We start from the raw sequence: 228,337 nt of genomic DNA on the forward strand, positions 1-228,337 counted from the left end.
AAACATCTCAGTACCCGTAGGAAGAGAAAACAAAAGTGATTCCGTGAGTAGTGGCGAGCGAAAGCGGATTTAGCCTAAACCTGGTACGCGTGATACCTGTCAGGGGTTGCGTATTGGGGGTCGTGGGATTTCTTGTGGTTGGTCTGACAGCCTTCCGAGGAGTTACAAAGCTTGTTGTTAGTCGAATGGCGTGGGAAAGCCAGCCGTAGACGGTGAGAGCCCGGTAGACGAAAACTGCAAGCCTCCTTATGGATTTTCCCGAGTAGCAGCGGACTCCTAGAATCTGCTGTGAATTTGCCAGGACCACCTGGTAAGGCTGAATACTTCCTGGTGACCGATAGCGGACTAGTACCGTGAGGGAATGGTGAAAAGTACCCCGGGAGGGGAGTGAAATAGTACCTGAAACCGTTCGCCTACAATCCGTCAGAGCCTCCCTAGCTGGGGTGATGGCGTGCCTTTTGAAGAATGAGCCTGCGAGTTAGTGGCATGTGGCGAGGTTAACCCGTGTGGGGTAGCCGTAGCGAAAGCGAGTCTGAATAGGGCGCTTTTAGTCGCATGTTCTAGACCCGAAGCGGAGTGATCTAGCCATGGGCAGGTTGAAGCGTGGGTAAGACTGCGTGGAGGACCGAACCCACCAACGTTGAAAAGTTGGGGGATGACCTGTGGTTAGGGGTGAAAGGCCAATCAAACTCCGTGATAGCTGGTTCTCCCCGAAATGCATTTAGGTGCAGCGTCGCGTGTTTCTTGCCGGAGGTAGAGCACTGGATGGTCTAGGGGGCCTACAAGCTTACTGAAATCAGCCAAACTCCGAATGCCGGTAAGTGAGAGCGCGGCAGTGAGACTGCGGGGGATAAGCTTCGTAGTCGAGAGGGAAACAGCCCAGATCGCCAGCTAAGGCCCCTAAGCGTGTGCTAAGTGGAAAAGGATGTGGGATCGCATTGACAACCAGGAGGTTGGCTTAGAAGCAGCCATCCTTTAAAGAGTGCGTAATAGCTCACTGGTCAAGTGGTTCTGCGCCGACAATGTAGCGGGGCTCAAGCACACCGCCGAAGCTGTGGCATTCACACCTTGGTGTGGATGGGTAGGGGAGCGTCGTGCAGCGGGTGAAGCGCCGGAGTGATCCAGGCGTGGACGCTGTACGAGTGAGAATGCAGGCATGAGTAGCGAATGAAGGGTGAGAACCCCTTCCGCCGGATGACCAAGGGTTCCAGGGCCAGGCTAATCCGCCCTGGGTGAGTCGGGGCCTAAGGCGAGGCCGAGAGGCGTAGTCGATGGATAACGGGTTGATATTCCCGTACCCGCAAAGAAACGCCCAAGACGAACCTTTCCATGCTAACTACGCAAAGCGCCGGCGGTCTTCGGACCAAGGGTGTGGAGTCTAGGACCCTGGTTGGTAGTAGTTTAGCGATGGGGTGACGCAGGAAGGTAGATGATCCCGGCCGGTGGTTGTGCCGGGGTAAGCGTGTAGGCCGTACCGTAGGCAAATCCGCGGTGCAATAGGCTGAGACGTGATGCCGAGCCGTTCTGGTGAAGTCATTGATCCTATGCTGCCGAGAAAAGCCTCTAGCGATGTTTCGAGCGGCCCGTACCCTAAACCGACACAGGTGGTCAGGTAGAGAATACCGAGGCGACGGGTGAACTGTGGTTAAGGAACTCGGCAAATTGCCCCCGTAACTTAGGGAGAAGGGGGGCCGGACGCGTGAAGCCCCTTGCGGGTGGAGCGTGGTATGGCCGCAGAGAGCAGGGGGAAGCGACTGTTTACTAAAAACACAGGTCCATGCCAAGTCGTAAGACGATGTATATGGACTGACGCCTGCCCGGTGCTGGAACGTTAAGGGGACCTGTTAGCTCTTCGGGGCGAGGCGGAGAACTTAAGCGCCAGTAAACGGCGGTGGTAACTATAACCATCCTAAGGTAGCGAAATTCCTTGTCGGGTAAGTTCCGACCTGCACGAATGGCGTAACGACTTCCCCACTGTCTCAACCACAGGCCCGGCGAAATTGCAGTACGAGTAAAGATGCTCGTTACGCGCGGCAGGACGGAAAGACCCCGGGACCTTTACTATAGCTTGACATTGGTATCTGAATTCGATTGTGTAGGATAGGTGGGAGACTGTGAAGCTCGGACGCCAGTTCGGGTGGAGTCATTGTTGAAATACCACTCTGTTGGGTTTGGGTATCTAACTTGCGGCCCTGATCGGGTCGAGGGACAGTGTCTGGTGGGTAGTTTAACTGGGGCGGTTGCCTCCTAAAGGGTAACGGAGGCGCCCAAAGGTTCCCTCAGCCTGGTTGGCAATCAGGTGTTGAGTGTAAGTGCACAAGGGAGCTTGACTGTGAGACTGACGGGTCGAGCAGGGACGAAAGTCGGGACTAGTGATCCGGCACTTGCGTGTGGAAGCGGTGTCGCTCAACGGATAAAAGGTACCCCGGGGATAACAGGCTGATCTTCCCCAAGAGTCCATATCGACGGGATGGTTTGGCACCTCGATGTCGGCTCGTCGCATCCTGGGGCTGTAGCAGGTCCCAAGGGTTGGGCTGTTCGCCCATTAAAGCGGTACGCGAGCTGGGTTTAGAACGTCGTGAGACAGTTCGGTCCCTATCCGCCGTGCGCGTTGGATACTTGAGAAGGGCTGTCCCTAGTACGAGAGGACCGGGACGGACGAACCTCTGGTGTGCCAGTTGTTCCGCCAGGAGCATGGCTGGTTGGCTACGTTCGGAAGGGATAACCGCTGAAAGCATCTAAGCGGGAAGCCTGCTTCGAGATGAGGTATCCCACCACCTTGAGTGGGTAAGGCTCCCAGCTAGACTACTGGGTTGATAGGCCGGAGATGTAAGCACGGTAACGTGTTGAGTTGACCGGTACTAATAGGCCGAGGGCTTAACCACCCTAAACATTTTACTTGCGTCCACTGTGTGATTCACAGCAAACGAACAACCACCTCGACTGTAATGGTTGGGTTGCTGGTTTGTTCTACCGCTGACCGTTGTTACGGTGGTCATAGCGGAGGGGAAACGCCCGGTCACATTCCGAACCCGGTAGCTAAGCCCTCCAGCGCCGATGGTACTGCACTCGGGAGGGTGTGGGAGAGTAGGACGCCGCCGGACTTAACGTTGAGAAGGGCCCACCCCACGGGGTGGGCCCTTCTTCGTATGCGCGTAAAACGGAACGCCCCGCCCTGAGGGAGATCTCGGGGCGGGGCGTTTTGCGTTTGTGGGGCTTTATGCCGTACGTCAATCGCGGGTTTGAATTGCTTTTCGGAATTGGCGCATCAGCGGGGCGGCTTCGGATTCGGAGCGGCCCGGGAACATGGCCAGGGCGAGGCTTCCGTGGTCGGCCCAGCCGCAGACGGCCATTTCCTTGCCCTCGCTGACCGTGTTTCCGCATTTCATCGAGCCGCCCAGGGGGCCGGCGTCGACGTCGTGCAGGCCGGTGACCGAGCCCTGGTCGTCGGCGAACAGGTCGAACGACGTCTCGAGGTCCTTGCCCGGGCTCCAGATCAGCGTGGTTCCGCCGAAGAACAGCACGTCCTTGTCGCCGGCGCCGCTGTAGACGGCGCTGACCGTATTGTCCAGATCGACCTCGGCGGAGAGCGCGGTCTGCAGATAGTCCGCGGTCTCCTGCGCGTTCGGGCTGGTGTCCAGGGTGAGCTCGCCGATCGTGGCCGGCGTGGTCAGGGTGACGGTGCGCTGCGAGTGGACCTGCCAGTAGAACCAGCCGAGCGCGGCCACGCCCGCGACGCCGACGGCGAGCAGGGAGGCCAGCGCGATCGATCGGGTGCGCCGGCGGGCCGGGCTGAGCGCGGCGGACCCGGGCTCGTCGTCGTCCATCAGACCGAACGGCGCGACCTGGATCTCGATCGGCTCGGGCCCGCTCACCTGGCGGTCGTCGGCGCCCGGGGACGAGTGGGGGCCGTCGGCCGGCGGGGCGGAAGTGGGGGGATTCTGGCCGGGCTCGGACATCTGGCGAGCCTACCGTTATCCACAGGTGGCAGTGCGAATTCCGGGTCGCGCGCGGGAATCCGTAGACTTGCCGGGTGACCGATGCAACCGATACCCGCACTCCCGACAGCCGGCCCACCGGTGGCCTCTCCGCTCAGTACCAGCCGGGCGACGTAGAGCAGTCGCGGTATGAGCGGTGGGTATCGGAGGGCTATTTCACCGCCGACCCGAAGAGTGACAAGCCGCCGTTCACCATCGTCATCCCGCCGCCGAACGTGACCGGCTCGCTGCACATCGGCCACGCTCTCGACCACACCATCCAGGACGCGCTGGTCCGGCTCAAGCGCATGCAGGGCTTCGAGGTGCTCTGGCTGCCCGGCATGGACCACGCCGGCATCGCCACGCAGAACGTGGTCGAGCGCAAGCTCGCCGAGCTGCAGCTCTCCCGGCACGACCTGGGCCGGTCCAAGTTCGTGGAGAAGGTCTGGGAGTGGAAGGCCGAGTCCGGCGGGGCGATTCTCGGCCAGATGCGCCGATTGGGTGACTCCGTCGACTGGACCCGTGAGCGGTTCACGATGGACGAGGGGCTCTCCCGGGCCGTCCAGACGATCTTCAAGCGGCTGTACGACGACGACCTGATCTACCGGGCCAACCGGATCATCAACTGGTGCCCGCGTTGTCTCACCGCCCTGAGCGACATCGAGGTCGAGCACACCGACGACGAGGGTGAGCTGGTCTCGATCCGCTACGGCGAGGGGGCGAACTCGATCGTCGTCGCCACCACCCGGGCCGAGACCATGCTCGGTGACACCGCGGTGGCCGTGCACCCCGACGACGAGCGGTACAAGCACCTGGTCGGCACCGAGATCGAGCTGCCGCTGACCGGCCGGCGCATCCCGATCGTGGCCGACGAACACGTCGACCCGGCGTTCGGGACCGGCGCGGTCAAGGTGACCCCGGCGCACGACCCGAACGACTTCGAGATCGGCCAGCGGCACAACCTGCCCAGCCTGACCGTGATGGACGAGCGCGCGGTGATCACCGTGCCCGGCCCGTTCCAGGGCCTGGACCGGTACGAGGCCCGGCCGGCGGTCGTCGCCGCGCTGCGTGAGCAGGGCCGGATCGTCGCCGAGAAGCGGCCCTACGAGCACTCCGTCGGGCACTGCTCGCGCTGCAAGACCACGGTCGAGCCGCGGCTGTCGCTGCAGTGGTTCGTCAACACCAAGCCGCTGGCCAAGGCGGCCGGCGATGCGGTGCGCGACGGCCGGGTCCGGATCGAGCCGGAGGAGCTGTCGAAGCGGTACTTCGCCTGGGTCGACAACATGCACGACTGGTGCATCTCGCGTCAGCTGTGGTGGGGTCACCGCATCCCGGTGTGGTACGGGCCGAACGACGAGATCGTCTGCGTCGGGCCGGGCGAGCAGCCCCCGACCGGCGAGGGCTGGCACCAGGACGAGGACGTCCTGGACACCTGGTTCTCCTCGGGCCTGTGGCCGTTCTCCACGCTGGGCTGGCCGGAGAAGACCGCCGAGCTGGAGAAGTTCTACCCGACCAGCGTGCTGGTCACCGGCTACGACATCCTCTTCTTCTGGGTCGCCCGGATGATGATGTTCGGCCTCTACGCGATGGACGGCAAGGAGCCGTTCAGCGTGGTCAACCTGCACGGCATGGTGCGGGACCAGTTCGGCAAGAAGATGTCGAAGTCGTTCGGCAACGTGGTCGACCCGCTGGACTGGATCGACAAGTACGGTGCCGACGCCACCCGGTTCACCCTCGCCCGCGGCGCCAACCCCGGTTCGGACGTGGCGGTCAGCGAGGAGTGGTGCCAGGGCTCGCGCAACTTCTGCAACAAGCTGTGGAACGCCACCCGGTTCGCGATGATGAACGGCGCGACCGTCGAGGGCGAGCTGCCGGCGCCGAGCGAGCTCAGCGCGATCGACAAGTGGGTGCTGTCCCGCCTGCAGCACACCGTCTCCGAGGTCAACGAGCACTTCGACAGCTATGAGTACGCGAAGGTCTGCGACGCGCTGTACCACTTCGCGTGGGACGACGTCTGCGACTGGTACCTCGAGCTCAGCAAGCCGGTGCTGGCCCAGGACACCCCGGAGGCGGCGCGTAGCCGCCGGGTCCTCGGGCACGTGCTCGACCAGCTGCTGCGCCTGTTGCACCCGGTCATGCCGTTCGTCACCGAGGAGCTGTGGATCGCGCTCACCGGCGGCGCGACGGTGACGTTCGCGACCTGGCCGTCGATCGACCACGCGCTGGTCGACGACGCCGCCGAGGAGGAGCTGGCCGCGCTGCAGAAGGTGGTCACCGAGGTCCGGCGGTTCCGGTCCGACCAGGGGCTCAAGCCGAGCCAGCGGGTCTCGGCCGCGCTGACCGGGCTGGGCAACGTCGGGATCGACACGCACGAGGCGCTGATCCGTTCGCTGGTCCGGCTCGACACGCCGGGGGCCGACTTCGCCGTCACCGCCACCCTGGCGGTGACCGGGGGGATCACCGTCGACCTGGACACCCGCGGGGCGATCGACGTGGCCGCCGAGCGGGCCCGCCTGGAGAAGGACCGGGCGGCCGCCGAGAAGGAGGCCGCGCAGTGCCGGGGCAAGCTGGGCAACGAGGCGTTCGTGGGCAAGGCGCCGGAGCAGGTCGTCGTCAAGATCAAGGACCGGTTGGCGACCGCCGAGGCAGACTTGGTCCGGATCGCCGCGGCGCTCGAAGCACTGCCGGCGGCCTGATTCTCGCGCGGGGCCGACGCGGTTCCGTCTGAAGAAAGCTGGACATGAGCGAGTACACCGAGGTCGTAGCCGCGCTCAACGAGCGCGGCTTCACCCGCATGGTCTTCGACATGCAGAAGATCCGGGACCTGATGGACATGCTGGGCAGCCCGCAGCGGGCCTACCCGTCGATCCATCTGACCGGCACCAACGGCAAGACCAGCACGGCCCGGATGATCGACGCGCTGCTGCGGGCGTGCGGCCTGCACACCGGGCGGTACACCAGCCCGCACCTGCAGAGCGTCCGGGAACGGATCAGCCTGGACGGGGAGCCGGTCTCGGAGGAGCGGCTGGTCGCGACGTATCAGGACGTCGCGCCGCTCGCCGACCTGATCGACGACCGGAACACCGAGCCGCTCACCTACTTCGACATGACCACGGCCATGGCGTACGCGGCGTTCGCGGACGCGCCGGTCGACATCGCGGTGGTCGAGGTGGGCCTGGGCGGCGAGGAGGACGCCACCAACGTGATCGAGGCCGGCGTCTGCGTGATGACCCCGATCGGGCTGGACCACACCGAGTGGCTCGGCGACACCATCGAGGACATCGCCTGGGCCAAGGCCGGGATCATCCACAAGGGCGCCACGGTGATCAGCGCGCAGCAGACCGAGGAGGCCATGCGGCCGATCGTGGAACGCTGCGCGCAGATGGGCGCCACGCTGGCCCGCGAGGGCAGCGAGTTCGGCGTGGTCCAGCGGACCCAGGCGGTCGGCGGCCAGGTCCTCGTGCTGCGCGGGCTCGGCGGCGTCTACGAGGAGATCTTCCTGCCGCTGTTCGGCGCGCACCAGGCACAGAACGCCGCGCTCGCGCTGGCCGCGGTCGAGGCGTTCCTCGGCGCCGGGCCGGACAAGCAGCTCGAGATCGACCTCATCCGCGAGGGCTTCCTCGAGGTCGACTCGCCCGGCCGGCTGGAACGGGTCCGCAGCGCGCCCGCCATCCTGCTGGACGTCGCGCACAACCCGCACGGCATGGCCGCCACGGTCGCCGCGCTGGAGGAGGAGTTCAGCTTCCGGCACCTGGTCGTGGTCCTCGCGGTGCTCGCCGACAAGGACGCGGCCGGGCTCCTCGACCTGCTCGAGCCGGTCGCGGCCCGGATCGTGGTGACGCAGAACAGCTCGCCCCGGTCGATGCCCGCCGGTGAGCTGGCCCAACTGGCGGTCGAGTTCTTCGGCGAGGACCGGGTGACGATCGCGGCGACCATGCCGGACGCGATCGAGGAAGCCGTGGTGCTCGCCGAGGACGACGCGTCCGGCGAGCTGAGCGGGGTCGGCGTGCTGATCACCGGCTCGGTGGCCACCGTCGCGGACGCGCGGAAACTGCTCAAGCGATGACCGACCCGGAGGAGCACGCGATGTCCGCGGAGGGCGAGGCAGGCGCCGCGCCGCGGCGTTCCGGCCTGCGCAACCCCGAGGCCGCCGTACGGGGGTTGGGGGCCGGCACACTCGCACTGGAGGCGATCGTGCTGCTGCTCGCGATCCAGCCGATCCGGATCCTCGGCGGTGACCTGACCGGGTGGGGGATCGGGGTGGTCATCGCGCTGGCGGTGATCGCGGCGGGGCTCGCCGGGTGCATGGGCCGCCGGTGGGGCTGGAACGCCGGGACGGGGCTGCAGGTGGCGCTGATCGCGGCCGGGCTGGTGCACTGGTCGCTGGCGGCGCTCGGGGTGATCTTCGGGCTGGCGTGGGCCTATGCGACGTACGTCCGGAAGTCGATTTTGAGCTGATTCTTCGATCGGGAAAGGGGAGCCACCGTGGGTGGCTCCCCTTCTCCGTTTCTAGGCCTCGGGCGCGGGGTCCGGGCGGATGGCGCGCCACTGGGTGATCGCGATGTTGTGGTTGTCCGGGTCGCGGAACGTCGCGGACCAGAGCTCCAGCTTGTCGCCGCGGTTCACCGGGCGCGGGGAGTGGACGAACTTGACGCCCTTGGCCTTGAGCTCGTCGTGGATCGCCTCGATGTCGCCGACCTCGAGGTTGAGGTAGATCAGGCGGCCGGCCTCGGCGGACAGGTTCGGGACGGTGCGCAGGACCACGCGGGTGTCGCCGGACGCGAGGACCGAGCTGCCCTCGCCGGTGTCGATCTCGTAGAAGCCGAGGGTGTCCCGGTAGAAGGCGATCGAGCGTTCCAGGTTGGTGACCAGGATCGTGATGCCGACGCCGTGGATCGCGCCGGCCGGGCCGGGGCGGGCGCTGGGGTAGGCGGTGATCACGTCGGCGGTGCGGTCGTCCGGCTCCTGGCGGCCGGCGAAGTCACCCCACGGGCTGCCGGCGGGTTTGGCCACGGGCGCTGCGGGCGCTGCGGGCGCTGCGGGCGCTGCGGGCGCTGCGGGGGTGGCCGGGGCCTGGGCTGTCTCCGTCGGCGCCGGGGCGGCGGGGGGCTCGGCGGCGGGTTCTTCGGCTGGGGGTGCGACGACTCCGGAGGCTACGGCCGGGGCGGCCTCGGGGGTGGCTTCCGGGGGTGTGTCCGGGTTCTCGTCCAGCGGGATGTCGATGTCGTCGGTGGGGACCACCGGGCCGGTCGGGCGCTGGGTGGTGGGGGCCGGCGCGGTGGGGAAGGGACGGTCCGGCTCCGGGGCGGTCGGTGGTGGTGTGACCGGGGTCGGCGTGGGGGACGCCGGGGAGGCGGTCGGCTGGGGCTTGGGCTGGGTCCGGTAGGTGGCCGGGGTCGGCTCGGGGCGGGTCGGGGCCTCGGGTGCTGACGGGTACGCGCTGGTGGGGAACGCCATCGGCGGGTAGTCGTCGGTGGGAGCCGGCTGCTCGGAGCGTGGTCCTGGGATCGGGGACGGTGCCGCGGCCGGGGCGGACTCCGACGGGGTGGACTCCGAGGGGGCCGACTTGGTGGGCTGGTCGACGAAGCGGGTCCGGCCCGAGTGGGTGGACTTCGGCTCCGGGTCCGGGGTGACGGCCGGCTCGTCCAGCGGGAGGTCGATCAGCGGATCGGTCTCGGCGGAGGTGCGCTGCGTCGGCGGACGGCCGCTGGGCTGCGGGTTCGCGGCCGGGGGCTCGACCGTGGCGGTGGCGCTGGAGCGCGGCTTGGGGCTCGGGCGGGTGCCCGGCGGGCGGCGGGTGGACGCGGTCGTCGCTCCGGCGACCACGCCGGCGGCGAACGCGCCGACGGTGGAGCCGCTGCCCGTCGACTGGCGACCGGGCGCGGGCGCACCGGACGCAACCGGGCCGGACGCGACCGGGCCCGAAGCGACCGGACCCGAAGCGACCGGGCCCGAAGCGACCGGACCCGAAGCGACCGGACCGGAGGAGAATGTGGCCGGGCCGGAGGTTGTGGCCGGGCCTGAGGCCGCGCCGGCGGTTGTCGAGCCGGACATCGCCGAGCGCGCCGGGGTGGCAGCCGGCGCCGGGCCTGATCCAGCGGGGGCTGATCCAGCGGGGGCTGATCCAGCGGGGGCTGATCCGGACTCGGATGCGGCCGGCCCGGAGGTGCTACCCGCCGAGGCCCGGCTGGGAGCCGGACTGCTGGGAGCCGGGCTGGTAGAGGCGGGACTGCTAGGGGCGGGACTGCTAGGGGCCGGGCTGGTGGGGGCGTTGGCGGGGGCTGGGCCCGAGGCGGCGCCGGACGTGGGGGTGGCCGGGCGTGGCGGGGGCGGGAAGTCCGAGCCGGTCGGGGTCGACGGGGCCGGCCTGCCCTTCCCCGGAGGCGGCGGCGGTGGGAAGTCGAAGTCCTCCGACGACCGGCTGGGCGTGCCCGGGGCCGGCGGCGGCGGGTAGTAGTCGTCGTCCATCGGGACCGACGTCGACGTCGAGCGGCCCGGCGCGGGCGGCGGCGGGAAGTCGTAGGACTCCGCGCCACCGGCCGGGCGGCTGGACTGGGTCGGGCCGGGCGGCGGCGGATAGCTCGCGGACGGCCAGGCCGACGAGGACGCGCCCGAGCCGGGCCGATCGGTGGCGGTGCCCGCGGCAGCCGTCTCCCGGCTCTCAGCGGGCTCTGAGCGGCCGGACGAGGGGGACCCGGACCCAGCCTGATCGGCGGTGTCGGAGGAGGCGGGAGAGGCGGGAGAGGCAGGAGAGACGGGCGACGCGGCCGCCGGCTCCTCGTCGAGAGGGGCGAAACCGATCGGATCGGTCTCCGCCGCCTCGAAGTCGGCCGCCCGCGGCCCGCTCCCGGCCCGCCGGGGCAACTGCGTGGCCTGCCCGTCGCTGCCGACCAGCTGACCCTCGACCACCGGCCCGCTCGGCGTGTCCCGAACCACCACCGGGGTGGTCACGCGCGATTCCCCGTACGTCGAAATCGTCTCTTCGTCTTGAAGGTCTTCGGACCTGTTCTCCCAGGCTCCGGGGTTGACCGGGGGGAGCACCGCGTCGTCCGGATCGCCGTCCGGCTCGGGCTCGGGCTCCAGGTCGAAGTCGGCCTGCTGCCCGGGCGGGGGCGGGTCGCCGGCCGGGCCGACGTCCGCGGCCTCTTTCCAGTTGACCCGGACGCGGCGGGTGTCGTCGACGTCGACGGTGATCGGCACGGTCGAGCCGATCAGCGGCCATTTCGCGACCGGCACCCGGCCGTCCCGAATGATCTTGTCGAAGGTGCCCAGACCGGGCGCGACCACGATGGCCCGGATCTCGGCACGGCCGTAGGCCCCGGCGATCGGCGGCGCGGTGATGTCGAGGATCTCCGCGGTGCCGGCCACGGTGGCCCGGCCACCTCGGCGCACGTTGGTCATCATCGCGAGCGCGATCGCCAGCCCGAGCACCACGAAGCCGAAGATCGCGACGGGCCAGCTCTGCATGCCGAGACCTAAAAAGATCACGAAAGCCGCGAGCGTGCCGAGCACCCACGCCACCAACTTGCGTGCCGGAGCGATGGGCCGGCCGGCCTGGTTCGCCACTGTGGACCTCCCGGTTGTTCCCCGTCAGGTTATGGCCCGCCGGTCACTGAGCGAAAGTGCGGCAGTACCGGCATCGCCGCTCGCGCTCCCGGAGGTACCGATAGGCTGAACCTCAGGCGTGTCGGCCTTGTCATCTCCGGAGGAACCCACGTGTCCAGCAACACCGAGCGTTCGCTCGTGCTCATCAAGCCTGACGCCGTCCGTCGCGGACTGCTCGGCGAGATCCTGTCGCGTTTCGAGCGTAAGGGCCTGGTCGTCGAGGCGCTGGAGTTGCGCACGATGGACGCCGCGCTCGCCGACCAGCACTACGCCGAGCACGTGGAGAAGGCGTTCTACCCGCCGCTGAAGGAGTTCATGACCAGCGGTCCGCTCGCCGCGCTGGTGCTCTCCGGCGACGAGGTGATCGAGGTGGTCCGGGCGATGATCGGCGCGACCGACGGCCGTAAGGCCGCGGCCGGCACGATCCGTGGCGACCTCTCGCTGTCCAACCGGGAGAACCTGGTGCACGCCTCCGACTCGGCCGACAGCGCCAAGCGCGAGCTGGCCCTCTGGTTCCCGAACGTCTGAGCTGTCCCTCTAAAGAGTGTCCAGGCTGGCCCGGCGCCGCGACTCCGCCTCGAAGACCCGCAGCAGCACCGCGGCGAGCAGCGCGTAACCGGCGCCGACCAGCAACTCCCGGCCCAGCGCGGGCGCGGCGGCGCCGAGGCCGCGCCCGGCGGCCAGCAGCCGGGCCGCTTCCGCCGCGTGGGTGATCGGCAGCGCCTGTCCGACGCTGATCATCCACGGCGGCAGGTTGTCGCGGGGCACGTTCACCCCGGTCAGCAACAGCAGCAAGGCTGCCGAGACGTTCGACACCACCCACACGTCGCGGAACCGGAGCCCCAGCGCGCCCAGCGTCAGCCCGAAGAAGCCGCAGGCCAGCGACCCGGCCGCGAGCGCCAGGGCCAGCCCCGGCAGGGCCGCGAGCGGGATCCGCAGGCCCAGCAGCAGCACCCCCATGAGCAGGGTGAAAACCGCGATCAAGAGCCCATTGCCGGCGTACGGCAACACGCGCCCCCAGAAAATGACGGTCCGGCTGCGCGGCGAGAGCAGCACGTGCCTGAGCGTGCCGTAGCGCCGTTCGTTGGCGACCGCCATCGTCCCGCCGAAGACACAGGCGCTCGAGGCGGCCAGCACCGCGTTGCCGAGGATGAAGAAGCCGTCGTCGGCGACGCCCAGCTGCCGCCCCAGATAGGCGAAGAACAGCAGTTGGAAGGTCGGGCCGGCGAGCAGCGTGCCGACGTACATGGCCGGCGTGGTCCAGTTGAACAGGGCCCGGTAGGCGAGCACGCCACCGATGCCGATCAGTCGCAGAGTCTTCACGAGAGCGCCAGGGTTCCCGCCGCACGGGCGCGGCGTTCGAAGGAGACGAGGAAGAACGCGCCGAGGATCAGGCACGCCACGCTGATCGCCAGGCAGATCGCGGCCGACGGCCAGACCGGCCCGCCGGTGGTGGCCTCGCGCAGCGCCCGGGCGCCCCAGGTGGTGGGCAGCACGGCGGCGATCGGGCCGGTCCAGGACGGCAGCGTGCCGATCGGCACGAGCATGCCGGAGAGCAGCCAGATCGGGTATTCGAGCGGGTTGGCCAGCGCGTTGGCGTTGCGCAGCAGGACGAACGTGGACGCCATCAGCAGGCCGAACATGCCCAGCCCGACGAGGCAGACCACGGCGGCGGCGAGGAACGCGACCGGGTGGGCGAACTCCAGCGGGATGCCGTAGACGAGCCGGCCCCAGAGCAGCGTGGCCAGCAGCGAGTAGGTGCCGGTGACCGCGGTCGCCGCGGTGATCGGCAGGATCACCAGGATCGGGTGCCGCGGGGCCAGCATGATCATTTCCAGGGTGCCGTGCCAGCGCTGCCGCTGGATGGCGCCGCCGGAGCCGGTCAGCACCGAGGACCAGATGCCCATCAGGCCGGCGCCGACCGCGGCCTCCAGCAGCCGGTGCGGCTCGTCGCCGGCGCGGAACAGGTAGACCGCGAGGGTGGCCTGGACCAGCGGGATGACCAGGGCCAGCGCGATCTCGAACGGGGAGCGGCTGAGGTGCTTGGCGTGCAGCACCGTGCCGATCAACAGGGTCCGCAGGGTCCTCATGAGGCGTTCACGATGGCGACGTAGGCGTCCTCCAGGGTGGGCTCGCGGCTGTTGACCCGGCCCAGGCGGATCCCGGCCAGCTCGCGCAGCACGTCGCTCTGGACGTCCACGTGCGCGTCCGACTGCACGGTCAGCAGCTGCAGCGTGCCGCGCTCCTCCAGCGCGGTCTCCCGGACGCCGGGCACGTCGCGCAGGGCGGTGAGGGCGGTGGCCGGGACGCCGTACGCCTCGACCTCGACGATCCGCCGCCCGTCGGCCCGGTGCCGCAGCTCGGCCGGGGTGCCCAGGGCCTGGATGGATCCGCCGGCGATCACCGCGATCCGGTCGCAGAGCTCGTCCGCCTCGGCCATGTAGTGCGTGGTCAGCAACACCGTGGTGCCGCTCGCGGCCAGGTCGGCGACGGTCCGCCGCAGCTCGCGGGCGGCGACCGGGTCCACCCCGATCGACGGCTCGTCGAGGAACAGCACCTCCGGCCGGTGCAGCAGGCCGCGGGCGATGTGCAGCCGCTGGCGCATGCCACGGGAGTAGCCGTCGACCGGCTCGCGCTCCCGGCCGGTCAGTCCGACCAGCTCCAGCAGCTCGGCGATCCGGTGCTTCTGGTCGCGGGCGGGGACGCCGTACAGCTCGGCGAAGTAGCGCAGGTTGTCCAGGCCGGAGAGGCGGTCGTAGAGGCCGCGGTCGCCGCCGAAGACGTACCCGATCCGGCGGCGCACCTCGCGGGTGTCGCGGACCACGTCGTACCCGCAGATCCGGGCCGTGCCGGCGGTCGGGATCAGCAGGGTGTTGAGCATCTTGATGGTGGTGGTCTTGCCGGCGCCGTTCGGACCGAGCAGGCCGAAGAGCTCGCCGCGGCGGATCGTGAGGTCGACCCCGCGCACCGCCTCCACGGTCTCCCGCCGGGGCCGCAGCCAGCCGGTCCGGGTGCGGTAGACGCGGCGTAAGCCCTCCGCCTCGATGGCGTTGTCGCTTTCCATGCCCGGGAAACTAGGGCGCGGAGTCCGCTTCAGGAAACGAATTCGGTTCTGCCCGAATCCCCGCCGATCAGCGCGACCAGCGCGGTCCCGGCCGGCTCCAGGCCGTAGAGGACCCGGCGCCCGGCCCGGCGGCGGTGCACCACCCCGGCCGCGAGCAGCGCCGAGAGGTGCTCCGAGATCGTGCTCGGGGCCAGGCCCAGCGCGGCGGCCAGGGCGGAGGTGGTGGCCGGGACGACGAGCGCGCGCAGCACCGCGGCCCGGCCCCGGCCGACCAGGATGGCGAGCCGGTCGGCGTCGGCGGCCGACGGCGGCGCCGGGGTGTCGGCGAGCACCGCCGCGCCCCGGGACTGGTAGGTGACCATCAGCACCCGGGGGTGGTCGGTGGAGCAGGAGAGCGCGCCCCGGGAGAAGATCAGCGGGACCAGCAGCAGCCGCTTGTCGAGCGCCTCGAAGGCGTGGTCGTGGTCCTTCACCAGGGTGAGCACCGGCGGCTCCCAGCGGATCCGGTCGTGCAGCCGGGCCAGCAGGGCGTCCGGGCCGTCGGCGGCCAGCGCCCGGGCCCGCAGCAGCACCTCCTCGTCCAGCGCGGCGCGCATGGCCGGCCAGTACGGCGCGAGCGCCGCGTCCCAGTAGGCGGCCAGCCCGTCGGCGAGCCGGTCCAGCGCGTTCCGCCGGTCGTCCCGGAACGGCCGCAGGGCGTCCGGCAGCACGCCGTCCGGATAGTGCTTGGCCAGCTGTTCCTCGACCACTTCGGCCGGTGTCCGGCGGACCTGGCCGAGCTGGTCGGCGAAGCTGGGCGCGGGCTCCTCCGGGACCGGGAGCAGGAAGTCCGGGTAGCCGCGGGCCACCCGCAGATAGAGACCGACCGGCGCGGTCGCCGGATCGGTGCGGAGCGCCTGCCGGGCACGGTCCGCCCAGGAGGTGTACGGCCAGGGCGCCGTCGCGTGCCGCCGGAGCAGGAACAGTCCGTTGATCAGCTCGCCGAGCGGGCTGATCGCGATGCGGGTGCGCGCCAGCGTCGGCTCGTCCAACTCGATCCGGATCACCGGGTGGAGTTTAGGCAACGGCCACCTCGGGGCCATGCGGGATCGATAGGCATCAGGGCATGACTTCGATCTCACGACGGAATCTGTTGCGCGCCGGAGTGGCCGGTGGCGTGGCCGGGGCGCTCTTCGAGGCCCCGGCGTTCTCCAGTGCCGGCAGCCGGCCGGTGATCACCCATGGCGTGCAGAGCGGCGACGCCACCGCGGACTCCGCGGTGATCTGGACCCGGGCGGACCGGCCCGGCCGGCTCTGGGTGCAGGCCAGCCGCCGCCCCGACTTCCGCGGCTCACGGGTGATCCGGGGGCCGCTGGTCACCCCGGACACCGACTTCACCGGCAAGGTGCGGCTGCGTGGGCTGCCGTCCGGCGAGAAGGTCTACTACCGGGCCAAGGTGGAGAGCCCTGACCGGCCGGGGCTGTTCAGCCTCCCGGTGGACGGCACGTTCCGGACCGCGCCGACGCGTCGTGGCGACATCCGGTTCGTCTGGACCGGTGACGTGGTGGGCCAGGGCTGGGGCATCGACCCGAACTACGGCGGGCTGAAGCTGTTCGAGTCGGCGCGGCTGCGCAAGCCGGACTTCCTGCTGCACAGCGGGGACACCGTCTACTCGGACGGGCCGCTGGTGGAGACGGTCACGCTGCCGGACGGGCGGATCTGGCGCAACCGGCTCACCGACGCCAAGCTGAAGGTCGCCGAGTCGCTCGACGAGTACCGCGGGCAGTACGCGTACAACCTGCTCGACGACGCGTACAAGCGGTTCACCGCGGCGGTCCCGCAGATCAACCAGTGGGACGACCACGAGGTGCTGAACAACTGGTACCCGGGGGAGATCCTGGACGACGCGCGGTACACCGAGAAGCGGGTGGACGTGCTGGCCGCGCGGGCGCACCGGGCCTACCACGAGTGGGTGCCGACCCCGGAGCGGACCGGCCCGGTCTACCGGAAGATCTCCTACGGGCCGCTGCTCGACATCTTCGTGCTGGACATGCGCACGTTCAAGGACCCGAACACCGACGACACGTACGCCGACCCGAAGCGCGGCCTGCTCGGCGCGGTCCAGCGGCAGTGGCTGATCGACGGGCTCCGGCACAGCCGCGCGACCTGGAAGGTGATCGCCAACGACCTGCCGCTGGGCCTGGTCGTGCCGGACGCGCCGGTCGGCCAGGAGGGGGTGGCGCAGGGCGACGACGGCGCGCCGCGGGGACGTGAGCTGGAGTTCGCCGAGGTGCTCCGGGCAGCGCACCGGCACGGCGTGACCGGCCTGGTGTTCCTGACCGCGGACGTGCACTACACCGCGGCGCACCACTACGACCCGAAGCGGGCCGCGGTGCAGGACTTCGCGCCGTTCTGGGAGTTCGTCTCCGGGCCGGCGCACGCGGGTGGGTTCGGGCCGAACAAGTTGGACGGCACGTTCGGGCCGGAGGCGGTCTTCGTGCACGCCCCACCGGTGGCGAACGCCTCGCCGGCCGAGGGCTATCAGCACTTCGGCGAGGTGGAGATCGACGGGCATTCCGGGGCGCTCACGGTTCACCTGCGGGATCGGGACGGTGGTTCGCTCTGGTCGACGGTGCTCACGCCGTACCGTAAATAGGTCTTGATCTGCCCGCGGTAATGCGGGTGAAGGAATCATGGGGTGGCCGGTATCGTTGTCGGAACGCAGGCGACGAACCGGCCATCACCGGGGAGCCTCCGGAAGAACGGGGTCCGCCCCTAGTAGAACCGGGCGATTCGGCACGCGCGGCGGCCGGCGAATGAGCGGGCGGATGTGCATCCGTCAAGCGAGGTGGTACCGCGGGCCTTCGAAAAGGCTCGTCCTCGCAGTCAGGTGATGACTGTTTGAGGAGCACCGAGATGTATCCGAAACACACTGACGCGACGGGCGTTCCGGCCTCTCCGGATCTGCCCGCGGTCGAGCGTGCCGTCCTGGCGCACTGGGCGGCGGACCGCACGTTCGAGGCCTCCGTCGAGGCGCGCCCGGCCGGGGAGAACGGCTCCAACGAGTACGTCTTCTACGACGGCCCGCCGTTCGCGAACGGCCTTCCGCATTACGGGCACCTTTTCACCGGGTACGTGAAGGACGTCGTCCCGCGCTATCAGACGATGCGCGGAAAGCACGTCGAACGTCGTTTCGGCTGGGACACACACGGCATGCCGGCCGAGATCGAGACGGAGAAACAGCTCGGCATCACCAGCAAGGCGCAGATCCTCGAACTGGGTGTGGACAAGTTCAACGAGGCCTGCCGGACATCGGTGCTCGCCTATGCCAACGACTGGCGGGGGTATGTCACCCGGCAGGCCCGCTGGGTCGATTTCGAGAACGACTACAAGACGCTCGACCCCGGTTACATGGAGTCGGTCATGTGGGCGTTCCGGACGCTTTTCGACAAGGGTCTGGTGTACGAGGGTTTCCGCGTTCTCGCCTACTGCTATCGATGTGAGACGCCGTTGTCGAACACCGAGACGCGGATGGACGACGTCTACCGGGACCGGACCGATCCCGCTTTGACGGTAAAATTCCGTCTTTCTACCGGTGAGGACATCGCGGTGTGGACGACCACGCCGTGGACGCTGCCGTCGAACCTGGCGCTGGCGGTCGGCCCAGACATCGAATATGCGGTTTTGTCCGACAAATCAGGGCAGAGGCTCATCCTCGGCGCCGGGCGGGTGGCCGCCTACGCCAAGGAGCTCGACGGCTACGAACAGGTCGGCACGGTCCTCGGCCGCGAGCTCGTCGGCCGCCGCTACACCCCGCTCTTCGACTACCTCGTCGAGCCGGGCGGGGAGAACGCCTTCCAGGTGCTCGGCGCCGACTTCGTGACCACCGAGGACGGCACCGGCGTCGTCCACATGGCCCCCGCCTTCGGGGAGGACGACCAGAACGCCTGCACCGCGGCCGGTATCCCGACCGTGGTCACCGTGGACGAGCGCACCCGCTTCACCGCGCTGGTCCCGGACTTCCAGGGCGTGCAGGTCTTCGACACCAACAAGCCGGTGATCGCGCTGCTCAAGGAGCGCGGCGTGGTGGTCCGGCACGACGGCTACACGCACTCGTACCCGCACTGCTGGCGCTGCGACACCCCGCTCGTCTACAAGGCGGTGTCGTCCTGGTTCGTGGCGGTGACGAAGTTCCGCGACCGGATGGTCGAGCTGAACCAGGAGATCACCTGGACGCCGGCGCACGTCAAGGACGGCTCGTTCGGCAAGTGGCTGGCGAACGCCCGGGACTGGTCGATCTCCCGGAACCGGTTCTGGGGCTCGCCGATCCCGGTGTGGAAGTCGGACGACCCGGCGTTTCCGCGGGTGGACGTGTACGGATCCTACGAGGAGCTGGAGCGGGACTTCGGCGTCAAGGTCAGCGATCTGCACCGGCCGTTCATCGACGAGCTGACCCGGCCCAACCCGGACGACCCGACCGGGAAGTCGACCATGCGCCGGGTGCCCGAGGTGCTGGACTGCTGGTTCGAGTCCGGGTCGATGCCGTTCGCGCAGGTGCACTACCCGTTCGAGAACAAGGACTGGTTCGAGCACCACTACCCGGGCGACTTCATCGTGGAGTACATCGGGCAGACCCGCGGCTGGTTCTACACGATGCACGTGCTGGCCACGGCGCTGTTCGACCGGCCGGCGTTCCGGAACTGCCTGAGCCACGGCATCCTGCTGGGCGAGGACGGGCGCAAGATGTCCAAGTCTTTGCGCAACTATCCGGACGTATATGGAGTTTTCGACTCTTATGGCTCCGATGCCATGCGGTGGATGCTGATGTCGTCGCCGGTGCTGCGGGGCGGGGACATGCCGGTGACCGAGACGGCGATCCGTGACTCCGTACGCCAGGTGCTCTTGCCGTTGTGGAATGTCTGGTATTTCTTCAGCCTCTATGCCAACGCCTCGAACTATGTCGCGAAATTTCGGACAGCCTCCACGCACCTGCTCGACCGCTACATCCTCGCCAAAACCGGCGAACTAGCCACAGATGTCGCGAAAAAAATGGACGACTACGACATCTCGGGTGCGGCGGGGGACGTCCGCGCCTACCTCGACGCGCTCACCAACTGGTACGTCCGCCGCTCCCGCGACCGCTTCTGGGACGGCGACCCGGATGCCTTCGACACCCTGGCCACCGTCCTGGAGACGCTCTGCCGGGTGGTCGCCCCGCTGGCGCCGCTCACCGCCGAGGAGGTCTGGCGCGGCCTGACCGGCGACCGCTCGGTCCACCTGACCGACTGGCCGGACCCGGCCGTGTTCCCGGCCGACCACGACCTGGTCGCGTCGATGGACGCGATCCGGGACGTGGCGTCGGCGGCGCTGTCGCTGCGCAAGGCGAAGGCCCTGCGGGTCCGGCTGCCGCTGGCCCGGCTGACCGTGGCCGCCGTCCACCCGGGCTCGCTGGACGGGCTCGGCGACCTGCTCAAGGACGAGGTGAACGTCAAGGACGTGGTCTTCACCGACGACGTCGCCGCCTACTGCGAGCAGGTCCTCATCGTGGTGCCCCGGGCGCTCGGCCCGCGGGTCGGCAAGCAGGTCCAGCAGGTGATCAAGGCGGTCAAGGCCGGTGACTGGACGCTGGTCGACGGCGCCCCGGTCGCGGCCGGCGTCACCCTGGCCGAGGGCGAGTACGAGCTGAAGCTGGTCGCCGCGGACGCGGTGAACTCGGCCCCGCTGCCGGCCGGCGCCGGCGTGGTCGTGCTGGACACCGCGGTCACCCCGGAGCTGGCCGCCGAGGGCCTGGCCCGGGACGTGATCCGGGTCGTGCAGCGGGCCCGCCGGGACGCCGATCTGGACGTCTCGGACCGGATCGCGCTGGTGGTGGCCGGGTCGCCGGCGGTGGCGGCGGCGGTCGAGGCGCACCGGACGTTCGTCGCCGGTGAGACCTTGGCCACGTCGTTGACGTTCGCGCCGGTGGACGGCTTCAGCGGCGAGGTGGGCGACGGCGAGCGGATCACGGTGGCCGTCACCCCCGTGTGAGATACCCGACTAGCCCGGATATTCGCCTGACGCGGCGAATGTCCGGGCCTGGCGCAAGATCAATCGTCCACAGCGGGCTTGCGTCCGATAACCTTCCCTCACCCCTCATCTTTGTCAGTACCTGGTCTTATCGGAGGACGAGTTGCCGCTGATCTACTCGATCGGCAAGCTCACCGTCGGCAACGCGCTGATGGTGGGCTGGAAGCCACGCATCGAGGGCATCGAGAACGTGCCCAAGACCGGTGGCGCGATCTTCGCCGGCAACCACCTCTCGGTCGCCGACGAGCTGTTCCTCGGTGCGGCCGTGCCGCGCCACCTGGCGTTCTGGGCCAAATCGGACTATTTTGTCGGCAAGGGCGTGAAAGGCTTCTTCTCGCGAAAGCTGATGGAGGGCCTGGGCGCCATCCGGGTCGAGCGGGCCGGCGGCCGTGCCGCGCTCACCGCGTTCGATGCCGCGATCCCCGCGCTCAAGGGCGGTGACCTGGTCGCGGTCTACCCCGAGGGCACCCGCTCGCCGGACGGCAAGCTCTATCGCGGGCGCACCGGCGTGGCCCGGCTGGCCGTCGCGGCCGGCGTGCCGATCATCCCGGTCGGCATGATCGGCACCGAGGTGGTGCAGCCGATCGGCCAGATCTACCCCAAGTTGATGCGGGGCCAGGTCACGGTCAAGTTCGGCGAGCCGATCGACACGGTCGGCCGCTCCGACGACCGCACCTCGCTGCGCGAGCTCACCGACCAGGTGATGGGCGAGATCCAGAAGATGACCGGCCAGGAGTACGTGCCGCGGTACGCGCCCAAGCGCCCGGAGTGACCTCCCCGCTCACGCCCCGAATCGGGGCGTGAGCACCTCCCCGCGCAGGTTGGCGACCAGCTCGGCGCTCTCCGACACCGAGCGCCGGGTCAGCAGCACGGTCGCCATGCTGCCGTGGTCCGCCCACGTGCAGATCACCGTCGACGTCCCGTTCAGCCGGCCGGCGCCACAGCTCTCGAACGCGCCGAACTCGCCGGTGTCGAAGTCCCGGACGTCGCTCAGCTTGGTGTCGCCGGCGATCCGGGCCAACTGCCCGGACACGTCCGACTGCGGGGTGAACCGCCAGCCGGTGACGCCGTAGAGGGTGACCTTCTTGCCGCCGGAGTCGCTGTAGACACCGGCGAACGCCTGCCCGTCGGCGCCGGCCTCGGCCAGCTGGTCGGCCAGGCGGTCGACCGCCTTCTGGCTGGCGTCGTCGATGCGCAGGCGCAGGTCACCGAGGCGATCGGGGAGCTGCGCGGTGACCGGGAACTGCCCCAGGACGGGCCATTGGTCGTACGCGTAGGGCGCACCGAACCACGCCGCGACCAGGACCGCGATGACCAGCAGGAGTCGCCGCAGCCGCCGGCGCTTGCGCCGCGGGCGCGGCGGGGTCCACGGCGGCCGGGTCGCCTCCTTCGGGCGCGGTTGCACCGGAACACGCTGCGGCGCCGGGCTCGCGCTCGCCTTCGGCTTGCGGAACCATCCCCGGGGTGGCGCCGGCGGTCCGGCGGCGGGCTGCGGCGGGGCAAACGGCTTGGGGGGTACGGCGGCCGGCGCGCCCGCCGGTGCCTTCGCGTTCCGCGCCTCGGCGACCTGGGCGGCCTTCGCGCCGAGCTGGTCGAGCAGCGCCGCGACCTTCGCCGGGAAGTCGACCTTCGCCGGCGCCGGCTGCCCGGTCTGCGCGCGGGGCGGGCCGGGCGCGGCCGGGTTGTCGAACCGGGTCGGCGGCAGGTGCTCCGCCGGGGCGTCCACGCGCGTCGGCGGCGCCCCGGCCGGCGCCAGATGTTCCGTGGTCCAGACCGGAGTGTCCTGCCCGGCCCACGGGTCCACGGCCGGCATCGTCGCCCAGTAGTCCTCCGGGTCGGGCTCCGGCTCCCCGCTCACCCGGTCGACGAGCCGCCCCCACAGCGACTTCCTCGGCGCCACCTCGGGCACCGGCGCCGCTCCGCTCCACCGCGACGGGAGGACCCCGGTCGGCGGCTCGTCGGAGGAACCGGCCACGCGGGTCGGGTCGGGCATTCCGGTGGCCGGGGTGTGTTGTCCCGGCTCCGTGTCAGCCATTGTCGTCGATCTCCTTCGGCCGGCCGGGAGCGTTGGTCCACACCCAGGTTAGGCACGGTGTGCCAAGCGGACGGCGGGGCGGAATCCGGCCACCGGACACGAATGGCGGACAACGGGGGCGATGTGCGAAACGCTCCGGAGTCGTATGGTTACCCGGACTTCGCATCCGGGCGCCCCGGGTGACACCTCTCACCACCCCTGGGGAGGGCTCGACCCGCATGAGATCCACACAGCGGAACGCCGTCACGTCGTCCGGCCGCGAATCCGGGCAGCCGATGCTCTTCGCGCACGGCTACGGGTGCGACCAGAACATGTGGCGGCTGGTCACGCCGGCCTTCGCGGACACGCACCGGCTGGTGCTCTTCGACCACGTGGGCAACGGGAAGTCGGACCTGACGGCGTACGACGACGCCAAGTACTCGACCCTCGACGGCTACGCCACCGACATCCTGGACATCGTCGAGGAGCACGACCTGCACGACGTGCTGTTCGTCGGCCACTCGGTGAGCTCGATGATCGGCCTGCTGGCCGCGGTCCGGCAGCCGGAGCGGTTCGCCGGCGTGGTGATGATCGGCCCGTCGCCGCGGTACATCAACGACGAGGCGGACGGTTACGTCGGCGGCTTCGGCCGGCCCGACATCGAGCAGATGCTGGTCTCGCTGGACAGCAACTACCTGGGCTGGTCCAGCGCGATGGCCCCGGTGATCATGGGGAACCCGGAGCGGCCGGAGCTGGGCGAGGAGCTCACCAACTCGTTCTGCCGCACCGATCCGGCGATCGCCAAGAAGTTCGCCCGGGTCACCTTCCTCTCCGACAACCGGGCCGACCTGCCCCGGATGCGGGTGCCCTCGCTCGTGCTGCAGTGCTCGGACGACGTGATCGCGCCCACCGTGGTCGGTGAGTACGTCCACAAGAACACGCCGCAGAGCACCTTCACCGCGCTGCACGCGACCGGCCACTGTCCGAATCTGAGTGCTCCGGAAGAGACGGTTGACGCGATCAAGTCCTGGTTGTAGACAGCGGGCATGATCGGCGGAGCGCTGGCGTGAGCGAATCTGGTGGGCCGGACTTGTCACAGGAGTTGCGACTGCCCTGGGACGACGATCCCGAGGACCTTTACGAGCATGCACCCTGCGGTTATCTGACGACCCTCCCGGACGGCACCGTGGTCCGGGTCAACCAGACGTTCCTGGACTGGACCGGCTACGAGCGGTCCGCCCTGATCGGTCACCGACGGTTCCGTGATCTGCTCACGCCGGGTTGTCAGATCTACCACGAAACCCACTACGCACCGTTGCTGACCATGCAGAACGAGGTGCACGAGATCGCGCTCGACGTGGTCCGTGCCGACGGCACCCGGGTGCCGGTGCTGGTCAACTCGGTGCTGGAACGGGCCGCCGGCGGGGCGCCGCGGGTGATCCGCACGATGATCTTCAACGCCACCGAGCGGCGCAGCTACGAGAACGAGCTGCTGCTCGCCCGGCAGGTCGCGGAGGCCTCGGAGACGCGCGTCCAGGCGCTCCAGCAGATCGTCGCCGACCTGGCCGCCGCGCCGACCGAGGCGGAGGTGGCCGAGGCCGTGCTGCGCGCCCCGGAGCCGGCGTTCCAGGCCACCAGCAGCAGCATCTACCTGGTCGATCTGGAGCGGGACCAGCTGGTCGCGGTGGCCTCCACCGATCCGACCACCGGCAACTGGGACGACATGCCGCGCTCGTCGGAGCGGGCGGTCGCCGAGGTGGCCCGCCGCGGCGACCTGCACGTGGTGCACAACCTCGCGGAGGCCGCGAAGCACTTCCCGGACCTGGAACGGACGATGACCCGGTCCGGCCGCCGGACCGTGGTGCTGCTGCCGCTGACCACCGGACCCACCGAGGACCAGGCCGGGGTGACCGTGCTCGGCGTCCTGGCGTTCAGCTTCGCCGAGGAGCGCGAGCTCAGCGACGGCGAGCTGCGGGTGATCCGGCTGCTCGGCCAGCAGGCCGGCCAGGCGCTGGACCGGGCCCGGCTCTACGACGACGCCCGCCGCCGCGAGGAGCGGGCCGAGTTCCTCGCCGCCACCACCCGCGCGCTGGACGAGGAGCACCGGCTGCTGCAGCGCTGCCGCCGGCTGATCGAGCGGGTGGTCCCGGAGATCGCCGACTGGGCCACCGTCCGGCTGCACGTCGGCCCGGCCGGGCTGCGCGAGGACGCCGGCGGCCCGGCGCCGGACGAGGCGCTGCTGTTCGAGCGGATCGCCGAGGCGACCCGCTCGGTGACGCCGGTCCACGCCACCGACGGTGACGGGCTGGGCTGCACGGTCCTGCCGATCACCGCGCGTGGCCGGGTGCTCGGCACCCTGGCGCTGCGGATGGCCGCCGACCGGCGCGGGGCCGAGGCCGAGCGGGCGTTCCTCGTCGACCTGGCCGACCGGGCCGGGCTGGCGCTGGAGAACGCCCGGCTCTACGAGCAGGAACGGGCGATCGCCCGGTCCCTGCAGCGCAGCCTGCTCGCCACCGACGTGCCGTCCGGCGACGCGCGGTTCGCGCTGGAGACCCACTACCAGGCCGGCGGGCAGGACCTGGAGGTCGGCGGCGACTGGTTCGACGCCTTCCTGATCACCCCGAACCGGCTGGCCGTGGTGGTCGGCGACGTGGTCGGGCGGGGGCTGGAGGCGGCCAGCACGATGGGCCAGCTGCGCAGCGCGATCCGGGCGCTGGCGAACGCGGCCAACGGGCCGGCCCGGCTGCTGGAGGGCCTCGACCAGTTCTGCCAGCGGGTCGACTCGGCGCGGATGGCCACGGTCGTCTACGCCGAGGTCGACCTGGACGAGTGCGAGCTGGTCTACGCCTGCGCCGGGCACCTGCCGCCGCTGCTGCACCAGCCGGCCGGCTCCGCCGAGTTCCTGCTCCAGGCGCGCTCCGGCCCGATCGGGACGCGGGCCGGCGACCGCCGCCGCACCGAGCACCGGATGCGCCTGGCCCCCGGCAGCCGCCTGCTGCTCTACACCGACGGCCTGGTGGAACGCCGGGACCGGCCGATCGACCGCGGCTTCGAGGTGCTCAACCGGGAGTTCAGCCGGCTGCGCGGGGCTCCGCTGAAGGGCCTGCCCGCGGCGCTGGCCGACACCATGGTGGGCCGGGAGCACGGCGACGACGTCTGCCTGCTCTGCCTGACCCTGGGCGCCGAGGAGCGGCTGGAACGCACGCTCGGCGCCGACCCGCTGCAGATCGCGCTGCTCCGCTCGGACATGCGGGCCTGGCTGACCGGGCACGGGGTGGACGGCGACTGCATGGACGCGGTGCTGCTGGGCTGCTCCGAGGCGGTGGCGAACGCGATCGAGCACGGGTACCGGGACGACCCGTTCGGTGTGGTGGACGTGTCCGCCACGGTCACCGACGAGGCGGTGGAGATCCGGGTGTCCGATCGCGGCACCTGGCACGGGCCCGGGGACTCCCGGGGGCGTGGCCTGCAACTGATCGAGGAAGCGATGGACGAGCTGCTGTTCGACCGGGGCGACGGGACCACGGTGACCATGCGCCGGCACCGGGGAGGCCCACGTTGACGGACCAATGGGTGACCTTTTCGCGGCACGGGGTGGCCGAGGCCGTACATCTCAAGGGTGAGATCGACCTGGCCAACGCGCACGACATCGGGCGGGCGATCGTCGCCCGGACGACGCTGGCCGACGCCGTGCTGATCGACCTGACCGCGGTCTCGTTCCTGGACAGCGCCGGGGTCCGGCTGCTCGACCTGATCGTCGGCGAGCTGGACGAGCGGGGCAAACCGATCCGCCTGGTGGTCGGCGAGCGCGGCGCGGCCCGGATGACCCTGCAGCTCTGCGCGTTCCGGAACGACCTGTTCGCGATCGACCTGGACGGGGCCGCGGCGGAACTGGGCGGCTAGCGTCTCGCGTACCCTGGACACCCATGAGCGTGAGTTCCGTCTTCCCGCAGCTCGAGCAGCTGCTGCCCCGGGTCAGCAAACCGATCCAGTACGTGGGCGGCGAGCTCGGCGCCGTCGTCAAGGACTGGGACGCCACGGTGGTCCGCTGGGCGCTGATGTATCCGGACGCGTACGAGGTCGGCCTGCCCAACCAGGGCGTCCAGATCCTCTACGAGGTGCTCAACGAACAGCCGGACGTGCTGGCCGAGCGGACCTACTCGGTCTGGCCCGACCTCGAGGCGCTGATGAAGGAGGCCGGCGTCCCGCAGTTCACCGTCGACGCGCACCGGCCGGTCAAGGCCTTCGACGTCTTCGGCATCTCGTTCGCCACCGAGCTGGGCTACACGAACATGCTCAGCGCGCTCGACCTGGCCGGCATCCCGATGCTCAGCGCGGACCGGACGGTCGAGCACCCGATCGTGCTGGCCGGCGGCCACGCCAGCTTCAACCCGGAGCCGGTCGCCGACTTCATCGACGCCGCCGTGCTCGGTGACGGCGAGGAAGCGGTCCTGGAGATCACCGGGATCATCCGGGAGTGGAAGGCCGAGGGCTGCCCCGGCGGGCGGGACGAGATCCTGCTGCGCCTGGCGCGGACCGAGAGCATCTACGTACCGCGCTTCTACGACGTCGACTACCTGCCGGACGGGCGCATCCAGCGCGTCGTGCCGAACCGCCCGGACGTCCCGTTCCGGGTCTCCAAGCGCACCACGATGGACCTCGACGCCTGGCCGTACCCGAAGAAGCCGCTGGTCCCGCTCGCCGAGACGGTCCACGAGCGGTACGCCGTGGAGATCTTCCGCGGCTGCACCCGGGGCTGCCGGTTCTGCCAGGCCGGCATGATCACCCGCCCGGTGCGGGAGCGGTCGATCACCACGGTCGGCCAGATGGTCAAGGAGGGGCTGGAGTTCTCCGGCTACAGCGAGGTCGGCCTGCTCTCGCTCTCCAGCGCGGACCACTCGGAGATCGGTGACATGTGCTCCGGCCTGGCCGAGCAGTACGCGGACACCAACGTCTCGCTGTCCCTGCCGTCCACCCGGGTCGACGCGTTCAACATCGACCTGGCGCAGGAGCTGTCCCGCAACGGCCGGCGCACCGGTCTCACCTTCGCCCCGGAGGGCGGCTCGGAGCGGATCCGCAAGGTCATCAACAAGATGGTGACCAAGGAGGACCTGATCCGGACGGTCGTCACGGCGTACTCGAACGGCTGGCGCCAGGTGAAGCTGTACTTCATGTGCGGTCTGCCCAGCGAGACCGACGCGGACGTGCTGGAGATCGCCGACATGGCGCACGAGGTGATCCGGGCCGGGCGGGAGGCCGCCGGCACCAAGGACATCCGCTGCACCGTGTCGATCGGTGGCTTCGTGCCTAAGCCGCACACCCCGTTCCAGTGGGCGAAGATGGATACGCCCGAGGTCATCGACGGCCGGCTCAAGATGCTCAAGGACGCCATCAACAGCGACCGCTCGCTGGGCCGGGCGATCGGTTTCCGCTACCACGACGGCGAGCCGTCGCTGATCGAGGGCCTGCTGTCGCGCGGTGACCGCCGGGTCGGCCAGGTCATCCGCCGGGTCTGGGAGAAGGGCGGCCGGTTCGACGGCTGGTCCGAGCACTTCTCGTACTCCCGGTGGGTCGAGGCGTGCGCCGAGGTGCTCCCCGGTTTCGGCGTCGACCTGGACTGGTACACCACCCGGGAGCGCGAGGAGGCCGAGGTCCTGCCCTGGGACCACCTCGACTCCGGCCTCGACAAGGACTGGCTCTGGCAGGACTGGCAGGACTCGATGAGCGAGTTCGAGCAGGACGACTGCCGCTGGACGCCGTGCTTCGACTGTGGCGTCTGCCCGTCGATGGACACCGAGATCCAGATCGGCCCGACCGGTAAGAAGCTGCTTCCCCTGACCCCGGTGAACGGACTGCGGGTCCCCGCTTAGGAGTAGAAGATTCCCCCGAAGAACCAGCCCGTGGGCGGTCAGGCCCCGGTGGTGCAGCGGATCCGCATTCGCTATGCGAAGCGCGGACCGCTGCGTTTCACCTCGCACCGCGACTTCGCCCGCGCCTTCGAGCGTGCGCTGCGCCGGGCCGCCGTCCCGATCGCTTTCTCTCAAGGCTTCACCCCACACCCCAAGATTTCGTACGCGAGTGCCGCGCCCACCGGGGTCGGCAGCGAGGCGGAGTACCTGGAGATCGGTCTGCAGACCGAGACCGACCCGGAGCAGTTGCGGGTCGCCCTGGACGCCGCGCTCTCCCCGGGCCTGGACGTGCTGGAGGCGGTCCGGGCCGGCGAGGGCAGCCTGGCCGACCGGATCGACGCCTCACGGTGGCGGATCGAGCTGCCGGGCATCGACCCGGAGACCGCCCGGGCCGCCGTCGCCGCCTTCCTCGCGGCGCCGGAAGTGCTGGTCGAGCGCATGACCAAGCAGGGCCGGCGCTCGTTCGACGCGCGCGCGGCGGTGAATGGGTGCATGGTGGAACAAGAGCCGGACCTACCTTCCGAGGCCGGTGGAGTACCGTGTGCGATAATCGACCTTGTCGTACGGCAGGTAATTCCCGCCGTTCGGCCCGATGACGTCCTCTCCGGCCTGCGCGTGGTGGCCGACCTGGAGCCGCCGGTACCCCCGAGGGTGACCCGGCTGGCCCAGGGCTTACTCACCGCGCAGGGGGAGATCGTCGATCCGTTGGAGGCGGATCGCGAGGGCGTCGGCTTCGGCGGACGCTGACCGGGACCGGTCGGCGCCCATTGGCAGACGACTTCGGCAGCCCGTCCGTCTCGGACGGGCCCGAAATACTTGCAGCGATCCTGCGTGGCAGCGCTCACCCGCGCCCGGGGTCGCCAGAACTGGAGAGCGCCCATGCTCGATAACGAGCCCCCAGTCAACCTGGGAGAACAGGGCGGTGAACGGGACGGAGCAGTCTCGCCGCCCACGGATACCGCCACCACCCCGGCTCGCCGGGTCCGGGCCACCCGCCGTAAGGCGGCGGCCCCTCCGGCTGAGGATGCCGCGCCCGTCGCGGCCGTCTCACCGGAGGCGGCCGAGGTCACCGAGACCCCGGCACCCGTGAAGAAGGCCACCCGTAGCCGCCGCAAGGCAGCCGCGCCGGCCGTCACGGACACCCCGGCCGAGGCCACCCCCGAGACACCGGCCGCCGAGGCCACCGAGGCACCCGCCGCGGAGACCCCGGCCCCGGTCAAGAAGGCCACCCGCAGCCGCCGCAAGGTGGTCGCACCCGCCGCCGAGCCGCCCTCCGAGCAGCTCGAGATCCCGCAGCCGGTCGCCGAGCCCGCCCCCGTCGTGGTGGTGGTCCCCGACGAGCCGGTCGAGGAGGAGGACGAGGAGACCGCCGCCGGCGTGCCGGTGGTCGGGATCCTCCCGCTGGACGACGACTTCGTCGAGGAGCCGCCGGCCGCGCCCGCCAAGGGGCGTCGTGCCGCGCTGCCCCCGGCGGTGCTCTTCATGCCGCCGGAGGCGACCGAGGCGGCTCCCGCGCCGGTCAGCCGGCGTCGTCGTCCGGTCACCGACCCGCTGGCGCCCGCCCCCGTGGCGGCCGCGCCGGTCGAGACGCCGGCGACCGCGCCGGTGTCCACCCCGTCCGCGGCGGCTCAGTCCGCCGAGGTCCCGGCCGCCGAGGACGCGGAGGAGCCCGTCGAGGGCACCCGCCGCAGCCGTCGTCGTCGCCGGGGCGCCGCCGAGGAGCAGCCGGCCGCCGAGCCGGTCGCCGCCGTGGCGGAGCAGCCGGTCCTGGACGAGGTCGACGAGGGTGCCGACGACGTCGAGGACGGCGCCGAGGACGAGGACGACGAGGCGGCCGGCCGTCGCCGCCGTCGCCGGGGCCGTCGTGGCCGCGGCCGCGGCAAGGGCCCGTCCGACGAGTCGGACGAGAACGAGCCGGAGGCCGAGGAGTCCGAGGGTGACGCCGAGGCGTCCCAGGACGACGAGGCCGAGGACGAGGACGGCGAGGAGGGCGAGAGCGGGGTCACCCGCCGTCGCCGTCGCCGCCGCCGCAAGGGCTCCGGCGGCGACGCCGAGACCGGTGGCATCGAGGACGGCGTGCACACCGTCGTCCGGGTCCGCGAGCCGCGCCGTACCGACGAGGTGCAGGGCGTCTCCGGGTCGACCCGGCTGGAGGCCAAGCGTCAGCGCCGCCGGGACGGTCGCGAGCAGCGCCGGACCCGTCCGCCGATCCTGAGCGAGTCGGAGTTCCTGGCCCGCCGCGAGGCGGTGGACCGGGTCATGGTCGTCCGGCAGAAGGCCGACCGGACCCAGATCGCCGTGCTCGAGGACGGCATCCTGGTCGAGCACTACGTCGCCCGGGCCACCTCCGGCACCATGGTCGGCAACGTGTACCTGGGCAAGGTCCAGAACGTGCTGCCGAGCATGGAGGCGGCGTTCGTCGACGTCGGCCGCGGCCGGAACGCGGTGCTGTACGCCGGCGAGGTGAACTGGGACGCCACCGGGCTGGAGGGCCGGGCCCGCTCGATCGAGCAGGCGCTGCGCTCCGGTGACTCGGTGCTGGTCCAGGTCACCAAGGACCCGCTCGGCCACAAGGGCGCCCGGCTGACCAGCCACATCGCGCTCTCCGGCCGGCACCTGGTCTACGTGCCGAACGGCAACGCCTCCGGGATCAGCCGCAAGCTGCCGGACAACGAGCGCAAGCGGCTCCGGGACATCCTGAAGAAGATGGTGCCGGACGGCGCGGGCGTGATCGTGCGGACCGCCGCCGAGGGCGCCAGCGAGGACGAGCTGGCCCGCGACGTCAAGCGGCTGCAGTCCCAGTGGGAGGACATCCAGGCGCGGGCCGCCACGGGCAACGCCCCGAGCGCCCTCTCCGAGGAGCCCGACCTGGTCATCCGGGTGGTCCGGGACCTGTTCAACGAGGACTTCCGCGAGCTGGTCGTGCAGGGCGAGCAGGCGTACGGCGAGGTGGAGAACTACCTCCACTCGGTGTCGCCGGACCTGGTCGAGCGGCTGCACCGGCACACCGGCGTGGGCGACGTCTTCGCCGAGCACCGGATCGACGAGCAGATCCTCAAGGGCCTGGACCGCAAGGTGTTCCTGCCCTCCGGCGGTCACCTGGTGATCGACCGGACCGAGGCGATGACCGTCGTCGACGTCAACACCGGTAAGTACACCGGTGCGGGCGGCAACCTGGAGGAGACGGTCACCCGCAACAACCTCGAGGCGGCCGAGGAGATCGTGCGTCAGCTCCGGCTGCGCGACCTCGGTGGCATCGTGGTGATCGACTTCATCGACATGGTGCTGGAGAGCAACCGCGAGCTGGTGCTCCGGCGGCTGACCGAGTGCCTGGGCCGGGACCGGACCAAGCACCAGGTCACCGAGATCACCTCGCTCGGCCTGGTGCAGATGACCCGGAAGCGGATCGGCGCCGGGCTGCTCGAGGCGTTCAGCGAGACCTGCGACCACTGCAAGGGCCGCGGAGTGATCATTCACCCCGAGCCGGTGCCGGAGAAGCGGTCCAACGGCAACGGTGGCGGCAGTGGCGGCGGCGTGGCCGCGGCCCCGCAGGTGAAGGCGGTGGCGGCGGCGGTGCGTACCGAGGCGCCGCCGCAGCAACACCAGCAGCAACAGCAGCAGCCGGCCACCACCGGGCGTTCCCGGCGGCGGCGGGGCGGCGACGCCCCGGTCGTCGAGCAGCCGGTCGAGGTCGAGATCGAGGTGATCGAGGCCCCGATCGAGCGGGCCGAGCTCGCCGAGCCGATCGAGCCGTTCGAGACCGGCCCGGCGGCGGAGGTGGCCGAGGTTCCGGTCGCCACTACGCCGGTCGCCACGACGCCGGTCGCCGAGGCCCCGGTGGCCGGTCCGCCGATGGCCGGGTCCGGAGTGATCCGGGGGGTCGTGCGGGCCGTCAAGCCGGCGCTGAGCACCCCGGACGGGGACGACGGCTACGACATCAGCGGCTACGACCTGTCCCGCTACGAGGCGCCGGAGGCCAACGGCGCGGACTACGCGGGCGACGCCGAGCCGCTGCAGTTGACCGGCTCGGACGATCCGGACGCCGCGGAAGAGGACGAGGAAGAGGGCGACGACGACTCGGTGGGTGCCGGTACCGGCCGCCGCCGGTCGCGCCGCAGCGGTGCACGCCGCCGTACTCGCCCCTGACCTGAGGAAACCCGCCCCGGCAGTTAGCTGTTAAGAAAGTTAACTGCCGGGGCGGGTTTTCCGTTACCCTCGTCGGGATCGATCCCCGCCCCCCGAGGAGATCCCATGCGACGCCCCCTCGCGGCCGCTGCCGCGCTCACCTTCGCCCTGCTCGCCGCCGGCTGCTCCGGTGACGACCAGAAGACCACCGCCGACGCCGGCGCCCCGGTGGCCGCGGTCAGCCCCGCGGCCGTGGACCCGGTCGTGGCTGCCTCCGCCGACGCGGCGCTCTCCGCCGACACCCAGGCCATCTGCGCGCAGGCCGCGCGGACCAGCACCAACTTCGGCACGAACTTCGCCGCCGACTACGCGGCGCTGGTCGGGGCCGCCTCGCAGGGCGCCGAGGCCAAGGCCCGGGCGCAGGAGAAGGTCGACCGGACGGTGGCGGGGTACTCGTACGCGCTGGGCGACATGTCGAAGCTCACCGCCGACGCCAAGCTGAAGAAGGCGTTGACCGAGATGGGCACCCAGGTGACCACTCTCAAGGGTGATCTTTCGAAGATCGACGACAAAAAGCTCGCCGATCTGCACGCCACCCTGGATGCGGCCTGCGGAAAGAGTTAACCCCGTTTTGGTGTCGGCGCGCCGATGAAGTAGGCTTGCCGACGGCGCTTTTTCGGCGCCTGTCTCGTGCGCCCGACTAGGTCATTCACTGACTCGTTCGTCAATAAGTGGCTCAGCCGGCCGCGCCGAGACCCCAGCAGTATCCGCCAAGCAGCTTATGTCTCGGCTGCGCAAGTCTCAGGGAGTCCGCGTCCTATGTACGCGATCGTCAAGACCGGCGGCAAGCAGTACAAGGTTGCCGAGGGCGACGTGATCGAGGTCGAGAAGCTCGTGGGCGAGCCCGGCGACGCTCTGACGCTCGCCGCGGTCCTCCTCGTCGACGGTGACAACCTGGTGACCGACGCGGCCAAGCTTGCCAACGTTACGGTGTCCGGCGAGATCGCCGAGCACACCAAGGGTCCGAAGATCCGGATCCACAAGTTCAAGAACAAGACGGGTTACCACAAGCGCCAGGGTCACCGCCAGCCGCTGACCCGCGTCAAGGTGACCGGCATCAAGAGCGGGAAGTAGGCGGCGACATGGCTCATAAAAAGGGTGCATCAAGCTCGCGCAACGGCCGTGACTCCGCTGCTCAGCGGCTCGGCGTGAAGCGCTTCGGTGGCCAGCTGGTCAACTCTGGCGAGATCCTGATCCGCCAGCGGGGCACCAAGTTCCACCCGGGCGACCTGGTCGGCCGCGGTGGCGACGACACGCTGTTCGCGCTGGCCGCGGGCAACGTGCTGTTCGGCACCAAGCGGGGCCGCAAGACCGTCAACATCGTGCCGGTCGCGGAGTAATACTGCCGGAGCGGGCCGCGGACCTCTTGGGGTCCACGGCCCGCTTTTGTTTGTACGCCCCGGCACCAGCCGGGGCCGTCACGCCCCGGTACCAGCCGGGGCCGCTAGGCCCGGCACCAGCCGGGGCCGCCGTGCGGGGAACAGCGGCACGCCGGCCGGCGTTGGGTCAGCCGGGAACAAACGCCCAGCCGACATGGCATGGCCGTGGCTGGTTGTCAGGGGTGTCTCAGCACACGCGAGGCACCGCTGAGAGCCAGCCGAGGAGCCCGGCGGTGGGCGATGCCCAGCCCCGGGCGGCCGCCAGCGGTAGCAGGAACATGAAGCGTTACAGGGAGTTGAGTCGTGACCACGTTCGTCGACCGGGTCGTGCTGCACCTGCAGGCAGGTGACGGCGGGCACGGCTGTGCCTCCGTTCTCCGGGAGAAGTTCAAGCCGCTCGGCGGTCCGGACGGTGGCGACGGCGGGCACGGCGGCAGCATCACGCTGGTCGTCGACCCGCAGCAGCACACCCTGCTGGACTTCCACTTCCACCCGCACGTCAAGGCGACCAACGGCGCCGGTGGCGCCGGCGCGAACCGGGACGGGGCGAACGGCAAGGGCCTGGTCCTGAAGGTGCCGGACGGCACGGTCGTGATGACCGCCGACGGCGAGGTGCTGGCCGACATGGTCGGCGCCGGGACCGAGTTCGAGGTGGCCCGCGGTGGCCGTGGCGGCCGGGGCAACCGGGCGCTGGCCAACGCCCGCCGCAAGGTGCCGGGCTTCGCCGAGCTGGGCGAGCCGGGCGACGCGCTGGACGCGGTGCTCGAGCTGAAGAGCGTCGCCGACGTCGGCCTGGTCGGCTTCCCGTCGGCCGGCAAGTCGTCGCTGATCTCGGTGCTCTCCGCGGCCAAGCCGAAGATCGCCGACTACCCGTTCACCACCCTGGTGCCGAACCTGGGCGTCGTGCAGGCCGGCGAGGAGACGTTCGTCATCGCCGACGTGCCCGGGCTGATCCCCGGCGCGGCCACCGGCAAGGGCCTGGGCATGCAGTTCCTCCGGCACATCGAGCGCACCTCGGTGCTGGTCCACGTGCTGGACGCGGCGACCCCGGAGATCGACCGGGACCCGCTGGCGGACCTGGACGCGATCGAGGCCGAGCTGAGCGCCTACGGCGGCCTGGAGGACCGGCCCCGGATGGTGGTGCTCAACAAGATCGACATCCCGGACGGCCGGGACCTCGCCGACATCGTCCGCCCCGACCTGGAGGCCCGCGGCTTCCAGGTGTTCGAGGTGAGCGCGGTGACCCGGGAGGGGCTCAAGGAGTTCAACTACGCGCTGGCCGCGGTCGTCGCGCAGACCCGGGCCGCGAAGCCGGTCGAGGAGCCGACCCGGGTCGTGATCCGCCCGCGCGCGGTCGACGACACCGGCTTCACCATCGAGCAGGACGCCGAGGGCGTCTTCGTGATCCGCGGCACCCAGGTCGAGCGCTGGATCAAGCAGACGAACTTCGACAACGACGAGGCGATCGGCTACCTGGGCGACCGGCTGGAGCGGCTCGGCGTCGAGGACAAGCTCGGCAAGCTGGGCGCCAAGTCCGGCGACCCGGTCCGGATCGGCACCCGCGAGTTCGACTGGCACCCGAACGCCGGCGAGTTCATCTCCGGCCCGCGCGGCACCGATGCCCGGCTGGAGGAGCTGGACCACCGCCCCTCGGCGTCGGTGCGGCTCGCGGCCCGCAAGGCCCGCCGGGTCCGCAGCGAGGACGAGGTCATGCACATGTCCTCGGACGGCACCGTCACCAGCGTCACCAACTCGAAACTCCCGGTGCTGGTCACCGAGCTGGACGAGGACGATGACGACGAGGACGACACCGGCGAATAGGGCATAGGCCAGTTCTACGTAATCCGCCGGAAAGGGTCGTCACCTAGAGTCACCCTCGTGCAGATCGAATCGCGTCCCGCCCTGGACCCCGAACTCGCCGCTCTCGTGACTGCTCAGCAGCGCGAACTGGCCGAGGCCGGAGCCGGCCCGGGCAAGATATTCGAACCGCACGACGACGTGGAGTACCTGATCGGTGTGGTGAACAGCCGGGCGGTCGCGTGCGCGGCCTGGCGGGCCCTCGACGAGGGCGTCGCCGAGCTGATGCGCATGTACGTCCGCCCGGCGCACCGCGGTCGCGGCCTCGCCCGGCAGCTGATCGTCGCGGTCGAGGAGGAGGCGCTTGCCGTCGGCCGCCCGGTCATCCGGCTGGAGACCGGGACGTACCTGCCGTCGGCGATCGCGCTCTACCAGTCCTCGGGCTACCGGCAGATCCCGGCCTTCGGCGGATATCGGGGCAACCCGACCAGCATCTGCTTCGAGAAGAAGCTGCCGGCGTTAGTTCAGTAGGCCGATCGCCTCCCGGGCGCGGCGCACCGTGGCGGCCGCGGTCGGGCGGACCTTCTCGGCGCCGGCCGCGAGCACCGCCCGTACCGAATCGGGGTTTGCCGAAAGCTCGGCGTGCCGCGCGCGGATCGGCGTGAGCACCGCCTCGATCGCGTCCGTGACCTCGCGTTTCAGCGTGGCGTAGGAGGTCGTGTCGGACGGCGGCCGGCCGGTCAGCTCGGCCAGGATGTCGACCAGGTTGGTCACGCCCGGCTGGTTGTCCCGGTCGCGGCGGACCAGCCCGACCTGGTCGGTGGCGGCCCGCGCGACGGTGCGGCGGATCACCTCGGGCGGGTCCAGCAGTCGGATCTGCCCGGTTCCGGTGCTCTTGCCCATCTTCCGGGTGGGCTCGGCGAGGTCCATGATCCGCGCGGCGGAGTCCGGCCGGACGCCCTCGGGCACCGTGAACGTGTCGCCGTACTTCGTGTTGAACCTGATGGCGAGCGTGCGGGCGAGCTCGAGATGCTGGTTCTGGTCCTCGCCGACCGGCACCTGGGTGGTGTCGTAGAGCAGGATGTCGGCGGCCATCAGCACCGGATAGGTGAGCAGGCTGAGCCGGATCGGGCCGCCGGCCGCGGACTTCTCCTTGAACTGGATCATCCGGGCCGCCTCGCCGTGCGCGGCCACGCACTCCAGCAGGTAGTGCAGCTCGGTGTGCTCGCGGACCTGGGACTGGACGACGATCGGGGTGCGCTCCGGGTCGACCCCCGCGGCGAGCATCACGGTGGCCTGCTCGAGGGTGTGACGGCGTACCGAAGCGGGGTCGTGGTCCATGGTCATCGCGTGCAGGTCGGCGATCAGCGCGATGGACTCCGCGGCGTCCTGCGCCGCGATCAACGGGCGCAGCGCGCCCAGCAGGTTGCCGAGATGCAGCCGTCCGGTCGGCTGAAAACCGGTGAGGCGGCGGGTCCGGGTGGCTGCGGCGGTCACGGTGGTCGTCATGCGAGGTCTCCGATTGCTGAGGTACGGAGACCGCCCCGCCCCCGGAGCCCACCCGTGAAACGAGACACGGCCGCCCGGGTGGGGGCGGCCGTGGATGAGTCAGTAGCGCGTGGGAGTTGGCCGCCCGATCAGGGCTGCCACCAGTTGTTCCGGCTCACGCGCATGCCCCGAAATTAGCGCGCCGCCCACCCGCCCGCAAGAGATCGTCGACGTGGCTTCGCGGCGTGCCAGCGGTTACCGGCATGATTGTCGTCATGCCGACCCTGACCCGCGCCGAGGCCGCCGACCGGGCGTCCCTCGTCGACGTCGAGAGCTACCACGTCGACCTGGACCTCACCGGGTCCGGGGACACGTTCCGCGCCCGTACCGTGGCCGTGTTCCGCGCCCGGACCGGCGCCTCGACGTTCCTCGAGTTCGAGCCGGTGGAGACCGCCTCGATCACGCTCAACGGCCGGCCCGTGCCGCCGTCCGCGGTGGCCGGCGGGCGGCTCGCGCTCGACGGCCTGGCCGAGGAGAACGAGCTGGTCGTCGACGCGACCATGGGGTACTCGAACAACGGCGAGGGTCTGCACCGCTACACCGATCCGGCGGACGGCGCGGTCTACCTCTACCAGCACCTGTTCATCAACAACGGCGGCCGGGTGCTGCCCTGCTTCGACCAGCCGGACCTGAAGGCCTCGTTCCGGGTGAGCGTGACCGCCCCGGCCGAGTGGATCGTCGCCACCAACGGGCAGCTGGTCTCCTCGGCCGGCGGGCGCTGGGAGTTCGCGCCCACCCAGCGCATCTCGACGTACCTGGCCAGCCTGATCGCCGGCCCCTGGCACGTGCGCACCGACGAGCACGACGGCATCCCGCTGGCGCTCTACATCCGGGCCACGCTCGCCGCGCAGCTGGACGCGCAGGCCCCGGAGATCTTCGAGATCACCAAGCAGTGCCTGGACCGGTTCCACGAGATGTTCGAGATCCGCTACCCGTTCGGGCACTACCAGCAGGCGTTCGCCCCGGAGTTCAACTTCGGCGCGATGGAGTACCCGGGCCTGGTGGTGTTCCGCGACGAGTTCGTGCCCCGCTCGACGATCACCGAGACCGAGCGCGAGCACCGGGCCAACGTGATCGCCCACGAGATGGCCCACCAGTGGTTCGGCGACCTGGTCACCATGGCCTGGTGGGACGACCTGTGGCTGAACGAGTCGTTCGCGGAGTACCTGGGCGCCCGGGTGGCCGCCGAGGCGACCCGGTTCACCGGCACCTGGACCACGTTCGCGCTGCACCGCAAGGCCTGGGGGCTGCGCGCCGACCAGCGCCCGTCCACGCACCCGGTGGCCCCGTCCGACGTGGCCGACACCGACGACGCGCTGATGAACTTCGACGGCATCTCGTACGCCAAGGGCGCCTCGGTGCTCAAGCAGCTGGTCGCCTGGCTCGGCGACGACCCGTTCCGGGCCGCGCTGAACGCGCACTTCGAGGCGCACGCGTACGGCAACGCCACGCTCGCCGACCTGCTCGGCGCGTTCTCCAAGGCGAGCGGCCGGGACCTGTCCGGCTGGGCCGAGGTGTGGCTGCGCCGCGCCCAGGTGAACACGCTGCGGCTCGACGTGCGGCGCGACGGTGACGTGTACCGCGAGGTGGCGGTCGTGCAGACCGCGCCGGAGCGGTTCCCGACGCTGCGCCCGCACCGGATCGGGATCGGGCTCTACGACCACCTGGACGGCGTCGTGACCCGGCGCGACCTGATCGAGATCGAGCTGGACGCGACCGGGCGGACCGTGCTGCCCGAGCTGGCCGGGGTCCGGGCGGCCGACCTGCTGCTGCTCAACGACGGCGACCTGGCGTACGCGAAGATCCGCCTCGACGACGCCTCGGCCGCCGCCGTCCCGCTGCTGCTGCCGCTGATCACCGACTCGCTGGCCCGCGCGGTGCTCTGGGCGTCGGCCCTGGACGCCGTGGTGGACGGCGAGCGCCCGGTCGCCGAGCTGGTCACCCTGGTGCTCACCGCGCTGCCCGCGGAGACCGAGACGGTGATCGTGGAGGACGTGCTGCGCGCCACCCGGAGCCTGGTCGACCGCTACGCCGCCGCGGAGACCCGGCCGGCCGCGCTGGAGCTGATCGCGCAGGCCACCGACCGGCTGCTCGCCGCCGCCCCGGCCGGCGGCTCCCGGCAGCTGATCGCGGCCCGCGGGCTGATCGGCGCGACCGTCGACACCGCCCGGCTCGGCCGCTGGCTGACCGGCGAGGACGTGCCGGCCGGCCTGGTCGTCGACGCCGACCTGCGCTGGCTGATCCTCTACCGGCTGGCGGTGCTCGGGGTGGCCGGCGTGGCCGCGATCGAGGCGGAGGTGGCCGCGGACCGGACCGCCACCGGCGAGCAGTGGGCCGCCCGGTGCCGGGCCGCGCTGCCCGACCCGGCGGCCAAGGCGGCCGCGTGGGCGGCGATCGTCGGCGACGTGTCGCTCTCCAACCGGCTGGTCGAGCTCACCGCGAGCGGGTTCTGGCAGCCCGAGCAGCGGGAGCTGCTGGAGCCGTACGTGGCCCGGTATTTTGCCGAGATGCCGGAGATGATGCGGGTCCGGTCCGGGATGAGTGCGGAGAAGACGCTTGTCGCGGCGTACCCCGCGGTGCTGGTCTCGGAGCGGGCCCGGGAGCTCGCCGCCGAGCTGCTCGGACAGCCGGATCTGAACCCGCTGCTGCGCCGGGTGGTCGAGGATCACGACGACGACATGCGGCACGCGTTGCACGCCTCCTGACTTTTCCGGTTTTATCCGGAAGGAACCCGTAACCTGTGGCTACGGGGGTGAATGCGTGGAATGGTCCGCTGAACTTTCCAGCGGCCTGCTGCAGGCCGCACCGGACGCGATCCTGGTCCTCGACGACACACGGATCGTGCTGGTCAACGACCGCGCCGGGCAGATGTACGGCTGGCCGGGCACCGAGCTCGTCGGCCAGTCGATCGACGTACTGCTGACCGCGGAGTCCCGGGCGATATTGCCGGAACGGCGCCGGGTGATCGGGTCGGCCGGTCCCGGCTCGATCGGGACGGTGATGACCAGCGCCCGCCGCCGCGACGGCACCGAGTTCCCGATCGAGTCGTCCACCACGATCGTCGAGACGCCGCAGGGCCGTCTCGCGGTCGCGGTGGTCCGCGACCTGACCGACCGGCTCCGGGCCGAGGACGAGAAGGCCAAGCTCCGGGCCGAGACCCAGCTCCACCGCAGCCAGCGGCTGGAGAGCCTGGGCCAGCTGGCCGGTGGCATCGCGCACGACTTCAACAACATGCTCGGCGTGATCCTGAACTACGCGAACTTCGTGATCGAGGAGGCCGAGACCCCGGCACCGGACCTCAAGGCGATCATCGCGGACGCCCAGCAGGTGGTCCGGGCCGGCACCCGCGGCACCGACCTCACCCATCAGCTGCTCGCCTTCGCCCGCCGCGAGGTGGTCCGGCCCCAGCCGATCGATCTGAACGCGCGGATCGGCGAGCTGGAGGCGAACCTCCGCGAGTCGCTGGGCGGGAGCATCACGCTGATCTTCCGGCCCGGCCCGGATCTGCCCTCGGTCACCTTCGACCCGGGCCAGATCGAGCAGGTGCTGGTCAGCCTGACGAAGAACGCCCGGGACGCGATGCCGTCCGGCGGCAACCTGGTGATCGACACGCACCGGCTGGACGACCAGGTCCGGCTGCGGGTCTGCGACTCCGGCGACGGCATGACCCCGGACGTGCTGGACCGGGCCTTCGACCCGTTCTTCACCACCAAGCCCAAGGGCGAGGCCACCGGTCTCGGCCTGGCCACCGTGTACGGCGTGGTCAACCAGGCCGGCGGCGAGGTCGGCCTGGCCAGCGAGCCGGGCCTGGGCACCACCGTGACCGTGCTGCTGCCGGCCGGCGAGGAGGCGGTGCACCAGGAGGACGAGGGCACGCCGGCCGCCACCGCCGGGCACGGCGAGACGGTCCTGGTCGCCGAGGACGAGGACGCGCTGCGCGACGTGGCCGGCCGGATCCTGACCGGCGCCGGCTACCGGGTGATCACCGCGGACTGCGGCACGAACGCGCTGGAGGTGGCCGCCGGGCACAGTGGGCAGATCGACCTGCTGCTCAGCGACGTGGTGATGCCCGGGATGCTGGGCAAGGAGCTGGCCGAGCGGCTGACCGGGGCGCGGCCGTCGACCCGGGTGCTCTACATGTCCGGTTACGCGCAGCCGGTGCTGGCCTCGCAGGGGACCCTGGACCCGGGCGTGGAGCTGCTGGAGAAGCCGTTCACGGCCAATGACCTGCTGACCGCGGTACGGAAACGGCTCGACGGCTGAGCCCCCGCTATTCTGCTGCGATGTCTGGCAGGCGCATCGGGATCATGGGTGGGACGTTCGACCCCATCCACCACGGCCACCTGGTCGCGGCGAGCGAGGTGCAGTCCCGCTTCCAGCTGGACGAGGTGATGTTCGTCCCGACCGGGCAGCCGTACGAGAAGGGCCGGGTCTCGCCGGCCGAGGACCGTTACCTGATGACGGTCATCGCCACCGCGTCCAACCCGCGCTTCCACGTCAGTCGCGCGGACCTGGACCGGGACGGGCCCACCTACACCGTCGACACGCTCCGGGACATGCGGGCCGTCTACGGCCAGTCCGCCGAGCTGTACTTCATCACCGGCGCCGACGCCCTGTCCCGGATCATGTCCTGGCGGGACGCCCTGACCATGCTCGGTCTGGCGCACTTCATCGGGGTGACCCGGCCGGGCTTCGAGCTCTCCGCGGCGAACCTGCCGGCCGACAGCGTGACGCTGGTCGAGGTCCCGGCGATGGCGATCTCCTCCAGCGACTGCCGGCGGCGGGTCGCCGGCGGTCTCCCGGTGTGGTACCTGGTGCCGGACGGTGTCGTGCAATACATCAACAAGCGGGGGCTGTATCGGGACTCGGGGATTGTCGGACCCGCGTGAGAGACTTGAGCCCAGCTGAAGCCGACCGAGGGGACTCTTTTGACGATTAACGAGCGCGCCTACGAACTGGCGATGGCGGCCGCACAGGCCGCTGCCGACAAGAAGGCGCAGGACATCTCCGTCATCGACGTGGGCGACCAGATCGCGATCACCGACGCCTTCGTCATCGCCTCGGCCTCCAACGAGCGCCAGGTGGTCTCGATCGTCGACGCCATCGAGGAAGCTCTGGTCAACCTGCCGGAGAAGGCGAAGCCGGTGCGGCGCGAGGGCGAGCGGCAGGGCCGCTGGGTCCTGCTGGACTACGTCGACATCGTGGTCCACGTCCAGCACGCCGAGGAGCGCGAGTTCTACGCCCTCGACAAGCTGTGGAAGGACTGCCCGATCGTCCCGTTCGTCGACCGCGATCTGGCCGACGCGGGCGCGGCGGCCGCCGACGCTTCGTGACCACCCGCCTCATCGTCTGGCGGCACGGCAACACCGACTGGAACGCGGGAACGCGGGTCCAGGGGCAGACCGACGTGCCGCTGAACGACCTCGGCCGCCGGCAGGCCGCCGAGGCGGCGGCGTTGCTGGCCGGGCTGCGGCCGGACGCGATCGTCGCCAGTGACCTGAGCCGGGCCGCCGACACCGCGGCCGCGCTGGCCGCGCTCACCGGGCTGCCCGTCAGCCACGACGAGCGGCTGCGTGAGCGGTCCTTCGGCGCCTGGCAGGGCCTGACCACCGCCGAGGTGGCGGCCCGCCGGCCCGCCGAGTTCGCCCGCTGGCGAGCCGGTGCGGACGTCGTCGGTGGCGACGTGGAAACCCTCGACGACCTGGGCAAACGGGTGTGCGACGGGCTGCAGGACGCGGCTCGGCGGGCGCCCGGGGGCCTGGTCGTGGTGGCCACCCACGGCGGCGCCGCCCGGCAGGGCATCGGGCACCTGCTCGGCTGGCCCGGCGAGCCCGTGCGCACCCTGCGCGGCCTGCGGAACTGCCACTGGGCCGAGCTGACCGACGACGACGCCCGCGGGTGGCAGTTGGAGTCGTACAACGTGGGGGTCGCCGCCGAGCGGCCGATCCCGCCCGCAGTCTGACGGAACCGACCAGCGCCCGGGAGCGTCCAACCGCCATGATCCGTCGAACCGTCCTACCCACCGCCCTGTTCCTGCTGCTCGTCGCGGGTTGTGCGAACTCGCAGGACACCGGGTCGACCTCGGCCGGCTCGGCGCCCTCGGCCGCGGTGTCGCCGTCCGCGCTCCCCGAGGCCACGTCGTCGTCCGCTCTTCCGGGGGTCACCAAGCCCGGAAAGCCGGCGGCCGGCAGCAGCACCACGATCACCGGCACGATCGCCTCCGGTGTCGAGCCGAACTGCGTGCTCCTGAACGAGCCCGCCGGCGGCACCCACCTGCTCGTCTTCGCCGACCCGGCGCTGCGCTCCGCGGCCACTCCGGGCAGCAAGGTGCAGGTCACCGGCGTCCCGCAGCCCGGCATGATGTCCACCTGCCAGCAGGGTGAGCCGTTCCTGGTGTCCTCGGTCACACCGGGCTGATCACGGACGGGCCCGCCATCAGTAGAGTTCGTGCATGACCATCGCGGTCGTCACCGATTCCACCGCCTATCTGCCCGCCGAGCTCAGCGGGCGGTATGAGCTGACCATCGTGCCGCTCACCGTCGTGATCAACGGCTGGGACGGTCTCGAGGGCCTGGAGATCTCCCCGGCCGAGGTGGCCCGGGCGCTCGGCGGCCGCCGCTCCTCGGTCAGCACCTCCCGGCCCGCCCCGTCCCAGTTCGTCGACGTCTACCGCCGCCTGCTCGACAACGGGGCGGACGGCGTCGTCTCGGTGCACCTGTCCGCCAAGCTGTCCGGCACCTTCGAGGCCGCCCAGCTGGCGGCCGCCGAGATCGGCCCGCTGGTCCAGGTGGTCGACAGCGGCACCGCGGCGATGGGCCTGGGCTTCCCGGCACTCGCCGCCGCGGCGGCGGCCGATCAAGGTCAAGATCTTGCTTCGGTACGGCGGGTGGCCGCCGACCACGCGCAACGCGTCAGCACCCTCTTCTACGTCGACACGCTGGAGTTCCTGCGCCGCGGCGGCCGGATCGGAGCGGCGTCCGCACTGCTCGGCACCGCCCTCTCGGTCAAGCCGATCCTGCACGTGGTGGACGGCGCCGTCGTGGTGCGCGACAAGGTGCGGACGGCCGGGCGGGCACTGAGCCGCCTCGTCGACCTCGCCGTGGAAGCGGCCGGGCCCGGCGAGGCCGACATCGCGGTGCACCACCTCGGGACCCCGGAGCGGGCCACCGCGCTGGTGGACGCGATCACCATGCGCCTCGGCGACCGGCTGCGGGACTGCTACCTCACCGAGGTGGGGGCGGTGGTGGCGGCACACACCGGGCCGGGGCTGGCCGGGGTGATCGTGCACCGGCGCGACTAGCCGGGCCAGCTCTCCGCTCGCCAGCGCTCCGGACCCGTCCCGTCGGCCCGGGTCAGCTCCAGATCGGTCCACGGGACGACCCGGCCCTCGCCCAGCAGCACCTCGTCGGCGGCCGGCAGCAGGATCGGGGCGTCCCGCGGCCACAACGCCTGGGTGCGCCAGCCCTCCTCGTCCGAGCCGGTCAGCCGCAGCCCGGCGGCGTCCGGCAGCTCGGCGGCCTGCCGGTTGTACTCCTCGACGGCCAGGATCCGCTCGGCCCGGGCCACCGCGTGATGCAGCGGGTGGCCGGGCGGCGCGGGGTAGGGGATCGTGCGGCCGGCCTGGTCACCGACGTACGCCATCGGGGTCAGCGACCGCGACGACTTCGCGTAGATCTCCTCCGCGCGCACGAACAACGCCGGCAACAGGTCCGCGTCGTCGGCGGCGACCAGCAACGTCCCACGCTCCGGGGCGAACGCGACCGGACGGCCGCCGACCTGCCCGGCGAGCCGGTCCAGCCACCCCGGAAGCAGCAGGTGCGAGGTCCAGTAGGCGTCCCCGTCGTCGACGAACCGCACCACCACCGGCCGGTCCGCCGGACTGCCGTGCAGCACCGCCCCGGGCAGGTTGGCCCGGGCGGCGTCGAACAGCTGCTCGGCGGTGACCTGCCAGGACGTGAGTTGCGCCGGGGTCACGTACGTCATGGTGTCGGGATGATCGACCACCACGAACTCGGCGAGGAACGGCAGGGCCGGGCGGCGCAGCGGCGCACCCGGCGTGCCGCCCCGGAGAATCGGCCGCAGCATCGGCGCGGCCTTCGCCCAATCCTCCGGAAGATTTCCGGTACGAAGGATGCCGTTCAGGTATTCGCGCAGCTCACGCCGCTTGCGGCCGAGTAGCGGACCGAGCGGCAGGATGATCGGCTCGTCCTCGCCGGGGCGGGTGAACCGGACCTCGAACGCCGCCGAGTGATACCGCGCGCCGGTGCCGCCCGCGCGGCGCAGACGCCGAAGGACCCGGCTGGCCAGCCGGGCGCGGGCGACCCTGTGGAACAGCCCCACAACGCTGCCTATCGTCTCGCGGTTATCACTCGGGCGTCGAGATCATCGTCGGTGATCACGGCGGCCGTCAATCCGTTCCCATCGACCGCGGCGATCGCGGCCTCGACCTGGGCGTCGGTGATCTCGGACAGCAGCAGCCCCCCGGGGGCCAGCCAAGACTTTGTTCTCCCGAGCACCGATCGGAACACCGCCAGACCGTCCTCGCCGCCGTCGAGCGCGGTGGCCGGCTCGTGGTCGCGGGCCTCGGCGGGCAGGAACGGGAGGTGCCGGGTGGCGACGTAGGGCACATTCGCGAGCAGGACCGTGATCCGGCCCTCGAGCTCCGGCGGCAGGGCGTCGAAGAGGTCACCCTGGTACACGTTCCCGCCGAGGTTGTCCCGCGCGCAGGCCACCGCGACCGGGTCCAGGTCGGCGGCGTGCAGGGTGACCCGCACCCGGTGCCGGACCGCCAGCCCCAGCGCGCCGGAGCCGCAGCACAGGTCCACCACCAGCGGATCCGGGTGCCGTCCGGCCTCGTCCGCGGCCACCTGGACCAGGAGCTCGCTGCGGACCCGTGGGACGAAGACGCCCGGGCGGAGCCGGACCCGGACACCGGCGAAGTCCGCGTAACCGACGACCTGTTCCAAGGGCTCGCCGGCCACCCGGCGGGCGACCAGCGCGGCGAGGTGGTCCTCCGGCGCGGCCGCTTCGGCCGCGGCCTCGGTCAGCACCGCGGCTTCGTCCTCGGCGAAGACGCAGCCCGCGGCACGTAGCCGGATGATCGCCTCTTCTTCGGTCACGGGCTGTCCTTAGCAGAGCGGGGGAGATCGTGGCGGTTGTCCACAGCGCCGGTCTGTCCACAGGCTCGCCGGCACTGCCCGGGCCGAGGTCCCAGACTTCGACCCCGTGCGAGAGGCGAAGGATACCGACGATGTCGTGGCGGCCCGGATGCGGGCGCTGCACCCCGGGCCGGCGGGGCGGGGTGAGCTGGCGTCCAGTGGCGGGCCGTTGCGATGGTCGGACATCGTGCCGGCCTGGTCCGAGATCGACGACCCCGGGTCTCCCGGCGGGCTCAATTCGGGCGGCCCGGCCTGGTCTGGTGACCCGTTCTATTCGGGCGGCCCTGCCCCGTCGGGTGACCCGCTCTATTCGGGTGGCCCGGCCTTGTCAGGGGGCGCTCCGCCCGGGGAGCCGGGCGATTCCGTTCAGCTGGTGCGGGGGCGGGCTGACGGCGCTTCCGCGAGTCGTCTCGCCGGGCTCTTCGGCGACGGGGGCTTGTATGTCTCGAGCGGCGGCGGCGCTTCTGCCGGGATTTACGGGTCGGGCGGCGTTCCTGACCCCGCCGGTTCGGATGGTTTCGTGGGATCGAGGAGTGATGGGCGTGGTCTGCCTGGCGGAGCTGACGGGGCCGGCGGCGCTCCGCTGCCTTCCCGGATTTCCGTGGACTCCGCCGGCCCGGGGCCGGGCGCGGTGGCGTCCGGGCGGGATTGGACGGAGCCGTTCGACGAGCGGTACTCCTGGAAGGTCGAGGAGCCCCCGGAGCTCCCCGGCAAGGGCGCCTTCGACGACGATGAAGGCCCGCGGAAGTGGCTGCGCGCCTTCGACCCCGGCCGGCCCGGCGTCCGGGCGCTGGCCGTGGTCGCGGTGGTGGTCGCTCTGGTCGCGGCGTTCCTGGCCTGGCGGACCCGGCCCCGGGTCGATCCGGTCGCGCCGGGTCTCGGCGGAACTCCGGCAAGCACGGCGGACGGGGTGGGCGGGGCAGGCGCGGGTGGCACCGGCGTCAACGGGGTCAACGGGGTCAACGGCCAGGCGGGCACGGCCGGCAGCGGCACCGGCGTCGGTACCGGCCAGGTCGGCGCGGCCGGCGGCAGCCCGGCCGAGGTGGTGGTCGCGGTCGGCGGCAAGGTACGCAAGCCCGGCCTGGTCCACCTCGCCCCGGGCGCCCGGGTGGCCGACGCGCTGACCGCGGCCGGCGGCGCGGAGCCGGGAGTCGACGTGGCCGGCCTCAACCTGGCCCGCAAGGTCACCGACGGCGAACTCATCATGGTCGGCGTCACCCTGCCACCCGGCACCACGACCGCGCCGGCCCCGGCCGCCACGGGGGCGGCCGGAGCCACCGGCGGCCTGATCAACCTGAACACGGCGACCACCGCCCAGCTGGACACTCTGCCCGGCGTGGGCCCGGTCCTGGCCCAGCGGATCCTGGACGCGCGCGACGCCCAGGGCGGCTTCCGGGCAGTCAGCGACCTACGCAAGGTCGACGGCATCGGCGACGCCCGCTACGAACAGCTGAAAGACCTGGTCACCGTATGACCACCCCACCCGCACCCCAGCGACCGCGCCCTCGACCCACGCCCAGCCCGTCCCCACCGCCGCTGCCACCGCGGTCCCGGCCCGCGCCCAGCCCATTCCCACGGCCGCTGCCACCAGGGTCCCGGCCCGGGCTCAGCCCGTCCCCGCCAACGTCAACGCCACTGACGCCGCGGCCCGCGCCCAGCTCGCTTTCGTCCCCGCGTCCGTCCCGGCCACCGCGACCCCGGCTCGCGTCCAGCCCGCGGTCGCCTCGGCCGGAGGGGCGGGCGAGGGCAGAGCGAGGGAAGGCCGCGCGGGGGAGGGCTGCGCGGGGGAGGGCGTCGCCGGATTTGCGGCTGGTCGGGTTCATGGTGGGGGTCTGGCTCGCGGCGCTGGGTGCGTTGCATCTGGCTGCCGGGAAAGGGCTGCTCGTCGGCGTGGTGGCGCTGCTTCTCGCCGGCGTGGGCGCTCTGGTCGGCTCTGCGAGAAGCATCGCTGCGGAGGCGGCCGGTAAGGGCGGGGCGGCGGCAGCCATCGCCCGGACGGCGGCTGGCGGGGGCGGCGTGGCGGCTGGCGGGCGCGGGGTGGCCGCTGGCGGGGCCGGCGTGGCGGCTGGCGGGGTCGGGGTCGGGGTGGCGGCTGGCGGGGGCGGCGTGGCGGCTGGCAGGGCCGGGTTGGCAGGTGGCTGGGCCGGCGTGGCGGCTGGCAAAGCGGACAAAACGAATAGCGGGAACAAGGCGGAGGAGGCGGCGGGAGGGCGGGCGAGGGGGAAAGGCAAGGAAGCAGGCCAGGCGAGCAACGAGGGCGACCCAGCACCCGCACCATGGGCGGCGCTGCGCTGGATCGCGGTCGCCGTCACGCTCGGCGCGGCCTGCGGTGCCCTGGCCACCGCGGCCAGGGTCAGCGTCCGCGAAGCCCCACCCCTGGTCGCCCTCATCGAGTCCGGCGACCCGGTCGAGGTGAATGCGGTCGTCCGGGACGATCCGCGCGCGCTGACCGGGACTCCGGGCCCACCGACCTACCTGCTCGCGGTCGAGCTGGAGCGGGTCCGGCCCACCGACGGCGGTGATCCGATCCGGCTCTCCGCCCGGGCGCTGGTGCTGGGCGCCGACCCGGGCTGGCGCTCCCTGCTCCCCGGCCAGCACGTGACCGCCACCGGCAAGCTGATGCCGCCGCGCCCCGGCGACCTGCGCGCCGCCGTCCTCTCCGCGCGCAAACCACCCGTCCTGGTCGGCGAGCCCTCCTGGGCCCAGCGCGCCGCCGGGGTGCTCCGCGCCGGGCTGCAGCGGGCCTGCGAGCCGCTCCCGGACGACTCCGGCGGGCTGCTCCCCGGCCTGGTCGTCGGCGACACGAGCCGGCTCGATCCGGGCCTGGCGGCTGACTTCCAGGCGACCGGCATGACGCATCTGAACGCGGTCAGCGGGTCCAACGTCGCGATCATCCTGGGGGTCATCCTCTTCGTGGTCCGGCGGACCGGGGCCGGGCCGCTGCTCTGCGCGGCGGTGTGCGGGCTGGCGCTGGTCGGGTTCGTGATCCTGGCGCGGCCGTCGCCGAGTGTGATCCGGGCCGCCGCGATGGGTGCGATCGGGCTGCTCGGGCTCGCTTCCGGGCGGCCGCGGGCGGCGGTTCCGGCGCTGGCCGCGGCCGCCGCGCTGCTGCTGCTCGCCGATCCGGAGCTGGCCGCGGACGCCGGGTTCACGCTGTCGGTGCTGGCCACGGCGGGTCTGCTGCTGCTCGCCCCGGTGTGGCGGGACGGGCTGCGGGCGCGCGGCTGGCCGCCCGGCGCCGCGGAGGCGCTGGCCGTGCCGGCCGCGGCGCAGGTGGCCTGCGGGCCGGTGATCGCCGGGCTGTCCGGCACGGTCAGCCTGGTCGCGGTGCCGGCGAACCTGATCGTGGTGCCGGCGATCGCCCCGGCCACGCTGCTCGGGGTGGGTGCGGCGCTGCTCTCCCCGGTCTGGCCGGCCGGCGCGGCGTTCGCCGCCTGGCTCGCGCACTGGCCGGCCGCGTGGCTGGTGCTGGTCGCCCGGATCGGGGCGCGGGTGCCGGTCGGCGCGCTGCCCTGGCCGGACGGGGTGGCCGGGGCGTTGCTGCTGGCCGGGCTCACGGTGGCGGTCCTGGTCGCGGCCCGGCGGGCGGTGGTCCGCAAGCTGGCCGCGGTGGTGGCGGCGTGCGCGGTGCTCGGCGCGCTGCCGGTGCGCCTGTTCGCCTCCGGCTGGCCGCCGCCGGGCTGGCTGGTGGTGGCCTGCTCGGTGGGGCAGGGCGACGCGATCGTGCTGCCGGCCGGCGACGGGCAGGCGGTGGTGGTGGACGCCGGCCCGGAGCCGGATCCGGTGGACGGGTGTCTGCGCCGGCTCGGGGTCCGGCGGGTGGTGTTGTTCGTGGTCAGCCACTATCACGCGGATCACATCGGCGGGGTGACGGGACTGTTCCGCGGGCGGCCGGTGGCGGCGGTGACCGGTCCGGACTGGCCCGAGCCGGCGGGCGGGCGCCGGCAGGTCGCGGAGTCCGCGGGCCGGGCGGGGGCGCCGGTGTGGAATGTCGGGCCCGGGTGGTCGTACGCCAAGCAGGGTTTGATCTTGGAAGCTCTTGGGCCTCTGGATCCGATGCACGGGACCAATTCGGATCCGAACAACAACTCGCTGGTGCTGCGGGCGACGGTGGCCGGGCGGACGGTGCTGCTGGCCGGTGACGCCGAGACCGAGGAGCAGAACGACCTGGTCGAGCGGCTCGGCGCGGCGGCGTTGCGGGCGGACGTGCTGAAGGTCGCGCATCACGGCAGCGCGCTGCAGTCGCCCGGGTTCCTGGACGCGGTGGATCCGGCGATCGCGCTGGTCTCGGTGGGGGCGGACAACGACTACGGGCATCCGAACGCGTCGCTGCTGGCCCGGCTTTCGCGGGACGGGGCCCGGGTGATGCGCACCGATGTCTCCGGCGACCTGGCGGTGGTCGTGTCCGGCGACCGGCTCGCGGTGACGTCGAGGGGAGCGGCCGACAACTGAGCGTGAGATCGAGCCGGGAGTGTCCGACGGTGACCGAGCGTCAGGTTGATCTCATTAACCTGACATTTTTGTAGGTCAACTTTGCGGAGGCTGTGGATCTCATTAGTCTCCCGTGGGTGCCGACCGAGTCCCCGCATGCCGACACCCAGCTTCTGATCCGTGTCCCCGATGCGGCGCCTCTCGCGCCCGCGCCGGCGCCGGCCGTCCGCCCGGCGAGCCGGTTGCGCTGGCTGGACGCGTTGCGCGCGCTGGCCGTCCTGGCGGTGGTCTTCGAGCACGCCACGGACTACCTGGCGCCGGGCCTGAAGCAGGCGACCCGGCCGTTCGCGCACGCCGGTTTCTTCGGCGTCGCGCTGTTCTTCATGGTCAGCGGTTACATCGTGCCCGCCTCGATCGAGCGCCGGGGCAATATCCGGCACTTCTGGATCGGCCGGATGTTCCGCCTCTACCCGGCGTACCTGTTCGTGATCGGCGCCGTCCTGCTGCTGTCGGTGTGGAAGCCGAAGGCCACGCCGCGGGCGTTCCACGAGCACCCGGGCACGACGCTGCTGAGTCACCTGACGATGCTGCAGGACATGCACAACGGCGTGGGCATCCAGGTCCAGTTCTGGACGCTGACCTACGAGATGATGTTCTACATGCTGGTCACGGCCGTGTTCCTGTTCGGCGTGCACCGGTTCAGCGCGGAGATCGCGGTGCTGCTGTCGGCCGCCGCCGTCGCGCTGGGCAACGTCCTGCCGGCCCGGATGCTGAACAGCAACCCGCTGGAGTTGCGCAACCTGGTGATCGTCACGGCCGTCGTCATGCTCGCCGGGATCGTCGCGGTGAGCAGCCGCCGGATGGCGGTGGTGATCGGCGGGGCGGTGCTGCTGGTCGCGCTGGTGCTCGGCCTGCTCGGCACGAACCAGGAGAACGGGCCGTGGGAGGGCTTCATCATCCTGGCCCTGATGTTCACCGGGACCGCGCTGTACCGCGCCGAGCAGGGCCAGATCAGCGTGGGCCGGGCGGTCACGGCGGTCGCCGCGGTGCTCGCCGCGTCGGTCTTCGCGGCGTTCCAATACGGCCACATCTGGGACATGGTCGCCATCACCGGGGCGGCGGCCCGGAACTCCTGGCTGGGCGCGGTGGTGCTGGCGCTGGCGGTCTTCGGGCTGGGCATGGCGGGCCGGAACCTGCCGATCCCGGGGTGGGTGGGCTGGATCGGGACGGTCAGCTACTCGATCTACCTGACCCACATGTTCCTGCTCCGCACGTTCGGCACCTGGCTGGTCGAGTCGCGGAGCGAGGGGATCCCGGCCCGGATCGGCGTGCTCCTCGTCTATCTGGCCGGCACGCTGCTGGTGAGCTGGCTCTGCTACCGCCTGATCGAGCTGCCGTTCCAGTCGCTGGGTCGCAGGGTCGCCAAGCGGTTCGCGTAACGCGCCCGACATGCCCGGGCCCGGATCGCGATTTTCCGGGCCGGCCACGCCCGTGGATCGCCGGGCGGGAGTGCGTGGCCTACGAGACAACATCGCAGGCCACGTCCGCAGATGCATGCTTGTGTGACGATATGTCTGGTTTCGCGTTCAGTGATCCTTTCGGCTGCGCTGAAGAGTGAGGCCCGCGGGATTGTCAGTGGGACGTGCGAATATGGCTCCCGTGAACGCCGCGCCACCACCCTCGTTGCTGCTCGTCCAAGGCGATGAGGAACTCCTCTCCGCCCGTGCCGTCACCGCGGCGGTGGACGCGGCGCGCGCTGCCGACCCCGGCGCGGATGTCCGGGAATATGAAGCCGGCCAGCTCAATCCGGGCGAGGTCGCCGAGATGCTCAGCCCGTCCCTGTTCGGCGGGCGCCGCGCGCTGGTCCTCCGCAACGGTCAGGACGCGCGCAAGGAGCTCGTCGCCGTCCTGCTGGCCTATGCGAAGAACCCGGACCCCGAGGTCACCCTGATCGTCACTCATCCGGGCGGCGCCAAGGGCAAGGCGTTCGCCGACGGCCTGCAGAAAGCCGGCGCCACCGTCGTCCCGGTGATGAAGCTCAAGGGCGACCGGGAGCGGATAGCCTTCGTCCGCGACGAGTTCCGCCGCTCCGGCGGCTGGTGCGACGAGGCGACCGCGGCCGCGCTGCTCGCCGCGGTCGGCAACGACCTGCGGGAGATCGCGGCGGCCTGCTCCCAGCTGATCGCCGACACCGACGGCAAGGTGACCGAGGCGGTCGTCGCGCGCTACTACAAGGGCCGGGCCGAGGTCAGCGGCTTCACGGTGGCGGACGCGGCGATGGTCGGCGACCTGCCGGGCGCGCTCGAGGCGCTGCGCTGGGCGATGCACGTGGGTGTCGACCCGGTGCCGATCGCGGACGCGCTGGCCGACGGCGTGCGGACGGTGGCGCGGGTCGCCTCGGCCGGGAAGGGCAATCCGTACCAGTTGGCGAGCACGCTCGGCATGCCGGCCTGGAAGATCCAGCGGGCTCAGGAGCGCAGCCGCGGCTGGACACCGGACGGCCTGGTCGACGCGATGCGCGCGGCCGCCGTCTGCAACGCCGCGGTCAAGGGTGGCGCCGAGGACCGCGGCTTCGCGCTGGAACAAGCCGTCTTCGCGGTCGCCGCGGCGCGGCGGAGCGGTGGTGCCCGATGACCAGGACAGTTCGTTCGCGCCGGGCCGGCGCCGCGCACCAGCCGCTCTACGCCCGGATGCTGGGCCTGCGCCACCTCAGCCCCGGCGGGCTGCTCTGCTTCGTCTTCCTGGAGGGCGCGCTCGCGCTGGGCGCCCTGCTCGCCCTGGCCGAGCTGGTCAGCTGGTGGGGGGTGCTGGTGCTGCCGGCCGCGGTCGCGGTCATGGTGAAGTTCAACGACCTGGTGGCCGGGTGGCTGGCGCCGCCCGCGCCGGTGACCGAGCCGGTCGCGGCCCGCGCCGTGGTCCAGCGCGAGCGCCACACGCACCGGCCGCGCAGCGGCGGTCATGCCGCCGAGTGGCCGCACGGCGGTGGGCAGCCGGCCGAGTGGCCGCGCGGTGCCGGTCAGCCGGCCGAGTGGCCGCGTGGCGGTGGTCAGCCGGCCGAGTGGCCGCCGCCGCGAGTGCGGACGCCGGTGGTTTCCCCGCCGGTGGACGCCGGGGCGCGGCCGACCGCGGTCACCTGGTTCCCGCCGGAGAACGGTTACGGCCGTCGTTCCGGCGTGCCGGAGATGCCGCCGGAGCAGCCGGGGCCGGTGGTGAACACGGCGCCGGTGCGGCGCCCCTGGTCCGAAGAGCTCGACGTTCGCCAGCAGATGGCCCGGCAGTCGGCGGTCCGTCGCTACGAATAGCGGCCGGATCCACCGGAACGACCCGGTCTGCCGTCACTGACAGCGACCAGCTTTGTCGAAACGACCTCGGGCGGCTTTCGCGCGAGGTCGTTGCTTTTCTTGCGCTTCGCGCGATTTCGTGGGTACGGCGGTAGGCCCGGTCCCCGCCGTGACCGCACGCGAGGTAGCCCTCGGCCAGGATCGCGGCGCGGCTCACGGCATGCCGACTCGAATGAGCGCAGCGTCACTCGTCGAATGGGCGCAGCGTCACCGGGCGAATGTTCGCAGCGTCACGGGGAGAACGTTCGCAGTGCCACCGGGAGAATGAGCGCAGCGTCACGTCGGCCGGGTGCTCACGACGTACCCGCAAATGAAACGAACCGGGCACCGCGCGGACCGTGAGGGTCCAGCGATGCCCGGTTTCGTCGTTCTGCCCGCCCGCCGGCGGGCGGAGCCAGCGGTCGCACGGATGCGACCGCCGATCTGATCCAGAAAGGATCAGGCGGACAGCGAGGCGATCTTCTTGGCGATGGCCGACTTGCGGTTGGCCGCCTGGTTCTTGTGGATGACGCCCTTGCTGACAGCCTTGTCGAGCTGACGCGAGGCGTCACGCAGCAGGGTGGTCGCGGTCTCGTTGTTGCCCGCGTCGCTCGCTTCGTGAAGCTTGCGGATCACGGTCTTCAGCGAAGACTTGACCGACTTGTTGCGCAGACGGGCCTTCTCGTTCTGCCGGTTGCGCTTGATCTGGGACTTGATGTTCGCCACGCGACAGCCTTGTCCTGACTAGAGCGGAAATTGTCTCGAGCGAATGGTCACCGCGCGGTCGTTCCCCTCCGGCGAGGCCGGGTGCGGGGGACAACAGCGTGTCACCACACGCGAGGATCCAGACTACCAGTACGCCTCCGAGCCGCCAAAACGACTCCGGTCAGCGCCCGAATCGGCCTCGCTTCCCGCGTGTGGCGGCATCAGCCCCGGCCTTGCTTCCCGCGCGTGGCGGCATCAGCCCCGGCCTCGCTTCCCGCGCGTGGTGGGCCAGCCCCGGCGCTGCTTTTCGCCCGCGGCGGCCCAGCCCCGGCGCTCGGTGAGCCAGGCGAGCGCCTGGAGGCCGCTGAAGCGCTGATGCTGACGGCTGTGCGGCGACGCGCTGCTCGGCCCGTCACCGGCCCGGACCAGCCAATACCCAGACAAAGCGGCCAGCGCGCCGTCCACCCCCTCGTCCGGAGCACCCCACGCCCGCAGCACCGCGTCCGTGTCCAATCCGCTGGCATACGCGCTGACCAGCAGGGTCACCGTGTCGAACCAGGGCGCGCCGAGGCACGGCCAGGTCCAGTCGCAGAGCCAGGCCCGGCCGTCCCGGTCGATCAGCACGTTGTCCAACCGCAGGTCACCGTGCATCATCGCGTCCCCGGCGGCGAGCTCGGGCAGGGCGCGTTCGAGCTTCGCCAGCTCGGTGAGGCGGCTCGGCGCGATCGTGTCCCGGGCCGGTTCCGGCATCGGCTCCCGGCGCTTGGCGATCCGCGACCACCAGGACATCTCGTCGCGGAGGATGGCCGGCAGGGTGGGCAGGCCGACCGCGGTCAGCGCCGGCGCCGGGTAGGCGAGCGCGGTCGCCGCGGCCGACCAGGTGCGCAACGTGGCGTCGAGGTCGGCCGGGGACCACGGCAGCGCCGGGATGCTGCCGTCGATCGCCGCCAGGGCCAGCACGTACCAACCGGAATCGGTCATCGTCCAGAGCGGCCGGGCCGCGGTCACCTCCGGCGGGAGGGCCGCGGTGATCGCCGCCTCCCGGGCGTACCACTGGGCGGTGGGGTCGCTCAGCGGCGCTGCCTTGACGAAGGCGCTGGTCCCGGCCTCGGTGTGCAGGACGGCGGCGAAGGCACGGGTGAAACCGCCGCCTGCGCTGCGCGCGGCGGAAACCGGGGAGCCGAGGCGCGAGGTGATCGCTTTGCGCACGCTTTCCGGCAGGTCCGGCCATTCCGGGCGTACGGCGGTGGCGTCGTACGGAACGTCGGGCAGGGTGATCGGCCGCATCAGTCCATCCTGCCGCTCCCGTCCGCGCCGCCGTTCCGGTGGTCGGCGGGCCGATCCCGGCCGTGCGGCCGTCCGGGTGGTCGGCGGGCGGCTCCCGGCCGGGCCGCCGTTCGGGTGGTCGGCGGGTCGCCACGGTCCGTGCCGCGGGCGAAGTGTCGTAGGGCACTGGCAGGATCTGCGCATGCGAACCGACGATTTCTGGGCGGTCATCGACCGCGCGACGGCGACGAAGCCGGCGTCCCCCGCCGAGGTGGCCGAGCGTGCCGTCGCCGATCTGGCCACGCGTGATCCGGAGGAGATCGTTGCCTGGGCCCGCCACCTGGACAAGGTGATGGCCGCCTCCGGCACGGAGGATCTGTGGGCCGCGGCCTACTTGATCAACAGTGGCGCCGACGAGTCCGGCTTCGACGCGTTCCGGGGCTGGCTCATCGCGCACGGCCGCAAGGCGGTGGCCGCCGCGGTCCAGTCGCCCGACGTGCTGGCCAACGTGGTGGTGATCAAGGCGGCGGCGGACACCGGCGCGGTCTTCGAGGCGGAGGAGGTGCTCGGCATCGCGGCGCTCGCCTACGAGCAGGCCACCGGCCAGCCGCTGCCGCCCGGCGACGCGGCCCCCAACCGTCCCGCCGTCAACGACCTGTGGGACTTCGACAACGAGGACGAGATGCGTCGCCGCCTGCCGAAACTCTCCGCGCTGTTCCTGGAGCCCCCGGACTGAGCGGGCGAGCCCGCGGGCTGGTCGGCGCCGGGCGGACGGGTCGCCGGGCTGGGAGTGGCTGGGCGGACGGGTCGCCGGGCTGGGAGTGGCTGGGCGGGTGAGTCGCCGGGCCAGGAGGCGCTGGGCGGGTGAGTTGCCGGGCCGGGCGGCCGGGTCGCGAAACCGGGTCGAGAAATGTGGCGGGGGTGGCGAGACTCGGGGCATGAGCGCTGAGTCGGGAACTGTCGCTGCCGTCAGCCGGAACGACGCCTACACGTTCACCAAGCCGAACCGGGACGAGATCGTCCTGGTGGCGGGGCTGGGCGTGGAGGGGGACATCCACGCCGGGCACCACGTGCGGCACCGGAGCCGGATGCGGGCCGATCCGGCCCAGCCGAACCTGCGCCAGGTGCATCTGATCCAGGCCGAGCTGTTCGACGAGGTGGCCGGCAAGGGCTTCGACGTGCCCGCCGGCGGCATCGGGGAGAACGTGACGACCCGCGGCATCGACCTGCTCGCGCTGCCGCGCGGCACGATCCTGCGCTTCGGCCCGCCCTCGGATCCACCGGAAGGCGCTGGGCCGGGAGGCGCTGGGCCGGGAGGCGCCGGGCTGGAAGGCGCCGAGCTGGGGGAGAGCGGGATTGCTGAGCATCCGGCTCAGGCGGTGCTGGCCGCGGCCGCGACGGCAACCCTGGACGAGGCCACCACCCGGGCGGCGGAGGCCGTCGGGGCGGCCCTGCGGCGGGATGCCGGCGGTCCCCGCCCGGACGCGCGGGCCGCCGTGGTGATCGCCGGCCTGCGGAATCCGTGCGCGCAGATCAACGGCTTCCGGCCGGGCCTGCTCAAGGAGGTTCTCGGGAAGGAGCCGGACGGGACCGTGGTCTTCCGGGCCGGCGTGATGGGGGTCGTGCTGCGGGGCGGTGCGATTCGTCCCGGGGACCCGGTCGCGGTGGAGCTGCCGCCGGCTCCGCACGAGGCGCTCGAACGGGTGTGATCGGACCTGCCCATCCGGGCGTGGGACGATAGGAGGCGCCGGCGTGTCCGCCGGCCCTCCGAAGTCGTACAAGCCAGCTTGAGAAGAACGGACGACCGTGCCTGGACCGCTCGACCCCGGCGTGAACGTGATCGGATCGACCGATCCCAGCCGCATCCGCAACTTCTGCATCATCGCGCACATCGACCACGGAAAGTCGACGTTGGCCGACCGGATGCTGCAGATCACCGGGGTGGTCGACCCGCGACAGATGCGGGCGCAGTACCTGGACCGGATGGACATCGAGCGTGAGCGCGGCATCACCATCAAGTCGCAGGCCGTGCGCATGCCCTGGACGGTGCGCGAGGGCGCCCGGCAGGGCGAGACCGCCGTCCTCAACATGATCGACACCCCGGGCCACGTGGACTTCACCTACGAGGTGTCCCGCAGCCTGGCCGCCTGTGAGGGCGCCGTGCTGCTGGTCGACGCCGCGCAGGGGATCGAGGCGCAGACTCTCGCCAACCTGTACCTGGCGATGGAGAACGACCTGCGCATCATCCCGGTGCTCAACAAGATCGACCTGCCCGCCGCGCAGCCCGAGAAGTATGCCGAGGAGCTGGCCAAGCTCATCGGCGTCGACCCGTCCGAGGTGCTGCGGGTCTCCGGCAAGACCGGCGTCGGCGTGGATCACCTGCTCGACGAGATCGTCCGGGAGCTGACCGCACCGGTCGGCGACGCCGACGCCCCGGCCCGCGCGATGATCTTCGACTCGGTGTACGACGTGTATCGCGGCGTCGTCACGTATGTCCGGGTCATCGACGGCCGGATCAGCGCCCGCGACAAGATCAAGATGATGTCCACCGGCGCCGTCCACGAGCTGCTCGAGATCGGCGTGGTCTCGCCGGAGATGGAGAAGGCCGGCGCCCTCGGCGTCGGCGAGGTGGGCTACCTGATCACCGGTGTGAAGGACGTCCGCCAGTCCCGGGTCGGCGACACCATCACCGGCCACAACCGGCCGGCCAAGGACGCTCTCGGCGGCTACAAGGACCCCAAGCCGATGGTCTACTCGGGGCTCTACCCGATCGACGGCTCGGACTACCCGGCGCTGCGTGACGCGCTCGACAAGCTCAAGCTCAACGACGCCGCGCTCACCTACGAGCCGGAGACGTCGGCCGCCCTCGGCTTCGGCTTCCGGGTCGGCTACCTGGGCCTGCTGCACCTGGAGATCATCGGGGAGCGGCTCGAGCGCGAGTTCAACCTCGACCTGATCTCGACCGCGCCGAACGTGGTCTACCAGGTGGTCACCGAGGACGCCAACGAGGCGACGGTCACCAACCCGAGCGAGTTCCCGGCCGGCAAGATCGCCGAGATCCACGAGCCGGTGGTGCGAGCCACGGTGCTGGTGCCGAACGAGTACGTCGGCGCGGTCATGGAGCTCTGCCAGAGCCGCCGGGGCGCCCTGCTCGGCATGGAGTACCTGTCCGCCGAACGGGTGGAGTTGCGGTACACCCTGCCGCTCGCCGAGATCATCTTCGACTTCTTCGACCAGTTGAAGAGCAAGACCAAGGGCTACGCCTCGCTCGACTACGAGCCCTCCGGCGAGCAGGTCGCCGATCTGGTCAAGGTGGACATCCTGCTGCACGGCGAGCCGGTGGATGCGTTCAGCGCCATCGTGCACAAGGACAAGGCCTATGCGTACGGCACGTCCATCGCCGCCAAGCTGCAGAAACTCATCCCGCGGCAGCAGTTCGAGGTGCCCATCCAGGCGGCCATCGGATCCCGCATCATCGCCCGCGAGACGATCCGCGCGATCCGCAAGGACGTGCTGGCGAAGTGCTACGGCGGTGACATCAGCCGCAAGCGGAAGCTGCTCGAGAAGCAGAAGGAAGGCAAGAAGCGGATGAAGATGGTGGGCCGCGTGGAGGTGCCTCAGGAGGCCTTCATCGCCGCGCTCTCCACCTCCGAGGGGGCCGATCCGAAAGCCGCCAAAAAATAGGGCGGTTTGATTTCTCGGGGGGTCGGGAACTCTGTTGCTCGACGGACGCAACCGAACAAGCTCCACCCCCCGAGGAGGACCTCAATGACTGTCACCGGAATCATCACCGCCCTTATCGTCGGTCTGATCATCGGCGCTCTGGGTCGCCTGGTCGTACCCGGCAAGCAGAACATCCCGATCTGGCTGACCATGGTCATCGGTGTTGTCGCGGCACTGCTCGGCACGGTGCTGGCCCGGGCCTTCGGTGTCGCCAACACCAACGGCTTCGACTGGATCGAGTTCTTCTTCCAGGTCGTTCTGGCCGCCATCGGTGTCGCCCTGACGGTCGGTATCACCGGTCGCCGTGGCCTGACCCGATAAGCAGGACGGTTATCGGGGCGTGACCCGATAGACAGCGGAGAAGCGCCGGATCTCGAAAGGGGTCCGGCGCTTCTTCACGTCCGTACCCAAAAATGGTTTTGATCTCAATAGCGGAAACGCTGCTGGGCGCTGCGGCGGTTGACCCAGGCCGGCATCTCGCCGGTGTACTCCGCCTGCGGGTGGCGCTCGGCCGGGTCGTGGTTGCGGGTGATGTCCCGCATGGTCAGCACGAGACCCTGCACCAGACGGTCCTCGCGCAGGTCGCGATAGGTCAGCTCGACCAGCACCTGGCCCTGGTCGGCGCGCTGCAGGGCACAGTGCACCGTGCCGTCGCCGTGCGAGCGCAGCGCGTTGCGGACCCGCGCCTGGTCGTCCGGGTGGATCAGCTCGTCCAGGGTGGCCAGCGGCGGCAGCTCGGTCTGCCCGAGCACGTCCCGCAGCGCCGGGCTGGAATACCGGATCCGCTGGTCGACGTCGATCACCGCCATCAGGTCGGCGGTGTTGCGAATCACAGCGCGCAGGTAGAGGTCGCTGTCCCGCCGGCCGACCGCCTCGACCAGGGTGATCCGGTCGAGCGCGAGCGCGGCCTGCCCGGCCAGCACCTCGAGCGCGTCGTGGCCGGTGATCAGGTCCTCCCGGCGGCCGGTGATGACCAGCGCGCCGCCGCTGGGCCGGGCCACGTCCAGCGGCTCCAGGCGCAGCGGGCAGACCAGGATCCGGTCGTCCGGGTCGGCGGCCGGCAGCCACCAGCTGCGGTCGGCCGGGCCGGTCGGCTCCCGGGGCAGTTCGGTGACGGCCAGCTCGTCGGCGAGCGACACCCGGCGGACGGCATGGGGTGGCAGGAGCTGAGCCACCGCCGCCCGCACCGCGGCGTCGACGGCGGGTCGGTCCGCGGCCGCGACCAGCGCCGCGGTCGCCACGCGCAGGCCCTGCTCCCGGGTCAGCGCCTGGCTGTTCTGGCGGATCGCGTCGGCCAGCCGGGTGATCGTCAGCAGCAGCGTGACCGCGCCGGTGATGGCGATCACCAGCCCGTCCTCGACCTCCCCGCGCAGCGACTCGATCAGCAGCACCGCGGGCGGCGTCGAGGCCGCCAGGGTGAGCAGCACCGACCAGCGGAACTTCCACGGGCTGTGCCGGGGCGGCGCCGGCTCGGTGAGCCGGACCATCGACGGGTGCAGCGCGGCCAGGCCCCAGCAGACGTAGAGCACCACGAACGCGGACTCGGTCATCCAGTTCTTGACCAGCGGATAGACCAGGTCGCCGGTCAGCATCCCGAGCGCGCCGGCCAGCAACAGCCAGGCCGAGGCGTTGCGCCGGTCAGCGGCGACCAGCCGGCCGGCCACCCCGATCAGCAGCAGGTCGCCGATCACGTCGGTGGCCGAGACGGTGTGCAGCCGGTCCGAACCGATCACGAAGACCCAGACCACCAGCAGCGTCGTGCAGGTGGCGGCCAGCAGATCGATCAGCCGGGCACGGTCGCCCAGCAGCGCGCCGCCACGGGTGAACTGCAGCAGGCACAGTGCGGTGAGACCGAACATCAACAGGTAGAAGATGTCGGCCACGTTCATCCACCGGTACGAGTAGCAGACGTCGCCTACGGCGAGGGCCGCCAAGGAGCCGGCCAGCAGCCACCACGGCGCTTGACGCGCCGGCCGATGGCGGCGCACACCGTAGGTGATCGCGCCGACGCCCCCCGCTCCCAGCAGGATCCATTCGAGCGCTCCCCAGAACACGCCCTATTTAGTACCAGGAGGGTTGCGGACTGTCCATGCTGGCGTATACGCAGCGCAATTCCAGTTGTCAGGAATGTTAACTACCGAAAGTCACCGAAAGTTGCGGAGAGTAGGGGTCAGCTGAAGACTTCGGCGACGACGTGGCCGTTGTCGGGGACCCCGGGTGTGGTTACTTGCTGCCACTTTCCGTCCGGGGCGTGCCATTCCAGGTTGGCGAAACGTACCCGTTCGAGGCCGGTCGCGGAGGCGTGCGAGACCAGCCAGTGGGCGTACCGCCAGCCGGAACTCGCGGTGCTCACCGAAACTGTCAGGCCGGCCGCCTCGGTACTGGCGGTGCCGAGTTTCTTGCCCCAGTCCAGCTTCAGGCCGGCCATCAGGGCGGCCGCCGCGGCCGCGCCGCGCACCACCGGATCGCCGGTGACCCGGCAGGCCACCGCGCCGGTGTCCTTGCCGATCAGTGCGGCGGCCAGGACGCGGGCCTCGTCGGCCCACTTCTCGTACGCGTTCGGGAACGCCGAGCGCTGCACCCGCTGCGCCGCGTCGGTGACCCGCATCGTCTCCCAGCCCTTGACCTTCTTCAGAGCGCTGTAGAACTTGCCGGCCGCGTACCTCGGGTCCTTGATCTGCTCGACCGTGCCCCAGCCCTTGCTGGGCCGCTGCTGGAAGAGGCCGACCGAGTCCCGGTCGCCGCCGTCCAGGTTCTCCAGCTTGGACTCCTGCAGGGCGGTGGCGAGCGCGACCACCACGGCCTGCTCGGGCATGTCCCGGCGGATGCCGACCGCGGCGATCGTCGCCGCGTTGGCCATCTGCACCAGGTCCATGGTGACCTCGCCGTCGGTGCCGACCACGCACTCCGGCCCGAGGGTCGGCAGGGTGATCGCGGTGGGATCCCGGTGCAGGACGACCACCACGCTGATCACCGCGATGAGGATGAGGGAGGCGAGCACGCCGATCGCGGTCTTCATCCGTTCGCCACCTCCTCCGTGATCGGACGCCAAGCCTAGACAACGAACGCACCTAGATCATCGTCACTGTTTCGGGACCCAGCTCGGGTCCCGTTTCTCCTGACGTGCGGAAACGCCTTCGCGCCCCTCCGACGAGGTGAAATATCCGGCTGAACGGTCACTCAGCTCGGCCAGTTCGGCCCGGATCGACTCGGAGCGGGCCCGCCGCAGCAGCTGCTTCGTGCCGGCCAGCGCGAGCGGACCGCCGCGGATCAGCGACGCGCAGTAGCCGGCCACCGCCGCGTCCAGCTCGGCGTCCGGCACCGCGGCTGTGACCAGCCCGATCTCCGCCGCGCGCGCCCCACCGAAGACATCGCCGGTCAGGTAGAGCTCGGCCGCCGCCCGGGGTGCCAGCCGGGGCAGCACGGTGGCGCTGATCACCGCCGGGATCACCCCGAGGCGGACCTCGGTGAACGCGAACGTGGCCGACTCGGTGCAGACCGCGAGGTCGGCGGCGCCGATCAGGCCCAGCCCGCCGGCCCGGGCCGGCCCGGCGATCCGGGCCACCACCGGTTTCGGGAACTCCCAGATCGCGGCGAGCAGGTCCGCCATCAGCTCGACCGGGAGGCGCTCGCCCGGCCTGGTGGCGGCGGTCTCCTTCAGGTCGGCGCCGGAGCAGAAGACCGGGCCGGCGTGCGAGAGCACCACCACCCGGGTGTCCGGGGCGGCGGCCGCGGCGGCCAGCGCGGTCAGCAACTCGGTGATCAGGGCGCGGGACAGAGCGTTGCGGTTGGCGGGGCTGTCCAGCGTGAGGGTGGTCACCCCGGCCTCGGTGACGGTACGGACCAGTTCCATGCCCGGCACCTTAAGGCAGACTTGGCGGATGGCCGGCGCACTCCCTGAAGGCGAACCCGTTCCCCTGGACGGGTCCCTCCCCGATTCCGCGACCCGTGATGTGGGGGCGAACGGCTTCGCGGTCTACGTGCACGTGCCGTTCTGCGCCAGCCGCTGCGGGTACTGCGACTTCAACACCTACACCGCGAGCGAACTGGGCGGCGGGGCGAGCCGCGACGAGTACGCCGGCACCGTGCTGCGGGAGCTGGACCTGGCGGCCAAGGTGGTCACGCCGCCCCGGGTGGACACCGTGTTCGTCGGCGGTGGCACACCCACCCTGCTCAGCGCCCGTGATCTCGGGAAGATCCTCGAGGGGATCGATCAGCGGTGGGGGCTGGCCGCCGACGCCGAGGTGACCACGGAGGCAAATCCCGAATCAGTGGACTTGTCGTATTTGAAGGACCTGAAGGCCGCCGGCTTCACCCGGATCTCGCTCGGGATGCAGTCCTCGTCCGAGCACGTGCTGCGCCTCCTCGACCGCAAGCACACCGCCGGCCGCGCGCCGGAAGCCGCGCTCGAGGCCCGCGACGCCGGGTTCGAGCACGTGAACCTGGACCTGATCTACGGCACCCCGGGGGAGACCCCGGAGGACTTCGAGCGTTCCCTGCAGACCGTGATCGACGCCGGGGTGGACCACGTCAGCGCCTACGCCCTGATCGTCGAGGACGGCACCCGGATGGCGGTCCGGATGCGCCGCGGCGAGCTGCCGTTCCCCTCCGACGACGTGGCCGCCGACCGTTATCTGGCCGCAGAGGAAAAACTGACAAAAGCCGGTTTTCACTGGTACGAGGTCTCCAACTGGGCCAGGCCCGGCGGGGAGTGCCGGCACAACCTGCGGTACTGGACCGGCGCCGACTGGTGGGGGCTCGGTCCCGGCGCGCACAGCCACGTGGGCGGGGTGCGCTGGTGGAACGTGAAGCATCCAACGGCGTACGCAAATCGCTTGAATGATGGTGTTTCTCCAGGTCACGGCCGAGAGCTCCTGACCGCGGGGGACCGGCACGTCGAGGACGTGATGCTCCGCGTCCGGCTGCGCGAGGGCATCGCCCTGGACCGTGTCGACGGCCCGGCGGCCGCCCAGGCGCTGGCCGACGGCCTGCTGGAGCAGGGTGCCTACGACGCCGGGCGGCTCGTGCTCACACTGCGCGGACGACTGCTGGCCGACGCGGTCATCCGCGACGTCGCGCCCTGACGGGGCGGACCCGGTGTCGTACTGTTTCGATTCCGCCATGGCTTTCCCGGCGGACCCGTTGCCGGAAAGAACCGTCGACGGTCGGTCCTTTCGATCATCGCGCTGCAGCCAGCGGCGACGTAGACTGGCACTCTGTCCGCGCGAGTGCCAGAGGGAGGGGTCATATGAGTCTTGATGACCGCAAGCTCGAAGTCCTGCGGGCGATCGTCGAGGACTATGTGAAGACCCGCGAGCCGGTCGGCAGTAAAGCGCTGGTCGAGCGGCATCAGCTGGGTGTCTCCTCGGCCACGGTGCGCAACGACATGGCCGTGCTGGAGGAGGAGGGCTACATCCGGCAGCCGCACACCAGTGCCGGCCGGGTGCCCACCGACGCCGGCTATCGGCTCTTCGTCGACCGGCTGACCAGGGTCAAGCCGCTCAGCCCGGCCGAGCGCCGGGCGATCGAGCGCTTCATGATCGGCGTCGTCGACCTCGACGATGTGGTGCATCGCACGGTCCGGCTGCTCGCCACGCTGACCCGGCAGGTCGCGGTCGTGCAGTATCCGAGCCTGTCCCGCTCCTCGGTGCGCCATCTGGAGCTCGTGCCGATCTCCACCACCCGGCTGATGCTCGTCATGATCACCGACACCGGCCGCGTCGAGCAGCGCCTGGTCGAGATGCCGGCCCCGGTGCCGGAGGGCGCCGTGTGGGATCTGCGACGCCGCGTCAACGAGAAACTTGCTGGTCAGCGCCTCGCCGACACCCCGCCCCTGGTGCAGACCCTGGTCGAGGAGTGCACCCCGGAGCGCCGCGGCGACATGGTCTGTCTGGCCACCGTGCTGCTGGAGACTCTGGTCGAACGGAGTGAGGAGCGCCTCGCACTCGCCGGGACGGCCAACCTGACTCGCGGCGGTGTGCTGGACTTTCAGGGCACGCTGCGCCCCGTCCTCGAAGCGTTGGAGGAGGAGGTCATCTTGCTCAAGCTGATCGGTGACCTCGAACCCAGCACCACCCGGGTCCGGATCGGCGACGAGAACGAGATCGACAACCTCCGGTCGGCCTCCGTGGTCAGCACCGGTTACGGACCGGGGGCCACGATCGTTGGTGGGCTCGGCGTGCTGGGGCCGACCCGGATGGACTACCCCGGCACCATCGCTACTGTTCGTGCAGTGGCACGCTACGTTGGCGACCTGTTGGCACAGAATTGACGGATCCGCGCAGACATTGAGGACTCCAAACCCCGTGGCCAAGGACTACTACGGAATTCTCGGCGTGAGCCGGGAAGCCACCGACGACGAGATCAAGCGCGCCTACCGCAAGCTGGCTCGGCAGTACCATCCGGACGTCAACCCCGATCCGGAGGCACACGAGAAGTTCAAGGACATCAACGCGGCGTACGAGGTCCTGTCCGACGACCAGAAGCGGCAGGTCGTCGACCTCGGCGGTGACCCGCTCGCGCCCGGCGGCGGCATGCCCGGCGGCGGCGCCGGCGGGGCCGGCCCGTTCGTCGGTTTCCAGGACATCATGGACGCGTTCTTCGGCACCGCGGCCGGCGGTGGCAGCCGTGGCCCGCGCCCGCGCACCCGGCCCGGCGCCGACGCGATCCTGCGCCTCGAGCTCGACCTGGTGGAGACCGCGTTCGGCGTCGAGGCGCCGATCACCGTCGACACCGCGGTGCTCTGCACCCAGTGCTCCGGCGCCGGCACCGCGCCCGGCACCCACCTGGCCACCTGCGAGGTCTGCGGCGGCCGCGGCGAGGTCCAGTCGGTGCAGCGCACCTTCCTCGGCCAGGTCGTCTCGTCCCGCCCCTGCCAGAACTGCCAGGGCCACGGCACGATCATCCCGAGCCCGTGCCCGACCTGCGCCGGCGACGGCCGGATCCGCACCCGCCGCTCGCTCACGGTCAAGATCCCGGCCGGCGTCGAGGACGGCATGCGCATCCGCCTGGCCCAGCAGGGCGAGGTCGGCCCGGGCGGCGGCACCGCCGGCGACCTCTACGTGGAAATTCACGAGCGCCCGCACGACGTCTACTCCCGCAAGGGCGACGATCTCCACTGCCGCGTCACGCTGCCGATGACGGCCGCCGCGCTCGGCACCCGGATGACCATCAAAACCCTCGACGGCGAAGAGAACATCGAGGTCAAACCGGGCACGCAGCCGGCCAGCACCCTTCGCATCCGCGGCAAGGGCGTGCCGCATCTGCGGGGCCAGGGCCGGGGCGAGCTCTTCGTGCACCTCGACGTCAAGACACCGACCAAGCTCACCGCCGACCAGGAGCGGATGCTGCGGGACTTCGCCAAGACCCGGGGCGAGGACGTGGCTGAGCTGAGCAAGCAGGGCGGCTTCTTCAGCCGGATGCGGGACGCTTTCAACGGGCATTGAGTTCTGAGCTTTTGGCTTTTAGCTTTTAGCGGACGCCGAGGGAGGGCATCGATCTTCGGATCGAGGCCCTCCCTGTTCAGTGCCACCCAAGAGGCCGCCGCAAGGTGAAGGCCGCCGCTCATGAGGCTGCCGCGGGGCAGGGGCCGCCGCCCATTCGGCGCTATTAGGCCGGGCTGCCGCCCATCCAAGATCAATTTCAAGATCTTTTTGCCTCGGTCCGCCGGGGTACAGATCGTCGCTCCCGCGGGGACCCTTCCGGGCCTCGCAAGGGCGCGGGGCGCCCAAAACGCGAGACCCTCCAGGGCGACGTCCGTGGCTGGGCACGGTTACCCCCAAACCCAAACCCCAGCCCCAGCCCCGGCCCAGCCCCGGCCCCAGCCCAGGCCCCGCCGGTCAGGTGTCCAGCCAGCGCCAGTTCAGTTCGTACACGGCCGGTGGCGGGCCGGGCAGCGCGCCGCCGGTCCGCAGGCCGTCGAGCAGGACGGTCAGACACCGGTCCCGAAGCTCGCCGGTGCGGGTGACGTCCGGAACGCGAACCGCCGCACACATCTCCAACAGCAGGGTCACGTCGGCGGCACCGATGTCCGGCCGCAGTCGTGGCCGGGCCCGTTCGAGCAGCCCGCCGGCAAGCTCGCCGGCCAGCTCCGCGTCGGTATTCATCTGCTCGGTGGGCGTGAACGTGCCGGCCAGGTGCACGGTCAGCGAGTGCACGTCGGCCTGCACGACCCCGCGCAGAAATCCCGCGAAGGCCGCCCACTCGTCCGGCTCCAGGGCAGCCCGCTCGGCCTCCGCGATGAACGTCTTCAGCCCGTCGTGGCAGAGCGTGCGAAGCAGATCCTCCTTGCTCGGATATCTCCGGTAGAGCGCGCCGATGCCGACCTTGGCCCGCTCGGCGACGGCGGCGACCGGCGCCCGGGGATCGGCCAGGAAGACCTCGCGTGCCGCGACCAGGATGGCTTCGTTGTTGCGAACCGCCTGCTCGCCGCGCCCAGGTCTCCTCATGCCGGCAAGCCTACCAGAACGGAACGAAGTATTCCGCTCCGCTTCGGAAGCTGATAGTCTTTCAATCGGAACGAAGCATTCCGTTCTGATTAGCCTTATGGCAACTGCCTGACGGCACCGCCGAGTGGCCGGCGCTCACCAGGCAGAGACCAGTGACATCGGCTTAGTGACAAGGAGCAGGACATGGCGTCGATCCGACCCTTCCGCATCGATGTGCCGCAGAGCGATCTGGACGACCTGCGCGACCGGCTGACCCGCACCCGGTGGACGCCGGAGATCCCCGGCCAGGGCTGGGCTCGCGGAGTCCCCGCCGACTACCTGCGTGGCCTCGCCGCCTATTGGGCCGACGAGTTCGACTGGCGTGCCGCCGAGGCGCGGCTCAACGAGCTGCCGCAGTTCGTCACCGAGGTCGACGGGCAGACCCTGCACTTCGCGCATGTCCGCTCGGCCGATCCGGCCGCCACCCCGCTGCTGATCAGCCACGACTGGCCCGGCTCGTTCGCGCTCTACCTGCCGGTGGTCGAGGCGCTCCGGGCGCATTTCCACCTCGTGCTGGTCAGCAACCCGGGTGTGGCCTTCTCCGGTCCGCTCACCGGTCCGGGGTGGAACACCGCCCGCAGCGCCGCCGCGCTCAACGAGATCATGGCTCGCCTGGGATATGAGCGATATGGGGTGCAGGGCACCGGTGGCGGCGCCTGGATCGCCGTCGAGATGGGCCGCCAGGCACCCGACAAGGTGATCGGGGTGCACGTCAACGGGCACATCACGTTCCCCTCCGGTGACCCGGCCGAGTTCGAGGGGCTCACCCAGTCCGAGCAGGACCGTCTGCGCCGCTTGCAGGAGTTCCGCGACGATCGGATGGGCTTCGCCGCGATCCAGTCGACCCGCCCGCAGACCTTGGCGTTCGGCCTGCACGACTCACCGGTCGGTCAGCTCGCCTGGATCGTCGAGAAATTCCAGGAGTGGACCGACCCGGCGGCCCAGCTCCCCGAGGACGCCGTCGGGCTGGACCTGCTGCTCACCAACGTCAGCCTGTACTGGTTCACCGGCACCGCCGGCTCCTCCGCGAACACCTATTGGGAGTCCGCCCACGACCCGTCAGCCTGGGCACCGAAGGAGAAGTCCACTGTCCCGCTCGGCGTAGCGCTGGGCGTCACCGACATCACCATCCGGCGCTTCGCCGAGCGAGAGGCCCCGGTCACGCATTGGACGGAGCTGCCGTCCGGCGGCAATTTCCTCCCCGCCGAGCAGCCCAAACTGTTTTCCGACGACGTAACAGCCTTCTTCCGCCCCTGATCCCTGCCGCCCAGATCCCGACAGCGCAGCCCGACCCCCGCAGCCCGACCCCCGCGGGTCGGGCCCTGGGCGGGTCGGGCCCTGGGCGGGTCGGGCCCTGGGCGGGTCGGGCCCTGGGCGGGTCGGGCCCTGGGCGGGTCGGGCCCTGGGCGGTCAGGCCCTGCGCGGTCGGGCCCTGCGTCGCGGGGCGGCCACGCAACCAGGCCTCCTTTCGGACAGCCGAGGCCGCGCGGCGCGAGGCGGCCCCGGACAGCCGAGGCCGCGCGGCGCGGGGCGGCCTCGCGCCCTACCGGGCCGTCCGACTTCACGTCGCGGCGCAGCGTGGCCTGCGCCGTCTGGGCGGGGTGGGAGGTGGCGGGGTCGGTTCGGGGTGCGCGGTAGCGTGCGGGGGTGTCTGCGCCGCTGTTTCTGGTTGAGAGCATTCCTGCTGGGTCGACGTTCAGGCTTGATGGGCCGGAAGGGCATCATGCCGCGACTGTGCAGCGGCTTCGGGTTGGTGAAGTGCTGATCCTTGCCGACGGGCGGGGTGGCGTTGTGCACGGTGAGGTTGTCGCGGTCGGTAAGGGGAGCGTTGACGTCTCGGTGGGGGAGCGGGCGCATGAGCCGGCTGCCGATCCGAGGCTGGTCGTGGTTCAGGGCATCGCCAAGGGGGACCGTGGCGAACTGGCCGTGCAGGCGATGACCGAGACCGGTGTGGACGAGATCGTGCCGTGGGCGGCGTCCCGGTCGGTGGCTCAGTGGCGTGGCGACCGGGGGTACAAGGCGCGCGACAAGTGGGCGGCGACTGCCCGTGAGGCCGCGAAGCAGGCGCGTCGGTCCTGGCTGCCGGTGGTGGCCGGCGACCCGGACTGTTCCACCAAGCAGGTCGTGGCTCGGCTCGGCGCGGCGGCCGCCGCGTTCGTGCTGCACGAGGAGGCCACCGAGCGGTTGAGCACGGCGGCGCTGCCGGAGTCCGGGGAGATCGTCCTGGTGGTCGGTCCGGAGGGTGGCATCAGCGACGCGGAGGTGACTGCCTTCCGTGACGTCGGGGCGGTGCCGGTCCGGCTGGGCAGCTCGGTCCTGCGCACGTCGACCGCCGGGATCGCGGCCCTCTCCGTGCTCTCCACCCGCCTCGGCCGCTGGTAGCCGCACCGGGTTGGGCCCGGACGCCTGTCTGGGCCACTGATAGCCCAGCACTGGCTGGGCGGCCATCTCGGCGGCTGGTTGCCGCACTGTTTGGGGCCGGGCGCGGCGGTTGGCAGGCGGATTGTCGGCGGCCGGGCGGCTGTCTCGGGCCGGGTCGCAGGGCAGTTCGGGGCCGGGTCGGGCGGGTAGCCGGGCCTCGGTCGGTGGGAGCTTTCGCTACCTCGACGAAGGCCCGGCTGGGTGCGCGCGGTGTCGGTGGCCCGACGTAGACGGGCGGGCGATCTCTCGGGGATGCGGGCTACCGTTCGATGTCGACGGCTCGGCGGGGATCGTCGAGGGCGTGGGCGGCGGTGACCGTGTATCGGCCGGGGAGTGTGCGCCAGCCGTTGTCCCAGACCTGGAAGGCACGGTCGGGCAGCGGGATCCGGACGGTGACCGTCTCGCCCGGAGCGGCCTGGACCGTCGCGAACCCGACCAGCCACTGCCGCGGCCGTTCCACCGGCCCGTCCTCAGCCGCGGAGAGATAGATCTGCACGACCTCGCGCCCGGCCCGCTCGCCGGTGTTGGTCACGGTCACGACCGCCTCGCCGGGCGACGCCGTCAGGTCGGCATAGTCCCAGGTCGTGTAGCCGAGGCCGGAGCCGAAGGCGTAAAGAGGCGCCCGTTTCCAGCCTCGATAACCGATGAAGATCCCTTCGGCGTACGACAATCCGCCGTCCCGTGGCGACACCTCCAGCACCGGGCAGTCCTCCGCGCGGCGCGGCCACGTGGTCGGCAGCCGCCCGCCCGGCTCCTCGGCGCCGGTCAGCACCGCGGCCAGCGCCGCGCCCGCCTCCTGCCCGGGGAACCAGGTGAGCAGCACCGCCGCGACGTCCTCGGCCCACGGCAGCAGCACCGGCGACCCGGCGTTGACCACCACGACGGTCCGCGGGTTCGCCGCCGCGACCCGGGCCACCAGCTCGTCCTGCCGGCCGGGCAGTGCCAGGGAGGTGCGGTCGAAGCCCTCCGACTCGACCTGCTCGGTGGTGCCGACGACGACCACGGCCAGGTCGGAGCGGGCCGCCAGCGCGACCGCCTCGGCGATCAGGCCCTCCTCGTCCGGCCCGGGCGGCCGGTGCCCGAGCGTGGTGGCCGCCGAGTGCGCGGTCCCCGCCTCGAAGCTCTGCCGCAGCGTCACCGGGACCGGCTCGCCGGCCGGCAGGGTGATCGTGAAGCGCTGCTCGCGTGGGTGCAGCAGCAGGTCGGCGCGGCCGGTGCCGGGCGGGTGCAGCGAGCCCTGGTAGAGCTTCTGGTCGCCGACGGTCAGCTCGAACGTGCCGAAGCCGGAGACCGCGAAGACGTGCTCGCCGGCCTCCGCCGGGGTGTACGTGGTGGTCAGCTCCAGCACCGAGATGTCGTGCACGGACAGCGCGCCGGGCGGATCGCCGAGCCACCGCACCGCGGCCGTCGGCACCTCGAACCGGTACGCGCCGAGGTCGATCCGGAACTCCGACCAGCCGGAACCCTGGGCGGCCGGCAGGAACGGGCGCGGGTCGGCGCCGATCGCGTAGGTCACGTCCGGGAAGACCCGGCGGAGCCCGTCCAGCGGGGAGATCACGTGCGGCGGGGCGACCTGGGCGCTGCCGCCGCCGAGCACCCGGGCGTCCTGGGCGAGCGCGCCGATCACGGCGACCCGGCCGGTCGTGGCCGGGTCCACCGGGAGCAGGTCCTGCTCGTTGCGGGTCAGGACGAACGAGCGGGACGCCACCCGCTGCGCGACCGCGTCGCCGTCGACCGGCTCGGCGGCCGGCCGGTCGTACCCGTCCAGCGCGCCGACCCGCGCGGCGAGACGCAGCACCCGCCGTACCTTGTCATCGATGACCGCGAGGGGAACGGCGCCGGACCGGACCGCCTCCGCGAGGGCGGGTCCCCAGGGGTTGTCCATCGCCGGCATGGCGATGTCGAGGCCGCCGAGGGCGGCCCCCACGGTCGACCGCGCGGCCCGCCAGTCGGAGACCACCACGCCGTCGAAGCCCCACTCCTGCTTGAGCACCTCGTCCTGGAGCCGGCCGTTCTGCGCCATCGAGGCGCCGTTGACCCCGTTGTACGCGCTCATCACGCCCCAGCCGCCGGCCTGCACGACCCGCTCGAACGGCGCCAGGTAGAGCTCGCGCAGCGCCCGTTCGGGGATCTGCACGTCCACGGTCATCCGGTCGGTCTCGAAGTCGTTGCCGACCAGGTGCTTCACCGTGGTGCCGACGCCGTGCTCCTGCACGCCGCGCACGAAGCCGACCGCGATCTCCGCGGTGAGCAGCGGGTCCTCCGAGTAGCACTCGAAGTGCCGGCCGTTGAGCGGCGTGCGGTGCAGGTTGACCGTCGGGCCGAGGACCACGTGCACGCCCTTGCGGCGGGCCTCCTGGCCGAGCAGCCGACCGGCCTCGGCGGCCAGCTCCGGATCCCAGGACGCGGCCAGCGCGGTCGGGCTGGGCAGGGCGACCGACGGATCCTCCGGAGCCCAGCCGGTGCCGCGGACACCGACCGGCCCGTCCGACATGACCAGCGACCGCAGGCCGATGCGCGGAATCGCGGGTAGCGACCAGAAGTCCTGTCCGGTCACCAGGGACGCCTTCTCGTCCAGGGTGAGTTGCTCGAGCAGGTGATCAAAGTCGGTCATGTGAGAGCGCTCCCAGCATTGGGTGGAACATTCCGGGACCCATTCAACCCCCGATCGGGCACGCATAAGATCCGACGGGTGGACAACACCTGCCTGTTCTGCCGCATCGTCACCGGGGAGATCCCCGCGACCGTCGTGCACCGCACCGAGACCACCGTCGCGTTCCGGGACATCGACCCCAAGGCCCCCACCCACGTGCTGGTGATCCCGGTCGAGCACCACACCGACGTGGTCGCCCTGGCCACCGCGAACCCGTCCGCCGCCGCCGACGTGCTGGCCACCGCGGCCGCCGTCGCCGAGGCCGAGGGCCTGACCGAGGGCGGCTTCCGGGTGATCTTCAACAGTGGCCGCAACGGTGGCCAGGAGGTCTTCCACGTGCACGCGCACGTCGTCGGCGGCGCCCCGCTCGGCCCGATGCTGGCCGGCCGGTGACCGTGGCGCCGGAGAAACATCCCCGCTACGAGCGCGCGGTGCGCCGGGCCCAGGCCGACGGGCGCATCCCCGCGCTCAGCGCCGCCCTGGTCCGCGCCGACCGCGAGCCCTGGGTCATCACCGTCGGTGACTCCGGCGACCCGGCGCACCCGCTCGGTCCGCAGAGCCGGTTCCGGATCGGCTCGGTCACCAAGACGTTCACCGCGGTGCTGGTCATGCAGGCCCGCGACGACGGGCTGCTCGACCTGGACCAGCCGGTCGCCCGTTACCTCGACGTGCCGGCGCACGGCGACGCGACCATCCGCCGGCTGCTCTCGCACACCGCCGGTTACCAGCGCGAGCCGCACGGCGACGTGTGGGACACGCTGATCGCCCCGGACGCCGCCCGGCTGATCGCCGAGCTGGACCGCGCCGAGCGGGTGCTGCCCAACGCGCGCCGCTACCACTACTCCAACCTCGGACTGGCCGTTCTCGGTCACCTCGTCGCGAAACTGCGCGGCGGCACCTGGGCCGAGGTGCTCGCCGAACGGATCCTGGACCCGCTCGGCCTGACGCACACCACGCTCGATCGGCCGGCCGACGCGGTGGTGGGTTACGTGGTCGACGCATACTCCGACGCCGCCCGTCCGGAGCCGCCGGTCGACTTCGGCGGCGTCGCCCCGGCCGCACAGCTCTGGAGCACGGCCTCGGACATGGCCCGGTGGGCCGCGTTCCTGACCGATCCGGCGGCCGGCAACAAGGTCCTCGACCCGGCCACGCTCGACGAGATGCGCTGGCCGCTGACCACCACCGACGAGTCGCTCTGGGCGGTCGGCTTCGGGCTCGGGCTGATCCTCACCCCGGAGGGCAAGCGGGTCGTGCACGTCGGTCACGACGGCGCGATGCCGGGCTTCCTGGCCGGTGTCTACGGCCGGCGCGGCGGTGAGGGCAACCCGGGCGGGCTGGGCTGCGCCGTGCTCGGCTCCTCCGGCTCCGCCGGGCAGACCATCGACCTGGCCCATGAGCTGCTACGACTGGCGGTCGACACCGACCCGGCGGAGATCCGGCCGTGGCGGGTGGCCGCGCCGGCGCCGCCGCCCTACCGGTCGCTGCTGGGCCGCTGGTGGAGCGAGGGTTCCGAGTTCGTCTTCGCCTGGCACGACGGCCGGCTGGAGGCCCGGGCCGCCGAGGCTCCGGCGGACAAGCCCCCGGCGACCTTCCGGCCGCTTCCGGAAAATCCAGACCATTTGCGTACGGTCTCCGGGCGCGAGACCGGTGAGCTGCTCCGGTTGACCCGGGACGGGTCGGGCGCCGTGATCCGGATGCACTGGGCGACCTACCGCTTCACCCGTGGCCAGGAGGGGTTCGACGGCGGCCTGGCCTCGGACGGCCCCACCAGCCGGTGACCCGTTCGGCGCGCCGGCCCGGCTGTCGGCGCGCCGGGCGGGTGATCTGCGGAACTGCCTGCCGATAATGGCATCGGCGGGGGAGCGGGCGAGCGGATAGGATGGCACGATCCTTGAGCACGCCGCCCGACAGCCCTCACCGGACCGCCGGGTCGACGCCCTCATAACGAGCCAGCCTAGTTAGAGAGCAGGTGGCGGAGGCCCTCTGGGCCGCCCCTATGACCGGTACGCCGAACCCTTCCAGCACTGGCTCGTCCAGCCCGGTGCGGGCGCAGACCAAGATCTCGGTGTCCGACCCGAAGATCATGGTGAACCTGCTCGGCGCCAAGGACGAGATCCTCCGCCTTATCGAGCGCACGCTCAGCAGTGACGTGCATGTGCGTGGCAACGAGATCACCATCACCGGCGAACCGGCCGACAACGCCACCGCCGAGCGGCTCTTCTCCGAGCTCGTCGAGCTCATCGAGAAGGGCGAGACGCTCAGCGTGGACGCGGTCCGCCGCACCCTGCGGATGCTCGAGGACAACACCTCCGAGCGCCCCGCCGAGGTGCTGACGCTGAACATCCTGTCCCGGCGGGGCCGCACCATCCGGCCCAAGACGCTGGGGCAGAAACGCTACGTCGACGCCATCGACGAGAACACGATCGTCTTCGGGATCGGCCCCGCCGGCACCGGTAAGACGTATCTGGCGATGGCCAAGGCCGTGCAGGCGCTGCAGGCCAAGCAGATCAGCCGGATCATCCTGACCCGGCCCGCGGTCGAGGCCGGCGAGCGTCTGGGCTTCCTGCCCGGCACGCTCACCGAGAAGATCGACCCGTATCTGCGTCCGCTCTACGACGCCCTGCACGACATGCTCGACCCGGAGTCCATCCCGCGCCTGATGGCGGCCGGGACGGTCGAGGTCGCCCCGCTCGCCTACATGCGCGGGCGGACGCTCAACGACGCCTTCATCATCCTGGACGAGGCGCAGAACACCACGCCCGAGCAGATGAAGATGTTCCTGACCCGGCTCGGGTTCGGCGCCAAGATCGTGGTCACCGGCGACGTCACCCAGGTCGACCTGCCGGGCGGCACCACCAGCGGCCTCAAGATCGTCCGGGAGATCCTGCGCGACGTCGAGGACGTGCACTTCGCCGAGCTGTCCAGCTCCGACGTCGTGCGGCACCGCCTGGTCGCCGAGATCGTGGACGCCTACGCACGGTTCGACGTCGTGCAGGAGCAACAGGCCGCAAATTCCGTTCATGCCGTGCCGGACCGGGCCGCCAACGGCCGGGCCCAGCGCCGGCGCTGATTCGCAAGGGGTAATCGCACCACTATGTCCATCGAGATCGCCAACGAGTCGGGAGTCGAGGTCGACACCGACGCGATCCTCGCGGTTGCCCGGCATGCCCTCGACGAGATGGGGGTCAACCCGCTCGCCGAGTTGTCCATCCTGCTCGTCGACATCGAGTACATGGCCGAGCTGAACCATCGGTGGATGGGCAGCGACGGCCCCACCGACGTGCTCGCCTTCCCGATGGACGAGGGCAGCGTCGACCACGGGCCCGGCGAGTCCGGCGCCGGTGAGCCGGCCCTGCTGGGTGACATCGTGCTGGCCCCCGAGGTGGCCGCGAAACAGGCGGCCGCCGCGGGGCACTCCGCCGCCGACGAGCTGCACCTGCTCACCGTGCACGGGGCCCTCCACCTGCTCGGCTACGACCATGCCGAGCCGGAGGAGGAGCGCGAGATGTTCGCTCTGCAGAACAAGCTCCTGCAGAGCTGGCGCGCCGGGCGTAAAGCCGGCTGATCGTGGACCCCGCCTCGGCCGGCCTTCCGGACCTGCAACTGATCCTCTTCGCGGTCGGGCTGGTCCTGCTGGCCGGTCTCGCCTCGATGACCGACGCCGCGCTGGCCACGGTCTCCGCGGCCCGGGCCAGCGAGCTGGACCGGGAGGGGCAGCGGGGGGCCGGCGCGCTCGCCGCGGTCGCCTCCGACGTGGTCCGCTACGTCAACCTGCTGCTCCTGCTCCGGCTGCTCTGCGAGCTGTCCGCGACCACGCTGGTCGCGTTGGTCGCGGTCGACACCTGGAACGTGGGCTGGCCGGCGGCCCTGATCACGGCCGGCTCGATGACGCTGATCAGCTTCGTCGTGGTCGGCGTGGCGCCCCGCACGCTGGGGCGTCAGCACGCGTACGCGGTCGGCCGCGCCGCCGCCCCGCTGGTCCGCTGGCTGGGCCGGGTGCTCAACCCGCTCGCGTCCCTGCTGATCCTGATCGGCAACGCGGTGACCCCGGGCAAGGGCTTCCCGGAGGGCCCGTTCGGCAGCCAGGTCGAGCTGCGTGAGCTGGTCGACCTGGCCGAGCAGCGCGGCGTGGTCGAGCACGGCGAGCGCGAGATGATCCACTCGGTCTTCGCGCTGGGCGACACGATCGCCCGCGAGGTGATGGTGCCGCGCACCGACATGGTGTGGATCGAGGCGCCGAAGACCCTGCAGCAGGCGCTCTTCCTGTTCCTGCGCTCGGGTTTCTCGCGGATCCCGGTGATCGGCGAGAGCGTCGACGACGTGCTCGGCGTGCTCTACCTGAAAGACGTGATCCGGCGCACGCAGAACGGCGACCCGACGGCGACCGCGCAGGAGGTGGCCGACGCGATGCGCCCGGCGCAGTTCGTGCCGGAGTCGAAGCCGGTCGACGACCTGCTCTCCGAGATGCAGGCCGCCCGGAACCACCTGGTCATCGTGGTGGACGAGTACGGTGGCACGGCCGGCCTGGTGACGATCGAGGACATCCTCGAGGAGATCGTCGGCGAGATCACCGACGAGTACGACGTGGAACGCCCCCCGATCGAGCACCTGGACGACGGCGCGGTCCGCGTCGCCGCCCGCCTGCCGATCGAGGACCTGGGCGACGTGTTCGGCGTCGAGCTGCCCACCGACGAGGTGGAGACGGTCGGCGGCCTGCTCGCGCAGACGCTGGGCCGGGTGCCGATCCCGGGCGCCCGGGCCGACGTGGGCGGCCTGCACATGATCGCCGAGGGCACGGCCGGCCGGCGGAACCGGATCGACTCGGTGCTGGTGCGCCGGGTGCGGCCGACCCCGCCCGCCGACGAGAACGACGAGAACGTATCCGAGAACGAGGAAAGACTTCCCGCTGATGCCTGAGCAGTCGTTTGCCGCCGTCGCCGTCCCGGGCGTGGATGATCCGGCGCTGAGCGCCGAGGACGCCAAGCTGGTCACCCTGGCCCGCAGCTCGCGGGCCCGGGTGGCCGCGGCCGAGGGCGCCGCGGTCCGCGACCAGGACGGTCGCACCTACGCGGCCGCCTCGGTGGCGCTGCCCAGCCTCAGCGTGACCGCGTTGCAGCTGGCCGTGGCCCAGGCCGCGGCCTCCGGCGCGACGAAGATCGAGGCCGCCGCGGTGGTCACCGAGGCCTCGACGCTGGACGGGGCCGGCCACGCCGCGGTCCGGGACCTGTCCGCCGACGCGGTGATCCACGTCGCCGGCCCGTCCGGGACGCTGCTCGGCACGGTCTCCGCATGACCACCCCCATACTCAGTCATCTTCCCTCTCAGGCTTGGTCGTCCCATTTCATGAAATATCCCGTTTCTGCTACCAGCTCCGCCCTTGCTCTCGGTGGTGTCGCGTGACCTCATCAGGCCAGCGGCCCGACGACAGCGACCGGCGTCCCACCTCGGGCGACCGGCGTCCCACCTCGGGCGATCGGACCGGGGCGAGCGGGCGCGCGTCCTCGGGCGAGCGGCGTGCCGCCCCGGGTAAGCGGCCGGCTCCGGGCGAGCGGCGGCCCACGTCGGGCGGCCGGCCGGCCACCGGCGATCGGCGGACCGGGTCGGGCCAGCGGCCGGCTCCGGGGGAGCGGCGGCCCGCGGCCGGTCAACGGCCGGACGGCGGCGAGTGGCGGCCGGACCGGGGTGACTGGTGGCCGGCGGGTCAGCGGCCGGTGTCGGGTGGTGACCGGCCCAGGTCGGGTCAGCGTCCCGCGTCGGGCCAGTGGCGCCCGGCGTCGGGTCCGCGGCCGGACAGCGGCGACCGGCGGCCCGCGGCCGGCCAGCGCGCCGGGGGCGGCGAGTGGCGGCCCGCGACGGGGCAGCGGCCGGACAGCGGTGAGCGGCAGCCCGCGCCGAGCGAGCGGCGGCTCACCGCCGGGGAGCGGAACGAGATTCGTCGGCAGGAGCGCCGGGCGGCGCGCCGGGTCGAGCAGGGGCAGGGCGCGGACCAGCGGGGACGCAAGGTCGGCGGCGCGCGGGGCGCCGCGTCCGGGGAGCGGGGCGCGGTGGGCGGGTCCGCTTCCGGGTCTCGCGGTGGTCGCTCCGGCAACTTCCCGGGTACGACGGGTGACCGCACCGCTGACGGCCGCGCCGCCACCGGCCGGGACCGTGCGGGTGCGCCGGGCCAGACCGGCGCGGGCGCGGCTGGTCAGGGTCGTGCGTCCGGCCGGCCCAAGACGGGCAGCGCCGCGTCGGGCAACGCCAAAACGACCGCGCCGGGCAACGCCAAGGCGACATCGTCGGGTAGCGCCAAGGCGACCGCGCCGGGCAATGCCGGGGCGGGTGCCGTGGGGCCGGCTCGGGAGAGCGCGGCCGGGACGGCCGGGCGTGCGGAGCTCGCTGGGGCGCCGGCGAACGGCGGGGCGCGGGACGAGCCGACCGGGCTGGTGGCTGACTCCGCTGCTGCCGGGCGGGCTGACGACCGTACCGGGAAATCGGAAAGCCTGACCGGAGGCCGGCCGCGACGGGTGCATCGGCATAAAGCGGCATCGTCGGACCGAAGGGACGACGGCGTGTATCGCGCCGGTTTCGCCTGTTTCGTCGGGCGGCCGAACGCCGGCAAGTCGACGCTGACCAACGCGATCATCGGGCAGAAGATCGCGATCACGTCGAGCAAGCCGCAGACCACCCGGCACGTCATCCGGGGCATCCTGCACCGCCCGGACGCGCAGCTCGTGCTGGTCGACACGCCCGGTCTGCACCGGCCGCGGACGCTGCTCGGCGAGCGGCTCAACGACCTGGTCCGGGAGACGTGGAGCGAGGTCGACGTGATCGGGGTGTGCTTCCCGGCGGACGAGCCGATCGGGCGCGGCGACCGGTTCATCTCGGCCGAGGTCGGCGAGCTCAAGGCCAAGGTCATCGCGGTGGTGACCAAGGTGGACCTGGTCGATCAGCAGACCCTGGCGCAGCGGCTGCTGGCGATCTCCGAGCTCTACGACTTCGCGGAGATCGTGCCGGTCAGCGCGGTGTCCGGGCATCAGGTGGAGACCCTGACCGACGTGATGGTGCGTTACCTGCCGGAATCTCCGCAGTTGTACCCGGACGACATCATCACCGACGAGCCGGAGCAGGTGCTGATCGCGGAGCTGATCCGGGAGGCGGCGCTGGAGGGCGTGCGCGACGAGCTGCCGCACTCGATCGCCGTGCTGGTCGAGGAGATGCAGCTCGAGGGCAAGCTGACGAAGATCTTCGCGGACATCTACGTGGAGCGGGACAGCCAGAAGTCGATCGTGATCGGGTTGCGCGGCGCCCGGCTCAAGGAGGTCGGGTCCCGTTCGCGGGTTGAGATCGAGCAACTTCTGGGTAGGAAGGTTTATCTCGATCTTCATGTCCGGGTCGCCAAGGAGTGGCAGCGGGATCCGAAGCAGCTTCGTAAGCTCGGCTTCTAGATCGACAGGTGGACATTCCCTGATTATGGGATAGTTCACCGGAATTTGCGCTTTTGGGCCGAAAGCGGGTAACACCGTTGGCCATGCGCAACCGGTATCTGGACCTGCTCCGCGCGATCGCGACCGTCCGGGTGGTGGTCTATCACCTCACCGGCTGGACCGCGCTGACCATCGTCTTCCCGGCGATGTCGGTGATGTTCGCGCTGGCCGGCTCGTTGATGGCGGCGTCGCTGGACCGGTCCGGGGCGTGGGCGGTGGAACGGCGGTTACGCCGTCTGCTGCCCTCGCTCTGGGTGCTCGCCCTGTTGATCGCGGTGCCGGCGATGCTCCTCGCCGGTACCCCGTTCGACGTACATCTGCTGCTCTGGGGTTTTCCCCTGGTCGACCCGGAGGCCACCGGGATCTGGCCGGAGCTGCTGAACCACGCGTGGTACCTGCGGGACTTCCTGTGGTTCGTGCTGCTCTCGCCGGTGCTGCTGCCGCTCTTCCGGCGGGCGCCGCTGGTCGCGGTGCTCCTGCCGTACGCCGCCCTGCTGTTCTTCGAGATCACCGGCGTCAAGACCGTGAACGTCGTGCACGACCTCGCCCTGTACGGCGGGGCCTGGATGCTGGGCTTCGCGCACCACGACGGTCACCTGACCCGGGTCCCGCGCAAGTGGATGTTCATCATCGCGGCCGCGCTGGCCCTGCCCGCGGCCGCCTGGGTGCTGACCCACCCGGGGCCGCGCGGTTACGACCTCAACGACATCCCGCTCGGCAACGCGCTCTGGTCGGCCGCGTTCGTGCTGGTCGCGCTCAGCTGCTCGCCGATGGTCCGGGAGCACCGGGTGCTGACCGTGCTGAACTCGCGGGCGCTGAGCATCTACCTCTGGCACATCCCGGTGCTGGTCCTGGTGACCAGGTTCGGGGAGCGCCACGGGCTGCCGATCGCCGGACCGCTCGGTTACGGCTGGCGGCTGGTCGCGGTGACCGTGCTGCTCGCCGCGGTGCTGGCGCTGGTCGGCTGGGTGGAGGACGTGGCCGCCGGGCGGCGCCCGGCACTGCTTCCGGGCCGCCGGATCCCGGTGCCGGTCTCCCCGGCGCCGGTCCTACAGGGTGTCGACGGAGAGGTCGCCGCTGCGCGCCCGGAGATCCAGCACGTTCGGTGATTTGGGGTCGTCGGTGATGCCGTTGATGGTCGTGTCGCCGCTGCTGGTGCGCTGCTTGACCTGGTAACTGCCGGTGGGGACCAGCAGGTGGACGTCGCCGCTGGTCACGTCGGCGGTCACCGAGGCCGGCTTGGACAGCTCCAGGTCGAGGTTGCCGGAGGTGAGTCGGGCGTCGACCGGGCCGGAGATCTCGCGGGCCTGCAGGTCGCCGGAGGTGGCCTGCAGGGTCAGGCCGGGCACCCGGGAGATCGTCACGTTGCCCGAGGTGGCCTTGACCTTCACCGGGGCGGAGGCCCCGTCGATCATGAGGTCGCCGGAGGTCATGGTCAGATCGACGGCGCCCACGTCGGTCAGGTTCACGTCGCCGGAGTGGATGTCGCCGTTGATCTTCACCCCGGTGGGCGCCTGCACCTCCCACGAGATGTGGCAGTTGAAGCCGCACTCGGTCGGCAGGGTCAGGGTGGCCCCGGAGATCTGGTAGACCGGGCCGGACCCGGTGCCGCCGCGAACGATCCGCTTGATCCGGGTCTCGGTGACGTTGCCGGTGGTGATCGTCACGTCGCCACCGCCCTCGCCGGTCAGCACGATGTCCGTGACCTTCGCCTTCTCGGTGTCGTCGAAGGTCATCTTGGCGCCCACCGCGCCGTCGCAGCCGGCCAGGGCGGCGACCGTGGCGGCGGCGAGGACGAGGGCAACAGTACGGCTCATGGAGTAGACGCTATTTCCGGGCGAGTACTGAGCACCATCAGTCCCGTCCCGGAGTCGACCCTGAGATCCGGGTCAGGGTTTGTCGTAGGCACCGGGCAGAATGGCGGGGTGCCCGCTGGATACCGCCGCCATCTGTACCGCGACGACGCGGTCGTGCTGCGCGCCCAGAAACTGGGCGAGAGCGACCGGATCGTCACCCTCCTGACCCGCCGGCACGGGCGGCTGCGCGCCGTCGCCCGCGGCGTGCGCCGCACCACCTCGCGCTTCGGCGCCCGCCTCGAGCCGTTCGGGCACATCGACCTGCAGCTGGCCGCGTCGCCCGAGGGCGTGGGCAGCTCGCTGCAGTCGGTCAGCCAGGTCGAGGCGCTCTCGCTGTTCGGCAAGAGCTTCCTGACCGACTATCCGCGATACACCGCGGCCAGCGCGATCTGCGAGACCGCCGAGCGGCTCACCCCGGTCGAGCTGGAGCCCGCGCTGCGGCTGTTCCAGCTCACCCTGGGCGCGTTCAAGGCGCTCGCGGCCGGCGAGCACGCCGGCAGCCTGGTGCTGGACGCGTACCTGCTGCGCGCGATGAACTTCGCCGGCTGGGCGCCCGCGCTCACCGAGTGCGCCGTCTGCGGCGACCCGGGCCGGCACGCGGCGTTCGCCGTCCCGGCCGGCGGTGCGGTCTGCCCCGACTGCCGGCCGCCCGGCGCCGCCCACCCCAGCCCGGACACGCTCGGCCTGATGGCCGCGCTGACCTCGGGCGACTGGCCGGTCGCCGACGCGTCCGCGCCCTCGGTGCGCCGGGAGTGCAGCGGTCTGGTCGCCGCCCACCTGCAATGGCATATGGAGCGCTCGTTACGCTCGCTGCCGCTTGTCGATCGACGGGAGTTGAAACCGTGAGCCCGCGTCCGCCCACTCCGCACATCTCCGGCGTCCTGCCCCCCGCCCTGCCGGCCGCCGCGCTGCCCCGCCACGTGGCGATGGTGATGGACGGCAACGGCCGCTGGGCCAAGGAACGCGGGCTGTCCCGCACCAAGGGCCACGAGCAGGGGGAGCACTCGCTCTTCGACGCCATCGAGGGCGCCATCGAGCTGGGCATCCCCTACCTCTCGGCGTACGCGTTCTCCACCGAGAACTGGAAGCGCTCGCCCGAGGAGGTGCGCTTCCTGATGGGCTTCAACCGGGACGTCATCCGCCGCCGCCGCAACCAGCTGGTCGATCTCGGCGTGCGGGTGGTCTGGTCCGGCCGGTCCGGCCGGCTGTGGAAGAGCGTGATCTCCGAGCTGCAGACCGCCGAGGAGATGAGCAAGCACAACAAGACGCTCACCCTGCAGTTCTGCGTGAACTACGGCGGCCAGGCGGAGATCGCCGACGCCACCGCGGCGATCGCCCGGGACGTCGCGGCCGGCAAGCTCAAGCCCGACAAGATCAACGAGAAGACCATCCAGAAGTACCTCTACCACCCCGAGGTGCCGGAGGTGGATCTCTTCCTGCGGCCCTCCGGCGAGCAGCGGACGTCGAACTTCCTGCTCTGGCAGTCGGCCTACGCCGAGATGGTCTACCTGGACACGCTCTGGCCCGACTTCGACCGCCGCCACCTGTGGTACGCGTGCGAGCTCTACGCCCAGCGCGACCGCCGCTTCGGCGGCGCGCTGCCGAACCCGGTGAGCCCGTCGTGATGGACGAGGTCCGGCACCTCTGGATCGCGCGGCACGCGTTCGCCAACGAGGACGAGACCGGACTGACCGGGGACGGCGAGCAGCAGGCCGCCCTCCTCGGGGAGCGGCTCGCCGAGGTGCCGCTCTCCGCGGTCTTCCACGGCCCGCTGCCCCGGGCGGCGCTGACCGCCTCGCTCGTCGCCAAGCACCTGCCGGACGTGCCCGTCGAGGCCGCCGACGAGCTCGACGACAACCTGCCGACCCCGGCGAACTCGGCCGCGATGATCGCGCGGTTCACCGGGCCGGCCGCGGTGGAGACGCACGAGCTGGTGATCACGCACGCGTTCCAGGTGGCGTGGCTGGTGCGGGACGCGCTGGAGGCGCCGGAGGAGCGGTGGCGGGGGCTCAACTCGTGCAATGCCGGGCTGACCCTGATCCGGTATTTCCCCGGGCACAAACCACGGCTGATCATGTTCAACGACGTGAGCCACCTGCCGGCCGCCCTGCAGTGGACCGGATTTCCGCCTGAGCTTCGTCCGTAGGTCCTGTCACGCGGGCTGCGGCGTGGCCCACCCGACAGGACCTAGCCGGTCAGGGCTTTCACGGCGGCTTCCAGGTCGCTGAGGTCGGGCAGGACCACGTGGGCGCCGGCGGCGGCCAGGTCGGCCGCCGGGGTCGCGCCGGTGGCCACCGCGATCGCGACCGCGTCGTTGGCCAGCGCCGCCGTCACGTCGTTCACCGTGTCGCCGATGACGACCGGGCGGAACGGCTCGCCGTACTTCGCCCGGGCCCGCTCCAGGCTGCGGCGGACCAGGGCCGCGCGCACGCTGTCGTCGGTCCCGTAGCCGCCGATCTCGGCGTCGAACGCGCCGTCCAGACCGAACGCGGTGATCTTCATGGCGGCGACCTGCGGGACGTTGCCGGTGACCAGGGTCTGCACGATGTCCGGGCGGTCACCCAGGTGCGCCAGGATCTCGCGGACCCCGGGCATCAGCGCGCCCTGCTCGGCGAACTCGTGCCGGACCGTGTCGACGATCTCCACGTACCGGGCGAAGAAGGTCTCCGGCGTGCAGTCGGTGACCCCGTGCGCGGCGAAGACCCCGCCGCAGATGTCCAGGTCGGTGCGGCCCCCGAAGATCGGCGTGTCCCGCCAGGCGACCCCGGTGACCTCGGTGAACGCCGTCCGCCAGGCCCGGGCCGCGACCCCGCCGCCGCGCAGCAGGGTGTAGTCGATGTCCCACATGACCAGCCGTCTCATGACTGGTTCAGCACCCGCTCGATGTGCTCGACCTTGGCGGTCAGGGCGCCGGTGACGCCGGGCCGGACATCCGCCTTCAGCGAGAGGCTGACCCGCGGGGCGACCGCGGCGACCGCGTCGACGGCCTGCTTGACGACGGCCATCACCTCGTCCCACTCACCCTCGATCGTGGTGAACATGGCATCGGTGCGGTTCGGCAGACCGGAGGCGCGGACGACCCGGACGGCCTCGGCGACGGCATCGCCGACCGAATCCCCGGACCCGATCGGCGTGACAGAGAAGGCAACCAGCATGGGTTGATTTTCGCAGGCCGGAGTCGGAGCTTTTCGGTGTCTACAAATTAGCAGTGAAGCGGGCAAATCGGTATCGGGTGCACGGGGGAGGGCGGCGGAGCGGAATTCGCCTACGGTCGCCGGGTGGATGCTGCGGTGGCGGGGACGTGGATGCTCGGGGATCGGACGATCAACCGGATGGGGTTCGGGTCGATGCGGATCACCGCCGATCCGGATCCCCGGGTGGCGGTCCGGGTGCTGCGCCGGGCGGTCGAGCTCGGGGTGGATCACTTCGATACGGCGGCGTTCTACTGCTCGCCGGGCGGGATCGTGGATGTCGGGCCGGGGCCGGTGCGGCATGCGACGGCGTTGATCCGGGAGGCGCTCCGGCCGTACCCCAATCGGGTTTTCGTCGCGACGAAGGTGGGGCCGCGGCGCCTGCCGGATGGGGGATGGGCCGCGGCGGACACGCCGGAGTTGCTGCGGGAGGCGGTGGAGGAGAACCTCCGCCGGCTCGGCGTCGACACGTTGGACCTGGTCAATCTGCGCCTGACCGGTCCGGTCGGGGGCGGTTCGTTCGCCGAGCGCTTCGGGGCGCTGGCCGGGATGCGGCAGGAGGGGCTGATCCGGCATCTCGGGCTTTCCAACGTCTCGGTGGCTCATCTGGACGAGGCCGTGGGGATCGCGCCGGTGGTGTGTGTGCAGAACGCCTATGCGGTGGACGTTCGCCGGGACGATGACCTGCTGCGGATCTGTGGGGAGCGGGGGATCGCGTTCGTGCCGTTCTTCGCGATCGCCGGGCCGGGGCGGGAGACGGGTCCGTCGCGTGCGGTGGGCGGGGCGGGGCTGCGGCGGGTGGCTGCCCGGTATGGGGTGAATGAGCATCAGGTTCGGCTGGCCTGGACGTTGCATCGGGGGCCGCACGTGCTGGCCATTCCGGGTACCGGGGATCTTGGGCATCTGGAGCAGAACGTCGCGGCGGGTTCGCTGCGCCTCACTGATGAGGATCTGGCCGACATCGATCATCCTTCCGTGTGATCACGTTTGAGTTGATCAATGCGCGCGACTAGTCTAGTCGTAGAGCAACCCCGAGCCGGTCGGGTTGCCTATCCTGAGGGGAGGTGCGGCAATGGGAGTGGCCATGGCAGTGAACATCGAAACCGTTCAACTTGATCTCGACGACGAGATCGTGATCGAGGCAGCCAAGATCCTCGGCACCAAGAATGCCGCCGACACCGTCAACGCTGCCTTGCGCGAGGTCGTCGCCATGCATCGGCGGATCGAGGCCTTCGACCGTCTGGCGAAGATGGGCGCCGAAGGTGACTTCGACGTGCTCCTGGACAAGGAGAACTATCGCCGGTGAGCGCACGCTACCTGGTCGACACCAGCGCATTCACGCGCTTGTCCCGGATTCCTGAGCTGTTCGAGAAATGGCGGACTCCTGCTGAGGGCGGCAACCTCACGGTGTGTCCGCTTACCGAGCTGGAAATTTTCTACAGCGCTAGATCCCCGGTTCACCGCGGCAAACTCGAGGCCGAACTGAAGCGCAGCTACAACTGGACCTTCATCCCGGACCGGGTTTACCGCCGTGCGGCCGAGGTGCAGAAAGTGCTCACTGATCGTGGCGCTCATCGTTCGGCCGGCCCTGTCGACCTGTTGGTCGCGGCGGTCGCCGAGGAGCAGGGGATGACACTTCTGCATTACGACGGAGACTTCGAGCAGGTGACCGAGGTGACCGGGCAGCCGACTCTCTGGCTTGCGAAGCCGGGGTCGATTGACTGAGTGGGGCGGACGGGCGCGGTCTTACGGCGTACGGGAAAAGGCTTTGTCTTGTGGCCGAAGGCCGTGTCGTCCGGTTTTGATCGGGGCTTCCGATGCGGGTGCTCGCCTGGCGGGAACGGTGGGTTGTGCTGCGGGTCACGGCGGGGGTGGTTTCTAGGGTGGGGGCATGACTCGTCCTCGACTGCCGGAACTGCTGGCCGAAGCGCGCAGTGGTGTGCTGCTGTTCAGTGTCACGCCGCCGAAGCGGAGCACCGCCGAGGAGCGGGTCAAGGAGATCGCCGAGGTCACGCTCGACCGGATCAGCGGGCTCGGCGTGGACGGGCTGGTTCTGTACGACATCGACGACGAGTCCGACCGGAATCCGGAGGAGCGGCCGTTCCCGTTCCTGGCCACGCTCGACCCGGCCCGGTACTACGAGACGCACCTGGGCGCCTGGAAGCAGCCGGTGATCATTTACCGCTGCGTCGGGAAGTATGCCGAGGACGACCTGCGGGACTGGATGACCCGCGCCGACCCGGACAACGTGCTGAGCGTCTTCGTCGGCGCCTCGTCCGGCGGCAAGGCGGTGCGCACCGGGATGCGCCGCGCCCAGGAACTGCGCGCCGAGGTCCGGCCCGAGTTGGCGCTCGGTGCGGTCGCGATCGGCGAGCGGCCGGACGAGTACCTGCGGATGCTGGCCAAACAGGAGCGTGGCGCGAGCTTCTTCGTGTCGCAGGTGGTCTACCACGTCAACGAGACCAAGAATTTGATCTCCGACTACTTCTACGAGTGCCGGGCTCGGGATGTGCAACCTCGGACATTGATCTTCACGTTGTCGCTCTGTGGGTCACTCAAGACGCTCGAATTCCTGCGGTGGCTCGGCGTGGATGTTCCGCGCTGGCTGGAGAACTCGCTGCGGCACACCGGGGATCCGCTCGCCGAGTCGTACAAGCACTGCCTCGACATCGCCCGTGACCTGCGGGACTTCTGCGAGCACCTGGGCGTTCCGTACGGGTTCAACATCGAGAGCGTGTCCATCCGCAAGGCCGAGATCGAGGCCACCACCCAACTCGCCGCCGACGTCGCGGCGCTGCTCGGACGATAGAATTCGCTGTGATCGACTTCAGTAACGGCTCCGTCTTCAAGCTCAATCCGTGCGACCCGGGCGAGTTGTATCCGCAGGTCGCACCGTTCCTCATCCAGGGCGAGCAGATCGTCTTCGCGTTCCGCTCGGTCCGCGACTTCGTGGTCTTCACGAACAAGCGCCTGATCGCCGCGAACGTCCAGGGCATCACCGGCTCGAAGACCGACTTCACGTCGCTGCCGTTCAACAAGGTCCAGGCATTTTCGGTCGAGACCGCGGGCAGCCTGGATCGGGACACCGAACTGGACCTCTGGTACAGCGGCCTTGGCAAGATCCGGCTGGAGTTCAAGCGGAACGTGGACATTCGGCAGATCAGCCAGATGATCGCTACCTACGTGCTCTGAGGGTTTCCCGGTTTTTCGGGAATCAAGATCAAATTCATTGTTTCCTAGGTTCGCTGGGGTACAGATCGTTGCTCCCGCGGGGACCCTTGCGGGCTTCGCAGGGCCGCGGGGCGCCCAGAACACAAGACCCGCAAGGGCGATGTCCGTGGGTGGGCGCGCTTACAAAGACCCTAAACCCGTGAATGCCGGCCCATCCGGTTATCCACACCAGAGGGTTGTCCACAGGCCGTCTACATGATCAAGGCCGGCTTCGATAGCGTGATTTCGAGGGCGGGGGAACCCCCGGTGGGCGGGCCCCTGCCTGCGACACGACGGGGCCCTGGCCTGCGAGGCGGCGAGCCCTGGGCGGCGCTGTTGGGCTGCGAGCCGCGGGTGCGGGGATGCGCGGTGCGCGGGGTGTACAACGTGCGCGGGGCGCTGGGTGCGAGGTGCGGTGCCGACGTGCGCGTGTGGGCAGCACGCGTGAGGTGCCAGGGCGCGTGAGGTGCGCAGAGGCGCGAGGTGCGCGGGGCGCGTGAGGTGCGGGGCGCGTGAGGTGCTTGAGGTTCGAGGCCCGGCCTGCGCGGGGAGCACAGGACGCGTGAGGTGCGGCGCGTGCGATGTGCGCGGCATGTGAGGCGCTGAGGTGCGCGGGCGTGCGGGTGCGTGACGTGCTGAGGTGCGCGGGGCGTGCGGGGTGCGGGCGTGCGGGGTGCCGGGGTGCCGAGGTGCGGAAGGGCGGAAGGGCGGGGCCGGCCCGGCCGGAAGGTGGCCGGGCCGGGGAGTGGTCAGTGGCCGGCGCAGCAGGGGGTTGGGTCGCGGTGTTCGAACGGGACCAGGAGGTCGCCGGCGGCCGGGGTGGTGACCAGGATGAGTTCGCCGGAGCGGAACTGGGGGCGGACGAAGTCGCCGGTGGCGACGATGGCCGTGGGGGCGGCTGGGCCGCTGCCGAGGATCTCGACCCGGGCGATGGAGCTGCGCTGCAGGATCTCGCTCACCGTGAGTGATCCGGTGAGGCGGGTGCTGCCCGGGAAGATGACCGCTCGGCCGGCCGGGCCGTTGGCCGCGGAGTCCGCTGCGGCCCGCAGCGACGGGTCGGTGTCGAACGACTCCGAGGTGAGCAGGCTGATCGCTACGTGCGGGTACGGGTTCTGGACCAGGTGGGTGCAGGCGAGCACCGGGGCCGGGTTCAGCTCGTGGATCCAGTGGTCGGCCTCGGCCAGGGTGGCGTGACCCAGGCTGACGCCGACGATGCGCGCGACCGCCCCGGGGGCGTAGACGACGCCTCCGGAAGCGACCACCGTGCCCGAAGCCACGACGCCCCGAGCAGACGATGCCGCGCTGGGCGAGGTGACGCCGGCGAGCGGGGAGACCGCCGCGACTGAGGCGACGCCGGCGACCGGGGAAGTCCCGGCGCGCGACGCGATGTCAGTGGCCGCGGCAATCCCGGTGAGCGAGGCGACTCCGGTAGCAGGAGCAGCCGCGCCCGGTGGCACCGCGCCGGGCGAGAGCGCGCTGGCCGGGGCCGCGCTGGCCGGGGCCGCGCTGGCCGAGGGCGCGCTGGCCGAGGGCGCGCTGGGTGGGAGCGCGCTGGCCGGTGCCGGGATGGCCGGGGCCGGGGTGGGTGAGGCTGGGATGGGTGAGGGCGTGCTGGGTGGGAGCGCGCGAGCGGGGGTGGTGCCGGCCGCCGAGGCGGCCGGCACGAGCCCGTGGGTCATCGGGGGAGGACCCAGATGGGGTTGGTGTAGAACCACAGGTCGCCCCACGGGTCGGCGTCGCCGATCACGTCGAGCTTCGGGCCGGTCGGGTCGACCGCGGCGCCGAGCAGGCCCGGCTGGGTGCGGTTGCCGTCGGTGCCGCGGACGCGGACGTAGAACGGCTTGTCGAGGCGGCCCAGGTCGAAGCTGAGCGAGACCGACCCGCTGGTCTGGGTGATCTCGAAGGACTTGACCACCCGGGTGTCCGGCGCGACGAAGTTGTCCTTGTTCGTGACCGGGCCGGTCACCGTGCCGACGATCACGTCGACGCGCTTGAGCTTGGGGATGAACGTCGCCCAGTTCGGCAGGTCCTGCAGGTCGATGTCGAGGGTCAGCTCGGTCGAGGTGCCCCGCTTGACCTGCAGCACGCCGCCGAGCGGGGTGCCGGTGTACGAACGCCGGTCGCCGGTCTGGCGCACCCGCGCGTCCAGTCCCTTGATCAGCCGGCCGTGGTCGACCCAGACGCGGCCGGCGCGCAGACCGTCCATGACCGACTTGTACGCGAACGACGACGCGCCCACGTTGGTCCGGCCGTAGAAGCCAGGCCAGAAGTCTCCGGCCGTGGTCAGCGGCTTGCCGCTGTACTCCGGGTCGTTGTACCTGCCGTTGGTGTTGAAGTCGCTGTTCGCCCCGTTCACCGACTGGTCGAGGTAGACCACGTGGGAGTCCGAGTTGACGGTGATCCACCAGGTCTTGCCCTCGGCGAGCAGGCTGTCCCAGAGGCCGCCGACGGTCGACGTCATCCAGTCGAAGCCACCCCAGGTGCGGTAGCTCTCCAGCGGGTAGCCCGGGAACGACGCGGCCGACGGGTTGTTGTCGTAGTAGCCACGGGCGCCGCCCCGGCCGTTCGGGGCGGGGATGCCGGCGGCCTGGTGGCCGGGCGCGCCCTCGAAGCCGATCGCGACGCTCGGGTCGGCGTCGCGCCAGTTGCGGATCTCGTGCGGGGAGTCGACGCCGCGCCGGGCCGGGTGGTTCGCCAGGAACAGCGCGCCGTCGACCTTGCGGTGCTTGACCTGCTCGCCGAGGAACTTGATGCCCTGGATGGCGAGGGCTTCGTTCTGCTCGGTGGTGTTGGTGGCCGGCTGCAGCGAGCCGTCGTAGGTGTTCTCGAACTGCTTGAGAACGTCGACCTCGTTCTTGCCCGGGTGAACGAAAACGGTCGCGTGCTCGGCGCCCGGAATGTTCCACTCGAGGCCCTGGAAGGTCAGCAGCCCCTTGAGCGCGGCACGCGTCTTCAGGATGTCCGGGTTGACCTTGTCCACGCCGATCTTGGCGTGCGCGACGCTGCCGTGGTCGGTGATGACCAGCCAGTCGAGGCCGTACGCGTGACCGTGCTTGGCCTGGTCGAGCACCCGGTACTGGGCGTCCGAGCTGTACTGGGTGTGGATGTGGTGGTCGCCGGCGAGCCACTTGAAGCCGCCCTTGGCGTCACCGCCACCGTGCTGGTCGTGGGTGTGCGGGAGGCCGGCGGCCGCCGCGGCGCCCGGCCGGGCGAAGACCGACGCGGCCGCCGCGCCCGCGCCGAGCAGGCCGGCACCGCGCAGGAAGGTGCGCCGGGAGTTGTCGGACGGCGAGAGCTCGCTGTCCGGGATGCTCAGGTCGAGGGCTTCGGGAACGTCGGTCCCGGCAGCCGCTTCGGAGGAGTGATCGTGATCGTGGCCATGACCCATGAGCGTCACGATCTCGGGGGCAAGCCAACGTCCACTGTCGATCCGATGACCGCGCGACGAACACGCGGTCAACCGATGATCGGCCGGAACAACCCGAGAACGATCGTAAAAATCAGGATCGACACCGATAGCAGAGCGGAAATACCCAGCAGGGCGAGATCGGCCCGGGCGAACCGCTGGACCCGCGCGTGGGTGCGCGGCAGGTCCGAGTCGAAGCCGCGCGCGTCCATCGCCACGGCCAGCCGCACGCCCCGCCGCAGTGCGCCGACCAGCAGGGCGAACGCGGTCGAGGCGAACACCATCGGGTTGCGGCCGGTGTCGATGCCGCGGGCCCGCCGGGCCAGCGTGATCATGCGCCACTCCGCGCCGAGCAGCGGCAGCAGCCGGAAGGCGGCGAGCGCGCCGACCGCGAACCGTTCCGGCGCGCGGGCGTTCTGCACCAGCGCGTCGGCCAGGTCGGTCGGGTCGGTGGTGGCGAACACCACGATGCCGGGCAGCGCGACCGCGAAGATCCGCAGGATCAGCCCGGCGGCCGAGGACAGCACGCCGGTGGTGACGTCCAGCGGCCCGACCGCGAACAGCAGGTCGCCACCGCGGTCGGCGGCGAACAGCAGCATGCTCACCAGCACCCCGAACGCCGCGATCAGAAGCGGCCACGCGCGCCGCACGAGCACCGCCGGGCGGATCCCGAAGAACGGCAGCGCGACCAGTTCGACGGCGAGCGCGACCGCCGGCGTGACCGGGTCCAGCGTCACCACCAGCGGCATCGTGAAGAGCAGCGCGGCGCCCAGCTTGGCGACCGGATTGCGCCGCGCCAACGGCGCGCCGGTCCCCGCGACCGGCTCGACGACGAGACTCACGGGCGCGATCCGCGGAGCGGTCCGTCGAGAGGCCGCGGTTCGGCGGCGGGTCCGCCGATGGTCAAGGTCCGATTGGCGAGGGTACGGACGAAGTCCTCGTCGTGCGTGACCGCGACGATCCCGTGCCCGTCGTCCCGCAGCTCCGCCATCAGGTCGACCAGCTCCCGCCAGGTCCGCCGGTCCTGTCCGAACGTCGGCTCGTCCAGCACCAGCAGCCGCGGGGCGGTGGCCAGCGCGGTGGCCACGCTCAGCCGGCGCGCCTCCCCGCCGGAGAGGGTGTACGGATTGGCCGCCGCCAGCCGCTCCAGCCGCAGTCGTTGCAGCAGCTCGTCCACGGTCCGCCGGATCTCCGCCGGGGACTTCCGGAGCCGGCGCGGGCCGAGCGCCAGCTCGTCGGCGACCCGCCCGGTGACGAACTGGTGTTCCGGGTTCTGGAAGACCGACCCGATCCGCCCGGTCAGCGTGGTGGCCCGCCACCGGTGCGGCGGCCGCCGGTCGCCGAACCCGGTGACCCGCCCGGCGCTCGGCGCGAGCAGCCCGCCGAGCAGCAGCGCGAGCGTGGACTTGCCGGCGCCGTTGGGGCCGGTCACCGCCAGGACCTCGCCGGCCCGGACGGCAAGGGTGGTGGCGGGTAGCCGCTCGTGGACGGCCGCGTGCTCCGTCCGTACCAAATCGGCAGTGGAATTGAGCTGGACCGAGGCGACGCGGGACGCCGCGGGGAAACCCGGCACCCAGACGCCCTCCGCGGCGAGCTCGTCGCCGTAGGCGGCGAAGATCGACTCGGGCGTGCCGTCGGCCCGCACGCCGCCGCCCGGATCGAGCACCACCACCCGGTCCACCAGCGGCACCGCCTCGGCGACGCGGTGCTCGACGATGATCAGCGTGGTCTCCGGGCCGACCGCCGCGGCGATCGCGTCGCGGATCAGCGCGGCGCCGGGCGGGTCCAGGTTGGCGGTCGGCTCGTCGAGCAGCAGCAGGCCCGGGCGCAGCGCGAGCACGCCGGCGAGCGCCAGGCGCTGCGCCTCGCCGCCGGAGAGCGCGGCGGTCGGGCGGTCGAGGGGATAGGGGAAGCCGACGCTCCGCAGCGCCTCGTCGACCCGGGGCCAGATCTCGGCCCGGGGCACGCCGCGGTTCTCCAGGCCGAACGCCACGTCGTCGCCGGCGCGGGCCATCACCAGCTGGGTCTGCGGATCCTGGAACAGGACGCCGACCCGGTCGCGGGCCTTGCGCGGTTCGAGCCCGTCGATCTCGATGGCGCCCGCGGCCTCGCCGGAGTCCTCCGGCAGCAGCCCGGCCAGCGCGGCGAGGAGGGTGCTCTTGCCTGCCCCCGAGGGGCCGAGCAGGAGCACCCGTTCACCGTGCCGGATCCGCAGGTCCAGGCCGCGAACCGCCCAGGCGCGACGGCCCGCGTGCCGCCACCCGAACCCGTGCAGCTCAACCTCGGACATCGGTTAGATGAGCGCCCGTTCCCGGCCGGCCGGGAACCGGTCCAGGACGCCGGTCGGGGCCAGGGCCCGGACCAGCAGCCAGGCGCCGGCGCCGGCGATCACCGTGGCGCTGGCGACGGTGATCAGGGCGTACGGCACCCGGTAGTTCCAGAGCTCGTAGCTGTAGGTCCAGACGAACCAGTCGAAGACCGCGGCGACCAGCCCGGCCAGCGCGCCGGACAGCAGGCCCACCGGCAGCGTGAAGACCCGGTAGCGGAACAGCGCGAACGCCAGCTCCGCGCCGAGCCCCTGCGCGGCGCCCTGGAAGATCACCGTGGCGCCCCACTTGTTGCCGAGCAGCGCCGAGATCAGCGCGGCGACGGTCTCGGTGAAGAACGCGGCGCCCGGCTTGCGGATGATCAGGCCGCTGAGCACGGCCGGTAGGAACCACATGCCGTAGAGGACGGCCTGGGCCGGCGGGAAGAACAGGAAAGCGTTCTCGGTGGCGGCCCAGACGGCGTCCCAGGCCCAGAAGATGACGCCGAACGCGACGGCGATGACCGAGGCGATGACGATGTCTATCGTTCGCCAGCTGTTGTTGTTCATGGACGTGTGCCTCCCAGCGGGTACCGGGAGGAGACGCAATGGAGAAAAGACCGAACTTCCTGCGCTGGCATTACCCAGATCAGGTACGAGGGTCTGCGGCCTTCACCGCACTCTCAGCGCTGCGCGCTCCCCTGTCGGAAAACATGTGATGTGCTTCGATGACGCTAACACCTGGTGGATGCCGGGGCACAGGGAGGAATGATCGTATGGAGGTCAAGGCTCGGGGTCTGACGTTCGAGGTGGCCGAAGGGGGCCCCGCGGACGGGCAGCCGGTGCTCCTGTTGCACGGCTTTCCGCAGGACCACCGCGAGTTCGACCTCCTGCTGCCCCGCCTGCACGCGGCCGGGCTGCGGACGTACGCGATGGACCAGCGCGGCTACTCCCCGGGCGCCCGCCCGTCCGGCGCCGGGCAGTACCGGATCGGCGAGCCGGTCGCCGACGTGCTCGCCGTCCTGGACGCGCTCGGCATCGAGTCGGCGCACCTGGTCGGCCACGACTGGGGCGCCCAGGTCGCCTGGCTGGTCGCCGGCCGGCACCCGGAGCGGGTGCGCACGCTGACCGCGATCTCCGTCCCGCACCCGCGGGCGATGGCGCTGGCCCTGCGGGTCCGGCCGTCGCAGCGCGCCCGCCTCGCGTACTTCCAGGTGTTCCGCTCCGCGATCGCGGAGAAGCTGCTGATGGGCGGCGGTGCGCTGGGGATGCGCCGGATGCTCGGGGCGATCGGGCCGCGCGCCGACCGGTACGTGAAGGCGATGCGCGAGCCGGGCCGGATGCATGCCGCGCTGCACTGGTACCGGGCGTTCCGTGCCGACGACGTGGCGGACCTGGGCGAGATCACCGTGCCGACGACGTACGTCTGGAGCGACCGGGACGGCGTGGTCGGGCTGACCGCCGCGCTGCGCACCGCAGACTGGGTGCCGGCCGACTATCAGCTGGTCGCGCTGCGTGGGGTGAGCCACTGGGTGCCCGAGCAGGCGCCGCGCGAGCTGGGCGACGCGGTCCTGGCACGGATCGGCGTTTGACCATGGGCGCGGCGGGGAAAGCCGCCGCGACATGGCCGCCGAGAAACCACGCTCGCCGCACGAGACCGAGAAACAGCGCTGGGACCGGAACTTCGCCGACCTGCTGCAGGAGCTGCGCGTCGCGCAGACCGGGGTGCAGATCCTCTTCGCCTTCCTGCTGACCCTGCCGTTCTCCAGCGGTTTCCCGGCCGCCACCGCGTTCCAGAAGGACGTGTACATGGTGGCCCTGATCAGCGCGGCCTTCGCGACCGCGCTGATCATCTCGCCGGTCGCGTTCCACCGGGCGCTGTTCCGCCAGGGCCGCAAGCCGGAGCTGGTCCGCTACGCGCACCGGATGGCCACCAGCGGGCTGGCCTGCATGCTGGTGTCGATGGTCAGCAGCGTCCTGCTGGTCACCGACTACGTGCTGGACGCGCGCTGGGCGGTGGTGCTGACCGTCGTCTCCGCCGGCTGGTTCCTGACGTTCTGGGCGATCCTGCCGGTCACCCACCGCAACTGGGCGGACGACGACGACAAGGACGGCTTCGTGCTGGACGACGCGCCGGCCGACTCGTCGATCAACTCCTAGGCTTTCCGCAGGCCGGTGCGTGCCGAGCGCAGGCCGAGCCGTTTGAGTTCCAGCTCGGCCAGGGCCTCGACGGCGGCCGCGTCGCCGGCCCGCCAGCTCTGCGCGATGTCCGGGCCCAGCTTGGCCAGCTCGCCCAGCGGACGGGTGGCCAGGGCCCGCAGCGCCAGCAGGTCCTTGCCGGCCGGCTGGTCGCGGACCACGAGCGCGGTCGAGGCCCGCCGGATCCAGCGCAGCCGCAGCGGCAGCCAGAGGAACAGCACCAGGGCGAGCGGCACCGCGAGCGCCATCAGCGGCAGGATCAGCGCCAGCTTGTCGACCAGCTCCTGCTGCTGGTGGCCGGCCTCGGCGATCGAGCGGGCCGCGTCGGCGGCGCCGTTGAACGGCTTGACCAGCTGGTCGCCGACCAGGGGCACCCGGCCGACCTTGCCGCCCGCGTCGGCCAGGTTGTCGGCGATGCCACCGCCGGCGAGCTCCAGCTTCTGACCGGGCACGGCCAGTTTCTCCACCACGTCGTGGACCCAGATCGCGGCGCGGATCCACAGGTAGACCCAGATGACGACGAGGATGTCGGTGATCAGTTGGCGAATGGCGGTCGGCATGCGGTCGGCATAGAGCTTCACGAGTGAAGCCTTCCATTCCGCGGGGCGCGACGCATCCGGGCGTCCCTCAGGCGGGGCTCAGCATTTCGCGCACTCCGGGCAGGTACCGAAGATCTCCATGGTGTGCGACACGTCGACGAAGCCGTGCTCGCCGGCCATCTTCTCGGCCCACGACTCGACGGCCGGGCCGAGCACCTCGACGGTCCGCCCGCACGAGCGGCACACCAGGTGGTGGTGATGACCCTGGCTGCACCGGCGGTAGAGGTGCTCGCCGCCGGGCGGGCGCATCACGTCCACCTCGCCGGTGTCGGCCAGGCCCTGCAGCGTCCGGTACACCGTGGTCAGGCCGACCCGCTCGCCCCGGTCCCGCAGCATCGCGTGCAGGTCCTGGGCGCTGTGGAAACCCTCGGTCTCGCCGAGCACGTCGCGCACCGCGCTCCGTTGCTTGGTGTTGCGCTGGGCGCTGCTCTCCGGGTTCACTATCGGCTCTCCCTCGCGTGACTGACGGCATCCGCCACGATGTGCGCGATGTGTTCGTCCACCAGGGAGTATGCGATCTCCCGCCCACGCCGGACACCCCGCACCACGCCGGCGCCGCGCAACACCCGAAGGTGTTGCGAGACCAGCGGTTGCGGGGCGCCGAGCTGGGAGACCAGATCGTGCACACAGCGCTCGCCCGCGCCGAGCTCGGCGACGATGGCGATCCGGATCGGCGCGGACAGCGCCCGGAGCAGCGCGCCGGCCGCTTCGTAGGACTCGTAACCGGTGGCGGTCATCGTGCGCACCACCGTACCGCGAGTTTCTGATCAGGCATGCAGCACGACATCCGGGGGTTCGATGTGGGCCGGGTGCGCGGACTTGCGCCGGCGTGGACGGTGCCAGAGCGCGCCGGCCCCGGTGGTGATCAGGAACCCGGCGAGGGCGATCAGCACCGTGGTGGCGCCCGGCGCGGTGTCGATCTCGCCGGAGAGCACCACGCCGGCGCCGGCCGCGCAGATCCCGATCAGCATGGCCATCGCCATGGTCGACCGGAAACCTCGGGTGACCTGCTGCGCCGCCGCGACCGGGACCACCATCAAAGCCGAGACCAGAAGCAATCCGACGGTACGCATGGCGATCGTCACGGTCACCGCGGTCGTCACCGCGAGCAGCAGATTGAGCGTGCGCACCGGGAGACCGCTGACCCGCGCGTACTCCTCGTCGTTGCAGAGCGCGAAGAGCGCCGGCCGGAACACCAGCATCGCGATCAGCACCGCCGCGCCCAGCCCGGCGATCACCGCGATGTCGGCCGGCGACGTGGTGATCAGCGAGCCGAACAGGTACTGCATCAGGCTGGCGTTGCTGGCGTCGTCGGAGAGCCCGACCAGCACCACGCCGCCCGCGATGCCGCCGTAGAAGAGCAGCGCCAGGGCCAGGTCGCCGGAGGTGCGCCCGCGCTCGCGGACCAGCTCGACGGCGACCGCGCCGACCACCGACACCAGCACCGCGGTGAGCACCGGGGACTGGTGGGTGAGCAGGCCGACGCCGACACCGGTCAGCGCCACGTGCCCGATGCCGTCGCCGATCAGCGACAGCCGCCGCTGCACCAGGTAGATGCCGAGGGCCGGCGCGGTCAGGCCGATGATCAGGGCGCCGGCCAGCGCGCGCAGCATGAAGGGATAGGTCAGCAGGTCCATCTCAGTACGCCTTCATCCCCTCGGTGGGCGCCCATTCGCAGATCGTCGCCTTCTCCTCGTCGGCGTGCGGGTGCACGTGGTCGTGCCCCGGGTCGGCGTGGTGCCCGGCCGGTTCCGGCGGCACGCCCTCGTGCGCGATCCGGCCCTCGTGCACCACCACGGCCCGCCCGATCAGCGGTCGCAGCGGCCCCAGCTCGTGCAGGACCAGCAGGATCGTCCCGCCGTTCGCGGCGAACTCGGTCAGCGCGCCGGCGAACGCCTCCTGGCTGGCCGCGTCCACCCCGGCGGTCGGCTCGTCCAGGACCAGCAGGTCCGGCTTGCCGGCCAGGGCCCGGGCGATCAGGGTGCGCTGCTGCTGGCCGCCGGAGAGGGTGCTGACCGGGTCGCCGATCCGGTCGATCAGGCCGACCGCCGCGAGCGCCTCGTGGACCGCGGCCCGATCGGCGGCCCCGGGCAGCCGGAACATCCCGCGCCGGGCCAGCCGGCCGGACGCGACCACCTCGCCGACCGTGGCCGGGACGCCGCTGCCGGCGCCCAGCCGTTGCGGCACGTACCCGATGCGTTCCCAGTGGCGGAAGCGGCGCTGTGCCGTACCGAACAATGCGATCTCGCCACGGCGGACCGGGACCAGACCCAGGACCGTGCGGATCAGCGTGGATTTTCCGGAGCCGTTGGCGCCGAGCACGGCGACGACGTCGCCGGCGGCGACGCTGAGCGTGACGTCGCGCAGGATCTCCCGCCCGTCGTAACCGGCCGCCACGTGCCGGACCTCGATAACGCTCATGAGCACCCCAATGCCGTGGTGAGGGCGGCGAGGTTGCTCCGCATCACCGAGAAGTAGTCCGCGTGCGGGTCGGTCAGGCCTTCGAGCGGGTCGAGCACCGCGGTCTTCGCGCCGACCTCGCGCGCGATCGTCTCGGCGACCTTCGGGCTGACCAGGGTCTCGAAGAAGATGGTGGTGGTGCCGTGCGCGCGGGCGTCGGCGGCGACCTCGGCGAGGCGGCGCGGCGACGGCTCGGCCTCCGGGTCGACGCCGGTGATCCCGATCTGGGTCAGGTGGTAGCGGTCGGCCAGGTAGTGGAACGCGGTGTGGCTGGTCACCAGCTCACGGCGCGGGCAGTCGGCCAGCGCGGCGCCGAACTGGCCGTCCAGCTCGGTTAGCTGCCGGTGCAGGGTGGCGGCGCGGGCCCGGTAGTCGGCGGCGTGCGCCGGGTCGGCGTCGCTCAGCTTCTGCCCGACGGCGTCGGCGATGGCGGCCAGCCGGATCGGGTCGAGCCAGACGTGCGGGTCGGTGCCGTGCCCCTCACTGGACTTGACCAGGGTGACCGCGGCCGAGACGTCGTACCCCCGGGTCTTGGCGTTCTGTTTGATCGCGTCGTCGACCGCGGGCTGGAAACCGTGCAGGTAGACCGCGAGTTTCGCGTCCGAGATCTGGGCGACCTGGCGCGGGCTCAGCTCGACGTCGTGCGGCTCGGCGCCGGGCTTGGTCAGATTGGTGACCCGGACCAGGTCGCCGCCGATCCGCTCGCTGACGAACTGCAGCGGGTAGAACGCGGCGACGATCGGGAGCCGGCCGCCGGCGCTCGCCCGCGTGGCGCACCCGGCCAGCGCGGCCACGGCGGCCAGCACGAGCAACGGGATCAGCGGGCGGCGCATCATGCCACCTACTCTGATCGATAACGACAATGATTGTCAAAAGCGCATGCGTTCACAACGCCTTCGAGACCACCGCGACGATCAGAAGAGTGAGCAGCACCACCCGGACCAGGCGGGTGATCGGCGACTGGACCGGCCAGGTGGTGAAGGTCAGCGCGATCAGCCCGGCCGCCAGCACGCCGAGCAGCAGCGCGCCCACCACGCCCGGCAGGTACAGGCCGGCCAGCAGCAGGACCAGCGCCACGATGAACGCGGTGGTCGGGTTCACCCGGGCCAGCCGGCGCAGGAAATGGTCGGACGTCGTCACTGCGGCTCCTGTCGAAGTGCGTACCCTCGTCACATGCTGGTGCTCAACCGCTTCACGGTCCCGCCGGACACGCACGACAGCTTCGCGGAGCAGGCGCACGCCGCCCTCGCCGCGCTCGCCCAGTGCCCCGGTTACCTGTCCGGCCGGCTCACCCGGGCCCTGGAGGACACCACCAACTGGACCCTGGTGACCGAGTGGGAGTCCGTCGGAGCCTACCGCCGCTCGCTCGGCTCGTTCGACGTCAAGGTGCACGCCACCCCGCTGCTCGCGCGGTCGCTGGACGAGCCGTCCGCGTTCGAGACGCTGGCCAGTGCCGGCCCGGGGGAGGCGGTCGCGGTGACCGGCAGTGACCGGGCCGCCGAGCCGTGGCGCTGAACATTAGGCTGAGGGAATGACCTACGGTCAACCGCCCATGCAGTACGGCCCCCCGCCGCCCCCGCCGGCGACCTTCGTCCCGCCGCCACCCCCGGGTCCCGGCGTGCATCCGCCGTTCCCGGCGCCGCCCGTCGAGGGCCGTGGCCGGCGCATCGGCCTGGGCTTCGGCATCGGCGGTGGCATCGTCGCGCTGATCTGCGGTGGCGGGCTGGCCGCGATCATCGGCCTGGGGCTGTCGCTGAACGGCTCGATCAACGAGCAGGCGCACGCCGCGGTGGCCGACTACCTGGACGCGGTCAAGTCCGGGAACTACGACGAGGCGTACGGGCACCTGTGCCGGAGCACCCGCGCGCGGGAGAGTCTGAGCGAGTTCTCCGGGCGGGTCGCGCAGGAGGAGAAGTTCACCTCGTACACGATCGGCGATCTCAATCTCAGCACCGGTGAGGTGCCGGTCGACCTGGTCTATGCCGACGGCGACGTGAACCACACCGAGGCGCAACTCGGGCAGAACCGGACGACGGGTGAGTTCGAGGTGTGCTCTCTCGGGGAGTAACCTCGCTAATCGTCCAACGACCTTCCGATACCCCCGCCGACACCCAGCCGGCGTAGGAGACTCATGCCTGCCGACCGCATCGATTCCGTTGTCAGCCTTGCCAAGCGCCGGGGCTTCGTCTTCCCCTCCAGTGAGATCTACGGAGGAACCCGCTCGGCTTGGGACTACGGTCCGCTGGGCGTCGAACTGAAGGAGAACGTCCGCCGGCAGTGGTGGCGGACCATGGTCCAGCAGCGCGACGACATCGTCGGCCTGGACTCCGCGGTGATCCTGTCGAAGGACGTGTGGGCCGCCTCCGGTCACCTCGACGCGTTCGTCGACCCGCTGACCGAGTGCCAGTCCTGCCACAAGCGCTACCGGGCCGACCACCTGGAAGAGGCCTACGAGGCCAAGCACGGCTCGCTGCCGTCGTCGCTGCAGGAGCTGAACTGCCCGAACTGCGGCAACAAGGGGACCTTCACCGAGCCGAAGATGTTCAACGGCCTGATGAAGACGTTCCTCGGGCCGACCGAGAGCACCGAGGGCATGCACTACCTGCGCCCGGAGACCGCTCAGGGCATCTTCGTCAACTACGCGAACGTGGCGACCGCGGCCCGCAAGAAGCCGCCGTTCGGCATCGCGCAGGTCGGCAAGAGCTTCCGGAACGAGATCACCCCGGGCAACTTCATCTTCCGGACACGCGAGTTCGAGCAGATGGAGATGGAGTTCTTCGTCCCGCCGGGCAGCGACGAGGAGTGGCACGAGTACTGGCTGCAGGAGCGGTGGAACTGGTACCGCGACCTCGGCCTGTCCGAGAGCAACCTGCGCTTCTTCGAGCACCCGAAGGAGAAGCTGTCGCACTACTCGAAGCGGACCGTCGACATCGAGTACCGCTTCCAGTTCGGCGGCAGTGACTTCGCCGAGCTCGAGGGCATCGCGAACCGGACCGACTTCGACCTGTCCACGCACTCCAAGCACTCCGGTGTGGACCTGTCCTACTTCGACCAGGAGAAGGGCGAGCGCTGGACGCCGTACGTGATCGAGCCGGCCGCCGGCCTCACCCGCGCGGTGCTGGCGTTCCTGCTCGAGGCGTACGACGAGGACGAGGCCCCGAACACCAAGGGCGGCGTCGACAAGCGCACCGTGATGCGGTTCGACCCGCGGCTGGCCCCGGTGAAGGTCGCCGTGCTGCCGCTGTCGCGCAACCCCGACCTGTCCCCGAAGGCCAAGGGGCTCGCCGCTGACCTGCGCAAGCGCTGGATCGTCGAGTTCGACGACTCGCAGGCGATCGGGCGGCGCTACCGCCGGCAGGACGAGATCGGCACGCCGTTCTGCGTGACGGTCGACTTCGACACCCTCGAGGACGACGCGGTGACGGTCCGGGACCGGGACACCATGAAGCAGGAGCGGGTCTCGCTCAGCCAGATCGAGGACTACCTGATCAAGCGCCTCCCCGGCTGCTGAACAACGTGCCATGGCCGCCTAAGATGGGCGGCCATGGTGCGACGGGGATCGATCTACGTGATGGCGCTGCTGCTCTCGGCGGGCACGCTGGCCGCCTGCAAGTCGAAGTCCGAGAAAGAGTTCGAGGACGCGCCCGCGATGAAGGTGGGCATCGCCCCGGCGGGCAAGCCGCTGGCGGTCGGCAAGCCGGAGAAGAGCGGCGAGCTCGCGACGTACGGCTGGCCGGAGGCCTGTGAATACCTGCCCGAGGCCGACGTCCGGGCGATCCTGCCGTCGGCCACCTCGGTCACGCTCAAGCAGGAGAGCGTGGTGTTCTCCACCTCGCTGTTCGGGCAGGCCAAGGAGACCGTCCGGGACGCGCAGTGCACGATCGAGGTGATGCTGCCGGAGAAGGACGACGCGCCCACCTTCCCGCTGCGCATCCACGTGGTCGAGCGCGGATACGGCACGCCCCCGTTCGCGAAGTCGAACTACGAGAGCAATGTGACCAGCGGCTCGGACAAGGAGTGCCCGGCCACGCTGGTCAAATCCGCCGGCCTGGACGCCTGCGGGCACTCCAGCGAGGAATGGCACTTCCTGAAGAAGCGCACCGCGATCGAGGTGAAGGTGGACACGTTCGTCCCGAGCGGCGCCAAGTTCGAGGGCATGCCGGACCCCGGCACCACGGACAAGCTCGAGATCATCCACGCGGCGCGGATGTTCTGGGAGAACGACGTCGCCGCCCGCTTCGTCGCCGCGGTCGCCGCCCGCGCCTCCTGATCTCAGAAGTCGAAACCGCCCGGCCGGCCGTTGCGGTCGGCGATCAGGCCGGCCAGTACCGCCACCGCGATCTCGGCCGGGGTGCGGCTGCCGATGTTCAGGCCGACCGGGCGGTGGACGCGGGCGATCTCGTCGTCCGGCACGTCCAGGTCGCGCAGCGCGGCGACGTGCGGGCCCTCGTTGCGCGGGTTGCCGACGATGCCGATCCAGCGGGACTTCCCGGCGAGCGCCTCGCGCAGCTGGGCGCCGATCTCCGGCCGGTGATGGTCGGTGAGCAGGACGTCGGTGTGCTCGTCCGCCTCCGCCGCGGTGAGGTCGGCGACGACCCGGTCACCGTGCGGCCGCGGGGTGCCCCCGAGCTGCGTCGGATCCGGCTCGACGACCGTGACGTGGAAGCCCAGCTCGATCCCGAAACGGCTCAGCATCTCCGCCGTCGGGGATGCGAAAACGGCCACCAGCCTGCGCGGACTCTGCTCATCGCTCATGCTCCCGACTCTGTCAGATTCGAGCGGATCATGCACTCGTTCAGGTGACGCGAGACATCTAGTCCCGCGCCTATAGTTCTCCGGAGTGTGAACACCCCCTCGCCGGTCGTCCGACCGGCTACCCTTCACCCCTGGAGGCACCTGTGCCCACCCTCGAAGCCCGCGTGACCCGACTGGAGGAGCGCATGGACGAGCAGGAAAGGCTCCGCGCCAGCCAAGACAATGATTTGTCGGACATCGGCGAGAAGCTGCGCGTTCAGCACAGCCTCATCCAGGCCATGGCGGATACGCAGTCCGAGCACACCGCCCTGCTCAACAAGCACAGCGCGATCCTTGACAGGCACAGCGCGATCCTTGACAGGCACACCGCGTTGCATCGGGAACACTCCACGGCGCTAGCCCAGCTCACCCTCGACGTGCACATCCTCAAAGACGGGGTCGAGCAGATCGTCGGGATGCTGGACACGCTGATCGAGCGCGGCGGCGACCGGTAACGGGCGGGCGATTCGGGGTTGCCGGGCTGGGCGTGTCACCCTAGAGCGCGTGACCGCACCACTCATGCTCGGCAATCACGCCGTCAACCCGCCCGTCGTGCTCGCCCCGATGGCCGGGATCACTAACGTGGCGTTCCGGCGGCTCTGTCGTGAGCAGGGCGGCGGCGTCTACGTCTGCGAGATGATCACCACGCGGGCGCTGGTGGAGCGGATCCCCAAGACGCTCAAGATGGTCACGTTCGCCGAGGACGAGGGTTTCCGCAGCCTGCAGCTCTACGGCGTGGACCCGGAGGTGACCGCGCGGGCGGTCCGGATGGTCGGCGAGGACAACCTGGCCGACCACGTCGACCTGAACTTCGGCTGCCCGGTGCCGAAGGTGACCCGGCGCGGTGGCGGGTCGGCGCTGCCCTGGCGGCGCAAGCTGTTCGGCCGGATCGTGAAGCAGGCCGTCGACGCGGCCGCCGAGTTCGGCATCCCGCTCACCATCAAAATGCGCAAAGGCATCGACGAAGACCATTTGACGTACGTCGAGGCCGGTCTCGCCGCGCAGGACGCCGGCGTCGCCGCCGTGGCCCTGCACGCGCGCACCGCCGAGCAGCGCTACTCCGGTCAGGCCGACTGGGACGCGATCGCCACCCTCAAGCAGGCCCTGGACGTCCCGGTGCTGGGCAACGGCGACATCTGGGAGGGCTCGGACGCGCTGCGGATGGTCGCCCACACCGGGGTCGACGGCGTGGTCGTCGGCCGGGGCTGCCTGGGCCGGCCGTGGCTGTTCGCCGACCTGGAGGCCGCGTTCACCCAGGGCGCGTCGTACCAGCCGGTGCTGCCCACCCTGGGCGAGGTCGCGAAGATCATGTCCCGGCACGCCCAGCTGCTGGTCGAGGCGCTGGAGGACGAGAAGCACGGCTGCGCGGACTTCCGCAAGCACGTCGCGTGGTACCTGAAGGGCTTCCCGGTCGGCGGCGACCTGCGCCGCAGCCTGGCGATGATCTCCTCGCTCGCCGAGCTGGACGACCTGCTGGAGAAGCTGGACCCGGCGCTGCCGTTCCCGGAGGAGTCGCTGGGCCAGCCGCGCGGCCGGATCAACGCGCCGGGCAAGGTCTCGCTCCCGCACGGCTGGCTCGACTCCCGCGACGACGACACCGTCCCCGAGGGAGCCGAGACCGACGAGTCCGGCGGTTGATCAGGTCCGGTTCAGCTGGACCACGGTGATGATCGCGGCGATCAGCAGCAGAGCCGCGATGATCGCCGCCGCGATCTTGGCCGTGCTGTAGGGGCGTTCGCCGGCGACTTCGGCGGTGCGGCCGTTGACCAGGATGTTGTAGGTGCGGCCGGCGTGCAGGTAGCACGCGATCCAGACCGGCAGCAGCATCAGCTTGAACGTGACGTCGTGGTACGCCGTCTCGACCGCGTGCACCCGCTGCTCGTCGCCGCCGATGTCCCGCTCGCAGTCGTCGCGGATGACGTTCGCCATCACGGACTTGGCGTTCTCCAGGCCGGTCTCCGGCTCGATGTCGTACCGCAGGGTCTCGTGCCCGGCCAGGAAGTCCGGACGGTACGGCTCGGCGTCCGGCAGCGGCCACGGCTCGAGCTTCTCCAGGTGCTTGGGCAGGACCCGGGTGGTGCCGGTGACCAGCACGTCGTCGAACGGCCGGCTGACCACCCCGTGCGCCGGGTACCACCGGGTCTTGCGGACCTGACGGGTCTTGGTCTCGCCGTTCTCGGTGTAGCTCTCGGTGACCCAGTAGTGCTCGCCGCGCTCGCCCCGGTACTCCGAGACGGTGCTCGCGTCGTACGTCCAGTGCGGCAGGTACGAGCTGTGCGACGACTCCGCCTCGGTGACCCGTTTCAGCCCGTTCGGCGCGAACCAGCGGGACGCCGCCCACCCGCGCAGCGCCTCCCGCAGCTGGGGGCGGGCGACCAGGAACGGCAGCACCGCCTCCGGGACGACCTGGTCGCCCGGGCTGACGTCGGCGACCAGGGCCGCCCCGCAGAACTGGCAGCGGTCCGAGATCTTGTCGCTCTGGGTCACCGCGCCGCAGCCCTGGCAGGTGAAGACGTGCGGGGCCAGGGCGACGATCGGCTTGCGGGGCAGGCCGGCGAACTGCGCCCAGGAGTGCTCGCGGATCTCCCGGTCGGCCGGGCCGACCGGGGTCTCGGTGCCGCAGTACGGACACTTGAGCACCGCCGTGCCGGGGGCGAACTCCAGGTTCGCCCCACAGCCGGAGCACGGGTACTGCGTCTGGGTCTGCTGGGTCACGTCAGGCCTGCGGCGGGAGCGGCGGCGGGACCGCGGCGAACACGTTGCTGAGCTCGGTGACCTGCCCGGCCGGGGTCCACGCGGCCATCCCGTTGCGCCAGACCAGGGTCTGCCGGGTCAGCGCCCCGGACGCGGCGTGCCCGGCCAGCGTGGCCAGGTCGAACGGGCCCTGCTGGGTCCCGCCGAGCGCGGCGAACCAGTCACCGGCCGGCAGCGGGGGAGGGGTGGCGGCCGGCGGCGGTGTGTTCATCGACTGGGTGGCGCGCTGACCGGCGGCCATGCCGATGCCGATGCCGAACGCCTCGCCGGCCCCGCCGGGGTTCTTCGCGGCGTCCTCGATCGCGTTCGCGGTCTGGAACTTCGTGTACGCGTCCAGGTTGCCGACCACGCCCATCGAGGTGCGCTTGTCCAGCGCCTGCTCGACCTCCGGCGGCATCGAGATGTTCTCGATGATGAACCGGGGGATCGCGATGCCGGACGGGGCGAGCTCGTCGGTCAGCACCGCGGACAGCGTCTGCCCGATGGTCTGCTGCTTGGCGGCCAGGTCCAGGGCCGGGACGCCGGCCGTGGCGAGCGCGCTGCCCAGGTGGCTGACGACCAGCTGGCGCAGGTACTCCTGGACCTCTTCGGTGCGGAACTGCGGGTCGGTGCCGACCAGCTCGGTGAGCAGCTTCGCCGGGTCGACGACCCGCATCGCGAACGCGCCGAACGCCCGGAGCCGGACCACGCCGAACTCGGCGTCCCGCATCATCACCGGGTTCTGCGTGCCCCACTTCATGTCGGTGAACTGCCGGGTGTTGACGAAGTACACCTCGGCCTTCCAGGGCGACTCGAAGCCGTACTTCCAGCCCTTGATGGTCGACAGGACCGGCATGTTCTGCGTGGTCAGCGTGTGGGTGCCGGGCGGGAAGACATCCGCCACCCGTCCCTCGTTGACGAAGACGGCGACCTGCGACTCACGCACGACGAGCTTGGCGCCCATCTTGATCTCGTTCTCGTACCGGGGGAAGCGCCAGACGATCGTGTCGCGGCTGTCGTCCAGCCACTCGATGATGTCGACCAGCTCACCCTTGAGTTTGTCCCAAAGACCCATGCCGGCTCCTGACGTGCGCGTTGGTACCGATGGTGATGCGGCGCCGACCGTATCAACTCTCTGCTTCTCAGCGCAGTTGGGCCTCGTCGGCGGCGGCGCGTCCGGAGTCCCAGCCTTCCAGGCTGTCGACGCGGCTGGCGCGGGATCGGACCGTACGCGGGAAGACCTTCTCCATCGCGGCGCGGACCTCGACGTCGCGGCTGCGCAGCACCGGCAGCAGGTCGCCGCGGCCGGCGAACTCGCGCTCGGCGACCTCGCGCAGCCGTTCGCCGATCCGGATCGCGTAGGCGACCAGGAACGACCGGCGGAACGCCTTCACCCTGGCCTTGCCCTTGGCCGGCTCGTCCCGGGTCATCGCCCGGTTCGCCTGGACCAGCAGGGACGTGTGCAGCAGCTCGACCGCGTCGATGTCGGCGTCGAACCCGAAGATCGTGCTGAAGCCCAGCTCCGGCGACCAGACCGTGCGGCAGGCGTTGGCCTTGGCGACCGCGTCGAGCAGGCTGGCCTTCTCGTTCTCGTACGGATGATCCACCCCGATCCGCCGCGCGAACGGGACGACGCCGGCCACCGGCGCGGTGACCTCCTCGATCCGGTACCGGGTGATCAGCTCCTGGGCCTTCGCGCTGTACGCCTCCGCCTCGGCCGGGAAATCGGTCGCCTCGGCCTTCGCCAGCAGCGCGCGCACCCGGTCGAGCAGCCGCTTGTCGGCGTGGTGATGCACGGTCGTCGCGGGGACTCCCGGCGGTGGGATCAGGATCTCGATCGGCGGCATGCGCCGCAATTCCGACAAAAGATCAAGAGAGGCATCCAGTACGGCGATCCGGTCCAGCTTGCGACGATCCTCCGAGGTGAGCTGCGTGGCCTGGGCGCGCCACGCGTCGTCGACCGGATCCTTGCCGGCCAGGAAGGCCGCGGCCGCGTCGGCGACCAGCCGCCCCTGGATCGGGTTGCCGCGGCGCGCGATCGCCCGGTGCAGCTCGACCGGCTGCCAGCCGTTGGTGAACAGCCGCCCGAACTCGGCCCCCAGCACGGCGGTCAGCGCCGCGTCGGTCTCCGCGGCCGGAGCCCCGGTGAGCAGGTCGAGCGCGGTCTCGTAATCGAGCTCACCGGCCCGGACACGTTCGACGATCTCCCGGGCCGACATGCCACCGATGCTAGTGGCCGCGTTCCTGTTCCTTGCCCATGCCCCCGCCCGGCGTGACCGCGGTGACCCAGGTCGGACCGCATGGGTTCTTTATGAAGCGCAACCACCCGCGGACGTCGCCCTGGAGGGTCTCGCGTCTTTGGGCGCCCCGCGCCCTGCGAGGCCCGGAAGGGTCCCCGCGGGAGCGACGATCAGTTATTGGCCGCAGCGTAGGCAAGAAAGAATTTGATCTTGAAAGATGGTGGCGGGGAGGGTGGTGCGGACCCTCCCCGCCGAGGGGTGGTGATCACGGGCTGGGCGGCGCGGTTTAGATGTCGAGGTCGTTCTCGATGCGGCGCAGCTGATGACGGGACATGGCCAGGTTCGACCGGTCCCGGCGCAGCGCCACATAGAGGAACAGGCCCTTGCCGGCGCGGCTCGTGAGCGGGCGGATCATGTGGTACTGGGTGTCCAGGGTGATGAGGATGTCCTCGATCTTCTCGGAGAGGTTCAGCATCTCCATCGCCCGCAGCTTCGCCCGGACCACGTCGGTGTTGCCGGCCGCCGCGACCGTCAGGTCGAGGTCCTTGCCGCCACCGAGGGTGCCCAGGGCCATGCCGCTGGTGTGGTCGACGAGAGCGACGCCGATGCAGCCGTCGATCTCCATAACTTCTTTCAGAGCGGTTTCCATGTCGGGCATGGGGTTCATTCCTCCGTTGTGGTGGGATGGTGGCCCGTCTGTGACGACGACGGCGCCGGATGGATGCGGCGGGATTGCCGCGGTACTTCGCTGCCGGTCAGTTCGTCGCCGTGCGGCGGCGTGAGCCGTTCGGCAGCGTGGCCATCGGGGTCCGCCGGGCCAGCGGGATCGTCGACGGGCCGGTCTGTTGTGGAATCTCCGGACGCAGCTGTTGTTGTTGCTGCATCGTCTCCACCGCCATGAGCTTGGTGATCCGGCGCACGCACCGCCGTGCCTCCAGGTGCACCATGGCGAGGTTCGCGTCGCCCGAGGTGACCACGGTGAGCAGGGCGTTCGGACCCGCGGCGTACGAGGTGATGTATCCGCCGTCGCACTCGACGACGGACTCCCGCAACTCGCCGTGACTGACCGCGTGCGCGAACCGGCGCGCCAGCGCCAGATGCGCCGCGGCGAGCGCGGCCAGGGTGTCCGGCTCGATCCCGTGCGAGTCGTGCGCGACGACCATTCCATCGGCGGTGGCGAGCACGCTGCCGGACAGCTCCGGAACCCTGCTGCGCAGGCGGGCGAGCTCGTCGAGTACCGCCGGGTCGACCGTCATCACTCGGACCGCTCCTTCTTGGTCGGGGGGTGCGCGCGTCACCGCAGTGCCCTCAATGCGGTGCGTATTCGTTTGAGCAGGACCTCGTCGGCGGCCTGATGCGCCGGCGGGTTCTCCATCGCCAGCTCCTTCGGCAGCTTGGCGCCGGGTTTACGACGGGCGAGCCGGGGCAGCCGGTTCGGCCCGATGTTGCTCTCCCCCGGGGGCGATGGCGGCGGGGCCGGCGGCGGCAGCTCCGGCGGCGGGCCCGGGTTCACCGGCACCGGGGGCTTCTCCGCCGGCGGTGGTGGCGCCGGGCGGGCCACCGGAGCGACGTCCGCCCGATGCTGCGGGAGGCGGACGAAGTCGTGGCTCTCCGCGGTCCGTACCTCGGGGAGCTCGATCAGGCCCGCGGCCGCGAGCCGCCGCAGCTCCTGGATCGTCGCGTAGCCCGCGCGGCCCAGCAGCAGGGCCAGGTCGGCCGGCGTGCGCTGGCCGTCCGCGTGGACCAGCAGCTCCCACTGCGGCGAGGTGATGGTCACCCGCTCCCGCGGCGGACGGGCCACTGGGATGACCGGGGCGACGTCGATCCGCGGGTTCGGGAAGATGTCGTCGAGGAGCGTGACCCGGCGCCGGCACTCGCGCAGCACCGCGACCGTGTCGATGTGCACGACCGGGCCCAGCCAGTGCGTCGCCGCCGGCAGGAAGTCGATCGGCGCGGACGCCGTGGACAGCGCGAAGTACGCCGCGTCGTAGGTCGCCCCGAGCACGCACAGCTCCAGCTCGCCCTGGGTGAGATGGCCCTGCTCGACCAGGAGCCGGCCCACCCGGGCGGTGGAGGTGCCCAGGTCCAGCGCGTTCTGCCAGGTCCGTCCGGCCAGCCGGCCGGACGACGTGAGCAGCTCGCCCACCCCGGGCGCGGCCGGCGACTCGGCGTAGATCACCCGCCCCTCGAAGACGTAGACCGCGCCGCCGGGATGGCCGTGCACCACCAGCGCTCCGGTCTGCCGCTCGCCGGCGACCTGCGCGAGCAGATCACCGGATGCGGTGGTCTTCGTGGGCGGCACCGTCACTCCTCACTGGTGGGTGCGTTGGGCATATCGGTCATGTCGCCACAAGTTCGTCGGCGAGGCGCTGCATCTTGCGGCGGGCCACGGCGAGGTTGCCGCGCACCCGGTCCAGCCAGACGTAGAGCACCAGGCGGCTGTCGAACTCGGTCTGGACGACCCGCAGGAGGTGGTAGCCCCCGGCGGTCGTGATGATCAGGTCTTCGAGCAGGTCGTGCGGGATGGCCGAGACGAACAGCGACCGGCTGTTCGCGGCCTGGACCACGTCGGCGGTGCCGGCGGCCGCGGCCTCGTGATCCGCATTCGGTGCGGCTCCGGTCGTGGCGACCGGAAAACCCGTGGTGTAGTCGACGATGCTGGCCCCGACCGCGCCAGGAATCGTCATGGCCTCCTGTAGACAGTGATCGACGCCGGGCACTTCTCTCCTCGACGTGCTGTGCGGTTCTTTTTGCCGGTGACGTGCGGCCCCATCGCCGTCCCCGCCACCGTGGGCCATCCTCCGGTGACACAGAGCCGACAGGTCGCACGCGTTGTGCGTCAAAGTCCACTGCCCCGTAACCGGGAACCGGACATCGCATCCTGGGCACGCGCCAAGCACTTCCGTCGCACGGCGCGTCCGCCCGAGTGGCCTTCGTCACCCGCTGGAGTCGCGTAACCTGATCGTCACGTATCGATCGCCGGGAGGTCACATGCCCAGTCGCTGGGAGCAGGTCGTGGTGGACTCGCAGGATCCCGCACGGCTGGCACGGTGGTGGGCGGAGGCGCTCGACTACCGGATCGTCGACGAGGGCGACGACCGCGACGGTCACTACGTGGAGATCCGGCGGCGCCCCGACGAACTGCCCGGCCTGCTCTTCGGGCAGAACGCCGACGTCAAGAAGGTCAAGAACCGGCTGCACCTGGACCTGCGCCCGGAGGACCAGGAGACCGAGGTGGAACGCCTGGTCGGGATGGGTGCCCGGCCGGTCGACATCGGCCAGGGCGAGGTCCCGTGGGTGCTGCTGGCCGACCCCGAGGGCAACGAGTTCTGCGTGCTGAGTGACCGCAAGGGTCAGTAGCGGAACTCGCCGATCAGGGCGCGGATCTCGTCGGCCGCGCCACTGACCAGCTCGGCCGAGTGCCGGGTGGTGTTCGCGCCCTCCGCGGTGTCCGCGCTGGACGTGCTGATGTGCGACACCGTCCCGCTGATCTCGCTCGCCGCCGCGGACACCGACCCGACGTTGCGGGCCAGCTGATCGGTGGTCACCGACTGCTCCTCGACCGCGGCCGCGATGGTCCGCTGCCCGTCGTCGATCCGGGTGATCACCGCCGAGATCGCCTCGATCGCCGCGGCCGTCCCACCGGTCATCTCCTGGATCGCCAGGATCTTCGCGGTGATGTCCGCGGTCGCCTGCGCGGTCTCCTGGGCCAGGTCCTTGACCTCGGTGGCGACCACCGCGAAGCCCTTGCCGGCGTGCCCGGCCCGGGCCGCCTCGATGCTCGCGTTCAGCGCCAGCAGGTTCGTCTGCTCCGCGATGTTCGTGATCATCTGCACGATGTCGCCGACCTCGCGGCTCGCCTCGCTGAGCCGGGCCACCGCCTGCGCGGTCCGGTTCGCGCTGGTGGTCGCCTCGTTCGTGGTCGCCGCCGCGGAGATCGCCTGCTTGGCGATCTCCCGGATCGACGAGGACAGCTCCTCGGTGGCGGCCATCATGTCGCTCACCGAGCCGGAGACGTGCCCGGCCGAGGCATCCGCGCTGCGGGCCTGCGCCGACGTCTCCTCGGCCGACTGGTCCAGCGTGCCGGCCAGCGCCTGCAGCTCGGCGCTCGCGCCGGTCAGGACGACCACCCGGTCGGCGGTCGCCGAGACGGTGCTCTGCAGGACGGTGGTCGCCTCGTTCAGGGCGACCGCCATCGCGCCCAGCTCGTCCCGGTTGATCACCGGCGCGCGGACGGTCAGGTCCCGCTGGGCCAGCGCCCGCAACGCCTCCAGCATGCCGCGCAGCGGGCGGCGGACCGCCCGCACGGTCAGCCCGCAGGCGGTCGCGGTGATCAGGGCGGCCAGCAGCGCGGCCAGCACGATGAACCGGTTGCTCGACCGGGACGTCTCGGCGCCCCGCTCGGCGGCCCCCTTGACCTCGGCATACATCGAGTCGTCCAGGTTGCCGAGCTTGGTCTCCAGATCCGAGTAGACCGCCAGGAAGTCGGGCAGGCGCTTCGCCGTGGCGGCGTGCGCGGTGGCCGCGCCGGTCACCATGTCCTGGGCCGCCTCGGTGTAACCCACCACCGAGGGACGGATCGAGGAATACTCTGACTTAAGACTTTTCGGGGCGTTCGTCGCGGCGTCGTCGTACATCTCGAGCATGGTCTTCCCGTGCTCGGCGACCTCGTCGACCGCGAACGCGGTGCGCATCTCCGCGGTCGTCGCGTACATCGCCGACATCACGTCCGCGCGCAGCGCGTCGTGCATCATGTCGGCGTTCCACTGGTCGCTCATCGCCTCGCTGACCGTGGCGATCTCCTCGTTCGCCGCGGTCTGGTCCGACGCGTTGCGGACGGCGAAGCCGGTCACCAGGGCAACCGACAGGAGCCCGGCTGCGCCCATGGAAACGAGACGGCCGACGATCGTGAGGGAAACGGACTCCACGGCTACACCCATCGGCAACATCTAAAACCTGCTGAGGGACCTAAGGTTGATCACATGACGGCCGCCGACGCCCAGCGCTGGGCATCCGAGCCAGCCAAGGACAGCGGCTACGGAAGGACCCCTTACCAGCGGGACCGTGCCCGGGTGCTGCATTCGGCCGGCTTTCGCCGGCTCGCGGCCAAGACCCAGGTGCACACCGCCGGGTCCGACGATTTCCTGCGTACGAGACTGACCCACTCCCTGGAGGTCGCCCAGATCTCCCGGGAGATGGGCGCCCGCCTCGGCTGCGACCCGGACGTCGTGGACGTCGCCGGCCTCGCCCACGACATCGGCCACCCGCCGTTCGGCCACAACGGCGAGGCCGCGCTCGACCTCGCCGCCCAGCCCTGCGGCGGCTTCGAGGGCAACGCGCAGACCCTGCGGGTGCTCACCCGGCTGGAGGCGAAAGTCCCCGGCGCCGGGCTGAACCTGACCCGCGCCTCCCTGGACGCCTGCGCCAAATACCCCTGGTTCCGCCGGCCCGGCCTGCGCAAATTCGGCGTCTACACCGACGACGAGCCGGTCTTCAGCTGGCTGCGGGACGGGCGCGACGACGACCGCCGCTGCCTGGAGGCGCAGGTGATGGACTGGGCCGACGACGTCGCGTACTCCGTGCACGACGTCGAGGACGGGGTGCACGGCGGCTACCTCACGCTCGGCCCGCTGCTGCGCGACCCGGCCGAACGCGCCGAGCTCTGCGCCGACGTGGCCGCCACCTACTCCGACGAGAGCGCCGACCAGCTCGGCGAGGCGCTCGAACACCTGCTCGCCGATCCGGCGGTGGCCGCGGTGGGCGACTACGACGGGTCGTACCGCGCGCAGATCGCCCTCAAACGGATGACCAGCGTGCTGACCGGACGGTTCGTCTCGTCCGCGGTCGGCGCCACGCACAGCCAGTACGGGACCGACCCGATGCGCCGGTACGCCGCCGACCTGGTCGTCCCGCGCACCGTGCGGAACCAGTGCGCGCTGCTCAAGGGCATGGCCTTCCGGTACGTGATGCGGATGCGCTCCGCCGAGCCGTGGTACGAGCAGCAGCGGACGATCATCGTCGAGCTGGTGGCGGCGCTCGGTCGTACGCCGGAAAGGTTGGATCAGTTCTTCCGGCCGGAGCACGAGGCGGCCGGCGGCGACGCGGAAGCCCTGCGGGTGATCGTCGATCAGGTGGCGTCGCTCACCGACCCCGCGGCCGTGGCCTGGCACCGGGCTCTCTGCTGACGGCGCGCCCGGACCCTGCTGGCGGTTCCGGGTACGGGCGAGGCAGGATGTATGCCGTGGCGGGCAGGGTCAAGGACGAGGACATCGCACTGGTCCGTGACCGGACCTCGATCGCCGACGTGATCAGCGAGACGGTGACGCTGCGCTCGGCCGGCGGCGGCAACCTGAAGGGGCTCTGCCCCTTCCACGACGAGAAAACCCCGTCCTTCAACGTTTCCCCTGCCAGAGGCGTGTATTTTTGCCACGGGTGCGGGCAGGGTGGGGACGCGATCAAGTTCCTGATGGACGCGGAGCACCTGTCGTTCATCGAGTCGGTGGAGCGGCTCGCCGGCAAGGCCGGCCTCCAGCTGAGGTATGACACCGACGGGGCCAAGCCGTCCGGTCCGCGCCCGCAGGCCGGCCAGCGCCAGCGGCTGATCGCCGCGCACGCCTCGGCCGTCGAGTTCTACCGCGACCAGCTCGGTTCCCCGGGCGCGCGCAAGGCCCGCGAGTTCCTCGCCGAGCGCGGCTTCGGCCGGGACGCCGCGGAGAAGTACGGGTGCGGCTTCGCCCCCGACTCGTGGGACGCGCTCAGCAAGCACCTGCGGCTGCAGGGTTTCACCGCGGACGAGTTGATCACCGCGGGCCTGTCCAAGACGGCCCGGTCCGGTTCGCTGATCGACCGGTTCCGGCGCCGGCTGCTGTGGCCGATCCGGGACCTGAGCGGCGACGTGATCGGCTTCGGCGCGCGGAAGCTGTTCGACGACGACGACGGCCCGAAGTACCTGAACACCCCCGAGTCGCCGCTGTACAAGAAGTCGCACGTGCTCTACGGCATCGACCACGCCAAGCGGGAGATCGCCAAGCGCGGCCGGGCGGTGATCGTCGAGGGCTACACCGACGTGATGGCCTGTCACGAGGCCGGCGAGCCGACCGCGGTGGCGACCTGCGGCACCGCGTTCGGCATCGACCACATCGGGGTGCTGCGCCGGCTGCTGATGGACAGTGACAGCTTCACCGGCGAGATCATCTACACCTTCGACGGGGACGCGGCCGGGCAGAAGGCCGCGCTGCGCGCCTTCGAGGAGGACCAGCGCTTCGTCGGCCGGACGTTCATCGCGGTCAGCCCGGACAACATGGACCCGTGCGACCTGCGGCTGGCCCGCGGTGATCTCGCGGTGCGCGACATGATCGCCGGGCGTGAGCCGCTGGTCGACTTCGCGCTGCGGCACACCATCTCCCGCTTCGACCTGGACACGGTCGAGGGCCGGGTCGAGGCGATGCGCAAGGCCGCCCCCCTGGTCGCCAAGATCAAAGACCGGGAGAAGAGGCCTGAGTACGCCCGGAAGCTCGCCGGCGATCTCGGCATGGACCTGGAACCGGTGCAGCGTGCGGTGCACAACGCGGCCCGGGGCGAGGACGCCGAGCAGCGGGCGCCGCGCCGGCACGTGCCGGCTGACTCGCCGCAGCGGCTGGTCGAGCGCGAGGCCCTGAAACTGGCCCTGCAGGAGCCGGTGCTGGCCGGCCCGATGTTCGACGCCCTCGGCGCGGAGAACTATGCCGACCCGGTGCTGGCCGCCCTGCGGGAGGCGATCGCCGAGGCCGGTGGCGCGTGCTCGGCGACCGGTGGCGCCGTCTGGATCGAGAAGGTCCGCGGCTCCTGCGCCGATCTGGCCGCGCAGGGCCTGGTCAGCGAGCTGGCGGTCGAGCCGCTCCGGGTGGGCGGCGCGGTCGACCCGCGGTATGTCCAGGTCACCCTGGCGCGGCTGCAGGGTGCGGCGGTGACCACCCGGATCCACGACCTGAAGTCCAAGGTGCAGCGGCTCAACCCGGTCACCCACAAGGATCAGTATCTGGCGCTCGCCGGGGAGCTCTTCTCGCTGGAACAGCAGGCCCGGGCCCTGCGCGATCAGGCGGCAGGTGGCATGTGAAGCTCTTCCGGCGTAAGCCCCCGCTGCCGGCCGGGTCCCGGCCGCCGCTCGACGCCGAGGAGCGGGTGCTCGCCTGGTGCCCGTGCGAGCAGGGCGTCCTCGTCGCGACGAACCGGGGGCTCTGGCTGCCGTCGGCCGGTGACCGGCTCGGCTGGCACGAGATCCACAAGGTCGCCTGGTCCGGGCGGGAGCTGCGGATCACGCCGGCCGAGGTGGCCGAGGAACGGGACGGCTATACCGTGCTGGTGGACGGGCCGGTGGCGACGTTCCTGCTGCTGGCGCCGGGTGAGCTGCCCGATCAGGTGCGGACCAGGGTGACCCGCTCGGTGGCGTACACGACGCATCACGAGCTGGATCGCGGCTCGGTGCGGGTGGTCGGCCGCCGGGTCAGCGGGCAGGACGGGTTGAGCTGGGCGGTCCGCTACGACTCCGGCGCGTGGACGGACTGGCCGGCGATGGTCGAGGCGACCGACGATCTGGTCAGCGAGGCGCAGAAAACTGTCGCACCCCCTCCGTAAGGTTCGGTGGGTGACTGCCCTTATCCATGCTCGCGGATTGATCAAAAGGTTCGGCGACTTCACCGCTGTCGACGGCATCGACGTCGACGTGCAGGCCGGTGAGGCGTTCGGCTTCCTGGGGCCGAACGGCGCCGGGAAGAGCTCCACCATGCGGATGATCGGCTGCGTCTCGCCACCGACCGCCGGGGTGCTCCAGATCCTCGGGCAGGATCCGCGGCGTGACGGTCCGGCCATCCGGGCCCGGCTCGGCGTCTGCCCGCAGCTCGACAATCTGGACGTCGAGCTGACCGTCCGGGAGAACCTGACGACCTATGCCCGGTTCTTCGGCATCTCCCGGGCCACCGCCCGTCGCCGGGCCGACGAGCTGCTCGAGTTCGTGCAGCTGAGCGAGCGGGCCGGCAGCAAGGTGGAGCCGCTCTCCGGCGGCATGAAGCGGCGGCTGACGATCGCCCGGGCGCTGGTCAACGAGCCGGACATCGTGCTGCTCGACGAGCCCACCACCGGCCTCGACCCGCAGGCCCGGCACCTGGTCTGGGAGCGGCTGTTCCGGCTCAAGCAGCAGGGCGTGACGCTCGTGCTGACCACCCATTACATGGACGAGGCCGAGCAGCTCTGCGACCGCCTGGTGGTGATGGACGGCGGCCGGATCGTGGCGGAGGGCTCGCCGCGCGCCCTGATCGAGCAGCACTCCACCCGTGAGGTGGTCGAGCTGCGCTTCGCCACCGATGATCAGGGGGCCTACGCCGGCAAGCTGGCCGGCATCGCCGACCGGGTCGAGGTCCTGCCGGACCGGGTGCTGCTCTACGTCGCCGACGGGGACGACGCGCTGGCCGAGGTGCACCGGCGGTCGCTGACCCCGGCCTCGGCGCTGGTCCGCCGGGCCGGCCTGGAGGACGTCTTCCTGCACCTCACCGGCCGGACGCTGGTGGACTGAGATGACCTCCTCGGCGTACGTGTTGGAGTACCACCTGGTCAACTATCGGCGGACGTGGCGGTCGAGCGCGCTGTCGACGATGGTGCTGCCGCTGCTGACCATGCTCGGCTTCGGCCTGGGCGTGGGCGGCTACGTGAAGACCGGCATCGACGGCGTGGCCTACCTGGACTGGATCGTGCCCGGCCTGATCGCCTCCACCGCGGCGCAGACCGCGCTCGGCGAGGCCACCTGGCCGGTGCTGAGCAGCTTCGAGTGGATGAAGGTCTACTTCGCGCAGGCCGCCGCGCCGCTGCGGGTCGGCGACATCCTCGGCGGGCACCTGGCCTTCATGATGTTCCGGGTGCTGGTCAGCACGACCGCGTTCCTGCTGGTGGCGGCCGCGTTCGGCACGCTGCACTCGGTCTGGACGCTGGCCGTGCTGCCGCTGGCGGTGCTGGTCGGCCTGGCCGTCGCGGCGCCCGTGGTGGCGTACACGGCGAGCGTCAGCAGCGACAGCTACCTGGCGATCCTGTTCCGGTTCGCGGTGCTGCCGATGTCGCTGTTCTCCGGGGTGTTCTTCCCGATCGAGTCGCTGCCCGAGCCGCTGCGCTGGGTGGCCTGGGCGCTGCCGCTGTGGCACGGCGTCGACCTGACCCGGGCCGCCACGCTCGGCCGCGATTTCGGCGTCGCCGGGCTGTGGCACGTGCTCTACCTGCTGGTCTGGTGTGTGGCGGGCTGGTTCCTGGCGCGCTGGCGGTTCCAGCGCCGGCTGGTGTTCTGATGAGCGTGGGGGTGGGGTCGTGCTGACGCTGGTGATGCCGAGACTGGTGGCGTTCGAGGGCAGCGGTGGCCGGTCGCTGCGGGTCACCGAGCGCAACGTCAACGCGCTGAAGTCGGCGTACTGGGTGGTGATGGCCGGCGGCCTGCTGGAGCCGGTGTTCTACCTGTTCTCCATCGGGGTCGGGGTGGGCGCGCTGATCGGCGACATCGAGATCGGCGGCGGGCGGACGGTGAGCTACACCGCGTTCGTCGCCCCGGCGATGCTGGCCGCCTCGGCGATGAGTGGCGCGCTCTCCGAGACCACCTTCAACTTCTTCGGCAAGATGAAATTCATGCGGCTGTACGACGGGATGCTGGCCACCCCGATCCGGCCGTTCGAGATCGCCCTCGGGGAGCTGATCTGGGCGATGGCCCGGGGCAGCATCTACTCGGTGGCGTTCCTGGTGATCATGGTGACGATGGATCTGACGACGCCGCTCCGGGCGCTGGCCACGCTCCCGGCGGCGGTCCTGGTCGGCTTCGCGTTCGGGGCGCTCGGGATGACCGTGGCCACGCTGATCCGCAGCTGGCAGGACTTCGACCTGATCGGGGCCGGCCAGTTCGCGCTGTTCCTGTTCTCCGGGACGTTCGTGCCCGCCGAGGCCTATCCGGTGGTGCTGCGCTGGCTGGTCGAGCTGTCCCCGCTGTACCGGTCGGTGGATCTGATCCGGGGGATCAGTCTCGGCTCGGTCGGGTGGGCGCAGGTCGTCGACGTGGTGTACCTGCTGGCGCTGCTGGGGGTGGGGCTGACCGTCTCGGGGAAGCGGATGGGCACGCTGCTCTGCAAGTGACGGCGCGAGGGCCGTGGCCCCGGCGACGGGACCACGGCCGCCGGGTCAGCCCTGACTCAGGCCGTGTTCGGAGCCCTTCTTGAGCTTGCGGGTGTCGCGCAGCTCCAGGAACGGCTCCTCGTCGGCCGGGTGGCCGGCGGCGATGGCGCGGCCCCGTTCCAGCTCCGCGTCCAGCTCGGCGCCGAGCATGATCGCCATGTTGGAGATCCAGAGCCAGACCAGGAACGCGATGACCCCACCGAGCGTCCCGTACGTCTTGTTGTAGTTGGCGAAGTTGGCCAGGTAGATCGCGAAGCCACCGGAGGCGATCACCCACAGCACCACCGCGAAGATGCCACCCGGGCTGATCCAGCGGAAGCCGCCGGTCTTGGCGTTCGGCGAGGCCCAGTAGAGGATCGCGAACATCAGGCTGACCAGCACCAGCAGCACCGGCCACTTGGCGATGTTCCAGGTCGTCACGGCGACGTCGCCGAGCCCGATCCGTTCGCCGACCACCCGCGCCAGGTCACCGGTGAAGACCACGATGCCGGCCGAGGCGATCAGCATCAGGCCCACGATCGCGGTGACCCCGACCCGGATCGGCAGCGTCTTCCAGATCGGCCGGCCCTCCGGCACGTCGTAGATCGCGTTCGACGCCCGCATGAACGCGGCGATGTAGCCGGACGCCGACCAGAACGCGACGAGCAGACCCACGATCGCCGCCAGCCCCGCCCCGCCGGTGCCCTGCACCTGGTCGAGCACCGTGTTCACCAGGTCGCGCAGCTGCGAGTTCGGGGTGATCTGGGTGACCGCGTCGGTGACGGTCCGCTGCCCGGTCTCGCCGAGCATGCCCAGCAGCGAGACGATCACCAGCGCGCCCGGGAAGATCGACAGGACGCCGTAGTAGGTGAGCGCGGCCGCCCAGTCCGAGATGTTGTCCTCGGAGAACTGCTTGAAGGTCCGCTTGACCGCGGCGAAGACGCCCGTGAACCGCAGCTGCGACGGCCGGTCCGGGCCGTCGTCCGGGCCCCGTCCGGAGAGCTCGCGGGGGTCGCGGGCGGAGCGGCCGACGTCGGTCGTGCTCGCGGCGGCCAGGTCGAAGTCCTTGCCGCCCCGGTCCTTGGCGTCGGCGGCGTCATCTCTGGGGGAGGCGGGCGTGCCGCCATCCCCGGGGGAGCGGGGTGCGTCGCCATCCTCGGGGGAGCGGGGTGTGTCGCCGGATTGCGCGGCCGGTGAGCCGGAAACCGATGCCATCCCGGTCGCCGGAGTCTGCTTGTCGTCGGATTCGTGACGCCCATCCGGGCTGTGGCGGAGTCTCATTAACAGGCTTCCCTTCGGGCGAATCGACGGGCCGCCCACGCGCCGGCCCTCCCCGTCACGACGTGCGAATACGACCTGACGTGGTGATGCCCGGTGCGATGCGCCACTAACCCTCCGGCCGGTCACCGTCCGGGTGGCCGTCGCCGGGACGCGCGGGCCGGGAGACGCCAGGGGCTGCGCATATGTGGTTGACGGGTCGCCCGGGACGGCCGGGACGGGTGAGTTGTCCGAGGTCCCGAAGAGGGTTGGGCGGGCGCAAGGCGGGCATTTGCCCCGTGCGGGGGCACGCGGCGTACGCACGAGCAGTCGAACGTTGCATGTCCATTTGTTCAGATGGCGCACGCAAAGGGGCGTCCGAAAACGCTCTCCCGAGAGTTGTTCAGCATTGCTACCCGCTGGTCACCCGGGTCGCAGAGATCGTCGATCACCTATCCGGGTGACGGGTTTTGATCATGAATGCGCCGGTCACGGTGTCGCACGGCAAGTGTGCCGATGATCCGCTCCGCGCCGCACGCTCGTATCCGAGGGCAGACATTCCAGGTTGGAGGCGGTCATGGCATCCCGGCGGCTGGGTACTGGTGGATCTGAAGCCGTGCCGAGGATGGTCCATACTGGATTCGTTAGCACGCGCCAATGCACGTGCACCTGCACGGGTGGTCTCGTCCGGGGAGGACATTGATGCGGCTGCGACATCCTTCCGGCCGGATCGTGCACCTCACCTGCGGCGTGAGCCTAACCGACGCGACCACTCCGGCTGACGCGTTCACCATCCTCGACACCGCCGCCGCCGATCTGCGGGCCGGGCTCGGCCAGAGCTCCGACCAGGGGCGGGATTCCGGATATCCGGACACCCTCGCGATCGCCCTGCGACTGTCCCACCCGCTTGCCGCCACCCTCATGGACGACGGGCGCGCCCGCACCCGGCTGCGTGCCGAACTCGATGCCCGCAGCCTCGAGGTCGTCACGCTGAGCGGCGCGCCCGACGCCGAGGGCGGCGGCTCACCCCCCGCCCCCGCCCCCGCCGATGAAACGCCCGCCGCACCCTCCGGTGAAACGCCCGGCGACATGCCCGACGGCGACATGCCCGACGGAGTCCTGCCGGACTGGAGCGAGCCGGCCCGCCTCCAGCACACCCTCGACCTCGCCCGGATCCTGGTCGACCTGCTCCCCGAGGACGAGGTCCGCGGCGCGGTCGGCACCTGCGGCCTGGGCCGCCGGGCGAGCTGGGACGAGGCGCACGAGCTGGCCGGCGGGCGGCACCTCCGCCGGCTCTCCGGCGGGCTCGCCGACCTGGCGTGGCGGGTCGGCCGCGCGGTCCGGGTCGGGTTCGAACCCCAGCCGGGGTACGTGCTGGACAGCCCCGAGGAGACGGTCGCCGCCCTGGCCCGGGTCGACAAGGACCGGCTCGGCGTCTGCCTGGACCTGTCCCGGGTGGTCCGCGACTGGGCCGTCCCGGAGGACGGCATCGACCGCCTCACCGACGCCGGCCTCTCGGTCATCACGGCGCGGATCACCGACCCGGCGGTCGCCTGGCAGCCGGTCCTGCGGCACCTGCTCGCGGCGGACACCGCCCGCACCGAGTACATCGAGGTGGACGGGGCCGGATCCCGGGCAGCTGACCTGACGTACGTCATCGGGCAGTTGACCGCCCTCGGCCTGATCCCGGAGAACGAACCCTGCACCGCGCCGTGAGGCAAGCGAAAAGGCCGCCCCGGTCGGGGCGGCCTTTTTCGGTACGGGGTGGGTCAGAGCGTGCCGCCCGGACCCTTCGTGCCGGTGCCGGAGAGGGAATCCGACGGCGCGATCAGGTCATCCGTGGAGGTGGTGCCGGTCGTCGTGGTGGTGCTGAGCTTCTCACCGAGCTTGGACGACTGGAGCTTGTCCTTGCCCTCGGTGTACAGCTTGTTCGCCTGAGCCTGGGCAACGCCGGCGGCCTCCTGGACCGTCGGGTTCTGCCAGAACTTCTCGGCTTGCGACCGAATCTCCTCGTACTTCTCGCGGCCGGCCCGGCTGCCCAGGACGAAGCCCGCCGCGAGACCGCCGAGGAACAAGAGCTTTCCGCGCATGATGGCGGCTCCTTCCGTGTCGTGACGCACTTGCGTCTGCGGCCGTGCATACCCATCCTGCCGCGCGGATACTCGTCGCACCCAGGTTTCACTCCTGTTGTCCCGAGTCACACCCGTCGGCGCGGCACGGGGATACCCCTTCGCGCAAAGCCCGTGCGGTCGTGTAATCTTCTCTCCGTTGCCAGGGAAACCCGGCGGCAAGCACGATCCCCTGTAGCTCAATTGGCAGAGCAGCCGGCTGTTAACCGGCAGGTTATTGGTTCGAGTCCAATCGGGGGAGCTTCAGGGAAGGGCCTCGGGTCCTGCGGAAACGCAGACCGGGGCCCTTCTCCTTTTCTACTCGGGGCCCGTGCGTCGGAAATCCCCCGCCACGGATGATTCGCGGACCACGGATCAAAACCAGCTTTCCGTACGTCGGTTCGCGCGCCGTTCGCGACCGCGTTCCGCTGCGAGGGGCCCCGGTGCCGGGTCCCCGAGGCTCCCGGATCGGGGGGCGGGGCACACGTCGTACCAAATTGGTGGGGTTTTTGTGGCCCTTGCTCTTTCGCCTCCTTGGCCCGAAGTGCGCGGTTACGCTGAGGCCTGCGTTGTTCGCTCTCAGTGAGGTGGTTATGTCGCAGCGGGTCGAGGTGGACGTCGTCATCGTCGGCGGCGGGCTCGCCGGGCTGTCGGCCGCCCGCCGACTCGACCGCGCCGGCGTGGAGTGGCTGCTCGTCGAGGGCTCCGACCGGGTCGGCGGCCGGGTCGCCACCGACGTGATCGACGGCTGGCACCTGGACCGTGGATTCCAGGTGCTGAACACCGCCTACCCGCGGCTGCCCGCCCTGGTCGACGTCGACGCGCTCGACATGCGATACCTCACCGCCGGCGTGCTGGTCCGCCGCGGCAGCGGCCTGCACCGGCTGGAGAACCCGCTCCGCGAACCGCTCACCACCCCGCAGACCCTGCTGTCCGGCGTCGGCACCCTCGCCGACCGGCTCAAGTTCGCCGCGCTGGCCACCCGCTGCGCCACCACCCCGGTCGACCGGCTCCTGGACACGCCGGAGATCACCACGCAGGAGATGCTCCGCAAGGCCGGGCTGTCCCACCGGATCATCGAGGAGGTGCTGCGACCGTTCTTCTCCGGCGTGTTCGCCGACCGGTCCCTCGAGACCTCCAGCCACGTCACCGCGATGGTGCTGCGCTCCTTCACCCGCGGCCGGATCGGCGTGCCGGCCGCCGGCATGGCCGCGCTGCCCGCCGCGATCGCCGGCCCGCTGCCGTTCCCGCAACTGCTGATCGGCGCCCGCACCCTGAGCATCGGCCCCGGCCTGGTCGTCACCGAGGGCGGCGAGATCCACTGCCGCGCGGTGATCGTCGCCACCGACCCGGTGCACGCTTCCGAACTGCTCCCGCAGCTGCCCCGGCCGGACATGCACGGGCTGACCACGTTCTACTTCGGCGCCGACCGCGCCCCGATCGACGAGCCGATCCTGCTGCTCGACGGCGACCGGCGGGAGATCATCGCCAACACCGTGGTGATCAGCAACGCCGCACCGGAGTACGCGCCCAGCGGCCGCAGCCTGATCGCGGCCACCGTGGTCGGCGTCTCCGCCCCGTCCAGCGCCTCCGAAGCGGTCATCCGGGTCGAACTGGCCCGCATGTACGGCACCCCGACCGACGAGTGGGAGCTCATCGAGGTGCTCAGCGTGCCCAACGCGCTGCCCGCCGCCCGGGTCCCGCAATGGCAGCTCCGCAAACCGGTCGCCCTCGGCGACGGCCTGTTCGTCGCCGGTGATCATCGCGACAGTCCGTCCCTCCAGGGCGCGATGGCCGGCGGCTGGCGCACAGCCGGCCAGGTCCTGGCGTCCCTAGGCGCCCGAGTCGGCGTCTGACTTCCGCTGACATCCTTGGAGGCGCCATGAGCGACCTGAACCCGGAGAATTTCGCCGAATTCACCACCTCGGACGGCCCGGAATCCCCCAGCGTCGGCGAACCCGACGGCCCGCCGATCGTCGACCTGCAGCCGCCGGACATGGTCTCCGACCCGCGATACCAAATCGTTTTGTTGCCACAGACGCTGGTGGAACGATAGATCGCTAGCTGCCGGAGCGGGGCGCGGGATAGTATCGCCGCCGGTACGGGGCGGTAGCTCAGTGGGTTAGAGCAGGGGACTCATAATCCCTCGGTCGCGGGTTCGAGTCCCGCCCGCCCCACCATACTCACCTCGCCTTACGCCTCGGCGGGACGGCGTCGAAGGCGGGGGCGGCGTGATCAGTCCGCAAATAGTCCGCACTTGAGCGGGTTGCGGCCTGGTCCAAACGCTCTGCGACCTGGTCCAAGTCGTCCTCGAAGAGGTCCGCATAGACGTCGAGCGTCATGGCGGCCGAGGCGTGGCCGAGCATCCGTTGGACGGCCTTGACGTTGGCGCCCTCCGCTACGGCCAGGCTGGCCGCGGTGTGACGTAGCTCATGCGGGGTGAGCCCCTTGAGCCCCACCTCAGCTGCCGCGCGGTCGAAGGCGCGCCGCCGGAAGTTGTTGTTGCGTAACACTTCGCCCTCCGGCGACGGGAAGACCAGGTCGTCGCGGTCGCGGCCGGCGATCTGACTTTTCAGCGGGTCGGCCAGGAAGCGGGGGAACGGCACCGAGCGGCGGTGGTGGGTCTTGGGTGTGCCGAAGACAGCCTTGCCGTTGATCTCGGTCATCGACTCGGCGACCAGCAGGCGCCGGCGGGTCAGATCCACCCGCTTGACCCGGAGCGCGGCCAGTTCGCCCCAACGCAGGCCGGTGTAGGCCAAGACCGCCACGGCAATGCCGTACGGGCCGGCGGCCTCCGCGAGGTCGGCGACCTGGACGTGGGTGAGGAACGTCTTCTCCGCGCGGCCGACCCGCGGGAGCTTGACCCCGGTCGCCACGTTGCGGGGGAGCCGGCCGTCCCGGACCGCCAAGGCCAGCAGCAGGGAGAAGACGCGGTGTGACTGCCGAACGGTGGAAGCGGAATAGCCGGATTCGGACAGCCGGCGGATCCACTCGCCCACGTCGGCGTGCGTGACTGCCGAGAGCTGGACCCGCTCCCAGACCGGGAGGATCTGGTTTTTGAGCAGGATCCCGTACCGGAAGCGGGTCGACGGCTTGAGCTGCACCTGGTTGCCGAGCCAAACCGCGGCCCAGTCGCCGACGGTGACCTTTGCCAGGGCCGGGTCCGCCCACTCGCCGCGGGCGATGCTCGTCTTCACCGAGGCGAGCCAGCGTTCGGCGTCAGCTTTGCGGTCGAAGTGGCGGGAGTGTTCCCGGCCCGAGGCGTCGCGGTAGCGGGCGCGCCACATGCCGTTGGGTCGCTTTGCAACGCTCATTTCAGGCCGCCTCTTCTAGCCAGGACTGCACGTCAACGGGGTCGTATCGGAGGTGGCGGCCGACCTTGCGGGCGCGGGGTCCCTGGCCGCGGTGGTGCCATTGGTAGAGGGTTCCGACCGGGATGCCGAGGAAGCCGGAGACGTCGCCGACCGACCACAGTCGAGGGGCGAGGGGAAGTTGCCGAACGGTTCCGCGCTTCACCGGTGGGCCTCCTCTTTGGCGCTGTCGATTGCTTGTCTGGCGGCGTTGAGCTGTGTTCGGCGTTGGATGCGCTGGGAGATCGCGCGCAGGAGTCGATGTTCGAGCGGTGGTAGGTCCGGATCGTCGAACCGGGCCATCTCCCAGGCGACCGCCGGCTTTTCCTCGGGCTCTTCTTCTGAGACGCCGAGGACCGCTTTGACCCAGGCGTGGGCGTCGGCGCGGTGGTCGGCGAGGGTCTTGCCGGACCAGTCGCGGGAGACCAGCACCCGCCGGCCACCGATACCCAAGGTCGTCTTCTGGTGGACCTTGCCCTTGCAGTGGCCCGGCCGGAGCCGACCGTGGGCCTTCTTCGGCTGGACGCCGTAGAGCAGCCAGTTCGAGCAGCGCTCGGAGCACGGCGTCACCCGAAGTTCGTGCCAGAGCCGGTCGAGGTGAGCGCGCTGCGGGTCGCTGGTGGCCTGGTGGCAGTCGGCCGCGGACTTGGTCACGTACTTGGTGATGTAGCCGATCGTGCGCTCGACATCTCCCGAGCCGGTATCGACGCCCTTGGCCTTGACCTGGGCGCCGAAGCGGACCAAATGCGCCGGCTCGGCGTCCGGATTCTCGTCGACCGCGTCCAGGGCCTCGCCCCAGGTCGCCAGCAGGCGGCCCGTGTCCGGATCTGCCCATGCTTCTGCTTTGGCGTCCCAGACCGGCGGCCGGTTGATCGGGTACCGGAGTTGGTCGGCGGGCGGCCACCAGACCTGGTGGTAGGTGGCCTTGGCGACCAGCTCCAACATCGCCCGCGGGATGGTGCCGCGGATGGCGAAGTGCGCGTGCGGCGCGAGACGTCGTTGCGGCTCGACGCAGCCCGCGTACTGGACGTTCCAGCCCACGGCGCGGCGCAGGTTCTGCCAGTACCGGTCGAGCAGTCGCGGGAAGTGCCCGGCGTCCCAGGCCGCCCGGCGGTAGTCGTAGCGAGACGGGTCGACCGGCGTGCCGAGCTGCGGGTCATCGGCAGTGTGATGACGGCGGCAAGAACAGAGCCGGCCCTGGTGGATCGAGTGCACCGGTCCGTAGCTGTCCAGGGTCAAGGTGAGCCACATCGAGGGCCGGTGCTCGACCCCATCCGGGCCGACGTAGGTCCGGCCGACCGTGCGCGCGTCGACCTTCTGCCGAGGCAGATCGGGCACGTCCTGACGCCGCTTCGTGGACCGGACCCGGCGGGGCTGGTCGTCGTCTTCCTGATCGGCGAGTCCGCAGCGACGAAACGTCCGAAGGACTACGACGCGGCGGTGACCCTGCTGTTGGATCTTCAGGCGCTGGCGGTCCGGGAGGGTGAGATCTTCGAGTTCGCGGAGCAGATGACCCGGTTGCGGGAGCGTCATGCGCGTAAGCCGAGCCTGATCGACCGTTTCGACCGGGCTCGGCTTGACTGATTCGGCTGTCGGGTTGGCGGCGGTCGCTGTGTGAAGATTGGCCGGTGGTGTCCGTTGACGCGGTGACAGAGGACGAGGTCGCTCGGCTGCGTCGTGAGCTGGAGCGGCTTCGGGCGGAGAACCATCGGCTGTCGCGTCTGCTGGATCTTCGCGGCCAGGACACGGCTCCGGCTGCGGAGCAACTCGCCGCGACGACCACGCCAGGTCCGGTCACGATGGCATCGCCGGTGCGCGAGAAGCTCGCGTTCTACGCCAACCTGTTCCAGGCGCGCCGGGATGCTTATGCGAAGCGATGGGAGAACAACCGGCTCGGTACGGCGGGGTGGTCTCCCGCAGTGGCGGGTGGCTGGCGTAAGGGGATGGACCGGCGCACGGCGGCCTATCTGCCGCTCACTGCGGAGGTGGTTGCCGCTCATCTGGTCGGTGACGTGTTCATGGGCCTGTATCCGCTGCTCACCGACAACACCTGCCAATTCCTGGCCGCGGATTTCGACGGCAGCACCGCGATGCTCGATGCGCTGGCCTACTGCAAAGCTGCCCGAGCCAGCGGTGCCCCGGCGGCCTTGGAGATCTCCCAGTCGGGACGCGGGGCGCATGCCTGGATCTTCTTCACCCACCCGATTCCAGCTGCCACGGCCCGGGCAATCGGGACGGTCCTCCTACACGAGGCCATGGTGCTGCGCGGCTCGATGGACCTGCGCTCGTACGACCGGCTGTTCCCGAACCAGGATGTCCTGCCTGACGGAGGTCTTGGAAACCTGATCGCGGCCCCGCTGCAGGGCCAGCGCCGCAAAGACGGATTGACGCTCTTCCTCGACCTGGCGACCCTGGAGCCACACGAGGACCAGTGGGCCTTCCTATCGGTGCTCGACAGGCTGAGCCCCGGCGACGCGGAGAAGATTGCCCGCCGAGCGAAACAGGCCGCCGTCGGCGCCGGTGTAGCGAAGATGAGTAGGTCGGATGCCACCAAGGTCCACCCGCCGCTGCCGATGACGGTGCAAGCAGAACTCGCTGCCGGCCTGAGAGTCGACGTCGCGCAACTGCCGCCGGCCGCGCTGTCCACGTTCAAGCACGCGGCCTCACTGGCCAATCCGAAGTTCTACGAGTTGCAGCGGCTTCGCAAGTCGACCTGGGACACGCCACGATTTCTTCGTGGGTACGACATTACGCTGGACGGTCGCTTGGTTCTACCGCGCGGGTTGCGGCACGCAGTCGGACGAATCGTCGAGGACGCCGGATCCCGATTGGTGATCACGGATACGCGGGATGCCGGTACGGAGATCGAGGTCGCTTTCACCGCTGAACTGACCGCCAGGCAAAGCGCCGGGGTGAGTGCGATGCTCGCCCACGACGACGGCATCCTGGTGGCCCCACCAGGCTCCGGCAAGACCGTCATGGCCTGCGCGATGATCGCCGAACGCGCCGCCTCGACCCTGATTCTCGTCGATCGCAAAGCATTGGCCGAGCAATGGCGATCACGCATCGAGCAGTTCCTCGCCGTACGGCCGGGGCAGATCGGCGGTGGCCGACGCAAGCTCACCGGTGTCGTGGATGTCGCGATGCTGCCCTCGCTGGCTCGGCGTGCCGATGTCGCGGACCTCACCGCCGGGTACGGGCACGTGATCGTCGACGAGTGTCACCACCTTGCCGCTGCTGCGTACGACCATGCGGTCAAACGGATCGGTGCGCAGTTCTGGCTCGGGCTCACCGCGACACCGTCCCGTCGTGACGGCCTGGGCGAACTCGTGACGTGGCAGCTCGGCCCTGTTCGGCACACCGTGATAGACGAGGACCCGGATACGCTTGCCGCCGTCTGGCAGGAAGAGGCCGGTCCGCGCCGCCTGTTGTTCCTGCACGAGACCCGGTTCCGGGCTGATGAGGAGGACCTGTCGTCACCGGGCGCACTGGCGGCTGTGCAGCGCTCCCTGATCGGGGATGAAACACGAAACGCCCAGATCATCGACGACGTCGTGGCCGCCCTCGCCAAGGGGCGCAACTGTCTCGTGCTGACCCGCCGCGTCGCCCATGTTGAGACCCTGGCTTCGCTACTCGCGGATCGCGGACATCGTGCACTCCTGCTGCAGGGCGGAATGACCGCTGCGGATCGGCGTGCGGCAGTCGACCGGCTCGCCGAGGCGAAGGCCGGCGACGGGATCCTGGTCATCGGCACCACGCCGTTCATCGGCGAAGGTTTCGACGCACCCGTACTCGACACCCTGTTCCTGGCCGGGCCGGTCTCTTTCGACGGCCTCCTGATCCAGTGCGCAGGCCGGGTCATCCGAGCGGCGCCCGGGAAAGACGTCGCGGAGGTGCACGACTACCACGACCCGGCGACGCCGATCCTTGCCGTTTCGCTGCAGCGCCGTATGCCCGGCTATCGGGCGCTGGGCTTCGCCAAGCCGTAGCGGCTTTCGGATTTTTCGAATAGCGGTATGCTGACTCCATGTCGAGCACCCTGCGTGAACGAACCGTCCTGCCGCCGGAAAACCCCGCCGACCTGGTGCGCTTCGCGCGGGGTCTGGCCGAGGCGCAGGCCCCCGCGCGAGCGAAGCTGGTGGGCCCGGACGGTTCGCAGCTCGAGATTCCCGCCGAACTTTACGAACTGCTGCGCGACGTCGTCGGTGCCCTGTCCCAGGGCATGGCCATCTCGATCGCCCCGCACAACACGATGCTGACCACCCAAGAGGCCGCTGACCTACTCAACATCTCACGACCCACGCTGGTCCGCCTGCTCACCGACGGCGAGATCCCGCACAGCCTGCGCGGCCGGCATCGACGAGTCCTGCTGCGTGACATCCTCGACTACTCCGAACGCACCCGCACCGAACGCCGCCGAACCCTGGACCAGATGGCCGCCGACGCCGAGGACGACGACCTGTACGAGATCACCCTCGACTCCTCGCCGTCGAGATGACGGCCGGTCATGGTGGCGTTCCCCGCGTTCCTGGACACCTGCGTGCTCTACCCGGCCTACCTCTGCGACACGCTGCTTCGCCTCGCCGAAGCCTCCGCGTACCGGCCGCTCTGGTCGGCCGACGTCTTCGCCGAACTGCGGCGCAACCTTATCGAGCGTGGGCTACCACCGGACCGGGTCGATCGGCGGCTCGGCCAGATGCGCCGGTCATTCCCCGACGCCCTGGTCACCGGCTACGAATCACTTGTCGACGGCATGACGAACCATCCCAAAGACCGGCACATTCTGGCTGCCGCCGTACGCGCCAACGCCGAAGTCATCGTCACCTTCAACCTCAGCGACTTCGCCGCACCGGCCCTCAAGCCGTACGACATCGCGGCCATCCACCCCGACGACTTCCTGCTCGACCAACTCGATCTCTACCCCGGATTGACCATGGACGTGCTCCGTCGCCAAGCCGCGTCCTACCAACGAACACCGAACACCGTGCCGGAGATTCTCGTCCTTCTGCAGCGCACCGGCGTGCCCAGATTCGCTGCTGAAGCGCGACGCCATCTTGATCCCCTGACCTGGTAGCGCAGCCGTCCGAGGCGGCTGAAGGCGGGTGCAAATCAGGCTAATGGGCTAGCCGGATGCCCCTTGAGCTGGCCAAACGTCCCGGCAGTGGATCGCCGGTAACGCTGATCGGGCGGTTCGCATGGTGTAACGTCCGGCCCACGTTGATCTTGCATACGAACCATCGGCCCGGATGTCGGGCCGATGGTTCGTACGGTTGGGCGCTGTCTAGCGCTGGCGAACGGTCGGCGGCGATCGTGCTGGGTCGGGGAGCGGTGCGTTGATGCTGGCGGGGAAGTCGATGTCCCGCGAGGCCCGGGATCTTGGCCGGGGCGGTGGCCATGAGAGCGCGTCACTTCGACCTGGGGCCTTACCCCTTGATCTTGGACACTTGAACCTTGGATCGTGAGGTCCGGGTAGATCAGGAGTCCTGGAGCACGATGGCGAACAAGCACTATCCCGCACAGTTCAAGGCCGACGCGGTGGCGTTGTACCGGTCTCGGCCGGGCAGCACGATCGCGGTGATCGCCGCCGATCTCGGGGTCAACCGGGAGACGCTGCGCAGCTGGCTCCGCGCCGATGACCAGCGTCGTGGCGGCGGGTCCGAGCGGTCCGCGGCAGCGGCGGTGAAGCCGGAGCCGGGTTCGGTGGAGGCGGAGAACGCCGAGCTGCGCCGGCGGGTCCGTGAACTGGGGGAGGAGCGGGACATTCCGCGGAAGGCGGCCCGGTATTTCGCCGGGGAGACGCGCTGGTGAACCGCTTCCAGTTCGTCGCCGACCACCAGCAGCGCTACGGCGTGAAGCGGTTGTGTCAGATCCTGGGCGTGGCCCGGTCGAGTTACTACTACTGGACATCGACCGCTGGGGCCCGGGCGGCCCGGCAGGCTGCCGACACCGTCCTGGCCCGGCTGATCCGTAAGGTCCATGCGGTCGACAACACCTACGGGGCGCCGCGGATCACCGCCGAGCTGCGCGAGCGCGGCACGTTGGTCAACCACAAGCGTGTCGAGCGGGTGATGCGCGGTATCGGTGTGCAGGGGCTGCGGCTGCGCCGCCGGACTAGGACCACGATCAGCGATCCGGCCGCCGTCAAGGCCCCGGACCTGATCGGCCGCGACTTCACCGCCCCCGCGGTCAACCAGCGCTACGTCGGTGACATCACCTATCTGCCGGTCGGTGAGCGCGGGTTCCTCTCCCTGGCCACCGTCATCGACCTGCACTCCCGCCGCCTCGCCGGGTGGGCGATCGCCGATCACATGCGCACCGACCTGATCATCGACGCGCTCACCGCCGCCCAGCACACCCGCGGCAGCCTGGCCGGCGCGATCTTCCGCAGCGACCACGGAGCCCGATACGCATCGAAAGCCTTTGCCGCCGCCTGCACGGCGGCCGGGGTCCGGCAATCGATGAGCAAGGTCGGCAGCTCCGCCGGCAACGCCCTCGCCGAGTCGTTCAACGCGACCTTCAAACGCGAGACCCTGCAAGGCCGCCGCGCGTTCACCGACGAACGCGACGCCCGGCTCACCAGCTTCCGCTGGCTGCACCGCTACAACACCGTCCGCCGCCACTCACGGCTCGCACAAAGTCTCTACGGGTTCAGGGGATTGCCACCTGTCCCTGTCGGTGAATGACGCGTGCGCGCACGAAGCTGAGTTTCCGGGCGCCGTTTGTGGTGCACTGCCGGCTTACTCGTAGTGATATCGGCAGGAGATGATGGTGATCTCGTTGGGTTCGACGGCGTACACCATGCGGTGTTCGTCGTCGATGCGCCGGGACCGGAGTCCGGCGAGGTTGTTCCGGAGGATCTCCGGTTTCCCGATGCCGGGTCCGTCGGGATCCCGTTTGATGTCGGCGATCAGCGCGTTGATGCGCTTGAGGGTCTTGCGGTCCTGGGTCTGCCAGTACAGGTAGTCGTCCCAGCCGTGATCGGTCCAGCTGAGCTTCACTCCTCGGGGCCGAACTCGCGCTCGGTGGCTCGGCCGGCCCGCCACTGCTCGACGCTTTCGGCGAGGCGCTTCGCGTTCGCCGGGGAGCGAAGCAGGTAGTTGGTCTCCATGATCGAATCCCAGTCGTCCTTGCTCACCAGGACTGCGTTGCCCCGTTTGGACACGATCTCGATCGGGGTGTGGTCTTCGTTGACCCGTTCGATGAGCGGGAAGAGGGTCTTACGTGCCTCGCTGGCGCTGATCGCGGCAGTCACGATGCCTCCTAAAGTGGTACCTGAAACGGTACCACTTTCATGACTGGGATGGCTGCTAGGAAGCTGACCTACGTCATGATCGAGAAGTGAGCCGAGTCCAGGTGCGGCGTTCGACTATGTCTGCCGGCCGCGTGAACTGGTCAAATGCCCCGAAAATGGATTTCCAGGGACGGTGGTGACGTGGTTCGCATGGTGCAACGTCCGGCCCACCAGGTTTGGCGTTGCCGGTCGGCGTTGCTGTCGCGGTGATGGGCTCGCGCCTGGCTGATCGCGTTGGCGATGCGCCCTCTCTGAAGTGTTGTCGTCAGTGGGCAGAACACGTAGCGCGGTCACCAGGTCGGGGTCATTTTGGTGATGCGCGTGTGATGCTTCGTCGTCCGTGCGAACCCGCCGCCGAACTCCAACCCATTGAGGGCGTCCACCCACGAGTGCGCGGCGATCTCGCTCGACGTGCGGGTCGCGGTCGTAGCGGAGCCGGGACGGGCCGGGCACATCTTCGGGCGGTCGGGCTGGCAGCCCACCGCATAAGCCCGCGCTGGTTTCATGGTCTTGGGCGAGTGACCCATCGCCGGCTGGCCGAAGGGCTGATGGGGCTGCCTGGTATCGCGGTTAATGTTTGTTCGATGCAGAGACGGGCTCGGTGGTGCGAGGCGTGACGAGGTATCAACGTCGAGGCCATTGGCGCCGGAGTCCGGGTGGTGGCCGCCATTGGGTGAGCACTCACAGCGTGACCCGGTCGTCCGGCCGATCCCTCCGGACGCCTCGTCGAAGCTACTCGAGCAGGTCGTACGCGGCGCCGGCCTCGGCTCGGCGCGGCAGCACCGTGACGGGGTGGCTCAGCCCCAACGCGCGCTGCCCGGTCTGCGGCGCGTCGGTCTACTTTTACGCGAACCAGAACGGCAGCCGCGTCTTCTTCGATGATGTGGGCCCGCCCTGGCCCAAGCACCCGTGCACCGACAACGGGGCGACGATCGGTTCGGGCAGGGCGCCCAGCCGACACGATTTCAGTTCCACGCGGACGCCGAGCCGGTGGCACGACCAGGCGTGGAGGTCGTACGCGGTTAAGGAAATCAGGTCCGAGGGTGGCTACTCGCGGATCTCACTGTCGGCGCTGGCAGGGCCGGGTCTCGGGCCCTCGCGTACGGTCTCGGGACAGCCGCCGCTGCGGGCTGATGACCTGGTTTTCGTGAACGGCCGTCGGATTTCCTATTTCGATCCCGCCTCGGGCGAGCCCGTGGTGGTCGAGGACGCCGGACCCACCGCCCGGACCGCCCAAAAGCTGGTCACCGAGCGGGACAAACAGCACGTCACGGCTAGACTGTCCGATCGGGTTGCTGCCAACGAGATCACGGTCGACGAGGCGGCCGCGATGACGGCGGGCGTGTTGTCTGCCCGTACACGAGGGGACCTGGCCAGCGTACTTAAGATCGATGTGACCGATCTGAAGGTCGCGCCGCCGCGCCCTGGCGACCTGTTGCTGCTGGCAATCGGTTTTGTCCTCATGGTGGCGGCATTCAGTATTGCCGATGGCACGCCGTCCGTCCTCTCGATGACTCCCGGACTGGTCCTCGCGGGATCGGCGGTGTATCGACTCAACCCGGACATGGAACGTGGGGCGAGGGTCGTGTTAGGCGTGATTGCCGCCCTGGCCTTGCTCTGTCCCGTCAGTGTCGTAGGGGTGCTGATCTAGGCTCCCGTGAACTGGTCAAACGTCCTGTTAGTGGGTGGCCCGGTACGACGTTGACGTGGTTCGCATGGTGCAACGTCCGGCCCACGATATGATATTCGCGAGTAATGTCCATTTCGTGATGCTCGCGATACGTCGCTTGAGCTGGGAAAATGCTCCCGAGGGTGGCGTTGCACCCTCGGCGATAGCCGGGTTTGACGATCGATTAGATCGCGCATACTCGCTGGCCGCACGTCGCCGAGCGGACGGACATCTCTCGACCTTGATGGCGCCGAGGCCGTACTCCGCGAATCCGTACGGTTTGTGCACACGTAACGGCGAAGCCCGAGAACCGGTGCCCCGATCAGATTGGGTCTCAGCTGCGCTTGTTGGCTCGCTGAGACGAGGCTTTCTTGGGTGCTGACTTCGAGCTGAGGTCGATGTCCTGTGTCCATCGACCTCGCCCAGTAGGGGTCCATTTCGGGCAGGTGTCCGCGTAGCAGCGCCAGTACCAGATTCCGTTATGCCGTCGGCGAAGATCGACTTGAGGGCTGCCGCAGACACCGCAGGGTGGCTGGTGAGAGAAGATGGCAGCGTTTTCATGTTCGAGCAGTTTCCGCGCGAAATGTGAGCCACGCATTGCCACCATCACCTCGCGGGTCCACCGCTGTGACAGGACATTCAGGCTGCCGAGCAGCGTTGTCTGTTCGTCGATGACGGCAATCTTCTGGTGCATGACGTTGACCTCGACGACCGTGTGAAGTACGGCTCGCAGGTCGGCCAAGAACCCTTGGTGCTCAGGTTCGCGCTGCACCTTGTCGCCCGGATCCCGTACGAAAAGGGTGATACGGACGCCGCGATCGACGGCCGCGCGCAACAGCGGCAGAACAGACCGCACGCGGGTAGTGGTCCACGGTGCCCATAGCCAGATCGACTGTCGCGCTGATGCGATGTGATCGGCGAACACCTCGTAGAACGTCCGCTCGTCGTGAATATCCTCGACGCGGACGTGCTGTGCCAGCAGTTCGGCCAGCTCGCCCGTGAAGCTCCCGGCGAGGTACGCCAGATCGTCCTCCGGGGTAGTCGTCGGGGTAACCAGACAGTTGGCGCGGATGACCCGGGCCTGTTTCTGCCTGACGAGTTCGGCGAGGTGGCCGAAGGGCGTGTCCGCTGCAGCGGCCTCGATCCGCCTCAGGCTAGCGATCAGGTAGAGACGGTGCTGAGTACGGGTGATCGCGACGTTGAAGAGCCGGATACCGTCACGCAGGAAGGCGCTCTTGGTGCGGTTGGCCTCGGCCATCCAGCGACTGTCGTACTCGTCCTCGACCGTGTCGAAGACGACGATCGGGAACTCGCGTCCCTGAAAACGGTGCGCGGTACCGACTTCGGTCACCAGGGTTGTTCCGGTCTCGTGGTCACGAAGCGCTTCCAATGTCGCCTCGACCTGCCGGCCGTACGGGGTCACGATGCCCGTACGCTCTCCTCGACTCTGATGAAAGTCGGAAAGGACACGAGCGAGCAGCGCACCGGCTGGCCACCATCCTTTGAACCGCCCATCACTTCGTACACGGCCAATCTCACCGAGGTCATCGACGTCAACGACCAAGATTTCCGGATCGCTCTCGACGTGCGAACGGATTGACTCGCCGGGCTTCAGGCGGCCGTCGTAGGCGATCGCGTTGGCCAAGCCCATGATCTGCGGCCCGAAGCGGTGTTGGACGTTGAGCATGGTGCACCCTGGATGGCGCTCGGCGTCTTCCGCTGAGGAGATTCCGCAGTGCGCGAAGACATCCGGGATCAGCCACTTCTTCACGTCCGCCCGGTCAGCTTTGCCGACCTCTGCGTTGTCGATGATGGCGCCGAGCTGCATGAAATCGCCGAACATGACGGCCGCCTGGGTGGCGCGGGATACCGCGAGCAGTACCTCGGGAATATTCGCGGCGCCGACCTCGTCGACCAGCACGACATCGTACGGCCCGTCCATCAGCGGTTTGCTGGTGCGCAATCGGGCGAGGGTGGTGGCGACCAGGTGAGCTTCGCGGATGATCTCGCCTTCGGCGTCGCGGCTCAACCGGGCGTATTGCTCCTGCACCCTGGCATACTCGGCTTCCAGGCGGCTCCAATCACCTTCGGAAGCACTGAGCCGGGTACGCAAGACTCGCATCTTCGCGTCGAGGGTCACCAGGTCACGTTGTTCCGCCTCGGCGAGCAAGGTGCGTTGTGCTTCAGTCGGTGATGCGGCCTCGGCTGCAAGCAGACGCTGCTGTGCGGCATCCATACGAGACGTGGTCTCATCGGCGATCGTGGCCGTTTTCTCCAACTCTTGGCGCGCGCCCAGCAAGGAAGCCTGCGCCGCTCGAATGTCCGCCCGGCTGTAGCCGGCCGCAGTGGTCAACTGCTCGATCCGAACCCGAGCTCGGTGTTGTTGACGGTCGACGAGTTCCTTCGCTTCGCGTGCACTCAGATCGGCGTCATGCGCCCGCGTTCTGGCCTGTTCCTCATCGGATACCAGCTTCTTCAGCCGGCCGCGATCGCGAAACCGGGGAAAGCGCCGCCCGTCGCTGAGGTCGCGGATTTCGGCTTGGATCAGATTCGCGGCATGACTCGCCTGCAGGGCGCGTGCGGCCTGACCGTCGGCTGCCGCAACGAGCTCGGTGATCTCTTGATCGAGCCGGTCGATTTCGGTATAGGCCCGGCGAGCTGCGTCAAGATCACGCCAGTGGCCCTCCGCGGCGTCGCGAGTCGTCGTTGCGTTCGCCAGACGGGCATGGGCGACGTGCGAAGCTTCCTTTTCCGCGGCCAAGTTGGCTGCTAACTGAGGTACCGAGGCCACGGCAGCTGCGGCGCTCCTTGCTCGGTGGTAGGCGTCTGCGTCAAAGCCGGCAAGCTCGTTCTCCAGCCGGGCCAATTCAGTGCGCTCCTTGCGGATCAGCACCAGGCGTTGCTCGATCTTGGATCGTTCCTGGCTGACCGTCGCCAGCCGCTGCTCGACCAGGAACGGCAGACAGACATCGGGATGTTCGAGAACTTCCGGATGGTGAGGCGGGCCGACACGCAACAGATGGCCATGCTGATGTCGCTTGCTCCGTACCGCGCCGAGTAGAGCGTTGTCCACGGCGATGTTGGTCGAGGACACCAGCAAGACCCGTTTGCCGCCTCGGACCAGGGCATCTATCGCCTCGGTGAGCACGCGAGTCTTTCCCGTCCCGGGAGGACCCCACACGAGATGGACCCCGCGGCCCAGACATGCTGCGCGTGCGGCGTCCTGGGCCGGAGTGAACCCGCTGACGTGAGGCGGATGACTCGGCGCCGCGGTGAGTCGTCCCGCTGCGAGATCATGTGCCAGACCGGCTTCGCGCAGCCCGGCGATGCCCTCCTTCAGCTTCACGAGGAGCCGGGTGGGCGGCTGTTTGCTCTGCCAAAGCTGCGGCTCGGCGAGATCGATGAACTCGGGAACCCGAAACCGTACCGCTTCTCCCTCCTGCACGGCCTCCAGCACCGCATATGAGGGCCCGGTCTCCAAGCCGCCCGGTCCGGCCAGCCGAAGCGACTCGATTTGGTCGATACCGCTAAACCGCAATCCCCGTATATCGACCGAGAACCAGCCCGGCTCCAAGGGGTGAGCCCGGCCGATCCGCAGCGGTCTACCTACCCGGTTCGGTCCGCCTTCCGCGTTGATCCAGAAGTCAAGCGCACTACACACAAAGTCACGCCAGTCCGGCAAGAGTCGACCCCCATCGCCTCCAGGCCACCCGCCGAGACACTACCTGGAGTGAATGCTTGAGCACTAGCGTGTATCTATGAAGTGAGGCGACGGTTATGAGGTGGCGAACGATCCTCAGGAATCAGCGCAAAGTGGTAAATAAATTCCAGGTCTTAGCCGCTGGGATCCCGCCGCCCTCATCCGCTCGACCTCAGCGAGAGTCGATCCCCGGAAGCTCTCATCGGTGCGCTGTCACCATCATCGAGTCTCTCCTGAGGGAGTCCGGATGCGGCTTGAACTGGTCAAACGTCCCCGCAGTGGCGCGCCCGGGACGGCGGTGGTGTGGTTCGCATGGTGCAACGTCCGGCCCACCTGTACTCGCCTGGGGGCGACCCCCAGACCCCACGTTACGGTGGTCGCTCCGGGCGAGTCTGTCACGGTCCGCTCCCGGAGGGTCTCTGCTCCGGGAGCGACCCGGATGCGGATATCCCCGCCCCAGTTGCGCCTCGAGCGAATGGCCGGCGCCGTGCTGTTACGGCTGTGCGTCTTCGATGCGGGTGCAGCGTAGGTAAGCCAGCAGATCTCGCTGCTCGTGCTCAGGCAGCGCCCCGAATGCCTGGTACGCGACCTGCCTTGCGTGCGGTGTCCGGGCGGCAAGTAGGGCGGTGATTGCCGCCCAGGCCAGGGACATCGCATGGATCCGGTCCTCGCGGAGAGCCGGAAGATTGGTCAGTTCACCGAGAAGGCTTGCCGCTTCGTTGTCCGTCGCGGCCCTGTCGCCAAGTTCGAAGGTGGCCTTTCCCCGATATGGGCCGCCGGCTCGGATGAGTTCGGCCAACTCCATGTTGCTCATGTCGCGAACCGGAGGCACGGGGAGTTTCGGTGGAACAGGGAAAGTCATGGTTCCTCCCCGAAGATTTTTCGGTACTCCTCGTGAACAAGATCCTTGAGCTTCGAGACCGAGTCCTGGTCACCGATCGACTCGGCGTAACGGATTTCCTGCTCGTAGGCATGCACCTCGTTGGCGTACCGAACATGCGGATCTTCGAACCAGCCTCGCATGCCGGCCCATCCGGCAGCCTGGTCGTCGCGCATGTGTTGCATCTCGTGCAACAACGCGCCGTAGGACGCGTCCGGATCGAGAATCAGCACACCAGGGCGGCCAGGTGAGGGGCTCGGCCCGTAGGCAAGTCCGCCGGAACGAAATGTTATTTCAACACCTGCGGCTTCCGCCTCGCGCACGGCATCGTCCCATTCCCCCGGATGCGTTTGGCGTGCCGGTCCCCAGCGCGCCAACGGATCGGCTTCCGAGTGGTGGAAGTATTGCTGGTGCTCCTTCGGAGCTGGAGCAGTGGGTTCGGAACGGGCAAGATCATGGGTGCGGGCGCGCAGATTGGTAAAGATCTCGCTCAGCCTGTCGAGCATGGGGTGGAGCCGGCGCAGGCTGTTGAGCAGGGCACGAACGAAGTGCTGGATCTTGTTGACCCACTTGCTGACGAGGGTGGCGACCTGACCGGCGACCACAGGGCTGGCGATGCCGAGAGTGAGTCCTTCCTCTGCGAGCCACTGGGGTAACCGAACGGCGAGGGTTCCGATGAAATCGGCGATCAGGTCGCGGACGATGCCGCGGACCAGCGCGACGAGCAGACCGGCGCCTTCCACGGCATACGAGATGCCTTGCGCTGCGGTCGCCAGGGCATCCATGACGTTCAGGTGGGCGTCGGCGTGCTCGCGGTAGGCATCTCCGGCAGCGCCGAACCAGCCGGCGACCTCGGTCCGGAGCCGGTCGACGTACTGCTGGCGGGCTTGTTCGGTGAACGCGGCGACGTTGGACCAGGTAGCGGCATGTGCGGCGACTTCGTCGGCATTGCCCGCGAGCCAGTCGAGAGCCTCCTTGAGGGGTTTGACGTGTTCCATCAGCCAGGCGACGCCCCAGGAGACCAATGTTCCCAACGGGTCGACCGCCAGCGACAGCATGTCGAGGCCCGCGCCGATACCGCCGAGGGTGGGATCGACCCAGCTGTGGTTACGGATGCCGTTGGAGATGTCGGCGGCGTCCTCTACGAGGCCGAGGCCGGTGTACCGGGTTGTCGATTCGGTGCTCTGAGCCACAAGCGGGTTGGTGGTCACGACGGGCTGGATCCGGATTCGCCGTCGGATCTGACGGTATGACGGATGCCGTCGGCGGCCGAGGCATCGGTATCGGTGATGTCGGTGACAGCCGTTCGCAGTTTGTGTGCGGTTTCTCGTAGCGATTCGCCGGTCTCGGCGAGCGCACTGGCGGCCAGGGCGAAGATCGGGCTCAACAGGCTGGGTAGGAATTGACACAGCTGGCCGTACGCTTGGCCGTCCATGGTGACCTCGTGCACGGCGGACCGACTTTGCTCGATGGCATCGGCGATCAGATCCGTGCTCGCGGCATGGCGCTGCACGTCGTCGGCGGAGAACCGGAGGGATTCACCAGGCACGGCGGTCGCGGGGCTGCTCGTCCGGCGGAGCGGGGAAGCGGGCCTCGTAGGAGTGGATCACTGCCTGCCCGGTCTCGGTGTCCAGCCCGACGGTTCGGCGTACCTGTTCAGTGACCTGTTCCGGCAGTTGTGCCTGCGCTTGCCGGGTGAGCGCCATGATCTTCCGGCTGAGTTCCGCGCCGGTCGTCTGTAGTGCCTGGTCGCTGATGATGAGGGACTGAAGCTGACCGGAGGACCCGACCACGGCGGTGATCGAGCCGTCCCGGCTGCTTGCCGTGCCGGTCAACGTGACCACCCGCCTCGACAACTCCACGGTGCGGGAGGCCTGCGCATCTACTCCGGCCACCCACGAGTCCAGCCACTCTTCGGCCGCATCGACGCCATTCACGTCTAGAACTTATGACTATCTATGTCTTGCGGCAACCTCCCTGCTGATGACGGCAGGGGGAGCTCTTGCGGCAGGATGGCCTGGTGGATGGCTCTTGGACTTACCGGGTCGAGCATGCCTTTCGGATTGCGGGCGGGGACGTGGCTGTGCTCGGCGAGCTGTCTGGTGTGATTCCTCACCGGGGCCGGTCGGGCGAGATCCGGGCGAATGGTGTCGTCATTCAGGTTGCCGAGGTCGCGGTGGAGTTCGCGCGGGTCACTGGGGGTGGCGAGCGGATCGCCCTGGTGCTGCGTGGCGTGCGGCTGGACCAGGTGCCGGTCGGCGCGACGATCCATCCGGCGGGGTGCGGGGAGAGTCGGCCGGGTCTCCCGGTTCGCGAGCAGAATCCGACGTAGCAGGACGGACACATACACCGGTGTCCGGGTCCGCCCAGCTCCCCGCCTTCGGGTCCCGGACTGGCGGCCGGCTGATCGGGTACCGGAGCTGATCCGCAGGCAGCCACCACACCTGGTGGTAGGTGGCTTTGGCGACCAGCTCCAGCCTCGCCCGGGGGCTGGTGCCGCGGATGGCGAAGTGTGCGTGCGGGGCGAGGCGTCGTTGCGGCTCGACGCAGCCCGCGTATCGGACGTTCCAGCCGACCGCGCGGCGCAAGTTCTGCCAGTAGCGGTCGAGCAGTCGGGGAAGTGGACTGCGTCCCACTCGGCTCGGCGTTAGTCGTAGCAGGATCGGAGACGCGGCTGCTCTCTGACGGAGTCGTCCAGGTCTCGGATGCTGAGAGCCGGCTACGCTCGCGAACACCCGGCGAGCTTACGGGGCGACGCGGTCGCGGATGCTGTCGAGCACCGCCTCTGCCGCCCATGCGGCGGCGTCGGCGATGTCTCGCCGGTCCATCCCGAACTCGCGGCGGAATGTCACCCAGGCCCCGACGGAGTCGAGGTGCGACAGTGCCGCGATGACCGCTCTGCGCTGCGCCGCGTCGAGGGATGACACCTCGGCATCCAGCAGCCGCTCGAGCTGCGCCCGGCCAGGAGACGGCGCCGCGCCGCTCACGCCGCGCATCGCCGTCTCGGCGACGACGTGCGCGAGTTCCGGCCGTGCGTCGTACCGTTGCATCGCGTCGCGGATCGCGAGGGGGATGTCGAAGATCGAGTGCGACTCCTCGCGCGCGAACACCGTCGCCTCGATCCACGCCGCGGTCGCCAGCAGCAGGTCGACCCGCGTGGGGTAGTTGCGGAACACCGTGCGCTCGGCGATGCCGGCCCGGCGCGCGATGACCCGGTTCGACACGTCGTCGCTGCCGAGCTCCTCGATCAGTTCGGCGTAGGCGGCGAGGATCGCCACTTGTGTGCCGCTCAGGGCGGGGACAGCCGCCGACTCGGTCATGTCGTCGCCCACGTCGTGTCGAGCAGCCTGGCCAGCACGCTGCCCACGGCGCGGTCGAACGCGTCGCAGATCTCGTCGGCGTCCAGGTCGAAGCCCGTGCGCAGGCGTGCCCAGAACATCGCCGACGAGAAGTAGCGCAGGGATGCCGCGACCCGCCGGCGATCCCGCTGGTTGAGTGTCGGCGCCGCCACGTCGAGCATCGCCTCGATCGCACGCGTGATGTAGGCGGGCTCGGCATCGAGCGTCGGCGAGATCGCGGACGCCCGTGCGCCGACGTAGGCGTACGCGGGCGACGCGTCGAAGGCGCGGAAGCGCTCGTGTACGGCGGCGCGGAAGTCGGACACCGTCACGAACGGCGGCAGCGGGAAGCAGGTCTGCTCGATCCAGTTCGAGAGTGCGGCGAGCAGGTGCGCGCGCGTCGGGTATTGGCGGTAGATCGTGCGTTCCGAGATGCCCACCTCGTCGGCGAGGGCACGATAGGAGATGTCGTCGAAGGTGCGCTCGCGCAGCAGCACCGCGGCGCTCGCGAGAATCGCGGTCGCCGTGTCGACCGGCTCCTCCATCACTTCTCCCCCCGTCGTTGGGATGCCCTGCGGGCGGCCGCCCAGCGCGGGGGCCCGGTGACTTCCGGCGGGAGCACGTAGCGATCGGAGTCGTCGAGCGCGAGCGCCAGCGACGATACGTACTGCACCTCGCCGTGCGGTCCTCTCTCGGCCGAGGCCAGCATATCCGGCCGTTCGAACGTGTATCCGGTGACGTGGCAGCGGAGCCGTTCGCCGGAGGGGTTGCCGTCCTCGTCGAACCGGGGGGAGTCGATGCCGTCGGAGCGGCGGCGCAGGTAGTAGCGCCCCCGCGTGGCGAGGGCCGTGACCGGCGTGGCCACGAACGCGACGCCGATCGCGATGAGCACCGAGAACGGCTTGACCGCGGCGCCGAGCAGCCCGGCGAACGCGAGCAGCGACAGCGTCGAGGCGAGCCCCACCGACACGAGTCCCACCGGATTCCAATCGTGCAGCATGCCGCGGCGGAACTCGGGGAAGCGTGGCGAGATGCGCAGCACCCACTTGTTGATCGCGATATCGGTGGCGATCGTCACGAGCCACGCCATGACGACGTTCGCGTAGAGGCTCAGCACGAAGGAGATGAGGGTGAAGACGTCCAACATCATGAGCACGTAGGCGATCACGAGATTGAACAGCACGAAGATCGTACGACCCGGGTAGTGCTTCGTTACCCGGGTGAAGACGTTCGACCATGCGAGCGAGCCCGAGTACGCGTTCGTCACGTTGATCTTCACCTGAGCGACCACGACGAGCACCAGGGCGAGAACGATCGCGAGCCAGTCGGGGACGAGGGTCTGATACATCACGACGAATTGCTTGACCGGTTCGGTCGCCTGGTGCCCGAGAGCGGGTTCGACCTTCACGAGGAGGTAGACGGCGAGAAACACCCCGATCACCTGCTTGGTGCCGCTGAAGATGACCCAGCCCGGGCCGGCGAACGCGAACGATGTCCACCACGAGCGGGCGTTCGACGGCGTGCGCGGCGGCATGGCGCGGATGTAGTCGATCTGCTCCGCCAGCTGCGGGGTGAGGGCGAAGCACACGGCCGCACTCGAGACCACGGCGCCGAAGCTGATCGAGCCGTCGGAGTTGCCGGTGAACGTCGTGAAGGCGCTCACCGCCTCGGGGTCGGAGACGACGATCCAGAGCAGCGGCAGCAGGGCGAGGGCCAGCCACAGGGGCGTGGTCCAGAACTGCAGGCGCTCCAGCGCACGCATGCCGTAGATGACGATCGGGATCACGACGACGGTCGAGATGAGATAGCCGAGCCACAGCGGCAACCCCGTCGCCAGTTGCAGCCCCTGCGCCATGATGGCGCCCTCCAGGGCGAAGAAGATGCAGGTGAAGCCCGCGAAGACCACGGTCGTGAGGATGGAGCCGTAGTAGCCGAATCCCGAGCCGCGAGCGATGAGGTCGAGGTCGAGGTTGTAGCGGGCGGCGTAGTAGGCGACGGGCACGCCGACGATGACGATGATGACCGACGCGAACACGATGCCGAGCACGGCGTTGGGGGTGCCGTGGTCGATGCCGATGCTCGCGCCGATCGAGAAGTCGGCGAGGAACGCGATGGACCCGAGGGCTGTCGCGCCGACGGAGGCCGCGCTCCAGCGCCGGAAGGTGCGCGGTACATAACGGAAGGCGTAGTCCTCCAGGCTGTCCTCTGCGGCCGTGCGCGCGTTGTACGTCGACACAGTGGCATCCCCTAAGGCACCTTGCGTTGGGGAATCCTCGCTGCCCGGTGTTACGGCGACATTGCGGGTGTGGGTCATGGCGGCTCAGATCGCCATGGCGGCTCGCACGGTGGAGGTGGCGGCCTTGCCTCCCTCTCCGGTCTGGGTGACGAAGCCCGAGGCGAGCACGACGTAGTGCTCGGCGGCCTCGAGGGCGAAGCCGATGTGCTGTTCGACGAGCAGCACGTTGATGCCGTCGGCGGCCAGCTGCACGATGGTCTGCTCGATCTCGGCGACGATCGTGGGCTGGATGCCCTCGGTCGGCTCGTCGAGGATGAGCAGCTTCGGCTCGGTGATGAGGGCGCGGGCGATCGCGAGCTGCTGACGCTGCCCGCCGGAGAGCAGGCCCGCCTTCCGGGTGGCGAACTGCTCCAGTGCGGGGAAGCGAGCCATCTGCGCGTCGATGAGGCCCTTGCCGCCCCGGCGCCCGTCGGCGACGAGCTGGAGATTCTCCAGCGTCGTGAGGTCGCCGAACGACTGCTGGCCCTGCGGCACGTACGCCATGCCGCGAGCGACGCGCCGGTTGGGGGCGAGTGACGTGATGTCCTCGCCGTCGAACAACACGCGGCCCTTCGACGGCTTGATGAGGCCGATCGCGAGACGCAGCAGGGTCGTCTTGCCGGCGCCGTTGTGGCCGAGCACGGCGACGACCTTGCCGGACGGCACCGTCACGCCGTGCAGCACCTGAGTGCGCCCGTAGCCGGCCTCGATGTCGGTGAGCTCCAGCATGTCAGTCCTCCGTCAGCTTCTGCGTCCCGGCCGCCACAGGTTCGGGCACGACCGCCATGGCGGCCGTGGTGGCGGCGCCCGCGGTGCCGAGGTAGACCTCCTGCACCTTGGGATCGGCCTGAACCTCGGCCACCGTGCCCTGCGACAGCACCTTGCCCTGGTGCAGCACCGTCACGCGGGTGGCGAAGCGGCGCATGAAGTCCATGTCGTGCTCGACCACGAGCACGATGCGCTTCGCCGCGACGCGCTGCAGGAGCTCGCCGGTCGCGGTGCGCTCGTCCTGGCTCATGCCGGCGACGGGCTCGTCGAGCAGCAGCACCTTCGCGTCCTGCACGAGCAGCATCGCGATCTCCAGCCACTGCTTCTGGCCGTGCGACAGGATGCCGGCCGGCGTGGCCAGCTCGCCGGTGAGTCCGGTCTCCTCCAGCGCGTGCTCGATCGACGGGTCGACGCCGCGCCGGGCCCGCAGCAGCGCGGCCGAGGACCGGTGGCGTCCGGCGGCGATGTCCAGGTTCTGCAGCACCGAGAGCTCGTCGAAGACGCTCGCGGTCTGGAAGGTGCGGCCGACCCCCAGGCGGACGATCTTGTGCACCTGCTTGCCGAGCAGCTCTTTGTCGCCGAGCCGGGCCGACCCGGTGCCCTTGGACAGCCCGGTGATGGCGTCGATGCAGGTCGTTTTGCCGGCGCCGTTCGGGCCGATGAGGAATCGGACCTCGCCGGGATGAGCGTCGAAGGAGACGCCGCCGACCGCGACGAAGCCCGAGAACTCGACGCGTAGGTCGGTGACAACGAGCGAATCATCGGTCATGACCGGACCTCTTCGAGCTCTGCGGCGACGATCGCCGGGGCGGGCTGTGGGCCGGCGCTTCGGCGCGCCCGCGCCATGAACCTGGCCGGCAGCGACGACAGCCCGTTCGGCAGGAAGAGGATGACGACGATGAACAGGAGACCGAGGATGTAGATCCAGCCCTCGGGCCAGGTCGAGCCGAGGCTCGACTGTCCCCATCCGACCGCCATCGCGCCGAGTGCGGGTCCGAAGAGCGATGCGCGGCCGCCGAAGGCGACGCCGGCGATCATGAGGATCGAGGCGGCGGCGCCCACCTCGGCCGGAGTGATGATGCCGACGATGGGCACGAACATCGCTCCGCCGATGCTTGCCATCAGCGCGGAGACGACGAACGCGACAAGCTTGACGTTGGCCGGGTCGTAGCCGAGGAAGCGCACGCGCTCCTCGGCGTCCCGGGTGGCGATGAGGAGTTCGCCGAAGCGGCTGCGGTAGAGCTGCCACACCGCGAGCAGGCACACGATGAGCAGCGCGGCCGCGATGAGATAGACCATCAGCTTGTTCGCCGGGTCGTTCAGCACGAAGCCGAAGAAGTACTTGAAGTCGCTGAGCCCGGTGTCGCCCCCGGTCTCGCGGATCGTGGAGCTGATCAGGGTGGCCAGCGCGACGGCGAGCGCCTGCGTCAGGATCGCGAAGTACGCGCCCTTCACGCGCCGCTTGAACAGCGCGTAGCCGAGGATGCCGGCCAGGATCACCGGGAGCAGCACGATCGCCAGCAGGGTGAATCCCGTGCTGCGGAACGGCTCCCAGAATGCCGGGAGCGGCGCCAGCGGGTCGTAGAGCACCATGAACCCCGGGATTCGGTCACCGGCGGTCTCCAGCGTGAGGTGCATGGCCATCGAGTAGGCGCCGAGGGCGAAGAACACCCCCTGCCCCATCACGAGCATCCCGCCGCGGCCCCACGCCAGGCCGATGCCGACGGCGGCGATGGCCCAGCAGCAGTACTTGCCGAGGTTGCTGAGCCAGTGATCGGTGAGCACGAGCGGAGCGACCGCGAGGAGCAGGACGGCGAACGCCCCGATGCCGCTGAGGGAGATCCAAGGCTTCAACTTGGTCATACCAGACTCCTGGTTCGCACCGTGAACAGGCCCTGAGGGCGTAGTTGCAGGAAGACGATCACGAGGATGAAGGCGAGCACCTGCGCGAAGCTGCCGGTCGTCCAGTAGGCGAAGTACGAGAGGGCGACACCCACCACCCACGCGGCGATGATGGTGCCCTTGAGCTGGCCGATGCCACCGGCGGCCACGACGAGGAAGGCCGGGATGATGTACTGCGCGCCCATTTGGGAGTTCGTGCCGCCGATCAGCGACGCGGCCACGCCCGCGACCCCGGCCAGTCCCGAACCGGTGAAGAAGGTGAGGCGGTCGATGGTGCGGGTGGAGATCCCCGAGGTCTCGGCGAGGTCCCGGTTGTGCACGGTCGCCCGGATGCGGCGGCCGAACGCGGTGTACTTGAGCCAGGCCGCCAGCGCGGCGACGCAGGCGGTCGCGAGCAGGATGGTGAACACCTGCCGCAGCGGCCATTCGTAGCCGAGGATGTTCAGCTGCCCGTCGAGCCAGTCGGGCTTCTCCACCGGGACGCCCTGGGACGGGAAGATCTGCAGTGCCGCCTGCTGGAGGACCAGGCTGACACCGACCGTGACGAGCAGGGTGTCGAGGGGCCGGCGGTACATCCATTGGATGATGGTTACCTCGAGCAGGAGGCCGAACAGGCCCGCGACGACGAACGCGACCGGCAGCGCGACCGGGATCGACAGGTCGCTGGCCGCGATCACCTGCTGGACGAGGTAGGCGGCGAAGGCTCCGATCATGAGGAACTCGCCGTGAGCCATGTTGATCACGCCCATCTGGCCGAAGGTGAGCGAGAGGCCCAGCGCGGCGAGCAGGAGCAGCGCGCCCTGTGCGCTGCCGTTCAACAGCGGTGCGATCAGTGCGTCCACGTGCACTCGCTCTCTCTAGCGTCTCTGTGGAGGGGAGGGGTCGCATGCCGTGGGCGACATGCGACCCCGCGGGCGATCAGCCTGCTGCGGCCACCAGCTGCTCGCGGACGTCCGCCGGGAACCAGTCGTAGGCCTTGAGGTACGGGTCCGGCTCGATGAACTTGTCGGAGGACCAGACGATGTCGAACTGGTTGTTGGCGTTGATCTGTCCGATGTGGCCCGGCTTGGAGATGTGGTGGTTCTCGCCGTCGAGCGTGACCTTGCCCTCCGGTGCGTCGAACGTGATGGTGTTCTTCTTCGCCGCGGCGTTCACCGCGTCGACGTCGAACGAGCCGGCCGCCTCGACGAGGGCCTTGTACAGGTACAGCGAGATGTAGGCGGCCTCCATCGGGTCGGAGGTGACGCCGCTGCTGTTGGGGTAGGCCTTCCAGCTGTCGATGAACTTCGGGTTGGTGTCGGTCTTGAGCGACTGGAAGTAGTTCCAGGACGCGTAGTTCCCGGTGACCGCGTGGCCCATGGCCGGCGCCTCCTCCTCGGCGATCGACACCGAGATGATCGGCGTCTTCGCGGGGGTGAGGCCGGCGTCGTAGTACGCCTTGATGAAGCCGACGTTCGACGAGCCGTTGATGGTGTTGAAGATGAAGTCGGGCTTGGCCGCCGCGATCTTCGCCACCTGGCTGGTCCAGTCGTCCTTGTCGAGGGGCACGTACTCCTCGCCGACGATCTTGATGCCGAGCTTGGCCGCGTAGAGCTTGATGATCGCGTTCGCGGTGCGGGGGAAGACGTAGTCGCTGCCGGCGAGGAACAGCGTCTTCACGCCCTTGGAGGCGAGGAAGTCCATCGCCGGGATGATCTGCTGGTTGGTGGTCGCGCCGGTGTAGTAGATGTTCGGTGACGACTCGAGGCCCTCGTACTGCACCGGGTAGAAGAAGAGGCCGTTGAGCTTCTCGACGACCGGCTTCACGGCCTTGCGGGAGGACGAGGTCCAGCCGCCGAAGATCGCGGCGACGCAGTCCTGGGTGAGCAGCTTCTCGGTCTTCTCCGCGAAGGTCGGCCAGTCGGTGGCGCCGTCCTCCTGGACGTACTTGATCTTTTTGCCGAGGATGCCGCCGCTGGCGTTGATCTCGTCGGAGGCCATGTGCAGCACATTGGAGACGGTCTTCTCGGAGATCGCCATGCCGCCGGTGAGGGAGTTGAGGAAGCCGAGCTTGACGGTGTCTCCGGACGTGTCGACACAGCTGGCTGCCGGGGACGATCCGGCACTGGCCGTTTCGTCGCCGGCCCGGGCGCCACAGCCGGCGAGCACGAGGGCCATGGTCGTCCCGAGGGCTCCCGTAGCCATCAGCGCGCGCATCCGCTTGCTGGAGTTGGGCATATGTGAACTCCGTTCCTGGTGAAAGGGACGTGAATCATGCGGAGGAAATGTTCAGGGCGAGCTGCCGTCGTCCCGAGTCCCCGCCCGGTGCCGCTGACTGCCGCTAGTGAGAGCAGACTGGCCGTGAGTCATTGCTCTGACATTTCTTGATTGTTCCAACTCTGTAGCCGCCAAGTCGGTCAGGCTGCGTTAGCCCTAGAAACGCGCAGAGAATCACGAATCTGAGATGTCAAAGTTCTGCCACTAGCGGGGAGGGTGCGACACGCATGGCACACTTCTGACATCACCTGGAGCGCTGTCGTTCGATGCCCGGGGCAACGGTGGGGCCGGTCGGGGAGAATCCGTCGTGGTGGTGGGACCTACGCAGCGGAGGTAAGACCTGATGACCTATGCCGTGGACTTCGAGACCGTGTCGACCGTGGGGTTGGAGTCGTCGCCCGTTGCCGAGGCGCTGGCCGGGCTTCGGGCGAACGAGGCTCGGTACTTCAAGAACAAGTACGGGCATGTCTTCACCGTGGAGCCGGCCGATGAGGCCACGGCGGCGGTCGAGTGGGTGACCCGCATCCTTGACGAGGAGCGGGGTCTGGTCATCTCGGCCAAGCCGCTCGAGGCGAGCTCGTTCCAGGTCGAGAACATCCGGATGGCCTACGTCTTCTACGAGGACGGCCTGTCGATCAACGTGATGTACACCGTCGACGACGGTGGGAAGCGGGCGGTCGGGTTCAAGCTCTCCGACGGCATGGAGGTGCCGGCCGAGTTGGGGGCGTTCAAGTTCGCCCGGCAGAAGTCGAAGCTGGCCGGGACCATTCGCGGCTCCTACTTCGTGATCAAGAAGGAGCACTGAGCCCGGACACGGCAGATGCCGGGTCGCCGCAGAAGGTGCCTCCGGCGACCCGGCAAAATCACGATCAGGGCCAGATGTACGGCGTCTTCACCGGCTTCGGCTCGTGGGGCTGCTGCACCGGATGTGCCCGGAACTGTTCACTGTGCAGGCCGAACGAGCGGTCCAGCTTCGGGATCCAGTACGCGTCGTCGTGCCGCCCGGGGCCGAGCTGGTAGTCGTGCCGGACCCCCTTCGCCGCCAGCGCCGTGCTCATCTGCTGCGCGGCCACCCCGAAGCGGTAGTCGTCGGAGTCACCGCCGTCGAAGTAGTACCGGTGCTGGTTCAGCTCGGCCGCCGTCATCCCGGCGACCAGGGTGAGCGGCCGCAGCCCGGCGTTGGCGGCCTGTTCAGCGGCCGTCCCGACCAGCGGTGACAGGCTGAGCGCGCCCATGTGGCTGGCGATCGAGCTGAACACCGCCGGGTTCTTCAGGCCCAGGGTGAACGCGCCCTGCCCGCCCATCGAGACGCCGCTGATCCCGCGGTGGTCACGGTCCGCGATCGTCCGGTAGGAGCGGTCGACCAGCGGGACGATCTCGTCGACGATCATCGTGCGGTAGTTGCCGGCCGATGTGTCGACGTACCAGCCGCTGCCGCCGTCCGGGAAGACGACGATCGACTCCTCCAGGCCGTTGTCCTCGACCACCTTGTCGAGGACGGCGTCGATGTTCCGCGCCTCCCACTCGATGTTGCTGCCGTTGAAACCGTTGAGCAGGTAGACGACCGGATACTTCCGATTCGTCGTACGGGTGTAGCTCGGCGGCAGGTACACATTGAACTGCGCCCGGCGGCCCATCGCGGCGGAGGCGTAGTCGTCCCGGAAGAACCGCGCGTGGTCGCCCAGCTCCAGGTCCCGGCGCGGGTCGAGGTAGAGCAGCTCCCGGGTCGGCACGAGGTTTCCCCAGGTGCGGATGGTGTCGACGACGAGCCGGCCCTGGCTGTCCACGAACACCTCGGCCTGCGTGTCGGTCAGCGTCGTGCGGCCGGTCGACCGGAGGGACGCGAGTCGCCGCTCGGCGGTGTCGCCCTGGTGGAAGAAGCCCGGCGCCAGGGTCGCGGCATACCCACGGAGATCCCCGGTCGCGACCGCGCGATGCTGGCGATTCAAGATCGAACAGACATGAGCCAATTGGGTACGGGATGCCGCCGTGCCCGTGGTTCCGGCGAGCGCCCGCAGGCGGGCCTTGGAGAACAACCCGACCGGACCCTGGTAGAAGCCGCCGCCCCCGGTGCCGTCGTAGACGCGGACGGCGAGGGTGTTGGTGGCGCCCCAGCGCAGCAGCCCGTCGGCCGGGTAGTACTCGCGCGGGACCTCCCAGGTGGAGTCGAAGACCGGCGGGAAACCGCCGGTGTGCCCGATCTCCTGGCCGTTGAGGAAGGTCTGGTCGGCGTCGTCGATCTTGCCGAGCGCGGCGACCACGGCGGAGTCGGTGACCCCGGCCGGCCGGGCGGGCAGGGTGAAGGTCTTGCGGTACCAGGCGAATCCGTCGTACGACGAGAGGTCGGCCTGCGTCCCCCAGTTGTCCGGGACGGTCCAGTCCCGCCAGGTGGTGTCGGTGAAGGACGGGTCCGCCCACGCGGGGTCGTCGCCGGTCGTGAATTTCCAGCCGGGGCCGGCCAGATCCACCCCGAAATCGATCGAGCCGGTGGTGGCGCAGGAGGTGTCGCCGGCGGACATCGTCCCAGCTGAAGCCGATGTGGGAACGTTCACAGACGCAAGCGTGAGGAGTAGGGTGCCCAGCAGGGCGGTGCCTGCGCGGCCGAAGCGATGAGTGGTTGTTGACATCGGGCCTCTCCTTGAAGAGACGTTCACAAATTCACACACGAAACATGCTGGACGCACACTCGCAATATTCGTGATTGATGTCAATAAGTACTTGGCTGGTCACCGGAATGATGGAAAGTGTTCGATTCCGTGCGAGATGCCCCGGCCGTACATCGAAGCCCTTGGTGGTTTCCGGCTGGCCGCGGCCCGGGGTTGCGCGGTCAGCGCAACCCCGGGAAGGTTTTTCAGACCCGGCACTGCCAGGTGGCGGCGTCGTAGTAGTTGGCGAAGCGGTCGATCGTCGCCGTGCTGCCGACCGTGTATTTGCAGGCCGCGGGCAGGTTGACGTCGAAGTAGACCGGGTCGACCCGGCTGTAGTTGACGCAGTGCCAGTCGTAGACCGTGGTGCCGAGCAGGGCGGCGGCGCTGTGCCCGGTGGAGACGCAGTATTCGTTGATCGCCGGGGTGACCACGGTGGACGTCACGTTCCAGCAGGAGACCGAGGTGGGGTCGGTGAAGCTGCCGATCCGGTCGACCGCGGTGCCGGTGCCGTAGGTCCAGCGGCAGGCGGCCTCGAAGGTCAGGTCGTGCCGGCTGCCGTCGCCGGCCACGCAGTGCCAGTCATAGGCGGTCGAACCGGTCAGGGCGGCGTCGGAGTAGCCGATCGAGCGGCAGTAGGCGCCGAGGTCGAGCCCGCCGAGCTGCTGGGGCGTCGAGGCCGCGGCGGCCGGGCTGATCGCGGCGAACATTCCGGCGAAGCCGACGATCAGGGCGATCAGCGCCTTGCTGAGCGAACGCATAACTCTCCTGGAGAGATCCGGTGATGTCCGGCATGAGCCGGAACCATCCTCTTTGGACAGGGCCGGGCTCAGCCTAGGGCGCAAACCGGTCGATGCAAGACCTTGCAAAGAGAACGTAACTTCATCCACGCAATGATTTCTCTTTCAGGATCAAAGACAAGACCGATTTGCGAGGTACGAACGTAATCACCTGATCCGGCACTCGACCGCCTCTCCCGCGTTGGTGTACTACGAAATGCACCGTTACCGAGGGGAGCGCAGTGCGCTGGACCAAATTCGCCGCAGCCGTGCTTGCCCTGTCGCCCGCGGTCGTGCCCGCCTCCGCCACAGCCACGTCCGTGACCTGCGAGAACCTGACCGTGGTGGCACACGAGGACGACGACCTGCTGTTCGTCAACCCGGAGATCAGCGACGACATCCGGGCCGGCCGCTGCGTCACCACGCTCTACGTCACGTCCGGCGACGCCGCCCGGGGCGAGGCCTACTGGCGTGGACGGGAGGAGGGCGAGATGGCGGCGTACGCGAGGATGGCCGCCCGCCCCGACGGATGGACCGAGGACACGCTGATCGTGAACGGTCACGCCGTCCACCGCGCCACCCTCGACGGGAGCCCGGTCACGCTGCTCTTCCTGCGTCTGCCGGACCGGGTCGGCGGCTGGCCGGACCAGACCCTGCAGCTGCTCTGGCTCGATCCGGCGGCGCGGGTGCGGACCCTGGACCGGACTCAGCCGTACAGTCGCTCGTCCTTGATCGGGGTTTTGCTCGCGATTCTGGACACCCGGCGGCCGCGGGTGATCCGGACCCTCGACTTCCGGGGGGCGTTCGGCGACGGCGACCACGATGATCATCACTCGGCCGCCTACTTCGCCTGGGCCGCTCAGCAGCGGTATCGCACGCCGCACCGGACGATCGGCCACCTCGGGTACCCGGTGAACCGGCAGCCGGCGAACCTGACCGCCACGCAGTACGAGACCAAGCTCGGCTACTTCCTGACCTACGCCCCGCACGATCCGGTGGTGTGCCAGACCGCGGACTGGTGCACGCGCGGGAACTACGGTCCCTACCTGCGGCGCAACGTCACGGTCGCCCCGCCCGTCGGTCCCGGGCGCAACGTGGCCGCGCTGGCCCGGGTCACCGGATCGTCGGGCAACGTCGCGACCGTGCAGGTCCCGGCAAAAGCGGTCGACGGCCGGGTCGGCGCCGACCTGATCGGCGAGTGGGTGACCGCGGGCGAGACCACCGGCGCCTGGCTCGACCTGCACTGGGCGGTGCCGCAGCGGCTCGGGCGGATCCTGCTCTACGACCGCCCGAGCCGGGCCGAGCAGGTGACCTCGGCCGTGCTCACGTTCTCCGACGGCAGCACGGTCCCGGTCGGGCCGCTGCCCGACGACGGCGCTCCGCTGCTGGTCACGTTCGCCCCGCGAGTGGTGACCGGCCTGCGGTTCACCGTCACCGGGGTCTCCGGGACGACCCGGGACACCGGGCTCGCGGAGATCCGGACCGTCACCGCGGGGTGATCACCACGATGCCGGCCGGCGCCCACGATCGCCGGCCGGCATCCCCCGTTGCCCGACCCCGTCAGCGGCAGGTCCACATGAGGGGGTCGTTGGTCAGCTGGAGTCCGGCCTTGTAGCCGACGATCACGGCGCCGTCCGCACTGATGCCGCGGACGTCGTAGCTGATCTCGCCCGGGTTCTTGCTGGTCGGGCCGTACGGCGGCAGCTTCACCGCACGTGTGCCGGCGACCAGGACCGGGGAGAACTGGCCCTCGCCGACGATCCAGCCGTCGGCCGAGATCCGGGCGGCGGTCCCCAGCTCCCTGGGCAGGAACTCGTACTCGCCGGTGGCGATCCGGTAGCGCACCGGCGTGAAGGTGCTCGAATCGGCGGTGTCCAGGACGGCGCTGCCGGCCACCCAGCCGTTGCTGATCGACTGCCCCACGAACGAGGTCGCCCGGGTGCCGTCCCGCATCTTCGGCACCGGCAGGTAGCGGCCGGTGCCGTCGGGGAACCACAGGTAGGCGGCCGCGGTCTTGGTGCCGACGCTGACCGAGCCGAGGATCGTGCCGTCCTCGGCGATGTCGCCCGCCGACCCGTTGGTGGCACTGGCCGGCAACGGGAGCGGCTGCGGCGCCGCGGTGGCCGAGGCCCAGCGGACCGGGATCATGTCGAGGTCGGCCGAGACCGTCCGCCCGCCGACGATCACCCCGGCCTCGTTGAGGGCGCCGGCCGACACGTCGCTGCCACGCAACCTGGTGAAGCGACCATCCTGGTAGAAGTACGACGACTCGTGGTCGCCCGCGCCGTAGGCGGTCACCAGCCCGTGCCCGGCGCTGTTCAGGTCGCCGAAGGTGGCATCGCTGCCGGGCATCGCCACCTGCTTGTCGATCGCGCCGTCCTTCCAGACGACCAGCTTCGTCGGATGACCGGCGGTCGAGTAGAGCCGCCCGGCCGCCCACCGTCCGCTCGGGTCACCGGCGGTGGCCAGGGCTTTCTTGACCCCCGCGGTGGGCAGGCGGGTGACCGCGCACGAGGCCGGCCCGACCGGCGCGGCGGCGGCGCTCGGGGTGCGCGCGCTCGCCGTCGGCGTGGGCCGGGGGAGCGGGTCGTCCGGCCGCATGGCGGCCACCGCGAACGTGCCACCGCCCGCGGCCACGGCCGTCACCGCCAGCGCCGCCACCCCCGAGGACCAGCGGCGCAATCTGCGCCGGCGGAGTCCCTCCGCCATGGCCCGGGGAACATCGATCACGGTACGGACGTCCGGATCGCCCCGCAGTGGCTCGAGCAGCCGCACCGCGCCCTCGTCGTCGATCATCTCGTTCTCGTCTCTCATCCTCGGCTCCGGGCCACGGCGGTGTGCGGGAAGCGGGGGCCGAGCAGCTCACGGAGCCGGTTCAGGCCGTGCGAGGTCTGACTCTTCACGGTCCCCTCGGAGCAGCGCAGCAGCTCGGCGACGTCCTTGACCGACCGGTCGCACAGGTAGCGCAGCACCAGCACGGCCTGCTGCCGGGGCGGCAGCTGCGCCAGCGCGGCCCGGATCACGGCCCGGTCCTCGGGCGCCCCCTCGTCGGGCGGCGGGGGCTCCGGCGTCCAGCTCAGCAGACGCACCTTCCACCAGCCGCGCCGGCGGTCGTCGAGGAACGCGCGGACCAGCATGGTGTGCGTGTACGCGTCCACGTTGTCCACCCGGCGGATCCGCGGCCACCGGGCGTACAGCTTCGTCAGCGTCTCCTGCACCAGGTCGTCCGCCTGATGCCGGTCGCCGCTGAGCAGGTACGCCGTACGCCGTAACTCCTGGACACGCCCGTGCACGTAGCCCAGGTACTCGCTGTCCGAACCGTCCGACATGGTCCCCGCTCCCGATGTCACCGCTACTTCCGCATATCCGACGCGATCGATCCCGGATCGGTTGTATGCGATTTCTGCCGTCCTGGACGCCAGCAGGATTTGGCTCGCAGGCGAGGGCTATTGCGCGTGACATCTTCCGGACGAAAACGGATCAATATCTACTTTATCGGGTAAATGTTGCTGTGGTACCTCAGGGCCGCCCGATCGATCGCATGGCCCTCGGCTTCCCGGAGCGCTCCGCGGTGGGGGTGGTCTGATTGGATTGTCAGGTCGTCATCGATGGAGATGGCGCCGTTGTCGAAAAGCACGTGGCAATTAGGGCAGAGACACAGCATGTTGGCGGGCGTGTCGGCGCCCCGATGCGGCTCGCCGAGCGGTCGAATGTGCGCGCCTTCGGCGTATCCGCGGCCCTGCACAACCAGGCGGGTATCGCACACCTGGCAGGTGTGGTTATGCAAAACCTTGGTTGCACTGGCAACTCCGACACTACGAATGACTCGCTCAGATACTGTCGTCCGGCGGCCTGGGCTAATTGTGCCTTCCGGAAGAACTGGAGGCTGGACATCGACGCCATCCGTAACGGCGACGGTTGGCTGGAGGCGAACGAGTCGGTACCGGCAGAGCCTGAATCCGTCCCGTCCGATTTCACTCCAGAATTTCTCCACTAGGTAGAGGCCGTCGTAGCGAAGACCGGATGTTGGAGCATGCGGACTGTCGTGGGCGCCGCGGATGACACGCACCGGAGCATGGTCGAGGTGGCTAGTAATCAGCGCGGCGTTGCCAGATGTCGTCGGGCTCTGGTCTGCTATCTGCCGTTTGGAATCCGCGTCCCGGCCGCCGTGGCCGGTGTAGATGATCCAGTCTCCGAAGTCTTTGTCTTCGTAACCGCCTGAGACGACGATGGATTCAGCGCCGCTAGCGCCAGTGCCGACAATGCCAGCCTGAAGCGCACGATGTACTCGTTGTTTGTGTAGGTCGGCGCGGTTAGTGAAGAGGGAGCCAACGTTGACACCTGGAACCTCGCCGAATCCCCGGAAAAGCGGCATTTCGACACTAAAATAGTCCAGTAGGGACCGTGCTGAGGTCTCGTCAAGTTTGTCGACGGCCGCGTGTGCGAACTCCTCGAATGCTGCTGTCTCACCCAGCGCACTGAAAGCCTCGGGGGACAGGCCGACGAGTGGATTTGTCGCGTTGAGCCATCGAGCTGCGTGCGCGCTCCGCGCGGATGAGGCGGATGCCGCCTGCTCAATCGCCCACAATCGGGAATTCCGAAGGGTAAAAACGGGGAGTGCTGCCACGTCGGGGTGAGCGCTGCCGTCAAGCTCCGAGATGGCTGCGCTCAGAGCGGATCGGACATCCGACCACTTCGCTTGTCGCGATTGGCCGCTGACGGCTCGCTGAGCACCCCAGATGAGGACGAAGGGTTGGTGCACTGCGGGGCGACCATGTGACTGGCCGGGTCGGATTTTACGCAGCTCCGCCTTAATCTCCTCAAGATTCACCGGGGCCCCTGTTCGATGCTGGCGAGACTAGGCAAGTGCCTAGCTGGTCTGCCATGTTGCCTCAGGGGTGTGACATTTTTGGCTTGGGGCAGAGTGCCAGGGTTGAGCCTGTGGGTGTGTAGTGCGTGACGACCGAAGGCTGATGGCATATCGTGCCGAAGTTGTTGCTGTCGGTTAAATCGGGGGAATGATGCTGCGCCGCTGGCACCTCGCTGTCCTGGCCCTGCTCGCGGTGACGGCGCTGGCCTGTGAGGGCGGCGCCGGCGCGGCCGACCCGGAGCCGACCCGGAACAGGACCACGGCGCCGACCGCCGGCGCGACGGGCTATCCGGCGTCGATGGCCGCGCTCGGGGACTCGATCACCGCCGGGGTCGGCAGCTGCCTGGCCTACCTGGCGTGCAGCCGGAACTCCTGGGCGGCCGGGGACGGCGGCGACGTGGACAGCCACTACCGGCGGATCCTGGCGATGAACTCCAAGATCAAGGGTCATGTGCACAACTTCGCCGAGCCGGGGGCCGAGGCGGACGCGCTGGCCGGGCAGGCGGCGCGGGCGGTCGACGCGAAGGTGTCCTACGTGACCGTCCTGATCGGCGCGAACGACGCGTGTGCCGGGTCGGCCGGCGGGATGACCTCGGTGGCGAAGTTCCGCGACGAGGTGGACCGGGGGCTGGCCCGGCTGAAGAAGGGCCTGCCCAAGGCGCGGATCCTGGTGGTCAGCGTGCCGGACCTGTACCGGCTGTGGCAGGTCGGCCGGGACGACGACGAGGTGGTCCGGGTGTGGAACTCGCGTGGCATCTGCCCGTCGATGCTGGCCGACCCGAGGTCGACCGCGGACAGCGCCGAGCGGCGGCGGCGCGCGGTGCGGGACCGGATCGACGCGTACGACGGGGAGCTGCGGGCGGCGTGCGAGGCGTACGGAAGTAGATGTCGCTGGGACGACGGCGCGGTGCACGACGTCCGGTTCAGCATCGGCCTGCTGAATACGTTCGACTTCTTCCACCCGAACCTGAAGGGTCAGAACGAGCTGGCCGACGTCACCTTCCCCGGCACATTCGACTGGTAGCCCGGGTGCCGTCCACTTAGGTTGGAGGGATGAGGTTCCTGCCCGGGAAGACGCGGCAGCCGTCGGCGGCGCCGCTGCACGCGGCCGGCGAGCTCGAACTCACGCCGGCGATGGACCGCGACCACTGGTGGAGCCGGATCACCGAGCAGACCCGGCGGCGGATCGCCGCCGAGGCCGGGGCGACGGTCCGGTGGTGGGCCACCGACGACTACGACAATCCCCGCCGGCCGCGCGGGACGGTGCTCGGCGCGGACGCCCTGGTCGTGATGGACGGGGCGGAGCGGCTGACCGTCTACCGCTACGTGCGCCGGTCGCTCACCGAGGCCCGGGTGCGGCAGCGCCCGTCGAAGGCCGCACCGGGCGACGTCGTCGCGAACCCGGCGGCGCCCGTCGACCTCGACCTCGGGCTCGGCGAGAGCATTCGCGGCTTCCTGGGCAACCTGCCCGCCGAGGCGCAGCAGCGGATGCAACAACCGTTCCTGGACGGCGACCGGATCGTGCACCACGAGTACTTCTACTACGGCAACGAGGAGGAGATGGACGTGTGGTGCTACCTGGCCGGCACCGCGAACATCACCTTCCTGGCCGGCCACCGCAAGGCCCGGCGCGGCGCCCCGCCACACGCCGTCACCTGGGACCTGACCTGCTACCACGCCCCGCTGGCGCAAGGCTGAAACTGGTAAGGGCAAGAGCCGGATCGAGGAGGGCGACCAGCGTCCGGGGTCGCTGCCGAACGATCGGAGGTCGCCGTGCCGCCGGATCCCGGGACACCGCGTCAGAGCGACCTGCCACCGTACGTCTATGTTCCGTGTTCCCAGGTGGGAGTGGGCGACACGGGGCTCACCGTGGACCTGCGCCGCACTCGGGCGGGGCAGCTCGCGCTGCTCGTCTATTCGGCGCTGGACCGGCTGGTCGACTGCTGCGGCGCGGCGCAGCCGTGGACGGTCGTGCCCGCCACTCAATTGGAGCGAATTCGGGAGACGACCGGCGTTGAACTGATCCTGATGGACGTGAGTATTCCCGAGCATCTACGGCGCGATGCGGAGGGACAGGCACCGTGAGCGATCTGTTGTTGAACGTCGACGTGGCCGTGCTCGACGCCATCGCCGATCGGCTCATCCGGGTCGGCGACAGCGTGGACACGGCCGGATCGTCCGCCCCGTCACCCCCGGACGCCGGCCCGGGCACTCCGGTCGTGTCCGATGTGCTCGCTCGGCTCTGTGCGGGCGCGGCAAGTCTGGCCGAGAGCCTGCGCGGGACCGGATCACGAGTGGCCGAGGCGAGCCGGGTGTACGCCCAGGAAGACGCGGACGCGGGGCAGAGTCTGCACGAGGCGTACTGATGCCCATCGACACCCGCCTGGACGGCCGGCCGGAGGAGGTGCGCGCCACCGCCCGCTGGCTCCGGGATGGGCTGGGATTCGAGGTCGCCGCGTGCGCCTCGGCGACGGCGGAGGTGCGAGCCGACGCCCAGCGCGGCTGGCACGGCGCGGCCGGCAGCGCGTTCCGGCGTCGCGCGGCGGAGACCGCGGCGACCGCGGGCAGCCTGCACTCCGAGATCGGAGCCACCAGCCGCCGTTTGACCGAATACGCCAATCACCTGGCCGCCGCGCAGCAACACATGGCCGGTGCCCGGGAGATCGCACTGGCCGGTGGCCTGATCGTCGACGGCTTCACCATCCACGATCCGCTCCCGGCACCCGTCGTGCCCGAAATTCCGGACCCGGATACCGCTGCCTTTCATCGGCGGCAGGCGGACGCCTACGTCCTTGCCGAGAGCGAGGCGCGCAAGGCCGACGAGGCTTGGCGGTTCGGTGCGGACATCCTCAAGAACATGGCCGACGACGTACGTCAGAAATGGCCCCTGGCCGTCGGGGACGTCACCAATGGCATCGGTGGCGGATTCCTCGCCACCCACATCGAGATCCTCCAGAAGCACAGCGCCGAGGCCCTGGAGCAGGCCGGCAAGCTCGAGGGCCACTACCTGAAGTCGCAGGGCGGGTCGGCGCATTCCAGGTCGCTCATCAGGTCGATATCCGACGAGATCATGGACAGCCACGTGGCTCAGCGGCAGGCCGCCACGCTCGGCGAACGCTTCGCCGGCAAGATCCCGGTCATCGGGGCGGCGATCACCGTGGCCGGCGTCGGCTACGACATCCACCAGGGGAAGCCCGCGGTGAAGGCGATCGCGTCCGGCGGTGGCGGCATGCTCGCCTCGATCGCCGGCGGTGCCGCGACCGGCGCCGCACTCGGTGCGATGGGCGCCAACCCGGTGACCGTCGTGGTCGGTGCGGCGATCGGCGGCGCGGTCGCCGGCCTGGCCGCCGGCGGCGTCATCGACGCCGGGTACGACCGGTTGCCGGAGGGCGTGCAGGACGCCTTCAACCAGGGGCAGGCCGCGGTGGGCAAGGCGATCGGCGAGGTGGGCGACGATGCCGAGCGGCTCTGGCAGAAGATCTTCTAGGAGAGGGCGCCATGTCGGACGAGACGTCACCGTGGGCCGGGGTGGGGCCGGGCGGTCTGATCACCACCTCGTTCATGGCACTGGCCCTGCTGGCTGCCGGCAGCGCCGCCGGCGCGATCCTGTCCGCCGTCAACGGCGCTCCCGCCGGCGTGCTCGGCTTCGGCGCGGCCGCTCTCCTGCTGGCGCATCTGGTCGGGGTCGGCGTGATCACGTGGTGGCGTCCCCGCCGATCGGCCGGCCCCACCGGACCCGACCCCGTGACATTCCGTTACTCACGGTGGTCCTACTACTGGCCGGCGGCCACCCTGCTCCTCATCACCGGTGCCCTGGTGCTCTTCGGCTGGGGCTCCCTCGCGGCAGGAGATTCCATCGGCATCGCGCTCGCGGTCATCTCACTCACCGCGGTGGTCCTGCTGGGCTGGTCGACGGTACGGATGTTGTCCGGCGCCCCGGGCCGGCTGTGTCTCACCCCGAGTGGCCTGGTCCACCACGGCCCCGGCTTCACCCACCGCCTCCCGTGGGACTCGGTCGCCGAGATCCGGCCCGCCGCGATCGGTGGCTCCCCAATGATCCTGGTCGCGCCGTACTCGTCGGCCCCGGTCGAGATCACCGGCCGCCGGAGCCCGGCGCTGCCGGACATGGCCATCCGCGGAATGTGGCTGGCCAGCGATCCCGTGCTGGTGTACCGAACTCTCCGGCACTACCAGGCGAATCCGGCGCACCGCGCGGAACTGTCCTCCGGCGCCGCCCTGAACCGAATCCACCAGCGCCGTCTCGGGTGAGCCCGGTGACGGTGCCGTCGTCCTCGGCTGTTCGGTGAGCGGGAACTGGGTATTCTGCGGAGCTGTGCAGCCTGCCTCGAAGTTGGAACGCCGGGTGGTCGTCGCCGCGGAGCGGGCGCTCGCGAAGCAGCGGCACGTCGGCCCGCTCGACGTGCTGGTCGGGCTCGGGTGGGTGGTGCCCGGGCAGATCGCGAACTGGCGGCAGGGGCGGCTCACCCACCTGGAAGCGGTGGCCGCGGTGTCGCCCGACCGGATCGTCGACGTGCTCGAGGTGTTCCGGCGCTGGGTGGCGGGTCAGGGCCTGCGGCCCGGCGAGATCGAGTACGTGGCGGCCACCCGGGACCGGCGTCCGCTGCGGTTCACCGTCGACGGGGATGCCGCGCGGGAGCTGGCCTACCGCACCCACTGGATGCCGGCCGACCTGCCCGAGCCGCAGCGGGAGCGGCTCACCGCCAAGCAGAGCAAGGCGCCGGACCTGGTCGTGGTGCAGCCGATGCGGGAGTTCACCTGCGCCGGCTGCGGGCAGATCCACGACGACCTGCTGATCATGGAGGACGCCGGGCCGCTCTGCCTGACCTGCGCGGACCTCGATCACCTGGTGTTCCTGCCGGCCGGCGACGCGGCGATGACCCGCCGGGCCAAGCAGGCCAGCCGGCTCTCCGCGGTGGTGGTGCGGTTCAACCGGTCCCGTAAGCGGCACGAGCGGCGCGGGCTGCTGGTCACCGGGGAGGCGATCGAGGCGGCCGAGCGGCAGTGTCTGTCCGATGAGGATGCCCGGGCCCGCCGTCGCGAGCGGGACCGGGTGCGGCGGGAGGCCGCCGACGAGACGTTCCAGGGGGAGTTGGCCGCGATGATCGGCCGGCTGTTCCCCGGGTGCCCGGCGGAGCGGGCCGAGGCGATCAGCCGGCATGCCGCGGTCCGGGGGAGTGGCCGAGTGGGGCGCAGTGCCGCCGCGCGGGCGTTCGATCCGGAGGCGGTGACGCGGGCGGTGGTCGCGTCGGTCCGGCACGAGGACACGCCGTACGACGAGATGTTGATGTCCGGTGTGCCCCGGGACGAGGCCCGCGAGCGGATCCGCGACGACATCGACCTGATCCTCGACCGATGGCGAAAGGGCGGAAGAGATCAGGGTGCGTAGCCCCGCAGGATGAACGCGATCGTCTCGGTCAGCCCCTCGTCGACCTGTTCCCCGGTGAATCCGCCGCTCAGCGCCAGGTCGGTCATCCCCTGCAGGATCGCGGCGAGCGGCACGGCCGCCATGACGATCGGCCCTTCGCGGACCTCGCCCCGCCGCTGGCCGTCCTCGATCAGGTCGGTGGCCATCGTCATCAGTCCCTGCATGGCGGTGATCAGCTCGGCCGGCGGGTTCGGCTCGTGCTTGCGCGAGAACATCAGTTCGAGCAGCGCCGGGTTGCCGGTCGCGAAGCTCACGTACGTCCGGGTGAGCGCGGTGAGCCGCTCGGCGAACGAGGCGCCGGCCCGTTCCAGCACCCCGGTCATGGTGCCGGTGAGCCGCTCGAAGCCCTCCACCGCGAGCGCGTCCAGCAGCGCCTGCTTGGTCTTGAAGTGGCGGCTGGGCGCGGCCGGGCTGACTCCCGCCTCCCGGGCCAGCTCCCGCAGCGACAGCTCGGCGGGCCCGCGGTCGCGCAGGGTGTCCTCGGCCAGCGCGAGCAGGGCGGCGCGCAGGTCCCCGTGGTGGTAGGGGCGGGTCTTCATGCCCCCAGCCTACCGTGATGTAGGCGACGAACACATTGTGATCGTTGCCTACATTGTTATCACCGCCTACATTGAGGGCATGCCTTTCAACCTCGCTGCACAGATCGGCGGCAAGTCGACCGGCGCCCGTCGCGCCCGGGTCGAGGCGTCGCCGCAGTTCGCCGACGGCAAGTTCCGCAACAACGTGCCGACCAGCTCCAGCCTGTCGCTCACCGACGTCCCGAAGATCGCGGCCGCGGTGTTCACCGGCACCGCGGCCCGGCGCCCGCACCAGCCGATTCCCCTGGTCAGCGCGGTGTCTCAGGACGCCGACGGCCTGCACGTCACGTGGTTCGGCCACTCCACCGCGCTGATCGAGATCGAGGGCCGCCGGGTCCTGCTCGACCCGGTGTGGAGCGACCGCTGCTCCCCGTCCCAGTTGGCCGGCCCGCGCCGCCTGCACCAGCCGCCGCTCCCGCTGCACGAGCTGCCGCGGATCGACGCCGTGGTGATCTCCCACGATCACTACGACCACCTGGACATGGCGAGCATCCAGCACCTGGCCGGGCTGCACCCGGCGGTCTTCGTGGTGCCGCTCGGCGTCGGCGCGCACCTGGAGCGCTGGGGCGTGCCGCTCGCCCGGATCGTCGAGCTCGACTGGAACGAGCGCACCGAGGTGGCCGGCGTCGAGCTGATCGCCACGCCGGCCCGGCACTTCTCCGGGCGCGGCTTCAGCCGGGACGAGACGCTCTGGGCCAGCTGGGTGATCAAGGGCCCGAGCCGCCGGGTGTTCTACTCCGGCGACACCGGCTACTTCCCGGGCTTCGCCGCGATCGGCGCCGAGCACGGGCCCTTCGACGTCACGCTGGTGCAGGTCGGGGCGTACGGCAACGAGTGGCCGGACATCCACATGTTCCCCGAGGACGGCGTCGCCACTCACCTCGACGTCCGGGGCGGCCTGATGATCCCGGTGCACTGGGCCACCTTCGACCTGGCGGCCCACCAGTGGGCGGAGCCCGCCGAGCGCACCTGGCGCGAGGCCAAGGCGCGGGACGTGCGGCTGGCGATCCCGCGGCCGGGCGAGCGGATCGACGTGGACAACCCGCCGGAGATCGACGCCTGGTGGCAGCAGGTCGCCTGACTCAGACGGCCGCCGCCGCCGACGCCGAGCGGGCGAACCAGGCGGCCAGCAGCGTGCCGACGCACAGCGCCGCCGAGCTCAGGCCCAGCGACCAGTGGATGCCGACGACCGCGCCGAACAGGCCGACCGTCACGCCGCTGCCGAAGCGCAGGCCGTTCGCGGACATGCCGTAGACGCCGATCACCCGCCCGCGGTCGGCCGGCGGCGCCATCAGCTGCACCACGGTCTGCCCGACCGACATCGACGCCAGGTTCGCCACCCCGCCGGCGACCAGCAGGACCACCGCGAGGGGATAGTTCGGGGTGACCGCGAAGAGCAGCGTGAACAGGCCGTAGAGACCGGTACTGATCACCGCCGAGAGCACCGTGGGCTTGATCCATCCGGTCGCTTCCAGGACCAGGCCGCCAAGGACGCCTCCGGCGCCATTGGCAAAGAGCAGGATTCCGTACGCCGTTCCGGCGCTCTCGCTGCCCAGATCCGACGCGAAGAGCGGCATCGCCGACTGCAGTGACGCGCCCACGAAGAACGACCCCAGCCCACCCAGGATGATCATGCTGACCAGCGTGTGATCGGCACGGACCTGGCGCAGCACCCGGACCGAGTCCATGATCCCGACCCGCTGCCGTTGCCGGGGCACCCCGCCGTCCCGGGTGTGCCCGGTGAACCTGGTCCGGAACAGGAACAGCGTGAGCGGCAGGTAGAACGCGACGTTGGCGAAGATGCCCCAGGTCGGCCCGAGCCCGAGCAGCAGTGCCGAGCCGACCGCCGGCCCGAACAGTACGCCGAGGCTGCGGAACGTGGCGTTCAGCCGGACCGCGCTGGGCAGCTCCTCGTCGCCGACGAAGTCGTGCAGCATCAGCTGCTCGCCCGGACCCCAGAGCGCGCCCGCGACGCCGTGCAGCACCAGCAGCACGCAGGCGTGCCAGATCTGCAGCGAGCCGGTCAGGAACAGCACGCCCCAGGCCACCGAGACCAGCGCGAACAGGGTCTGCGCGAGCTGGATCACCCGGCGGCAGTCGTACCGGTCGGCGAGCGAGCCGAACCAGACCGACAGGAACAGGAACGGCACCCAGTGGCTGATCACCTGGAACCCGGAGAGCACCGGCGAGTGGAACTTCTCCCACAGCACCCAGTACGTGATCACGTGCTCGATGTTGTCGGCCATCATCGCCAGCGCGGCCCCGAACAGGTACGGCCGCGCGTCCGGGTTCCGTAGTGCGGCGAACCGGCGGGGCGCGACGGGAACATGCGCGGTCTGGCCGCAGGCAGCACACATGGCTACAGCCTTCTGCCTGCGACCGTGTCGTGCAGCGCCAAGTGGTCAACTAGACAGTGAGCGTGCTGTCAAGGGAGCTGGGTCAGGACGTCGAAGTCGACCCCGCGGGCCTCGGCGAGATAGATCCGCTGGTTCACGTGCCGGTGCCGCAGGCGCAGCAGGCCGCGCGGGCCCTCGTAGGACACCGCCTCGGCGTGCGCCCCGATCGCCCGCACGTCCAGGTCACCGGCCTGCTCCACCAGGGCGGCGAGCAGCTGCACACCCTCGTAACAGGACTCGCCCAGGCTGCCCAGCGGCGGCGCCTCCGGCCCGAACCGGCCGGCGTACCGCCCGTGGAAGTCCAGGTTCTCCGGCGTGATCATGTCGGCGAAGAAACCGGCCGTGCTGAACAGGTCGTGGGTCGCCGCCGCCCCGCTGGCCAGCAGCATGTTCTCGTCCATCAGGGTGCTCAGGCGCAGGCAGCGGCCGGGCAGCCCGGTCCGCGCGAACGCCCGGTTGAACCGCACCGCGTCCATCCCGACCAGCAGCATCAGCACCGCGTCCGCGGACGACACCTCGATCCGGCGCAGCGCCTCGGCGAAGTCGGCGGTCGCCAGCGGGACGTAGCTCTCGCCGACGATGTGCAGGCCGTGCTCGGCGGCGTACCGGCGCGCGGCGCGGGCGGTCCGCCGGGGCCAGACGTAGTCGTTGCCGATCACGTACCACCGGCGGGCGTCCCGTTCCCGGGACAGCAGCCGCATCGCCGGGAAGAGCTGCGTGTCCGGGGTCTCGCTGGTCATGAAGACGCCCTCGGTGCGCTCGCCGCCCTCGTAGAGCGCGGTGTAGACGTACGGCACCCGGCCGGCCACCCGGGGCGCCACCGCCTGCCGGACCGAGGAGATGTGCCAGCCGGTCACGCCCTGCACCGCGCCCGCGTCGACCAGGGCCGCGACCTCGGCGGCCACCGCCTGCGGGGTGGCGCCGCCGTCCACCGGGATCAGGCGCAGCTCCTGCCCGAGCACGCCACCGGCCCGGTTGATCTCCTCGGCGGCCAGTTGCGCGCACAGCTCGGCGCTGGGCCCGAAGATGCCGGCCGGACCGCGCAGCGGCACCACCAGGGCGACATCGAAGGGCATGGGCACATCCTGCTCGACACCACGGGCGGCGGGGAAGAGGTAGCATCCCGACGATGCGGGGTCCCACGGATCTTCTGTACCTGCTGACCCGGGCCGAGCGGCTGCTCGCCCGCCGACTGTCCGCCGTCCTCGACGAGGAGGGCTGCTCGCTCGACGCGTGGCGGGTGCTCACCCTGCTCGCCGACGGCAGCCGGTTCATGACTGAGCTCTCCGAGCGCGCGTTCCTGCCGCCGGGCAGCCTGACCCGGCTGATCGACCACCTGGTCGAGGAGAACCTGGTCTACCGCCGTGGCGACGACCTGGACCGGCGGCGGATCAAGGTGCACCTGACCGCCCGCGGGCGCCGGTTCTTCCAGCGGATCGACGCCGGGATCCGGGCCGATCTGGCCGACGTGCCGCTCGGCGAGGACCTCGGCGCGCTGGTGGCGATGCTGGAGGGTCGCCCGGCTCACACTTTTGCAGCGCGGCAAAGCGACTAGCTGGTCCAACGGAACAGTTAACTATCTAGACCTTTAAATGCGCGCAAAGGTCGATACACACTGATCTCCTACGGTCCGCGCCATGAGACGCATCATCGCGGCGGCCGCGGTCGGTCTGCTGGCGGCCGGCCTGGTCGCCACCCCGGCTTCGGCCCATCCCTCCGCGATCCCGCAACGCATCGTCGAGTCGCTGGACCGGGGCCTGGTCGCGGTGCCCGGGCAGGCCGGCGGCACGTTCCTGAGCTGGCGGTTGCTCGGCACCGAATACGGCTCCGACATCGCCTTCAACGTCTACAAGGGAGCGCGCCGGCTGAACAGCCGGCCGATCACCACATCAACCACCTTCACCGACAAAACCCGATTTGAGGGTACGTACACGGTCCGTGCCGTGGTCCACGGACGCGAGCAGGCCGCGAGCCCGGCGGCGTTCACGCCCGGCGACATCCCGTTGTCCCCGGCGCCCGGCTACTACGTCCAGCACGCGTGGCCCGGTGACCTGGACGGCGACGGCCGCTACGAGATCGTCGTCTCCCGGCTCTCCACCGACCTCGACAAGCCGAACTACCTCGAGGCGTACACGCTGGCCGGCCGGCAGTTGTGGCGGGTCGACCTGGGCCCGCAGTCGTACCTCCGGCAGGGCGGGACCGCCGCCAACGACCCGCCGCTCGCCGCGATCAGCGGGTACGGCGACGTCGCCGGCTACCGCAACGACGACAACGTGACCGTCTACGACCTGGACAGCGACGGCCGCGCCGAGGTCGCCGTGAAGACCGCCAACGGCACCACGTTCGCCGACGGCGCCGTGGTGCGGTCCGCGAACCCGCTCGACCAGTTCGTCTCGGTGATCGACGGCCGGACCGGCGCCGAGCGGTCCCGCGTCCCGGTCGCCGCCGACTTCGTCGCGGACGGCCCCTCCGGTGGCCAGTACGGCGTCGGCTACCTGGACGGCGTCCACCCCAGCCTGATCACCAAGCAGGTCACCCGGATCGGCGCCAAGCGCGGCGACTTCCGGGTCCTCTTCGCGGCCTGGGACTACGACGGGCGGCACCTGACCCCGCGGTGGAAGTTCGTCCGCGGCGTGGACCAGGGCACCAGCTTCCACCAGTTGCGGATCGTCGACGTCGACCAGGACGGGAAGGACGAGATCGCGGACGGCAACTACGTGGTCAACAGCGACGGCACGTTCCGTTACGTGGTGTCCGAATCCGTGCACGGCGACCGCTTCCACATCGGTGACCTGGACCCGAACCGGCCGGGGCTGGAGGGCTACGCGATCCAGCAGACCGAGGGCGGCGTCTTCACGAACTTCCCCTGGTACTACTACGACGCGTCGACCGGCGAGCGGCTGATCACCGGCTCGCACCCGGACGTCCCGCGGGACGCGACGCTCTGGGACATCCCGCGCGGCACCACCGCGGACATCGACCCGACCCATCCCGGGTACGAGTTCTGGGCCGCCACCGCGAACGCCGACCTGCCCGGGGCGGGCGTGTGGAGCGTCGACGGCACGCAACTCACCAAGACCACGCCCAGCGTGAACTTCCGGATCTGGTGGGACGGGGACCTGGGGTCGGAACTGCTCGACAACACGTACGTCGAGAAGTGGGATTGGCGTTCCTCGTCTTCGAAGAAGATCTTCGACCCGGCCGGTGTGGTCTCCTCGTGGCGCAACGCGGTGCCGTTCTACGGGGACATTCTGGGCGACTGGCGCGAGGAGTATCTCGCCGAGAACGCCGAGCACACGGCGCTGCGGGTGTTCACCACGAACATCCCGACCAGTACCCGGCTGTACACGCTGGCGCACGACCCGGCGTACCGTCTGGGGTGGACGGTCCGGGGTTACCTGCAGTCAACCTTGACCGATTTCTACCTCGGGTTCGGTGGGCAGCTGCCGCCCAAGCCGCGCATTCGGACCACCGCCGCGGCCGGCAACGCGTGGCAGGTGCTGGCCTCCGATCACTTCACCAAAAATACCGACAAATGGTCGGCTGAGCTGCAGAGCGGCGGCACGGTCGCGGCCGCGGACGGCGTGCTCGACATCGACGTGCCCGGGGGCGCCTCGGTCTGGCTCAAACAGGAGCTGGCCGGCCCGTACGAGATCGAGTACACCGCGACCCCGGTCTCGGCCGGTGGCCCGAACGACCACGTCACCGACCTGAACTCGTTCTGGAGCGCCCGCGACGCCCGCTCGCCGGACGACATCTTCGCCACCGCGCGGAGCGGGCTGCTCGCCGAGTACGACAACCTCACGACCTACTACGTCGGGCAGGGCGCCAACCTCAACACCACGACCCGGTTCCGGCGGTACGTGGGCGAGCCCGGGAACCGGCCGCTGATCTACGACTACACCGAACCGCGGATCGCCGCGAACGTGCCGGTCCACGTGCGGATCTCGGTGAACGGTTCGCGGATCCGCTACTACAGCGACGACCAGCTGGTCTTCGACTACACCGACCCCGACCCGTACCAAAGCGGCTGGTTCGCCTTCCGCACCGTGGCCAGCCATTTCCACCTGGAGAACTTCACCGTCTGGCGCCCGCCGACCGTGTGACACGGCGGGCCGGTCTGGCCGGCATCGAGTAGCGTAAATCACATGCCGGACCTGTATTCACGGCGATCGTTCATCGCCGGCGTGCTCACCGCCGGGATGCTCTCCACCGCCGCCGGCTACCTCCTGACCCGTCGCACCCCGGTGGCCCTCACGCTGGTCACCGGGGCCGACAACACCGGCGGCCGGGCCCTGCTGATCAACCTCTGGAACCGGTTCCACCCGGACGTGACCGTCGAGGTGGTCACGGTCAACAGCTCCACCCAGGACCAGTACGACAAGTTCGTCAGCACCCCGGCCGACATCTACAACCTCGACGTCATCCACCTCCCGCGCTTCGCCGGCCGCGACCGGATCGTCCCGCTCGAGGCGCCCGACGGGATCACCCTGCTCCCGCCGGTGCAGCGGGTCAGCCAGGTGACGGCCGGGTCGGCGCAGCTCTGGGCGGTCCCGTTCAACACCGACGTCGGCATGCTCTACCGCCGGATCACCGACAAGGCGGCCGCCGATCCCGAGCCCTCGCTGGACGCCGTGATCGCCGGGAGCCGCCAGTTCACCGGCCAGCTCAAGACCGAGGGCTCGGTCACCGACGAGGCCTTCGTGATCAACGTGCTCGAGCAGGCCCTCGCCCAGGACCGGACCATCCTCGACGACCAGGGCGTCGTCTCGACCAGCCTGGGCCAGTGGCAGCGGGCGCTGAAACCGCTCGCCGACGCGCTGCGCGCCAACCGGATCGTGACCGCGGCCGGCGAGGAGAACACCAACACCGAGTTCCAGAAGGGCACGCTGCGGTACATGCGGAACTGGCCGGTCTGGTACCCCTCGGTCGACCGCGCGGAACGGGAGAAGCCCGGCACCGCGGCGATCCGGCTCGGCCGCCTCCCGATCGGCATCCTCGGCGGCCAGGGCCTCGCGATCGCCAAGGACACCGGCCACCGCGAGGAGGCCGAGGCGGTGATCCAGTTCCTGACCGGCATGCCGGCGCAGAAACTGCTGGCGACGTACGGCTTCGCGCCGACCGCGCAGGAGGCCTACAACGACCCGGAGGTGAAGGCCGCCGTCCCGCACCTGGACATCGTCCGGTCCGCGGTCGAGGACGCCCACCCGCGGCCGATGCGCGCGGGGTATGCCGACTTCGCCCGGGTGTTCCGCCAGCACACCTACGACTACCTGTACCGGCGGGTCGAGCTCACCGACGGTTTCGTGGAAGGCATGCAGGGAGCCCTGCGATGAGATTCCCGCCCGAACTGCTGGAGGTGCCGCGGTGAGTGACGACACCGGTCTGCAGGCGTGGCTCGTCCCGGTCTTCGTGACCGCCGCGATCATCCTGGTCGAGGTGGCGGTCTGGCTGGTGGCCGGCCGCCGCAAACCCGGCCGCCCGGGTGGCGGCACGCTGCCGGACCGCCGGGCGCAGACGATCGCCCTGGGTCTGTTGTTCCTGCTGGCCCTCGCGGTGGCCGGGATGGCCGGCCTCGGCCCGAACCTGGCCGATCAGCTGGCCAGCGTCATCGCCGCGCTGCTGGGTGGCGTGTCGGCCTTTCTCACGTACCTGTCGTACAAGGCCAGCCAGGAAGCCAAAGCCGCCGCGAAATCCGCCGAACGGGACGGCCCGGCTAGTCACGTGCCCGATGCCGAAGCCGCACCACCAGGGCATACCCCCAGCTGAGCACGCCCACGACGGTCAGGATCCGGAACACCACGTATCCCTCCCACGGCGCCCCCGGCACGTCCGGCGGGACCGGCGCCGTGGGGGCGAGCAACTCCGACAGGCTCGCCACCGTGGGCAGCGCCAGCACCGCGCCACCGGCCCAGGCCGGCCCGTTCCACGGCCGGCGGCCCACGTGCCGGGCGGTGAACTTCAGCGCCGCCCACCCGCCGAGCAGCAGCCCGGCCAGCCCGCCGATCAGCGCCAGCTCCCGCACCAGGGCCGGCTCGGGGTGCTGGAAGACGATGCCGTGGCCCCACAGCGCCAGCTCCACACCGTCCCGGCGGGTGGTCACGAACTCCACCGTCTGGACGTCGCTGAGCCGCTCGGTCCCGGTGTTCGGCAGGATCTGCCAGCCCAGCCGCTCCAGCCCGGTGCGGGCCGCCGCCACGTCCGGCACCGTGACCGGGGCCAGCACCGACCCGCCGTCGTACTCGTCGTCCGCGATCAGCCGGGTGAACAGGTCCGGCTGCTGATCGCCGAAGGTCACGTCCCAGCGCTCGATCGTGCCGACCGGGGTGCCGGGCAGCAGCTCGGCGACGATCTCCCGGACCCGCTGGTCGCCGGGGAGCGGATCGGCGTCCCGCCAGCCCAGCCAGGCGCCGGCCGAGGCCAGCGCGGTAGCGGTCACGACCGCGACCCCGAGCACCGCGAGCCAGCGCACCACCCGGTGCCACGCCTGGTGGCCGACGTGCTGCACGTCGGTGGCGAGAATCGACATGCGGGGACTCTAGAGGCTCGCGAACCGCTTGACGAAGCGTCGCTGCCACGGCGTCTCGACGGCATGCCGGTGGTAGTGCTCGCGGACGTAGCCGACGGCCTCCGCCGGCGGCACCCCGTCGAGCACGGCGAGGCAGGCCAGCGCCGTCCCGGTCCGCCCGACGCCACCGAAACAGGCGACCTCGACCCGCTCACCCTCCGCTCGGCGCAAGGTTTCGATCAAGACCGATTTGGCGTACGGCGGATCGGCCGGCACCCAGAAATCCGGCCAGCGCACCCAGCGTGTCGCCCACCCGAACTCGGGCGGCGGCGAGCCCAGCAGGTAGACCCCGAACTCGGGCGGATGCCCGGTCGGCATGGCCGCGCGGAGTCCGCGCCCCCGGACGAGCCGCCCGGACGGCAGCCGCAGCACTCCGGTGGCGTCCGCCTCCCAGCCGGTAAATTCGGTCACGGTCCAGGATGTTATTCCGTATGGTGCACGCCTTGTGATCGCTCCTCTGGTTCGGACCGTGTTGCCCCCACGACTCGGCGTGAGTTTCCGCTGGCTGGTCGCCTCGTCCTGGGCGACGAACTTCGGCGACGGAATCTCCGCGGCGGCCGGCCCGCTGCTGGTCGCCTCGCTGACCGGCGATCCGTTCCTGATCTCGATGGCCGCCCTGCTGGCCTGGGCCCCGCCGCTGATCCTGGCCCTCTACGCCGGGGTGCTCTCGGACCGGCACGACCGGCGGCGGATCGTGCTGATCGCCAACGTGGTGCGGATGCTGGTGCTGGCCGGGATGATCGCCACGCTGGCCGGCGGCCGGCTCACGGTCTGGCTCGCGCTGCTCGGGCTGGGGCTGCTCAGCACGGCCGAGGTGTTCGCCGACAACACCACCGGGACGCTGGCCCCGATGCTGGTCGCCCGGGACGACCTGGCCCTGGCCAACGCCCGCCTGGGCGCCGGTTTCGTCACGCTGAACCAGCTGGCCGGACCGCCGATCGGGGCCGCGCTCTTCGCCGTGGGGCGCGCCTGGCCGCTGGCCGCCGAGGTGCTGCTGCTCTGCGCCGGGACGCTGCTGGTGGCCCGGGTGACCCTGCCACCGCACGGGCGCGAGGAGCCGGGCGGGAACGTGCTCCGGGAGGTTGTCGAGGGCGTGCGTTTCGTGGTCCGGCACCCGGCCGTCCGTACCCTCAGCCTGATTGTCCTGATCTTCAACCTGGCCTTCGGGGCGGCCTGGTCGCTGCTGGTGCTGTACGCCACCGAGTGGCTCGGGCTGGGCTCGATCGGCTACGGCCTGTTCACCACGGCCGGCGCGCTCGGCGGCATCCTCGGGACCCTGACCTACGGCTGGCTCACCGCCCGGGTCAGCCTGGGCAACCTGATGCGGATCGGCCTGATCATCGAGACCTGCACCCATTTGATCCTGGGCGTGACCAGGTCGGCGTGGGTGGCGCTGCCGACGTTCTTCGTGTTCGGCGTGCACGAGTTCGTCTGGGGGAGCACCGCGACCACGATCCGGCAGCGGGCGGTGCCGGCCCACCTGCAGGGCCGGGTCGGCGCGGTCAACCGGATCTGCATCTACGGCGGCCTGGTCGTGGGCGCGGCGTTCGGCGGGGTGGTCGCCTCCCGCTACGGCGTGGTCGCCCCGTTCCGCGTCGCCTTCGTCGGCGCGCTGATCTTCCTGGTCATCCTGTGGCCCCAGACGAAGCACATCGCCCACGACGACTGAGCCCCACTGCGGCAGGTGGAAACAAAAGTGACCCCCAGCGGGGGTCACTTTTCGTCGGGAACCGCCGTTTACGAGGCGTCGAATTCGCCGGCCCGGACGCCGCTCAGGAAGTCGGTCCAGGCCGCGGGGGAGAAGCTGAGCGCCGGCCCGGTCCGGTCCTTGGTGTCCCGGACCTGAACTTCGCCCTGGTGCGTGCGCGCTTCCACGCAGCTGTCACTACCGTTGCTGCGCGTCGACTTCTTCCAGTCGTTACCAAGGCCGGTCATCACGCCAACTCCTCTGCGCTGCTACGAAGCATTTCCAGTGATCCGCTCTTGCTCAGGGCTTCCTGCGCCAGCCTGTCGAAGAGGTCGCCGCACCAGGCTACCGAGTCCGATGTGTCGGACGGTGACCAGATGATCACAATTGATGATCAGCCGGGCCGTTTCCTGGGGAGGCTCGATGCACGCTGGCCACCTGCCGGTCCGTCCGCAGTGGACGAACTGCGCCTGCGGTCACCCGTGGCCGTGCATGACCGCGAGAACCGGCCTGCCGCATGAGTACCGGGCCCTCCCGTCACTGCTGCGAGTGGGGAGAGCGGCAAGCGTCCAGTTCGCCGCGCTGATTCTTCTCCGGGTGATCCGCGTGTATGACTGGATGACCTATGACGGCTGGATCTGGCTCGACGGCTACGAAATCAACTCGGCTGGCGAAGCGATGGCTAGACGTTCCATCTTTGTGCAGGTCAGAGGCTTGCGGCAGATAGCGCCGCAATCGAATGCGCGGGCGTCCGGGAGGTCGGTCCGGTGAGCGAGCGGCCGGGAGACGGCGGCGAGCGTTGCTCACGCTGCGGCGTTGATCGAGACGTGGGTTCGCGATTGGCGCTCGGCGAGTCATGGCGCCGCGCGGAACGGGGCGTGAGATCGAAGCGCTGGCCCGGGCGCTGCGGGACTTCCTCGTCGAGCGCGGGATCCCGATCCTCGACAAGTGGGAGGGCATCGGGCCGGCGGGCGGGATATAGTCGCCGGCATGCACAGCGTGTTCAGTGAGCGACGTCGGCGTCCGACAGGCCGCCGCTGAACTTGTGCTTTCCGCCGGCGGGTCGAACCCGCCGGTGACTGATCGTTCCCGGTCGACCCGCTTCGTTCGTACGACGAAATCGGGGTTTGACCTTGAATCTGGAATCTCTTCTGCAGGACCGGCTCGCGCCCGCGTTCGAGGCGGTCGCCGGGCGTCCGGTCGATCCGGCGGTCCGGTCGTCGCCGCACGCCGACTTCCAGTCCGGGGTGGCGCTGGCGCTGGCCCGGGAGTTGGGCCGGCCACCCCGGGAGATCGCCGCCGACGTCCGGGCGAAGTCCGATCTGGACGGTCTTGCGGAGATTGAGGTCTCCGGTCCCGGATTCCTGAATCTGACCGTTTCCGACAACCTGCTCACCGCGTCGCTGCACGAGATGGCCGCCGATGAGCGGCTCGGGGTACCGGTGACGGCGACGCCGGAGCGGGTGGTGCTCGACTATTCCGGGCCGAACGTCGCCAAGGAGATGCACGTCGGCCACCTGCGGTCGACCATCATCGGCGACGCGCTGGCCCGGATGCTGGAGTGGCTGGGGCACGACGTGGTCCGGGTGAATCACCTGGGGGACTGGGGCACCCCGTTCGGGATGCTCGTCGAGCACCTCCTGGACCTGGGTGGCGACGCCGAGCACTCGATCAGTGACCTGACCGCTTTCTATCAGGCTGCCCGGGTCAAGTTCGACACCGATGACGACTTCCGGACCCGGGCGCGGCTGCGGGTGGTGGCGCTGCAGTCCGGGGATCCGCGGTCCCGGGAACTGTGGCGGAAGCTGGTCGCGCAGTCCGAACGGTACTTTCTGGACGTCTACCACCGGCTCGACGTGACGCTGGGGCCGGAGGATTTCGCGGGGGAGAGCCGGTATCAGGACGACCTCGACGGGGTCGTGGCCGCGCTGACCGAGCAGGGCCTGCTGACCGAGAGCGACGGCGCGCTCTGTGCGTTTCCGGACGGGTTCACCGGCCGGGACGGTGTGCCGCTGCCGCTGATCGTGCGGAAGGCCGACGGCGGGTACGGCTACGCCGCCACCGACCTGGCCGCGCTCCGGTACCGGGCCGGCGAGCTCGGCGGGCAGCGGCTGCTCTACGTGGTCGGCAGCCCGCAGCAGGTCCACTTCGCGATGGTCTTCGCGGTGGCCCGGGCGGCCGGCTGGCTGCCGGCCGGGGTGACCGCCGAGCACATCGGATTCGGCTCGATCCTGGGCGCGGACGGCAAGATGCTGAAGACCCGGGCCGGCGGCACGGTCAAGCTGGCCGAGCTGCTGGACGAGGCGGTCGAGCGGGCGTCCGCGCCGGAGATCGGCATCGGCGCGATCAAGTACGCGGACCTCTCCGGCGACCGGCGGGGCGACTACGTCTTCGACGTCGACCGGATGCTGGCCAGCACCGGGAACACCGGTCCGTACCTGCAGATGGCGTACGCCCGGATCCGGTCGATCTTCCGGAAGGCCGGCACCGAGCCGGGCCCGATGACCGTCACCGAGCCGGCCGAGCGGGCCCTGGCGCTGGCACTGCTCGGCTTCGAGGCGGCGGTCACCGCGGCGGCCGGGTCGGCCGAGCCGCATCGGCTCGCGGTCTACCTGCACGATCTGGCCCAGGCGTTCTCGGTCTTCTACGAGCGGTGCCCGGTGCTGCGGGCGGAGCCGGACGTCCGGGCGAGCCGGCTCGGTCTGGCCGACCTGACCGCGCGCACCCTCCGGACCGGATTGTTTCTACTGGGTATCGGAGCACCGGACGAGATTTGAGCAAAGTTGACGAGCGGGCAACCTGCCGTTGATCGACCGATGACCCTATCGACCGTTAGGGTGCTGTGTTTGCCGCGCCCACGAGGCGCGCTTCTCGATCTTTTCTGCGAAAGGTTCGCAATGACGCTTCCCAACGGCGTATCGCGGCGTGGCGTGCTGGCGGTCTCGGCTGCCGCCGCCGCGGCGCCCCTCGCTTTCCCGGGCGCGGCGCAGGCCGGCGGCAAGGGCCACGGTCACCCGCAGCCGCCGAAGGCGCCGGAGACCTTCCACCTGACCGTCCTGGGCACTTCGGACCTGCACGGCAACATCTACAACTGGGACTACTACAAGGACGCCGAGTACGACGACTCCGCGCACAACGACGTCGGCGTCGCCAAGGCGGCCGCGCTGATCAACAAGGTGCGCGCCGAGGCGACCGGCGGCACGCTGGTGCTCGACGCCGGCGACACGATCCAGGGCACGCCGCTGGCCACGTACTACGCCAAGCAGGAGCCGATCACCACGACCGGTGAGAAGCACCCGATGGCCAAGTCGATGAACGTGCTGAACTACGACGCGGTCGTGCTCGGCAACCACGAGTTCAACTACGGCCTGCCGCTGCTCAACCTGTGGATCCGGCAGCTCGGGTTCCCGGCGCTGGCGGCCAACGCGGTGAGTGCCAAGTCCGGGAAGCCGGCCTTCACGCCGTACGTCATCAAGAAGGTCTCCCTGGGGAAGCACGCGCCGACCCTGCGGGTGGGCATTCTCGGTCTGACCAACCCGGGCGTGGCCATCTGGGACAAGGGCAACGTCGAGGGCAAGCTGAACTTCCTCGGCATGGTCGAGACCGCCGCCAAGTGGGTGCCGGAGATCCGGCGGCACGGCGCGGACGTCGTGATCGTCGTGGCGCACGGCGGCGACAGCGGCACCTCCAGCTACGGCCCCGAGCTGCCGAACGAGAACCCGGTGGGCCTGATCGCCCAGCAGGTGCCCGGCATCGACGCGATCCTCTTCGGACACGCCCACCTGGAGATCGCGCAGAAGTTCGTCACCAACACCGCGACCGGCAAGCAGGTGCTGACCTCGGAGCCGTCGAAGTGGGGCCAGCGGGTCACCAAGATGGACTTCGACCTGGTCCGTGAGCACGGCTGCTGGAAGATCACCAGCTCGGCGTCGGCGACGCTGAACACCAACACGGTCGAGGCCGACCCGAAGGTGCTGGCCGTGGTGAAGAGCCAGCACGAGAAGACCGTGGCGTACATCAACCAGGTGGTCGCCGCGTCGACCGCCGAGCTGTCCGCCGCGACCTCGCGGTACGAGGACACCCCGATCCTGGACTACATCAACAAGGTGCAGACCGACGAGGTGACCACGGCGCTGGCCGGCACCTCGTACGCGAGCCTGCCGGTCCTCTCGATCGCCGCGCCGTTCAGCCGGACCGCGGTGTTCCCGAAGGGCGACGTCAAGATCAAGGACGTCGCGGGCCTCTACATCTACGACAACACCCTGGAAGCGGTCGTGCTGACCGGCGCCGAGGTGAAGGCGTACCTGGAGTACTCCGCGAAGTTCTTCAAGACCCTCGCGGTCGGTGCCCCGGTCGTCGCGGCCGACATCAGCGACAGCACGATCCCGGACTACAACTACGACATCCTCTCCGGGGTCGACTACGACATCGACATCAGCAAGCCGATCGGCAGCCGGATCACCCGCCTGCAGATCGCCGGCGTCGACGTCGCCGCCGACGCGCAGTTCGTGGTCGCCGTGAACAACTACCGTCGCTCCGGCGGCGGCGCGTTCCCGGGCATCGTGAAGACCCAGGTCTACAACGAGCAGAAGGAGATCCGCCAGCTCCTGATCGACTGGGCGCAGGCCAAGGGCAAGATCGACGCGGCCGACTTCTTCGTGAAGAACTGGCAGCTGGTTCGCGAGGGCGTCCCGGTCACGTTCTGACCGTCGCTTCCCGGGGGCGCCTTTTCCAAGATCCAAGAAAAGGCGCCCCTTTCGTACGTCTTCTGCCCGGTCTACTTCGTGGTCTCCCAGTTGCCGCGGGTGTCCGCCGCGATGTGCACCGCCGCGGACCGCCCGTCGGCCAGCTGGAATGTGCAGTCGTAGACGCGCAGGCCGTCGGCGCCACGGTCGCCGGCCGGCACACAGCCGCCCGACTTGACGTCGGTGCCGACGGCCTCCTCGATCCGGCCGTCGCCGAGTACTTTGGCCTGCACCGCGGCGGTCGCCTGGTCCTCCACGTAGTGCTGACGGATCGGCACCGCCACGTCGACGATCAGGAACGACCAGAACGCGGCGCCGGCCACCAGGGTGGCCAGGAACGCGATCCAGTACGGGGCGCGGGCCCGGCCGTACGCCTTGGCCCGCCCCGAGCGCCGCATCGCCGGGACCACGCCGAGCACACTGAGGAAGAACGTCCAGGCCACCACCGGCCGCCACGACGGCGCGTCCGGGCGGGCCTCGCCCATCACCGCGTGCGGGAACCGGACCAGCAACTGGCCGTGCCGGTTCTCCGGCGAGCCGTAGGCCGGGACGGCGCCCCCGAACGGGAGCACCCCCAGGTCCTCGGTCGCGGCCTCGTGCGGGTCGGCCCACGGCGGCGCTACGGGGTACTCGACCGGGTACTCGTGGTGCGGCGTCTGGACGGTCGTCATCTGCGGCCTTTCCGGGTAGCGGCTCGGGTGCGGTTCCGTGCCACCCGGGTTCATCGGCCGCCGACCGGTCCGGTTGAGGATTTCAGTTGCCGCCGGTTGCATTTCCGGTGCCGACCAGCGGAACCTGCATCTCGGTCAGCCATTCCGCGAGGTCACCGGGCGGGCAGTGCAGGTACACCTCACGGGCGTAGCCGGGCGGAACCGGCCGGAACCCGTTGTCCTCGATCCAGGCGGCGATCCGCCCGCCGGTGCGGAACGCCTCCGACATCGGGCCCTTGTGCACCGCGGCCGCCGCCTCGATCGGCGGCAGCACCGCCACCTCGAAGCCCGCGGCCCCGCCGACCTCGGCGTCGCCGATCGGGAACGCCGCGTGCACGGTGATCGTCTCGTCCTCCGGCCCGGTCGGCGCCGGCCGGTAGTAGGCCAGCGGCGAGCCGGTCATCGCGATCCCGGCCCGCTCCAGCAGCTCCATCAGGCGCGGGTAGAGCGGGCTCAGGTTCTCGGTGATGGACGAGGGATGGTCGTACCCCAGGGCGGTGGCGGACAGCTCCGCCACCCGCAGCGCCGGGACCTGCTTCAGGACGATGTCACCGGTGTTCATGTGGCCCTCCGTCTCGATCATCCGGAGACGCGCGTCGACCAGGGCCAGGCGGGCGGTGTCCCGCTCCACCTGAACCGCCAGCTCGGCCCGCCGCAACCGCAGCATCCCGCGCAGCTCACCCGGATCCAGCTTCTCCTCGATCATCAGCTGCACCTGCTGCAGGCTGAAGCCGAGATCCTTGAGCGCGAGGATCCGGTTGAGCCGCAACAGCTGCTCCGCGGTGTAGAAGCGGTAGCCGCTGTGCGGGTCGACGTGCGCGGGACGGAGCAGGCCGATGGCGTCGTAGTGGCGCAGCATGCGCACCGACACCCGGCCCAGACCGGCGAAGTCTCCGATACTCAACATGGTCGGTCCACCGTCCCGTCTGACACGGTGTGAGGGTCAACCCCGGGTCGTCAGGCCCCGGCCGCCGGCGGGGTGGTGGTCGGCTCGGTCGTCGGCGGCGTGGTGGTCGGCTCGGTGGTCGGCGGCGTCGTCGTCGGCTCGGTGGTCGGCTCGCTGCTCGGCGGCGTCGACGTGATCGAGGGCGTGGACGAGGCGCTGGGCGCGGTCGACCGCGGCTTCTTGGTGGTCGTCGTCTTGCGCGTCGGCTCGATCAGCACCGGTGCTTCGCTCTGCGGATCGAACGACTGCTCGGTCGCGTCTTCCTGGGAGGTGCCCGGATTGTTCTTCGTCCCGCCGGTCTTGCTGGCGTCGGCCGGCGGGTCGTTGGTCAGGGCGAACGCGATCCCGAGGCCACCGGCGATGAGGAACAGCGCGATCACGGCGATCATCAGGCCGCGCTGGGCGAACGGCTTGGTGACACCCAGATCCGGGGCCGCCATCGGCGGCGGGGGCGGCGACATCCGCGGGCGGGACACCGGCTGCTGGGACTGCCGGGCCGTCGCATAGGCGGGCACCGTGCCGGCCGGGCTGACCGGCACCGGGCTGCGCGGCGCGATCAGGGCGGTGCCGGTGAGCCGCTTCCAGTCCTGCGGGCTGCCGACCGTCGCGTAGGCCGCCTCGGCGAACTCGGCCGCGCTCGCGAACCGGTCGGCCGGCTGCTTGGCCATCGCGCGGGCGATCAGCTCGCGGACCTCGTACGGCACGTGGTCGGGCAGCGGGTCCGGCTCGTCCTCCAGGTGACGCAGCGCCACCTGCAGCGCGTTGTCCCCGTCGAACGGCGGGCGGCCGGCGATGCAGTGGTAGGCGACGGCGCCCAGCGCGTACACATCGGTGCCCGGGGTCAGATTGCCCTTGGCGACCTGCTCGGGCGCCATGTAGAGCGCGGTGCCGACGATCGCGTTCAACCCGGTCATGCTGGTCAGCGCGTTCGACCGGGCGACGCCGAAGTCGATCAGGATGACCGCGCCGGACGGCTTCACGATCAGGTTGCCGGGCTTGATGTCCCGGTGCACGATGCCGGCCTCGTGCGCGGCGTGCAGCGCCTCGGCGGCCTGCGCCACGATCGACAGCGTCTCGTGCACCGCGATCGGGCCCTGCTTCACCCGGTTGGACAGCGGCTCGCCCTCGACGAACGCCATCACCAGATAGGCGACCTTCTCCGGCCCGCCGGAGTCGCCGGCCTCCGCGTAGTCGTAGACCTCGACCACGCCCGGGTGCCGGAACGCGGCCATCATCCGGGCCTCGCCGTAGAACCGGGCGGCGAACTCGGGATCGTCGAGCATCGCGGTGCGCAGCACCTTTACCGCGACGACACGACCCAGCACCACGTCGGTGCCACGCCACACGTCACCCATGCCACCGGTCGCGATCCGTTCGTCCAACCGGTAGCGGTTGTCCAGGAGATGTCCCGCACTGAGCACCAGGTGGACCTTTTCTGATCGGGCGGCCGGGCCGCAGGAGTCCTGATCGTGCAACTGATCGAGAGCAACGCCGCTCAAGAGTACAGAGCCCGGCCGATCAACGGGAGGTCAGCGGCGGCACCCGTCGCCCGGCCGCGGAATCAGCGATGAGCTGGGCAAGCCGTCGTTCCTGTGTCTCCGCGCGCTTGGCGCTGAGCACCCAGTGCGTGGCGGACCGACGATACGCCGCGGACTGTTCCTGAAACCACTCCCACGCGGCGGGAACGGCCTGAATCCGGGAGGTCTGAGCGGTGTCGAACACCACCGGGGCGGCCTGTTCGTACGAATAGACGCCGCTGCGGTCGGTCCGGCGCATCTCGAAGGCCCGCGACCCGGCCGGGCGCAGCAGCCCGCGCTCGGTCAGCTCGGCGATCTTCGCGATGTTCACCTCACTCCAGACGCTGCCCTTGCGGCGCGGCGTGAAACGGACCTGGTAGCTGCGCTCGTCGATGCGCCGGGCGATGCTGTCGATCCAGCCGAAACAGAGGGCCTGCTCGATCGCCTCGGGGTGGGAGACACCGGTCTCACCGGTGCCCTTCTTCCAGTACCCGACGAACAGCTCGGGGGCGGACTCGTGATTTTCCTCGAACCAGGCGCGCAGGGCGGCGGCGTCGGCGAAGAAGAGCGCGGTTGCCATGGGCAGAGGGTAGGACGACCGGTCCCGGCCGCCCCACCCTCTTTCGGTACGTCTTTTACTTCTTTACTTCTTTTCCTCGTACGTGGGGGTGACCACCAGCGCGGTCTCGGCGAGCTCGACCTGCTCGTTCTCGGCCTCCCGCTCCAGCGCCGCGCGGGCGCTGGTGGCCGCGGCCCAGCCGGCCACCAGGCCGAGCAGGCCCACCCCGGCGATCAGTGCCCACGGGCGGCCCGGCTTGTGCCCGGCCAGCGCGTTGGCGGCGGCGTTCGCCCGGGACCACGCCTCGTCGGCCGCCCCGGTCGCGCGACCGGCCAACTTGTGACCCTTCTTACTCGCCTGGTGAGCCAGCTTCTGGCTCCGTTTGTCGACCCGGCCGGCCAGTTTCCGGCTGCGCCGGCTGGTCCGTTCGGCCAGTTCCTGGCTGCCGCGGCCGGCCCACTCGGCCGTGCCGGCCACCTGTCCGCCGGCGCTCGCCATGGCGGCGGACAGATAATCCCAGGCCTGGCCCGCGGTCCGTTCGGCCCGGCTCTTCCTCGTCGCGAACATCGTCGGTAACCTCCTGCGCTCGCCCTGCACTCCGTTTCGTGCCCCGATGCGGACAGTGGCAAACGTCCGGTATGGAGGGCATCACGTTTCTAAAACGATTTGACGGCCCGCAGTACTGTTGACCTCGCTCACACGGGTCACTCAGGTGTCTAACAGGTTCGGGGCCTAACCTTTCGGTCAGTTTCACCGAACCTTCCGGGGGCTGGTCCGACCGCTCTGCACTCCTGGGTGGTCGTGCTGACCTGCGAACAGAGGAACAACGCCCGGAACGACCCGGGCGGGTGGAGGGAAGAGGCGTGACGCTGTCGATAATGACGTCGACGCTGGCTGACGGCGCTGTCGAGGTCTCACCGCGAGGCGAGATCGACGTCGAGAACGCGTACGAGATTCGCGAGGCGGTCGCGGCCCATCTGGCCGACGGCACCCCGGCGCGGATCGAGCTCAACATGCAGCATGTGACCTTCATCGACTCCGTGGGTATCAGCGCCCTCGTGGCGGCCTTCCAGCTGGCCGGAGTCAGCGGGGTCAAGGTGGTCGTGACGCAGCCCAGCCGGTTCGCGCACAGACAGCTGTGGGTGACCGGGCTTCTGGGCCTGTTCGGCAACCCTCAGCCGCACGAGGACGACGCCGCACTCTCCGGCGCCTGACCCGACTTGTCCGGGACGCCCGTTCTCCTACCGTGGAGACCGGGCGTCCCGTCGTGTCCGCCCACTCGACCGGCTCCGCCTGCTCGGTCCGTCCCGGCCGCTCGGTCCGCTCGGTCCGCTCTGCCCGCTTGGTCCGCTCCGGCCCGCCCCGCTTGCTCGGCTCACTCGCCTGCTCGGCCGCCCCGCTTGCTCGGCTCACTCGCCTGCTCGGCCGCTCCGTTTGGTGGCCGAGCCCGCGCCCTGCGCCCTGCGCCCCGCCGTGCCCGCGCTGCGCGCCCACGCCTGGCGCTGCGGCCCGCACCCGGCGTTCCGTGCTCCACACCCATACCTCGCGGCCTACCCACGTGCCCGCGCCCCGCTGTGCCCGCGTCGCGCGCCCACGCCAGGCGCCGCGGCCTGCGCCCTGCCGCGCCCGCGTCCGGCGCCGCGGCCCGCGCCCGCTTGTTCCTGCTGACGGGATGGCGGGGCCGTATCACGTTTTTTCGGATCTTGGGTGTTGTCCACAGCGCCGCGCTGTCCACAGGGTGCCCACGTGATCTTGCGTTTGTGCTGGATAATGGGCGTGGCGGGCTGCCCCCGTGGAGGGTGGGGACTGCTCGGCGGGGGGAACGGGTCAGGTCGGTGGGGTCTGGATGCGGATGCCGTCGACGTTGATGCGGATCGTGGTGTCCTCGTGGGGGGCTCGCAGTGGGGTCACCACCGCGAAGTTGTCGGCCAGGGCGGCCAGGTCGGTGCCCGGGTCCAGCTCCTCCTCGGCGGCCTGCACCGCGGTGCGGACGAAGCCGTCGCCGGCCTCGGCGATGCTCATCTGGACCTGGCCGAAGCGGGCCAGCGATGCCTGTTTCAGGCCGCGGATGCCGTCCACGTGCAGGTCCGGGACGTTCAGGTTGAAGACCGTCCCGGGTGGGGTGTGCAGGAGCGCGGGCAGCAGCCGGACGGCGAGTTCGGCGCCGCTGGCCCAGTGGTGCTTCTCCTCGTCGGCGCGGTGGATGGCGTCGATGGCGGCGCCGCCGCTGGACGCGGTGGCCTGGGCCGGGGTGAGCACGTCCAGCGACACCGCCAGGCCGCGCAGGCCGGCGTGGGACGCGGTGAGGGTGGCGCCGACGGTGCCCGAGTGGACGACGGCCGCTCCGGCGTTGGCGCCCCGGTTGATGCCGGAGACGACCAGGTCGGGCGGCGGGCCGAAGGCCTCCCGCAGGGCGAGCAGGACGATGTACGCGGGGGACGCGGCTACGCCGTACGCCGGAATGTTCTTTGCTCCTGATATCTCTCGCTGCTCGGAGACGATCTTGCCGTCCTGCACGACGGCGGTCATCGAGGCGCTGCTGCCGCTCGATTCGCTCAGGGGTGCGGCGACCACCACGTCGTAGTCGGCGTGCGCGAGGGCGCGCGCCAGCCAGCGGATGCCCGGGGCCTCGATGCCGTCGTCATTGGTGATGAGGATGCGCAGGTGGCGAGGGGTCATGATGCCTTCTTGATCGGGGTCAGCCGGACTCGTTCGGTCAGCACCCGGACGGCGTCGACGTGCCCGGTGCCCAGGCCGTGCCGGGTGACGTTGAGGGCTCCGGCGGCCGCGCCGGTACGGACAGCGTCGGTCATCGATCCACCGTTGGCCAGGGTGGCGGCCACGCCGGCGGTCATCGAGTCGCCGGCGCCGCGGTGTTCGGCGGCGGTCAGCCGGGGCAGCGTGACGGTGTAGATCTCGTCGTCGATCAGGGCCAGCGCGCCCTCGTCGGCCCGCGAGACCAGGGCCGCCTCGGCGCCGTCGATGTTCAGCTTGACCAGGGCGTTGAGCAGCTCCTCGGTGGAGCCGTCGGCGGCCAGCCCGTCCTTGATCAGCTCTTCGTGACTGATTTTGACGACGGTGACGCCGGCGTTCAGCACCTCTTCCAGGTATCGGCCGCACAGGTCGGCGATCACCCGGCAGCCGTTCGCGCGCAGGTCGGTGGCGAGCCGTCCGTACACCTCGGGTTTGATCACCGAGGGGTGCGCCGGGCCGCTCAGGATCGCGATGCCGGCCCGCAGGCCCTCGGCGAGGCTGAGGTTGTAGAGCTCGTCCAGCTCGTGCCGGGAGAGCGGGACGCCGGGCCGTTCGGCGATCTCCTGGCGGCTGCCGCTGCGGCGGTCGTGCACGTACCAGCCGGTGCCGTGCTCCCGCATGACGAGCCGGATGGTGACGCCGGTCAGCTCGGACATCAGCGGGGCCAGCACCCGGCCGACCTCGCCGCCGGCGGCGGTGCAGAGCGTCACCTTGGCGCCCAGGGACGTGATCATGCGGGTCTGCCAGATGCCCTGGCCACCCGGGTGCACGTGTAGTTCTGGTTCGTCGTGGTGCTGCTCGATCGTCACCGTCAGCTGTGGGGCCGGCGCGAAGACCATGACCCGGCCGTCACTCATGATTCGCATTCTCATCTTTTTGCACATCCGGCGTGGCGGATCGCAAAAAGAACAGTGGCCCGCAAACAGAACAGAAGCCACTCGAACCCCGTCACCAGGCGGTCGGGGTGCAGTGCCCTCCCACGCCGGCCGGCTCCACCTGGAGGGTGGCGTGCTCGATGGCGAACTCGTCGTGCAGCGTCTCGCGCGCCACGGTCAGCACCGGGCCCAGCTCGGCGGCCGGCTCCAGGCGCAGGTGCGCGGAGGCCACCTCCATGCCCTCGGTCAATGTCCAGACGTGCAGATCGTGCACATCGCAGACGCCCGGGACGGAGGCCAGCCGCTCCCGGACCGCGGCCACGTCCACGTGCTCGGGTGCCGCCTGGACCAGGATCCGCACCGCCGAGCGGCCCAGCGCGAACGTGCGGGGGAGGATCATCAGAGCGACCACGACGGCGACGATCGGGTCCGCGTACGCCCAGCCGGTCAGCCAGATCACCACCGCGGCCACGATCACGCCGGCCGAGCCCAGCAGGTCGCCGAGCACCTCCAGGTACGCCCCGCGGACCCCGATGTTCTCCTTCGCCCCCGACCGCAGCAGGGCGAACGCGACCAGGTTGGCGGCCAGCCCGCCGAGCGCGACCAGCAGCATCGCGCCGGCCGGCACCTCCGGCGGGTCGGTGAACCGGCGCACCGCCTGGACCACCACGAAACCGGCCACCAGGGTCAGCAGGGTGGCGTTGGCCAGCGCGGCGAGCACCTCCAGGCGGTAGAGCCCGAAGGTGCGCGCGGAGTCCGACCCGGCCCGGCCGGCGGCGGTGATCGCGGCCAGGGTCATCGCGATCGCCAGCACGTCGGTGAACATGTGGCCGGCGTCGGAGAGCAGCGCCAGCGAGCCGGTCAGCCCGGCGGCCGCCGCTTCGAGCAGCATGAACCCGGTGAGCAGCCCGGCGACCCACCAGAGGCGGCCGCGCTGCCGGGCGCCGGCGTGCAGCGCCCGGGCGCCGTGGTCGTGACCGGCTCCCATGTGTCCACCTTCCGCCGTCGGGGGAGCCGCCGCCAAGGTATGCGTGCATAGCTATGTATGCGATCGGTGGCCGTCATCGGCAGCTCTCGCGGTGACCGTAACGGCCGGGCTCGCATCCGCGGCGACGACGCCCGGCCTGATCAGCACAATCACCCGGGCGAGCGGCATCCCGCCGGACACGGCCTGGGCCGTGCCCGGCGGGGCGGACTGCCTACGGGTGCCAGGCGGGGTTCGTGCCGACCGTGGTGAGCCGCTGAGTGGCTCGGGACAGCGCGACGTACAGGGTGCGCACCCCGGCCCGGTCCACCGCGATCTCGGCCGGCTCGACCAGCACGACCGCGTCGTACTCCATGCCCTTGGCCTCCAGCGCGGTGACCACCTGGACGCGTTCCGGCAGGCCGGCCACCCAGGCGGCGATCTCCTCCTGGCGCGGCACCGGGGTGATCACGCCGATCGTCCCGTCCACGTCGGCCAGCTGCTTCTCGGCCAGGTCCCGGACGGTGGCCGGCAGCGTGGCGGCCGGGGCCACCACGTCGACCGGGTCGACGCCGGTGGACCGCACCGCCGAGGGCAGCGGCAGGTCCGGCAGGATCGCCCGGATCACGCCGGCGGCGACCGCGAAGATCTCCGACGAGTTCCGGTAGTTGGTGGTCAGCGCGTAGCTGTTGCGCGGGCGGGTGCCGAGCGCCTTCTCCCGGGCCCGGTCCAGCTCGTCCGGGTCACCGGACCAGGCGGTCTGCGCCGGGTCGCCGACGACCGTCCAGGACGCGTACTGCCCCCGGCGGCCGATCATCCGCCACTGCATCGGCGAGACGTCCTGCGACTCGTCGACCACGACGTGCGCGTAGTCCCGGTAGTCGTCCTCGCGCTGCAGGTGCTGGGTCCGCTGCGCCGCCTGGCGGTCGGAGAACGTGCTGACCTCCTGCACCCCGTCCCGTACATGGAAGGGGTTCTTGTTCTTCTTCTGCGCCTGCCGCGGCCGGCCCAGCATCTCGTCGAGCTCGTCCAGCAGCGCGACGTCGGAGATCGTCGGGCCGTGCTCGTTCAGCCCGTCGAACGAGCCCTGCAGGAGGTCGATCTCTTCCCGGGACAAAACCCCATTTGCGTACGACCGGAGCCGCCGCGGATCGGCCAGCCAGCGCAGCACCCGCAGCGGGGTGAAGCGCGGCCACCAGGCCCGCAGGAAGTTCCGGAAGTCGCTCCGGTCGGCCAGCTCGGCCTCGAACTCCCGCTTCTCCGGCAGCCCGGACAGCTTCTGGTCCCGGGCCTGTGCCCAGAGCGCGTCGAAGACCCGGTCGAAGCCGTGCCCGCGGACCTCGTTGCGCCGGGCGCCGCGCTGCAGCACCTTGCGCCGGATCTGGTCCAGCGCCTGCGCGTCCAGCCGGAGCAGCGCGCCCCGGTAGAGCAGGCGCAGCTCGGTCGGCGCGTCCGGCACGGCGTCGTGCGAGGCGCGCTCCAGGACCCGGCGGATCCGCAGCGAGCCCTTGATCGCGGCCACCTCGCCCGAGTCGACCCGGGTGGCGTCCCAGCCCGGCACCAGCGAGCCGAGCGAGCGCAGCGTCGCGGTGTCCTCGCCGAGCGAGGGCAGCACGGTCGCGATGTAGTTCACGAACACGCCGGACGGGCCGATCACCAGGACCCCGCCGCCGGCGAACCGGCTGCGGTCGGAGTAGAGCAGGTAGGCGGCCCGGTGCAGGGCCACCGCGGTCTTGCCGGTGCCGGGGCCGCCGGTGACGATGGTCACGCCGCCGGCCGGCGAGCGGATCGCGTCGTCCTGCTCGCGCTGGATGGTGGCGACGATGTCGCGCATCCCGCTACCGGTCGCCTTGGAGAGGCTGGCCAGCAGCGCGCCGTCACCGACCACGATCATCCCGGGTGGCGCGGCCTCCGGGTCGAGCAGGTCGTCCTCGATGCCGGTGACCCGCTCCCGGCTGGACTGGATCATCCGGCGCCGGATCACGCCCAGCGGCTCGGCCGGCGTGGCCCGGTAGAAGGCCGCGGCGGCGGGCGCCCGCCAGTCGACGACCAGCGGTTTCGAGCTGTCGTCGCGGATGCCCATCCGGCCCACGTAGTGGGTGGCGCCGTCCAGTTGATCGAGGCGGCCGAAGACCAGTCCCTCGTACTCGGTGTCCAGGGCGTGCCGGCGGCGGGCCGCGTGGAAGACCATCGCGTCGCGTTCGACCAGGGCCCCGAAGGTGCCCACCCCGGCGAGCTGATATCCCTCCTTCTCGGCCCGGGACGCGTGTGCTCGCAGCTCGGCGAGACGGGTGTAGACCCGGTCCACGTGCTGCTGCTCGACCGCGATCTCTTGTTGCAGGACGGTGGCGTCGCTCAAGTCGGTCGTTCTCCCTTTCATGCGCACCACCAGCGCTCGCGCGAAGGGGGCAATCGAACTTACTCCCGCACCGCAACGCGCGTCGAAGCGGCCTGGTGTTCGCCGCATCGTTCGAGCCTTACAGAAACGACTGGAGGCGCGGGGATGTTCCGCTCAAGCCGCTTTGCGGTAGTTCGTACGCCGAGCCGCCTTGCGTGTCCCCCGGTTCGCCCGGCGGACGACCTCGACCAGCGCGGCCGAGACCTCCTCCGGCCGCTCCAGCGGCAGCATGTGGCCCCCACCGGGGCAGACGGTCAGCCGGGCATGGGGGAGGGCGGCCGCGATCGACTCGGCGCACGGCAGCGGGGTCAGCCGGTCCCGATCGCCGACCAGCACCGCGGCCGGCACGTCGCCGATCGCGGCCAGGGTCGCCAGCCGCTGCTGCGCGCCGATCGAGGCGCGGAACCCGCCGATCGAGCTCAGCGGCGCCCGGCCCACGCTGCGCAGGGTCAGGCCGAGCGCCTCGGCGGCGCACCGGTCGCCGAAGAGCAGCCAGCGCAGCGCCGGGGCCAGGGCGGGCAGCACGGCGCGGTGCGGCCGCCACGGGCCGCTCCGGGCCAGCACCCCGGCGCCGAACGTCTCGCCGAACCGCAGCACGCCTGCCACGCTCTCCGGCAGGCCGTACCGGGTGTGGGTGTGGCCCTCGGCGGTGGTCGAGACCAGCAGCAGCCCGGCCACCCGGGCGGTGAACTCCCGCGGGTGGCGGTGCGCGAACTCCATGATCGTCATGCCGCCCATCGAGTGCCCGCCGAGCACCACCGGCCCGGTCGGCGCGAGCCGGCGCAGCACCTCGGCCAGGTCGTCGCCGAGCTGGTCCAGGGTCGCCGAGCGGAGCTGGGTGGCGGCGGAGCGGCCGTGGCCCCGGGTGTCGTACGCGATCACCCGCGGCGCCCGCCGGCCCAGGGCGGCGAGCGCGGCCACCTGATGGCGCCAGGTGCGCCGATCCAGGCACCAGCCGTGCAGCAGCACCACCGTGACCGGGGCATCGGCCGGCCCGGAGACCTCGGCGTGCAGTCGCACACCGTCGGGCATCTCGATCTCGACTCGATCGGACATGGGCACCTCCGCGCTTCTCACGCCCCCGCGAGTACCCACGGGTAATAAGCATCACTCGCGATCTCGCGATCGGCTACCACCACGTCGGTGACCGTGAGCTGCCTCCCAATTACTTTCCATCGCCGTCCGGACAGCGAGAATCGACGTCATGACAGCCATTCGCGCTGCCCAGGCCATTACGCCCAGCACTTCGCTGGGCGAGCTCATCACGGGCAACAAGCGCTTCGTGTACGGGAAACCGCATTACGGGCACAACGTCACCCAGGCGGCCGCCACGGCCGGCGGGCAGCAGCCGCACGCGGTCGTGCTCGGTTGCATCGACTCGCGGGTGCCCCTGGAGGCGATCTTCGACCAGCCGTTCGGCTCGATCTGCGTGGCCCGCTCGGGGGCGCACGTACTGGACCGGTCGATGATCGGGTCGGTCGAGTTCGCGGTATCGTCGCTGGGCGTCTCGCTCGCCCTGGTGGTCGGGCACAAGCGCTGCGGCGCGGTGACCGCCACGGTCGGCGCGGTGCGGGCCGGCGACCTCCCGGGCGGCGACGTGGGCTACCTGGTGGGCGAGATCGCCCCCGCGGCCGACGGGGTCGACCTGGACGACCCGTCGGCGGCTGACCAGGTCATCCGGGCGCACGTGGAGCGGACCGTGGCCCGGCTGCGGGGGACTCCCGAGCTGTCGGCGGCGATCGCGGCGGGCACGGTCGACGTGGTCGGCGCGATCTACGACCTGGACACCGGCTGGGTGGAGTTCCTCGACCGGTCCTGAGCCGCGATTCATTTGGGCTGATCTTCAGTAAACGCGAAAAGGCACCTCCCGGCCGCGGCCGGGAGGTGCCTTTCCTACGTGGGTGGTGCCGCTCAGGCCTCGAAGACGCCGGCGTCGACGAGGCGCTTCTCGGCCGCGTCCCAGCCGTGCTCCGGGTTGGTGCTGTGCAGCGCGTTCAGCTCGGCGCGGATCTTGGTGCCGTGACCCGCACCGGCCAGCACCCGGATCTCCTCGACGAACGCGTCCGAGGTCGTCGAGAGGTGGGTGGTCTTGCCGTTGGTCAGGTTGCGCACGTAGGCGAAACGGCCGTTGGCGAGCGGGATGAGGTATTTGTACTCACCGAGCACGCTGAGGGCGCCACCGGTGCTCTGGCCGGCGCGGACTGATGCGCGGGCGGTCTTAGAGGTGTTGCTCGCCACGGCGGTACTCCTTGAGGAAAAGCTCGAGCAGATAAAAAAGGCCACATCAACTCTACACGACAGCCTGCGAACCGTGCCGTCGGAGCAGGTACAGGCGTTGGACTCAATGTGCCACTACGACTGTGTCCCACAGTCGATGTTGCGGATTCTCTGGCGCACCATCCGTACCAACCGGCATCATGGGACACGATCAACCGCGGTCGAGGTCGTAGGGGAAGACGCACCTCGGTCTCCGGGAGGTCACCGTGCCAACGTGTGGCGTCGTATACGTCCACTCAACCCCGCTCGCCGTGTGCCAGCACGTCGAATGGGCCATAGCGCGCGTCCTGACTGCGCCGGTCAATCTGCAATGGACCGTGCAGCAGGTCGATCCGAGCATGCGCCGAGCCGAGTGCAGCTGGACCGGACGCGCGGGAACTGGCGCCGAGCTGGCTGCTGCCCTCCGGCAGTGGCCCATGATCCGTTTCGAGGTGACCGAAGAGCCGAGTCCAGGGCTGGACGGCGAGCGTTTCATGCACGTCCCCGGTCGTGGGCTGTTCCACGGCACGATGGGCGCCTCGGGCGACATCCAGATCGGCGAGGACCGGCTGCGCGCCATCATGGCGTCCGCCCGGGCTCCCGAGGCGCTGGCGCATGCCCTGGAAAAGGCGCTGGGCACCGCCTGGGACGCGGAGCTGGAGCCGTACCGGTACGCCGGTGACGGCGCCCCGGTCACGCTGCTGACCCGAGTCGGATAGGGGATCGCGTGGCAACTTTCCGCGCGACCTGATTCGATGGCGGTCGTGAAAAAGTTGTCCCGTGTCGCATTTGTCGCTCCGCTGCTCCTGCTCGCCGGAGCTTGCGGGGACGACACCAAGGCACCACCGGCCCCACCCGACGCCGCTCCGGTCGCGTCCGCCGCCTCCGGCCCGGTCTCCGAGTCGGGGTCCGCGCTGTCCGCTGATCCGGTGGTGCGGGCGGCCGAGACGGTCGCCCGGCTCAGCGACGAGGACCTGGCCGGCCAGGTGCTGATGCCCTATGCGTACGGCGGCTCGGCCACCCGGGTCGACCCGGGCTCGGCGGCCGGCAACCGGAAGCTGGCCGGCGTGGACACCCCGGCCCAGATGATCGCCAAGTACAAGCTGGGCGGCCTGATCCTGGTCTCGTTCACCCAGAACGACCCGACCGGCCGGACGAATCCCACGTCGAACGTGGAGGACCCGAAGCAGGTCCGGGCCCTCACCGGCGGGCTCCAGGAGGCCGCGCGGCAGCTCCCGGCCGCCGCCCCGCTGATGATCGGCACCGACCAGGAATTCGGCGTGGTGACGCGGATCACCGAGGGCGTCACCGCGCTGCCCTCGGCGCTCGCCATCGGCGCGGCCGGCCGGCCCGACCTGACCGAGGCGGCCTGGCGCGCGGCCGGCGAGGAACTGGCCGCGATGGGCATCACGGTCGACTTCGCCCCGGTCGCCGACACGCTCGGCCCGGCCGGCAGCGCGGTGATCGGCTCCCGGTCCTACGGGTCGGACCCGGCCGCCAACGCCACCCAGGTCGCCGCCGCCGTCCGCGGCCTGCAGGGCGCCGGGGTCGCCGCCGCCCTCAAGCACTTCCCGGGCCACGGGCACACCAACGGCGACAGCCACGAGGTGCTGCCGGTGATCAAGCAGAGCGCGGCCGCCTGGCGGGCCCAGGACCTGCCGCCGTTCAAGTCCGGCGTGGACGCCGGCGCCGGCGTGGTGATGTCCGGCCACCTGGACCTGGAGGCGGTCGACAAGGGCGTGGCCGCGACGTTCTCGCACAAGCTGATGACCGACGTGCTGCGCGGCGAGCTGAAGTTCGGCGGGGTGGCGATCACCGACGCGATGAACATGGAGCCGGCGATGAAGTGGCCGCCCGGCGAGGCCGCGGTCCGCGCCCTGAACGCGGGCAACGACATGCTGCTCATGCCGCCGGACATCGGCGCCGCCCGGGACGGCATCGTGGCCGGCCTGAAGAACGGCACGCTCAAGCGCGAGCGGCTGATCGAGGCGGTCAACCGGATCCTCACGCTGAAGTTCCGGACCGCGGCCGCCGCCCAGCCCGACCTCTCGGTGGTCGGCGCGGACGAGCACCTGCAGTCGGTCGCCGCGCTGGACGCCGCCTCGGTCACCGTGCTGCGCGGGGGCTGTGCCGGGCCGCTGGTCACCGGGCCGGTCACGGTGACCGCGCCGTCGTCCCGCGAGGTGGCCCGGGTCGCCCTGGTCAAGGCGTTGCAGGCGGCCGGCGTGCCGGTGCAGGCCGCCAACGGCGCGGAGATCCGCCTGGTGGGGTACGGCGACAAACCCGTCGACCTGTCCCCGACCGCGCCGATGACGGTCGTGATGGACCTGCCCGGGATCCTCGCCTACGCCAAGTCGCCGACGCTGCTGGCGACGTACTCGTCGAGCCGGCAGTCGATGGCCGCGCTCGCCGACGTGATCGCCGGCCGGGCCACGGCGCCGGGAAAGTCCCCGATCGCGGTCGCCGGCCTGCCCCGCAGCGCCTGCGCCAGATGACGACGGAGCCGTGATCCCTGGCCGGGATCACGGCTCCGTTTCAGCTACGCGTCAGAAGAGCTCAGGGGCGCGTGAAGATCAGGGCCACGTTGTGACCGCCGAAGCCGAACGAGTTGTTCATCGCCGCCGGGATGTCGAGCGGACGGGCCTTGTGCGCCGCCACGTCGAGATCCAGCCGGTCGTCCGGGTCGTCGAGGTTGATGGTCGGGGGGACCACGCTGTCACGGATCGCCAGGATCGTGGCGATCGACTCCAGTGCTCCGGCCGCGCCCAGCAGGTGCCCGGTCATCGACTTCGTCGAGGTGATCACCGGGTGACTGCCGATAGCGGTCCGGATGCCGAGGACCTCGCCCATGTCGCCGGCCGGGGTCGACGTCGCGTGGGCGTTCACGTGCACGATGTCGGCGCCGGTCAGACCGGCGTCGCGGATCGCCATCGCCATGGCCCGGATCCCGCCCTTGCACTCCGGGTCGGGCTGGACGATGTCGTAGCCGTCCGAGGTGATCCCGGCACCGGCGAGACGGGCGTACACGGTGGCCCCGCGGGCCGCCGCGTGATCGGCACGCTCCAGGATCAGCGCGCCGGCCCCCTCACCGAGGACGAAGCCGTCCCGGTTGCGGTCCCACGGCCGGGACGCCCGCTCCGGATCGTCGTTGCGCGTCGACATGGCGCGCATCGAGGCGAAACCGGCGATCGGCAGCGGGTGGATCACGGCCTCGGTGCTGCCGGCCACCACCACGTCGGCACGACCGGCCCGGATCAGGTCGAGACCCAGGGCGACCGCCTCGGCGCCGGTGGCACAGGCACTGGCCATCGCCCGGACCCCGGCCCGGGCGCCGACCTCGAGCCCGACGTAGGCCGCCGGGCCGTTCGGCATGAGCATCGGCACGGTGTGCGGGCTGACCCGCCGCGGGCCGGACTTCTCCAGGATGTCGTCCTGGTCGAGCAGGGTGATCGCGCCACCGATGCCGCTGCCGAAGCTGACCGCGAGACGCTCCGGGTCCAGCCCGGTGCCCTCCAGACCGGAATCGGCCCAGGCCTGCTTGGCGGCGACGATGGCCATCGCCTCACTGCGGTCCAGCCGCCGCATCCGGACCCGGTCGAGAATCTCCGACGGGTCCACCGCGATCTGCGCGGCGATGCGAACGGTGAGCTGCCCGGCCCACTCCTGAGTGAGCGGACTCACCCCGGAGCGGCCGGCGAGCATGGCGTCCCAGGTGGACGCGACGTCCCCGCCCAGCGGGGTCGTCGCGCCGAGCCCGGTGACGACGACGTCGACAGTGCTCATGTCAGGCGTTCGCCTCGATGTAGGTGACCGCGTCACCGACGGTCTTCAGGTTCTGCACCTCGTTGTCCGGGATCTTGACGCCGAACTTCTCCTCGGCCGCCACCACGACCTCGACCATCGACAGCGAGTCGACGTCCAGGTCGTCGGTGAACGACTTGCCCTCGGCGACGTCGTCCGGGTTCACTCCGGCGACCTCCTCGAGGATCTCGCCGAGGCCCGAGGTGATCTCTTCACGAGTAGCCATGTTGGTGTTTTTCCTCTCGAAACTGACTTGTCTGACAAATATCCGGGCAGGCGCCGCTCACGGGCAGCGGATGACCTGGCCGGCGTAGGTGAGGCCACCGCCGAAGCCGAACAGCAGCACCGGTGCCCCGGAGGGGATCTCCCGGCGCTCGATCAGCTTGGACAGGGCCAGCGGCACACTCGCCGCGGAGGTGTTGCCGGACTCGATCAGGTCCTTGGCGACGATCGCGTCCGGGCTCAGGCCCAGCCGCTTCACGATGCCGTCGATGATCCGGGTGTTCGCCTGGTGCGGCACGAACGCGGCCAGCTCGGACGGCAGGACACCGGCGCGCTTGCAGGCCTCGATCGCGAACGGGGCGAGCTCGGTGGTCGCCCAGCGGAAGACGATCTGGCCCTCCTGCTCGATGTACGGCCGCCAGCCCTCGATCCGCAGCACGTCGCCCTTGTCCGGGGCGGAACCCCAGAGCACCGGGCCGACGCCGGGCTCCTCGCCGTCCGGCACCCCGGTCATCACCGCGGCGCCGGCACCGTCGCCGAACAGGACCGCGGTCTTGCGGTCCGACCAGTCGGTGACGTCGGAGAGCTTCTCCGCGCCGATCACGATGGCGTTGCGGGCGGCGCCGGCGCGGATCGCGTGGTCCGCGCTGCCGACCGCGTAGGAGAAGCCCGAGCAGGCGGTGTTCAGGTCGTACGCCGCCGGGGCGGCGATGCCCAGCTTGTGCGCCACCCGGGTGGCGACGTTCGGGCAGCGGTCGATCGACGAGCAGGTCGCGACGATGACCAGGTCGATGTCGGCGGCGGTCAGGCCGGACGCGGCCAGCGCCTTCTCGGCGGCGAAGCCGGCCATGTCGGCGACCGACTCGGTGTCGGTGGCGATCCGCCGCTCGGCGATGCCGACCCGGCTGCGGATCCACTCGTCGTTGGTGTCCAGAGTCCTGGTCAGGTCTTCGTTGGTGACCACGCGCGAGGGCTGGTAGTGGCCCATCGCGACGATGCGGGAACCCGCTGTCATCGTTCCTCCTTCGGTCGCGACTGCGCGCGTCAGTGCTGTGGCATGGCGTGCCGGGCGATCAGATCGCGCGCGGCGGGCAGGTCGTCCGGCGTGTTCAGCGTGACGATCTCGGGCGCACGGGCGCCCTTCATCTCACGCCTGACCAGGCCGGCCAGGGTGCCGGCCGGGGGCAGCTCGATGACCGCGGTGACGCCGAGACCCTTGAGTGTGCTCATGCACAGGTCCCACCGGACACCGGCGGTGATCTGGCGGACCAGGCGGTCGAGCATGTCGCGCCCGCCCGCCACGGCCGTGCCGTCCAGGTTCGACAACAGCGTCCGGGCCGGGTCGGTGACGGTCGTTTTCGCGGCGACCGCGGCGAGCGCGGTCTCGGCGGGCGCCATGAACGGGGTGTGGAAGGCTCCGGCCACCGCGAGCGCGATCACCCGGGCCTTGGCCGGCGGGGCGGCCGCGAACTCGGCCAGCCCGTCCAGCGCGCCGGCCGCGACGATCTGGCCGGCGCCGTTGCGGTTGGCCGGGTGCAGCCCGTGCTTCTCGATCGTGGCGACCACCTCGTCCGGGTCGCCGCCGAGCACGGCGGACATCCCGGTCGGCGCGAGCGCGCAGGCGGCGGCCATCTCCCGGCCGCGGACGCCGGCCAGGGTGATCGCGTCCTCCGGGGTCAGCACCCCGGCGATCGAGGCGGCGCCCAGCTCACCGACGCTGTGACCGGCGACCACGCCGACCCGCTCCAGCGGTAGCTGGGCGGCGGCGAGCAGGGCCGCGGCGACCAGCAGCGGCTGGGTCCGGGCGGTGTCCTTGATCTCCTCGGCGTCCGCGTCGGTGCCGAGGTGCACCAGGTCGACCCCGGCGAGCGCGGACCACGCGGTGAGGCGGTCCTTGGCACCGGGGAGTTCGAGCCAGGAGTTCAGGAAGCCGGGCTTCTGGGAACCCTGGCCGGGTGAGAGTACGGCGAGCACGTCTTCGACTCTTCCGGATCGGGAGGCGTTCCGGGGTTGCCGGGCGCGACCAAACCCTACGACAGACCTTGTAGGTTCCCTACAAAACGGGGGTAAGGTTGCACCGATTAGGCACCATTTGGACCGCTGGTCGTTAGAGGTTAATCCCTGTGACTCATGTCGCAGGGTCGAGACGCCCGATGCTCAGCGCCATCCGCAACGCGAAGGCGTCCCGCCCGTCCAGCGGGGACAGCGCGGTGACCTCGGCCACCCGGCGCAGGCGGTAGCGGACCGTGTTGGGATGCACGTAGAGCTCGCGCGCCGCACTCTCCAGTACCCCGCCGGCCGCGAAGAATGCGTCGAGCGTCTCCAGCAGGGCGCCACCGGCCCGGGTCAGCGCCGCGTACACGTCGTTGCGGAGCTTGCGGCGCGCGTCCAGATCGCCGGCCAGGGCCCGCTCGGGCAGCAGGTCGTCGGCGGCGACCGGGGTCGGCGCGCCCGGCCAGGCCGGTGCGGCGCGGAAGCCGGCCAGTGCCGCCCGGGCCGACTCGGTGGCCTGCTCCAGGGCCGGCACGGCCGGGCCGACCACGATCGGGCCCTCGCCGAAGCCGGAGCGCAGCGCGGCCGCGGTGGCCACCGGATCGGTCGCGCCGCCGACCACCGCCACCAGCCGGTCGCCGTGCACCCCGCCGATCACCTCGAGCCGGGCCCGCCGGGCGGCCCGGTAGAGCGCGTGCAGCACCGCGGTGATGTCGCCGCCGGGGGAGCGGCCCACCACCACCGCGACCGGCGGCGAGTCCACCCAGCCCAGCGCGCCGGCCCGGCTGGCCAGCACGTCCTGCGAGTCGCCGCGCAGCAGCGCGTCGACCAGCATCGCCTGCAGCCGCGCGTCCCACGCGCCGCGGGACTCGGCGGCCCGGGCGTAGACCCGCGCGGCCGAGAACGCGATCTCCCGGGAGAACCGCAGGATCGCCTGGAGCAGCAGGGCGGTCTCGCCCTTGCCGGCGAAGCCGGGCACCTCGGCCTCGGCCACGTCGATCGTCACCTTGATCAGCTGGACGGTCTGGGTCAGCGTGATCGCCCGGGCCAGCGCGCGCGGCGCCGCCGCGAACACCTCGTCGGAGATCTCCTGGGTGCTGGCCGCGACGGTGGCGCCGGACCGCAGCCACTCCACGAGCGACCGGACGCCGGCCTGTGCGACGAGCATCACCCAGGACCGCTGATCGGCCGGCAGGGCCCGGAACCACGGCAGCGTCTCGTCCATCCGGGCCACCGCGGAGCTCGCGAGGGCCCCGGCGTGCCGCTCGATCCGGCGCAACGTCGCAGGTTGCAGCGGGTTCGCCGGGGTTTCCGGCGACGGTTCGGTGATTCGGCTGTCCGCCACGCGCCCAGAGTGGCACGCCGCCTTCGGCTGACGCGAACCGCGCCTGTTTCATACTTTTTATGACATTTGTCGGGTGTAGCGGTGCGCCTCTACCCCGATTCCGGTCGGTGACCTGGCATCGTGTGCTCCGGGCCGGAGCCTTCAGCCGGTGCCGGGCGTGCCGATGAAGAGACGGTGCCGAACAAACCGATGATCGAGGAGGGGAGATGATGGACCGCGACGACACCACCCGTGCCGAAATCGATCCCGCCCTTGAGGACCTGCCAGCGGTCGCCGACGAGGAGCCGATCGTCGTGTCGGAGCCGGGCCGGGTCGGCTGCCGCACCGAGTTGCGGGGCTGGGCGGGCGCTCATCTGCACGGCGCCGTGCGACCACGCCGCCGGGCTGCCGGCCGCGGTCGGCCGCCGGGCCGCTGGTGCTGAGGATCTGAAGCCGCGCGCATCGCTTTCCTCGAGCGATGCGCGGCGGTCGCGCTTCGTTTCGCGCTTCGCGCCTGCTTCGGTACGGCGTGAGCACCGCCCTCGGCGTCGCGTTTTCCGTGCCACCCGCCGTCCGCCCGGTGCCGCCCGCGCACTCCGCGTGGCCGGTGCCGTCACTCCGTTGGGTGAGTGGGAGGGGTGGTCCGGGCGCGTTTCGACTACCGGAGTGCCCGGGCTGGCCACGGTTGACCGATGGACGACAAGAGACGGCTGATCCTGGACCAGGCGCTCGCGTTGGTGGACGAGCGCGGACTGGCCGCCATGTCGATGCGAGCGGTCGCCGAACGGGTCGGGCTCACCTCGATGGCGCTCTACCCCTATGTCGGCGGCAAGGACGCCCTCCTCGACGGCCTCGTCGACCTGCTGCACCTGGAACTGGGCAGAGCCGGGGCCGGGGCGTGGACGGCGGCGGACCTCGACTGGCGGAAGCGGCTGCGGGCGCTGGGCCGGGCGGTGCGCGCGCTGGCTCACGCCCACCCCAGTGCCTTCCCGCTGCTGCTGAACCGCTCCGCGGCCGGCGCCTCGGCGTCCTGGCTGACCGCCGCGCTGCGCGGCATCCTGCACGACGCCGGGGTGCGTGACGCCGAGGTTCCCCGGCTGGCCCGGATGATCTGCGCGTTCCTGCTCGGCTACACCACCGGCGAGGTCACCGGCGGCCTCCCCGAACTTCTCCCGGCCGCACCCGAGGACAGCGCGCCCGGATCCGAGGATCCGGCCGCCGCCCACCGGACGACGGAATTCGACGCGGACCTGGATGATCTGGTCGATCTGGTGGCGAATGCCGTTTGTCCTCGCGTGGATGATCGCGGCTGAGGCCGGGTTCTGGGTTCTTTGAAACCGCAACCACCCGCGGACGTCGCCCTTGCGGGTCTCGTGTTCTGGGCGCCCCGCGCCCTTGCGAGGCCCGGAAGGGTCCCCGCGGGAGCGACGATCAGTTATCGGCCGCAGCATAGGCAATGAAGCTCTTGAATTTGATCTTGATGAAGTCGGGGGAAACGGAAACCGCCCCGGGCCGAATGGGGCCGGGGCGGTCGTGGTGTCGCGGTGCGGAACGTCAGATGCGGCGGCGGATCAGGAAAGCCATGCCGGCCAGGCCGGTCAGGATGATCACGAGGACCGCGCCGTTCAGCAGGAACAGGCGACGCATCTCGCCGATGAACTTGTTCGCGCTGGCGGCCGGGTCGTCGTCGGCCTTCAGGTTCTCGCCGATGCCGCCGCCGATGCCGCCGTTGACGACGTCGGGCTTGGCCTTCAGCGGGACGCCGCTCAGGCGCAGCGACTCGGACATCGACAGCCGGCCGTAGAACCAGCCGTCGGTCTTCTTCCCGGACGGCTGCGCGGCCGGCCGGTGCGCCCGCGGACCCCCGGTGGCCAGCGGGTACAGCTCGTAGAGCTGGGTGGCCTTCTCCTTGATCAGGACCTGGACCGTGTACTTCGGGCCCAGTTTGTCCTTCTTCGGCGCCGAGGCCTGCGGCGTGGCCGCGGCCATCCAGCCGACCTCTTCCATCAGCATCCGGAACAGCTTCGGGTCCTCGGCCTGCAGGACCTTGATGCCGGCCTCCGGCAGCTCACCGCCGACTATCGTCATCGTGTCCGGCTGCGGCTTCGGTTTCGCCGTCGGCTTCGTGGTGGCCTTCGCCGACGCGGCCGCGCCGGTCTGGCCGGCCGGCGTCGCCTGCGCCGCCGGAGATGTGCCGAGTGTCACAGCCGCAGCGATGGCAAGTGCGCCGGCCGCCACGGCCACCTGTTTCACCGCTCGTCGAACCACCATCCGACCTCCCCCGCCCGTGGATGACATGGTTTCGTGGACCGCTGCTCGTGCCCCGGCGATGACCGGCGCCCGGCATCAGCCTCCAGCCTTCCCGAGCGCCAGCCCGGCCGCATCTCACGGCAGGGTGAATTGGAGCCATTTGGCGGGACGAACGCGGAGGACGGTAAAGCCGTTGATCAGCGGCCGAATATTACCCAGTCCCCGCAACTCGTGGGGGTGGTGGCCACCCATGTAGCGGACCGCATCACCGCATTCGACGACCAGCTATGGTGACCGGCCGTCGAATGCGGTAAAAGGGGGCCGATCAGGCGGAAAGGCGTGCCCGAGCGGCGGCGATGCGCGCCATCGAGCGGTCCCGGCCGAGCAGCTCGATCGACTCGAAGAGCGGCAGGCCGATGGTGCGCCCGGTGATCGCGACCCGGACCGGCGCCTGGGTCTTGCCCAGCTTCAGCCCGCGGGCCTCGCCGACCTGCTCCAGCGCGGCCTTCAGCGCCTCGGCGGTCCACTCGGTCAGCTCGGCGAACGCGGCCGCGGCGCCGTCCAGGATCTCGCCGGCGCCCTCCTTCATGGCCTTCGCCCAGGAGGCCTCGTCGGCGACCGGCTCGTCCAGGAACAGGAAGTCGACGTTCTCCACGATCTCGGCGAGCACCGCGATCCGGGTCTGGGCCAGCGGGGCGATCGTGGTGAAGACGTCCGAGTCGAACTTCGCCGGGTCCCACGGCGGGGCCGGGATGGTCTCGGTGCCGCTCAGCCACGGGGCGCAGACCTGGGTGAACTCGTTCGGCGTGAGGGCCCGGATGTACTCCCCGTTGAACGCGCGGAGCTTCTTGACGTCGAAGAACGCCGGGGCGTGGTTGACGTCCTCGATCCGGTACTCCGCCTCGACGACGGACCACGGGACGATCTCCCGATCGCCGGTGGGCGCCCAGCCGAGCAGCATCAGGTAGTTGCGCATCGCGGCGGCGAGGTAGCCCTCGTCCCGGTACGACTCCAGGGCGACCTTGTCACGGCGCTTCGACAGCTTCTGCCGCTTCTCGTTGACGATCACCGGGACGTGGCCCCAGATCGGCGGGGTGACGCCGAGCGCCTCCCAGAGCAGCTGCTGCTTCGGCGTGTTCGGCAGGTGCTCCTCGGCGCGGATCACGTGGGTGATCCCCATGCTCATGTCGTCGACCACGTTGGCCAGCAGGAACACCGCCGAGCCGTCGGAGCGGGCGATGACGAAGTCCTCGAGCAGCTTGTTCTCGAAGGTGGGCTTGCCGCGGACCAGGTCGACGACCACGGTCTCGCCCTCGTCCGGCGTACGGAAGCGCAGGGCGCGACCCTCGCCCGGGCCCAGCGCCCGCTCGCGGCAGAAGCCGTCGTAGCCGGTGTGGGTGTTGCCGGTGCGGGCGATCACGTCCTCGCGCTTGCAGTCGCAGTAGTACGCCTTGCCCTCGCCGTAGAGCCGGGTGGCGGCCGCGGTGTGGTCGGCGGCGTAGGAGGACTGGTAGTAGGGACCCTCGTACGTCCCGCGTTCGATGCCGATCCAGTCGAGCGCCGAGATGATGCCCTCGGTCCACTCGGGCCGGTTGCGGGCCGCGTCGGTGTCCTCGATCCGGAGCACGAAGACACCGCCGTGCTGCTGGGCGTAGATCCAGTTCTGCAGCGCCGATCGGGCGCCGCCGACGTGGAACATGCCGGTGGGAGACGGGGCGAAACGTACGCGAACAGTCACGCACCCAGCCTACCGAGGTCGGCGAGGGGTATTTGACATGCGGTCGGGAGCGGCGTAATTTACCGATCAGTTAATTAACGCCTCGGTTAAACAAGGAGCTGAGAGCCATGGGCAAGGTCATCGCGGTCGAGTACGTGACGCTGGACGGCGTCTTCGAGGAGCCGGCCTGGAGCGGGCCCTACTTCAACGAGGAGCTGTCCGGCTGGCAGGCGGAGAACCTGCGCGAGGCGGACGCGCTGCTGCTGGGCCGGCGCACCTACGAGGGCTTCAAGTCCGCCTGGCCGCACATGGAGGCGGAGACCGGCGACTTCGGCGTGAAGATGAACACGATGCCCAAGCACGTCGCGACCACCACGCTGACCAGCCCGGAGTGGAACGCGAGCTTCCTCTCCGGCGAGGTGGCGGACGCGGTCGCCAAGCTCCGGACCGAGCCGGCGAACCTGCTGATCAACGGCAGCGCCACGCTGGTGAACTACCTGACCCGGCACAACCTGATCGACGAGTACCGGATCATGATCTTCCCGGTGGTGCAGGGCGAGGGCCGCAAGCTCTGGGACGACGGCACCAAGATCGCGCTGTCGGTCCGGAAGAGCTGGCAGACCTCGACCGGCGTCCAGGTGGTCACCTACGTGCCGGCCTAGACGGTGAAGCGCCCGACCAGGCCGGTCAGCCGCTGCGCGGTGGCGTTCAGCTCGTCGGCGGCCCGCTGGGCGGTGGCGACCGAGTCCCGGGTCCCGTCCACCGCGCCGCTGACCGAGCTGATCCCGTCCGCGATCTCCCGGCTCCCGCCGGCCGCCTCGGCGATGTTGCGGGCCATCTCGGCGGTCGTGGCGGCCTGCTCCTCGACCGCCGCGGCGATCGCCGTCTGATAGTCGTTGACCTGCGCGATCCGGGCCGAGATGGCGCCGATCGAGTCGACCGCGCGAGCCGTGTCGGCCTCGATCGCGGCGACCCGCGCGGTCACGTCCTCGGTCGCCCGGGCGGTCTCCTGGGCCAGCTCCTTGACCTCGTTCGCGACCACCGCGAAGCCCTTGCCGGTCTCGCCGGCCCGGGCCGCCTCGATCGTCGCGTTCAGCGCCAGCAGGTTCGTCTGCTCGGCGATCGTGGCGATCAGCCGGACCACGTCGGTGATCTTCGTGGTGGACTCCCGCAGCTCGTCGACCACCCCGGCGGCCGCCGAGGTCAGGCCGACCCCGTCCCGGCCGGCCTGCGCGGCCTCCTGCGCGTTGCGCGAGATCTCGCTGATCGACGCGCCCATCTGCTCGGCGCCGGCGGCCACCGTCTGCACCACGTGCGACACCGTCGAGGCCGAGCCGGTCACCTGGCCGGCCCGGGACGCGGCGGTCTCGGCGGCCGAGGAGAGCTCGGCACCCGCGCCGGCCACCCGCTGGGCGGTGCCGGCCACCTCCGACGAGGCCGTGGTCACCTCGGCCATCACCGCCCGCAGCTCGGTGGCCGCGGTGTTCAGCGCCGCGGAGGCCTGCCCGATCTCGTCCCGGCCGCGGTCCGCCACGGTCGCCGTGAGGTCGCGGGCGGCGAGCCGCTTCAGCGCGCCGGTCAGCGCGCCCACCCGCCGGGCGATCCGGGACGCCTGGAAGTACGCCGCGGCCGCCCCGAGCAGCGCCAGGAGCACCGCGGCGAGCACGAACGCGCTGAGCATGGTGCTCCGGCCGGCCCGGACCGCGGTGATCGCCTTGGCGGCGTCGGCGTCGTACCCGCCGACCGCGATCGCCCACTGGTACGGCTGGTAGTACGCGACCGTCGTCGTGGTGTTCCCGGCCGCCGCCCCGGCCGCCCCCGGCAGCCGGTAGCCGGTCCGCCAGGTCGCCCCGCCGGTGAGCTGGGGCGCCTGGGTGACGATCTCCTCGACGTACTTGGCGCCGTTCGCGTCGGTCGCGGTGAGGTCGCCGGACGCGTCGGTCAGGCTGGACGCCACCACCCGCCCCCGGTCCGCGGCCGAGGTGCTGTAGACGGTGACCCAGCCGTTCTCCCGGATGTGCGAGGCGGCGATCGCGGCGGTCAGGTTCGCCAGCGCGTCGCTCTGCGGCACCCCGACGAAGAGCGCGCCGATCACCTTCCCGGCGCGGTCCTTGATCGGGTCGTACGCGGTGATGTACGGCGTGTCCACCACCTGCGCCACGCCCCGGTACCCCTTGCCGGAGCTGATCGCCGCCGCCACCGCGTTCGGCTTCCCGTCCGCCCCGGTCGCCGGGATGTACGTGCCGATCGCCCGCGCCCCGGTCTTCGCCTTCACCGTGGTCGCCACCCGCAGCAGGTCCCCGGCGGAGTCGATCCGCTGGAAGAACGTGACCGCCCCGCCGACCAGGTCGGCGGTGTCGTCGACGAACGGGGTGGCCCGTTTCGCGTCGGTGTTCTGCCCGAGCCAGGCGCCGTCCACCACGACCCGGGGCAGCGTCACCCGCTTCTTGGCCTGGCTGACCTGGTTGGTCGCGGTCCAGACGGCGGTCTGCCCGGACAGCTTCATCCCGCCGTGCTGGGCGAGCAGCCCGTCGGCGGCGTGCATGCCGAGGTCCACCTCGCGCTGCACCTCGTCGCCGACCGAGGAGACCAGGGTGCTGACGTCGGCGGTGGCCCGGTCCAGGTCCGCCTCGTTCGACCGGGTCACCGCGCGCTCGGTGCTGTTCGCGAACCGGCCGCTCTGCCAGGCGCCGACGAGCACCAGCACGAGCGCGGTGACCAGGACACTGCCCAGGCCGAGGATCAGGAGCTGGTGGCTGATACGAAGCCGCACGAACCATAGTCTTCCGGACAACACGAAGGCCCGCCGCGTTTTCGCGACGGGCCTCCGAATGATCAGACGATCAGCTGTCGCCGCCGGTCTCCCCGACCGGAGCCGCGTTCACGTCGTCGATCGCGTACTTCTTGGCGGCCTCGCCCGGCACGTGGGCCGGGATCTTGCCGCGCAGCGCGAGCTCGCGCAGCGTGGCGACGGTCACCGACTCCCCGTCCACGTGGAAGTGGCGGCGCAGGGCGTGCCGGGTGTCGCTGCGACCCCAGCCGTCGGTGCCCAGCGAGGTGTAGCCGTTCGGCACCCAGCGGGCGACCAGGTCGGGCACGGCCCGCATCCAGTCGCTGACCGCCACCGAGGGGCCCTCGGTGCTCTCCAGCTTCTGCTGGATGAACGGCTTGCGCGGCTGGTCGCTCGGGTGGAGCAGGTTGTGCTCCTCCGCCTCGATGGCGTCCCGGCGCAGCTCACCCCACGAGGTGACCGACCACACGTCGGCGCTGACGCCCCAGTCCTGGGCGAGCAGCTCCTGCGCCTTGAGCGCCCAGCGCATGCCGGTGCCGGAGGCCAGCAGCTGCGCCTTCGGACCGCTCGTGGACGGGCCCTCGGCGTACCGATAAATGCCCTTGAGCAGGCCTTCCACGTCCACCCCGGCGGGCTCGGCGGGCTGGATCGCCGGCTCGTTGTAGATGGTGAGGTAGTAGAAGATGTTCTCCTGCTTCTCGCCGTACATGCGGTGCAGGCCGTTCTCCATGATGTGCGCGATCTCGTACGCGAACGCCGGATCGTAGGCCACCACGGCCGGGTTGGTCGCCGCGATCAGCAGCGAGTGCCCGTCCTCGTGCTGCAGACCCTCACCGTTGAGCGTGGTGCGGCCGGCGGTGGCGCCGAGCAGGAAGCCCCGGGTCATCTGGTCGGCCGCGGCCCACAGCTCGTCGGCGGTCCGCTGGAAGCCGAACATCGAGTAGAAGATGTACAGCGGGATCATCGGCTCGTCGTGCGTCGCGTACGAGGTACCGGCGGCGATGAAGCTCGCGGTCGAGCCGGCCTCGTTGATCCCCTCGTGCAGGATCTGGCCGTTCGTCGCCTCCTTGTAGGACAGGAACAGCTCCCGGTCCACGGAGGTGTAGGTCTGGCCGTGCGGCGAGTAGATCTTCTTGGTCGGGAAGAGCGAGTCCATGCCGAACGTGCGGGCCTCGTCCGGGATGATCGGCACCCACCGGGCGCCGAACTCCTTGTCCCGCATCAGGTCCTTGAGCAGGCGGACGAAGGCCATCGTGGTGGCGATCTTCTGCTTGCCGCTGCCGGCCTTGATGCCGCTGAACGTCGCCGAGTCCGGGATGTTCAGGGACTTCGCCTTGGTCCGCCGGGACGGGACGTACCCGCCCAGGTCGCGGCGCCGCTCCTGCATGTACTGGTACTCGTCGGACTTCTCACCGGGGTGGAAGTACGGCGGGAGGTACGGGTTCTCCTCGAGCTGCTTGTCGCTGATGTCGAGGTAGAGCCGGTCCCGGAAGCTCTTCAGGTCGGGCAGGGTGAGCTTCTTCATCTGGTGCGTGGCGTTGCGGGCCTCGAAGTGCGAGCCCAGCGTCCAGCCCTTGATGGTCTTGGCGAGGATCACCGTCGGCTGACCGGTGTGCTCGGTCGCCGCCTTGTACGCCGCGTACAGCTTGCGGTAGTCGTGCCCGCCGCGCTTGAGGTTCCACACCTCGTCGTCGGTCATGTTCTCGACCAGCTTGCGGGTGCGCGGGTCCCGGCCGAAGAAGTGCTCGCGGACGTACGCCCCGGACTCGCCCTTGTAGGTCTGGTAGTCGCCGTCCGGCGTCGCGTTCATCAGGTTGACCAGCGCGCCGTCGGTGTCCGCGGCGAGCAGCGAGTCCCACTCGCGGCCCCAGACGACCTTGATCACGTTCCAGCCGGCGCCGCGGAAGAACGACTCCAGCTCCTGGATCACCTTGCCGTTGCCGCGGACCGGGCCGTCGAGGCGCTGCAGGTTGCAGTTGACCACGAAGGTGAGGTTGTCCAGCTCCTCGCGGGCGGCCACGCCGATCGCGCCGAGCGACTCGACCTCGTCCATCTCGCCGTCGCCGAGGAACGCCCAGACGTGCTGCTGGCTGGTGTCCTTGATGCCGCGGTTCTGCAGGTAGCGGTTGTACCGCGCCTGGTAGATCGCGTTCATCGGGCCGAGGCCCATGCTGACGGTCGGGAACTCCCAGAAATTCGGCATCAGCCGCGGGTGCGGGTAGGACGGTAGTCCGCCGCCCGGGTGGCTGAGCTCCTGCCGGAAGCCGTCCAGCTGGTCGGTGGTGAGCCGGCCCTCGAGGTAGGCGCGGGCGTACATGCCGGGGGAGGCGTGGCCCTGGAAGAAGATCTGGTCACCGCCGCCGGGGTGGTCCTTGCCCCGGAAGAAGTGGTTCATGCCGACCTCGTACAGGCTGGCGCTGGACGCGTACGACGAGATGTGGCCTCCGACGCCGATCTCGGGACGCTGCGCGCGGTGCACCAGCATGGCGGCGTTCCATCGGACGTACGCCCGGATCCGCCGCTCGACGAACTCGTCACCGGGGAACCAGGGCTCGCGCTCCGGGGTGATGGTGTTGATGTAATCGGTGGACGTCAGTGGCGGAACGCCCACCTGTCGTTCGCGAGCGCGCTCCAGCAGGCGCAACATCACGTAACGGGCTCGTTTGGCGCCGCGTTCATCGATGACTCCGTCGAGGGACTCGATCCATTCGTTTGTTTCCGAAGGGTCGATGTCCGGAAGCTGGCTCGGCAGGCCATCGCTGATCACCGGGCGCTTGCGCTCCGTGGCCACAGGCAATCCTCTTGGTGTGAGTGTCGGAACCGGTGCGATCAAGGTGGCGTATCGCCCGGAGGTCTCCATCCTGCCCCTTAACGGTGGGCATCGTCACGCCTAACGTCCGGCGCAGCGATACGCGACACATGTACTGACCAGTAACTTCTTCGATCACCCGGTGAGGAAGGAGAACCGCACCTGCCGCACCGGGTTGTCCCCATTGGGATCCACCAGGCAGATCGACTGCCAGGTGCCGAGGGCGATGCGACCATCGAGAACCGGAAGGCTGGCGTACGGCGGGATCCACGCCGGCAGAACGTGATCCCGGCCATGTCCACGGGATCCGTGCCGGTGCCGCCATTTGTCCGCGGCCGGCAGCAGGTCGTCGATCGCGGTCAGCAGGTCCTCGTCGGAACCCGCCCCGGTCTCGATGATCGCCAGCCCGGCCGTCGCGTGTGGCACGAAGACGTGCAGCAAGCCGTCCTTCTCGGCGGCCACGAATCGTTCCGCCTCGCGGGTGATGTCGACGACCGCGGGGGAGTCCCCGGTCCGCACGGTGAGCACTTCGGTACGCATCCGGCGAGCCTATGTGTAGAGATCCAGCACCAGGAACAACGCCGCGGTGGCGGTCAACCAGGCCACCCCGAGCGCCAGCCGGCACATGATCATTCGGACATTCCACCATCGGTACGGGGGGTCCCGCTGGAAGATCGACATCAATGATCGGAATCCGGTGGGTGGCAGGGCTCGCCCCGGTCCGCGATGCTGACTTCGTGACCACCCCGCAAAACCTCGACGAGCGGTTCCGCGATGCGGTCTCGGCCCTGCGGATCCCGGAGCACCGGCGCGCCCCCGGCGACCCGGTCCGCGACGGGACCACGCTGACCGGCGCCCGTGCCCTGGAGCTCTTCGACGCCCAACTGACCAGCCGTCACCTCGATCTCGCCGCGCGCTGGCTGCGCAGCTTCAACGAGGGCTTCCACACCGTCGGCTCGGCCGGCCACGAGGGGAACGCCGCCGTCGCCGCCGCGCTGCGCGGCGACGATCCGGCGCTGCCGCACGACCGGGCCGGGGCGTTCTACTGCGCCCGGGCCGGCCAGTCCGCCCGGGAGAACCGCGTGCAGCGGCTCGAGGAGGCCGCCCGGGACATCCTGCGCGGCATCGTGGCCTCGGTCCGCGATCCGATCAGCGGCGGCCGGGACAAGGTCTTCGGCAACGCCGAGCTGCATCTGGTCCCGGTGATCTCGACGCCGGCGGGTCACCTGCCGCGCGCGGTCGGGCTGGCGTACGGACTGAGCCACTCGCCCGACCCGCGCTGGCCCTCCGACGCGATCGTCGCGGCCGGCTTCGGCGACGACGGGGTCGACCAGCCCGGGGCGACCGCGGCCCTGCACGCCGCCGGCTGGCACGACCGGGCCGACCAGCGGATCCCGCTGCTGCTGATCTGCGAGGACGACGCGCCCGGCGGGCCGGCCCCGGACGGCTGGGTGGCCGCGGTGCTCCGCGGACGGCCGGGGGTGCGGTACTCGTACGCGGACGGGTGTGATCTCGCCGCCACCTACGACGCGGCGGTCGAGGCGGCGGAGTACGTCCGCCGCGAGCGCCGTCCCGCGGTCCTGCACCTGGGCACGATCCGGCTGCTGGAGGATCCCGGCGACCCGGAGACCGGCCCGGAGCTGGACCGCGACCCGCTGGTCGGCACCGCCCGCCTCCTGGTCGAGGCCGGCCTGCTCGGCCCGGACGACGTGATCACCCGCTACGACGAGGTCGGCTGGCAGGTCCGCAAGGCCGCCGAGGAGGTGCTCGGCGAGCCGAAACTGGCCACCGTCGGGGAGATCGTGGCCTCGCTCGCCCCGCGCCGGCCGCTGCGGGTCGCGCACGCCATCGCCGACGCGGCGAGCCGGGCCACCGGGCCGGCCGCGGCGAACCGCTCCCGGGTCTTCGGCGGGAGCCTGCCCGAGCAGGCCGGGGCGATGACCCTGGCGCAGACCGTCAACGCCACCCTCACCGACGCCCTGGCCGCCCGCCCGCATCTGCGGATCTTCGGCCCGGGCACCACCCGTGGCGGGCGCCACGGGGTCACCGCCGGGCTGCGCGAGCGCGGCGGCGACCGGGTCTTCGACACCCTGGCCGACGCCACCAGCGTGCTCGGACTGGCCCTCGGCGCCGGGCTGGCCGGCCTGCTCCCGGTGCCCGAGCTGCCCGGCCTGGCCGCCCTGCACAGCGGCGAGGACCAGCTGCGGGTGGAGGCGGCCACCATGTCGTTCCTCTCCTCCGGGGCCTACCGCAACCCGATGGTGCTGCGGATCCCGGCGCTCGCCGACCCGTACGGCCTGGGCGGTCCGCTGGCCAACGACAACTCGGTCGCCGTGCTCCGCGACGTGCCCGGGCTGGTCGTCGCGGTCCCGGCCCGGGCGCAGGACGCGGCGCCGATGCTGCGCACCTGCCTGGCCGCCGCCGAGGTGGACGGGAGCGTCTGCGTCTTCCTCGAGCCGGCCGCGCTGTATCAGACGAGGGACCTCTATCAGCAAGGCGACAACGAGTGGCTGGCGGCCTATCCGGGCCCCGACCGATGGGCCGGCGAGCACGCTCCGATCGGCCGTGCGCGGATCTACACCCTGGGCACGGCGCAGGACCTCACCATCGTCACGTACGGTGGCGGGGTGCGGATGTCCCTGCGGGTTGCGGCCCGGCTCGCCGCCGACGGGTACGGCACCCGGGTGGTCGATCTACGATGGCTCAACCCGTTACCCGTCGCTGACCTGGTGCGCGAGTCCCTGGCCACCGGCCGGGTGCTCATCGTCGACGAGACCCGTCGCTCCGGCGGCGTCGGCGAGGGCGTGCTGGCGGCGCTCGTCGACGGGGCTTTCGTCGGCTCGGCCCGCCGGGTGGCGGCCGCCGACGCACCGGTTCCACTGGGACCGGCCGCTCAGCACGTGCTGGTGGGAGAGGATGCCATCACACAGGGTGCCCAGGCACTACTGGCACGGTAAATTGCCACACACTCGGTGCGCCACTTGCGCGCGCGCCCCGGAGTGTGTGGACTACCCCCAAGTTCCGGTACTTTTTCAAGGCATTTCACGGCTAGGAGGATTTGGACAGTGAGCGCGACCGCGGGTCAGGCCGACGGCGTACGCAGCCTGGCGGACCGGTTCGGCTTCGAGCCGAGCATGGTGGTCATGGAGATGGGCTACGACGACGATGTCGACGAAGAGCTCCGTGACGCCCTGACCGAACGCGTCGGTGATTTGGTCGACGAGGACACCGACGAGGTCGTCGATGCGGTGCTGTTGTGGTACCGCGACGGCGACGGTGATCTGTTCGAGCTGCTCACCGACGCACTTGGCCCCCTCGCCGACAACGGTGTGGTGTGGTTGCTGACCCCGAAAGCCGGGCGTGACGGGCACGTCGAACCGAGCGAGATCAGTGAGTCGGCACCCACCGCCGGCCTGCAGCAGACCTCGACGGTGAACGCCGGCAAGGACTGGACCGGGGCTCGGCTGGTCTCTCCGCGAGGCGCCGCCAAGAAGAAGTAGCTCGCCGCCCTCCCCGCTTCTGGTCGGCGTCCTCCTGGGCGCCGACCATCCGGCATGACCATGTCCGTCCCCATCGGGCACGCGGGGCTGCGGCCTGGCTTGCCGGGGCGGCCTCTAGGCTGGGCGGATGCCGATCGAGGTGGGCGTGCCGGCGCCGGATTTCCTGCTCAAGGATCAGAACAACCAGGAGGTACGCCTCAGCGGCTTCCACAGCCGCAAGGCGGTCCTGCTGGTGTTCTATCCGCTGGCGTTCAGCCGGCGCTGCCACGGCGAGCTGACCGAGATCCAGGAACGCCGGGCCGACTACGTCAACGATCGGGTGCAGGTGCTGACGGTCAGCGTGGACTCGGTCTACGGCCACAAGGTCTGGGCCGAGCAGGAGGGCTTCGACTTCCCCCTGCTCGCCGACTTCTGGCCGCACGGGGCGGTGGCCCGCGCCTACGGCGTCTTCGACGAGGAGACCGGCATCGCCAACCGCGGCACGTTCCTGATCGGCGCGGACGGCATGATCCGCTTCGCCGAGATGACCGGCCCGGGCGAGACCCGCGACCAGTCCGGCTGGCGCGCCGCCCTCGCCACCCTGACCCCCTGACCCACAACCAGCCCGCCCTGGCTCCTGGCTGGCGTCCCGGCTGTGATCTGCGGCGCACTCGGGCCGCGAGCCGTGGCAGGGTAAGATGACCACTCCGGCGCTTAGCCGCAGCCGGGCGCGTAGCTCAGTGGGAGAGCACCCGCCTTACAAGCGGGGGGTCGTAGGTTCGAAACCTACCGCGCCCACCACCTTCGACACCCCCAGTCCGTGGATTGCCCGGACCTTGGCGGTCGTCATGCCTGTCCACAATGCGCTGCCGTGATCCGTTCCGCGCGGTCCGGATGCGAGCACCCGGAGTCTGTTGAGGGCCGCGAGTCGTCAGCCGGGCCGAGCCGCCGGCCAAAGCCGTCGGCGGCGCGGGCCGGGAGCGCAAGCGGCGGCCGAAAGCGACGAGCCAAAGCCGCGGGCGGTGGCCGGAAGCGGCGGGCGGTGGCCGGAAGCGGCGGGCGGTGGCCGGAAGCGGCGGGCCGGGAGCGGCGGGCCGGGAGCGCGGGCAGCGGCCGGAAACGGTGGGCCGGGAGCGGCGGGCGGCGGGCCGGGACCGGCGGGCAGCGACGGGCCGGGGCCACGGGTGGCGGGGCGGGAGTGCGGGTGGTGGGGCGGTGGGTCGATGCCGGACCGGCCCACCGCCGCCGCTGGTCAGGGGCTTTCCGGTGGGTCGGTCCGGGGTGGCCGCCACCGGCCGCCGGGCGGGATCTCGCCGAGGTGCTCCAGTCGGGCCCGGATGCCGCCGGTGGTGCGGCCGAGCTCGGTGGCCAGCTCGGCCTGGGCGGCGCCCGCGGCATAGCGCGCGCGGAGCCGCTCGTCGTCGGCCGGGGCCCAGCGGGCGCCCCGGTTGGGCGCGCGGCCCCGCTCGGCGGGTGGCCGGGCCGGGCTGGGATGCGGGGTGCCGGTCATCGCGATCAGGCCGGCCAGGGTGGAGGCGAGCACGTCGGTCAGCCCGGCCAGGTCACCCGGGGCGAGGCTGCCGCTGATCTCGCTCACCACCTGGCCGTCCCCGTCGCTGCTCACGATGCAGAGGTCGAGTCGCTGATCCTCGGTGGGGAAGACGGTGACCTGATAATCCGTCTCGCCGAGCAGGAGGCGGCGGTCGAGGGTGATCGGGGAGTCGCGGAGCGCTGTGTCGGTCATGGGGACGACGCTAGGGCCACCCTCTGACAGTTTTCCGGGCGTGCCGATCAGCGGAGCCGGGGCCATCGGTGGGCCGGGCCGGTGGCGCGGGCCAGCCACTCGCGGTATCGCCCGGCGAACGGCTCGGCGCCGCCGGTCAGCGCGGCGTGCAGCTCGGTGACCGCCCCGGTGGCCGCGGCCACCACCTCGGCCGGATAGCCGAAGCGCACGGTGTGCGCGGCGAACTCGTCCTCGTCGTCGATCACCACCCGGCCGCCGGCCCGCATCCGGATCACGTCGAGGTCCAGGTCGACCACGGTGAACTCGGCCGGCCTGGTCCGCCGGGCCGGGGTGATCACGTCACAGTAGATCTCCGAGCGGCTCGGCTCGGCCGAGAACATCGCCATCCACCAGGCGTCCCGGGGGATCAGCCGGACCGAGTCGGAGCTGGTCCAGGACATCCGCCGCAGGCCGTAGCTGTAGCGCACCAGGGTGCCGCGCGGGGTGCCGATCCAGGTGCCGAACTCGTCCTCGCCGAGCAGGCGGCCGGTGACCCGGCGGTGCGGGCGGCCGTCGTACTTGCGCAACACCAGGTCGACCGCGTCCACGCCCACCGGGCCGACCTTAACGCAACGCGCAAGCAACCGAGCGCGGCTCAACTCGCCCGCGTGGCGCCCGATCTCTGATCCTGTCGGCGAGGAACAACTCGCGACGGGCGGGTCCGGCCGGTGTCCCCTCGGCGGTTCGGGCCCGCCCGGACGACCAGGACGGCGAGGGAGCCCGGTGACCACGGATCTGTACATCGGCGCTGACGCGGAGAAGGTCGTGGTCTCGGCGCACCGGGTGCGTACCCGGACCGGGCGAGCGCGCTACCGCCGTACCGGAGCAATGATCGAAGCCGTGACCGAACCGCCTTCCGGGCGCACCCGCGAGGTTCGGCTGGCGTATGCCGGCCGCCTCGCCCTCCCTCTTCTTCTCGCCTCCGCGATCCTCGCCGCCACCGGCCTGACCTGGTGGTTCCCGGCGGCCGTGAGCGCCGGCCTGATCACCTGGACCTGGCGGCGGCAGGCCCGCGCCGCCCAGCCGGCGGTGTTCGCCACGCCGCGCGACGACGAGGCCCGGGTGCTCTGGACCGAACCGGAGCGCGCGGCGCTGACCCGGGCCGTCGCGGTCTCCTACCGGGTCCGCCGGACCTGGCCGGCGCTGGGTGGCATGGTCGACCCGTCGCTCGCCGACCACTCGCTGACCCGCGCCCTGGACGAGTTGGCCACGCTGCTGGCCCGGCGTCAGGAGCTGCGCCGGGTGCGGGCCGGCCTGGAGTCGACCCGGGACGCCGACATCCCGGCGGACAGCCCGGCCCGGATCGCCGCGGACCTCCAGCGGGAGCGGGCCGACGAGCTCTGGGCGGAGACCGGGGCGGCCGCGAACCGGATCGTCCGGGCGATCGACGCGGCGGCCCGGACCGGCGAGAGCTTCATCCGGGAGCAGCAGGTGGCCGCGACCGCCCGGCACGCCGAGCGGTCACTGGCCCGGGTCGGCGGGGCGCCGGCCGCGGAGAGCGGACCGGAACTGGCCGATCGCACCGAAGCGGTGATCACGGCGTACCGGGAACTCGGGGCCTGATTTTTTTCATTCATCAGCGTCATCCCTTCGGGGGACTCGCTCCTTGCCGGGGTCCGGGCTACCTTGTCGGATGACATGTGTTCCCGTGCACACGCCCGGCAACCGGCCGCCGGCAGCGACGAGGCGGCCGGCGGCAAACGTCTGTCCGATTCAGGCTGCCCGGCGTGCGGTGGAGAGCTGACGCGGCACGACCGGCTTCCGGGGCGCCCGGCTCGCCGAGCGGGCCAGCAGCTCCTGCACCCGCTCGGGGTCGGGCAGGGCCCAGTCCACCTGACCGGGCGCGATCGCCCAGCGGACCGGGCCCTCGGCCATCCGGCTCGGCGGTGCCGGGATCCACGATCCGGGCCCGTGGCGGACCACGTCCAGGCGCAGGTCGAGCTCAGCCCGGAGCGGGCGGCCGGGCCGGACCAGGAACATCCATCGACCGGCCGCGGTGACCGCGACCGGCCCGGCCACGCCGTTCGCCCGGTCGGCGGCCGGGCGACCCAGTACGGCCGGCACCTCCAGCACGTCGAAGGCGTCGCCGGTGGTGAGCAGCACGTTGTGCGGCCGGCGCCGCCACCAACCGGTCATCCGGCCGGGCTCGGTGGTGGCCGACTCGGCGAGGGAGTCGACGGCCGGATGGCAACCGGTGATCGGGCACCCGGGGCGACCGCAGTCGAACCGGGAGCCGGCGAGGAACGATCCGGGCGCCACCGCCCAGCCGTGCTCGGCGTAAGCCAGTGCGGCGCGGCGCAGGCGCACCCGGTCGAGTCGATCGAGAAGCGACGGTGGGACGAACGGCTGACGGTTGGTCCACTGCATAGCCCAACTCCCCCGGATTCGAGAGGCCCGGCCGTATCCCATCGAGGAGAGTCTCGTTGGGCCGGTCAGATCCACCCTTTGCAACTTGCAAGAAAACTACGAGCATCGGTGAGCAGGCGATCACACACGCTGTGCGATCTGTGCGCACGTGAGCGGTTGACACTGCAGGTCACCGGATGGCTCACCGGCGGAAGGGCCGCCGGGTGAGTGGGGGAGGCACCGTGGACGAGCTGCCGATCGGCCGCCGCGTCGCCTACTGGCGAGGCAGGCGAAAGATGTCCCAGCAGGTCTTCGCAGACCGGCTGGGCAAGAGCAAGAGCTGGGTCGACAAGGTGGAGCGCGGGGTCCGCCGGCTTGACAAGTTCTCAGTGGTGTACGACATCGCGGACGTGCTCCAGGTCGATGTCCAGCTGTTGCTGGGCAAAGAGGTGGAGCGCAAGCCGGAGACGCAGAACTGCATCGACCAGGTTGAGGTCGAGGAGATTCGTGCGGCCCTGGAGCGATATGACCAGATGAGCGCGTTTTTCCAGGCTGTGCCGCAATCGCCGCCGCTCGCGGAGATGCACAAAGCGGTCAGTCACGCGTGGCTCACCTACCAGCACGCGAAATACGGCGCACTGGCCCGGGCCCTGCCCAAGCTGCTGCGCGACGCCCAGGCGGCGGACAGCGCGCACGCCAACAGCGACCAGGCCTCGAAGGCCGCGCACCTGCTGGGGCAGGTCTACCAGATCGCCTCCTCGGCGCTGCGGAAAGTCGGCGAGCACGAGCTCTCCTGGCTGGCCGCGGACCGATCGATCGCGGTCTCCCAGCGGGCCGGCGACCAGCTCCTCGCCGGGCTGGCCAGTTACCGGGTGGGCAGCGCGCTGCTGGCCCTCGGCCGGGTCCGCCCGTCCCTCGAGGTCAACGTCAACATCGCGAACCGGCTCGCGCCCGGGCCGTCCCGGCCCGAGGCCGAACAGCTCTCGGTGTACGGCATGCTGCTGCTCAACGGGGCGATGTCGGCCTCCCGGATCGGGGACAGCGCCACCGTCCGCGATCTGCTCAGCGGCGCCGAGCAGGCGTCGATCGAGCTGGGCGGCGACTTCAACCACTACTGGACCTCCTTCGGGCCGACCAACGTCCAGCTGCACCGCTGTGCCACCGCGGTGGAGCTCGGCGACGGGCGGACCGCGGTGGAGACCCACGAGCGGATGGACAAGGTCGGGTTCAACGCCCTGCTGCCCGAGCGGCGGGCGCACCACTACCTGGACATCGCGCGCGGCTACACACAGATCGGCGACGTGGAGAAGGCCGGCGAGATGCTGCTGGAGGGCGACCGGCTCGCTCCCTCGGAGATCCGCTGCCGCCCGCTCGCCCACGAAGTCCTTTCCGACGTGCTCCGCCGGACGCGGGGTACGCCGCCGGCTCCGATCGCGGAGCTGGCCGAACAGATGGGAGTCGGCGTATGAGGTGGGTACGCGCGTGATTACCGGTAACCCCTCATCCGGTGTGCTGTACGTCCTCGTGTGCGGCTCACCCATGGCCCGGGACGTCGGGATCCTCGTCACCCTCGCGCAGAACGAGGGCTGGGAGGTCTGCGTGATCACCACGCCGGACGGTCGCAAGTTCGTCGACGTGGCGGCCCTGCAGGCCCAGACCGGACATCCGGTGCGTACCTACTACAAGAGCCCCGGCGACCCCGACGTGCTGCCACCCGCGGACGCGATGATCGTCGCGCCGGCCACCGTCAACACGGTCAACAAGTGGGCCGCCGGGATCACCGACACGCTGGTGCTCGGTCTCCTGGTGGAGGGGTACGGGTACGGCGTGCCGACCGCCGTCGTCCCGTACACGAACAAGGTGATGGCTCTGCACCCCGCGTTGCACGAGAGCCTCGCCAAGCTGCGGGACTGGGGGGTGCACGTCCTCTACGGGGAGGACGTGTGCCGGCTCGGCGGGCCGGGGCAGACCGACCGGTTCCGCGGGCAGTTCCCGTGGCGCCGCGCGCTGCAGGCGGTGAGCAACCCGATCGCAGCGGCGAGCCGAGTCGAGCCTGGGGCGGTTTCCTAGGGAGATAGAGTTTGCGGTCGTGACGGACTGCAGCAGGTGGCGACGAACCGATGAGGTGCGGCCATGACGGGCCCGTCGCCCACCCCGACCGTCCGCCAGATGGTGGACGCGCTGGACGCACGCTACCCGCGGAGCTGGGCGGAGTCCTGGGACCGGGTCGGCCTGGTGCTCGGTGAGTTCGAGCACGCCGTGTCCCGCGTCCTCTGCGTGGTCGACTGCGTGCCGGAGACCGTCGACCAGGCACTCGCCATCGGCGCCGACCTGATCGTCGCCCACCACCCACTGCTTCTCAAGCCGGTGTCGTCGATCGCCCCGGACACGTTCAAGGGGCGGATCGTGCACCGGCTGATCCGTGCCGAGGTGGCGCTCTACACCGCGCACACCAACGCGGACGTCGCCGACCCCGGCGTCTCCGACGCGCTCGCCGCGCGACTCGGCCTGACCGGGCTGCGCCCGCTGGTGCCCGCCGAGGGCCCGGCCGCCGGCGCGGGCCGTGGCGCGGGCCGGATCGGTGAGCTGGCCGAGCCGCTCACCCTGGCCCGCCTGACCGCGTTCGCGGCGGAGCGACTGCCGGCCACCTCGGCCGGGGTGCGGGCCGCGGGGGATCCGGGGCGGGTGATCCGTACGATGGCGGTCTGCGGCGGCGCGGGCGACTCCTTCCTGGCCGACGCGGCGCGTGCCGGGGTCGACGCGTATCTTTGCGCGGACCTGCGGCATCACCCAGCCGGTGAGCATCTCGCCAACGACGGCCCGGCGCTGCTCGACGCCGCGCACTGGGCGACCGAGCGACCCTGGCTGGACGAGGTGGCGGCCTGGCTGCGTGCGCAGTTCCCCGTCGATGTGGTGGTGTCCGACCTGGACACGGATCCCTGGACCGTTCATTCCGCCTCTGCGCAGAAGGAGAACCACTCGTGAAGGCCGCCCCGCAAGCCCAGCGTCGCCTGCTCGACCTGCAGGCCGTCGACACCGCGCTGGCGCAGCTCGCGCACCGCCGCCGGAATCTGCCCGAGCTCGCCGAGATCGAGAAGGTGGCCCGCGAGATCTCCGCGCTGGAGGACGAGCGGGTCCGCGCCCAGGTCGCCGTCGACGACCTGGACCGGGACATCTCCCGGTTCGAGAAGGACATCGAGCAGGTTCGCCAGCGCAAGACCAAGGACCAGCAGCAGCTGGCCGCGGGCGGCTCGGTGAAGCAGGTCGAGGGCCTGCAGCACGAGATGGCCACGCTGAACCGGCGGCAGTCCGAGCTGGAGGACGCCGAGCTGGAGCTGATGGAGCAGCGCGAGGCCGCGGTGGCGTCGCTGGCCGACGTGCAGACCCGGATCGTCACGGCCGGCGTGCGGCGCGACGAGGCCGAGCGCCGCCGCGACGAGGCGAACGCGGACATCACCAAGGAGCAGGAGTTCAAGTCGGCGTCCCGCGGCCCGCTCGCCGCGGACCTGCCGGGTGAGCTGGTCACGCTGTACGACAAGATCCGTACCGAGACCGGGATGGGCGCCGCGCTCGTCTACGCCGGCCGCTGCGGCGCGTGCCGCATCGAGCTGTACGGCGCCGACCTGAACCGGGTGAAGTCCGCCCCGGCCGACGACGTCGTGCGCTGCGAGGAGTGCCGCCGGATCATGATCCGGACCGCGGAGTCGGGCCTGTGAGCGGTGACCTGCGGGTCGTCGTCGAGGCGGACGGCGGCTCGCGGGGCAACCCGGGCCCGGCGGGCTACGGCGCGGTGGTCAAGGACACCGACGGCGAGGTGCTGCTCGAGCGGTACGCCGCCCTCGGCACCACCACGAACAACGTCGCGGAGTACTCCGGCCTGATCGCCGGCCTGCGCGCGGCCGCCGAGCTGAACGCCACCCGGGTCGACGTCCGGATGGACTCCAAGCTGGTGATCGAGCAGATGTCCGGCCGCTGGCAGATCAAGAACCCGGGCCTGCGCCCGCTCGCCGCCGAGGCGGCCGGCCTGGTCACCAAGTTCCAGGCGGTCACCTTCGACTGGATCCCGCGGGAGCGCAACACCGACGCCGACGCCCTGGCGAACCGGGCGATGGACGAGGCCACCGGCAAGGTGCCGCGGAGCTCGGCGGGTTCGGCGCCGGCCGGGATCGCGGTGCCGAAGCCGCGCTCCTGGGCGCCGCCGTCGCTGGACAACGCGACCCGGCTGATCCTGGTCCGGCACGGCTCGACCGCGATGACCACGCAGGGCCGCTACTCGGGTCGCGGCGACGTGCCGCTCACCGACGAGGGCGAGGCGCAGGCGATGGCCGCGGCCGGCCGGGTGGCCGGGCTGTCCCGGGACGTCGGCGCCGTGCTGACCTCGCCGCTGATCCGCTGCGTGCGGACCGCCGAGCTGATCGCCGCCGAGGTGGGCGGGGTGCCGGTGACGGTCATGGACGACCTGATCGAGTGCGACTTCGGGCTCTGGGAGGCGAAGACCTTCGCCGAGGTGCAGGAGGGCTGGCCCCGGGAGATGTCGGCGTGGCTGGAGTCGACCAGCGTGGCGCCGCCGCAGGGGGAGTCGTTCAAGACGGTCGCGAAGCGGGTGCGCGGCGCGATGGCGAAGATTCTCCAGGCGTACCCGGGTCAGGTCGTCGTGGTGGTCTCGCACGTCTCGCCGATCAAGCTGATCCTGCGGGACGCGCTCGCCGCCGGTGACGCGTTCCTGCATCGCCTCTTTCTGGACGCAGCGGGCGTATCCACCATGGACATCTGGCCGGACGGCAACATCGCGGTCCGTTCGGTCAACGAGACTGCCCATCTTCGATAGAAGATATTGACCCTCCCGGGGCGGGACGTTTAGTTTCCTCGATTAGGAAACTTTCTTCACCGTTTCGCTCCTGGGGGGCTCATGAACGGTTTCACCCGCGGTTTCGTCGCGGCCGCCGCGGCCGTGACGGCCGTCGTGGCCGGCGCGCCCGCGCCCGCCTCTGCTTCGGTCACCAGCAACTATGTAAAAGTTGGATATTTCACGCAGTGGGGCATCTACGGCCGGGACTTCCAGCTGGCCAAGGTGCAGAAGTCCGGCGCCGCGGCCCGGCTCACCCACCTCAACTACGCGTTCGGCCCGGTCACCGCGGACGGCGTCTGCGCCTCCGCCGACCCGTGGGCCGACTGGCAGACCCCGTTCTCCGACGCGAACAGTGTGGACGGCGTCGGTGACGTCGCCGGCCAGCCGATCGCCGGCAACCTCAACCAGCTCGCCGAGCTCAAGAAGAAGAACCCGAAGTTGCGGGTGCTGATCTCGCTCGGCGGCTGGAGCGGCTCGGCGTACTTCTCGGACGCGGCCCTGACCGACGCCTCCCGCAAGAAGCTCGTCTCGTCCTGCGTGGACCTCTGGATCAAGGGCAACCTGACCGGCCTGGCCGACGGGGTGGGCGCCGGCATCTTCGACGGCGTCGACCTGGACTGGGAGTGGCCCGGCTCGGACGGCAACGCCGGCAACGTGATCCGGCCCGCGGACAAGCAGAACTTCACGCTGCTCGCCGCCGAGTTCCGCGCCCAGCTCGACAAGCTCGGCAGGACGAACCGCCGGCACTACGACCTGACCGCGTTCCTCCCGGCCGCGCCCGCGAAGATCGCCGCCGGCTTCGAGGTCTCCAAGATCTTCAAGTACCTCGACTTCGGCACCCTCCAGGGCTACGACTACCACGGCACCTGGGAGGCGAAGACCAACCAGCAGTCCGCCCTGCGCGTCCCGGCCGGCGCTCCCGACAACCCGGACTTCTCCGTCGAGAACACGGTCAACGCGTGGCTCGGTGGCGGCGCCCCGCGCCAGAAGCTGGTCCTCGGCCTGCCCTACTACGGCCAGGGCTGGACCGGCGTGACCGGCACCGGCAACGGCCTCTTCCAGCCCGCCGCGGGCCCGGCGCCCGGCGTCTTCGCGGCCGGCACCGAGGACTGGAAGACGCTGAAGACGCTTCCGGCACAGGGCTACACGGTGCACCGGGATCTGCGGAACGGGCACGCCTGGCTCTTCGACGGCAACACCTTCTGGACGTACGACGATCCGGCCGTCCTGCTGCAGAAGACCCTCTACATCCGGAGTCGCGGCCTGGGCGGCGCGATGATGTGGTCCCTCGACGGCGACGACGAGAACGCCACCCTCACCAAGACGGTCTCGCTCGGCCTCTTCTGACCGATCCGGATCAGTTCCGTCACGGAGCCCGGCCCCCGGGGATCACCTCGGGAGCCGGGCTCTCGCGTGTCTGCCGGCCCCCGGGGATCAGCGCCGCACCCGGACCTGCTGCGTCACCTCGGGGTGCTGCGGATAGGCGCCCTGCTGATACGGCTGAGCCGCGAAGAAGCCGTCCAGCTCGGCCTGCTCCAGGACGTCCTTCGACGCGCGCTCGCGAGCCTTCTCGGCGGCCTTCGCGGCCCGCGACCGGGCGACGTCCTCGGCGGCCCGGGCGGCCTGGTTGGCCCGCCGGGTGGCGGCCGCCTTCATGGCCCGCTGCCGGGCCACGTCCGGGTCGAGACGGCGGGCCGGGCGGATGTCGGCGGTCGCCTCGACCTCCCGGGCCTCGATCGCGGCGAAGTCCGGGCGGATCTTGGCGGCCACCCATTCGACGCCCGCGACCAGGCCGACCACCAGCGAGAAGATGATGCGCAGGCCGAGCGGCCCGGGAGCGGCGAAGTTCACCGCCGCGGAGATGCTGACCACCACGACGAGGACCTTGAGGGCGGCCTTCCGCGCGTCCTGGGCCATCCCGGCGGTCTGGCTGATCGTCAGCATGGACAGCATCGCCAGATCAAAAACGGCCGGCACGATCCATGCGAACAGGCCGGCGCCGAGGCTCACCAGGTAGTGACCCTGATGCAGGTAGCTGGCGGCGAGCGCGCCCATCAGAATCCCGTTGTTGGCGCGCTTGATCGTCCGGATCGCTTTCAGCATGCCCGGCACCGCGCCCTTGGCGTACTCGGTGGCGAACTGCTGAGTCAGCGTCATCTGCGCCGGCAACGCGAACCTCCTCCACTCACACGGAGACGCGAGGAACCCTCGGAGAACAGGCCCGACGCTACCGGAGGATCGGGCGAATGGGGGCAAGGTTCGCATCGGACCGCAAGGTCCGCTATAAAAATCAAAACCCGACTTGTGTACGGCGTGAGCACGCGCGCGCCGTGCCCCGGTCAGGGGCACGGCGCTCCGTACGTACCACATCGTCCTTTGATCTAAAGCGGTCAGGTAGAGGAAACCGTGCCCACCGCCGTGGTGTTCTCCCGGACGATGCGCGGGTCGTCCTCGTCGGCGAAGTAGTCGGACGGCTCGGTCCCGTCCACGCCCTCCGGCGTCTTCATCGCCCGCAGCACGACTGTCACGAGGACCGCGACCAGCAGATTCACCAGGACCGCGACGAACCCGACGTAGATCGTCTTCTTGGTGTCGAAGCCGAACTCGGAGAGCGCGAACGCCGAGCCGCCGAAGTGCTTGCGGCCGGTGGCCGCGTTCGGGATCTGCCAGAGCATCCAGAACGCCAGGATCATCCCGGCCGCCCAGCCGGCGATCAGCGCGCCCCGGTGCAGCCAGCGGCCGTAGAGGCCGAGGATCACCGACGGCGCGGTCTGCAGGATGATCACGCCACCGATCAGCTGCAGGTCGATCGAGAACTGCGGGTCCAGGAAGACGATGAACGCCACCGCGCCGATCTTGACCACCAGCGAGGTGATCTTGGCGACGCTCGCCTCCTGAGCCGGGGTGGCGTCCCGCTTCAGGTACTCCTTGTAGATGTTGCGGGTGAACAGGTTGGCCGCGGCGATCGACATGATCGCGGCCGGGACCAGCGCCCCGATGCCGATCGCGGCGAACGCCACGCCGGCGAACCAGGCCGGGAAGTGCAGATCGAACAGCAGCGGCACCACGGTGTTGCTGTCCACGCTGCCGGCCTTCGCGCCGGGCAGCGGCTTCACCCCGGCCGCGATCGCCATGTAGCCGAGCAGCGCGATCAGGCCGAGCAGGAAGCTGTAGGCCGGCAGCGCCGACATGTTCCGCTTGATCACGTTGCGATTTTTGCTGGCCAGCACCCCGGTGATGCTGTGCGGGTAGAGGAACAGCGCGAGCGCCGAGCCGAGCGCCAGGGTGAAGTACTGCACCTGGTTGTTGGCGTTCAGCAGGATCCCGTCACCGGGCGCCGGCGAGGCCTGGAACTTCTTGTCCGCCGCCTCGAAGATCGCACCCCAGCCCCCGAGCTTGTACGGCAGGTACAGCACCGCCACCAGGATCACGATGTAGATCAGCGTGTCCTTGACGAACGCGATCAGCGCCGGCGCCCGGAGACCGGACTGGTACGTGTACGCCGCCAGGATCGCGAACGCGATGATGATCGGCAGATGCCGGGCGATCGGGCTGTCCCCGGTCACGCCCATCGTCTTGAGCACCGCCTCGATGCCCACCAACTGCAGCGCGATGTACGGCATCGTCGCCACGATCCCGGTGATCGCGACCAGCAGGGCGAGCGTCGGCGAGTCGTACCGGGTCCGCACGAAGTCGGCCGGCGTCACGAACCCGTGCCGGTGCGACACCGACCAGAGCCGGATCAGGATCAGGAAGAACAACGGATAGATCACCACGGTGTACGGCACGGCGAAGAACCCGGCCGCGCCGGCGCCGAAGATCAGCGCGGGAACGGCGACGAAGGTGTACGCCGTGTACAGGTCCCCGCCGACCAGGAACCAGGTGATCCAGCCGCCGAAGCTGCGCCCGCCCAGCCCCCACTCGTCCAGGTGGGCCATGTCCTGCGGCGCCCGCCACCGCGCCGCGACGAACCCCATCCCACTGACCAGCAGAAACAGGAACGAAAAGACAACGATCTCAGTAATGTGCTCGCTCATGGCCGCCCCCGCTTCCGGGTCATCCGGTAGACCAGCGAGGTCGTGGCGACGCCGAGCAGGATGAAGGCGAACTGCAGCCAGTAGAAGAGCGGGAAGCCGGCGAGCCGGGGCTCGTCGAAGTTGTACAGGAACGTCAGCAACGGCACCACGA

The 228,337-nt window shown here is 70.5% G+C and carries 212 protein-coding genes, 3 tRNA genes, 2 rRNA genes, 3 pseudogenes and 1 riboswitch (2 of these 221 cut by a window edge); of the genes and pseudogenes, 120 read left to right on the forward strand and 100 right to left on the reverse strand.

The window, feature by feature from the left end:
* Together L3i22_RS06350 and rrf are read left to right on the forward strand one after the other, a co-directional pair.
* Positions 1-2,885: ribosomal RNA gene (locus L3i22_RS06350) — 23S ribosomal RNA — on the forward strand (it extends 197 nt beyond the left edge of the window).
* Between the two features lie 102 nt (positions 2,886-2,987).
* Positions 2,988-3,104 (forward strand): 5S ribosomal RNA (gene rrf, locus L3i22_RS06355).
* A 126-nt stretch (positions 3,105-3,230) separates the two neighbouring features.
* On the opposite strand, the gene L3i22_RS06360 is transcribed toward rrf, so the two are convergent.
* The gene (locus tag L3i22_RS06360; protein WP_221326054.1) at positions 3,231-3,959 is read right to left on the reverse strand and encodes a hypothetical protein; all 729 of its coding nucleotides are present in this window, start codon (positions 3,957-3,959) and stop codon (positions 3,231-3,233) included.
* A gap of 74 nt (positions 3,960-4,033) precedes the next feature.
* On the opposite strand from L3i22_RS06360, the gene L3i22_RS06365 reads away from it, so the two are divergent.
* The 3 genes from L3i22_RS06365 to L3i22_RS06375 are packed head-to-tail and all read left to right on the forward strand — an operon-like array spanning position 4,034 to position 8,435.
* The gene (locus L3i22_RS06365; RefSeq protein WP_221326055.1) at positions 4,034-6,673 is read left to right on the forward strand and encodes a valine--tRNA ligase; all 2,640 of its coding nucleotides are present in this window, start codon (positions 4,034-4,036) and stop codon (positions 6,671-6,673) included.
* Between the two features lie 44 nt (positions 6,674-6,717).
* Complete coding sequence (locus tag L3i22_RS06370; protein ID WP_221326056.1) at positions 6,718-8,043, forward strand: folylpolyglutamate synthase/dihydrofolate synthase family protein; 1,326 nt, start codon at positions 6,718-6,720, stop codon at positions 8,041-8,043.
* Positions 8,040-8,435 carry a DUF4233 domain-containing protein gene (locus L3i22_RS06375; RefSeq protein ID WP_221326057.1) on the forward strand — a complete coding sequence of 132 codons (396 nt, stop codon included), beginning with the start codon at positions 8,040-8,042 and terminating at the stop codon, positions 8,433-8,435. Before L3i22_RS06370 ends, L3i22_RS06375 begins: the two co-directional genes overlap by 4 nt.
* Before the next feature lie 51 nt (positions 8,436-8,486).
* On the opposite strand, the gene L3i22_RS06380 is transcribed toward L3i22_RS06375, so the two are convergent.
* Positions 8,487-11,444, reverse strand: a complete 2,958-nt coding sequence (locus L3i22_RS06380; protein WP_221326058.1) for a VOC family protein — start codon at positions 11,442-11,444, stop codon at positions 8,487-8,489.
* 249 nt (positions 11,445-11,693) lie between these two features.
* On the opposite strand from L3i22_RS06380, the gene ndk reads away from it, so the two are divergent.
* Positions 11,694-12,110 (forward strand): nucleoside-diphosphate kinase, encoded by a 417-nt coding sequence (ndk, locus tag L3i22_RS06385; RefSeq protein ID WP_221326059.1) that lies wholly within the window; start codon positions 11,694-11,696, stop codon positions 12,108-12,110.
* 9 nt (positions 12,111-12,119) lie between these two features.
* Here ndk and L3i22_RS06390 read toward each other — a convergent pair whose 3' ends face one another.
* The 4 genes from L3i22_RS06390 to L3i22_RS06405 are packed head-to-tail and all read right to left on the reverse strand — an operon-like array spanning position 12,120 to position 15,692.
* Entirely contained in the window at positions 12,120-12,905 is a 786-nt protein-coding gene (locus L3i22_RS06390) for an ABC transporter permease (protein WP_255657994.1), read from the reverse strand.
* Positions 12,902-13,672, reverse strand: a complete 771-nt coding sequence (locus L3i22_RS06395; RefSeq protein ID WP_221326060.1) for an ABC transporter permease — start codon at positions 13,670-13,672, stop codon at positions 12,902-12,904. The genes L3i22_RS06390 and L3i22_RS06395 overlap by 4 nt, the downstream gene beginning before the upstream one ends.
* Positions 13,669-14,646 (reverse strand): ABC transporter ATP-binding protein, encoded by a 978-nt coding sequence (locus L3i22_RS06400; protein ID WP_255657996.1) that lies wholly within the window; start codon positions 14,644-14,646, stop codon positions 13,669-13,671. The genes L3i22_RS06395 and L3i22_RS06400 overlap by 4 nt, the downstream gene beginning before the upstream one ends.
* Before the next feature lie 29 nt (positions 14,647-14,675).
* Positions 14,676-15,692, reverse strand: coding sequence for a helix-turn-helix domain-containing protein (locus L3i22_RS06405; protein WP_221326061.1), 1,017 nt, complete (start codon positions 15,690-15,692; stop codon positions 14,676-14,678).
* A 59-nt stretch (positions 15,693-15,751) separates the two neighbouring features.
* On the opposite strand from L3i22_RS06405, the gene L3i22_RS06410 reads away from it, so the two are divergent.
* The 3 genes from L3i22_RS06410 (at position 15,752) to L3i22_RS06420 (ending at position 21,463) form a co-directional block, all read left to right on the forward strand.
* Positions 15,752-17,281, forward strand: a complete 1,530-nt coding sequence (locus L3i22_RS06410; RefSeq protein WP_221326062.1) for an alkaline phosphatase — start codon at positions 15,752-15,754, stop codon at positions 17,279-17,281.
* Between the two features lie 260 nt (positions 17,282-17,541).
* On the forward strand, positions 17,542-20,652 hold the full coding sequence (ileS, locus tag L3i22_RS06415; protein WP_221326063.1) for an isoleucine--tRNA ligase: 3,111 nt from the start codon (positions 17,542-17,544) through the stop codon (positions 20,650-20,652).
* Between the two features lie 142 nt (positions 20,653-20,794).
* Positions 20,795-21,463: a 1-acyl-sn-glycerol-3-phosphate acyltransferase gene (locus L3i22_RS06420; RefSeq protein ID WP_221326064.1), complete on the forward strand. Its 669-nt coding sequence runs from the start codon at positions 20,795-20,797 to the stop codon at positions 21,461-21,463.
* 9 nt (positions 21,464-21,472) lie between these two features.
* On the opposite strand, the gene L3i22_RS06425 is transcribed toward L3i22_RS06420, so the two are convergent.
* The gene (locus tag L3i22_RS06425; RefSeq protein ID WP_221326065.1) at positions 21,473-22,726 is read right to left on the reverse strand and encodes a hypothetical protein; all 1,254 of its coding nucleotides are present in this window, start codon (positions 22,724-22,726) and stop codon (positions 21,473-21,475) included.
* A 218-nt stretch (positions 22,727-22,944) separates the two neighbouring features.
* On the opposite strand from L3i22_RS06425, the gene L3i22_RS06430 reads away from it, so the two are divergent.
* The 11 genes from L3i22_RS06430 (at position 22,945) to L3i22_RS06480 (ending at position 36,506) form a co-directional block, all read left to right on the forward strand.
* Complete coding sequence (locus L3i22_RS06430; protein WP_221326066.1) at positions 22,945-23,742, forward strand: alpha/beta fold hydrolase; 798 nt, start codon at positions 22,945-22,947, stop codon at positions 23,740-23,742.
* Between the two features lie 29 nt (positions 23,743-23,771).
* The gene (locus L3i22_RS06435; RefSeq protein WP_221326067.1) at positions 23,772-26,267 is read left to right on the forward strand and encodes a SpoIIE family protein phosphatase; all 2,496 of its coding nucleotides are present in this window, start codon (positions 23,772-23,774) and stop codon (positions 26,265-26,267) included.
* Positions 26,268-26,278: 11 nt separating this feature from the next.
* Entirely contained in the window at positions 26,279-26,608 is a 330-nt protein-coding gene (locus tag L3i22_RS06440) for an STAS domain-containing protein (RefSeq protein ID WP_255657997.1), read from the forward strand.
* Positions 26,609-26,631: 23 nt separating this feature from the next.
* On the forward strand, positions 26,632-28,575 hold the full coding sequence (locus L3i22_RS06445) for a TIGR03960 family B12-binding radical SAM protein (RefSeq protein ID WP_221326069.1): 1,944 nt from the start codon (positions 26,632-26,634) through the stop codon (positions 28,573-28,575).
* 51 nt (positions 28,576-28,626) lie between these two features.
* Positions 28,627-29,361, forward strand: a complete 735-nt coding sequence (locus tag L3i22_RS06450; RefSeq protein ID WP_221329814.1) for a TIGR03936 family radical SAM-associated protein — start codon at positions 28,627-28,629, stop codon at positions 29,359-29,361.
* A gap of 132 nt (positions 29,362-29,493) precedes the next feature.
* On the forward strand, positions 29,494-32,760 hold the full coding sequence (locus L3i22_RS06455) for a ribonuclease E/G (RefSeq protein ID WP_221326070.1): 3,267 nt from the start codon (positions 29,494-29,496) through the stop codon (positions 32,758-32,760).
* 105 nt (positions 32,761-32,865) lie between these two features.
* Positions 32,866-33,363 (forward strand): hypothetical protein, encoded by a 498-nt coding sequence (locus L3i22_RS06460; RefSeq protein WP_221326071.1) that lies wholly within the window; start codon positions 32,866-32,868, stop codon positions 33,361-33,363.
* A gap of 195 nt (positions 33,364-33,558) precedes the next feature.
* Entirely contained in the window at positions 33,559-33,873 is a 315-nt protein-coding gene (gene rplU / locus L3i22_RS06465; RefSeq protein WP_014688346.1) for a 50S ribosomal protein L21, read from the forward strand.
* An 8-nt stretch (positions 33,874-33,881) separates the two neighbouring features.
* Positions 33,882-34,139 (forward strand): 50S ribosomal protein L27, encoded by a 258-nt coding sequence (gene rpmA, locus L3i22_RS06470; RefSeq protein ID WP_221326072.1) that lies wholly within the window; start codon positions 33,882-33,884, stop codon positions 34,137-34,139.
* Between the two features lie 342 nt (positions 34,140-34,481).
* Positions 34,482-35,999, forward strand: a complete 1,518-nt coding sequence (gene obgE, locus L3i22_RS06475) for a GTPase ObgE (protein WP_221326073.1) — start codon at positions 34,482-34,484, stop codon at positions 35,997-35,999.
* Positions 36,000-36,056: 57 nt separating this feature from the next.
* Complete coding sequence (locus L3i22_RS06480) at positions 36,057-36,506, forward strand: GNAT family N-acetyltransferase (protein ID WP_221326074.1); 450 nt, start codon at positions 36,057-36,059, stop codon at positions 36,504-36,506.
* On the opposite strand, the gene trpS is transcribed toward L3i22_RS06480, so the two are convergent.
* A complete protein-coding gene (gene trpS, locus L3i22_RS06485) occupies positions 36,495-37,484 on the reverse strand; it encodes a tryptophan--tRNA ligase (protein WP_221326075.1) in 990 nt (329 codons plus the stop codon). The genes L3i22_RS06480 and trpS overlap by 12 nt on opposite strands.
* A 254-nt stretch (positions 37,485-37,738) precedes the next feature.
* On the opposite strand from trpS, the gene pepN reads away from it, so the two are divergent.
* Genes pepN through L3i22_RS06520 form a run of 7 tightly spaced genes read left to right on the forward strand, consistent with a single transcriptional unit; the run spans position 37,739 to position 44,823 of the window.
* Complete coding sequence (pepN, locus tag L3i22_RS06490) at positions 37,739-40,228, forward strand: aminopeptidase N (protein WP_221326076.1); 2,490 nt, start codon at positions 37,739-37,741, stop codon at positions 40,226-40,228.
* Between the two features lie 55 nt (positions 40,229-40,283).
* Positions 40,284-41,786 (forward strand): PAS domain-containing sensor histidine kinase, encoded by a 1,503-nt coding sequence (locus L3i22_RS06495; protein WP_221326077.1) that lies wholly within the window; start codon positions 40,284-40,286, stop codon positions 41,784-41,786.
* A gap of 20 nt (positions 41,787-41,806) precedes the next feature.
* Complete coding sequence (gene nadD / locus L3i22_RS06500) at positions 41,807-42,412, forward strand: nicotinate-nucleotide adenylyltransferase (RefSeq protein WP_221326078.1); 606 nt, start codon at positions 41,807-41,809, stop codon at positions 42,410-42,412.
* A gap of 39 nt (positions 42,413-42,451) precedes the next feature.
* Positions 42,452-42,856 carry a ribosome silencing factor gene (gene rsfS, locus L3i22_RS06505; protein ID WP_221326079.1) on the forward strand — a complete coding sequence of 135 codons (405 nt, stop codon included), beginning with the start codon at positions 42,452-42,454 and terminating at the stop codon, positions 42,854-42,856.
* Positions 42,853-43,485, forward strand: a complete 633-nt coding sequence (locus L3i22_RS06510; RefSeq protein WP_221326080.1) for a histidine phosphatase family protein — start codon at positions 42,853-42,855, stop codon at positions 43,483-43,485. Before rsfS ends, L3i22_RS06510 begins: the two co-directional genes overlap by 4 nt.
* Before the next feature lie 35 nt (positions 43,486-43,520).
* The gene (locus L3i22_RS06515) at positions 43,521-43,940 is read left to right on the forward strand and encodes a hypothetical protein (protein ID WP_221326081.1); all 420 of its coding nucleotides are present in this window, start codon (positions 43,521-43,523) and stop codon (positions 43,938-43,940) included.
* Between the two features lie 34 nt (positions 43,941-43,974).
* Positions 43,975-44,823 carry a DegV family protein gene (locus L3i22_RS06520; protein ID WP_221326082.1) on the forward strand — a complete coding sequence of 283 codons (849 nt, stop codon included), beginning with the start codon at positions 43,975-43,977 and terminating at the stop codon, positions 44,821-44,823.
* Here L3i22_RS06520 and L3i22_RS06525 read toward each other — a convergent pair.
* Both L3i22_RS06525 and L3i22_RS06530 read right to left on the reverse strand, forming a co-directional pair.
* The gene (locus L3i22_RS06525; RefSeq protein WP_221326083.1) at positions 44,820-45,863 is read right to left on the reverse strand and encodes a hypothetical protein; all 1,044 of its coding nucleotides are present in this window, start codon (positions 45,861-45,863) and stop codon (positions 44,820-44,822) included. The two genes, L3i22_RS06520 and L3i22_RS06525, sit on opposite strands and share 4 nt — an antisense overlap.
* 8 nt (positions 45,864-45,871) lie before the next feature.
* A complete protein-coding gene (locus L3i22_RS06530) occupies positions 45,872-46,642 on the reverse strand; it encodes a putative protein N(5)-glutamine methyltransferase (protein WP_221326084.1) in 771 nt (256 codons plus the stop codon).
* Positions 46,643-47,432: 790 nt separating this feature from the next.
* Here L3i22_RS06530 and L3i22_RS06535 point away from each other — a divergent pair.
* From L3i22_RS06535 to L3i22_RS06555, 5 genes and pseudogenes are all read left to right on the forward strand, one after another.
* Complete coding sequence (locus L3i22_RS06535; protein ID WP_255658654.1) at positions 47,433-48,155, forward strand: ComEA family DNA-binding protein; 723 nt, start codon at positions 47,433-47,435, stop codon at positions 48,153-48,155.
* Positions 48,156-48,718: 563 nt separating this feature from the next.
* On the forward strand, positions 48,719-51,133 hold the full coding sequence (locus L3i22_RS06540) for a ComEC/Rec2 family competence protein (protein WP_370644526.1): 2,415 nt from the start codon (positions 48,719-48,721) through the stop codon (positions 51,131-51,133).
* A gap of 116 nt (positions 51,134-51,249) precedes the next feature.
* Positions 51,250-52,551 (forward strand): acyltransferase, encoded by a 1,302-nt coding sequence (locus L3i22_RS06545; RefSeq protein ID WP_221326086.1) that lies wholly within the window; start codon positions 51,250-51,252, stop codon positions 52,549-52,551.
* 211 nt (positions 52,552-52,762) lie between these two features.
* A complete protein-coding gene (gene holA / locus L3i22_RS06550) occupies positions 52,763-53,746 on the forward strand; it encodes a DNA polymerase III subunit delta (protein ID WP_221326087.1) in 984 nt (327 codons plus the stop codon).
* Positions 53,743-53,974 (forward strand): annotated as a pseudogene (locus tag L3i22_RS06555) (hypothetical protein); the annotation flags it as partial. The gene holA and the pseudogene L3i22_RS06555, both read left to right, overlap by 4 nt.
* A 917-nt stretch (positions 53,975-54,891) precedes the next feature.
* Here the strand turns inward: L3i22_RS06555 and rpsT are convergent.
* Together rpsT and L3i22_RS06565 are read right to left on the reverse strand one after the other, a co-directional pair.
* Positions 54,892-55,158, reverse strand: a complete 267-nt coding sequence (gene rpsT / locus L3i22_RS06560; protein WP_221326088.1) for a 30S ribosomal protein S20 — start codon at positions 55,156-55,158, stop codon at positions 54,892-54,894.
* A gap of 234 nt (positions 55,159-55,392) precedes the next feature.
* Positions 55,393-56,424 carry a phosphotransferase gene (locus tag L3i22_RS06565; RefSeq protein ID WP_221326089.1) on the reverse strand — a complete coding sequence of 344 codons (1,032 nt, stop codon included), beginning with the start codon at positions 56,422-56,424 and terminating at the stop codon, positions 55,393-55,395.
* 181 nt (positions 56,425-56,605) lie between these two features.
* On the opposite strand from L3i22_RS06565, the gene L3i22_RS06570 reads away from it, so the two are divergent.
* From L3i22_RS06570 to L3i22_RS06585, 4 genes are all read left to right on the forward strand, one after another.
* A complete protein-coding gene (locus L3i22_RS06570; RefSeq protein WP_221326090.1) occupies positions 56,606-57,139 on the forward strand; it encodes a DUF4240 domain-containing protein in 534 nt (177 codons plus the stop codon).
* A 202-nt stretch (positions 57,140-57,341) separates the two neighbouring features.
* Positions 57,342-58,112, forward strand: a complete 771-nt coding sequence (locus L3i22_RS06575; RefSeq protein ID WP_221326091.1) for an MOSC domain-containing protein — start codon at positions 57,342-57,344, stop codon at positions 58,110-58,112.
* A 97-nt stretch (positions 58,113-58,209) separates the two neighbouring features.
* The gene (gene lepA / locus L3i22_RS06580; RefSeq protein ID WP_221326092.1) at positions 58,210-60,087 is read left to right on the forward strand and encodes a translation elongation factor 4; all 1,878 of its coding nucleotides are present in this window, start codon (positions 58,210-58,212) and stop codon (positions 60,085-60,087) included.
* Positions 60,088-60,171: 84 nt separating this feature from the next.
* Positions 60,172-60,447: a GlsB/YeaQ/YmgE family stress response membrane protein gene (locus L3i22_RS06585; protein WP_221326093.1), complete on the forward strand. Its 276-nt coding sequence runs from the start codon at positions 60,172-60,174 to the stop codon at positions 60,445-60,447.
* A gap of 104 nt (positions 60,448-60,551) precedes the next feature.
* Here the strand turns inward: L3i22_RS06585 and L3i22_RS06590 are convergent, their stop codons facing one another.
* From L3i22_RS06590 to L3i22_RS06600, 3 genes are all read right to left on the reverse strand, one after another.
* Positions 60,552-62,180: a PAS domain-containing protein gene (locus L3i22_RS06590; RefSeq protein ID WP_221326094.1), complete on the reverse strand. Its 1,629-nt coding sequence runs from the start codon at positions 62,178-62,180 to the stop codon at positions 60,552-60,554.
* A gap of 116 nt (positions 62,181-62,296) precedes the next feature.
* Positions 62,297-63,145, reverse strand: a complete 849-nt coding sequence (locus L3i22_RS06595; RefSeq protein WP_221326095.1) for a hypothetical protein — start codon at positions 63,143-63,145, stop codon at positions 62,297-62,299.
* A gap of 63 nt (positions 63,146-63,208) precedes the next feature.
* A complete protein-coding gene (locus L3i22_RS06600) occupies positions 63,209-63,979 on the reverse strand; it encodes an enoyl-CoA hydratase-related protein (RefSeq protein ID WP_221326096.1) in 771 nt (256 codons plus the stop codon).
* 28 nt (positions 63,980-64,007) lie between these two features.
* On the opposite strand from L3i22_RS06600, the gene hemW reads away from it, so the two are divergent.
* From hemW to dnaJ, 3 genes are all read left to right on the forward strand, one after another.
* Complete coding sequence (gene hemW / locus L3i22_RS06605) at positions 64,008-65,210, forward strand: radical SAM family heme chaperone HemW (protein WP_221326097.1); 1,203 nt, start codon at positions 64,008-64,010, stop codon at positions 65,208-65,210.
* 164 nt (positions 65,211-65,374) lie between these two features.
* Positions 65,375-66,397: a heat-inducible transcriptional repressor HrcA gene (gene hrcA / locus L3i22_RS06610; RefSeq protein WP_221326098.1), complete on the forward strand. Its 1,023-nt coding sequence runs from the start codon at positions 65,375-65,377 to the stop codon at positions 66,395-66,397.
* A gap of 34 nt (positions 66,398-66,431) precedes the next feature.
* Positions 66,432-67,571, forward strand: a complete 1,140-nt coding sequence (gene dnaJ, locus L3i22_RS06615; RefSeq protein WP_221326099.1) for a molecular chaperone DnaJ — start codon at positions 66,432-66,434, stop codon at positions 67,569-67,571.
* Between the two features lie 393 nt (positions 67,572-67,964).
* Here the strand turns inward: dnaJ and L3i22_RS06620 are convergent, their stop codons facing one another.
* Positions 67,965-68,573: a TetR/AcrR family transcriptional regulator gene (locus tag L3i22_RS06620; RefSeq protein ID WP_221326100.1), complete on the reverse strand. Its 609-nt coding sequence runs from the start codon at positions 68,571-68,573 to the stop codon at positions 67,965-67,967.
* Between the two features lie 183 nt (positions 68,574-68,756).
* Between L3i22_RS06620 and L3i22_RS06625 the strand changes: the two genes are divergently transcribed.
* A complete protein-coding gene (locus tag L3i22_RS06625; RefSeq protein ID WP_370644393.1) occupies positions 68,757-69,869 on the forward strand; it encodes an epoxide hydrolase family protein in 1,113 nt (370 codons plus the stop codon).
* 390 nt (positions 69,870-70,259) lie between these two features.
* Entirely contained in the window at positions 70,260-70,994 is a 735-nt protein-coding gene (locus L3i22_RS06630; RefSeq protein WP_221326101.1) for a 16S rRNA (uracil(1498)-N(3))-methyltransferase, read from the forward strand.
* 298 nt (positions 70,995-71,292) lie between these two features.
* Here the strand turns inward: L3i22_RS06630 and L3i22_RS06635 are convergent, their stop codons facing one another.
* A complete protein-coding gene (locus L3i22_RS06635) occupies positions 71,293-73,647 on the reverse strand; it encodes a glycoside hydrolase family 3 protein (RefSeq protein WP_221326102.1) in 2,355 nt (784 codons plus the stop codon).
* Between the two features lie 78 nt (positions 73,648-73,725).
* Between L3i22_RS06635 and L3i22_RS06640 the strand changes: the two genes are divergently transcribed.
* The 8 genes from L3i22_RS06640 (at position 73,726) to L3i22_RS06675 (ending at position 82,261) form a co-directional block, all read left to right on the forward strand.
* Positions 73,726-74,079 (forward strand): HIT domain-containing protein, encoded by a 354-nt coding sequence (locus tag L3i22_RS06640; RefSeq protein ID WP_221326103.1) that lies wholly within the window; start codon positions 73,726-73,728, stop codon positions 74,077-74,079.
* Positions 74,076-75,464 (forward strand): serine hydrolase, encoded by a 1,389-nt coding sequence (locus tag L3i22_RS06645; protein WP_221326104.1) that lies wholly within the window; start codon positions 74,076-74,078, stop codon positions 75,462-75,464. Before L3i22_RS06640 ends, L3i22_RS06645 begins: the two co-directional genes overlap by 4 nt.
* Positions 75,465-75,682: 218 nt before the next feature.
* Positions 75,683-76,756, forward strand: a complete 1,074-nt coding sequence (locus L3i22_RS06650) for a PhoH family protein (RefSeq protein ID WP_221329817.1) — start codon at positions 75,683-75,685, stop codon at positions 76,754-76,756.
* A 24-nt stretch (positions 76,757-76,780) separates the two neighbouring features.
* A complete protein-coding gene (gene ybeY / locus L3i22_RS06655) occupies positions 76,781-77,251 on the forward strand; it encodes an rRNA maturation RNase YbeY (protein WP_221326105.1) in 471 nt (156 codons plus the stop codon).
* Positions 77,248-78,603, forward strand: coding sequence for a hemolysin family protein (locus L3i22_RS06660; protein WP_370644527.1), 1,356 nt, complete (start codon positions 77,248-77,250; stop codon positions 78,601-78,603). The genes ybeY and L3i22_RS06660 overlap by 4 nt, the downstream gene beginning before the upstream one ends.
* Entirely contained in the window at positions 78,596-78,979 is a 384-nt protein-coding gene (locus L3i22_RS06665) for a cytidine deaminase (RefSeq protein ID WP_221326107.1), read from the forward strand. The genes L3i22_RS06660 and L3i22_RS06665 overlap by 8 nt, the downstream gene beginning before the upstream one ends.
* A 1,258-nt stretch (positions 78,980-80,237) precedes the next feature.
* Complete coding sequence (gene era, locus L3i22_RS06670; protein ID WP_221326108.1) at positions 80,238-81,113, forward strand: GTPase Era; 876 nt, start codon at positions 80,238-80,240, stop codon at positions 81,111-81,113.
* 83 nt (positions 81,114-81,196) lie between these two features.
* Complete coding sequence (locus L3i22_RS06675; protein ID WP_221326109.1) at positions 81,197-82,261, forward strand: acyltransferase; 1,065 nt, start codon at positions 81,197-81,199, stop codon at positions 82,259-82,261.
* Here the strand turns inward: L3i22_RS06675 and L3i22_RS06680 are convergent.
* Complete coding sequence (locus tag L3i22_RS06680) at positions 82,202-82,969, reverse strand: DUF4097 family beta strand repeat-containing protein (protein ID WP_221326110.1); 768 nt, start codon at positions 82,967-82,969, stop codon at positions 82,202-82,204. The genes L3i22_RS06675 and L3i22_RS06680 overlap by 60 nt on opposite strands.
* Before the next feature lie 108 nt (positions 82,970-83,077).
* Here L3i22_RS06680 and recO point away from each other — a divergent pair, with 108 nt between their 5' ends.
* Genes recO through L3i22_RS06695 form a run of 3 tightly spaced genes read left to right on the forward strand, consistent with a single transcriptional unit; the run spans position 83,078 to position 85,154 of the window.
* Entirely contained in the window at positions 83,078-83,854 is a 777-nt protein-coding gene (gene recO, locus L3i22_RS06685; RefSeq protein WP_221326111.1) for a DNA repair protein RecO, read from the forward strand.
* Positions 83,851-84,633 carry an isoprenyl transferase gene (locus L3i22_RS06690; protein WP_221326112.1) on the forward strand — a complete coding sequence of 261 codons (783 nt, stop codon included), beginning with the start codon at positions 83,851-83,853 and terminating at the stop codon, positions 84,631-84,633. The genes recO and L3i22_RS06690 overlap by 4 nt, the downstream gene beginning before the upstream one ends.
* Positions 84,633-85,154: a histidine phosphatase family protein gene (locus L3i22_RS06695; protein ID WP_221329818.1), complete on the forward strand. Its 522-nt coding sequence runs from the start codon at positions 84,633-84,635 to the stop codon at positions 85,152-85,154. Before L3i22_RS06690 ends, L3i22_RS06695 begins: the two co-directional genes overlap by 1 nt.
* 41 nt (positions 85,155-85,195) lie before the next feature.
* Here L3i22_RS06695 and L3i22_RS06700 read toward each other — a convergent pair whose 3' ends face one another.
* Together L3i22_RS06700 and L3i22_RS06705 are read right to left on the reverse strand one after the other, a co-directional pair.
* Positions 85,196-85,870, reverse strand: coding sequence for an HAD family hydrolase (locus L3i22_RS06700; RefSeq protein WP_255658001.1), 675 nt, complete (start codon positions 85,868-85,870; stop codon positions 85,196-85,198).
* A complete protein-coding gene (locus tag L3i22_RS06705; protein WP_221326113.1) occupies positions 85,867-86,163 on the reverse strand; it encodes an MTH1187 family thiamine-binding protein in 297 nt (98 codons plus the stop codon). Before L3i22_RS06705 ends, L3i22_RS06700 begins: the two co-directional genes overlap by 4 nt.
* A 150-nt stretch (positions 86,164-86,313) precedes the next feature.
* Between L3i22_RS06705 and L3i22_RS06710 the strand changes: the two genes are divergently transcribed.
* From L3i22_RS06710 to L3i22_RS06730, 5 genes are all read left to right on the forward strand, one after another.
* Positions 86,314-87,180, forward strand: coding sequence for an aldo/keto reductase (locus tag L3i22_RS06710; RefSeq protein WP_255658655.1), 867 nt, complete (start codon positions 86,314-86,316; stop codon positions 87,178-87,180).
* A gap of 103 nt (positions 87,181-87,283) precedes the next feature.
* On the forward strand, positions 87,284-87,505 hold the full coding sequence (locus L3i22_RS06715; RefSeq protein ID WP_221326114.1) for a type II toxin-antitoxin system VapB family antitoxin: 222 nt from the start codon (positions 87,284-87,286) through the stop codon (positions 87,503-87,505).
* Complete coding sequence (locus tag L3i22_RS06720) at positions 87,502-87,924, forward strand: PIN domain nuclease (protein WP_221326115.1); 423 nt, start codon at positions 87,502-87,504, stop codon at positions 87,922-87,924. Before L3i22_RS06715 ends, L3i22_RS06720 begins: the two co-directional genes overlap by 4 nt.
* 166 nt (positions 87,925-88,090) lie before the next feature.
* Positions 88,091-89,008 carry a methylenetetrahydrofolate reductase gene (locus L3i22_RS06725; RefSeq protein WP_221326116.1) on the forward strand — a complete coding sequence of 306 codons (918 nt, stop codon included), beginning with the start codon at positions 88,091-88,093 and terminating at the stop codon, positions 89,006-89,008.
* Between the two features lie 8 nt (positions 89,009-89,016).
* Positions 89,017-89,391 (forward strand): PH domain-containing protein, encoded by a 375-nt coding sequence (locus tag L3i22_RS06730; protein ID WP_221326117.1) that lies wholly within the window; start codon positions 89,017-89,019, stop codon positions 89,389-89,391.
* A gap of 767 nt (positions 89,392-90,158) precedes the next feature.
* Here L3i22_RS06730 and L3i22_RS53350 read toward each other — a convergent pair.
* From L3i22_RS53350 to L3i22_RS06755, 5 genes are all read right to left on the reverse strand, one after another.
* The gene (locus L3i22_RS53350; RefSeq protein ID WP_255658002.1) at positions 90,159-91,088 is read right to left on the reverse strand and encodes a hypothetical protein; all 930 of its coding nucleotides are present in this window, start codon (positions 91,086-91,088) and stop codon (positions 90,159-90,161) included.
* Positions 91,085-92,797, reverse strand: coding sequence for a PHP domain-containing protein (locus tag L3i22_RS06740; protein WP_221326118.1), 1,713 nt, complete (start codon positions 92,795-92,797; stop codon positions 91,085-91,087). The genes L3i22_RS53350 and L3i22_RS06740 overlap by 4 nt, the downstream gene beginning before the upstream one ends.
* Before the next feature lie 68 nt (positions 92,798-92,865).
* Positions 92,866-93,657, reverse strand: a complete 792-nt coding sequence (locus L3i22_RS06745; RefSeq protein WP_221326119.1) for an energy-coupling factor transporter transmembrane protein EcfT — start codon at positions 93,655-93,657, stop codon at positions 92,866-92,868.
* Positions 93,654-95,105 (reverse strand): ABC transporter ATP-binding protein, encoded by a 1,452-nt coding sequence (locus tag L3i22_RS06750; protein WP_221326120.1) that lies wholly within the window; start codon positions 95,103-95,105, stop codon positions 93,654-93,656. Before L3i22_RS06750 ends, L3i22_RS06745 begins: the two co-directional genes overlap by 4 nt.
* Positions 95,106-95,108: 3 nt before the next feature.
* On the reverse strand, positions 95,109-95,690 hold the full coding sequence (locus L3i22_RS06755) for an ECF transporter S component (RefSeq protein WP_221326121.1): 582 nt from the start codon (positions 95,688-95,690) through the stop codon (positions 95,109-95,111).
* 38 nt (positions 95,691-95,728) lie between these two features.
* Positions 95,729-95,833: riboswitch (TPP riboswitch) on the reverse strand.
* Between the two features lie 63 nt (positions 95,834-95,896).
* On the opposite strand from L3i22_RS06755, the gene L3i22_RS06760 reads away from it, so the two are divergent.
* Both L3i22_RS06760 and L3i22_RS06765 read left to right on the forward strand, forming a co-directional pair.
* On the forward strand, positions 95,897-96,712 hold the full coding sequence (locus L3i22_RS06760; RefSeq protein WP_221326122.1) for an alpha/beta fold hydrolase: 816 nt from the start codon (positions 95,897-95,899) through the stop codon (positions 96,710-96,712).
* A gap of 31 nt (positions 96,713-96,743) precedes the next feature.
* Positions 96,744-97,280: a DUF6328 family protein gene (locus tag L3i22_RS06765; protein WP_221326123.1), complete on the forward strand. Its 537-nt coding sequence runs from the start codon at positions 96,744-96,746 to the stop codon at positions 97,278-97,280.
* On the opposite strand, the gene L3i22_RS06770 is transcribed toward L3i22_RS06765, so the two are convergent.
* The 7 genes from L3i22_RS06770 to L3i22_RS06800 all read right to left on the reverse strand — a co-directional run bounded on the left by L3i22_RS06770 (position 97,277) and on the right by L3i22_RS06800 (position 101,617).
* Positions 97,277-97,879 carry a hypothetical protein gene (locus tag L3i22_RS06770; RefSeq protein ID WP_255658003.1) on the reverse strand — a complete coding sequence of 201 codons (603 nt, stop codon included), beginning with the start codon at positions 97,877-97,879 and terminating at the stop codon, positions 97,277-97,279. The two genes, L3i22_RS06765 and L3i22_RS06770, sit on opposite strands and share 4 nt — an antisense overlap.
* A gap of 78 nt (positions 97,880-97,957) precedes the next feature.
* The gene (locus L3i22_RS06775) at positions 97,958-98,359 is read right to left on the reverse strand and encodes a Fur family transcriptional regulator (protein ID WP_221326125.1); all 402 of its coding nucleotides are present in this window, start codon (positions 98,357-98,359) and stop codon (positions 97,958-97,960) included.
* Positions 98,359-98,655 (reverse strand): metalloregulator ArsR/SmtB family transcription factor, encoded by a 297-nt coding sequence (locus L3i22_RS06780; protein ID WP_221326126.1) that lies wholly within the window; start codon positions 98,653-98,655, stop codon positions 98,359-98,361. The genes L3i22_RS06775 and L3i22_RS06780 overlap by 1 nt, the downstream gene beginning before the upstream one ends.
* Before the next feature lie 30 nt (positions 98,656-98,685).
* The gene (locus L3i22_RS06785) at positions 98,686-99,555 is read right to left on the reverse strand and encodes a metal ABC transporter permease (RefSeq protein WP_221326127.1); all 870 of its coding nucleotides are present in this window, start codon (positions 99,553-99,555) and stop codon (positions 98,686-98,688) included.
* A 1-nt stretch (position 99,556) separates the two neighbouring features.
* Entirely contained in the window at positions 99,557-100,339 is a 783-nt protein-coding gene (locus L3i22_RS06790) for a metal ABC transporter ATP-binding protein (protein WP_370644395.1), read from the reverse strand.
* On the reverse strand, positions 100,336-101,214 hold the full coding sequence (locus L3i22_RS06795; protein ID WP_221326129.1) for a metal ABC transporter substrate-binding protein: 879 nt from the start codon (positions 101,212-101,214) through the stop codon (positions 100,336-100,338). The genes L3i22_RS06790 and L3i22_RS06795 overlap by 4 nt, the downstream gene beginning before the upstream one ends.
* 49 nt (positions 101,215-101,263) lie before the next feature.
* Positions 101,264-101,617, reverse strand: a complete 354-nt coding sequence (locus L3i22_RS06800) for a DUF6703 family protein (protein WP_370644396.1) — start codon at positions 101,615-101,617, stop codon at positions 101,264-101,266.
* Here L3i22_RS06800 and L3i22_RS06805 point away from each other — a divergent pair.
* The 4 genes from L3i22_RS06805 to L3i22_RS06820 all read left to right on the forward strand — a co-directional run bounded on the left by L3i22_RS06805 (position 101,552) and on the right by L3i22_RS06820 (position 104,648).
* Positions 101,552-101,893: an antibiotic biosynthesis monooxygenase gene (locus tag L3i22_RS06805; RefSeq protein ID WP_221326131.1), complete on the forward strand. Its 342-nt coding sequence runs from the start codon at positions 101,552-101,554 to the stop codon at positions 101,891-101,893. The genes L3i22_RS06800 and L3i22_RS06805 overlap by 66 nt on opposite strands.
* 16 nt (positions 101,894-101,909) lie before the next feature.
* A complete protein-coding gene (locus L3i22_RS06810) occupies positions 101,910-102,446 on the forward strand; it encodes a hypothetical protein (protein ID WP_221326132.1) in 537 nt (178 codons plus the stop codon).
* Between the two features lie 63 nt (positions 102,447-102,509).
* Positions 102,510-103,889 (forward strand): glycine--tRNA ligase, encoded by a 1,380-nt coding sequence (locus L3i22_RS06815; protein ID WP_221326133.1) that lies wholly within the window; start codon positions 102,510-102,512, stop codon positions 103,887-103,889.
* 33 nt (positions 103,890-103,922) lie between these two features.
* A complete protein-coding gene (locus tag L3i22_RS06820; protein ID WP_221326134.1) occupies positions 103,923-104,648 on the forward strand; it encodes a hypothetical protein in 726 nt (241 codons plus the stop codon).
* Between the two features lie 2 nt (positions 104,649-104,650).
* Here the strand turns inward: L3i22_RS06820 and L3i22_RS06825 are convergent, their stop codons facing one another.
* Positions 104,651-105,133 carry an XdhC family protein gene (locus tag L3i22_RS06825; protein WP_221326135.1) on the reverse strand — a complete coding sequence of 161 codons (483 nt, stop codon included), beginning with the start codon at positions 105,131-105,133 and terminating at the stop codon, positions 104,651-104,653.
* A 143-nt stretch (positions 105,134-105,276) separates the two neighbouring features.
* Between L3i22_RS06825 and L3i22_RS06830 the strand changes: the two genes are divergently transcribed.
* Positions 105,277-105,627, forward strand: a complete 351-nt coding sequence (locus tag L3i22_RS06830; protein ID WP_221326136.1) for a hypothetical protein — start codon at positions 105,277-105,279, stop codon at positions 105,625-105,627.
* A gap of 64 nt (positions 105,628-105,691) precedes the next feature.
* The gene (gene dusB / locus L3i22_RS06835; protein ID WP_221329822.1) at positions 105,692-106,810 is read left to right on the forward strand and encodes a tRNA dihydrouridine synthase DusB; all 1,119 of its coding nucleotides are present in this window, start codon (positions 105,692-105,694) and stop codon (positions 106,808-106,810) included.
* On the opposite strand, the gene L3i22_RS06840 is transcribed toward dusB, so the two are convergent.
* From L3i22_RS06840 to L3i22_RS06870, 7 genes are all read right to left on the reverse strand, one after another.
* On the reverse strand, positions 106,811-107,887 hold the full coding sequence (locus tag L3i22_RS06840) for a hypothetical protein (protein ID WP_255658004.1): 1,077 nt from the start codon (positions 107,885-107,887) through the stop codon (positions 106,811-106,813).
* 1 nt (position 107,888) lies between these two features.
* Positions 107,889-108,980, reverse strand: coding sequence for an SPFH domain-containing protein (locus L3i22_RS06845; protein WP_221326137.1), 1,092 nt, complete (start codon positions 108,978-108,980; stop codon positions 107,889-107,891).
* Positions 108,981-109,047: 67 nt separating this feature from the next.
* A complete protein-coding gene (locus L3i22_RS06850) occupies positions 109,048-110,124 on the reverse strand; it encodes a DUF2786 domain-containing protein (protein ID WP_221326138.1) in 1,077 nt (358 codons plus the stop codon).
* A gap of 307 nt (positions 110,125-110,431) precedes the next feature.
* Positions 110,432-110,803, reverse strand: a complete 372-nt coding sequence (locus L3i22_RS06855; RefSeq protein WP_221326139.1) for a hypothetical protein — start codon at positions 110,801-110,803, stop codon at positions 110,432-110,434.
* Positions 110,804-110,900: 97 nt separating this feature from the next.
* Positions 110,901-111,401, reverse strand: a complete 501-nt coding sequence (locus L3i22_RS06860; RefSeq protein ID WP_221326140.1) for a roadblock/LC7 domain-containing protein — start codon at positions 111,399-111,401, stop codon at positions 110,901-110,903.
* Between the two features lie 38 nt (positions 111,402-111,439).
* Positions 111,440-112,447, reverse strand: a complete 1,008-nt coding sequence (locus L3i22_RS06865; protein ID WP_221326141.1) for a DUF4388 domain-containing protein — start codon at positions 112,445-112,447, stop codon at positions 111,440-111,442.
* A 37-nt stretch (positions 112,448-112,484) separates the two neighbouring features.
* Positions 112,485-112,832 carry a hypothetical protein gene (locus tag L3i22_RS06870; RefSeq protein WP_255658006.1) on the reverse strand — a complete coding sequence of 116 codons (348 nt, stop codon included), beginning with the start codon at positions 112,830-112,832 and terminating at the stop codon, positions 112,485-112,487.
* A gap of 304 nt (positions 112,833-113,136) precedes the next feature.
* Between L3i22_RS06870 and L3i22_RS06875 the strand changes: the two genes are divergently transcribed.
* On the forward strand, positions 113,137-113,505 hold the full coding sequence (locus tag L3i22_RS06875) for a VOC family protein (protein ID WP_221326143.1): 369 nt from the start codon (positions 113,137-113,139) through the stop codon (positions 113,503-113,505).
* Here the strand turns inward: L3i22_RS06875 and L3i22_RS06880 are convergent.
* Entirely contained in the window at positions 113,499-114,713 is a 1,215-nt protein-coding gene (locus L3i22_RS06880; protein ID WP_255658007.1) for a methyl-accepting chemotaxis protein, read from the reverse strand. The two genes, L3i22_RS06875 and L3i22_RS06880, sit on opposite strands and share 7 nt — an antisense overlap.
* A gap of 76 nt (positions 114,714-114,789) precedes the next feature.
* On the opposite strand from L3i22_RS06880, the gene L3i22_RS53355 reads away from it, so the two are divergent.
* Genes L3i22_RS53355 through L3i22_RS06910 form a run of 7 tightly spaced genes read left to right on the forward strand, consistent with a single transcriptional unit; the run spans position 114,790 to position 121,281 of the window.
* Positions 114,790-115,098: a hypothetical protein gene (locus tag L3i22_RS53355; protein WP_255658008.1), complete on the forward strand. Its 309-nt coding sequence runs from the start codon at positions 114,790-114,792 to the stop codon at positions 115,096-115,098.
* 29 nt (positions 115,099-115,127) lie between these two features.
* Positions 115,128-116,330 carry a deoxyguanosinetriphosphate triphosphohydrolase gene (locus L3i22_RS06885; RefSeq protein ID WP_221326145.1) on the forward strand — a complete coding sequence of 401 codons (1,203 nt, stop codon included), beginning with the start codon at positions 115,128-115,130 and terminating at the stop codon, positions 116,328-116,330.
* A 47-nt stretch (positions 116,331-116,377) separates the two neighbouring features.
* Positions 116,378-118,240: a DNA primase gene (gene dnaG / locus L3i22_RS06890; protein WP_221326146.1), complete on the forward strand. Its 1,863-nt coding sequence runs from the start codon at positions 116,378-116,380 to the stop codon at positions 118,238-118,240.
* A complete protein-coding gene (locus L3i22_RS06895) occupies positions 118,237-118,758 on the forward strand; it encodes a hypothetical protein (RefSeq protein ID WP_221326147.1) in 522 nt (173 codons plus the stop codon). Before dnaG ends, L3i22_RS06895 begins: the two co-directional genes overlap by 4 nt.
* 10 nt (positions 118,759-118,768) lie before the next feature.
* Positions 118,769-119,692 carry an ABC transporter ATP-binding protein gene (locus L3i22_RS06900; protein ID WP_221326148.1) on the forward strand — a complete coding sequence of 308 codons (924 nt, stop codon included), beginning with the start codon at positions 118,769-118,771 and terminating at the stop codon, positions 119,690-119,692.
* 1 nt (position 119,693) lies between these two features.
* Complete coding sequence (locus tag L3i22_RS06905) at positions 119,694-120,452, forward strand: ABC transporter permease (protein WP_221326149.1); 759 nt, start codon at positions 119,694-119,696, stop codon at positions 120,450-120,452.
* A 19-nt stretch (positions 120,453-120,471) separates the two neighbouring features.
* Positions 120,472-121,281 carry an ABC transporter permease gene (locus L3i22_RS06910; protein ID WP_221326150.1) on the forward strand — a complete coding sequence of 270 codons (810 nt, stop codon included), beginning with the start codon at positions 120,472-120,474 and terminating at the stop codon, positions 121,279-121,281.
* A 45-nt stretch (positions 121,282-121,326) separates the two neighbouring features.
* Here the strand turns inward: L3i22_RS06910 and L3i22_RS06915 are convergent, their stop codons facing one another.
* Positions 121,327-122,514, reverse strand: coding sequence for a YihY/virulence factor BrkB family protein (locus tag L3i22_RS06915; protein ID WP_255658009.1), 1,188 nt, complete (start codon positions 122,512-122,514; stop codon positions 121,327-121,329).
* A gap of 744 nt (positions 122,515-123,258) precedes the next feature.
* On the opposite strand from L3i22_RS06915, the gene L3i22_RS06920 reads away from it, so the two are divergent.
* Positions 123,259-124,272 carry a hypothetical protein gene (locus L3i22_RS06920; RefSeq protein ID WP_221326151.1) on the forward strand — a complete coding sequence of 338 codons (1,014 nt, stop codon included), beginning with the start codon at positions 123,259-123,261 and terminating at the stop codon, positions 124,270-124,272.
* 53 nt (positions 124,273-124,325) lie between these two features.
* Here L3i22_RS06920 and L3i22_RS06925 read toward each other — a convergent pair whose 3' ends face one another.
* Positions 124,326-124,646, reverse strand: coding sequence for a hypothetical protein (locus L3i22_RS06925; protein ID WP_221326152.1), 321 nt, complete (start codon positions 124,644-124,646; stop codon positions 124,326-124,328).
* A 207-nt stretch (positions 124,647-124,853) separates the two neighbouring features.
* Between L3i22_RS06925 and L3i22_RS06930 the strand changes: the two genes are divergently transcribed.
* The 4 genes from L3i22_RS06930 to L3i22_RS06945 all read left to right on the forward strand — a co-directional run bounded on the left by L3i22_RS06930 (position 124,854) and on the right by L3i22_RS06945 (position 126,844).
* A tRNA-Asn gene (locus tag L3i22_RS06930) sits at positions 124,854-124,926 on the forward strand.
* A gap of 331 nt (positions 124,927-125,257) precedes the next feature.
* Complete coding sequence (locus L3i22_RS06935) at positions 125,258-126,520, forward strand: NAD(P)/FAD-dependent oxidoreductase (protein ID WP_221326153.1); 1,263 nt, start codon at positions 125,258-125,260, stop codon at positions 126,518-126,520.
* Positions 126,521-126,546: 26 nt separating this feature from the next.
* Positions 126,547-126,720 carry a hypothetical protein gene (locus L3i22_RS06940; protein ID WP_221326154.1) on the forward strand — a complete coding sequence of 58 codons (174 nt, stop codon included), beginning with the start codon at positions 126,547-126,549 and terminating at the stop codon, positions 126,718-126,720.
* A 47-nt stretch (positions 126,721-126,767) separates the two neighbouring features.
* A tRNA-Ile gene (locus L3i22_RS06945) sits at positions 126,768-126,844 on the forward strand.
* Between the two features lie 3 nt (positions 126,845-126,847).
* On the opposite strand, the gene L3i22_RS06950 is transcribed toward L3i22_RS06945, so the two are convergent.
* The 3 genes and pseudogenes from L3i22_RS06950 to L3i22_RS06960 form a co-directional block, all read right to left on the reverse strand.
* Complete coding sequence (locus tag L3i22_RS06950) at positions 126,848-127,978, reverse strand: site-specific integrase (RefSeq protein WP_221326155.1); 1,131 nt, start codon at positions 127,976-127,978, stop codon at positions 126,848-126,850.
* A gap of 1 nt (position 127,979) precedes the next feature.
* Positions 127,980-128,180 carry an AlpA family transcriptional regulator gene (locus L3i22_RS06955; protein ID WP_221326156.1) on the reverse strand — a complete coding sequence of 67 codons (201 nt, stop codon included), beginning with the start codon at positions 128,178-128,180 and terminating at the stop codon, positions 127,980-127,982.
* Positions 128,177-129,409 (reverse strand): annotated as a pseudogene (locus tag L3i22_RS06960) (replication initiator); the annotation flags it as partial. The pseudogene L3i22_RS06960 and the gene L3i22_RS06955, both read right to left, overlap by 4 nt.
* 233 nt (positions 129,410-129,642) lie before the next feature.
* Here L3i22_RS06960 and L3i22_RS06965 point away from each other — a divergent pair.
* The 4 genes from L3i22_RS06965 to L3i22_RS06980 all read left to right on the forward strand — a co-directional run bounded on the left by L3i22_RS06965 (position 129,643) and on the right by L3i22_RS06980 (position 134,697).
* A complete protein-coding gene (locus L3i22_RS06965; RefSeq protein ID WP_255658010.1) occupies positions 129,643-132,003 on the forward strand; it encodes a DEAD/DEAH box helicase in 2,361 nt (786 codons plus the stop codon).
* 38 nt (positions 132,004-132,041) lie between these two features.
* Positions 132,042-132,512 (forward strand): helix-turn-helix domain-containing protein, encoded by a 471-nt coding sequence (locus tag L3i22_RS06970; RefSeq protein ID WP_221326157.1) that lies wholly within the window; start codon positions 132,042-132,044, stop codon positions 132,510-132,512.
* 9 nt (positions 132,513-132,521) lie between these two features.
* Positions 132,522-133,088, forward strand: coding sequence for a PIN domain-containing protein (locus tag L3i22_RS06975; protein ID WP_255658011.1), 567 nt, complete (start codon positions 132,522-132,524; stop codon positions 133,086-133,088).
* 419 nt (positions 133,089-133,507) lie between these two features.
* Positions 133,508-134,697 (forward strand): IS3 family transposase gene (locus L3i22_RS06980; protein ID WP_370644528.1). Its coding sequence is split into 2 segments (ribosomal slippage): positions 133,508-133,802 and positions 133,802-134,697, totalling 1,191 coding nucleotides; the frame shifts between segments, so codons are not numbered across the junction.
* 54 nt (positions 134,698-134,751) lie between these two features.
* Here L3i22_RS06980 and L3i22_RS06985 read toward each other — a convergent pair.
* Positions 134,752-135,012 (reverse strand): Txe/YoeB family addiction module toxin, encoded by a 261-nt coding sequence (locus L3i22_RS06985; RefSeq protein WP_221326158.1) that lies wholly within the window; start codon positions 135,010-135,012, stop codon positions 134,752-134,754.
* On the reverse strand, positions 135,009-135,266 hold the full coding sequence (locus tag L3i22_RS06990; RefSeq protein WP_221326159.1) for a type II toxin-antitoxin system Phd/YefM family antitoxin: 258 nt from the start codon (positions 135,264-135,266) through the stop codon (positions 135,009-135,011). Before L3i22_RS06990 ends, L3i22_RS06985 begins: the two co-directional genes overlap by 4 nt.
* A 1,186-nt stretch (positions 135,267-136,452) precedes the next feature.
* Between L3i22_RS06990 and L3i22_RS06995 the strand changes: the two genes are divergently transcribed.
* Positions 136,453-136,956 (forward strand): DUF1707 domain-containing protein, encoded by a 504-nt coding sequence (locus tag L3i22_RS06995; protein ID WP_221326160.1) that lies wholly within the window; start codon positions 136,453-136,455, stop codon positions 136,954-136,956.
* Between the two features lie 352 nt (positions 136,957-137,308).
* On the opposite strand, the gene L3i22_RS07000 is transcribed toward L3i22_RS06995, so the two are convergent.
* The 5 genes from L3i22_RS07000 to L3i22_RS07020 all read right to left on the reverse strand — a co-directional run bounded on the left by L3i22_RS07000 (position 137,309) and on the right by L3i22_RS07020 (position 143,491).
* A complete protein-coding gene (locus tag L3i22_RS07000) occupies positions 137,309-140,656 on the reverse strand; it encodes an AAA domain-containing protein (protein ID WP_221326161.1) in 3,348 nt (1,115 codons plus the stop codon).
* Between the two features lie 511 nt (positions 140,657-141,167).
* A complete protein-coding gene (locus tag L3i22_RS07005) occupies positions 141,168-141,488 on the reverse strand; it encodes a hypothetical protein (RefSeq protein WP_221326162.1) in 321 nt (106 codons plus the stop codon).
* Positions 141,489-141,532: 44 nt separating this feature from the next.
* Positions 141,533-142,765: a WXG100 family type VII secretion target gene (locus tag L3i22_RS07010; RefSeq protein ID WP_221326163.1), complete on the reverse strand. Its 1,233-nt coding sequence runs from the start codon at positions 142,763-142,765 to the stop codon at positions 141,533-141,535.
* A complete protein-coding gene (locus L3i22_RS07015) occupies positions 142,762-143,103 on the reverse strand; it encodes a type VII secretion target (RefSeq protein WP_221326164.1) in 342 nt (113 codons plus the stop codon). The genes L3i22_RS07010 and L3i22_RS07015 overlap by 4 nt, the downstream gene beginning before the upstream one ends.
* Complete coding sequence (locus L3i22_RS07020; RefSeq protein ID WP_221326165.1) at positions 143,093-143,491, reverse strand: YbaB/EbfC family nucleoid-associated protein; 399 nt, start codon at positions 143,489-143,491, stop codon at positions 143,093-143,095. Before L3i22_RS07020 ends, L3i22_RS07015 begins: the two co-directional genes overlap by 11 nt.
* A gap of 65 nt (positions 143,492-143,556) precedes the next feature.
* On the opposite strand from L3i22_RS07020, the gene L3i22_RS07025 reads away from it, so the two are divergent.
* Positions 143,557-143,886 carry a hypothetical protein gene (locus tag L3i22_RS07025; protein ID WP_221326166.1) on the forward strand — a complete coding sequence of 110 codons (330 nt, stop codon included), beginning with the start codon at positions 143,557-143,559 and terminating at the stop codon, positions 143,884-143,886.
* 19 nt (positions 143,887-143,905) lie between these two features.
* Here L3i22_RS07025 and L3i22_RS53360 read toward each other — a convergent pair.
* From L3i22_RS53360 to urtA, 9 genes and pseudogenes are all read right to left on the reverse strand, one after another.
* Positions 143,906-144,201 (reverse strand): annotated as a pseudogene (locus L3i22_RS53360) (replication initiator); the annotation flags it as partial.
* A 97-nt stretch (positions 144,202-144,298) separates the two neighbouring features.
* Complete coding sequence (locus L3i22_RS07030; RefSeq protein ID WP_221326167.1) at positions 144,299-144,886, reverse strand: TetR/AcrR family transcriptional regulator; 588 nt, start codon at positions 144,884-144,886, stop codon at positions 144,299-144,301.
* Positions 144,871-145,437, reverse strand: a complete 567-nt coding sequence (locus L3i22_RS07035; RefSeq protein ID WP_221326168.1) for a TetR/AcrR family transcriptional regulator — start codon at positions 145,435-145,437, stop codon at positions 144,871-144,873. Before L3i22_RS07035 ends, L3i22_RS07030 begins: the two co-directional genes overlap by 16 nt.
* Positions 145,437-147,128 (reverse strand): cytosine permease, encoded by a 1,692-nt coding sequence (locus L3i22_RS07040; protein WP_221326169.1) that lies wholly within the window; start codon positions 147,126-147,128, stop codon positions 145,437-145,439. The genes L3i22_RS07035 and L3i22_RS07040 overlap by 1 nt, the downstream gene beginning before the upstream one ends.
* 84 nt (positions 147,129-147,212) lie before the next feature.
* On the reverse strand, positions 147,213-147,896 hold the full coding sequence (locus tag L3i22_RS07045; protein WP_221326170.1) for an ATP-binding cassette domain-containing protein: 684 nt from the start codon (positions 147,894-147,896) through the stop codon (positions 147,213-147,215).
* 1 nt (position 147,897) lies between these two features.
* Positions 147,898-148,704 carry an urea ABC transporter ATP-binding protein UrtD gene (urtD, locus tag L3i22_RS07050; protein WP_221326171.1) on the reverse strand — a complete coding sequence of 269 codons (807 nt, stop codon included), beginning with the start codon at positions 148,702-148,704 and terminating at the stop codon, positions 147,898-147,900.
* Positions 148,701-149,798, reverse strand: a complete 1,098-nt coding sequence (urtC, locus tag L3i22_RS07055) for an urea ABC transporter permease subunit UrtC (protein WP_221326172.1) — start codon at positions 149,796-149,798, stop codon at positions 148,701-148,703. Before urtC ends, urtD begins: the two co-directional genes overlap by 4 nt.
* Positions 149,795-150,679, reverse strand: coding sequence for an urea ABC transporter permease subunit UrtB (gene urtB / locus L3i22_RS07060; RefSeq protein ID WP_255658014.1), 885 nt, complete (start codon positions 150,677-150,679; stop codon positions 149,795-149,797). The genes urtC and urtB overlap by 4 nt, the downstream gene beginning before the upstream one ends.
* 76 nt (positions 150,680-150,755) lie before the next feature.
* Positions 150,756-152,054: an urea ABC transporter substrate-binding protein gene (gene urtA, locus L3i22_RS07065; protein ID WP_221326174.1), complete on the reverse strand. Its 1,299-nt coding sequence runs from the start codon at positions 152,052-152,054 to the stop codon at positions 150,756-150,758.
* Between the two features lie 382 nt (positions 152,055-152,436).
* On the opposite strand from urtA, the gene L3i22_RS07070 reads away from it, so the two are divergent.
* On the forward strand, positions 152,437-152,898 hold the full coding sequence (locus tag L3i22_RS07070) for a phage tail protein (protein WP_221326175.1): 462 nt from the start codon (positions 152,437-152,439) through the stop codon (positions 152,896-152,898).
* Positions 152,899-152,962: 64 nt separating this feature from the next.
* Here L3i22_RS07070 and L3i22_RS54285 read toward each other — a convergent pair whose 3' ends face one another.
* Both L3i22_RS54285 and L3i22_RS07080 read right to left on the reverse strand, forming a co-directional pair.
* Complete coding sequence (locus tag L3i22_RS54285; protein ID WP_221326176.1) at positions 152,963-154,612, reverse strand: alpha/beta hydrolase family protein; 1,650 nt, start codon at positions 154,610-154,612, stop codon at positions 152,963-152,965.
* Positions 154,613-154,944: 332 nt separating this feature from the next.
* Positions 154,945-155,499, reverse strand: coding sequence for a hypothetical protein (locus tag L3i22_RS07080; protein WP_221326177.1), 555 nt, complete (start codon positions 155,497-155,499; stop codon positions 154,945-154,947).
* Between the two features lie 260 nt (positions 155,500-155,759).
* On the opposite strand from L3i22_RS07080, the gene L3i22_RS07085 reads away from it, so the two are divergent.
* The gene (locus L3i22_RS07085) at positions 155,760-157,016 is read left to right on the forward strand and encodes a PIG-L family deacetylase (RefSeq protein ID WP_221326178.1); all 1,257 of its coding nucleotides are present in this window, start codon (positions 155,760-155,762) and stop codon (positions 157,014-157,016) included.
* A gap of 61 nt (positions 157,017-157,077) precedes the next feature.
* Here the strand turns inward: L3i22_RS07085 and L3i22_RS07090 are convergent, their stop codons facing one another.
* The 3 genes from L3i22_RS07090 to L3i22_RS07100 all read right to left on the reverse strand — a co-directional run bounded on the left by L3i22_RS07090 (position 157,078) and on the right by L3i22_RS07100 (position 160,348).
* Positions 157,078-158,331, reverse strand: a complete 1,254-nt coding sequence (locus L3i22_RS07090) for a hypothetical protein (protein WP_221326179.1) — start codon at positions 158,329-158,331, stop codon at positions 157,078-157,080.
* Positions 158,328-158,846 (reverse strand): SigE family RNA polymerase sigma factor, encoded by a 519-nt coding sequence (locus L3i22_RS07095; protein WP_221326180.1) that lies wholly within the window; start codon positions 158,844-158,846, stop codon positions 158,328-158,330. Before L3i22_RS07095 ends, L3i22_RS07090 begins: the two co-directional genes overlap by 4 nt.
* A 158-nt stretch (positions 158,847-159,004) precedes the next feature.
* The gene (locus L3i22_RS07100) at positions 159,005-160,348 is read right to left on the reverse strand and encodes a YDG/SRA domain-containing protein (RefSeq protein WP_255658015.1); all 1,344 of its coding nucleotides are present in this window, start codon (positions 160,346-160,348) and stop codon (positions 159,005-159,007) included.
* 190 nt (positions 160,349-160,538) lie between these two features.
* Between L3i22_RS07100 and L3i22_RS07105 the strand changes: the two genes are divergently transcribed.
* The 7 genes from L3i22_RS07105 to L3i22_RS07135 all read left to right on the forward strand — a co-directional run bounded on the left by L3i22_RS07105 (position 160,539) and on the right by L3i22_RS07135 (position 165,794).
* Positions 160,539-161,411 carry a GDSL-type esterase/lipase family protein gene (locus tag L3i22_RS07105; protein ID WP_221329829.1) on the forward strand — a complete coding sequence of 291 codons (873 nt, stop codon included), beginning with the start codon at positions 160,539-160,541 and terminating at the stop codon, positions 161,409-161,411.
* A 29-nt stretch (positions 161,412-161,440) separates the two neighbouring features.
* Positions 161,441-162,085 carry a hypothetical protein gene (locus tag L3i22_RS07110; protein WP_221326181.1) on the forward strand — a complete coding sequence of 215 codons (645 nt, stop codon included), beginning with the start codon at positions 161,441-161,443 and terminating at the stop codon, positions 162,083-162,085.
* Between the two features lie 171 nt (positions 162,086-162,256).
* A complete protein-coding gene (locus L3i22_RS07115; RefSeq protein WP_255658017.1) occupies positions 162,257-162,472 on the forward strand; it encodes an SAV_915 family protein in 216 nt (71 codons plus the stop codon).
* Positions 162,469-162,753 carry a hypothetical protein gene (locus L3i22_RS07120; RefSeq protein ID WP_221326182.1) on the forward strand — a complete coding sequence of 95 codons (285 nt, stop codon included), beginning with the start codon at positions 162,469-162,471 and terminating at the stop codon, positions 162,751-162,753. Before L3i22_RS07115 ends, L3i22_RS07120 begins: the two co-directional genes overlap by 4 nt.
* Positions 162,753-163,874: a hypothetical protein gene (locus tag L3i22_RS07125; RefSeq protein WP_221326183.1), complete on the forward strand. Its 1,122-nt coding sequence runs from the start codon at positions 162,753-162,755 to the stop codon at positions 163,872-163,874. Before L3i22_RS07120 ends, L3i22_RS07125 begins: the two co-directional genes overlap by 1 nt.
* 11 nt (positions 163,875-163,885) lie before the next feature.
* Positions 163,886-164,656, forward strand: coding sequence for a hypothetical protein (locus L3i22_RS07130; protein ID WP_221326184.1), 771 nt, complete (start codon positions 163,886-163,888; stop codon positions 164,654-164,656).
* A gap of 64 nt (positions 164,657-164,720) precedes the next feature.
* The gene (locus tag L3i22_RS07135; RefSeq protein WP_221326185.1) at positions 164,721-165,794 is read left to right on the forward strand and encodes a DUF2293 domain-containing protein; all 1,074 of its coding nucleotides are present in this window, start codon (positions 164,721-164,723) and stop codon (positions 165,792-165,794) included.
* Here L3i22_RS07135 and L3i22_RS07140 read toward each other — a convergent pair.
* Entirely contained in the window at positions 165,782-166,372 is a 591-nt protein-coding gene (locus L3i22_RS07140; RefSeq protein ID WP_221326186.1) for a TetR/AcrR family transcriptional regulator, read from the reverse strand. The two genes, L3i22_RS07135 and L3i22_RS07140, sit on opposite strands and share 13 nt — an antisense overlap.
* 79 nt (positions 166,373-166,451) lie before the next feature.
* Between L3i22_RS07140 and L3i22_RS07145 the strand changes: the two genes are divergently transcribed.
* A complete protein-coding gene (locus L3i22_RS07145) occupies positions 166,452-167,492 on the forward strand; it encodes an MBL fold metallo-hydrolase (RefSeq protein ID WP_255658019.1) in 1,041 nt (346 codons plus the stop codon).
* Position 167,493: 1 nt separating this feature from the next.
* On the opposite strand, the gene L3i22_RS07150 is transcribed toward L3i22_RS07145, so the two are convergent.
* Together L3i22_RS07150 and L3i22_RS07155 are read right to left on the reverse strand one after the other, a co-directional pair.
* On the reverse strand, positions 167,494-168,768 hold the full coding sequence (locus L3i22_RS07150; protein ID WP_221326188.1) for an MFS transporter: 1,275 nt from the start codon (positions 168,766-168,768) through the stop codon (positions 167,494-167,496).
* 68 nt (positions 168,769-168,836) lie between these two features.
* Complete coding sequence (locus tag L3i22_RS07155; protein WP_221326189.1) at positions 168,837-169,883, reverse strand: substrate-binding domain-containing protein; 1,047 nt, start codon at positions 169,881-169,883, stop codon at positions 168,837-168,839.
* A 53-nt stretch (positions 169,884-169,936) separates the two neighbouring features.
* Between L3i22_RS07155 and L3i22_RS07160 the strand changes: the two genes are divergently transcribed.
* The 4 genes from L3i22_RS07160 (at position 169,937) to L3i22_RS07175 (ending at position 174,576) form a co-directional block, all read left to right on the forward strand.
* Positions 169,937-170,362 carry a MarR family winged helix-turn-helix transcriptional regulator gene (locus tag L3i22_RS07160; RefSeq protein WP_221326190.1) on the forward strand — a complete coding sequence of 142 codons (426 nt, stop codon included), beginning with the start codon at positions 169,937-169,939 and terminating at the stop codon, positions 170,360-170,362.
* 82 nt (positions 170,363-170,444) lie between these two features.
* Positions 170,445-172,913, forward strand: coding sequence for a DUF6250 domain-containing protein (locus tag L3i22_RS07165; RefSeq protein ID WP_221326191.1), 2,469 nt, complete (start codon positions 170,445-170,447; stop codon positions 172,911-172,913).
* Between the two features lie 42 nt (positions 172,914-172,955).
* The gene (locus tag L3i22_RS07170) at positions 172,956-174,143 is read left to right on the forward strand and encodes an extracellular solute-binding protein (protein WP_221326192.1); all 1,188 of its coding nucleotides are present in this window, start codon (positions 172,956-172,958) and stop codon (positions 174,141-174,143) included.
* A 31-nt stretch (positions 174,144-174,174) separates the two neighbouring features.
* Positions 174,175-174,576: a hypothetical protein gene (locus L3i22_RS07175; protein ID WP_221326193.1), complete on the forward strand. Its 402-nt coding sequence runs from the start codon at positions 174,175-174,177 to the stop codon at positions 174,574-174,576.
* Here the strand turns inward: L3i22_RS07175 and L3i22_RS07180 are convergent.
* Both L3i22_RS07180 and L3i22_RS07185 read right to left on the reverse strand, forming a co-directional pair.
* Positions 174,524-175,336 (reverse strand): hypothetical protein, encoded by an 813-nt coding sequence (locus tag L3i22_RS07180; protein ID WP_221326194.1) that lies wholly within the window; start codon positions 175,334-175,336, stop codon positions 174,524-174,526. The genes L3i22_RS07175 and L3i22_RS07180 overlap by 53 nt on opposite strands.
* A 9-nt stretch (positions 175,337-175,345) precedes the next feature.
* Complete coding sequence (locus tag L3i22_RS07185; RefSeq protein WP_221326195.1) at positions 175,346-175,786, reverse strand: protein-tyrosine phosphatase family protein; 441 nt, start codon at positions 175,784-175,786, stop codon at positions 175,346-175,348.
* 37 nt (positions 175,787-175,823) lie between these two features.
* Between L3i22_RS07185 and L3i22_RS07190 the strand changes: the two genes are divergently transcribed.
* Complete coding sequence (locus tag L3i22_RS07190; protein ID WP_221329831.1) at positions 175,824-177,044, forward strand: MFS transporter; 1,221 nt, start codon at positions 175,824-175,826, stop codon at positions 177,042-177,044.
* Positions 177,045-177,112: 68 nt separating this feature from the next.
* Here the strand turns inward: L3i22_RS07190 and L3i22_RS07195 are convergent, their stop codons facing one another.
* The gene (locus tag L3i22_RS07195) at positions 177,113-177,310 is read right to left on the reverse strand and encodes a DUF397 domain-containing protein (RefSeq protein WP_221326196.1); all 198 of its coding nucleotides are present in this window, start codon (positions 177,308-177,310) and stop codon (positions 177,113-177,115) included.
* Between the two features lie 244 nt (positions 177,311-177,554).
* Between L3i22_RS07195 and L3i22_RS07200 the strand changes: the two genes are divergently transcribed.
* The 3 genes from L3i22_RS07200 (at position 177,555) to L3i22_RS07210 (ending at position 181,768) form a co-directional block, all read left to right on the forward strand.
* Positions 177,555-177,833 (forward strand): hypothetical protein, encoded by a 279-nt coding sequence (locus tag L3i22_RS07200; protein WP_221326197.1) that lies wholly within the window; start codon positions 177,555-177,557, stop codon positions 177,831-177,833.
* A 362-nt stretch (positions 177,834-178,195) separates the two neighbouring features.
* Positions 178,196-179,839, forward strand: a complete 1,644-nt coding sequence (gene argS, locus L3i22_RS07205; RefSeq protein ID WP_221326198.1) for an arginine--tRNA ligase — start codon at positions 178,196-178,198, stop codon at positions 179,837-179,839.
* A gap of 120 nt (positions 179,840-179,959) precedes the next feature.
* Positions 179,960-181,768 carry a bifunctional UDP-sugar hydrolase/5'-nucleotidase gene (locus tag L3i22_RS07210; protein WP_221326199.1) on the forward strand — a complete coding sequence of 603 codons (1,809 nt, stop codon included), beginning with the start codon at positions 179,960-179,962 and terminating at the stop codon, positions 181,766-181,768.
* A gap of 71 nt (positions 181,769-181,839) precedes the next feature.
* Here L3i22_RS07210 and L3i22_RS07215 read toward each other — a convergent pair whose 3' ends face one another.
* The 5 genes from L3i22_RS07215 to L3i22_RS07235 form a co-directional block, all read right to left on the reverse strand.
* Positions 181,840-182,478 (reverse strand): hypothetical protein, encoded by a 639-nt coding sequence (locus tag L3i22_RS07215; RefSeq protein ID WP_221326200.1) that lies wholly within the window; start codon positions 182,476-182,478, stop codon positions 181,840-181,842.
* Positions 182,479-182,560: 82 nt separating this feature from the next.
* On the reverse strand, positions 182,561-183,424 hold the full coding sequence (locus L3i22_RS07220; protein WP_221326201.1) for a MerR family transcriptional regulator: 864 nt from the start codon (positions 183,422-183,424) through the stop codon (positions 182,561-182,563).
* A 50-nt stretch (positions 183,425-183,474) separates the two neighbouring features.
* Positions 183,475-184,962: a serine/threonine-protein kinase gene (locus tag L3i22_RS07225; protein WP_370644400.1), complete on the reverse strand. Its 1,488-nt coding sequence runs from the start codon at positions 184,960-184,962 to the stop codon at positions 183,475-183,477.
* 19 nt (positions 184,963-184,981) lie between these two features.
* On the reverse strand, positions 184,982-185,560 hold the full coding sequence (locus tag L3i22_RS07230; RefSeq protein ID WP_255658020.1) for a YdeI family protein: 579 nt from the start codon (positions 185,558-185,560) through the stop codon (positions 184,982-184,984).
* Positions 185,561-185,623: 63 nt separating this feature from the next.
* Entirely contained in the window at positions 185,624-186,106 is a 483-nt protein-coding gene (locus tag L3i22_RS07235; RefSeq protein ID WP_221326202.1) for a hypothetical protein, read from the reverse strand.
* Between the two features lie 296 nt (positions 186,107-186,402).
* Between L3i22_RS07235 and L3i22_RS07240 the strand changes: the two genes are divergently transcribed.
* Complete coding sequence (locus tag L3i22_RS07240) at positions 186,403-186,753, forward strand: STAS domain-containing protein (protein ID WP_221326203.1); 351 nt, start codon at positions 186,403-186,405, stop codon at positions 186,751-186,753.
* A gap of 613 nt (positions 186,754-187,366) precedes the next feature.
* Here the strand turns inward: L3i22_RS07240 and surE are convergent.
* The 5 genes from surE to L3i22_RS07265 all read right to left on the reverse strand — a co-directional run bounded on the left by surE (position 187,367) and on the right by L3i22_RS07265 (position 193,586).
* Positions 187,367-188,218: a 5'/3'-nucleotidase SurE gene (surE, locus tag L3i22_RS07245; RefSeq protein ID WP_221326204.1), complete on the reverse strand. Its 852-nt coding sequence runs from the start codon at positions 188,216-188,218 to the stop codon at positions 187,367-187,369.
* On the reverse strand, positions 188,215-189,150 hold the full coding sequence (locus L3i22_RS07250; RefSeq protein ID WP_255658021.1) for a PfkB family carbohydrate kinase: 936 nt from the start codon (positions 189,148-189,150) through the stop codon (positions 188,215-188,217). Before L3i22_RS07250 ends, surE begins: the two co-directional genes overlap by 4 nt.
* A gap of 91 nt (positions 189,151-189,241) precedes the next feature.
* Positions 189,242-190,156 (reverse strand): cation diffusion facilitator family transporter, encoded by a 915-nt coding sequence (locus L3i22_RS07255; RefSeq protein ID WP_221326205.1) that lies wholly within the window; start codon positions 190,154-190,156, stop codon positions 189,242-189,244.
* Positions 190,157-190,367: 211 nt separating this feature from the next.
* The gene (locus L3i22_RS07260; protein WP_221326206.1) at positions 190,368-192,491 is read right to left on the reverse strand and encodes an AAA family ATPase; all 2,124 of its coding nucleotides are present in this window, start codon (positions 192,489-192,491) and stop codon (positions 190,368-190,370) included.
* Between the two features lie 153 nt (positions 192,492-192,644).
* A complete protein-coding gene (locus tag L3i22_RS07265) occupies positions 192,645-193,586 on the reverse strand; it encodes an alpha/beta fold hydrolase (RefSeq protein ID WP_221326207.1) in 942 nt (313 codons plus the stop codon).
* Positions 193,587-193,734: 148 nt separating this feature from the next.
* On the opposite strand from L3i22_RS07265, the gene L3i22_RS07270 reads away from it, so the two are divergent.
* Positions 193,735-194,349, forward strand: a complete 615-nt coding sequence (locus L3i22_RS07270) for a carbonic anhydrase (protein WP_221326208.1) — start codon at positions 193,735-193,737, stop codon at positions 194,347-194,349.
* A 92-nt stretch (positions 194,350-194,441) separates the two neighbouring features.
* On the opposite strand, the gene L3i22_RS07275 is transcribed toward L3i22_RS07270, so the two are convergent.
* Positions 194,442-194,768 carry a hypothetical protein gene (locus L3i22_RS07275; protein WP_221326209.1) on the reverse strand — a complete coding sequence of 109 codons (327 nt, stop codon included), beginning with the start codon at positions 194,766-194,768 and terminating at the stop codon, positions 194,442-194,444.
* A 245-nt stretch (positions 194,769-195,013) separates the two neighbouring features.
* On the opposite strand from L3i22_RS07275, the gene L3i22_RS07280 reads away from it, so the two are divergent.
* Positions 195,014-195,505, forward strand: coding sequence for a DUF3145 domain-containing protein (locus tag L3i22_RS07280; RefSeq protein ID WP_221326210.1), 492 nt, complete (start codon positions 195,014-195,016; stop codon positions 195,503-195,505).
* Between the two features lie 36 nt (positions 195,506-195,541).
* Positions 195,542-197,281 carry a glycoside hydrolase family 3 protein gene (locus L3i22_RS07285; RefSeq protein WP_221326211.1) on the forward strand — a complete coding sequence of 580 codons (1,740 nt, stop codon included), beginning with the start codon at positions 195,542-195,544 and terminating at the stop codon, positions 197,279-197,281.
* Positions 197,282-197,342: 61 nt separating this feature from the next.
* Here the strand turns inward: L3i22_RS07285 and fabF are convergent, their stop codons facing one another.
* From fabF to L3i22_RS07310, 5 genes are all read right to left on the reverse strand, one after another.
* The gene (gene fabF, locus L3i22_RS07290; protein ID WP_221326212.1) at positions 197,343-198,569 is read right to left on the reverse strand and encodes a beta-ketoacyl-ACP synthase II; all 1,227 of its coding nucleotides are present in this window, start codon (positions 198,567-198,569) and stop codon (positions 197,343-197,345) included.
* Between the two features lies 1 nt (position 198,570).
* Positions 198,571-198,813 (reverse strand): acyl carrier protein, encoded by a 243-nt coding sequence (locus L3i22_RS07295; RefSeq protein WP_221326213.1) that lies wholly within the window; start codon positions 198,811-198,813, stop codon positions 198,571-198,573.
* Positions 198,814-198,870: 57 nt separating this feature from the next.
* Positions 198,871-199,824: a beta-ketoacyl-ACP synthase III gene (locus L3i22_RS07300; protein WP_221326214.1), complete on the reverse strand. Its 954-nt coding sequence runs from the start codon at positions 199,822-199,824 to the stop codon at positions 198,871-198,873.
* Between the two features lie 29 nt (positions 199,825-199,853).
* Positions 199,854-200,783, reverse strand: a complete 930-nt coding sequence (locus L3i22_RS07305; protein WP_221326215.1) for an ACP S-malonyltransferase — start codon at positions 200,781-200,783, stop codon at positions 199,854-199,856.
* A 154-nt stretch (positions 200,784-200,937) separates the two neighbouring features.
* A complete protein-coding gene (locus L3i22_RS07310; RefSeq protein WP_255658022.1) occupies positions 200,938-202,146 on the reverse strand; it encodes a CdaR family transcriptional regulator in 1,209 nt (402 codons plus the stop codon).
* A 206-nt stretch (positions 202,147-202,352) separates the two neighbouring features.
* Between L3i22_RS07310 and L3i22_RS07315 the strand changes: the two genes are divergently transcribed.
* Together L3i22_RS07315 and L3i22_RS07320 are read left to right on the forward strand one after the other, a co-directional pair.
* The gene (locus L3i22_RS07315) at positions 202,353-202,568 is read left to right on the forward strand and encodes a hypothetical protein (RefSeq protein ID WP_221326216.1); all 216 of its coding nucleotides are present in this window, start codon (positions 202,353-202,355) and stop codon (positions 202,566-202,568) included.
* 249 nt (positions 202,569-202,817) lie between these two features.
* Positions 202,818-203,438, forward strand: coding sequence for a TetR/AcrR family transcriptional regulator (locus L3i22_RS07320; RefSeq protein ID WP_221326217.1), 621 nt, complete (start codon positions 202,818-202,820; stop codon positions 203,436-203,438).
* A gap of 241 nt (positions 203,439-203,679) precedes the next feature.
* Here L3i22_RS07320 and L3i22_RS07325 read toward each other — a convergent pair whose 3' ends face one another.
* Both L3i22_RS07325 and gltX read right to left on the reverse strand, forming a co-directional pair.
* A complete protein-coding gene (locus L3i22_RS07325; protein ID WP_221326218.1) occupies positions 203,680-204,396 on the reverse strand; it encodes a hypothetical protein in 717 nt (238 codons plus the stop codon).
* Between the two features lie 304 nt (positions 204,397-204,700).
* The gene (gene gltX, locus L3i22_RS07330) at positions 204,701-206,113 is read right to left on the reverse strand and encodes a glutamate--tRNA ligase (RefSeq protein ID WP_221326219.1); all 1,413 of its coding nucleotides are present in this window, start codon (positions 206,111-206,113) and stop codon (positions 204,701-204,703) included.
* A gap of 107 nt (positions 206,114-206,220) precedes the next feature.
* On the opposite strand from gltX, the gene L3i22_RS07335 reads away from it, so the two are divergent.
* Positions 206,221-206,754 carry a dihydrofolate reductase family protein gene (locus L3i22_RS07335; protein ID WP_221326220.1) on the forward strand — a complete coding sequence of 178 codons (534 nt, stop codon included), beginning with the start codon at positions 206,221-206,223 and terminating at the stop codon, positions 206,752-206,754.
* On the opposite strand, the gene L3i22_RS07340 is transcribed toward L3i22_RS07335, so the two are convergent.
* The 3 genes from L3i22_RS07340 to L3i22_RS07350 all read right to left on the reverse strand — a co-directional run bounded on the left by L3i22_RS07340 (position 206,751) and on the right by L3i22_RS07350 (position 212,232).
* Positions 206,751-208,865, reverse strand: coding sequence for a methyl-accepting chemotaxis protein (locus L3i22_RS07340; protein WP_221326221.1), 2,115 nt, complete (start codon positions 208,863-208,865; stop codon positions 206,751-206,753). The genes L3i22_RS07335 and L3i22_RS07340 overlap by 4 nt on opposite strands.
* Positions 208,866-208,935: 70 nt before the next feature.
* A complete protein-coding gene (gene aceE / locus L3i22_RS07345) occupies positions 208,936-211,674 on the reverse strand; it encodes a pyruvate dehydrogenase (acetyl-transferring), homodimeric type (protein WP_221326222.1) in 2,739 nt (912 codons plus the stop codon).
* 153 nt (positions 211,675-211,827) lie between these two features.
* A complete protein-coding gene (locus tag L3i22_RS07350; RefSeq protein WP_221326223.1) occupies positions 211,828-212,232 on the reverse strand; it encodes a YjbQ family protein in 405 nt (134 codons plus the stop codon).
* Positions 212,233-212,375: 143 nt separating this feature from the next.
* Between L3i22_RS07350 and L3i22_RS07355 the strand changes: the two genes are divergently transcribed.
* The 4 genes from L3i22_RS07355 to L3i22_RS07370 all read left to right on the forward strand — a co-directional run bounded on the left by L3i22_RS07355 (position 212,376) and on the right by L3i22_RS07370 (position 215,972).
* Entirely contained in the window at positions 212,376-214,649 is a 2,274-nt protein-coding gene (locus L3i22_RS07355) for a transketolase C-terminal domain-containing protein (RefSeq protein ID WP_221326224.1), read from the forward strand.
* Positions 214,650-214,757: 108 nt separating this feature from the next.
* Positions 214,758-215,192, forward strand: coding sequence for a DUF3052 domain-containing protein (locus L3i22_RS07360; RefSeq protein ID WP_221326225.1), 435 nt, complete (start codon positions 214,758-214,760; stop codon positions 215,190-215,192).
* A gap of 127 nt (positions 215,193-215,319) precedes the next feature.
* Positions 215,320-215,784 carry a peroxiredoxin gene (locus L3i22_RS07365; protein WP_221326226.1) on the forward strand — a complete coding sequence of 155 codons (465 nt, stop codon included), beginning with the start codon at positions 215,320-215,322 and terminating at the stop codon, positions 215,782-215,784.
* Positions 215,785-215,897: 113 nt separating this feature from the next.
* Positions 215,898-215,972: transfer RNA gene (locus L3i22_RS07370), tRNA-Val, on the forward strand.
* A gap of 451 nt (positions 215,973-216,423) precedes the next feature.
* Here the strand turns inward: L3i22_RS07370 and L3i22_RS07375 are convergent.
* Positions 216,424-216,915 (reverse strand): hypothetical protein, encoded by a 492-nt coding sequence (locus L3i22_RS07375; RefSeq protein WP_221326227.1) that lies wholly within the window; start codon positions 216,913-216,915, stop codon positions 216,424-216,426.
* Between the two features lie 47 nt (positions 216,916-216,962).
* The gene (locus L3i22_RS07380; RefSeq protein ID WP_255658023.1) at positions 216,963-217,508 is read right to left on the reverse strand and encodes a DUF402 domain-containing protein; all 546 of its coding nucleotides are present in this window, start codon (positions 217,506-217,508) and stop codon (positions 216,963-216,965) included.
* Positions 217,509-217,677: 169 nt separating this feature from the next.
* On the opposite strand from L3i22_RS07380, the gene L3i22_RS07385 reads away from it, so the two are divergent.
* The gene (locus L3i22_RS07385) at positions 217,678-218,517 is read left to right on the forward strand and encodes a hypothetical protein (protein ID WP_221326228.1); all 840 of its coding nucleotides are present in this window, start codon (positions 217,678-217,680) and stop codon (positions 218,515-218,517) included.
* 150 nt (positions 218,518-218,667) lie between these two features.
* On the opposite strand, the gene L3i22_RS07390 is transcribed toward L3i22_RS07385, so the two are convergent.
* Positions 218,668-219,321, reverse strand: coding sequence for a bifunctional DNA primase/polymerase (locus L3i22_RS07390; RefSeq protein WP_221326229.1), 654 nt, complete (start codon positions 219,319-219,321; stop codon positions 218,668-218,670).
* Positions 219,322-219,542: 221 nt separating this feature from the next.
* Between L3i22_RS07390 and L3i22_RS07395 the strand changes: the two genes are divergently transcribed.
* From L3i22_RS07395 to L3i22_RS07420, 6 genes are all read left to right on the forward strand, one after another.
* Positions 219,543-220,769, forward strand: coding sequence for a helix-turn-helix domain-containing protein (locus L3i22_RS07395; protein WP_221326230.1), 1,227 nt, complete (start codon positions 219,543-219,545; stop codon positions 220,767-220,769).
* Positions 220,770-220,782: 13 nt separating this feature from the next.
* A complete protein-coding gene (locus L3i22_RS07400; protein ID WP_221326231.1) occupies positions 220,783-221,370 on the forward strand; it encodes a flavoprotein in 588 nt (195 codons plus the stop codon).
* Between the two features lie 63 nt (positions 221,371-221,433).
* Positions 221,434-222,285, forward strand: a complete 852-nt coding sequence (locus L3i22_RS07405; protein ID WP_221326232.1) for a Nif3-like dinuclear metal center hexameric protein — start codon at positions 221,434-221,436, stop codon at positions 222,283-222,285.
* The gene (locus L3i22_RS07410) at positions 222,282-223,016 is read left to right on the forward strand and encodes a zinc ribbon domain-containing protein (RefSeq protein WP_221326233.1); all 735 of its coding nucleotides are present in this window, start codon (positions 222,282-222,284) and stop codon (positions 223,014-223,016) included. The genes L3i22_RS07405 and L3i22_RS07410 overlap by 4 nt, the downstream gene beginning before the upstream one ends.
* Entirely contained in the window at positions 223,013-224,128 is a 1,116-nt protein-coding gene (locus L3i22_RS07415) for a bifunctional RNase H/acid phosphatase (RefSeq protein ID WP_221326234.1), read from the forward strand. Before L3i22_RS07410 ends, L3i22_RS07415 begins: the two co-directional genes overlap by 4 nt.
* Positions 224,129-224,209: 81 nt before the next feature.
* Entirely contained in the window at positions 224,210-225,496 is a 1,287-nt protein-coding gene (locus L3i22_RS07420) for a glycoside hydrolase family 18 protein (RefSeq protein WP_221326235.1), read from the forward strand.
* A gap of 87 nt (positions 225,497-225,583) precedes the next feature.
* Here L3i22_RS07420 and L3i22_RS07425 read toward each other — a convergent pair whose 3' ends face one another.
* The 3 genes from L3i22_RS07425 to L3i22_RS07435 all read right to left on the reverse strand — a co-directional run.
* A complete protein-coding gene (locus L3i22_RS07425; protein WP_255658024.1) occupies positions 225,584-226,318 on the reverse strand; it encodes a hypothetical protein in 735 nt (244 codons plus the stop codon).
* Between the two features lie 221 nt (positions 226,319-226,539).
* The gene (gene mctP, locus L3i22_RS07430; RefSeq protein ID WP_221326236.1) at positions 226,540-228,186 is read right to left on the reverse strand and encodes a monocarboxylate uptake permease MctP; all 1,647 of its coding nucleotides are present in this window, start codon (positions 228,184-228,186) and stop codon (positions 226,540-226,542) included.
* Positions 228,183-228,337, reverse strand: the 3' portion of a protein-coding gene (locus L3i22_RS07435; protein WP_221326237.1) for a DUF3311 domain-containing protein. 76 nt of this gene lie beyond the right edge of the window; 155 of the gene's 231 nt are visible here — the last part of the coding sequence; its start codon lies beyond the right edge, outside the window; the stop codon is at positions 228,183-228,185. The genes mctP and L3i22_RS07435 overlap by 4 nt, the downstream gene beginning before the upstream one ends.

The organism is Actinoplanes sp. L3-i22 (genome assembly GCF_019704555.1).
Taxonomy (GTDB): domain Bacteria; phylum Actinomycetota; class Actinomycetes; order Mycobacteriales; family Micromonosporaceae; genus Actinoplanes.

Bases quoted from the DNA above. Each gene is read 5' to 3' on its own strand.
- L3i22_RS06885 (WP_221326145.1), top strand. From the start codon at position 115,128: ATGACGGCCGCCGACGCCCAGCGCTGGGCATCCGAGCCAGCCAAGGAC.
- L3i22_RS07265 (WP_221326207.1), bottom strand. From the start codon at position 193,586: ATGTCCGATCGAGTCGAGATCGAGATGCCCGACGGTGTGCGACTGCAC.
- L3i22_RS07420 (WP_221326235.1), top strand. From the start codon at position 224,210: ATGAACGGTTTCACCCGCGGTTTCGTCGCGGCCGCCGCGGCCGTGACG.
- rplU (WP_014688346.1), top strand. From the start codon at position 33,559: ATGTACGCGATCGTCAAGACCGGCGGCAAGCAGTACAAGGTTGCCGAG.
- L3i22_RS07110 (WP_221326181.1), top strand. From the start codon at position 161,441: ATGAGGTTCCTGCCCGGGAAGACGCGGCAGCCGTCGGCGGCGCCGCTG.
- trpS (WP_221326075.1), bottom strand. From the start codon at position 37,484: ATGACGACCACCGTGACCGCCGCAGCCACCCGGACCCGCCGCCTCACC.
- L3i22_RS06430 (WP_221326066.1), top strand. From the start codon at position 22,945: ATGAGATCCACACAGCGGAACGCCGTCACGTCGTCCGGCCGCGAATCC.
- L3i22_RS06445 (WP_221326069.1), top strand. From the start codon at position 26,632: ATGAGCGTGAGTTCCGTCTTCCCGCAGCTCGAGCAGCTGCTGCCCCGG.
- L3i22_RS06970 (WP_221326157.1), top strand. From the start codon at position 132,042: ATGTCGAGCACCCTGCGTGAACGAACCGTCCTGCCGCCGGAAAACCCC.
- L3i22_RS07295 (WP_221326213.1), bottom strand. From the start codon at position 198,813: ATGGCTACTCGTGAAGAGATCACCTCGGGCCTCGGCGAGATCCTCGAG.
- L3i22_RS06565 (WP_221326089.1), bottom strand. From the start codon at position 56,424: ATGCGGCCGATCACCCTGCCCGACGTTCCGTACGACGCCACCGCCGTA.
- L3i22_RS54285 (WP_221326176.1), bottom strand. From the start codon at position 154,612: ATGTCCGCCGGCGACACCTCCTGCGCCACCACCGGCTCGATCGATTTC.
- L3i22_RS06855 (WP_221326139.1), bottom strand. From the start codon at position 110,803: ATGCCCGACATGGAAACCGCTCTGAAAGAAGTTATGGAGATCGACGGC.
- L3i22_RS07145 (WP_255658019.1), top strand. From the start codon at position 166,452: ATGCCTTTCAACCTCGCTGCACAGATCGGCGGCAAGTCGACCGGCGCC.
- L3i22_RS07035 (WP_221326168.1), bottom strand. From the start codon at position 145,437: ATGGAGGAGCCGGTCGACACGGCGACCGCGATTCTCGCGAGCGCCGCG.
- L3i22_RS07095 (WP_221326180.1), bottom strand. From the start codon at position 158,846: ATGTCGGACGGTTCGGACAGCGAGTACCTGGGCTACGTGCACGGGCGT.
- L3i22_RS07215 (WP_221326200.1), bottom strand. From the start codon at position 182,478: ATGACGACCGTCCAGACGCCGCACCACGAGTACCCGGTCGAGTACCCC.
- L3i22_RS06975 (WP_255658011.1), top strand. From the start codon at position 132,522: ATGGTGGCGTTCCCCGCGTTCCTGGACACCTGCGTGCTCTACCCGGCC.
- L3i22_RS07365 (WP_221326226.1), top strand. From the start codon at position 215,320: ATGCCGATCGAGGTGGGCGTGCCGGCGCCGGATTTCCTGCTCAAGGAT.
- rpmA (WP_221326072.1), top strand. From the start codon at position 33,882: ATGGCTCATAAAAAGGGTGCATCAAGCTCGCGCAACGGCCGTGACTCC.
- pepN (WP_221326076.1), top strand. From the start codon at position 37,739: ATGCCGACCCTGACCCGCGCCGAGGCCGCCGACCGGGCGTCCCTCGTC.
- L3i22_RS07235 (WP_221326202.1), bottom strand. From the start codon at position 186,106: ATGTTCGCGACGAGGAAGAGCCGGGCCGAACGGACCGCGGGCCAGGCC.
- L3i22_RS06380 (WP_221326058.1), bottom strand. From the start codon at position 11,444: ATGCAGAGCTGGCCCGTCGCGATCTTCGGCTTCGTGGTGCTCGGGCTG.
- L3i22_RS06920 (WP_221326151.1), top strand. From the start codon at position 123,259: ATGCGGCTGCGACATCCTTCCGGCCGGATCGTGCACCTCACCTGCGGC.
- L3i22_RS06585 (WP_221326093.1), top strand. From the start codon at position 60,172: ATGACTGTCACCGGAATCATCACCGCCCTTATCGTCGGTCTGATCATC.
- L3i22_RS07125 (WP_221326183.1), top strand. From the start codon at position 162,753: ATGCCCATCGACACCCGCCTGGACGGCCGGCCGGAGGAGGTGCGCGCC.
- L3i22_RS06870 (WP_255658006.1), bottom strand. From the start codon at position 112,832: ATGACGATTCCTGGCGCGGTCGGGGCCAGCATCGTCGACTACACCACG.
- L3i22_RS07230 (WP_255658020.1), bottom strand. From the start codon at position 185,560: ATGGCAACCGCGCTCTTCTTCGCCGACGCCGCCGCCCTGCGCGCCTGG.
- L3i22_RS53350 (WP_255658002.1), bottom strand. From the start codon at position 91,088: ATGACCCACGGGCTCGTGCCGGCCGCCTCGGCGGCCGGCACCACCCCC.
- L3i22_RS07160 (WP_221326190.1), top strand. From the start codon at position 169,937: ATGCGGGGTCCCACGGATCTTCTGTACCTGCTGACCCGGGCCGAGCGG.
- holA (WP_221326087.1), top strand. From the start codon at position 52,763: ATGGCTCCCGTGAACGCCGCGCCACCACCCTCGTTGCTGCTCGTCCAA.
- L3i22_RS06940 (WP_221326154.1), top strand. From the start codon at position 126,547: ATGAGCGACCTGAACCCGGAGAATTTCGCCGAATTCACCACCTCGGAC.
- L3i22_RS06635 (WP_221326102.1), bottom strand. From the start codon at position 73,647: ATGACCGACTTTGATCACCTGCTCGAGCAACTCACCCTGGACGAGAAG.
- L3i22_RS06935 (WP_221326153.1), top strand. From the start codon at position 125,258: ATGTCGCAGCGGGTCGAGGTGGACGTCGTCATCGTCGGCGGCGGGCTC.
- L3i22_RS06845 (WP_221326137.1), bottom strand. From the start codon at position 108,980: ATGGGTCTTTGGGACAAACTCAAGGGTGAGCTGGTCGACATCATCGAG.
- L3i22_RS07335 (WP_221326220.1), top strand. From the start codon at position 206,221: ATGGGCAAGGTCATCGCGGTCGAGTACGTGACGCTGGACGGCGTCTTC.
- L3i22_RS06750 (WP_221326120.1), bottom strand. From the start codon at position 95,105: ATGTCCGAGGTTGAGCTGCACGGGTTCGGGTGGCGGCACGCGGGCCGT.
- L3i22_RS07355 (WP_221326224.1), top strand. From the start codon at position 212,376: ATGATCGGAATCCGGTGGGTGGCAGGGCTCGCCCCGGTCCGCGATGCT.
- L3i22_RS06780 (WP_221326126.1), bottom strand. From the start codon at position 98,655: ATGACCGCCACCGGTTACGAGTCCTACGAAGCGGCCGGCGCGCTGCTC.
- L3i22_RS06710 (WP_255658655.1), top strand. From the start codon at position 86,314: ATGCTCGGGGATCGGACGATCAACCGGATGGGGTTCGGGTCGATGCGG.
- ileS (WP_221326063.1), top strand. From the start codon at position 17,542: ATGTATCCGAAACACACTGACGCGACGGGCGTTCCGGCCTCTCCGGAT.
- L3i22_RS06375 (WP_221326057.1), top strand. From the start codon at position 8,040: ATGACCGACCCGGAGGAGCACGCGATGTCCGCGGAGGGCGAGGCAGGC.
- L3i22_RS07045 (WP_221326170.1), bottom strand. From the start codon at position 147,896: ATGCTGGAGCTCACCGACATCGAGGCCGGCTACGGGCGCACTCAGGTG.
- urtA (WP_221326174.1), bottom strand. From the start codon at position 152,054: ATGCCCAACTCCAGCAAGCGGATGCGCGCGCTGATGGCTACGGGAGCC.
- L3i22_RS07350 (WP_221326223.1), bottom strand. From the start codon at position 212,232: ATGCGTACCGAAGTGCTCACCGTGCGGACCGGGGACTCCCCCGCGGTC.
- L3i22_RS07250 (WP_255658021.1), bottom strand. From the start codon at position 189,150: ATGAGTGACGGCCGGGTCATGGTCTTCGCGCCGGCCCCACAGCTGACG.
- L3i22_RS07150 (WP_221326188.1), bottom strand. From the start codon at position 168,768: ATGTGTGCTGCCTGCGGCCAGACCGCGCATGTTCCCGTCGCGCCCCGC.
- L3i22_RS06810 (WP_221326132.1), top strand. From the start codon at position 101,910: ATGACCTACGGTCAACCGCCCATGCAGTACGGCCCCCCGCCGCCCCCG.
- hrcA (WP_221326098.1), top strand. From the start codon at position 65,375: ATGAGTCTTGATGACCGCAAGCTCGAAGTCCTGCGGGCGATCGTCGAG.
- fabF (WP_221326212.1), bottom strand. From the start codon at position 198,569: ATGAGCACTGTCGACGTCGTCGTCACCGGGCTCGGCGCGACGACCCCG.
- L3i22_RS06740 (WP_221326118.1), bottom strand. From the start codon at position 92,797: ATGGGTCATGGCCACGATCACGATCACTCCTCCGAAGCGGCTGCCGGG.
- L3i22_RS07300 (WP_221326214.1), bottom strand. From the start codon at position 199,824: ATGACAGCGGGTTCCCGCATCGTCGCGATGGGCCACTACCAGCCCTCG.
- L3i22_RS06400 (WP_255657996.1), bottom strand. From the start codon at position 14,646: ATGGAAAGCGACAACGCCATCGAGGCGGAGGGCTTACGCCGCGTCTAC.
- L3i22_RS06395 (WP_221326060.1), bottom strand. From the start codon at position 13,672: ATGAGGACCCTGCGGACCCTGTTGATCGGCACGGTGCTGCACGCCAAG.
- dusB (WP_221329822.1), top strand. From the start codon at position 105,692: ATGCTCGGCAATCACGCCGTCAACCCGCCCGTCGTGCTCGCCCCGATG.
- L3i22_RS06705 (WP_221326113.1), bottom strand. From the start codon at position 86,163: ATGCTGGTTGCCTTCTCTGTCACGCCGATCGGGTCCGGGGATTCGGTC.
- L3i22_RS07285 (WP_221326211.1), top strand. From the start codon at position 195,542: ATGGCGGTCGTGAAAAAGTTGTCCCGTGTCGCATTTGTCGCTCCGCTG.
- L3i22_RS07220 (WP_221326201.1), bottom strand. From the start codon at position 183,424: ATGTTGAGTATCGGAGACTTCGCCGGTCTGGGCCGGGTGTCGGTGCGC.
- L3i22_RS07080 (WP_221326177.1), bottom strand. From the start codon at position 155,499: ATGCGTTCGCTCAGCAAGGCGCTGATCGCCCTGATCGTCGGCTTCGCC.
- L3i22_RS06905 (WP_221326149.1), top strand. From the start codon at position 119,694: ATGACCTCCTCGGCGTACGTGTTGGAGTACCACCTGGTCAACTATCGG.
- L3i22_RS06570 (WP_221326090.1), top strand. From the start codon at position 56,606: ATGCGAACCGACGATTTCTGGGCGGTCATCGACCGCGCGACGGCGACG.
- L3i22_RS06700 (WP_255658001.1), bottom strand. From the start codon at position 85,870: ATGAGACGGCTGGTCATGTGGGACATCGACTACACCCTGCTGCGCGGC.
- urtD (WP_221326171.1), bottom strand. From the start codon at position 148,704: ATGACCGATGATTCGCTCGTTGTCACCGACCTACGCGTCGAGTTCTCG.
- L3i22_RS07140 (WP_221326186.1), bottom strand. From the start codon at position 166,372: ATGAAGACCCGCCCCTACCACCACGGGGACCTGCGCGCCGCCCTGCTC.
- L3i22_RS06425 (WP_221326065.1), bottom strand. From the start codon at position 22,726: ATGGCTGACACGGAGCCGGGACAACACACCCCGGCCACCGGAATGCCC.
- L3i22_RS07155 (WP_221326189.1), bottom strand. From the start codon at position 169,883: ATGCCCTTCGATGTCGCCCTGGTGGTGCCGCTGCGCGGTCCGGCCGGC.
- L3i22_RS06760 (WP_221326122.1), top strand. From the start codon at position 95,897: ATGGAGGTCAAGGCTCGGGGTCTGACGTTCGAGGTGGCCGAAGGGGGC.
- L3i22_RS07180 (WP_221326194.1), bottom strand. From the start codon at position 175,336: ATGTCGATTCTCGCCACCGACGTGCAGCACGTCGGCCACCAGGCGTGG.
- L3i22_RS06595 (WP_221326095.1), bottom strand. From the start codon at position 63,145: ATGAAGACCGCGATCGGCGTGCTCGCCTCCCTCATCCTCATCGCGGTG.
- L3i22_RS07315 (WP_221326216.1), top strand. From the start codon at position 202,353: ATGATGGACCGCGACGACACCACCCGTGCCGAAATCGATCCCGCCCTT.
- L3i22_RS06790 (WP_370644395.1), bottom strand. From the start codon at position 100,339: ATGAGCGTTATCGAGGTCCGGCACGTGGCGGCCGGTTACGACGGGCGG.
- L3i22_RS07270 (WP_221326208.1), top strand. From the start codon at position 193,735: ATGACAGCCATTCGCGCTGCCCAGGCCATTACGCCCAGCACTTCGCTG.
- surE (WP_221326204.1), bottom strand. From the start codon at position 188,218: ATGACCCCTCGCCACCTGCGCATCCTCATCACCAATGACGACGGCATC.
- L3i22_RS06850 (WP_221326138.1), bottom strand. From the start codon at position 110,124: ATGTCGGCCCGGGAGATCGTCGAACGTGTCCGGGCCGGTGAGCTCGAT.
- L3i22_RS06950 (WP_221326155.1), bottom strand. From the start codon at position 127,978: ATGAGCGTTGCAAAGCGACCCAACGGCATGTGGCGCGCCCGCTACCGC.
- L3i22_RS06410 (WP_221326062.1), top strand. From the start codon at position 15,752: ATGACTTCGATCTCACGACGGAATCTGTTGCGCGCCGGAGTGGCCGGT.
- L3i22_RS06815 (WP_221326133.1), top strand. From the start codon at position 102,510: ATGCCTGCCGACCGCATCGATTCCGTTGTCAGCCTTGCCAAGCGCCGG.
- dnaG (WP_221326146.1), top strand. From the start codon at position 116,378: ATGTATGCCGTGGCGGGCAGGGTCAAGGACGAGGACATCGCACTGGTC.
- L3i22_RS06620 (WP_221326100.1), bottom strand. From the start codon at position 68,573: ATGAGGAGACCTGGGCGCGGCGAGCAGGCGGTTCGCAACAACGAAGCC.
- L3i22_RS07130 (WP_221326184.1), top strand. From the start codon at position 163,886: ATGTCGGACGAGACGTCACCGTGGGCCGGGGTGGGGCCGGGCGGTCTG.
- L3i22_RS07210 (WP_221326199.1), top strand. From the start codon at position 179,960: ATGACGCTTCCCAACGGCGTATCGCGGCGTGGCGTGCTGGCGGTCTCG.
- L3i22_RS07390 (WP_221326229.1), bottom strand. From the start codon at position 219,321: ATGCAGTGGACCAACCGTCAGCCGTTCGTCCCACCGTCGCTTCTCGAT.
- L3i22_RS06665 (WP_221326107.1), top strand. From the start codon at position 78,596: ATGCCTGAGCAGTCGTTTGCCGCCGTCGCCGTCCCGGGCGTGGATGAT.
- L3i22_RS06875 (WP_221326143.1), top strand. From the start codon at position 113,137: ATGCCCAGTCGCTGGGAGCAGGTCGTGGTGGACTCGCAGGATCCCGCA.
- L3i22_RS07090 (WP_221326179.1), bottom strand. From the start codon at position 158,331: ATGAGAGACGAGAACGAGATGATCGACGACGAGGGCGCGGTGCGGCTG.
- L3i22_RS53355 (WP_255658008.1), top strand. From the start codon at position 114,790: ATGGTCTTCCCGTGCTCGGCGACCTCGTCGACCGCGAACGCGGTGCGC.
- L3i22_RS06785 (WP_221326127.1), bottom strand. From the start codon at position 99,555: ATGGACCTGCTGACCTATCCCTTCATGCTGCGCGCGCTGGCCGGCGCC.
- L3i22_RS07195 (WP_221326196.1), bottom strand. From the start codon at position 177,310: ATGACCGGCCTTGGTAACGACTGGAAGAAGTCGACGCGCAGCAACGGT.
- hemW (WP_221326097.1), top strand. From the start codon at position 64,008: ATGGCCGGCGCACTCCCTGAAGGCGAACCCGTTCCCCTGGACGGGTCC.
- L3i22_RS06755 (WP_221326121.1), bottom strand. From the start codon at position 95,690: ATGAACAACAACAGCTGGCGAACGATAGACATCGTCATCGCCTCGGTC.
- L3i22_RS06515 (WP_221326081.1), top strand. From the start codon at position 43,521: ATGATCCGTCGAACCGTCCTACCCACCGCCCTGTTCCTGCTGCTCGTC.
- nadD (WP_221326078.1), top strand. From the start codon at position 41,807: ATGTCTGGCAGGCGCATCGGGATCATGGGTGGGACGTTCGACCCCATC.
- L3i22_RS07070 (WP_221326175.1), top strand. From the start codon at position 152,437: ATGACCTATGCCGTGGACTTCGAGACCGTGTCGACCGTGGGGTTGGAG.
- L3i22_RS06725 (WP_221326116.1), top strand. From the start codon at position 88,091: ATGACTCGTCCTCGACTGCCGGAACTGCTGGCCGAAGCGCGCAGTGGT.
- L3i22_RS06820 (WP_221326134.1), top strand. From the start codon at position 103,923: ATGGTGCGACGGGGATCGATCTACGTGATGGCGCTGCTGCTCTCGGCG.
- L3i22_RS06925 (WP_221326152.1), bottom strand. From the start codon at position 124,646: ATGCGCGGAAAGCTCTTGTTCCTCGGCGGTCTCGCGGCGGGCTTCGTC.
- L3i22_RS06765 (WP_221326123.1), top strand. From the start codon at position 96,744: ATGGCCGCCGAGAAACCACGCTCGCCGCACGAGACCGAGAAACAGCGC.
- L3i22_RS06715 (WP_221326114.1), top strand. From the start codon at position 87,284: ATGGCAGTGAACATCGAAACCGTTCAACTTGATCTCGACGACGAGATC.
- L3i22_RS06860 (WP_221326140.1), bottom strand. From the start codon at position 111,401: ATGACGGTCGACCCGGCGGTACTCGACGAGCTCGCCCGCCTGCGCAGC.
- L3i22_RS06650 (WP_221329817.1), top strand. From the start codon at position 75,683: ATGACCGGTACGCCGAACCCTTCCAGCACTGGCTCGTCCAGCCCGGTG.
- L3i22_RS07405 (WP_221326232.1), top strand. From the start codon at position 221,434: ATGACGGGCCCGTCGCCCACCCCGACCGTCCGCCAGATGGTGGACGCG.
- L3i22_RS06770 (WP_255658003.1), bottom strand. From the start codon at position 97,879: ATGCCGACCGCCATTCGCCAACTGATCACCGACATCCTCGTCGTCATC.
- L3i22_RS06360 (WP_221326054.1), bottom strand. From the start codon at position 3,959: ATGTCCGAGCCCGGCCAGAATCCCCCCACTTCCGCCCCGCCGGCCGAC.
- L3i22_RS07255 (WP_221326205.1), bottom strand. From the start codon at position 190,156: ATGGGAGCCGGTCACGACCACGGCGCCCGGGCGCTGCACGCCGGCGCC.
- L3i22_RS06680 (WP_221326110.1), bottom strand. From the start codon at position 82,969: ATGAGCCGTACTGTTGCCCTCGTCCTCGCCGCCGCCACGGTCGCCGCC.
- L3i22_RS06915 (WP_255658009.1), bottom strand. From the start codon at position 122,514: ATGGCATCGGTTTCCGGCTCACCGGCCGCGCAATCCGGCGACACACCC.
- L3i22_RS06625 (WP_370644393.1), top strand. From the start codon at position 68,757: ATGGCGTCGATCCGACCCTTCCGCATCGATGTGCCGCAGAGCGATCTG.
- L3i22_RS07165 (WP_221326191.1), top strand. From the start codon at position 170,445: ATGAGACGCATCATCGCGGCGGCCGCGGTCGGTCTGCTGGCGGCCGGC.
- L3i22_RS06795 (WP_221326129.1), bottom strand. From the start codon at position 101,214: ATGATGCGCCGCCCGCTGATCCCGTTGCTCGTGCTGGCCGCCGTGGCC.
- L3i22_RS06675 (WP_221326109.1), top strand. From the start codon at position 81,197: ATGCGCAACCGGTATCTGGACCTGCTCCGCGCGATCGCGACCGTCCGG.
- L3i22_RS06460 (WP_221326071.1), top strand. From the start codon at position 32,866: ATGCGACGCCCCCTCGCGGCCGCTGCCGCGCTCACCTTCGCCCTGCTC.
- L3i22_RS06600 (WP_221326096.1), bottom strand. From the start codon at position 63,979: ATGGAACTGGTCCGTACCGTCACCGAGGCCGGGGTGACCACCCTCACG.
- L3i22_RS06575 (WP_221326091.1), top strand. From the start codon at position 57,342: ATGAGCGCTGAGTCGGGAACTGTCGCTGCCGTCAGCCGGAACGACGCC.
- L3i22_RS07325 (WP_221326218.1), bottom strand. From the start codon at position 204,396: ATGGTGGTTCGACGAGCGGTGAAACAGGTGGCCGTGGCGGCCGGCGCA.
- L3i22_RS07200 (WP_221326197.1), top strand. From the start codon at position 177,555: ATGACCGCGAGAACCGGCCTGCCGCATGAGTACCGGGCCCTCCCGTCA.
- L3i22_RS07320 (WP_221326217.1), top strand. From the start codon at position 202,818: ATGGACGACAAGAGACGGCTGATCCTGGACCAGGCGCTCGCGTTGGTG.
- L3i22_RS07105 (WP_221329829.1), top strand. From the start codon at position 160,539: ATGCTGCGCCGCTGGCACCTCGCTGTCCTGGCCCTGCTCGCGGTGACG.
- mctP (WP_221326236.1), bottom strand. From the start codon at position 228,186: ATGAGCGAGCACATTACTGAGATCGTTGTCTTTTCGTTCCTGTTTCTG.
- L3i22_RS06695 (WP_221329818.1), top strand. From the start codon at position 84,633: ATGGACGAGGTCCGGCACCTCTGGATCGCGCGGCACGCGTTCGCCAAC.
- urtC (WP_221326172.1), bottom strand. From the start codon at position 149,798: ATGACCAAGTTGAAGCCTTGGATCTCCCTCAGCGGCATCGGGGCGTTC.
- ybeY (WP_221326105.1), top strand. From the start codon at position 76,781: ATGTCCATCGAGATCGCCAACGAGTCGGGAGTCGAGGTCGACACCGAC.
- L3i22_RS06825 (WP_221326135.1), bottom strand. From the start codon at position 105,133: ATGAGCGATGAGCAGAGTCCGCGCAGGCTGGTGGCCGTTTTCGCATCC.
- L3i22_RS07005 (WP_221326162.1), bottom strand. From the start codon at position 141,488: ATGAGCAACATGGAGTTGGCCGAACTCATCCGAGCCGGCGGCCCATAT.
- L3i22_RS06805 (WP_221326131.1), top strand. From the start codon at position 101,552: ATGCTGGTGCTCAACCGCTTCACGGTCCCGCCGGACACGCACGACAGC.
- L3i22_RS06455 (WP_221326070.1), top strand. From the start codon at position 29,494: ATGCTCGATAACGAGCCCCCAGTCAACCTGGGAGAACAGGGCGGTGAA.
- L3i22_RS07170 (WP_221326192.1), top strand. From the start codon at position 172,956: ATGCCGGACCTGTATTCACGGCGATCGTTCATCGCCGGCGTGCTCACC.
- L3i22_RS06370 (WP_221326056.1), top strand. From the start codon at position 6,718: ATGAGCGAGTACACCGAGGTCGTAGCCGCGCTCAACGAGCGCGGCTTC.
- L3i22_RS06520 (WP_221326082.1), top strand. From the start codon at position 43,975: ATGACCATCGCGGTCGTCACCGATTCCACCGCCTATCTGCCCGCCGAG.
- L3i22_RS07375 (WP_221326227.1), bottom strand. From the start codon at position 216,915: ATGACCGACACAGCGCTCCGCGACTCCCCGATCACCCTCGACCGCCGC.